This window comes from Nonomuraea fuscirosea (assembly GCF_035917475.1).
Taxonomy (GTDB): domain Bacteria; phylum Actinomycetota; class Actinomycetes; order Streptosporangiales; family Streptosporangiaceae; genus Nonomuraea; species Nonomuraea fuscirosea.
This window is the reverse complement of sequence record NZ_CP109074.1, coordinates 9398800-9621770: the sequence shown is the minus strand read 5'-3', so window position 1 is coordinate 9621770 and position 222971 is coordinate 9398800. Positions and strand designations below refer to the sequence as shown.

Annotated in this window: 220 protein-coding genes and 3 tRNA genes (2 of these 223 only partly in view); 124 read left to right on the top strand and 99 right to left on the bottom strand. The window is 70.3% G+C overall.

All coding sequences use genetic code 11. The features are described from left to right. Together OIE67_RS43975 and OIE67_RS43970 are read right to left on the bottom strand one after the other, a co-directional pair. Window positions 1–197: the start of a hypothetical protein gene (locus OIE67_RS43975; RefSeq protein WP_326631702.1), read on the bottom strand. It extends 214 nt beyond the left edge of the window; the window shows 197 of its 411 coding nt (coding positions 1–197); it begins with the start codon at window positions 195–197; its stop codon lies off the left edge, out of view. Window positions 198–248: 51 nt separating this feature from the next. Further along, window positions 249–1478, bottom strand: a complete 1230-nt coding sequence (locus OIE67_RS43970; RefSeq protein ID WP_326631700.1) for a serine hydrolase domain-containing protein — start codon at window positions 1476–1478, stop codon at window positions 249–251. Between the two features lie 243 nt (window positions 1479–1721). Between OIE67_RS43970 and OIE67_RS43965 the strand changes: the two genes are divergently transcribed. The 6 genes from OIE67_RS43965 (at window position 1722) to OIE67_RS43940 (ending at window position 9649) form a co-directional block, all read left to right on the top strand. Next, window positions 1722–2438: a GbsR/MarR family transcriptional regulator gene (locus OIE67_RS43965; protein ID WP_326631698.1), complete on the top strand. Its 717-nt coding sequence runs from the start codon at window positions 1722–1724 to the stop codon at window positions 2436–2438. A 108-nt stretch (window positions 2439–2546) separates the two neighbouring features. After that, a complete protein-coding gene (locus OIE67_RS43960) occupies window positions 2547–3533 on the top strand; it encodes a threonine ammonia-lyase (protein ID WP_326631697.1) in 987 nt (328 codons plus the stop codon). 153 nt (window positions 3534–3686) lie between these two features. Further along, window positions 3687–5840, top strand: a complete 2154-nt coding sequence (gene helR, locus OIE67_RS43955) for an RNA polymerase recycling motor ATPase HelR (RefSeq protein WP_326631695.1) — start codon at window positions 3687–3689, stop codon at window positions 5838–5840. A 204-nt stretch (window positions 5841–6044) separates the two neighbouring features. After that, entirely contained in the window at window positions 6045–7709 is a 1665-nt protein-coding gene (locus tag OIE67_RS43950; protein ID WP_326631693.1) for an FAD-binding oxidoreductase, read from the top strand. A 63-nt stretch (window positions 7710–7772) separates the two neighbouring features. After that, the gene (locus OIE67_RS43945) at window positions 7773–9020 is read left to right on the top strand and encodes a sensor histidine kinase (RefSeq protein ID WP_326631691.1); all 1248 of its coding nucleotides are present in this window, start codon (window positions 7773–7775) and stop codon (window positions 9018–9020) included. Continuing rightward, window positions 9017–9649: a response regulator transcription factor gene (locus OIE67_RS43940; protein WP_326631689.1), complete on the top strand. Its 633-nt coding sequence runs from the start codon at window positions 9017–9019 to the stop codon at window positions 9647–9649. Before OIE67_RS43945 ends, OIE67_RS43940 begins: the two co-directional genes overlap by 4 nt. Before the next feature lie 15 nt (window positions 9650–9664). On the opposite strand, the gene OIE67_RS43935 is transcribed toward OIE67_RS43940, so the two are convergent. Both OIE67_RS43935 and OIE67_RS43930 read right to left on the bottom strand, forming a co-directional pair. After that, entirely contained in the window at window positions 9665–10321 is a 657-nt protein-coding gene (locus OIE67_RS43935; RefSeq protein WP_326631687.1) for a glycosyltransferase family 2 protein, read from the bottom strand. 106 nt (window positions 10322–10427) lie between these two features. Next, complete coding sequence (locus OIE67_RS43930; RefSeq protein WP_326631685.1) at window positions 10428–11477, bottom strand: NAD-dependent epimerase/dehydratase family protein; 1050 nt, start codon at window positions 11475–11477, stop codon at window positions 10428–10430. Between the two features lie 129 nt (window positions 11478–11606). On the opposite strand from OIE67_RS43930, the gene OIE67_RS43925 reads away from it, so the two are divergent. Genes OIE67_RS43925 through OIE67_RS43915 form a run of 3 tightly spaced genes read left to right on the top strand, consistent with a single transcriptional unit; the run spans window position 11607 to window position 14210 of the window. Continuing rightward, window positions 11607–13091: a glycosyltransferase 87 family protein gene (locus OIE67_RS43925; protein ID WP_326631681.1), complete on the top strand. Its 1485-nt coding sequence runs from the start codon at window positions 11607–11609 to the stop codon at window positions 13089–13091. Next, window positions 13009–13602 carry a TIGR04282 family arsenosugar biosynthesis glycosyltransferase gene (locus tag OIE67_RS43920; protein ID WP_326631679.1) on the top strand — a complete coding sequence of 198 codons (594 nt, stop codon included), beginning with the start codon at window positions 13009–13011 and terminating at the stop codon, window positions 13600–13602. The genes OIE67_RS43925 and OIE67_RS43920 overlap by 83 nt, the downstream gene beginning before the upstream one ends. Continuing rightward, window positions 13599–14210, top strand: coding sequence for a class I SAM-dependent methyltransferase (locus OIE67_RS43915; RefSeq protein WP_106243761.1), 612 nt, complete (start codon window positions 13599–13601; stop codon window positions 14208–14210). Before OIE67_RS43920 ends, OIE67_RS43915 begins: the two co-directional genes overlap by 4 nt. Before the next feature lie 106 nt (window positions 14211–14316). Here the strand turns inward: OIE67_RS43915 and OIE67_RS43910 are convergent, their stop codons facing one another. After that, window positions 14317–15330, bottom strand: coding sequence for a glycoside hydrolase family 11 protein (locus OIE67_RS43910; protein WP_326631678.1), 1014 nt, complete (start codon window positions 15328–15330; stop codon window positions 14317–14319). Window positions 15331–15610: 280 nt separating this feature from the next. On the opposite strand from OIE67_RS43910, the gene OIE67_RS43905 reads away from it, so the two are divergent. From OIE67_RS43905 to OIE67_RS43870, 8 genes are all read left to right on the top strand, one after another. Further along, window positions 15611–16522: an ABC transporter ATP-binding protein gene (locus tag OIE67_RS43905; protein ID WP_326631676.1), complete on the top strand. Its 912-nt coding sequence runs from the start codon at window positions 15611–15613 to the stop codon at window positions 16520–16522. A 1-nt stretch (window position 16523) separates the two neighbouring features. After that, window positions 16524–17228 carry an ABC transporter permease gene (locus OIE67_RS43900; protein WP_326631675.1) on the top strand — a complete coding sequence of 235 codons (705 nt, stop codon included), beginning with the start codon at window positions 16524–16526 and terminating at the stop codon, window positions 17226–17228. Between the two features lie 2 nt (window positions 17229–17230). Next, window positions 17231–18526 carry a sensor histidine kinase gene (locus OIE67_RS43895; protein ID WP_326631673.1) on the top strand — a complete coding sequence of 432 codons (1296 nt, stop codon included), beginning with the start codon at window positions 17231–17233 and terminating at the stop codon, window positions 18524–18526. Continuing rightward, the gene (locus tag OIE67_RS43890; protein ID WP_106243769.1) at window positions 18519–19160 is read left to right on the top strand and encodes a response regulator; all 642 of its coding nucleotides are present in this window, start codon (window positions 18519–18521) and stop codon (window positions 19158–19160) included. Before OIE67_RS43895 ends, OIE67_RS43890 begins: the two co-directional genes overlap by 8 nt. A gap of 23 nt (window positions 19161–19183) precedes the next feature. Then, window positions 19184–19381, top strand: a complete 198-nt coding sequence (locus OIE67_RS43885) for a hypothetical protein (RefSeq protein WP_326631670.1) — start codon at window positions 19184–19186, stop codon at window positions 19379–19381. Between the two features lie 175 nt (window positions 19382–19556). Continuing rightward, a complete protein-coding gene (locus OIE67_RS43880) occupies window positions 19557–20108 on the top strand; it encodes a hypothetical protein (protein ID WP_326631668.1) in 552 nt (183 codons plus the stop codon). A 91-nt stretch (window positions 20109–20199) separates the two neighbouring features. Beyond that, complete coding sequence (locus tag OIE67_RS43875) at window positions 20200–21606, top strand: SRPBCC family protein (protein ID WP_326631666.1); 1407 nt, start codon at window positions 20200–20202, stop codon at window positions 21604–21606. 201 nt (window positions 21607–21807) lie between these two features. Further along, entirely contained in the window at window positions 21808–22479 is a 672-nt protein-coding gene (locus OIE67_RS43870) for a flavin reductase family protein (protein ID WP_326631665.1), read from the top strand. 62 nt (window positions 22480–22541) lie between these two features. Here OIE67_RS43870 and OIE67_RS43865 read toward each other — a convergent pair whose 3' ends face one another. The 3 genes from OIE67_RS43865 to OIE67_RS43855 form a co-directional block, all read right to left on the bottom strand. Then, entirely contained in the window at window positions 22542–23045 is a 504-nt protein-coding gene (locus tag OIE67_RS43865) for an NUDIX hydrolase (RefSeq protein WP_326631663.1), read from the bottom strand. A 106-nt stretch (window positions 23046–23151) separates the two neighbouring features. Beyond that, window positions 23152–23895 carry an ABC transporter permease gene (locus OIE67_RS43860; RefSeq protein ID WP_326631661.1) on the bottom strand — a complete coding sequence of 248 codons (744 nt, stop codon included), beginning with the start codon at window positions 23893–23895 and terminating at the stop codon, window positions 23152–23154. After that, on the bottom strand, window positions 23876–24817 hold the full coding sequence (locus tag OIE67_RS43855) for an ATP-binding cassette domain-containing protein (protein ID WP_326631659.1): 942 nt from the start codon (window positions 24815–24817) through the stop codon (window positions 23876–23878). The genes OIE67_RS43860 and OIE67_RS43855 overlap by 20 nt, the downstream gene beginning before the upstream one ends. 243 nt (window positions 24818–25060) lie before the next feature. On the opposite strand from OIE67_RS43855, the gene OIE67_RS43850 reads away from it, so the two are divergent. The 12 genes from OIE67_RS43850 to OIE67_RS43795 all read left to right on the top strand — a co-directional run bounded on the left by OIE67_RS43850 (window position 25061) and on the right by OIE67_RS43795 (window position 32574). Continuing rightward, complete coding sequence (locus OIE67_RS43850; RefSeq protein WP_326631658.1) at window positions 25061–25603, top strand: AAA family ATPase; 543 nt, start codon at window positions 25061–25063, stop codon at window positions 25601–25603. 8 nt (window positions 25604–25611) lie between these two features. Further along, window positions 25612–26613, top strand: a complete 1002-nt coding sequence (locus OIE67_RS43845) for a GH25 family lysozyme (RefSeq protein WP_326631656.1) — start codon at window positions 25612–25614, stop codon at window positions 26611–26613. 42 nt (window positions 26614–26655) lie between these two features. Then, window positions 26656–27183 (top strand): C40 family peptidase, encoded by a 528-nt coding sequence (locus OIE67_RS43840; RefSeq protein WP_326631653.1) that lies wholly within the window; start codon window positions 26656–26658, stop codon window positions 27181–27183. Window positions 27184–27260: 77 nt separating this feature from the next. Next, window positions 27261–27491 carry a transposase gene (locus OIE67_RS43835; RefSeq protein ID WP_326631651.1) on the top strand — a complete coding sequence of 77 codons (231 nt, stop codon included), beginning with the start codon at window positions 27261–27263 and terminating at the stop codon, window positions 27489–27491. A 39-nt stretch (window positions 27492–27530) separates the two neighbouring features. Further along, window positions 27531–27603: transfer RNA gene (locus tag OIE67_RS43830), tRNA-Thr, on the top strand. 447 nt (window positions 27604–28050) lie between these two features. After that, a tRNA-Met gene (locus tag OIE67_RS43825) sits at window positions 28051–28124 on the top strand. 71 nt (window positions 28125–28195) lie between these two features. Next, entirely contained in the window at window positions 28196–28360 is a 165-nt protein-coding gene (gene rpmG, locus OIE67_RS43820) for a 50S ribosomal protein L33 (protein WP_019632658.1), read from the top strand. 200 nt (window positions 28361–28560) lie between these two features. Continuing rightward, window positions 28561–29010 (top strand): MaoC family dehydratase N-terminal domain-containing protein, encoded by a 450-nt coding sequence (locus OIE67_RS43815; protein ID WP_106243796.1) that lies wholly within the window; start codon window positions 28561–28563, stop codon window positions 29008–29010. 1 nt (window position 29011) lies between these two features. Beyond that, window positions 29012–29440: a MaoC family dehydratase gene (locus tag OIE67_RS43810; RefSeq protein WP_106243798.1), complete on the top strand. Its 429-nt coding sequence runs from the start codon at window positions 29012–29014 to the stop codon at window positions 29438–29440. 193 nt (window positions 29441–29633) lie between these two features. Further along, the gene (locus OIE67_RS43805; RefSeq protein ID WP_326631630.1) at window positions 29634–30731 is read left to right on the top strand and encodes a hypothetical protein; all 1098 of its coding nucleotides are present in this window, start codon (window positions 29634–29636) and stop codon (window positions 30729–30731) included. A gap of 11 nt (window positions 30732–30742) precedes the next feature. After that, window positions 30743–31780 (top strand): UDP-N-acetylmuramate dehydrogenase, encoded by a 1038-nt coding sequence (locus OIE67_RS43800; RefSeq protein WP_326631628.1) that lies wholly within the window; start codon window positions 30743–30745, stop codon window positions 31778–31780. A 227-nt stretch (window positions 31781–32007) separates the two neighbouring features. Continuing rightward, the gene (locus OIE67_RS43795; RefSeq protein ID WP_106243804.1) at window positions 32008–32574 is read left to right on the top strand and encodes a TMEM165/GDT1 family protein; all 567 of its coding nucleotides are present in this window, start codon (window positions 32008–32010) and stop codon (window positions 32572–32574) included. A 13-nt stretch (window positions 32575–32587) separates the two neighbouring features. On the opposite strand, the gene OIE67_RS43790 is transcribed toward OIE67_RS43795, so the two are convergent. Beyond that, entirely contained in the window at window positions 32588–35440 is a 2853-nt protein-coding gene (locus tag OIE67_RS43790) for an ATP-binding protein (protein ID WP_326631624.1), read from the bottom strand. A gap of 123 nt (window positions 35441–35563) precedes the next feature. Beyond that, on the bottom strand, window positions 35564–35713 hold the full coding sequence (locus OIE67_RS43785) for a hypothetical protein (protein ID WP_326631622.1): 150 nt from the start codon (window positions 35711–35713) through the stop codon (window positions 35564–35566). Window positions 35714–35963: 250 nt separating this feature from the next. On the opposite strand from OIE67_RS43785, the gene deoC reads away from it, so the two are divergent. Genes deoC through OIE67_RS43765 form a run of 4 tightly spaced genes read left to right on the top strand, consistent with a single transcriptional unit; the run spans window position 35964 to window position 39336 of the window. Next, complete coding sequence (gene deoC, locus OIE67_RS43780) at window positions 35964–36893, top strand: deoxyribose-phosphate aldolase (protein ID WP_326631620.1); 930 nt, start codon at window positions 35964–35966, stop codon at window positions 36891–36893. A gap of 2 nt (window positions 36894–36895) precedes the next feature. Beyond that, window positions 36896–38317, top strand: coding sequence for an aldehyde dehydrogenase family protein (locus tag OIE67_RS43775; protein WP_326631619.1), 1422 nt, complete (start codon window positions 36896–36898; stop codon window positions 38315–38317). Further along, entirely contained in the window at window positions 38307–38495 is a 189-nt protein-coding gene (locus OIE67_RS43770; RefSeq protein WP_146178312.1) for a hypothetical protein, read from the top strand. Before OIE67_RS43775 ends, OIE67_RS43770 begins: the two co-directional genes overlap by 11 nt. Then, window positions 38488–39336, top strand: a complete 849-nt coding sequence (locus tag OIE67_RS43765) for an aldehyde dehydrogenase family protein (protein ID WP_326631618.1) — start codon at window positions 38488–38490, stop codon at window positions 39334–39336. Before OIE67_RS43770 ends, OIE67_RS43765 begins: the two co-directional genes overlap by 8 nt. 37 nt (window positions 39337–39373) lie before the next feature. Here OIE67_RS43765 and OIE67_RS43760 read toward each other — a convergent pair whose 3' ends face one another. Next, the gene (locus OIE67_RS43760; RefSeq protein WP_326631617.1) at window positions 39374–40690 is read right to left on the bottom strand and encodes an FAD-binding oxidoreductase; all 1317 of its coding nucleotides are present in this window, start codon (window positions 40688–40690) and stop codon (window positions 39374–39376) included. Window positions 40691–40862: 172 nt separating this feature from the next. Then, window positions 40863–42332, bottom strand: coding sequence for an amidase (locus tag OIE67_RS43755; protein ID WP_326631615.1), 1470 nt, complete (start codon window positions 42330–42332; stop codon window positions 40863–40865). Between the two features lie 29 nt (window positions 42333–42361). Between OIE67_RS43755 and OIE67_RS43750 the strand changes: the two genes are divergently transcribed. Continuing rightward, window positions 42362–43543: a threonine synthase gene (locus tag OIE67_RS43750; protein ID WP_326631614.1), complete on the top strand. Its 1182-nt coding sequence runs from the start codon at window positions 42362–42364 to the stop codon at window positions 43541–43543. 9 nt (window positions 43544–43552) lie between these two features. Here OIE67_RS43750 and OIE67_RS43745 read toward each other — a convergent pair whose 3' ends face one another. The 3 genes from OIE67_RS43745 to OIE67_RS43735 are packed head-to-tail and all read right to left on the bottom strand — an operon-like array spanning window position 43553 to window position 46945. Further along, window positions 43553–44200 carry a hypothetical protein gene (locus OIE67_RS43745; protein WP_326631612.1) on the bottom strand — a complete coding sequence of 216 codons (648 nt, stop codon included), beginning with the start codon at window positions 44198–44200 and terminating at the stop codon, window positions 43553–43555. Then, window positions 44197–46602 carry an ATP-dependent helicase HrpB gene (gene hrpB / locus OIE67_RS43740; RefSeq protein ID WP_326631610.1) on the bottom strand — a complete coding sequence of 802 codons (2406 nt, stop codon included), beginning with the start codon at window positions 46600–46602 and terminating at the stop codon, window positions 44197–44199. Before hrpB ends, OIE67_RS43745 begins: the two co-directional genes overlap by 4 nt. Further along, window positions 46589–46945 (bottom strand): ArsR/SmtB family transcription factor, encoded by a 357-nt coding sequence (locus OIE67_RS43735; RefSeq protein WP_326631607.1) that lies wholly within the window; start codon window positions 46943–46945, stop codon window positions 46589–46591. The genes hrpB and OIE67_RS43735 overlap by 14 nt, the downstream gene beginning before the upstream one ends. 90 nt (window positions 46946–47035) lie before the next feature. On the opposite strand from OIE67_RS43735, the gene OIE67_RS43730 reads away from it, so the two are divergent. The 3 genes from OIE67_RS43730 (at window position 47036) to OIE67_RS43720 (ending at window position 49849) form a co-directional block, all read left to right on the top strand. Beyond that, on the top strand, window positions 47036–48184 hold the full coding sequence (locus OIE67_RS43730) for an MFS transporter (protein ID WP_326631605.1): 1149 nt from the start codon (window positions 47036–47038) through the stop codon (window positions 48182–48184). 61 nt (window positions 48185–48245) lie between these two features. Next, entirely contained in the window at window positions 48246–48731 is a 486-nt protein-coding gene (locus OIE67_RS43725) for a hypothetical protein (RefSeq protein ID WP_326631603.1), read from the top strand. 164 nt (window positions 48732–48895) lie between these two features. Further along, on the top strand, window positions 48896–49849 hold the full coding sequence (locus OIE67_RS43720; protein ID WP_326631601.1) for a LysR family transcriptional regulator: 954 nt from the start codon (window positions 48896–48898) through the stop codon (window positions 49847–49849). On the opposite strand, the gene OIE67_RS43715 is transcribed toward OIE67_RS43720, so the two are convergent. Further along, a complete protein-coding gene (locus OIE67_RS43715; RefSeq protein WP_326631599.1) occupies window positions 49836–50579 on the bottom strand; it encodes an SDR family oxidoreductase in 744 nt (247 codons plus the stop codon). The two genes, OIE67_RS43720 and OIE67_RS43715, sit on opposite strands and share 14 nt — an antisense overlap. Before the next feature lie 85 nt (window positions 50580–50664). Beyond that, complete coding sequence (locus tag OIE67_RS43710; RefSeq protein ID WP_326631597.1) at window positions 50665–51429, bottom strand: oxidoreductase; 765 nt, start codon at window positions 51427–51429, stop codon at window positions 50665–50667. Between the two features lie 217 nt (window positions 51430–51646). On the opposite strand from OIE67_RS43710, the gene OIE67_RS43705 reads away from it, so the two are divergent. Continuing rightward, entirely contained in the window at window positions 51647–52339 is a 693-nt protein-coding gene (locus OIE67_RS43705) for a hypothetical protein (RefSeq protein WP_326631595.1), read from the top strand. Here the strand turns inward: OIE67_RS43705 and OIE67_RS43700 are convergent. Both OIE67_RS43700 and OIE67_RS43695 read right to left on the bottom strand, forming a co-directional pair. Beyond that, window positions 52308–53138 (bottom strand): undecaprenyl-diphosphate phosphatase, encoded by an 831-nt coding sequence (locus OIE67_RS43700; protein ID WP_219912008.1) that lies wholly within the window; start codon window positions 53136–53138, stop codon window positions 52308–52310. The two genes, OIE67_RS43705 and OIE67_RS43700, sit on opposite strands and share 32 nt — an antisense overlap. A gap of 42 nt (window positions 53139–53180) precedes the next feature. Next, complete coding sequence (locus OIE67_RS43695; RefSeq protein WP_326631593.1) at window positions 53181–54074, bottom strand: MurR/RpiR family transcriptional regulator; 894 nt, start codon at window positions 54072–54074, stop codon at window positions 53181–53183. A 114-nt stretch (window positions 54075–54188) separates the two neighbouring features. Between OIE67_RS43695 and OIE67_RS43690 the strand changes: the two genes are divergently transcribed. Genes OIE67_RS43690 through OIE67_RS43665 form a run of 6 tightly spaced genes read left to right on the top strand, consistent with a single transcriptional unit; the run spans window position 54189 to window position 60389 of the window. Beyond that, window positions 54189–55322, top strand: a complete 1134-nt coding sequence (locus OIE67_RS43690; protein ID WP_245956016.1) for a C45 family autoproteolytic acyltransferase/hydolase — start codon at window positions 54189–54191, stop codon at window positions 55320–55322. Beyond that, entirely contained in the window at window positions 55319–56926 is a 1608-nt protein-coding gene (locus OIE67_RS43685) for an ABC transporter substrate-binding protein (protein WP_326631590.1), read from the top strand. Before OIE67_RS43690 ends, OIE67_RS43685 begins: the two co-directional genes overlap by 4 nt. A 4-nt stretch (window positions 56927–56930) precedes the next feature. Next, window positions 56931–57845: an ABC transporter permease gene (locus OIE67_RS43680; RefSeq protein ID WP_326631589.1), complete on the top strand. Its 915-nt coding sequence runs from the start codon at window positions 56931–56933 to the stop codon at window positions 57843–57845. Next, window positions 57842–58684 carry an ABC transporter permease gene (locus OIE67_RS43675; RefSeq protein WP_106243846.1) on the top strand — a complete coding sequence of 281 codons (843 nt, stop codon included), beginning with the start codon at window positions 57842–57844 and terminating at the stop codon, window positions 58682–58684. Before OIE67_RS43680 ends, OIE67_RS43675 begins: the two co-directional genes overlap by 4 nt. Beyond that, window positions 58684–59625: an ABC transporter ATP-binding protein gene (locus OIE67_RS43670; protein WP_326631587.1), complete on the top strand. Its 942-nt coding sequence runs from the start codon at window positions 58684–58686 to the stop codon at window positions 59623–59625. The genes OIE67_RS43675 and OIE67_RS43670 overlap by 1 nt, the downstream gene beginning before the upstream one ends. After that, window positions 59625–60389 carry an ABC transporter ATP-binding protein gene (locus OIE67_RS43665; protein ID WP_326631585.1) on the top strand — a complete coding sequence of 255 codons (765 nt, stop codon included), beginning with the start codon at window positions 59625–59627 and terminating at the stop codon, window positions 60387–60389. Before OIE67_RS43670 ends, OIE67_RS43665 begins: the two co-directional genes overlap by 1 nt. A gap of 3 nt (window positions 60390–60392) precedes the next feature. Here the strand turns inward: OIE67_RS43665 and OIE67_RS43660 are convergent, their stop codons facing one another. After that, complete coding sequence (locus OIE67_RS43660; protein ID WP_326631584.1) at window positions 60393–61211, bottom strand: NmrA family NAD(P)-binding protein; 819 nt, start codon at window positions 61209–61211, stop codon at window positions 60393–60395. Window positions 61212–61286: 75 nt separating this feature from the next. Between OIE67_RS43660 and OIE67_RS43655 the strand changes: the two genes are divergently transcribed. The 5 genes from OIE67_RS43655 (at window position 61287) to OIE67_RS43635 (ending at window position 65386) form a co-directional block, all read left to right on the top strand. After that, a complete protein-coding gene (locus OIE67_RS43655) occupies window positions 61287–62201 on the top strand; it encodes an AraC family transcriptional regulator (protein ID WP_326631582.1) in 915 nt (304 codons plus the stop codon). Then, window positions 62198–62704 (top strand): HAD domain-containing protein, encoded by a 507-nt coding sequence (locus OIE67_RS43650; RefSeq protein ID WP_326631580.1) that lies wholly within the window; start codon window positions 62198–62200, stop codon window positions 62702–62704. Before OIE67_RS43655 ends, OIE67_RS43650 begins: the two co-directional genes overlap by 4 nt. A 63-nt stretch (window positions 62705–62767) precedes the next feature. Further along, window positions 62768–62959 (top strand): PspC domain-containing protein, encoded by a 192-nt coding sequence (locus tag OIE67_RS43645; RefSeq protein ID WP_106243857.1) that lies wholly within the window; start codon window positions 62768–62770, stop codon window positions 62957–62959. A 79-nt stretch (window positions 62960–63038) separates the two neighbouring features. After that, window positions 63039–63674: a lipoyl(octanoyl) transferase LipB gene (lipB, locus tag OIE67_RS43640; protein WP_106243859.1), complete on the top strand. Its 636-nt coding sequence runs from the start codon at window positions 63039–63041 to the stop codon at window positions 63672–63674. 299 nt (window positions 63675–63973) lie between these two features. Then, on the top strand, window positions 63974–65386 hold the full coding sequence (locus tag OIE67_RS43635; RefSeq protein WP_326631574.1) for an alpha/beta fold hydrolase: 1413 nt from the start codon (window positions 63974–63976) through the stop codon (window positions 65384–65386). A gap of 47 nt (window positions 65387–65433) precedes the next feature. On the opposite strand, the gene OIE67_RS43630 is transcribed toward OIE67_RS43635, so the two are convergent. Beyond that, on the bottom strand, window positions 65434–66969 hold the full coding sequence (locus OIE67_RS43630; protein WP_326631571.1) for an amino acid permease: 1536 nt from the start codon (window positions 66967–66969) through the stop codon (window positions 65434–65436). Window positions 66970–67151: 182 nt separating this feature from the next. Next, window positions 67152–67697 (bottom strand): type 1 glutamine amidotransferase domain-containing protein, encoded by a 546-nt coding sequence (locus OIE67_RS43625; protein ID WP_106243867.1) that lies wholly within the window; start codon window positions 67695–67697, stop codon window positions 67152–67154. 113 nt (window positions 67698–67810) lie between these two features. On the opposite strand from OIE67_RS43625, the gene OIE67_RS43620 reads away from it, so the two are divergent. After that, window positions 67811–68074, top strand: coding sequence for a heavy-metal-associated domain-containing protein (locus OIE67_RS43620; RefSeq protein WP_106244357.1), 264 nt, complete (start codon window positions 67811–67813; stop codon window positions 68072–68074). A gap of 51 nt (window positions 68075–68125) precedes the next feature. Here the strand turns inward: OIE67_RS43620 and OIE67_RS43615 are convergent, their stop codons facing one another. After that, window positions 68126–68833 carry an SDR family NAD(P)-dependent oxidoreductase gene (locus OIE67_RS43615; RefSeq protein WP_326631567.1) on the bottom strand — a complete coding sequence of 236 codons (708 nt, stop codon included), beginning with the start codon at window positions 68831–68833 and terminating at the stop codon, window positions 68126–68128. Window positions 68834–68935: 102 nt separating this feature from the next. On the opposite strand from OIE67_RS43615, the gene OIE67_RS43610 reads away from it, so the two are divergent. Next, window positions 68936–69775: a helix-turn-helix domain-containing protein gene (locus OIE67_RS43610; RefSeq protein ID WP_106243869.1), complete on the top strand. Its 840-nt coding sequence runs from the start codon at window positions 68936–68938 to the stop codon at window positions 69773–69775. A 3-nt stretch (window positions 69776–69778) separates the two neighbouring features. Here OIE67_RS43610 and OIE67_RS43605 read toward each other — a convergent pair whose 3' ends face one another. Continuing rightward, window positions 69779–70141: a DUF2809 domain-containing protein gene (locus tag OIE67_RS43605; protein ID WP_326631565.1), complete on the bottom strand. Its 363-nt coding sequence runs from the start codon at window positions 70139–70141 to the stop codon at window positions 69779–69781. Between the two features lie 261 nt (window positions 70142–70402). Between OIE67_RS43605 and OIE67_RS43600 the strand changes: the two genes are divergently transcribed. From OIE67_RS43600 to OIE67_RS43580, 5 genes are read left to right on the top strand one after another with little or no spacing between them, the layout of a single operon-like run. Further along, on the top strand, window positions 70403–72100 hold the full coding sequence (locus OIE67_RS43600) for an ABC transporter substrate-binding protein (RefSeq protein WP_326631563.1): 1698 nt from the start codon (window positions 70403–70405) through the stop codon (window positions 72098–72100). Next, complete coding sequence (locus OIE67_RS43595) at window positions 72097–73155, top strand: ABC transporter permease (RefSeq protein ID WP_326631562.1); 1059 nt, start codon at window positions 72097–72099, stop codon at window positions 73153–73155. Before OIE67_RS43600 ends, OIE67_RS43595 begins: the two co-directional genes overlap by 4 nt. Next, a complete protein-coding gene (locus OIE67_RS43590) occupies window positions 73152–74033 on the top strand; it encodes an ABC transporter permease (protein WP_326631560.1) in 882 nt (293 codons plus the stop codon). Before OIE67_RS43595 ends, OIE67_RS43590 begins: the two co-directional genes overlap by 4 nt. Window positions 74034–74086: 53 nt before the next feature. Next, entirely contained in the window at window positions 74087–75103 is a 1017-nt protein-coding gene (locus OIE67_RS43585; protein WP_326645673.1) for an ABC transporter ATP-binding protein, read from the top strand. Next, window positions 75100–76101 (top strand): ABC transporter ATP-binding protein, encoded by a 1002-nt coding sequence (locus tag OIE67_RS43580; protein ID WP_326631558.1) that lies wholly within the window; start codon window positions 75100–75102, stop codon window positions 76099–76101. Before OIE67_RS43585 ends, OIE67_RS43580 begins: the two co-directional genes overlap by 4 nt. 152 nt (window positions 76102–76253) lie before the next feature. Here the strand turns inward: OIE67_RS43580 and OIE67_RS43575 are convergent, their stop codons facing one another. Further along, window positions 76254–76901: a response regulator transcription factor gene (locus OIE67_RS43575; protein ID WP_326631556.1), complete on the bottom strand. Its 648-nt coding sequence runs from the start codon at window positions 76899–76901 to the stop codon at window positions 76254–76256. Window positions 76902–77099: 198 nt separating this feature from the next. Next, complete coding sequence (locus OIE67_RS43570; RefSeq protein WP_326631554.1) at window positions 77100–78236, bottom strand: histidine kinase; 1137 nt, start codon at window positions 78234–78236, stop codon at window positions 77100–77102. A 109-nt stretch (window positions 78237–78345) separates the two neighbouring features. Between OIE67_RS43570 and OIE67_RS43565 the strand changes: the two genes are divergently transcribed. Further along, window positions 78346–79530 carry an alpha/beta hydrolase family protein gene (locus tag OIE67_RS43565; protein WP_326631552.1) on the top strand — a complete coding sequence of 395 codons (1185 nt, stop codon included), beginning with the start codon at window positions 78346–78348 and terminating at the stop codon, window positions 79528–79530. 82 nt (window positions 79531–79612) lie between these two features. Here OIE67_RS43565 and OIE67_RS43560 read toward each other — a convergent pair whose 3' ends face one another. Next, on the bottom strand, window positions 79613–80437 hold the full coding sequence (locus OIE67_RS43560) for an NAD(P)H-binding protein (protein ID WP_326631550.1): 825 nt from the start codon (window positions 80435–80437) through the stop codon (window positions 79613–79615). A gap of 61 nt (window positions 80438–80498) precedes the next feature. After that, the gene (locus tag OIE67_RS43555; protein WP_326631548.1) at window positions 80499–81674 is read right to left on the bottom strand and encodes an FAD-dependent monooxygenase; all 1176 of its coding nucleotides are present in this window, start codon (window positions 81672–81674) and stop codon (window positions 80499–80501) included. Between the two features lie 60 nt (window positions 81675–81734). Here OIE67_RS43555 and OIE67_RS43550 point away from each other — a divergent pair, with 60 nt between their 5' ends. Then, window positions 81735–82301, top strand: a complete 567-nt coding sequence (locus tag OIE67_RS43550; protein WP_326631546.1) for a TetR/AcrR family transcriptional regulator — start codon at window positions 81735–81737, stop codon at window positions 82299–82301. A 57-nt stretch (window positions 82302–82358) separates the two neighbouring features. Here OIE67_RS43550 and OIE67_RS43545 read toward each other — a convergent pair whose 3' ends face one another. Continuing rightward, complete coding sequence (locus OIE67_RS43545) at window positions 82359–82997, bottom strand: maleylpyruvate isomerase N-terminal domain-containing protein (RefSeq protein WP_326631544.1); 639 nt, start codon at window positions 82995–82997, stop codon at window positions 82359–82361. A 100-nt stretch (window positions 82998–83097) separates the two neighbouring features. Then, a complete protein-coding gene (locus OIE67_RS43540) occupies window positions 83098–83826 on the bottom strand; it encodes a nucleotidyltransferase domain-containing protein (protein ID WP_326631541.1) in 729 nt (242 codons plus the stop codon). Between the two features lie 10 nt (window positions 83827–83836). On the opposite strand from OIE67_RS43540, the gene OIE67_RS43535 reads away from it, so the two are divergent. Beyond that, entirely contained in the window at window positions 83837–84652 is an 816-nt protein-coding gene (locus OIE67_RS43535) for an SDR family NAD(P)-dependent oxidoreductase (RefSeq protein ID WP_326631539.1), read from the top strand. Here the strand turns inward: OIE67_RS43535 and OIE67_RS43530 are convergent. Continuing rightward, window positions 84639–85580 (bottom strand): ribose-phosphate diphosphokinase, encoded by a 942-nt coding sequence (locus OIE67_RS43530; protein WP_326631537.1) that lies wholly within the window; start codon window positions 85578–85580, stop codon window positions 84639–84641. The genes OIE67_RS43535 and OIE67_RS43530 overlap by 14 nt on opposite strands. Window positions 85581–85640: 60 nt before the next feature. Further along, window positions 85641–86267, bottom strand: a complete 627-nt coding sequence (locus OIE67_RS43525) for an HAD family hydrolase (RefSeq protein WP_326631536.1) — start codon at window positions 86265–86267, stop codon at window positions 85641–85643. Between the two features lie 117 nt (window positions 86268–86384). Here OIE67_RS43525 and OIE67_RS43520 point away from each other — a divergent pair, with 117 nt between their 5' ends. Then, on the top strand, window positions 86385–88184 hold the full coding sequence (locus tag OIE67_RS43520; protein WP_326631534.1) for an alkyl/aryl-sulfatase: 1800 nt from the start codon (window positions 86385–86387) through the stop codon (window positions 88182–88184). An 8-nt stretch (window positions 88185–88192) separates the two neighbouring features. On the opposite strand, the gene OIE67_RS43515 is transcribed toward OIE67_RS43520, so the two are convergent. Beyond that, window positions 88193–89131, bottom strand: coding sequence for a LysR family transcriptional regulator (locus tag OIE67_RS43515; RefSeq protein ID WP_326631532.1), 939 nt, complete (start codon window positions 89129–89131; stop codon window positions 88193–88195). A 116-nt stretch (window positions 89132–89247) separates the two neighbouring features. Between OIE67_RS43515 and OIE67_RS43510 the strand changes: the two genes are divergently transcribed. Next, a complete protein-coding gene (locus OIE67_RS43510) occupies window positions 89248–90135 on the top strand; it encodes an NAD(P)H-binding protein (RefSeq protein WP_326631530.1) in 888 nt (295 codons plus the stop codon). Window positions 90136–90176: 41 nt separating this feature from the next. On the opposite strand, the gene OIE67_RS43505 is transcribed toward OIE67_RS43510, so the two are convergent. Continuing rightward, on the bottom strand, window positions 90177–90686 hold the full coding sequence (locus OIE67_RS43505) for a hypothetical protein (protein ID WP_326631528.1): 510 nt from the start codon (window positions 90684–90686) through the stop codon (window positions 90177–90179). Between the two features lie 23 nt (window positions 90687–90709). Continuing rightward, entirely contained in the window at window positions 90710–92128 is a 1419-nt protein-coding gene (locus tag OIE67_RS43500) for a purine-cytosine permease family protein (protein WP_326631527.1), read from the bottom strand. A 305-nt stretch (window positions 92129–92433) separates the two neighbouring features. On the opposite strand from OIE67_RS43500, the gene OIE67_RS43495 reads away from it, so the two are divergent. Beyond that, entirely contained in the window at window positions 92434–93825 is a 1392-nt protein-coding gene (locus OIE67_RS43495; protein ID WP_326631525.1) for an MFS transporter, read from the top strand. A gap of 82 nt (window positions 93826–93907) precedes the next feature. Here the strand turns inward: OIE67_RS43495 and OIE67_RS43490 are convergent, their stop codons facing one another. Further along, a complete protein-coding gene (locus OIE67_RS43490; RefSeq protein ID WP_326631523.1) occupies window positions 93908–94888 on the bottom strand; it encodes an NAD-dependent epimerase/dehydratase family protein in 981 nt (326 codons plus the stop codon). A 185-nt stretch (window positions 94889–95073) separates the two neighbouring features. On the opposite strand from OIE67_RS43490, the gene OIE67_RS43485 reads away from it, so the two are divergent. Both OIE67_RS43485 and OIE67_RS43480 read left to right on the top strand, forming a co-directional pair. Next, window positions 95074–96435 (top strand): sensor histidine kinase, encoded by a 1362-nt coding sequence (locus OIE67_RS43485; protein ID WP_326631521.1) that lies wholly within the window; start codon window positions 95074–95076, stop codon window positions 96433–96435. 108 nt (window positions 96436–96543) lie between these two features. Continuing rightward, complete coding sequence (locus OIE67_RS43480; RefSeq protein ID WP_326631519.1) at window positions 96544–96849, top strand: MazG nucleotide pyrophosphohydrolase domain-containing protein; 306 nt, start codon at window positions 96544–96546, stop codon at window positions 96847–96849. A gap of 41 nt (window positions 96850–96890) precedes the next feature. Here the strand turns inward: OIE67_RS43480 and OIE67_RS43475 are convergent, their stop codons facing one another. After that, the gene (locus OIE67_RS43475; RefSeq protein WP_326631517.1) at window positions 96891–98678 is read right to left on the bottom strand and encodes a bifunctional metallophosphatase/5'-nucleotidase; all 1788 of its coding nucleotides are present in this window, start codon (window positions 98676–98678) and stop codon (window positions 96891–96893) included. A gap of 108 nt (window positions 98679–98786) precedes the next feature. Between OIE67_RS43475 and mshD the strand changes: the two genes are divergently transcribed. Beyond that, on the top strand, window positions 98787–99695 hold the full coding sequence (mshD, locus tag OIE67_RS43470) for a mycothiol synthase (protein ID WP_326631516.1): 909 nt from the start codon (window positions 98787–98789) through the stop codon (window positions 99693–99695). Between the two features lie 18 nt (window positions 99696–99713). Here the strand turns inward: mshD and OIE67_RS43465 are convergent, their stop codons facing one another. From OIE67_RS43465 to dcd, 3 genes are all read right to left on the bottom strand, one after another. Continuing rightward, the gene (locus tag OIE67_RS43465) at window positions 99714–100721 is read right to left on the bottom strand and encodes an inorganic phosphate transporter (RefSeq protein ID WP_326631514.1); all 1008 of its coding nucleotides are present in this window, start codon (window positions 100719–100721) and stop codon (window positions 99714–99716) included. 8 nt (window positions 100722–100729) lie between these two features. After that, window positions 100730–101347 (bottom strand): DUF47 domain-containing protein, encoded by a 618-nt coding sequence (locus tag OIE67_RS43460; protein ID WP_106243913.1) that lies wholly within the window; start codon window positions 101345–101347, stop codon window positions 100730–100732. Between the two features lie 266 nt (window positions 101348–101613). Next, complete coding sequence (gene dcd / locus OIE67_RS43455) at window positions 101614–102189, bottom strand: dCTP deaminase (protein ID WP_326631507.1); 576 nt, start codon at window positions 102187–102189, stop codon at window positions 101614–101616. A gap of 111 nt (window positions 102190–102300) precedes the next feature. On the opposite strand from dcd, the gene OIE67_RS43450 reads away from it, so the two are divergent. Continuing rightward, window positions 102301–102371: transfer RNA gene (locus OIE67_RS43450), tRNA-Gly, on the top strand. 104 nt (window positions 102372–102475) lie between these two features. On the opposite strand, the gene OIE67_RS43445 is transcribed toward OIE67_RS43450, so the two are convergent. The 9 genes from OIE67_RS43445 to OIE67_RS43405 form a co-directional block, all read right to left on the bottom strand. Then, window positions 102476–103804, bottom strand: coding sequence for a tyrosine-type recombinase/integrase (locus OIE67_RS43445; RefSeq protein WP_326631506.1), 1329 nt, complete (start codon window positions 103802–103804; stop codon window positions 102476–102478). After that, on the bottom strand, window positions 103804–104010 hold the full coding sequence (locus OIE67_RS43440) for a helix-turn-helix domain-containing protein (protein ID WP_326631504.1): 207 nt from the start codon (window positions 104008–104010) through the stop codon (window positions 103804–103806). Before OIE67_RS43440 ends, OIE67_RS43445 begins: the two co-directional genes overlap by 1 nt. A gap of 12 nt (window positions 104011–104022) precedes the next feature. Beyond that, on the bottom strand, window positions 104023–105558 hold the full coding sequence (locus OIE67_RS43435; protein WP_326645671.1) for a replication initiator: 1536 nt from the start codon (window positions 105556–105558) through the stop codon (window positions 104023–104025). Between the two features lie 127 nt (window positions 105559–105685). After that, window positions 105686–106801, bottom strand: a complete 1116-nt coding sequence (locus tag OIE67_RS43430) for an FtsK/SpoIIIE domain-containing protein (RefSeq protein WP_326631503.1) — start codon at window positions 106799–106801, stop codon at window positions 105686–105688. A 100-nt stretch (window positions 106802–106901) separates the two neighbouring features. Further along, complete coding sequence (locus OIE67_RS43425; protein WP_326631501.1) at window positions 106902–107204, bottom strand: hypothetical protein; 303 nt, start codon at window positions 107202–107204, stop codon at window positions 106902–106904. Beyond that, window positions 107201–107476 (bottom strand): hypothetical protein, encoded by a 276-nt coding sequence (locus OIE67_RS43420; protein ID WP_326631499.1) that lies wholly within the window; start codon window positions 107474–107476, stop codon window positions 107201–107203. Before OIE67_RS43420 ends, OIE67_RS43425 begins: the two co-directional genes overlap by 4 nt. Beyond that, window positions 107476–107886 carry a plasmid replication, integration and excision activator gene (locus OIE67_RS43415; protein WP_326631497.1) on the bottom strand — a complete coding sequence of 137 codons (411 nt, stop codon included), beginning with the start codon at window positions 107884–107886 and terminating at the stop codon, window positions 107476–107478. Before OIE67_RS43415 ends, OIE67_RS43420 begins: the two co-directional genes overlap by 1 nt. A gap of 240 nt (window positions 107887–108126) precedes the next feature. Then, on the bottom strand, window positions 108127–108858 hold the full coding sequence (locus OIE67_RS43410; RefSeq protein WP_246646640.1) for a GntR family transcriptional regulator: 732 nt from the start codon (window positions 108856–108858) through the stop codon (window positions 108127–108129). Window positions 108859–109043: 185 nt separating this feature from the next. After that, window positions 109044–109277, bottom strand: coding sequence for a hypothetical protein (locus OIE67_RS43405; protein WP_326631493.1), 234 nt, complete (start codon window positions 109275–109277; stop codon window positions 109044–109046). Between the two features lie 345 nt (window positions 109278–109622). Here OIE67_RS43405 and OIE67_RS43400 point away from each other — a divergent pair, with 345 nt between their 5' ends. The 3 genes from OIE67_RS43400 to OIE67_RS43390 are packed head-to-tail and all read left to right on the top strand — an operon-like array spanning window position 109623 to window position 113333. Further along, the gene (locus OIE67_RS43400) at window positions 109623–110519 is read left to right on the top strand and encodes a DUF5919 domain-containing protein (protein ID WP_326631491.1); all 897 of its coding nucleotides are present in this window, start codon (window positions 109623–109625) and stop codon (window positions 110517–110519) included. After that, a complete protein-coding gene (locus OIE67_RS43395; RefSeq protein WP_326631489.1) occupies window positions 110516–111361 on the top strand; it encodes an inositol monophosphatase family protein in 846 nt (281 codons plus the stop codon). Before OIE67_RS43400 ends, OIE67_RS43395 begins: the two co-directional genes overlap by 4 nt. Before the next feature lie 10 nt (window positions 111362–111371). Then, window positions 111372–113333 carry an AAA family ATPase gene (locus OIE67_RS43390; protein WP_326631487.1) on the top strand — a complete coding sequence of 654 codons (1962 nt, stop codon included), beginning with the start codon at window positions 111372–111374 and terminating at the stop codon, window positions 113331–113333. Between the two features lie 108 nt (window positions 113334–113441). Here the strand turns inward: OIE67_RS43390 and OIE67_RS43385 are convergent, their stop codons facing one another. From OIE67_RS43385 to OIE67_RS43375, 3 genes are all read right to left on the bottom strand, one after another. Then, entirely contained in the window at window positions 113442–113627 is a 186-nt protein-coding gene (locus tag OIE67_RS43385) for a hypothetical protein (RefSeq protein WP_326631485.1), read from the bottom strand. A 1035-nt stretch (window positions 113628–114662) separates the two neighbouring features. Then, a complete protein-coding gene (locus OIE67_RS43380) occupies window positions 114663–115076 on the bottom strand; it encodes a type II toxin-antitoxin system VapC family toxin (RefSeq protein ID WP_326631483.1) in 414 nt (137 codons plus the stop codon). Beyond that, the gene (locus OIE67_RS43375; RefSeq protein WP_326631480.1) at window positions 115073–115333 is read right to left on the bottom strand and encodes a CopG family transcriptional regulator; all 261 of its coding nucleotides are present in this window, start codon (window positions 115331–115333) and stop codon (window positions 115073–115075) included. The genes OIE67_RS43380 and OIE67_RS43375 overlap by 4 nt, the downstream gene beginning before the upstream one ends. Before the next feature lie 578 nt (window positions 115334–115911). Here OIE67_RS43375 and OIE67_RS43370 point away from each other — a divergent pair. Together OIE67_RS43370 and OIE67_RS43365 are read left to right on the top strand one after the other, a co-directional pair. Then, the gene (locus OIE67_RS43370) at window positions 115912–116598 is read left to right on the top strand and encodes a helix-turn-helix domain-containing protein (protein WP_326631478.1); all 687 of its coding nucleotides are present in this window, start codon (window positions 115912–115914) and stop codon (window positions 116596–116598) included. Window positions 116599–116893: 295 nt separating this feature from the next. Beyond that, window positions 116894–117718 (top strand): inositol monophosphatase family protein, encoded by an 825-nt coding sequence (locus OIE67_RS43365; RefSeq protein WP_326631476.1) that lies wholly within the window; start codon window positions 116894–116896, stop codon window positions 117716–117718. A 530-nt stretch (window positions 117719–118248) separates the two neighbouring features. Here the strand turns inward: OIE67_RS43365 and OIE67_RS43360 are convergent. Further along, window positions 118249–118587, bottom strand: a complete 339-nt coding sequence (locus OIE67_RS43360) for a hypothetical protein (protein ID WP_326631474.1) — start codon at window positions 118585–118587, stop codon at window positions 118249–118251. Between the two features lie 192 nt (window positions 118588–118779). After that, complete coding sequence (locus OIE67_RS43355) at window positions 118780–120354, bottom strand: ISL3 family transposase (protein ID WP_326645669.1); 1575 nt, start codon at window positions 120352–120354, stop codon at window positions 118780–118782. Between the two features lie 551 nt (window positions 120355–120905). Between OIE67_RS43355 and OIE67_RS43350 the strand changes: the two genes are divergently transcribed. After that, on the top strand, window positions 120906–121271 hold the full coding sequence (locus OIE67_RS43350) for a hypothetical protein (protein WP_326631472.1): 366 nt from the start codon (window positions 120906–120908) through the stop codon (window positions 121269–121271). A gap of 147 nt (window positions 121272–121418) precedes the next feature. Here OIE67_RS43350 and OIE67_RS43345 read toward each other — a convergent pair whose 3' ends face one another. Beyond that, complete coding sequence (locus OIE67_RS43345) at window positions 121419–121898, bottom strand: type II toxin-antitoxin system RelE/ParE family toxin (RefSeq protein ID WP_326645667.1); 480 nt, start codon at window positions 121896–121898, stop codon at window positions 121419–121421. Window positions 121899–122211: 313 nt separating this feature from the next. Between OIE67_RS43345 and OIE67_RS43340 the strand changes: the two genes are divergently transcribed. After that, window positions 122212–123386, top strand: a protein-coding gene (locus OIE67_RS43340; protein WP_326631470.1) for an IS3 family transposase whose coding sequence is annotated in 2 segments (ribosomal slippage) — window positions 122212–122472 and window positions 122475–123386 — 1173 coding nt in all. Because the reading frame shifts where the segments join, the coding sequence is not laid out codon by codon here. A 1074-nt stretch (window positions 123387–124460) separates the two neighbouring features. Here the strand turns inward: OIE67_RS43340 and istB are convergent. From istB to OIE67_RS43295, 8 genes are all read right to left on the bottom strand, one after another. Then, window positions 124461–125240 carry an IS21-like element helper ATPase IstB gene (gene istB / locus OIE67_RS43330; protein WP_326631466.1) on the bottom strand — a complete coding sequence of 260 codons (780 nt, stop codon included), beginning with the start codon at window positions 125238–125240 and terminating at the stop codon, window positions 124461–124463. Then, complete coding sequence (istA, locus tag OIE67_RS43325; protein WP_326631464.1) at window positions 125237–126913, bottom strand: IS21 family transposase; 1677 nt, start codon at window positions 126911–126913, stop codon at window positions 125237–125239. The genes istB and istA overlap by 4 nt, the downstream gene beginning before the upstream one ends. A gap of 421 nt (window positions 126914–127334) precedes the next feature. Next, the gene (locus OIE67_RS43320; protein ID WP_326631462.1) at window positions 127335–128168 is read right to left on the bottom strand and encodes an alpha/beta fold hydrolase; all 834 of its coding nucleotides are present in this window, start codon (window positions 128166–128168) and stop codon (window positions 127335–127337) included. Between the two features lie 27 nt (window positions 128169–128195). Next, entirely contained in the window at window positions 128196–128618 is a 423-nt protein-coding gene (locus OIE67_RS43315) for a DoxX family protein (RefSeq protein ID WP_106247755.1), read from the bottom strand. 103 nt (window positions 128619–128721) lie between these two features. Then, complete coding sequence (locus OIE67_RS43310; RefSeq protein WP_326631459.1) at window positions 128722–129567, bottom strand: ABC transporter permease; 846 nt, start codon at window positions 129565–129567, stop codon at window positions 128722–128724. Beyond that, a complete protein-coding gene (locus tag OIE67_RS43305; protein WP_326631457.1) occupies window positions 129564–130517 on the bottom strand; it encodes an ATP-binding cassette domain-containing protein in 954 nt (317 codons plus the stop codon). Before OIE67_RS43305 ends, OIE67_RS43310 begins: the two co-directional genes overlap by 4 nt. Window positions 130518–130620: 103 nt before the next feature. After that, a complete protein-coding gene (locus tag OIE67_RS43300; protein ID WP_326631455.1) occupies window positions 130621–131214 on the bottom strand; it encodes a PadR family transcriptional regulator in 594 nt (197 codons plus the stop codon). 866 nt (window positions 131215–132080) lie between these two features. Then, entirely contained in the window at window positions 132081–132707 is a 627-nt protein-coding gene (locus OIE67_RS43295; RefSeq protein ID WP_326631453.1) for a hypothetical protein, read from the bottom strand. Window positions 132708–132936: 229 nt separating this feature from the next. On the opposite strand from OIE67_RS43295, the gene OIE67_RS43290 reads away from it, so the two are divergent. Further along, window positions 132937–133251 carry a hypothetical protein gene (locus OIE67_RS43290; protein ID WP_326631451.1) on the top strand — a complete coding sequence of 105 codons (315 nt, stop codon included), beginning with the start codon at window positions 132937–132939 and terminating at the stop codon, window positions 133249–133251. A gap of 324 nt (window positions 133252–133575) precedes the next feature. On the opposite strand, the gene OIE67_RS43285 is transcribed toward OIE67_RS43290, so the two are convergent. Further along, window positions 133576–134019 carry a DUF6086 family protein gene (locus OIE67_RS43285; RefSeq protein ID WP_326631449.1) on the bottom strand — a complete coding sequence of 148 codons (444 nt, stop codon included), beginning with the start codon at window positions 134017–134019 and terminating at the stop codon, window positions 133576–133578. A gap of 55 nt (window positions 134020–134074) precedes the next feature. Next, the gene (locus OIE67_RS43280; protein WP_326631447.1) at window positions 134075–134593 is read right to left on the bottom strand and encodes a GNAT family N-acetyltransferase; all 519 of its coding nucleotides are present in this window, start codon (window positions 134591–134593) and stop codon (window positions 134075–134077) included. A gap of 236 nt (window positions 134594–134829) precedes the next feature. On the opposite strand from OIE67_RS43280, the gene OIE67_RS55670 reads away from it, so the two are divergent. Continuing rightward, window positions 134830–135108, top strand: a complete 279-nt coding sequence (locus OIE67_RS55670; protein WP_407674930.1) for a DUF6980 family protein — start codon at window positions 134830–134832, stop codon at window positions 135106–135108. A gap of 180 nt (window positions 135109–135288) precedes the next feature. Here the strand turns inward: OIE67_RS55670 and OIE67_RS43270 are convergent, their stop codons facing one another. The 3 genes from OIE67_RS43270 to OIE67_RS43260 form a co-directional block, all read right to left on the bottom strand. Next, window positions 135289–135546: a type II toxin-antitoxin system VapC family toxin gene (locus tag OIE67_RS43270; protein ID WP_326631443.1), complete on the bottom strand. Its 258-nt coding sequence runs from the start codon at window positions 135544–135546 to the stop codon at window positions 135289–135291. Between the two features lie 338 nt (window positions 135547–135884). Further along, complete coding sequence (locus OIE67_RS43265; RefSeq protein WP_326631441.1) at window positions 135885–136727, bottom strand: alpha/beta fold hydrolase; 843 nt, start codon at window positions 136725–136727, stop codon at window positions 135885–135887. Continuing rightward, entirely contained in the window at window positions 136724–137161 is a 438-nt protein-coding gene (locus tag OIE67_RS43260) for a MarR family winged helix-turn-helix transcriptional regulator (RefSeq protein ID WP_326631439.1), read from the bottom strand. The genes OIE67_RS43265 and OIE67_RS43260 overlap by 4 nt, the downstream gene beginning before the upstream one ends. Before the next feature lie 387 nt (window positions 137162–137548). On the opposite strand from OIE67_RS43260, the gene OIE67_RS43255 reads away from it, so the two are divergent. The 4 genes from OIE67_RS43255 to OIE67_RS43240 all read left to right on the top strand — a co-directional run bounded on the left by OIE67_RS43255 (window position 137549) and on the right by OIE67_RS43240 (window position 140717). Beyond that, window positions 137549–138028 carry a hypothetical protein gene (locus OIE67_RS43255; protein ID WP_326631437.1) on the top strand — a complete coding sequence of 160 codons (480 nt, stop codon included), beginning with the start codon at window positions 137549–137551 and terminating at the stop codon, window positions 138026–138028. 581 nt (window positions 138029–138609) lie between these two features. Further along, a complete protein-coding gene (locus tag OIE67_RS43250; RefSeq protein ID WP_326631435.1) occupies window positions 138610–139326 on the top strand; it encodes a class I SAM-dependent methyltransferase in 717 nt (238 codons plus the stop codon). A 31-nt stretch (window positions 139327–139357) separates the two neighbouring features. Next, window positions 139358–139855 (top strand): GNAT family N-acetyltransferase, encoded by a 498-nt coding sequence (locus tag OIE67_RS43245; RefSeq protein ID WP_326631433.1) that lies wholly within the window; start codon window positions 139358–139360, stop codon window positions 139853–139855. Between the two features lie 151 nt (window positions 139856–140006). Continuing rightward, window positions 140007–140717 (top strand): hypothetical protein, encoded by a 711-nt coding sequence (locus OIE67_RS43240; protein ID WP_326631431.1) that lies wholly within the window; start codon window positions 140007–140009, stop codon window positions 140715–140717. Between the two features lie 54 nt (window positions 140718–140771). Here OIE67_RS43240 and OIE67_RS43235 read toward each other — a convergent pair whose 3' ends face one another. Continuing rightward, on the bottom strand, window positions 140772–141335 hold the full coding sequence (locus OIE67_RS43235; RefSeq protein ID WP_106243944.1) for a GNAT family N-acetyltransferase: 564 nt from the start codon (window positions 141333–141335) through the stop codon (window positions 140772–140774). A gap of 256 nt (window positions 141336–141591) precedes the next feature. Between OIE67_RS43235 and OIE67_RS43230 the strand changes: the two genes are divergently transcribed. Then, a complete protein-coding gene (locus tag OIE67_RS43230) occupies window positions 141592–142383 on the top strand; it encodes an ArsR/SmtB family transcription factor (RefSeq protein ID WP_326631428.1) in 792 nt (263 codons plus the stop codon). 87 nt (window positions 142384–142470) lie between these two features. On the opposite strand, the gene OIE67_RS43225 is transcribed toward OIE67_RS43230, so the two are convergent. The 3 genes from OIE67_RS43225 to OIE67_RS43215 all read right to left on the bottom strand — a co-directional run bounded on the left by OIE67_RS43225 (window position 142471) and on the right by OIE67_RS43215 (window position 144474). Continuing rightward, window positions 142471–142719, bottom strand: a complete 249-nt coding sequence (locus OIE67_RS43225; protein WP_326631426.1) for a hypothetical protein — start codon at window positions 142717–142719, stop codon at window positions 142471–142473. A gap of 73 nt (window positions 142720–142792) precedes the next feature. Beyond that, window positions 142793–143212, bottom strand: a complete 420-nt coding sequence (locus OIE67_RS43220; RefSeq protein ID WP_326631425.1) for a hypothetical protein — start codon at window positions 143210–143212, stop codon at window positions 142793–142795. A 320-nt stretch (window positions 143213–143532) separates the two neighbouring features. Continuing rightward, window positions 143533–144474 (bottom strand): S1 family peptidase, encoded by a 942-nt coding sequence (locus OIE67_RS43215; RefSeq protein ID WP_326631423.1) that lies wholly within the window; start codon window positions 144472–144474, stop codon window positions 143533–143535. Window positions 144475–144585: 111 nt separating this feature from the next. Between OIE67_RS43215 and OIE67_RS43210 the strand changes: the two genes are divergently transcribed. Together OIE67_RS43210 and OIE67_RS43205 are read left to right on the top strand one after the other, a co-directional pair. Beyond that, window positions 144586–145767: a sensor histidine kinase gene (locus tag OIE67_RS43210; RefSeq protein ID WP_326631421.1), complete on the top strand. Its 1182-nt coding sequence runs from the start codon at window positions 144586–144588 to the stop codon at window positions 145765–145767. A gap of 124 nt (window positions 145768–145891) precedes the next feature. Further along, window positions 145892–146557: a response regulator transcription factor gene (locus OIE67_RS43205; protein ID WP_326631419.1), complete on the top strand. Its 666-nt coding sequence runs from the start codon at window positions 145892–145894 to the stop codon at window positions 146555–146557. Between the two features lie 212 nt (window positions 146558–146769). Here the strand turns inward: OIE67_RS43205 and OIE67_RS43200 are convergent, their stop codons facing one another. The 3 genes from OIE67_RS43200 to OIE67_RS43190 all read right to left on the bottom strand — a co-directional run bounded on the left by OIE67_RS43200 (window position 146770) and on the right by OIE67_RS43190 (window position 152066). After that, window positions 146770–147834 carry a serine hydrolase domain-containing protein gene (locus OIE67_RS43200; RefSeq protein WP_326631418.1) on the bottom strand — a complete coding sequence of 355 codons (1065 nt, stop codon included), beginning with the start codon at window positions 147832–147834 and terminating at the stop codon, window positions 146770–146772. A gap of 1101 nt (window positions 147835–148935) precedes the next feature. After that, the gene (locus OIE67_RS43195) at window positions 148936–149559 is read right to left on the bottom strand and encodes a hypothetical protein (RefSeq protein ID WP_326631415.1); all 624 of its coding nucleotides are present in this window, start codon (window positions 149557–149559) and stop codon (window positions 148936–148938) included. Between the two features lie 416 nt (window positions 149560–149975). Then, entirely contained in the window at window positions 149976–152066 is a 2091-nt protein-coding gene (locus OIE67_RS43190; protein WP_326631413.1) for an MMPL family transporter, read from the bottom strand. 65 nt (window positions 152067–152131) lie between these two features. On the opposite strand from OIE67_RS43190, the gene OIE67_RS43185 reads away from it, so the two are divergent. Further along, window positions 152132–152602, top strand: coding sequence for a MarR family winged helix-turn-helix transcriptional regulator (locus OIE67_RS43185; RefSeq protein ID WP_326631411.1), 471 nt, complete (start codon window positions 152132–152134; stop codon window positions 152600–152602). 46 nt (window positions 152603–152648) lie between these two features. Here the strand turns inward: OIE67_RS43185 and OIE67_RS43180 are convergent, their stop codons facing one another. After that, window positions 152649–153134, bottom strand: a complete 486-nt coding sequence (locus OIE67_RS43180; RefSeq protein WP_326631409.1) for a P-loop NTPase family protein — start codon at window positions 153132–153134, stop codon at window positions 152649–152651. Window positions 153135–153265: 131 nt separating this feature from the next. Here OIE67_RS43180 and OIE67_RS43175 point away from each other — a divergent pair, with 131 nt between their 5' ends. Next, window positions 153266–153985 (top strand): histidine phosphatase family protein, encoded by a 720-nt coding sequence (locus OIE67_RS43175; RefSeq protein WP_326631407.1) that lies wholly within the window; start codon window positions 153266–153268, stop codon window positions 153983–153985. Here OIE67_RS43175 and OIE67_RS43170 read toward each other — a convergent pair. The 4 genes from OIE67_RS43170 to pyrH all read right to left on the bottom strand — a co-directional run bounded on the left by OIE67_RS43170 (window position 153980) and on the right by pyrH (window position 156328). Next, entirely contained in the window at window positions 153980–154768 is a 789-nt protein-coding gene (locus OIE67_RS43170; protein ID WP_326631406.1) for a class I SAM-dependent methyltransferase, read from the bottom strand. The genes OIE67_RS43175 and OIE67_RS43170 overlap by 6 nt on opposite strands. A 25-nt stretch (window positions 154769–154793) precedes the next feature. Further along, window positions 154794–154985, bottom strand: a complete 192-nt coding sequence (locus OIE67_RS43165; protein ID WP_326631404.1) for a hypothetical protein — start codon at window positions 154983–154985, stop codon at window positions 154794–154796. Window positions 154986–155063: 78 nt separating this feature from the next. Continuing rightward, on the bottom strand, window positions 155064–155489 hold the full coding sequence (locus OIE67_RS43160) for a hypothetical protein (RefSeq protein WP_326631402.1): 426 nt from the start codon (window positions 155487–155489) through the stop codon (window positions 155064–155066). Window positions 155490–155608: 119 nt separating this feature from the next. Beyond that, on the bottom strand, window positions 155609–156328 hold the full coding sequence (gene pyrH / locus OIE67_RS43155) for a UMP kinase (RefSeq protein ID WP_326631400.1): 720 nt from the start codon (window positions 156326–156328) through the stop codon (window positions 155609–155611). A 195-nt stretch (window positions 156329–156523) separates the two neighbouring features. Here pyrH and OIE67_RS43150 point away from each other — a divergent pair, with 195 nt between their 5' ends. The 3 genes from OIE67_RS43150 (at window position 156524) to OIE67_RS43140 (ending at window position 158974) form a co-directional block, all read left to right on the top strand. Further along, window positions 156524–157192 carry a hypothetical protein gene (locus OIE67_RS43150; RefSeq protein WP_326631398.1) on the top strand — a complete coding sequence of 223 codons (669 nt, stop codon included), beginning with the start codon at window positions 156524–156526 and terminating at the stop codon, window positions 157190–157192. A 61-nt stretch (window positions 157193–157253) separates the two neighbouring features. Beyond that, a complete protein-coding gene (locus tag OIE67_RS43145) occupies window positions 157254–158162 on the top strand; it encodes an ATP-binding cassette domain-containing protein (protein WP_326631396.1) in 909 nt (302 codons plus the stop codon). Window positions 158163–158209: 47 nt separating this feature from the next. After that, window positions 158210–158974, top strand: a complete 765-nt coding sequence (locus OIE67_RS43140; RefSeq protein WP_106243981.1) for an ABC transporter permease — start codon at window positions 158210–158212, stop codon at window positions 158972–158974. A 2-nt stretch (window positions 158975–158976) separates the two neighbouring features. Here OIE67_RS43140 and OIE67_RS43135 read toward each other — a convergent pair whose 3' ends face one another. Continuing rightward, on the bottom strand, window positions 158977–160995 hold the full coding sequence (locus OIE67_RS43135; RefSeq protein WP_326631394.1) for a GxGYxYP domain-containing protein: 2019 nt from the start codon (window positions 160993–160995) through the stop codon (window positions 158977–158979). A 374-nt stretch (window positions 160996–161369) separates the two neighbouring features. Between OIE67_RS43135 and OIE67_RS43130 the strand changes: the two genes are divergently transcribed. The 4 genes from OIE67_RS43130 (at window position 161370) to OIE67_RS43115 (ending at window position 166464) form a co-directional block, all read left to right on the top strand. Further along, on the top strand, window positions 161370–161702 hold the full coding sequence (locus OIE67_RS43130) for a hypothetical protein (protein ID WP_106243987.1): 333 nt from the start codon (window positions 161370–161372) through the stop codon (window positions 161700–161702). Between the two features lie 10 nt (window positions 161703–161712). Further along, the gene (locus OIE67_RS43125) at window positions 161713–163836 is read left to right on the top strand and encodes a carbon starvation CstA family protein (protein ID WP_326631391.1); all 2124 of its coding nucleotides are present in this window, start codon (window positions 161713–161715) and stop codon (window positions 163834–163836) included. 52 nt (window positions 163837–163888) lie between these two features. Then, a complete protein-coding gene (locus OIE67_RS43120; protein WP_326631389.1) occupies window positions 163889–164836 on the top strand; it encodes a DNA polymerase domain-containing protein in 948 nt (315 codons plus the stop codon). Between the two features lie 122 nt (window positions 164837–164958). Then, a complete protein-coding gene (locus OIE67_RS43115) occupies window positions 164959–166464 on the top strand; it encodes a M28 family metallopeptidase (protein WP_326631387.1) in 1506 nt (501 codons plus the stop codon). 49 nt (window positions 166465–166513) lie between these two features. Here OIE67_RS43115 and OIE67_RS43110 read toward each other — a convergent pair whose 3' ends face one another. Both OIE67_RS43110 and OIE67_RS43105 read right to left on the bottom strand, forming a co-directional pair. Next, window positions 166514–168013 (bottom strand): M28 family peptidase, encoded by a 1500-nt coding sequence (locus OIE67_RS43110; RefSeq protein WP_326631385.1) that lies wholly within the window; start codon window positions 168011–168013, stop codon window positions 166514–166516. A 183-nt stretch (window positions 168014–168196) separates the two neighbouring features. Further along, window positions 168197–168808, bottom strand: a complete 612-nt coding sequence (locus OIE67_RS43105; protein ID WP_326631383.1) for a hypothetical protein — start codon at window positions 168806–168808, stop codon at window positions 168197–168199. Window positions 168809–169067: 259 nt separating this feature from the next. Between OIE67_RS43105 and OIE67_RS43100 the strand changes: the two genes are divergently transcribed. The 8 genes from OIE67_RS43100 (at window position 169068) to OIE67_RS43065 (ending at window position 177093) form a co-directional block, all read left to right on the top strand. After that, window positions 169068–170351, top strand: coding sequence for a protein kinase family protein (locus OIE67_RS43100; protein ID WP_326631381.1), 1284 nt, complete (start codon window positions 169068–169070; stop codon window positions 170349–170351). Then, window positions 170344–170637 carry a hypothetical protein gene (locus OIE67_RS43095; protein WP_326631379.1) on the top strand — a complete coding sequence of 98 codons (294 nt, stop codon included), beginning with the start codon at window positions 170344–170346 and terminating at the stop codon, window positions 170635–170637. Before OIE67_RS43100 ends, OIE67_RS43095 begins: the two co-directional genes overlap by 8 nt. Next, window positions 170637–170780: a hypothetical protein gene (locus OIE67_RS43090; protein ID WP_181307773.1), complete on the top strand. Its 144-nt coding sequence runs from the start codon at window positions 170637–170639 to the stop codon at window positions 170778–170780. Before OIE67_RS43095 ends, OIE67_RS43090 begins: the two co-directional genes overlap by 1 nt. Next, window positions 170780–171370 (top strand): hypothetical protein, encoded by a 591-nt coding sequence (locus tag OIE67_RS43085; protein WP_326631376.1) that lies wholly within the window; start codon window positions 170780–170782, stop codon window positions 171368–171370. Before OIE67_RS43090 ends, OIE67_RS43085 begins: the two co-directional genes overlap by 1 nt. Before the next feature lie 6 nt (window positions 171371–171376). Next, the gene (locus OIE67_RS43080; protein WP_326631374.1) at window positions 171377–171679 is read left to right on the top strand and encodes a WXG100 family type VII secretion target; all 303 of its coding nucleotides are present in this window, start codon (window positions 171377–171379) and stop codon (window positions 171677–171679) included. 4 nt (window positions 171680–171683) lie between these two features. Beyond that, a complete protein-coding gene (locus OIE67_RS43075; RefSeq protein WP_326631371.1) occupies window positions 171684–176207 on the top strand; it encodes an RHS repeat-associated core domain-containing protein in 4524 nt (1507 codons plus the stop codon). Window positions 176208–176270: 63 nt separating this feature from the next. Beyond that, on the top strand, window positions 176271–176651 hold the full coding sequence (locus OIE67_RS43070; RefSeq protein ID WP_326631370.1) for a hypothetical protein: 381 nt from the start codon (window positions 176271–176273) through the stop codon (window positions 176649–176651). 133 nt (window positions 176652–176784) lie between these two features. After that, window positions 176785–177093, top strand: coding sequence for a hypothetical protein (locus tag OIE67_RS43065; protein WP_326631368.1), 309 nt, complete (start codon window positions 176785–176787; stop codon window positions 177091–177093). A gap of 108 nt (window positions 177094–177201) precedes the next feature. Here the strand turns inward: OIE67_RS43065 and OIE67_RS43060 are convergent, their stop codons facing one another. Continuing rightward, window positions 177202–181389 carry an FtsK/SpoIIIE domain-containing protein gene (locus OIE67_RS43060; RefSeq protein WP_326631366.1) on the bottom strand — a complete coding sequence of 1396 codons (4188 nt, stop codon included), beginning with the start codon at window positions 181387–181389 and terminating at the stop codon, window positions 177202–177204. A gap of 174 nt (window positions 181390–181563) precedes the next feature. Between OIE67_RS43060 and OIE67_RS43055 the strand changes: the two genes are divergently transcribed. The 3 genes from OIE67_RS43055 to OIE67_RS43045 all read left to right on the top strand — a co-directional run bounded on the left by OIE67_RS43055 (window position 181564) and on the right by OIE67_RS43045 (window position 183769). Next, complete coding sequence (locus OIE67_RS43055) at window positions 181564–182088, top strand: sigma-70 family RNA polymerase sigma factor (RefSeq protein ID WP_245956022.1); 525 nt, start codon at window positions 181564–181566, stop codon at window positions 182086–182088. A 34-nt stretch (window positions 182089–182122) separates the two neighbouring features. Next, complete coding sequence (locus OIE67_RS43050; RefSeq protein WP_326631365.1) at window positions 182123–182818, top strand: zf-HC2 domain-containing protein; 696 nt, start codon at window positions 182123–182125, stop codon at window positions 182816–182818. Window positions 182819–182920: 102 nt separating this feature from the next. Then, window positions 182921–183769 (top strand): PHP domain-containing protein, encoded by an 849-nt coding sequence (locus OIE67_RS43045; protein WP_326631363.1) that lies wholly within the window; start codon window positions 182921–182923, stop codon window positions 183767–183769. 60 nt (window positions 183770–183829) lie between these two features. On the opposite strand, the gene OIE67_RS43040 is transcribed toward OIE67_RS43045, so the two are convergent. From OIE67_RS43040 to OIE67_RS43020, 5 genes are all read right to left on the bottom strand, one after another. Further along, the gene (locus tag OIE67_RS43040) at window positions 183830–186103 is read right to left on the bottom strand and encodes a tetratricopeptide repeat protein (RefSeq protein ID WP_326631361.1); all 2274 of its coding nucleotides are present in this window, start codon (window positions 186101–186103) and stop codon (window positions 183830–183832) included. After that, complete coding sequence (locus OIE67_RS43035) at window positions 186100–187794, bottom strand: ABC transporter permease subunit (RefSeq protein WP_326631359.1); 1695 nt, start codon at window positions 187792–187794, stop codon at window positions 186100–186102. The genes OIE67_RS43040 and OIE67_RS43035 overlap by 4 nt, the downstream gene beginning before the upstream one ends. Window positions 187795–187863: 69 nt before the next feature. Then, the gene (locus OIE67_RS43030) at window positions 187864–189120 is read right to left on the bottom strand and encodes a hypothetical protein (protein WP_326631357.1); all 1257 of its coding nucleotides are present in this window, start codon (window positions 189118–189120) and stop codon (window positions 187864–187866) included. After that, window positions 189104–189742 carry an ATP-binding cassette domain-containing protein gene (locus OIE67_RS43025; protein WP_326631355.1) on the bottom strand — a complete coding sequence of 213 codons (639 nt, stop codon included), beginning with the start codon at window positions 189740–189742 and terminating at the stop codon, window positions 189104–189106. Before OIE67_RS43025 ends, OIE67_RS43030 begins: the two co-directional genes overlap by 17 nt. A 161-nt stretch (window positions 189743–189903) precedes the next feature. Further along, a complete protein-coding gene (locus tag OIE67_RS43020; protein WP_326631353.1) occupies window positions 189904–190509 on the bottom strand; it encodes a dienelactone hydrolase family protein in 606 nt (201 codons plus the stop codon). Window positions 190510–190591: 82 nt separating this feature from the next. Here OIE67_RS43020 and OIE67_RS43015 point away from each other — a divergent pair, with 82 nt between their 5' ends. From OIE67_RS43015 to OIE67_RS43005, 3 genes are all read left to right on the top strand, one after another. Continuing rightward, entirely contained in the window at window positions 190592–191785 is a 1194-nt protein-coding gene (locus OIE67_RS43015) for an FUSC family protein (protein ID WP_106244032.1), read from the top strand. Between the two features lie 3 nt (window positions 191786–191788). Continuing rightward, entirely contained in the window at window positions 191789–192298 is a 510-nt protein-coding gene (locus OIE67_RS43010; protein WP_326631349.1) for an SET domain-containing protein, read from the top strand. Window positions 192299–192363: 65 nt separating this feature from the next. Continuing rightward, the gene (locus OIE67_RS43005; RefSeq protein ID WP_326631347.1) at window positions 192364–193050 is read left to right on the top strand and encodes a hypothetical protein; all 687 of its coding nucleotides are present in this window, start codon (window positions 192364–192366) and stop codon (window positions 193048–193050) included. A gap of 64 nt (window positions 193051–193114) precedes the next feature. Here the strand turns inward: OIE67_RS43005 and OIE67_RS43000 are convergent, their stop codons facing one another. The 3 genes from OIE67_RS43000 to OIE67_RS42990 all read right to left on the bottom strand — a co-directional run bounded on the left by OIE67_RS43000 (window position 193115) and on the right by OIE67_RS42990 (window position 197899). Continuing rightward, complete coding sequence (locus OIE67_RS43000) at window positions 193115–193483, bottom strand: hypothetical protein (RefSeq protein ID WP_326631345.1); 369 nt, start codon at window positions 193481–193483, stop codon at window positions 193115–193117. A 103-nt stretch (window positions 193484–193586) separates the two neighbouring features. Next, on the bottom strand, window positions 193587–197033 hold the full coding sequence (locus OIE67_RS42995; protein WP_326631343.1) for a tetratricopeptide repeat protein: 3447 nt from the start codon (window positions 197031–197033) through the stop codon (window positions 193587–193589). A gap of 173 nt (window positions 197034–197206) precedes the next feature. Then, on the bottom strand, window positions 197207–197899 hold the full coding sequence (locus OIE67_RS42990; RefSeq protein ID WP_106244044.1) for a response regulator transcription factor: 693 nt from the start codon (window positions 197897–197899) through the stop codon (window positions 197207–197209). 176 nt (window positions 197900–198075) lie between these two features. On the opposite strand from OIE67_RS42990, the gene OIE67_RS42985 reads away from it, so the two are divergent. The 10 genes from OIE67_RS42985 to OIE67_RS42940 all read left to right on the top strand — a co-directional run bounded on the left by OIE67_RS42985 (window position 198076) and on the right by OIE67_RS42940 (window position 204231). After that, on the top strand, window positions 198076–198327 hold the full coding sequence (locus OIE67_RS42985) for a MoaD/ThiS family protein (RefSeq protein WP_106244047.1): 252 nt from the start codon (window positions 198076–198078) through the stop codon (window positions 198325–198327). A 94-nt stretch (window positions 198328–198421) separates the two neighbouring features. Further along, entirely contained in the window at window positions 198422–199093 is a 672-nt protein-coding gene (locus tag OIE67_RS42980) for an LmeA family phospholipid-binding protein (RefSeq protein WP_326631338.1), read from the top strand. A 37-nt stretch (window positions 199094–199130) separates the two neighbouring features. Continuing rightward, window positions 199131–199643 (top strand): sigma-70 family RNA polymerase sigma factor, encoded by a 513-nt coding sequence (locus OIE67_RS42975; RefSeq protein WP_106244053.1) that lies wholly within the window; start codon window positions 199131–199133, stop codon window positions 199641–199643. Further along, window positions 199643–200542 carry a zf-HC2 domain-containing protein gene (locus tag OIE67_RS42970; protein WP_326645665.1) on the top strand — a complete coding sequence of 300 codons (900 nt, stop codon included), beginning with the start codon at window positions 199643–199645 and terminating at the stop codon, window positions 200540–200542. The genes OIE67_RS42975 and OIE67_RS42970 overlap by 1 nt, the downstream gene beginning before the upstream one ends. 107 nt (window positions 200543–200649) lie before the next feature. Beyond that, the gene (locus OIE67_RS42965) at window positions 200650–201063 is read left to right on the top strand and encodes a thioredoxin family protein (RefSeq protein ID WP_106244058.1); all 414 of its coding nucleotides are present in this window, start codon (window positions 200650–200652) and stop codon (window positions 201061–201063) included. Between the two features lie 221 nt (window positions 201064–201284). Next, complete coding sequence (locus OIE67_RS42960) at window positions 201285–201698, top strand: DUF4395 domain-containing protein (protein WP_326631333.1); 414 nt, start codon at window positions 201285–201287, stop codon at window positions 201696–201698. Next, on the top strand, window positions 201695–202534 hold the full coding sequence (locus OIE67_RS42955) for a sulfurtransferase (protein WP_106244061.1): 840 nt from the start codon (window positions 201695–201697) through the stop codon (window positions 202532–202534). The genes OIE67_RS42960 and OIE67_RS42955 overlap by 4 nt, the downstream gene beginning before the upstream one ends. Continuing rightward, on the top strand, window positions 202534–202839 hold the full coding sequence (locus OIE67_RS42950) for a DUF1416 domain-containing protein (protein WP_106244064.1): 306 nt from the start codon (window positions 202534–202536) through the stop codon (window positions 202837–202839). Before OIE67_RS42955 ends, OIE67_RS42950 begins: the two co-directional genes overlap by 1 nt. Window positions 202840–202927: 88 nt before the next feature. After that, window positions 202928–203488, top strand: a complete 561-nt coding sequence (locus tag OIE67_RS42945) for an RNA polymerase sigma factor (protein ID WP_326631328.1) — start codon at window positions 202928–202930, stop codon at window positions 203486–203488. Beyond that, entirely contained in the window at window positions 203485–204231 is a 747-nt protein-coding gene (locus OIE67_RS42940; RefSeq protein ID WP_326631327.1) for a methylated-DNA--[protein]-cysteine S-methyltransferase, read from the top strand. The genes OIE67_RS42945 and OIE67_RS42940 overlap by 4 nt, the downstream gene beginning before the upstream one ends. A 4-nt stretch (window positions 204232–204235) precedes the next feature. Here OIE67_RS42940 and OIE67_RS42935 read toward each other — a convergent pair whose 3' ends face one another. Continuing rightward, window positions 204236–204787 (bottom strand): helix-turn-helix domain-containing protein, encoded by a 552-nt coding sequence (locus OIE67_RS42935; RefSeq protein WP_106244068.1) that lies wholly within the window; start codon window positions 204785–204787, stop codon window positions 204236–204238. Between the two features lie 221 nt (window positions 204788–205008). On the opposite strand from OIE67_RS42935, the gene OIE67_RS42930 reads away from it, so the two are divergent. Beyond that, window positions 205009–206244, top strand: a complete 1236-nt coding sequence (locus OIE67_RS42930; protein ID WP_326631325.1) for a hypothetical protein — start codon at window positions 205009–205011, stop codon at window positions 206242–206244. A 103-nt stretch (window positions 206245–206347) separates the two neighbouring features. Here OIE67_RS42930 and OIE67_RS42925 read toward each other — a convergent pair whose 3' ends face one another. Continuing rightward, window positions 206348–207421, bottom strand: a complete 1074-nt coding sequence (locus OIE67_RS42925; protein ID WP_326631323.1) for a hypothetical protein — start codon at window positions 207419–207421, stop codon at window positions 206348–206350. A gap of 321 nt (window positions 207422–207742) precedes the next feature. Between OIE67_RS42925 and OIE67_RS42920 the strand changes: the two genes are divergently transcribed. After that, window positions 207743–208075 (top strand): hypothetical protein, encoded by a 333-nt coding sequence (locus tag OIE67_RS42920; protein WP_326631321.1) that lies wholly within the window; start codon window positions 207743–207745, stop codon window positions 208073–208075. A 430-nt stretch (window positions 208076–208505) separates the two neighbouring features. Here OIE67_RS42920 and OIE67_RS42915 read toward each other — a convergent pair whose 3' ends face one another. Both OIE67_RS42915 and OIE67_RS42910 read right to left on the bottom strand, forming a co-directional pair. Then, on the bottom strand, window positions 208506–209159 hold the full coding sequence (locus OIE67_RS42915; protein WP_326631318.1) for a hypothetical protein: 654 nt from the start codon (window positions 209157–209159) through the stop codon (window positions 208506–208508). Then, window positions 209156–209818 (bottom strand): hypothetical protein, encoded by a 663-nt coding sequence (locus OIE67_RS42910; RefSeq protein WP_326631316.1) that lies wholly within the window; start codon window positions 209816–209818, stop codon window positions 209156–209158. The genes OIE67_RS42915 and OIE67_RS42910 overlap by 4 nt, the downstream gene beginning before the upstream one ends. A gap of 170 nt (window positions 209819–209988) precedes the next feature. On the opposite strand from OIE67_RS42910, the gene OIE67_RS42905 reads away from it, so the two are divergent. The 4 genes from OIE67_RS42905 (at window position 209989) to OIE67_RS42890 (ending at window position 217081) form a co-directional block, all read left to right on the top strand. Beyond that, on the top strand, window positions 209989–211944 hold the full coding sequence (locus tag OIE67_RS42905) for a hypothetical protein (RefSeq protein ID WP_181307781.1): 1956 nt from the start codon (window positions 209989–209991) through the stop codon (window positions 211942–211944). A gap of 167 nt (window positions 211945–212111) precedes the next feature. Next, complete coding sequence (locus OIE67_RS42900; RefSeq protein ID WP_326631313.1) at window positions 212112–214994, top strand: ATP-binding protein; 2883 nt, start codon at window positions 212112–212114, stop codon at window positions 214992–214994. A gap of 154 nt (window positions 214995–215148) precedes the next feature. Next, entirely contained in the window at window positions 215149–216378 is a 1230-nt protein-coding gene (locus tag OIE67_RS42895) for a MurT ligase domain-containing protein (RefSeq protein ID WP_106244082.1), read from the top strand. Beyond that, window positions 216368–217081 carry a type 1 glutamine amidotransferase gene (locus OIE67_RS42890; RefSeq protein ID WP_106244084.1) on the top strand — a complete coding sequence of 238 codons (714 nt, stop codon included), beginning with the start codon at window positions 216368–216370 and terminating at the stop codon, window positions 217079–217081. The genes OIE67_RS42895 and OIE67_RS42890 overlap by 11 nt, the downstream gene beginning before the upstream one ends. An 87-nt stretch (window positions 217082–217168) precedes the next feature. Here OIE67_RS42890 and OIE67_RS42885 read toward each other — a convergent pair whose 3' ends face one another. Then, entirely contained in the window at window positions 217169–218098 is a 930-nt protein-coding gene (locus tag OIE67_RS42885) for a TetR/AcrR family transcriptional regulator C-terminal domain-containing protein (protein WP_326631310.1), read from the bottom strand. A 107-nt stretch (window positions 218099–218205) separates the two neighbouring features. On the opposite strand from OIE67_RS42885, the gene OIE67_RS42880 reads away from it, so the two are divergent. Together OIE67_RS42880 and OIE67_RS42875 are read left to right on the top strand one after the other, a co-directional pair. Then, window positions 218206–219282, top strand: coding sequence for an FAD-dependent monooxygenase (locus OIE67_RS42880; protein ID WP_326631308.1), 1077 nt, complete (start codon window positions 218206–218208; stop codon window positions 219280–219282). Between the two features lie 28 nt (window positions 219283–219310). Then, the gene (locus OIE67_RS42875) at window positions 219311–220921 is read left to right on the top strand and encodes a DUF2207 domain-containing protein (protein ID WP_326631306.1); all 1611 of its coding nucleotides are present in this window, start codon (window positions 219311–219313) and stop codon (window positions 220919–220921) included. Between the two features lie 30 nt (window positions 220922–220951). On the opposite strand, the gene OIE67_RS42870 is transcribed toward OIE67_RS42875, so the two are convergent. Next, complete coding sequence (locus OIE67_RS42870) at window positions 220952–221860, bottom strand: asparaginase (protein ID WP_326631304.1); 909 nt, start codon at window positions 221858–221860, stop codon at window positions 220952–220954. 60 nt (window positions 221861–221920) lie between these two features. Here OIE67_RS42870 and dtd point away from each other — a divergent pair, with 60 nt between their 5' ends. Next, the gene (dtd, locus tag OIE67_RS42865; RefSeq protein ID WP_326631302.1) at window positions 221921–222346 is read left to right on the top strand and encodes a D-aminoacyl-tRNA deacylase; all 426 of its coding nucleotides are present in this window, start codon (window positions 221921–221923) and stop codon (window positions 222344–222346) included. 69 nt (window positions 222347–222415) lie between these two features. Here dtd and ygfZ read toward each other — a convergent pair whose 3' ends face one another. Then, a protein-coding gene (gene ygfZ / locus OIE67_RS42860; RefSeq protein ID WP_326631301.1) for a CAF17-like 4Fe-4S cluster assembly/insertion protein YgfZ crosses the window boundary here: on the bottom strand, window positions 222416–222971 show its 3' portion. Its footprint extends 383 nt past the window's final position; only the last 556 of its 939 coding nucleotides appear in the window; the start codon falls outside the window, past its right edge; the stop codon is at window positions 222416–222418.

Genomic DNA, 222971 nt, shown 5'->3' with positions numbered 1-222971 from the left:
CCGCTCAGGTCCATGCCCCCCGACTTGTCGGCGAGCACGTGGCCGATCGGGCCGGTGGCGGAGTACAGGGCGATGGAGCCCCTGGTGGCGACCTGGTGCGGGCTGCCCGCGGCGTCGGCGGCGGCCAGCAGCGTGACGGCGCCGTACGCGGCGGTGCGCAGGGTCAGCTTGTCGTGGTCGGTGAAGGTGATGGTCATCGCGGGTGTGCTCCTTCTACGGGGTGTACGTGGACGGGGGTGGGACGGCGGTCAGTCGTCGATCGCCTGGTAGAGGGTGGTCCAGAAGTCGTGGATGAGCTGGGCCGGGTCCGGGACGGACATGCCGACCTGAGTGAGCAGGATGCCGGTGAGCTGCTTGGCCGGGTCGGCGTAGGCCGTGGTGCCGCTGCCGCCGTCCCAGCCGAACTGGCCCACCGAGGCGTAGTCGCCGCGGTGAGTGCGCACGGCCATGCCGAAGCCCCAGCCGCCGTGCTGGCCCTGGCCGAAGGACACGTGCACGTTGTCGGTCGCCATGGCATGCCGGGCGGCCTGCTGGGCGGGGGTGAGCCGGTTGGTGGTCATCAGCTCGACGGCCGGCCGGGACAGGATCCGCTCGCCCTCGTGCGTGCCGCCGTTCAGCAGCATGCGGAAGTAGGCGTGGTAGTCGTCCACGGTGGAGACCAGCCCTCCGCCGCCGCCCTGGAACGCCGGCGGCTTGCTGTGGCGCCCGCCCTCCGCCTCGTCCCACACGTGGAACTCCCCGGTCGAAGGGTCGGGGGCGTAGAGGACCGGCAGCCGGTCGATCTTGTCGGCGCCCAGGTGGAAGCCGGTGTCCTTCATCCCCAGCGGGTCGAAGACACGCTCGCGCAGGAACGTCTCGAACGTCTGGCCGGTGACCCTGGCCACCAGCACGCCGAGCAGGTCGTTGCTGATCTGGTACTGCCACTGCTCGCCCGGCTGGCGCATCAGCGGCAGCGTGCCGAGGCGGCGCATCCACTCGTCCGGCTCGGGCATCGGCTCCGGCAGGTTGGGCGTGAGCCCCTGCTCGAAGATCGCGTTCATGATCGGGGTGCCCAGCGACGTCATGTCCATGCCGAGGCCGAAGGTGGAGGTCAGCAGGTCGCGGACGATGATCGGCCGCCGGGCCGGCACGGTGTCGTCGAGCGGGCCGTCGATCCGCTTCAGCACCCGCCGGTCGGCGAGCTCGGGCAGCCACTGCTGCACGGGATCGTCGAGCCGCAGCCGGCACTCGTCGACCAGGACCATCGCCGCGGCCATCGCGACCGGCTTGGACGTGGACGCCATCCGGAAGATCGTGTCGCGGCGCATCGGCGGGCCGCCGTCGTGGCGCATGGTCCCCAGCGCCTCGACGTGCGTCTCGCCGCCCCTGCTGACCAGGGCGACCAGACCGGGGATCTTGCCGGACCCGACCCGCCGGGCCAGCACGTCGTGCAGCCTGCGCAGCCCGCTGACGGAGAAGCCGCCGTTGCTCTGTTCCATCGCGAATCTCCTCATGGATGTTTTGGAATCGCTGAACAACCATGAAGGTACATTGCGTTCACAAAGTCGTCAACAAGCAAAAGCATCCATATAGCCTGTCGATAAGCATCAGATCGCTGATCTTTGCAATGATTAAGACAGTGAACGCAATGACCGGATCCGAGCGGGGATTGCAATGAGGTGCATGTGAACGCATACTGTGCAGCGGAACGCGCACGTCGGACAGACAGGAGCCGAGCACCGATGCCCGGAGGCAGACTCACCGGCCAGGACCGCCGGCACATCGCGACATGGCTGGCGGAGGGGCTCGGCTACGCGGAGATCGGCCGCCGTCTCGGCCGGCCCGCCTCGACGATCATGCGCGAGGTCACCAGGAACGGCGGCCCAAGCGACTATGGCGCGGACCGCGCGCAGGAGGCCACCCGGCACCGGGCCCGCCGCCGCAAGCAGCCGCAGCCGCAGTCGCCGCAGATCCCCGACGGCGGCCACGGCCGCGACCCCCAGGCGGTCCAGGACTTCACCGAGTCCTTCACCGACCTCCTCGTCGGGCAGGGCCTGCCCCGGATGGCGGCCAGGGTCCTGGCCTGCCTGTACGTCACCGACGCCGGCAGCCTCACCGCCGCCGACCTGGTGCAGCGGCTGCGCATCAGCCCGGCCTCGGTCTCCCACGCCGTCACCTTCCTCGAACAGCAGGGCATGCTCAGGCGCGAACGGACCCCCGGCGGGCGCCGCGAACGCTACGTCACCGACGACGACATCTGGCTGCGTTCCATTCAGGCGTCCGTACAGATGAACGAGGCACTGACGGCCGCGTCGCAGCGGGGTGGAGAGATCCTCGGGCCCGGCACCCCGGCGGGCGCCCGCTTCGAGACCGCCGCCGAGTTGCTGCTCCTCGTGAGCGGGGCACTCAGGCAGGCCATGGAGCAGTGGCGGCAGAACATGGCCGCGCGGGGGCGCTGAAGGCATGAGCGCACGACGCCGGGAGCGTGACGGACGGCGCTGAGGGGGTCGGCGCACGACGGCGGGAGCGTGGCGGACGGCGCTGAGCGCGTGGCATACTCCGTCACCATGAGGGACCTTGATCGCGTTCGCCTGCGGCTCGATCGGGTCCGCGCGGCGGCCGGCGAGATCGATCCGGTGTTCCTCGACACGCCGTCGCTGCCGTGCGCGCCGCTCGGCCGGGCGCTCGGGTGCGCGGTGACGTTGAAGGTCGAGACGCTCAATCCGGTACGGAGCTTCAAGGGCCGCGGTACGGAGACCGTGGCTGCCCAGGCCCGCCGGCAGGGCGCGACGCGCATGGTGTGCGCGAGCGCGGGCAACCTCGGGCAGGCGCTGGCCCACAGCGGCGCACGCAGGGGGCTCGACGTCACCGTGGTGGCCGCGACCACCGCCAACCCGCTCAAGCTGCGCCGGATCGCCGACCTCGGCGCGGAGGTGCGGCTCGAAGGCGCCGACATCGAGGACGCCCGGCTGCTGGCCCGCGAGCTGGCCCAGGCCGGCGGCGCGTACCTGGTCGAGGACAGCCTGGACCTGGCGACCTGCGAAGGCGCCGCCACCATCGGGCTCGAACTCATCCGCGACGATCCCGAGCTCGACGTCGTTCTCGTCGCCCTCGGCGGCGGGGCGCTGGCCGGCGGCGTGGGCTACGTCGTCCGCTCCCTCGCCCCGCACGCCGAGGTGATCGGCGTCCAGCCCGCCGGCGCGCCCGCCATGGCGCTGTCGTGGCGGCGGGGCACGGTCGTCGAGACCGACCACATCGACACGATCGCCGACGGTGTCGCGGGGCGCTGCCCGATCCCCGAGGTGCTCGACGACCTGCTCGTGGTGCTGGACGACGTCGTGCTCGTGGAGGAGGGCTCGATCAAGGCCGGGATGCGCGCCCTCTACGAGCACGCGGGGCTCGTCGTCGAGCCGTCCGCGGCGCTCGGGATCGCCGCCGTGCTGGAGCGGCCGGAGCGCTTCGCCGGGCGGCGCGTCACCACGATCCTGTGCGGCAGCAACGTGGTGCCGGCCGACTTCGCGCGGTGGGTCCTGGAACCGGCCGCACACGCCTGACACGCGGGCGGCGCTGAGGGTTCGGAAACGGGAAAGGAGGAGAAACCACTCCCTTCCACTTTCAACGTATAGCGCACAGGGGGGCTTGCCACAAGGCCCCGGTCATGCCGCAGAATCGGCGGCCGAGGCCGACAGCTGCGCAAACGGGAGTCAATGACTGTGAACCACCTGACCATCAGCGCGTTCGACCTTCCCGCCCGACTCGCCCCCAAGGCGGACCCGGCGCTGATCGCCCGGGACGAGGAGCGGTTCGCGGCCATCGCGGAGAGCCTGGAGGCGTCGATCGCCGAGTTGTCTTCCCGCCTCGACGCCGAGCGGAAGGCGCCCGGCGGGCTCGGCAGGCAGGCGATGGACCGGGACCTGGAGGTGCACCGGCTGACCGCCCGCCTGCGCGCCCTGCGCCGCTTCGGCCTGGACCTGTGTCTCGGGCACATGGTCGGCGCGGACGACCCCGAGCCCGTCTACATCGGCCGGCTCGGCCTGACCGACAGCGCGGGGCGTCGGCTGCTGCTCGACTGGCGCTCACCCGCCGCCGAGCCGTTCTTCGGCGCCACCCACGCCAACCCGATGGGCCTGACCAGCCGCCGCAGGTACCGCTGGACCCGGGGCCGGATCAGCGACTACTGGGACGAGGTGTTCACCCCCGACGGGATCGAGGGACACGCCGCGCTCGACGACCAGTCCGCCTTCATCGCCAGCCTGGGCGGCAGCCGTTCGGCCCGGATGCGGGACGTGCTCGGCACCATCCAGGCCGACCAGGACGCCGTCATCCGCGCCGGATCGCGCGGCGCCCTCGTCGTGGACGGCGGCCCCGGCACGGGGAAGACCGTCGTCGCCCTGCACCGTTCCGCCTACCTCCTCTACTCCGATCCCCGTCTCGGCCACCGCAGGGGCGGCGTGCTGTTCGTCGGCCCGCACCAGCCGTACCTGGCGTACGTGGCCGACGTCCTGCCCAGCCTCGGGGAGGAGGGCGTACAACTTTGCACCTTGCGCGACCTCGTCGCCGAGGGCGCCACGGCGGCGATCGAGAACGACCCGGAGGTGGCCCGCCTGAAGTCGTCCGCCGAGATGGTGAAGGCGATCGAACCGGCCGTCAGGTTCTACGAGAACCCTCCGGCCGAGGGGATGACGGTCACCACTCCCTGGTCCGACCTCTGGCTGAGCCCCGAGGACTGGGCCGAGGCGTTCGAGGCGGCGGAGCCGGGCACGCCGCACAACGAGGCGCGCGAGCAGATCTGGGAAGAACTGCTCACGATCCTGATCGACAAGCGCGAGGAGGACGTCCCGGACGGCCTGCTGCGCACGTCGCTGCTGCGCAACAGGGAACTGCGCACGGCCTTCAACCGCGCCTGGCCGCTGATCGAAGCCGCTGACCTCGTCGGGGACCTGTGGTCGGTGCCCGCCTACCTGCGGATGTGCGCCCCCTGGCTCAGCCCCGACGAGGTCAGGCGGCTGCGACGTCCGGACGCCCAGGCCTGGACGCTGTCCGACCTGCCGCTCCTGGACGCGGCCAGGCAACGGCTCGGCGACCCGGAGGCCTCCCGGCGCCGGCGCCGGCACCAGGCCTCCCTCGCCGCCGAACGCGAGCGCATGGGCAAGGTCGTCGACGCCCTGATCGAGGCCGACCCCGACGGCGAGGGCCTGGTGACCATGCTGCACGGGGAGGACCTGCGCAACAGCCTGATCGAGGAGGGCACGCCGCCCGGCACCGAGCCCGATCTGCTCGCCGGGCCGTTCGCGCACGTCGTCGTGGACGAGGCTCAGGAGCTGACCGACGCGGAGTGGCAGATGCTGCTGCTGCGCTGCCCGTCCAGGAGCTTCACCATCGTCGGGGACCGGGCCCAGGCCAGGCACGGCTTCACGGAGTCGTGGCGGGAACGGCTGGAGCGGATCGGGCTCGACCGGATCGAACTGGCCTCACTGAGCATCAACTACCGCACGCCCGAGGAGATCATGGCCGAGGCGGAGCCGGTCATCAGGGCCGCGCTGCCCGACGCCAACGTGCCTGCCTCCATCCGCGCCGCCGGCGTCCCCGTCGGGTACGGATCCGTCGCGGAGCTGGGCCCGATCCTCGACGCCTGGCTCGCCGAGCACGCCGACGGGACCGCCTGCGTCATCGGCGATCCCACGTTCCAGGAGACGCCCCGCGTCCGGTCACTGACCCCCGAGCTGTCGAAGGGGCTGGAGTTCGACCTGGTCGTCCTCGTCGATCCGGAGCGGTTCGGGGAGGGCGTCCAGGGAGCGGTGGACCGGTACGTCGCGATGACCAGGGCGACCCGTCGACTCGTCGTCCTCACCGGCTCCTGACGCCTGGTCAGCGGTGGTGCGAGCCGTCCGCGCGACCGCACCTTCAAGGCCCTGGCGACCGGCCGATCGGTGGAGGCGGGTCAGCCGTCCGGTGGAGCGGCGGTTCAGCCGCCGTACCGGGCGCTCGGCCGATGTGCGGGCGGCCGCGGCGCTGGGACGGTGAGGGCACCCGGTCTTCAGGGGACCGGCGCCGGAAGGATGGGCATGAGTCAGTCGGAGCGAGACCAGGTGAGCCGCCGCAGGCTGCTGGCCGGCGCGGGAGTCGTGGCGGGCGGCGCGCTGGGCGCGGGGGTGACGGGTATGGCGATGGCGGACGCGGTCGCGAAAGCCACCGGCTCGGCCGGTGGAGCCCTCGGGCCGGGCGGCGCGGAGGAGTTCGGGCCGGTGCGGATCCGTCCCGGCGACCCCCGGTACGACGGGCTGCTGCGCGGCAACAACTTCCGCTTCGTGGGCCGGCCGGACGAGATCCGCGTGGTCGGCTCGACCGACCAGGTGGTACGCGCGGTGACGGAGGCGGTCCGCGCCGGACGGCGGATCGCGGTGCGCAGCGGCGGCCACTGCTTCGAGAACTTCACCGCCGACCCGGCGGTGCGCACGCTGATCGACCTCTCCCCGATGGACGCGGTCGGCTACGACCCGAAGATGAAGGCGTTCGCGGTGGAGCCCGGAGCCACGCTCGGGCAGGTCTACCGGACCCTGTTCAAGGGCTGGGGCGTGACGATCCCCGGCGGCAGCTGCCCGGCGGTGGGCGCGGGCGGGCACTTCGCGGGCGGCGGGTACGGCGCGCTGTCGCGCCGGTACGGCTCGGTGGTGGACCACCTGTACGGCGTGGAGGTCGTCGTGGCCGGCGCGGACGGCGCCGCCCGCGCGGTGGTCGCCACCCGCGAACCCGGTGACCCGAACCGCGACCTGTGGTGGGCGCACACCGGCGGTGGCGGCGGCAACTTCGGCGTGGTCACCAAGTACTGGTTGCGCTCGCCCGGCGCCACCGGCTCCGACCCGGCCGGGCTGCTCCCCGCCTCCCCCGCGGAGATGCTCGAACGCGTGGTCGCCTGGGCGTGGGAGGGCATGACCGAGGCGGCGTTCACCCGGCTGGTGCGCAACTTCGGCACCTGGCACGAGCACAACAGCGCGCCGGGCTCGCGCTCCGCCGGCGTCTACGCGATCCTGCTGCTGCCGCACCGCTCCGCCGGATACTTCTCGCTGGCCGTGCAGATCGACGCGGGCCTGCCCGGCGCGGACGGCCTGGTGAACGAGTTCGTCGCCGCGGTGACCGCGGGCACGGGTGTCGATCCCGTCGTCGACACCCGGGGGACGACGCCGTGGCTGCACAAGATGACCTGGCCCGGCACCGGCGAGGCCGGCGACGCGACCACCCGCCGGTACAAGAACAAGGCCGCCTACCTGCGGAAGTCGTTCACCGACCAGCAGCTCGCCGCCGTCCACCGCAACCTGACCGGCGCCACTGGGAACGGCAGCTCCGGCCTGCTGCTCATCGGGTACGGCGGCCAGGTGCGCGCGGTCGCGCCCGAGGCCACCGCGGTCGCCCAGCGCGACGTGGTGATGAAGGCGGTCTACTACACGACGTGGGCCGACGCGGCCGACGACGCGAGCAGCCTGGCCTGGGTGCGCGGCTTCTACCGCGACGTGTACGCCCGCACCGGAGGCGTGCCGGTGCCCGGCGAGGTCGACGACGGCTCGTACATCAACTATCCCGACGTGGACCTGATCGACCCGGAGTGGAACACCTCCGGCGTTCCCGGGCGCACCCTCTACTACAAGGACAACTACCCGCGCCTCCAGCGGATCAAGGCGCGCTGGGATCCGCGCGGCGTCTTCCGGCACGCGCTCAGCATCGAACTGCCCTGAGACGGGCCCGCCGGGCGCGGCTAGGTTGTGGGCAGGGACACGAGTGCGGGAGGAGCGCGGCGCATGGACGGTGCGGTCACCCGCCCGCCGCCGGTGGTGACGGGCGTCGTGCCGTACGCCCTGCTGGCGGTCCTGGCGGTCGTCACGGTGCCGATCAGGTGGGCGCATGGCACGTCCCCGGCCGTGGACCTGGCTCTGTGCGCGCTGACGGCGGTGTGGATGCTGGGCGGCTTCACGCTGCGGCCCGCCTGGCGGGAGCGCAGGCCGGCGATGGCGGTGTTCTTCGCCGGGCTGGTCGTGATCATGATGGTGCTGGTGGTCAGGGCGCCGTGGTTCGGGTTCTTCACGCCCGCCGGCTACATCTTCGCGTTCGAGGTGCTGCCCTGGCCGTGGCGGCAGGCCGGCGTCGCGTCGGTCGCGGTGGTGGCGGGCACGGCGCAGTCGTACGCGGTGGACATGAGCACCGTCATGGGACTGGTCACGTACGCCGCCGTGGTGGCCGCGAACGCGATCCCCATGTGCGCGTTCGCCTGGCACGCCCGGCGCGACGACCGGCGCAACGAGGAGCGCCTGCGCGCGCTCGAAGAGGCGCGCGAGGCCAACCGCAGGTTGGAGGAGACCCTGGCCGAGAACGCCGCCCTGCACGAGCGGCTGGTGGCGCGGGCCAGGGAGGCGGGCGTGCACGACGAGCGGCAGCGGATGGCCAGGGAGATCCACGACACGCTCGCGCAGGGCTTCACCGGCGTCATCAGCCAGCTCCGCGCGGCCGAGCAGGCCGGCGACGACCCGGCGGGCTGGCGCCGCCACCTCACCGCGGCGGCCGGGCTGGCCAGGGAGAGCCTGTCGGAGGCGCGGCGCTCGGTGGACGCGCTGCGCCCAGAGCCGCTGCGCGCGGCCCGGCTGGAGGAGGCGCTGGCGAGCGTGGCAGGCCGCTGGTCGGACCTGCACGGCGTCCCGGTACGGGTCACGACGACCGGCACGGCGCGGCCGATGCCGCCGGAGGCGGAGGTCGCGCTGCTGCGGGCCGCGCAGGAGGCGCTGGCCAACGTGGCCAAGCACGCCGGGGCGACCCGGGTGGGGCTGACCCTGTCATACCTGGAGGACGAGGTGGCGCTGGACGTGCGCGACGACGGAAGCGGCTTCGACCCGGCCCGGCTCGGGAGCGATGCCGCCCGCGCCGGGTTCGGGCTGGAGGCGATGCGGCAGCGGATCGAGGGGCTGTCCGGCACGTTGGCGGTCGAGTCGGAGCCGGGCGCCGGCACGGGCATCTCGGCCCGCGTGCCCGCCGCGCGTGAGGAGGCCTGCCCGTGATCAGACTGCTGGTCGTCGACGACCATCCGGTGGTCAGGGACGGGCTGAGCGGCATGTTCACCCGCGAACCCGACTTCGAGGTGGTCGGCGAGGCCGGCGACGGGGCGGAGGCGGTCCGGCTGGCCAGGTCGCTGCGGCCCGACGTGATCCTCATGGACCTGCGCATGCCGGGCACGGACGGCCTCGGCGCGATGCGGGAGCTGGCGCAGGACGGGGGTGGGGCGCGGGTGCTGGTGCTGACGACCTACGACACCGACAGCCACGTGCTGCCCGCGATCGAGGCCGGCGCCACCGGCTACCTGCTCAAGGACGCGCCCCGCGACGAGCTGCTGCGCGCGGTCCGGGCCACGGCGCGGGGCGAGGCGGTGCTCGCGCCGTCGGCGGCGGCGCTGCTGATGAGCCGGGTCCGCTCGTCCGCCACCGGGCCGCTCAGCCCGCGCGAGCTCGAAGTGCTCCAGCTCGTGGCTGCCGGGGCCACCAACCGGGAGGCGGCGGCGAAGCTGTTCGTCACCGAGGCGACGGTGAAGTCGCACCTGCTGAACATCTACGGCAAGCTCGGCGTCGGCGACCGGGCCGCCGCGGTCACCGAGGCGTTCAACCGGGGCCTGCTCGTCCCGCGCTCCCCCTGAGCGGCTGTCGGGTTTTCAGCGGATCTCGGCCATGACGCGTCGCATGTCGGAGACGGCGCGCAGGGTGCCGCCGAGGGTGCCGGTCACCTTCGAACGCCCGGTCCTCGGCAGGTAGTCCACCCGCACCTCGTCGATCCGCCAGCCGGCCGAGGCGGCGCGCAGCACCATCTCCAGCGGGTAGCCGAAGCGGCGGTCGGTCAGCGCGAGGTCCAGCAGCGCCAGGCGGTTCGCCGCCCGCATGGGGCCGAGGTCGTGCAGCGGCGCACCCGTACGGCGGCGCAGGTTCGCGGCCAGTACGGCGTTGCCCAGCCGCGCGTGCCGGGGCCAGGCGCCCGCGCCCCGGGGCGTACGCCGCCCCATGACCAGGTCGGCGCGCCCTTCGAGCACCGGGTCGGCCACCCGGGGCAGCTGGCCGGGGTCGAGCGAGGCGTCGGCGTCCATGAAGCAGACCAGGTCAGCGGTGGCGGCGAGCAGCCCGGCATGGCAGGCGGCGCCGAAACCGCGTGCCGGCTCGTGCACCACCCGCGCGCCGAAGTCGGCGGCGACCTCGGCCGACCGGTCCGTGGAGCCGTTGTCGACCACGATCGGCCGGTAGCCGGCGGGCATGCGGCCGAGCACCCAGCCGAGCGCGTCCTCCTCGTTCAGGCAGGGCAGAATCACGTCCACCGTCATGATCGGCGGGCCTCCTCGTTGCGGCGGTGCGGGGTCGGATCGGGTCTCGGAGTCGTTCACATCGGATCGAGGCTCGGACTCGTTCGTGCGGGGCTCGGGGCGGGGCTCACGACCAGGCGAACTCCTTCACGCCCGCCTCGAAGCCGATCTCGGCGTGGAAGCCGAGCTCGGTCCTGGCCCTGGCGGCCGAGGCGACGATGTGGCGGACGTCGCCGAGCCGGTAGGCGCCGGTCACCTGCGGCTCGGGCCCGCCCCGCTCGGCCGCCAGCGCGGCGGCCATGTCGCCCACGGTGTGCGGGGTGCCGGAGGCGATGTTCCAGGCCCGCAGCTCACCGGCCGGCACGGTCGCCGGAACCGCCGCCGGCACAACAGTCGGCACAGCAGTCGGCTCAGTCGTCGGCTCGGTCGGCTCGGTCGCCGACATGGCCGCGAGGTTGGCCCTGGCCACGTCCCTGACGTGCACGAAGTCCCGCCGCTGGCGGCCGTCCTCGAACACCTTCGGTGCCCGGCCCGCCTCCAGCTCGGAGCGGAAGATCGCGGCCACCCCGGCGTAGGGCGTGTCGCGCGGCATGCGCGGCCCGTAGACGTTGTGGTACCGCAGCGCCGCCACGCGTCCGCCGGTCTGCCTGGCCCAGTTGGCGGCCAGGTGCTCCTGCGCGAGCTTGCTGGTGGCGTAGGCGTTGCGCGGATCGGGCCGGGCGTCCTCGTCGATCTCGGCACTGGTCAGCGGCGCGCCGCAGCGCGGGCACGGCGGCTCGAACCGGCCGCCCTCCAGGTCGTCCACGGTCCGCGGCCCCGGCCGGACCCGGCCGTGCTCGGCGCACTCGTAGCGGCCCTCGCCGTAGATCACCATCGAGGAGGCCAGCACCAGCCGGCCGATCCCGTGCCTGGCCATGGCGGCGAGCAGGACCGCCGTGCCGTACACGTTGACGCGGGCGTAGTCGGGCAGGTCGGAGACGTCCACGCCGAGCCCGACCTTGGCCGCCTGGTGCACCACGACGTCCGCGCCGGGCAGCAGCGCGTCGAGGACGTCCGGGTCCAGGACGTCCTGGCCGTTGCGCAGGTCGAGACCGACGACGTCGTGATGCGCCGCCTCCAGTGCCTCGGCCACGTGCCCGCCGATGAAACCGGCCGAGCCGGTGACCAACACTCTCATGCCGCCGACGCTAGGCCGCCGGACCGCTCGCCATAAGGGACGTTCGCAGTTCGTAAGGCTTCTTACGGAGATCGAACGGGGAGCGCACAGGCGGCCGCGAACGGGGCCGCGGATGCGAGGCTGCCGCCTGTGAGCCGGAACACGTACGTGACAGGGGCGGTGCTCGTCCTCCTGGCGGCCACCGTGGCCGGGATGGTGACGGGGCCGCCCCGCCTGGGCTGGTACCTGGCCGCCTGGGCGCTGTTCTGCGCGGCTCTGTGGCTGTCCAGGCGGGTGCCGGAGCGGCGGCTGACCGCGCTCGTCGTCGGCGGCGGGATCCTGCTGGCCGCCATCGGGCTGGTGGCGCCGCCGAGCAGCAGCACCGACTCCTTCCGGTACGTCTGGGACGGCAAGGTGCAGGCCGCGGGCATCTCGCCCTACGACCACCCGCCGTCCGACCCGGCGCTGGCCGGGCTGCGCGACGGGTGGCTCTTCCCCGCCGACTGCGCCGGGCCCGGTCTCTACCCGCTGCCGGACGGCGGCTGCACCCGGATCAACCGCCCCACCGTCCCGACGATCTATCCGCCGCTCGCCCAGGGTTACTTCCTGCTGGTGCACTGGCTGTCGCCGGAGGGGTCGCGGCACAAGGCCCTCCAGCTCGGCGGCTGGGTGATGGCCGTGCTCACACTGCTCACGCTGTGCCGGCTGGCGGGCGCGCGGCGGGCGGCGCTCTGGGCGTGGTGCCCCGCCGTGCCGGTCGAGGCGGTGAACAACGCGCACGTCGACATGGTGGGCGTGCTGCTGGTGGCGCTGGCCTTCTGGACCGTACGGTGGCGCGGCGGGCCGCCGGTCGCACAGGCGTCCGGGGCGCTGGGGGGACTCTGGGCGCGCGGGGCGCTGCTGGGCGGCGCCGTGGCGGCCAAGCTGCTGCCCGCGACGGCGCTCGTGGGCTCGCTGTCCGGCGTGCTGGCGAACGGGGTGGCGTGGCGGCGGCTGCTCCGGGTCGGGGTGCCGGCGGCGGCCGTGGTCGGGCTGTCGTACGTGCCTTACGTGCTGGCATCGGGCCCCGCGGTGGCGGGTTACCTGCCCGGCTACCTCCAGGAGGAGCGCTACGAGGGCGGCGGCAACCGTTACCTGGTCCTGCGGCTGCTCCTGCCGGACGCGTGGGCGCCGTACGCGGCGATCGGGGTCCTGGCGCTGGTCATCCTGGCCGTCCTGCGGTACGGCCGCCAGGAGCGGCCCTGGCTGGGCGCGCTGGTCGTCAGCGGCTCGCTGCTGCTGCTGTTCACCCCCGGCTACTCCTGGTACGCGCTGCTGGTCGTCGCGCTGGCCGCCATGACGGGCCGGTGGGAGTGGCTGGGCGCGGCCCTGGCGGGCGCCATCGCCTACGTGGACGGCCCGATGGGCGCCGGCATCCTCGCAACCGTTCTCTACGCCGCGGCCGTGGTGGCCGTGCTGATCGGCTGGGCCGTACGCCGCCCCAGTGGAAGGACTGAGCACGCTGAGCATTCCCGATCATCTGCCCCAGATCCTGATCATCGCCAAGGAACCGGTGCCCGGCCGGGTCAAGACCCGGCTGACCCCGCCGTTCAGTCAGGAGGAGGCCGCGGCGCTGGCGCTGGCCTCGCTCCGTGACAGCCTGCGGGCGGTGGCGGCGACGCCGGCCACGCAGCGGGTGCTGGCCCTGGACGGCCTGCCGGGCGGTTGGCTGCCGGAGGAGTTCGTGGTGATCCCGCAGCGCGGCGACGGCCTGGACGAGCGCCTGGCCGCGGCCTTCTCCGACACGCACCGGCTGCGGCCGGGCCCGATCGTGCTGATCGGCATGGACACCCCGCAGGTCACGCCGGAGCTGCTGAACGAGGCGGGGGAGGCGCTGTCGGAGCACGACGCGGTCTACGGCCCGGCCGCCGACGGCGGGTTCTGGCTGCTCGGCCTGCGCAGGCCCGACCCGGAGCTGCTGCTGGGGGTGCCCATGTCGCATCCGGAGACCGGCAAGTTCCAGCTCGACCGGCTGGACCGCGCGGAACTGACCGTCCACCAGCTGCCCGAGTTGATCGACGTCGACACGGCGGCGGACGCCGACGCGGTGGCCGCGCAGGCGCCCGCGTCCTGCTTCGCCGCCGAACTGAGGAGGCTGGGCCGATGATCGGCGAGCTGTACGCCGACGCGCTCGCCGGGGAGAGCGCCGAGATCGAGTACGTGGACGGCACCCGCGTCACGCTGGAGGCAGCGCGCTGGTTCGAGCCGATCGACGGGGACGAGGAGCTGCTGAGCCGGTGCGCCAGTCCGACGCTGGACATCGGCTCGGGCCCAGGACGCCTGACGGCGGCGCTGACCCGTCGCGGCGTCACCTCGCTCGGCATCGACATCACGCCGCGCGCCGTCGCGCTGACCCGCCGCGCCGGCGGGTTCGCCCTGCTCCGTGACGTGTTCGACGACATTCCCGGCAGCGGCCGCTGGGCCACCGCGCTGCTCGCCGACGGCAACATCGGCATCGGTGGCAACCCCGAGACGCTGCTGCGCCGGGTCAGGCAGCTCATCAGGCCCGGCGGCACGGTCCTGGCCGAGGTGGCGCCGCCGGGAACGCGCAGCCGGGTGGACCGGGTCCGGCTGCGCAGAGGGCAGCTGGCCGGCGAGTGGTTCGCCTGGGCGACGGTCTCGGCGAGCGACCTGCCTCGGGTGGCGCGGGCGGGCGGCTTCGACGGCGCCGACCACTGGAACGCCGACGGCCGCTGGCTGGCTCGCCTGTACTGAGATCGATGAGGAGGGCGGCTGATGGGACGGGGCCTGATGGGGATCGGGGCATGCCGATGGCGCGACGGTGGTGGGCCGCCGCGCCGCCGGAGATCCGCCCAGAGGGTCAGCTCGCGCTACAGGAGACCGTGGGCCAGGTGTAGTTGCCGTTGTGCTGGATCGTCACCCCCCAGTTGTTCCCGCTGCCGTTGGGTCTGGCGCTCAGCACCTGGGCGCTCGGATAACTGGCGCTGGTGTTCCAGGTGGCCAGGACCTTCGCCGGGGACGGCACGTTCATCGTGACGGTCCAGTTGCTCGAACCGCTGACGGCGACGTTGAGGTTGTACCGGTCGCTCCACTGCTGACCGGCGGAGAGCGTCGCGGTGCAGCCACCGCCGCCTCCTCCTCCTCCTCCTCCACCGCCGCCACCGCCGCCGCCACCGCCACCACCGCCGCCACCGGAGCCGCCGATCGTGATGTTGGAGCTGCCGCTGCTCTGGTAACCCTCGGTCGCCATGATCATGTAGTCGTGGTTGCCCAGGCTCATGCCGTTGCGGGCCCAGGCGTCGAAGTGGTTGCCGGCGGTGATGGTGCCGCCGGTCTTCTTCGACTGCCGTACGCTCCAGTACTGGTTGAAGGTCCTGGTGCCCTCGATCGAGGGGGCGTTGTAGCGGGTGGTCTGGTAGATGTCGTACGTGCCGCCGTCACTGGTGACCGTGCCCTTGTACGTCCCCGTGGGCCGGTAGGTGCCCCAGTTGTCGACGATGTAGTACTCCACCAGCGGATTCCTGGTCCACCCGTAGAGGGTCAGGTAGGCGTTCCCCGACGGGTTGAAACTGCCCGAGTAGCTGACGGTCCTCCGTCCGCCGGGGTTCCAGCCCTTGCCGGCGACGAAGTTGCCGGTGTTGCGCCAGGACGTGCTGTAGTTGCCGCCGGATCCGAGATCCATGGAGACCGTTCCGGCACTGTCGGTCCAGAACGAGTAGAAGTAGCCGTTGTTGGTGCCGGTCTGGTTGGAGCTGATGGGAGCCGCGTGGGCGATGCCGGGCGTCATCGCCGTGGCCGCGACGAGGGCGACGACGCAGACGCGGCTGACGAGCCGTCTGACGCGGCCCTTCGAGGGAGCGGGGGAGTCGTTCATGTGACGGTGCTACCTCCCGTCGATGTCGAAACTATCGGCGTTTCGGCGAAAGTATCGGCCCGGTTTTCCGAGGCTGTCAACGAAGCCCGTCAAGGTGTGCGATCCCGCTCTGGTCAGGGGTGTCGCAGGGTCGTGAAAGTTTCAAGAATGATCCGAAAATTGCCGTTGCGTACGTACGTGTCAATCAACCGAACGGTGGGTTCCAGGATCCGCCGCAGCCACCCCTGACGGTGGCCGTCGGGACGATTCGCCCAGGACGCCGCCGGAAGATCCTTGAGTCATGTCAGTCATCGAGGTCACCGGCCTCACCAAGAGGTACGCGGCTCAGACGGTCCTGGACGGGGTGTCGTTCTCCGTCGAAGAGGGCGAGATCTTCGGCATCCTCGGCCCCAACGGTGCCGGCAAGACCACCGCCGTCGAATGCGTCGAAGGGCTCAGGCGGCCCGACGGCGGAACCGTCCGCGTCCTCGGGCTCGACCCGGGCACGGACGACCGGACGCTGCGCGAGCAGATCGGCGTGCAACTGCAGCACACCCAGCTGCCGGAGAACATCAAGGTCTGGGAGGCGCTCGACCTGTACGCCTCCTTCTACGCCGCCCCGCGCGACTGGCGTGAGCTGGTCGAGCAGTGGGGGCTGGCCGACAAGCGCGACGCCCGCTTCGGCAAGCTGTCAGGAGGTCAGAAGCAGCGGCTGTTCATCGCTCTGGCGCTGGTCGGCAACCCCCGGGTGGCCTTCCTCGACGAGCTGACCACGGGCCTCGACCCGCAGGCGCGCCGGGTCACCTGGGAGCTGATCAAGCGGGTCCGCGCGAACGGCGTGACCGTGGTGCTGGTCAGTCACTTCATGGACGAGGTCGAGGAGCTGTGCGACCGGGTCGCGGTGTTCGACCGGGGGCGCATCGTGGCCGTCGACAGCCCGGACGGGCTCATCGAGGGCACCGGCGCCGAGCACCAGATGAGGTTCACCCTGATGGCGCCGGCCGACCCGCGGACGCTGCTCGGCGACGTGCCGGGGGTGTCGGGCGTGACCAGGGACGGCGACCGGGTGGTCGTCACCGGCAGGGGCGACTTCGCCACCGCCGTCACGGCCCGGCTCGCCCGCCACCACGTCCTGGTCAGCGACCTGCGCATCGACAAGCGCACGCTCGACGACGCCTTTCTCGCCCTCACCGGCCGTACCTGGGAGAACTGACATGACCGCGCTCGCCAAACTCACCACCGTCGAGCTGAAGCTCCTGGCCCGGGAGCCGGGCTCGCTGTTCACGGTGCTCATCCCGCTGTTCATCCTGGTCATCTTCGGCAGCTCGATCGAGCCGGGCGACACCGTGCTGCTGCCCATGGCGCTGGCCATCGCCGTCGGGTTGGTCGGGCTGTACATGCTGCCGACGACGTTGGCGACGTACCGGGAGAGGGGGATCCTGCGACGGCTGTCCACGACGCCGCTGCGGCCGGGGAACATGCTGGCGGTGCAACTGCTGCTGCAGCTCGTCCTCACCGTCGTCACCTGCGGGCTGCTGCTGGCCGTCGGCGTGAACGTGCTGGGCGCGCGCCCGCCGGGCGCGGTGTGGGCGTTCGTGGTGACCATTGTGCTGGGCACGGCGGCGATGTTCTCGATCGGGCTGCTCATCGCCGCCCTCGCCGCGAACGGGCGCAGCGCGAACGGGATCGGCGTGCTGCTGTACTTCCCGATGGCCTACCTGGCCGGGCTGATGCAGCCGGTGGACCAGATGCCGGTGCTGCTGGCGCGGATCGGTGCGTACACTCCGTTGGGCGCCTTCCGGCAGTCGTTGCAGGACGTCTGGACGGGCGGCGCGCCGAGCCTGCCACTGCTGGCGGTGATGACCTGCTACGCGGCGGTGCTGAGCGTGGCCGCGGCCAGATTCTTCCGTTGGGAGTGAGCGTGACGAGGCTGGACCGGTGGGAGCGGCACCTGCAGCGGTACATGAGCGCCGTCCCCTACCTCCTGCTCGCCGTCTCCACCGCGCTCTACCTGCTCACCGAGCAGGGCGACGGCTGGGGCGAGCGGCTGGTCACGCTCGGCCTGGCGGCGCTTTCCGCCGCCTGGACGGGCCTCATGTCGCGCGGCCCGATGAAGGCCCTGTACGTCACCGGCCTGATCGTGCTGATCGCGGTGCTGAGCCTGCGGAGCGTCTGGTTCGCCAGCTTCTTCGGTTTCGTCGGCCACCTCCACTCCTGGCAGTACCTCCAGGGCAGGTGGCGCTTCGCGGGCGTGAGCGCCACCGCCGCCGTCACGGTCGCGGCCTACAGCGGCGGCCTGCCCGAGCCCACCCCGGCGGGCATCCTCACCTTCTTGTTCTTCACCGCCACCATCGTGGCCCTGGTCGGGCTGTTCAGCTTCGTCGGGGAGATCACCGCCGAGCGCAGCGCCGAGCGGAAGAAGATGGTCACCCGGCTGGAGGAGGCGATGCGTGAGAACGCGGGGCTGCACGCCCAGCTCCTGGTCCAGGCCAGAGAGGCGGGGGTCATGGACGAGCGGCAGCGGATGGCGGGCGAGATCCACGACACGCTCGCGCAGGGGCTGACCGGCATCATCACCCAGCTCCAGGCGGCCACGCAGGCCAAGGACGACGAGAGCGCGCGCGAGCGGCACATCGGCCACGCCATGCGGCTGGCCAAGGAGGGGCTGTCCGAGGCGCGCAGGTCCATCCACGCCGTCGCGCCAGGACCGCTGGAGTCCGCGCCGCTGCCCGACGCCCTGGCCGAGGTCGCGGCCGAGTGGTCGGCGCTGAACTCCGTAGCGGCCGAAGTGCACACGACTGGTACGGTCCGTCCCATGCATCCCGAGGTCGAGGAGACCCTGCTGCGCACGGCCCAGGAGGCGCTGGCCAACGTGGCCAAGCACGCGGGGGCCGGTCGGGTCGGGCTGACGTTGTCGTACATGGAGGACGTGGTCGCGCTCGACGTGCGCGACGACGGCGCCGGCTTCGACCTCGATCGGGTACGCGAGGGCGGCGGCTATGGCCTGACCTCGATGCGCAGGCGGGTGACGCGGCTGGCGGGCGCGCTGGAGATCGAGTCCGAGCCCGGCGCCGGCACCGCGATCTCCGCCAGCGTGCCCGCCGTGCCCAGGGAGGTCCCGCGCACTGAGATCTCCGAGGCCGGCGAGGTCTCGCGCGCCGCCAGGGAGGTCCCGCGCGCCGAGACCCCCGTGACCAACGAGGTTGGGCGTGACTGAGGCCCCCGTGCGGCTGCTGATCGCCGACGATCATCCCGTCGTCCGCGACGGCATCCGCGGCATGTTCACCGGCGACCCCGGCTTCGAGGTGCTGGGCGAGGCGGGCGACGGGGCCCAGGCCGTGGACCTGGCCCGCGTGCTCGACCCCGACGTCATCCTGATGGACCTGCGCATGCCCAGGATGGACGGCGTCGCGGCGATCAAGGAGCTGGCCAGGCTGGGGGTGCGGGCTCGTGTCCTCGTGCTGACGACGTACGACACCGACAAGGACGTGCTGCCGGCCGTCGAGGCCGGCGCGACCGGCTACCTGCTCAAGGACACGAGCCGGGACGAGCTGGTCCGCGCCGTGCGCGCGGCGGCGAGGGGCGAGGCCGTGCTGTCGCCTTCGGTGGCCACCCGCCTGCTCGGCCAGGTCCGCGCCCCCGCCGACCCGCTGAGCGCACGGGAGCTGGAGGTGCTGCGCCTGATCGCCGACGGCGCGACCAACCGCGAGGCCGCCGCCCGCCTGTTCATCAGCGAGGCCACGGTCAAGAGCCACGTCCTGCACATCTACGCCAAGCTCGGCGTCAACGACCGCGCGGCGGCCGTCGCGGTCGCCTTCCGCCGCGGCCTGCTGAGTACCGACAAAGACTGAAACGGCTGGCTAGCATGCGCCGTATGAACGAGCCACAGCCCGTCACCCTGCCCCACGGCGCCGACCTGCGCTGTGACACCTGCCAGAACGAGCTGTTTGAACAGCACCGTTGGAAGCTCCAGACCACCGGCATGACGTTCATGAACCTCGACTGGGCCAACCGCGACGCCTCCTGCTTCGTGTGCACGGTCTGCCGCCGCATCCACTGGTTCCATCTCTGAGACGGTCTGCCGGGGGTCGCTTCTGTACAAGACCCCGGCGGCCGGCCGGGAGCTGAGGCGCTGCCGTACGCGCAAAATATGTCCAAGTTTCCACCTGTTACTGATTCTTCGTCCCTTTCCTGGGCAGGCCACGGTCGAGTGACCCGGTCATGGCCATGGGGAAGGAACGCCGATCATGTCGAACACGTTGCGGATCGCTTGTGCCGTGCTCGCCGGCTATTACCTCGGACGACGCAGGAAGCTGCGCATGGCCGCGGCCTTGGCCGCCGCCGGGCTGGCCGGCCGGGCCAAGGGCGGCAAGGGCGGGGGCCTGCTGGCCCAGGGGATCAAGGTGCTGGGTTCGTCCCCGGAGGTCGGGCAGCTCACCGACCGGCTGCGCGGCGACCTCATGGAGGTGGGCAAGGCCGCCGCGGTGGCCGCCACCAGCAGGAAGATGGACTCCCTGAGCGACAAGCTGCACGAACGCGCCGAAGCGCTGCGCACCCCTGACGAAGGTGCGGCGAAGCAGAACGGCGCGGCGAGCCAGAACGGGGAGACGGACCAGGGCGAGACAGACCAGAACGGCGGTACAGACCGAAACGGCGAGACGGACCAGAACGGCGAGACGGACCAGAACGGCGAGGCTGAGCAGAACGGGCAGGCCAAGCCGGGTGCCGCGGGGAAGCGGAGCGGTGCCGCCAAGCCGGGCGGCGAGGCGAAGCCCACGGGGGTGAACGGCCGTGGCTGAGAACAAGGCGAGCCGGGTCGGCAACCCGGTCGGCGCGGCCGGCCGAGGTCTGGGCGGCGCGGCCAAGAGGGTCACCGGCGCGACCAGAGGCGTGACCGGCGCGGCCAAGGACACCGGCGAGCAGGCGGCCGGAGCAGCGAAGGACACCGGCGGCCAGGCGGCCGGAGCGGCGCAGGGCACGGTGCAGAAGGCGGCGGGAGCCGCGAAGAACGTCGGCCAGGGCGTGGCGGGGACGGCCAAGGCGGCCGGAAAGGGACTTCTCGCCGCACTGCCCACCGAACGGCTCACCCAGGAGGCGCAGAACCTGCTGCATGCCGCCGGCGCCCGGCTGCTCGCCAAGGCGGGCGACAAGATCGAGGGCCTCACCGGCCGGCTGTCGGAGTACGCGGCGAGCGGCGGCGAAGGCGGAAAGGGCCTGATCGGCACGCTGACCGGGTCGGACAAGTCAGGTGGTGGCGGCGGGGTCATGGGTGAAGTCGTCAAGGGCGGCCTCAAAGGCGGCCTCAAAGGCATCATGCAGAAGATCACCGGCGGCAAGGGCGCGAAGGGCGGCTTCGAGAAGGTCACCAACATCGTCGAGACGATCGACGTCGGAGCGCCCCGCCGCCTCGTGTACGACCAGTGGACCCAGTTCCAGGACTTCCCGACCTTCATGAAGAAGGTGGAGACCGTCAAGCAGGAGTCCGACGAGGACCTGATGTGGAAGGCGCAGGTCTTCTGGTCGCACCGCAACTGGAAGGCCCACATCATCGAGCAGCTTCCCGACCAGCGGATCATCTGGCGGTCCGAGGGCCAGAAGGGCTACGTCGACGGGGCGGTGACGTTCCACGAGCTGAGCGAGGATCTCACCCGGATCCTGGTGGTGCTGGAGTACCACCCACAGGGGCTGTTCGAACGTACCGGCAACCTGTGGCGCGCCCAGGGACGGCGGGTCCGGCTGGAGCTCAAGCACTTCAGACGGCACGTGATGGCGCACCTCCTGCTGAATCCCGATGACCTTGAGGGCTGGCGCGGCGAGATCCGCGACAGCGAGGTCGTCAAGGACCACGAGACGGCCATGGAGGAGGAACGCGCCGCCCAGGAGGAGGAAGAGGGCGCAGAAGAGGACGAGGGCGCCGAGGCGACCGGCGAACGCGCGGAAGCCGAAGAGGGCGAAGGCGAGGGAGAAGAGGGAGAAGAGGAGGAAGGCGAAGAGCCGGAAGAGGGCGAAGGCGAGGAAGCCCGCCAGACGACCGCCGAAGACGAGCAGAGCACCGAGGACGAAGAGTCAGAGGCCGGAGAGGGCGAAGAGCCGGAAGGCGGCGACCAAGAAGGCAGCGAAGAGCAACAAGGTAGCGAGGACCAAAAGGGCAGCGAGGGCGAAGGCGACGAAGAAAGCGAGGCCGGAGAAAAGCCGCCAACCGGAAAGCAACGCACCTGGGACAAGCCCACGTCCCGCTCAGGCCGCAGCCCCAGAATTCCCCGCCGCATGCCCATCCGCCGCCGCCGATCCGAGTAGCGCCAAGGCCCGACGCGAGCACCCGCGACCCAAGGCCGGTCACCGCGCCCCGAGGCCGGGTGCCGCGCACCCCGAGTCCTGGCACCGGAAGCCCGGCACCCGGGGACCGCGACCCGAGGACCAGCGCTCGCGCCGCGCGGGTCGGAACAGAGGTCCGAAGGTCGCCAGCGTAAGGCGGTGGCCTGGCGGGACAGTGGGTGCATGAGCACTGTGGCCGAGTCGCATGTCCCCCTTGAGCCGAACATCCTCTATTTCGGCACCCCCGTCGTCCTGGTCTCCTCCATGAACGAGGACGGCACACCCAACCTGGCCCCCATGTCGTCCGCGTTCTGGCTCGGCTGGCGGGCGGTGCTGGGGTGGGGCGCGCGGTCGCAGACGGCGCGGAACCTGCTCAGGACCGGCGAGTGCGTGCTGAACCTCCCGTCCGACGCCCTCGCCCCCGCCGTCGACCGGCTGGCGCTGACGACCGGGTCGGATCCCGTCCCCGAGGGCAAGGCGCGGCGCGGATACCGGTACGTGGGGGACAAGTTCCGGCGGGCCGGGCTGACCGAGGTGCCGTCGGAGACGGTGAAGGCGCCGCGTGTGGCCGAGTGCCCGGTCGCCATGGAGGCCGTGGTCGAACGCTGCCATCCGGTGGGCGACGAGGGCGGGGTGCTGGCGTTCGAGGTGCGGGTGCGGCGGGTCTGGGTGCACGAGGAGATCCGCCTGGCGGGCAGCGACGACCACATCGACCCCGACGCGTGGCGACCGCTGATCATGAGCTTCCAGAAGTTGTACGGTCTGGGCCCCCAGGTGCACCCCTCCACGCTCGCCCAGATCCCCGAGCACCTCTACCGCCCCGACGCGGACCTCGAACGCGCCCGCACCACCTGATCGCCCGCGCCGGCAACGCCCGATGGGCCGTGCGCGCGACGCCTGATCGGCCGCGCGGAAGGCTAACCCGCCAGCAGGGCCAGCCAGGTGCGGCCGGCGCAGACGCGTTCGATCTCGGACCGGGCCAGCCAGTCCGCATGGGTGCTCTCCGATCCGGCGGGCGGCCGCGTCGGAGCGCCCGGTGCCGGGAGCGCGGCCCGGAACATCGCCATGTACGCCAGCGCCGGATACCGGTAGGAGGCGGGCGGCGGCTCCAGGAGTTCGATGCGCTGCCAGGCGAAGATCGACAGGGCTGAGGGCGGCAGGTGGAGGCCGGTCTCCTCGTACAGCTCCCGGGAGGCCGCGTCCACCGCGCTCTCGCCCGGCTCCAGGTGGCCGCCCGGGATGTCCCAGCCGCGTCCCTCCCGGCCGACGCACGTCATGAGCGTCCGCCCGCCCTCGTCCGACACGAACGCGAACGCCGACGTCGTCCGTTCGGCCGGAGGAAGGGACTCGGAGAGGATCACGTCGAGGCGGTGCGCCACCGGGATCCAGGGCACCGTCTCGGTCGCCAGCACGAAGGTCATGCCTCACTGTCATCCGCACGGGAAACCGCTGTCAAAGCGAGGGCGCCGAATGCCGGGACGCGCTCGCGTCAGACGCCCAGGCGCGGCGCGTCGGACGCGCTCCCCGTCAGACGCCCTGGCGCAGGGCGCGGTTGCCCAGGTAGAGGCCGATCGCGGCGACGGCGCAGGCGGCGGCGGTGCCGTACAGGACCGAGGGGGAGGTCAGATCCCCGGCGAACAGGGCCCGCTGCGCGTCCACGATGTAGGTGATCGGGTTGAGCTGCCCGGCGGCCCGCAGCCAGCCGGGTGCGGACTCCAGCGGCAGCAGCACGCCGGAGAGCAGCAGCAGCGGAAAGACGATCGACTGGCTGACGATGTAGAACAGGGTGCCGCCGGGCGCCGACTTGATGGCCAGCACGAACGAGAACGCGCCCAGCCCCACGCCGAAGAGCACCAGTTGCGCCAGCCCGGCCACGACCCCGGCCGCGTGCAGCTCGAAGCCGAGCGGGATGGCCAGGGCGATGATCAGCACCGCCTGCACGAGCAGGGTCAGCATGGCCTTGGCGCTCTTGCCTACCAGCATCGCGGTGCGGTTGAGCGGCGTGACCAGCAGCCGCTCCATCGCGCCGCCGATCAGCTCGACCAGCAGCGTGTATCCGGCGCTCATGGGCCCGGTCAGGCACATCATGACCAGGATCCCCGGCACGAACCACTGCCAGGACGAGCCCACGGCCCCGTCCAGCAGCGACCCGAACAGGAACAGGAACAGCAGCGGCTGCCCCATCTCGAACAGCAGCCCGGCGGGGTTGCGCAGGCTCGGCCGGAACTCGCGGGTGAAGACGGTGGCGGTGTCACGCAGGAATGTCGTCATCGGTGAGGCTTCTCCCGGTCAGGGTGAGGAACACGTCGTCGAGGGTGGGGCGGATGGTCTCGGCGGTCTTGACCTTGATGCCGGCGGCGTCGAGGCCGCGCAGGTAGTCGGGCAGGGTGGCGGTCGCCCCGGCGACCCGGAGGCGCACGGTGACGCCGTCCGCGCTGCCGCCGCCGATCTCGGCGGCCCGCGCGGCCTCCCGCTCAGTTGCCGTGGTGATGACGATGTGGTCGCCGGCCAGGTCGTTCTTGAGCTGCTCGGCGGTGCCGTCCGCGATGATCCGGCCGCCGTCGATGATCACCACCCGTTCCGCCATGTTGTCGGCCTCCTCCAGGTAGTGGGTGGTCAGGAACAAGGTCGTCCCGTACGTCGCGCGCAGGCGCAGGATGTGCTCCCAGATCTCCGCGCGGCTCTTCGGGTCGAGGCCGGTGGACGGCTCGTCGAGGAAGAGCAGGTCGGGTCGGTGGATGAGGCCGAGGGCGATGTCCAGGCGGCGGCGCTGCCCGCCGGACAGCGTGCCGGGCACCCGCCTGGCCAGCGGCGCCAGGTCGAGCAGGTCGAGCAGCTCGTCGGCGCGGGCGGCCGCCTCCTTCCGCCGCAGGCCGTAGCAGCGGCCCTGGGTGACCAGCTCGTCGCGGACGTGGAACTCCTCACCCGCGCTGTTGCGCTGGCCGACGTTGCCGATGCGGGACCGTACGGCTGCGGGGTCGCGGGCCACGTCGTGACCGGCCACCGTGGCGGTGCCGGAGGTGGGCGGCAGGAGGGTGGTGAGCATGCGAAGGGTGGTGGATTTGCCCGCGCCGTTCGGCCCCAGGAAGGCGACGAGCTGACCGGCCTCCACGTCGAGGTCGATGCCGCGAACGGCCTCCACGGCCTCCTTCTTCATCGTGAACACGCGGGTCAGGCCCCGGGCATGGATCATGATCGGCCTCCTCCAGGCATGACGAAGAAACCCCTGGTCGGGGGCGCTTTCGAAGGATCGGACTAAGTCTGGGCAGCTTCGGGCGGCTTTGGCAAACGTGAACATGACTTACACATACGGCTCTGACCTGCGAGAACGCCGTCAAAAACGATCTTGCTCGGGAACGAATTTCCGCCCGCTGAACTGCGGTTTCCGCACCACATCCACACGAATTCTGCACACGGCTCTGTCACCATGCTGATCATGTGCGAACGCGTCGTCCTGGTGAACGGCCTGCCGGGGTCGGGCAAGTCCACGCTGGCCCGCGCGCTGGGGCGCGAGCTCGGCTGGCCGGTCCTGAGCAAGGACGCGCTCAAGGAGACCCTGGCCGACACCCTCGACCGCCCCGGTGGGGTCGGTGAGACCGAGTGGAGCGTCTCGCTGGGCCGGGCCGCGGCGGAGAGCCTGTGGACGCTGCTGGCCACCGCCGGGCGCGGCGCGGTGCTGGAGAGCCCCTGGCTCGCGCCGCTGCGGCCGGTGGTGCTCGCCGGGCTGGCGCGGGCGGGCGTCGAGGCGGGGCCGCGCGTGCGCGAGGTCTGGTGCGACGTGCCGGCCGAGGTCGCGCGGAGCCGGTACGAGCGACGGGTGCGGCACCCCGTGCACCGGGACCCCTTCGTCGGGGACGAACGATGGCGGGAATGGGCGGCGGGTGCGCGCCCGCTGGCTCTCGGACCCGTGTATTGGGTTGATACCGCGAAAGAAGTGGAAATTACTGGACTTGCGGAATTGTGCAGGGCTCCGCAATGATCTGCGGCGTGAAACGTCTGTGGTTATACACGGTAATTGCAACGGTTGGTATGACCGGCGTCGCCCACGCGGCCGAGGTGCCCGGGGTCGACGTCAGTAACTGGACCGGCGAGATCGACTGGGCCGCGGTGTCCTCCGGCGGCGCGAAGTTCGCCTTCGTGCACGCCACCGAGGGGACGGACTACCGCAATCCCAGTTTCGACGTCCAGTTCGGCGGCGCGGCGTCGGCGGGTCTCGTTCGCGGCGCCTATCACTTTGCGCAACCGCATGAATCCGATGGGACGGCCCAAGCCGACCATTTTCTGCAGAACGGCGGTAACTGGATCAGCGACGGCCAAACGCTTCCCGGTGTTCTCGATTTGGAGGACAACCCGTACACGAACACCAACGGCAAGAACAACTGTTACGACCTGTCCGCCGCGGACATGGTCACCTGGATCAAGGACTTCACCAAGAAGTACCGGGCGGCGACCGGCCGGCACGCGATCATCTACACCACGACGAGCTGGTGGCAGACCTGCACGGGCAACACCACCACGTTCAAGTCGAACCCCCTGTGGCTGGCCCGCTGGGGCTCCGAGGTGGGCGAGCTGCCGAAGGGCTGGAAGAAGCACACGTTCTGGCAGTCGGCGGAGAAGGGCACGCTGGCCGGCGGCCAGAACGTCTTCAACGGCTCGGAGTCGCAGCTGAAGTCGCTGGCCAACCCGCCGGCCGAGGTCAAGGTCGGGGGCCGGGCCGTGAGCAGGAAGTCGTACACGGTGACGATCTCCAACACGGGGCCGCATCCGGTCGAGAACGTCAAGGTGACCGGGCGGACGTTCGGCGGGCAGCGTGTGGTGAAGGCGCCGGGCTGCACGTTCAGCGGCACCGCCGTGACGTGCCGGATCGGGGAGCTGCCGCGCGGGCAGAAGAAGACGTTCACGATCACGACCAGGCCCACCAGGTCCAAGGGCGCCGTCGGCCTGAACGTGACGGTGGGTTCGGTGAAACTCGCCCTCAAAACCCGATAAGGCAGGATAAATACCGAAGGCTGATGCTTCGGGGGGTGTGGGATGAAACGGCGGTTAGCTGTGGCGGCGGCGCTGCTCCTGCTGACCGCCACGGCCTCGGTGCCGCTCGGGCTGTCCGTGCCGCCGCTGGTCGTCCGGATCGCGTACGAGATCGAGCGGTACGGCATCGTGTACTCCTGGGGCGGCGGCCACGGCGTGGACCCCGGCCCCTCCAAGGGGACGTGCCGGGGCTACCGGGGCAGCATCAGGCCCTGCCCGGCGGCCAGGACGCGGGGGCTCGACTGCTCGGGCTTCACCCGGTGGGTCTACGCCCTGACGTACGGCGAGGACGTGCTCGGGCCGGGCAACACCGACGACCACCTGCGCAAGATGCGCCGCGTCTCCCGCGCCAGGCCCGGTGACCTGGTCTTCTTCGGCAAGGTCACGAAGCGGTCGGTCAGGACCCACCATGTGGGCGTCTACCTGGGCGGCGGGAAGATGATGAACGCGCCGGAGACCGGGGCCCTGGTCAGGATCGACACGATCAAGAAGAAGAAGGACTTCGCCGGCTTCTACCGATACCGACGGTGACGCCTACCGGTTCGGTATGGCCGGTAACGGGAGTGACGGGGCAAAAATGAGAGACCCCGCGGCTAATGTGTGCGGCTATGGAGAGGCGATGGGTCGGCCTGGACGGCATTGAAGTCGTGGGCGCCCTGCGGGCCGGGCGGCAGGTGCTCCGGGTGCGCAGGAACGGGTGGGTGGTCGCCGACTGCACCTCTGTGGCGGAGGTGGCCGGACACGTCGATCTGGCCGACCTGTGCGAGGTGATCGAGCTCGCGCCACGGCGTGGCGCGACGCCGCGGGCGACCGCCGGAACGAGTTCGCATCATGGCTGAGCGCCGTGTATGGTTATGCCTGTCCGCAGCGCCGGACAGGCCCCTATAGCTCAGTCGGCAGAGCGTCTCCATGGTAAGGAGAAGGTCAACGGTTCGATTCCGTTTGGGGGCTCGCACACTGAACAGGCAGAACGCCCGGTCCGATGAAAATCGGAGCCGGGCGTTTCCGGTTTCCGGCACCTTTCCGCCGAGCCGCGCCAAGGACGCGCGAGGGCCGCGCCGGGGGTTCGCGAGAGGACCCGAGCCGCGCACGAGGCAGGGGCGCTGAAGGCCCTCTCCGCGGACCCGCGACTGGATAACGCAACGGTCACGATGACGGTCCCGAGCGGCGGCGACCGCGGCCACCGTAGTGTCACCAAGGTCGGCTGCCGGTAGTCCGGCGGAGAGCTGCTACGCTGACCCTGCTCGTATGGGGGGCGGCAGGCGGGGCTGTCGTTAATGATTTCGGTTGCGGGGCCTTCCTGAGGCATACTGGGGAGCACCCCGCCCGACCGGGTGAGTTACTAAGGTGCTCACCGTGTCGGGTATCCTCTACGGGCCGGGTCGTTTCCGGCCCAAAGGCGGAGTAGCTCAGTCAGGCAGAGCAAACGGCTCATAATCGTTGTGTCGCCGGTTCAAGTCCGGCCTCCGCTACTGCCCCAACCCAGGTCCACCGGCCTGGGTACGGGCGTGTCCATGTCCCGAACGTAGAAAGGCACTCCCAAGTGGCTGCCACCGACGTTAGGCCTAAGATCACGCTGGCCTGCCAGGAGTGCAAGCACCGCAACTACATCACGCGGAAGAACCGGCGCAACGACCCGGATCGGCTTGAGCTGAAGAAGTACTGCCCCAACTGCCGCTGCCACCGCGCGCACCGCGAGACCCGCTAGGGTCCAGGGCAGGGCTGCTGGCCCCACTCTTTTCACAACGCGCAACCGGCGTCCCCTAGCAGGGCGCCGGTTTCGTCGTGTCTGCGTGTCCCTCCGCTCGCGTCCTGGGCAAAGAGCAGGCCATCACCAGGGACAGCCGAACCTTGTTCTGTTAGCGTCGGCCTCATCAGCCGCCGGGACGGACATGCGAGGGAGCAGCGATGGCCCTGAATCGTGACTTCGTGGGCAGAACCTATCCGCCCAGTGCCCCGTACGAGGTCAGCCGCGTGAAGATCAGGGAGTTCGCCGCCGCGATCGGCGACCACAACCCGCTCTACCGCGACCAGGAGGCAGCCCAGGCCGCCGGATACCCCGACGTGATCGCGCCACCCACCTTCCCCATCGTGTTCAGCCTGCAGAGCGGCGGCGGGGCGCTGGTGGACCCCGACCTCGGGCTCAACCTGGCCATGGTCGTCCACGGCGAGCAGCGCTTCGAGTACACCCGGCCGGTCCACGCCGGCGACCGGCTCGTCATGACCTCCACGATCACCGACATCCGCACCGCCGGGCGCAACGAACTGCTCACCGTGAAGAGCGACGTGCGGACGGTCGAGGGTGAGCCGGTCTGCGTGACGTACAACACGATCGTCGAGCGCGGAGGGGCGGGCTGAGATGAGTGCCGCGGTGAGGTACGACGAGGTCGAGGCGGGACAGGAGATCCCGGCCGTCGACTACAACGTGCGCCGGCTCAACCTGGTGATGTACGCCGGCGCCTCCGGCGACTTCAACCAGATCCACTGGAACGAGCGCTTCGCCAAGATGGTGGGCCTACCCGACGTGATCGCGCACGGCATGTTCACGATGGCGCAGGCCGGGCGGTTCGTCACCGACTGGGCCGGCGACCCGGGCGCGGTGGTGGACTTCGGGGTGCGGTTCTCCTCGATGGTGGTCGTGCCCGACGACGACCAGGGGGCCACGGTCACGGTCAGCGGGGTCGTGGAGGAGAAGCTGGAGGACAAGAAGGTGGTCATCGGGCTGACCGCCCGGTCGGGCGACGCACGGGTGCTGTCCAAGGCCCGCGCGGTGGTCCAGCTCACCTGACGTCCGGGCTCGCCTGACGTCCGGGCTCACCGGACGTCCGGGCTCGCCCGACACCCCGCCCGCCCGCAGGCCCGCTCGCCTCACGTCCCGTCTCGGCGGTGATAGGGCGGACGGGTCTCGGGTAGCGCGTCTCCGTATGAGTGATGTTGTGCGAAAGGTCTGGCCCACCGTTCGATCGATCCCCGTCTCCGCGGTGACCGACACCAAGCCGCCGGGTCACCTCAAACCCGCCCGGATCGAGCAGGTGGCCGGCGCGGCCGGCACCGGCCGCGACACCGCGGGCGGCGCCGGCGAGCCAGGCGCGGAGGCCGCCCCGGCCCCCGCGCCGGTGGCGGCGACCGGCGTCGGCACGGCGGGCACCAAGCGGACCAGAAGGAGCGCGGGAGCCGGGGCCGCGCGAACCGGCGCGAGCCCCAACCCCGCCGCTGACCTGGGCTTCTCCGGCGACCCCGGCCAGCACGGCGACCCCGATGACGGGATGTTGCACGCCCAGCGCGCCTGGGACGCCTCGCTGGCCACCAACCGCCTGGACGACCAGGGCGTGAACCTCGAACGGCAGCGGGTGGAGACCAAGGGCGTCACCGCCGGCGTCGCGCTGCTGGTCGACGGCTGGCCCGAGGACGTCAGGCGGTGCGTGGAGTCGGTGATCGAGCACACCGGCGCGCACGTGCTCGCCCTCGACCTCGGCAACGTGGACGGCGCCGGCGACGTGCTGGAGGAGCTGGCCGGGCGCCACCCCGAGCGGATCACCGCCTGGCACGTGAGCGAGACACCCCACTGGCGGGGCGGCACCGCGACCTGGGGCGAGAGCAGGGCCAAGCTGCTTCGGCTGGACGAGTCCGAGGTGCACGTGCTGATGGAGACGAACGTCGTGCTCCGCGGCGACGCGCTGACCCCGCTGATCGCCGCGGTCGTCGAGGGCGCGGTGGCCGCCGGGTGGAGAGGGCTGAAGCCGGTGGCGGCGGAGGAGCCCGACCCGGCCAGGGAGAGCACGGGCGACGTCGGCCCCAGGACGGTGTGGCGTGAGGCGGATCCCGGCACCGTACGGGCGCTGAGTGGCGAGCTCATCGCCGTCCGCAGGGCCCAGGCGTTCGGCGCGCTGCCCGAGGACGCCCACTACGGCCGGTACGCCGATCTGGAGCTCTCGCTGGCCCTGCCCGGCCACCTGGTCGTCCCGCACCGGCGGCTGCCGGTGACGCTGCTGGGCCGGCACGACGTGGCCGGCGACTACGCGGAGCGGGAGTCCCGGCGCAACTATGACGGGGTGCTGCGCAGGCTGCGCGCCTCATAAGCTGTCTGGTCATGGAGAACCTCGCGCCGTACACCACGCTGAGCCTGGGCGGCCCCGCCCGCGAGTTCGCCGAGGCCACCTCGGCCGAGCAGCTCGTGTCCCTGATCGCCGACGCCGACAGGAACGCGGTGCCCACGCTGGTGCTGGGCGGAGGCAGCAACGTCGTGGTGGCCGACGAGGGGTTCGACGGGCTGGTCATCAAGGTCGCGACCGAGGGTTTGACCGTCTCCCGCGACGGCGAGCAGGCCGTCGTGACGGTCGAGGCGGGCGAGGACTGGGACCGGCTCGTGGCCCGCGCGGTGGCCGAGGGCTGGTCGGGCATCGAGTGCATGTCCGGCGTGCCGGGGCAGGTGGGCTCGACGCCCATCCAGAACGTCGGCGCGTACGGCCAGGAGGTGTCCCAGACCGTCCGGTGCGTCCGTGCCTACGACCGGCTCACCCGGCAGGTGATCGACCTGGAGGCGCGGCAGTGCGGCTTCGCCTACCGCGACAGCGTCTTCAAGCGGGACCTGAGCCGGTACGTCGTGCTGGCGGTGACGTACGCGCTCGACCAGTCCGAGCTGTCAGGACCTGTGGCCTACGAGGAGCTGGCCGCGCGGCTGGACACCGTGGCGGGAGGCCGGGTGCCGCTCGCGCGGGCCCGTGAGACCGTGCTGGCGCTGCGGCGGGGCAAGGGCATGGTGCTCGACCCCGACGACCCCGATACGAGAAGCGCGGGCTCGTTCTTCACCAACCCGATCCTCACGGCGGAGGAGGCGGAGGAGCTGGCGGTGCGGGCTCCCGGGCATCCGCGCTGGGACGTGCCGGGCGGCCTGATCAAGGTGCCCGCCGCGTGGCTGATCGAGCAGGCCGGCTACCCGAAGGGTTACGAGCGCGGCCCCGCGCGGATCTCGACCAAGCACACGCTCGCCCTCACCAACCCCACCGGCCGCGCCACCACCGCCGACCTGCTGGCCCTGGCCAGGGAGGTGCGCGACGGCGTCCGCGAGAAGTTCGGGGTGACGCTGGTCAACGAGCCGGTGCTGGTGGGCTGCACCCTGGGGGAATAGCTCCCGCGCGACGCCTGTTAGGGTGGTGCGGAATTACCGAAGGGGAGTAGTCCCAATCGCGTGGTCGACACACTGGCGCTTCACCGCGCCCGGTCACGCGGGCCTCAGACGGGCGGACGAGACCTTCGGCCTGGCAGTCATGATGACCAAGACGCTGCCGGGCCGAAGTCGTGCCCGAAAAACTCCCCGGGCGTCTGCTTCCGGCCCGGTCGCGCGGAAGAGGACCGTTGGAAGCGTTCTGGATCAGTCTCGCCGTCATCTTCGTGGCGGAACTGGGCGACAAGAGCCAGTTGATGGCGATGACCTTCGCGACCCGTTTCAAGGCCTGGCCCGTGCTGGCCGGCATCACGATCGCGACGACCGTCGTGCACCTGCTCAGCGTGGCCGTGGGCGGCCTGATCGGCGGCGCGCTGCCGACGACGGCGATCAGCGTGGTGGCCGGGCTGGCCTTCCTCGCGTTCGCCGTGTGGACGTGGCGGGGCGACGAGCTGACCGAGGAGGAGTCGAAGAAGGCCCAGCGCACCACCAGGAACGCCCTGATCGCGGTGACGGTGGCGTTCTTCCTGAGCGAGCTGGGCGACAAGACCATGCTGGCCACCATCACGCTGGCCACCCGGCACGACTGGGTGGGCACCTGGATCGGCTCCACGGTCGGCATGGTGGCCGCGGACGCGCTGGCCATCGTGGTGGGGCGGCTGCTCGGCAAGCACCTGCCCGAGAAGGTCATCCGTTACGGCGCCGCCGCCGCGTTCGCCGTCTTCGGCGTCGTGCTGCTGGTCGAAGCCCTCATCTAGCCGGCAGCGACGCTCAGGACAGCAGGGACAGCCGGTGGGCCGCCGCGGCGGCCTCGCCGCGCGTGGTGACGCCGAGCTTGCCCAGGATGTTGGACACGTGCACGCTCACCGTCTTCGCCGAGATGAACAGCTCGGCGGCGATGTCGCGGTTGGTGCGGCCCTGGGTCACCAGGCGCAGCACCTCCAGCTCGCGCGGCGTCAGCAGCTCAGACGGCTCCTGGGCCTCCTGGAGGCCGCCGACCCGGCGGGCCAGCATCTCGATCTCCTCCACCAGCGGAGTCGCCCTCAGTGCCTTGGCCAGCGGCAGCGCCGCCTTCAGCCGTACCGCCGCGCCTTCCCTGTCGCCGGCCGTGGCGGCCACGGAGGCGGCGCGCAGCAGGGCCTTGGACTGGTTGTGCGGGCGCTGCAGCCGCTCCCAGGCCGCCGCCGCGGCGTCGAAGTCGCCGGAGTAGGACAGCCGGTACGCCTCCACGACCGGCCCGATCACCGACAGCATGGCGGCCACCTCGGCGGCCTGCGCCCGCACCGCGGCGGCCCGTTCGCGCTCGGTGTCCTGGGCGGCGTCGCAGACCGTGCGCAGCAGCGCGAGCAGCCGCCAGCCCAGCATGGCCTTGCTCGACTGCTTCGGCTGCGAGAGCACCTGCTCGGCCACGCCGAGCGCGGCGCCGGGCTCGCCCCTGGTCAGGTGCCAGCCGATGAGCAGCCGGGCGTTGCTGATGATGTCCTGGACGAACTCCTCGGGACGGTTCTTGGACACGCCGACCTCGGCCAGGATGCCCTCGACGAGCTGCAGCTCGCCTCTGGCCAGGGCGATGTCGGCGCGCACCCGCAGCAGGCTGTAGCGGGTGCGCAGCACGGGGCCGTGGCTGAGCGCGGTGTCGACGATCTCGATGGCCTCGTCCCAGCGGCCGAGGGTCTCCAGCACCTCGGCCCAGTTGTTGGCGATGAACAGGCCGCTGCCGCGCAGGCGCCCGTACTTCTTGGCGACCGTCCAGCCGTGCTCGGCCATGCGCAGCGCGTCGTCCTGGCGGCCCATGTCGAGCAGAGCGTCGATGTTGTTGCCCATCGCCCGGGTGATCAGGCGGCCCGCGCCCTCCTCCCGGCCGATGGCCAGCGCCTGCTCGTTGACGGCGATGGTGGACTCGATCTCGCCGTTGAGCGAGTGGCCGAGCGCCCGGTTCATCAGCAGGTCGCCTTCGAGGCAGCGGTCGCCGTGCTCCCTGACCCAGCGCAGGCCCTCGATGATGAGCTCGTTGGCCTCCTCGATCTCGCCCCTCAGCATCAGGTGGCGGCTGAGCGGCGTGACGACCTCGGCCCGGTCGAGGCTGTTCTCGGGGACGAGCCGCAGCGCGTGCCGCAGGTCGTCGATGACGCCCGCCTGCCCCTTGGAGTTCTTCAGCCCGGCCCTGCGCACGATGAGCTGGGCCACGCGGCCGGGCTCGCGGGTCTCGTCCAGCTGGGACAGCGCGGCCTTGACGAACTTGCTGGCCTTGTCGGCGTCGCCGCCGGAGTTGGCGGCCTCGGAGGCCCGCTCCAGCACGCCGGTGTGGTCGCAGCCGATCAGCTCGGCCGCGTCGGGCACCCGGTCCCAGAGCGTGAGCACGCGTTCGAGCAGCGGGACCGCCTCGGTGTAGGCGAACGCCTTGGACGACTTGCGCGCCGCCTCCCAGGCGGAGATCAGCGCCCAGCGGTCGTTGCGGGCGCCGTACCAGTGGTGGGCCAGCTCGACGGCGGCCCGGTCGGACGGGACGAGCGTGCGGTCCTTGGAGATCTCCTCGGCGAACCTGCTGTGCAGGCGCTGGTGCTCGCCCGGCAGCAGCTCGTCGTGCACGGCCTCGCGGATGAGGGAGTGGCGGAAGACGTACGCCCTGCTGTCGGCGATCTGCAGCACGTTGCCCATGATGGCGGGGCGGAGCGCGGTCTCCAGGTCGACGTCGGACAGGCCGCTGACGGCGGCCAGCAGCGCGTGGCCGACCCGGTTGCCGCCGGCGGCGGCGACGCGCAGCACGCGCTGGGTCTCCTCGGGCAGCCGCTCGACGCAGCCGAGGATGAGGTCCTGCATCGAGTCGGGGAACGTGCACTCGTCGCCGCTCTCCAGCATGGCCTCGACGAACAGCGGGATGCCCTCGCTGCGCTCGTAGACCGTGTCGACCTTGCCGTAGGCGGGGGTGCGGCCGAGGATCGCGGTCATCTGCTGGGCGACCTCGTCCCGCGACAGGCGGGGCAGGTCGAGGCGGTGCACGCCGTGGACCCGGCCCAGCTCGGCCAGCACCGGCCTGAGCGGATGCTGGCGGTGCAGGTCGTCGGAGCGGTAGGTCATGACGATCAGGACCTGCGGCGTGTGCAGGTTGCGGCTGAGGAAGGCGATGAGGTCGCGGCTGGACCTGTCGGCCCAGTGGATGTCCTCGATGACCAGGATGGTGGGGCGGTGCTCGGCGAGGCGTTCGAGCAGGCTGAGGAACTGCTCGAAGAGCCGGGCGCGGCCGGTCTCCGTCTCGCCGTCGCGGCTGGGCTCGCCGAACTCGGGCAGCAGCCGGGCGAGGTCGCGCTCGGCCCCTTCCGGCAGCAGCCCGGCCACGGCGGCCGGGCCCTGCTCCCTGACGAGCTGGCGCAGCGCGGCGGTGAAGGGCGCGTAGGCCAGGCCCTCGGTGGACAGCTCGACGCAGCCGCCGAACAGGACGTGGGCGCCGTCGGCGGTGCGGCTCTCCGCGAAGCGCTGGACGAGCCTGGTCTTGCCGACCCCGGCCTCGCCTCCCAGCAGGACCGCCGTGACCTTGCCTTTGATGGCCTCGTCGAAGCTTTCGGCCAGAGCCGCCAGCTCCTCTTCCCGTCCGACGAAGACGGGACTTACCGAACGTCCCCGCATGTCATCCAGCATGCCATTCCACATCCGCTGCTTTCGACGTTTTTTGTGGTGGTTCGCGGGGGTTCTACGGGCCCCGTGCGACCCGGCCGCGCGGATGCCGGCGGCCGGGTGCTCGTGGGGTGGTCATGAGGAACGGCGCTTGCCGAAGAGCGAACGGCGCTCGCTCTTGTTGCCCTGCTCGGCTTCGCGGACGCGGCGGTGGTGGGCGGCCGCCCGGCGCAGCTCGCTCGCCTGGTTCTTCATGAGCTCGAACTCGATCTCGGGGTTCATCATCTTCATCCTTTGATGTGGTGCTTTTTCCTGACATCTTCAAGACTCGGGCTAAGGCCCGGTCCGCCACATCGGGTGGATGTCCTATCTCCTGTGCGGGCTCAGGCCCGGAATCCCTATGTAGGCGTGCGCGGAGGCGTACGGCATGCCTAGAAGAGGGGACGGCATGCCTAGGACCTGCGCCCGCGCTGCCCTAAGGTGATCCGGTTTGGAGGTAGAGGCCCTGGTCGGCGATGCTGTCTAGGTGTCAACTGTGACTACCTCGCTCGCGGACGTCGCCTCGTCCGACTCGGCGTTGCGAGCTTTCCTGCACGGCCTGCCCGGGGTTGACCGGGTCGGCGCGGACCAGCGGGCGGCGATGCTCGGCACCCGTTCGATCAAGACCACGGCCAAGGCCCAGGCCATCGACCTGGCCATCTCCATGGTGGACCTGACGACCCTCGAAGGAGCCGACACGGACGGCAAGGTGCGCGCGATGTGCGCCAAGGCCGTGCGGCCCGGCGGCGACGCCCCCTCGGTGGCCGCCGTCTGCGTCTATCCCGACCTGGTGGCGGTGGCCGTCGAGGCGCTGAAGGGCACGGGCGTCAAGGTCGCCTCCGTCGCCACCGCCTTCCCCAGCGGGCGCACCTCGCTGGAGGTCAAGGTGAGCGACACCGCGCTCGCGGTGGCCGCCGGCGCCGACGAGATCGACATGGTGATCGACCGGGGCGCCTTCCTGGCCGGCCACTACATGAAGGTCTACGAACAGATCGTCGCGGTGAAGGCGGCCTGCGGGGCGGCCCACCTCAAGGTGATCCTGGAGACCGGAGAGCTGGCCACCTACGACAACGTGCGGCGCGCCTCCTGGCTGGCCATGCTGGCCGGCGCCGACTTCATCAAGACCTCCACCGGCAAGGTCGCCCCGGCGGCGACGCCGCCGGTGACGCTGATCATGCTGGAGGCCGTACGCGACTTCCGCGACGCGACGGGACGCCAGATCGGCGTGAAGCCGGCCGGCGGGATCCGCAGCACGAAGGACGCGATCAAGAACCTGGTGCTGGTCAACGAGACGGCGGGCGACGACTGGCTCACCCCCGAGTGGTTCCGGCTCGGCGCCTCCTCGCTGCTCAACGACCTGCTGATGCAGCGCCAGAAGCTGGCCACCGGCCGCTACGCGGGCCCCGACTACTTCACCCTGGACTGACGATGTTCGAATATGCACCGGCCCTCGAGTCGCGCGACGTCGTTGACCTGAAGTCCTCCTACGGGCTGTTCATCAACGGTGAGTTCGTCGACGGCTCCGGCACTCCGTTCAAGACCGTCAATCCCGCCACCGAGGAGACGCTGGCGGAGGTCGCCACGGCCTCCTCCGACGACGTCGACCGCGCCGTGCAGGCGGCACGCAAGGCGTTCGGCGTCTGGAGCGCCCTGCCCGGCGCCGAACGCGCCAAATACCTGTTCCGCATCGCGCGGATCATCCAGGAGCGGGCCAGGGAGCTGGCCGTGCTGGAGTCGCTCGACAACGGCAAGCCGATCCGCGAGTCGCGCGACGTGGACGTGCCGCTCGTGGCCGCCCACTTCTTCTACTACGCCGGCTGGGCCGACAAGCTGGAGTACGCCGGGTTCGGCAGCGCCAAGCCGCTCGGCGTGGCCGGCCAGGTCATCCCGTGGAACTTCCCGCTGCTCATGCTGGCCTGGAAGATCGCCCCGGCGCTGGCCTGCGGCAACACGGTGGTGCTCAAGCCGGCCGAGACGACGCCGCTGACCGCGCTGCTGTTCGCCGACATCTGCCGCCAGGCCGACCTGCCGCCCGGTGTGGTCAACATCGTCACCGGCGCGGGCGAGACCGGCGCCGCCGTGGTGGCCCACCCCGACGTGAACAAGGTGGCCTTCACCGGCTCCACCGAGGTCGGCCGGATCATCGCGAGAACGGTGGCCGGCACCGGCAAGAAGCTCACCCTTGAGCTGGGCGGCAAGGCCGCCAACATCGTGTTCGACGACGCGGCCGTGGACCAGGCGGTGGAGGGGATCGTCAACGGGATCTTCTTCAACCAGGGCCACGTGTGCTGCGCGGGGTCGCGGCTGCTGGTGCAGGAGTCGATCCAGGAGGAGCTGCTGGCCGCGCTCAAGCGCCGGCTGGGCACGCTGCGCCTGGGCGACCCGCTGGACAAGAACACCGACATCGGCGCCATCAACTCCGCCGAGCAGCTGGCCAAGATCCGGCGGCTCAGCGACCTCGGCGAGTCCGAGGGGGCCGAGCGCTGGTCGCCCGCGTGCGAGCTGCCCGGTAAGGGGTTCTGGTTCCCGCCGACGCTGTTCACCGGGGTGGCGCAGTCCCACAGCGTCGCCAGGGAGGAGATCTTCGGGCCTGTGCTGTCGGTGCTGACCTTCCGCACTCCGGCCGAGGCGGTGGAGAAGGCCAACAACACGCCGTACGGGCTGTCGGCGGGGGTGTGGACCGAGAAGGGCTCCCGCATCCTGTGGATGGCCGACCGGCTCAGGGCCGGCGTGGTCTGGGCCAACACCTTCAACAAGTTCGACCCGGCCTCGCCCTTCGGCGGGTTCAAGGAGTCCGGGTTCGGGCGCGAAGGCGGACGCCACGGTCTGGAGGCCTACCTTGAGGTGTGACAGCCGCCGGCCGCGCCGGCGCGACCAGGTGACCAGGGGCCATGCCTTCGCCAGGGCCGGCCGCCCGGTGCGCGAGGGCTGGTTCGCCCACCGCTGCGGCGTCAGCCGGTGCGGCCAGATCTTCGTACCGGTGCAGGTGGAGCAGGAGTCCACGTGGAAGGGGCGCGGCGATGAGTAGGTTGTCCGTCAGAAAGACCTACAAGCTCTACATCGGCGGGGCGTTCCCGCGCTCGGAGAGTGGGAGGTCCTATCCCGTGACCTCGGCCAAGGGAGACTTCCTCGCCAACGCCTCGCGGGCCTCGCGCAAGGACGCCCGCGACGCGGTGGTGGCGGCGCGCAAGGCGTTCCCCGGCTGGTCGGGCGCGACCGCCTACAACCGGGGGCAGATCCTCTACCGCGTCGCCGAGATGCTGGAGGGCCGGCGCGCGCAGTTCGCCGACGAGCTCGGCGGCGGCAAGCGGGCGGCCCTGGAGCAGGTGGACGCGACCGTCGACCGGCTGGTCTGGTACGCCGGCTGGTCCGACAAGATCGCCTCGGTGCACGGCGCGGCGAACCCCGTGGCCGGGCCCTACTTCAACCTGTCCACGCCCGAGCCGACCGGCGTGGTGGCCGTCGTCGCGCCCGCCGATCCGCTGCTCGGCCTGGTGTCGGTGGTGGCCCCGGCGATCGTGACCGGCAACACCTGCGTCGTGGTCGCCTCGGAGCCGTCGCCGCTGGGCGCGATCACGCTGTCGGAGGTCCTGGCCACCTCCGACCTGCCGGGCGGAGTCGTCAACGTGCTGACCGGGCGGCGACGCGAGCTGGCGCCGTGGCTGGCCGCCCACATGGACGTCAACGCGATCGACCTGACCGGAGTGGCGGACGCCGACCTGGCGCTCAGCTGCGAGCAGGCCGCCGCCGAGAACCTGAAGCGGGTGCTGCGGCCGGCGGCGGCGCCGGACTGGGCGGCCGATCCCGGGATCGGCCGCATGACGGCCTTCCTGGAGACCAAGACGGTCTGGCACCCCGTCGGCATCTGAACAGCGCGTCGGATCACCGCATCCCCTCGGCCTGGTCTCAGGCCGGGGGGATGTTGTGGTTCAGCCGGAACAGGTTCTGCGCGTCCCACGTGGTCTTGAGCCTGGTCAGGCGCTCGTAGTCGGCCGGCTCGTACGCCCTGCGCACGTTCGCGGGCGCGGCCTGGTCGCCGTACAGGAAGTTCAGCACCTGCCCGCCCGTCGCCCACGGCGACAGCGCCCGCGTGACGACCTCGTGGGCGGCGCGCACGGCCGTCAGGTCGGAGCCCGGGGCCAGGCCGGGGGTCAGCATGCCGGCGTAGTAGAGCGCATCCCTGTTCCCCACCGAGTTGGCCGCCGACTGAGGCTTGGTCAGCGCGCCGCCGAGGTGGCGCACCTCGATCACGGCCCGCGCGCCGAGCAGCGCCTCCAGCGCCTCCTCCGGCAGCTCGCGCAGCAGCGAGTGGGTGGAGTAGTAGCCGGAGGGCTTCGTGGGGTCGTTGTGGATGGCGGCCGAGCCGGTGTAGGGCAGCTCGCCCACGGTGTCCGTCAGCCGGGGGCCGACCGCGCGCAGAGGAGCCAGCAACTCCTCGCCCTCGGCCGCGTCTCCGGTGAACGCGACGCGTACGTGGGCCACGGTCTGGCCGCGGAAGGGCGCGGGGGCGTGCGGCGAGTCGGGGAACGGGATGACGGCGATCGAGGAGGTCATCTCCTCGGGCAGCGACCGCGTCCAGTCCCGCCAGGCGCGCAGCGCGAGCCCGGCCAGGTCGGTGCCGAAGTGGAGCGCGCCGCCGTAGAGCCGCCGGACGGGCACGAGGCCGATCTCCAGCGCGGTGGCCACGCCGAAGTTGCCCCGGCCGCCCACCAGCGCCCAGAACAGGTCGGGGTCGCCGTCAGGCGTGACGCGGCGGAGCTCGGCGTCGGCCGTGACGACCTCGACGGCGCGCACCTGGTCGGCGGCGTACCCGTAGCGCCTGGCCATGAGGCCGATGCCCCCGCCCAGCGTGTACGAGACCGCCCCCACGACCGGCGACGAGCCGGACAGCGGGGCCAGCCCGTGCTCGGCCGCCGCTTCGATGACCTGCTCCCAGCGCACGCCCGCCTCGATACGCGCGGTGCCGGCGGCCGGGTCGATCGTGACGGCGTTCATCGCGCCGGTGGTGATGAGCAGGCCGCCCTCGGCGGCGACGGGCAGGCCGTGCCCGGTCGCCTGCACCGCGACGGGCAGCCCGCGCGCGGCGGCCTGGGACACCGCCTGCCGGACGTCATCGGCGCTCGCGGCCGAGACGATGAGCTCTGGGCGGTGGGAGGCGAGCGTCTGGAAGCCGGCTCGCTCGGCGTCATATGCGGAATCGTGCTGGTCAAGGGTGGAACTCATGGTTCCAGCCTGTCGGCCGCGCTGCCATAAGTCCAAGAGATGGATCTGCTGATCGCCAGAAGCGAGCGTTATGGAAGGTTCGTAACGGCTCAGGACGGCTGGGGACAACTGGGACGGCCTCAGAACGGCTCGGGACGGCCTCGGGACGGCCTCGGGACGGCCTCGGGACGGCTCAGTAGGTGAAGCCCGGTGGCCTGAGCGGCGGATGCGCGGACTGGAGCTGGGCGGCCAGGCCGAGCAGGTGGGGCTCGCCGCCGGGCGGCGCGACGAGCTGGACGGCGATCGGCAGCCCGCAGGAATGGGTGGCCAGGGGGACGGCCATGGCGGGCCAGCCGCACATGTTCCACGGGCCCGTGGCGGGGGCGTACCTGATGTTGGTCTGCGCGTTGCGCAGCAGGCCACGCCGCCCGTAGCGCTCGGCCCGCGGCGCGACGGCGGCCAGGGCCGGCATGATCAGCACGTCCGCGTCGCCGAGCCACTGGTCGGCGCCGTACCCGTGCCAGCGCGCGCGACTCCGCGCGCCGTCCAGCTTCAGCGCGGCGAGCACCCGGCCGGCTCGGGCCAGCGCGCGGGTCCGGCGTTCGAGCCGCCACCGGTCCAGCCCTTCGACCGACTCGGCGGCCCTGACCAGCCACGTCGCGACCGTGGCCGGGCCGAGCCACGCGGGCAGCGTGCCGTCGTGCTCGACCACCGTGTGCCCGGCCAGGCGCAGCGTCTCCGCAGCCCCGCGCACCGCGGCCCGGAATTCCTTGTCGACCGGCAGCCCGGGCGGCAGCGGCTGCGGCGCGTAGGCCACCCGCAGGTCGAACGGCTCGGGGCCGGCGGGCGGCGGCTGCGGCTCCCACACCTCGTCGTCGTCGGCCCAAACCGAGCGAAGCATGCGCGGCACGGGCTCGACCCGGCGGCCGCCGCGCCACGCCTCCGCCAGCGACGGGTCCGCGGCCAGCACGGACAGCGCCAGCGACAGGTCGGCGGCGGTCGTGGCGATCGGGCCGTTCTCGGTCAGACGGTCCCAGTCGTCCGTCGGCGGCGGCACCAGGTCCGCGCCCGGCTTGATCGCCAGCACGCCGCAGCAGGCCGCGGGGATGCGCAACGAGCCCATGCCGTCGTTGCCGAGCGCGATCGGCACCATGCCCGCCGCCACGGCCGCGGCGCTGCCCGCCGACGATCCGCCCGCCGTGCGTGCGGGATTCCAGGGGTTGCGTACGACGCCGTACGCGCTGTCGCCGAACGCCACCAGCCCCAGCTCCGGCAGGTTGGTCACGCCGATGACCACCGCGCCCGCCGCGCGCAGCCGCGCCACCGTCACGTGGTCCTCGGCCGCCGGCACGTCGGAGGTGGCGGCCGACCCGCCGCGGGTGGCCTCGCCCGCGACCTCCAGGTTGTCCTTGACCGCGACCGGCACGCCCGCGAGCGGCAGATCCGGCAGCTCGCGCCGTCTCTGCAGCTCCCGCGCCTCGTCCACGGCCTGCTCCCTGACCGCACGGAACGCCCCGACCCTGGTGTCCCGCTCCGAGATGGCATGGAGATGCTCCTCGACGACGGTCGTGGCCTTGACGTCCCCGTGCCGTACGGCCGTCGCGATCTCGATGGCGGACCTGCCTGCCCACAACATGTTTCGAGTCTGCAGGTTTTCCCGCATCGTGGCGAGGCTCGATAGGGTCGATCCACGTGAACGGATCTTCGCTCGCCCTGCGCCAGCGTTCGCTGGGCGACCCCTCGGCCGAATATCCCCTGTTCCCGCCGCTGACGCGGGGCTGCCCCAGGACCAGCACCGACGAGATCGCCTATCCGCTCGACGTCGTGTACGACTACGCGAAGGCGGACCGCGCCCTGTTCGACCAGGAGCCGGGCCCCGACCTCGCGCGGTGGTCCCCGCTGCTGCCGCCCCTGGCGGTGCCCACGCTGGGGGAGGGCGGGACGCCGCTGGTGGAGTTCGGGGACGTGCACATCAAGGACGAATCGCGCAATCCGACGTGGTCGCACAAGGACCGGCTCAACCGGGTCGCGGTCAGCGCCGCCGTGGCCGCCGGCGCGCCCGGCGTGGTCGTGGCCTCCTCGGGCAACCACGGCGCCTCCGCCGCCGCCTACGCGGCCAGGGCCGGGCTGCCCGCCATCGTGCTCTCCTCGGCCGACTCGCCGCCGGCCGTGCAGACGTTCGCGCGCGCGTACGGGGCGAAGGTCGTGTCCGTGCCGGTCGCGGCGCGCTGGCCGCTGCTGCGCGAGGTCGTCGACCGGCTCGGCTACCACCCGGTCAGCAACCAGACCGTCACCCACACCGGGCACCCGTTCGGGCCCGAAGGCTACAAGACGATCGCGTACGAGCTGTTCCTGCAGCTCGGCCGGACGGTGCCGGCGGCCGTCCTCGTGCCCACCGGCTACGCCGAGCTGCTCTACGGGGTGTGGAAGGGCTTCACCGAGCTGCGGCTGCTCGGGCTGGCGGAGCGGACGCCGCGGATGTTCTCCTGCGAGTCGGCCGCCGGTGGGCCGCACGCCAGGGCCCTGGCCACTGGCACGCCCGCCGCGATCGTCGAGCTGGGCCCCACCGAGGCGTACAGCGTCGCCGGCACCGTCGGCGGGCACCGGGGCGTGCTGGCCGTGCGCGACAGCGGCGGCGAGGCCGTGCTGGTCACCGACGACGAGCTGCGGCGGGCGCAGCGCGACCTGGCCGGGCAGGGGCTGTGGCAGGAGCTGTCGGGCGCGGCGGGGCTGGCCGGGTATCGGAGGCTGCGGCGCGAGTTCGACGGGCCCGTGGTGTGTGTGGCGACGTCCAGCGGGTTCAAGGACATGGGGGTGGGTGGGGAGCGGCATCCGATGATCGAGAACCCGACGCTGGACGATCTTGTCAACTGACGTACGGCCTCAGGGCCTGATCCACACGCGCAGGGCGCCGGTCGCGGTGAAGCCGTGGCGGAGGGCGGTGGCCGGGTCGATCTCGTAGCCGACCAGGGGGCGGCCGGGGAAGAGCTCGGCTGCCATGGCCAGGACGCCTTCCCAGGCCGCGTCCTCGTCGGGGCCGAAGACGTTGGAGACGCCGACGGCGGGGCCGCCGGTGGTGAGGATCGCGCCGGTGGTGATCTCGTCGTTCGTCCGGCCGGACACGATCGTCGCCTCTTTGAGCAGCGCGGGCGGGAACAGGCCGGGCTCGCCGAAGGCCCGCTCCCAGTCGCGCAGGGTGTCCGCGTCCTCGACCACCGTCCAGGCGGTGGGCGTGCGGCCGGGAGCGTCGCGGTGGATCCAGCACGCCTCGAACAGCACCTCGAAGCCGGGAAGGGCGAGCGTGGCGAAGCTGTCCTTGACCGACGCGCCGGGACCCGCGTCGATGCGGCCGAGCACGTCGGCCGCCGTGGCGTCAGGGGAGAGCGTGACGGCGTCGGGGTAGAAGGGCGGAGTCCTGGCCGGGTTGGTCCAGGCGCGCTCGGTGAACGTGCCCGGCCTGCCGTGGGCGCGGCACATCAGGTCGCACCACGAGGCGTTGTCGCGGGCCGCCACGGCCTGCCAGCCGGTCATGTCCGTCCTTTCGTCCGGCGGGTGGGCGGCGCGGTGAGCGGGTCCTCCGGCCAGGGGTGCTTGGGGTAGCGGCCGCGCATCTCCGCGCGTACGTAGCGGTAGCCGTCGCGCCAGAACGAGGCCAGGTCCGCCGTGACCGCCAGCGGCCGGCCCGCGGGCGACAGCAGGTGGACCAGGACCGGAACGCCCGCGATCAGCGGCGTCTCCTGCCAGCCGAACAGCTCCTGCAGCTTCACCGCCAGCACCGGCTGCTCACCCGAGTACTCGACGCGAATGCGCGAGCCGGTGGGGACCTCCAGGCGTTCCGGGGCGACCGCGTCCAGCCGTTCGCTCCACGGGATCAGGCGGCGCAGCGCCGAGGCGACGTCGATGCGCTCCACGTCGGCGCGGCGGCGGGCCCTGGACAGCTCGGGCTCCAGCCACTGGTCGGCCAGGTCGACGAGCGCGTCCATGGACGGCCAGGGCGGGCCGATCGCCCGGTGGCAGAACGCCAGCCGGTCGCGCAGCTCCTTGGCCGGTTTCGTCCAGGTCAGCAGGTCTTCCGTACGCAGGCCGTACCGGATGGCCTCGCGGACGTCGGCGTCCTTGAGCGGGCTGGCGGACAGCTCGATCGCGCCCAGGCGCTCGACCCTGCGGGCGGACACGTCGCCGCGGCGCCCGCCCGGCGGCACCTTCCACTCGACCTCGTCCTCGACCGTGGTGCCGGCCGCCATCCTGGCCGTCGCCTCGTCGATCACCACCGCCTGCCTGACGCGGGCCGAGGCCGAGCCGGTCGGACGGTCGGCGACCGCGACGGCCAGCCACTGCGCGCTCGCGAGCCTGGAGCCCTCGGCCGGCTGCGCCTGGGTGCCCGAGGCCATGAGGAACCCGCCACCGCGCCTGCGCGCCACCCGCTCGGGAAACGCCAGCGCCACCGCCATCCCGGCCAGCGCGTCCTCGGACAACTCCCGCCCGCGAGCCGCCGCACCGGTGGTGGAGGCGGTGCGGCGGAGACGGGTGGATTCCTGGCGCCAGCGGGCCGCGAAGCCGGTGCCGCCGCGGCGGGCCGTGCGCCAGACCTCCACCAGGTCGTCGGAGGCGTCCCTGGGCAGCTGCTCCGACAGCAGCGCCACCACCTCCGCGGCCCGGGGACCGAGGTCGAGCAGGGCCCTGGCCAGCCGGGGATGCACTCCGGCCAGCGCCATCCGGCGGCCACGGGCGGTGACGCGGGAGGCGTCGTCCAGGGCGCCGAGCAGCCGCAGCGTCGCGGTGGCGGCGGACATGGCGGCGGCGGGCGGCGGGTCGAGCAGGGCGAGGCCGTGCGCGTCCCGGCTGCCCCAGCAGGCCGCCTGGAGGGCGAAGCCGGTCAGGTCGGCGAGCGCGATCTCCGGCCGGGCGTGCTCGGCCAGGCGCTCGTGCTCGGCCGCCGTCCAGCAGCGGTAGACGGCGCCGGGCGCCTCACGGCCCGCCCGTCCGGCCCGCTGGGCGGCGGCGGCTCTGGAAACCCGGACCGTGGTGAGGGAGCCCAGGCCGCGCGCGTGGTCGGTCCGTGGCTCGCGGGCCAGCCCGCAGTCCACCACCACCCGCACGCCGGGAACGGTCAGGCTCGACTCGGCGACGGACGTGGCCAGCACCACCCTGCGCCCCGCCCCCGGCGACAGCACGGCGTCCTGAACGTGAGCTGGAGCCTGGCCGTGCACCTGGAGCAGCTGCTCGACGTCGCCGGCCAGCATGCCGGCCACCTTGGCGATCTCGCCCACGCCGGGCAGGAAGCACAGCACGTCGCCGTCCCGTTCGGCCAGTGCCCCGCGGACCACCGAGGCCACGTGCGACAGCAGCGCGGGATCGACGCGCAGGCCGTGCGGCGGCGCGACCGGGCGCGGCGGCGGGGCCCAGACCGTCTCCACGGGGTGGGTGTTCCCGGTGGCGGCGACGATCGGGCCGCCGAGCAGTCCGGCCCACGGGGCGGCGTCGGCGGTGGCGGAGGTGGCCAGGAGGCGCAGGTCGGGGCGGAGCGTCTCGCGTACGTCGAGCAGGAACGCCAGCGCCGTGTCCGCGTCGAGGTGGCGTTCGTGGCATTCGTCCAGCATGACCGCGTCGACCCCGGCCAGCTCCTGGTCCCGCTGGAGCCGCTGCAGCAGCACGCCGGTCGTGACGACCTCGACCATGGGGTTGGCGCCCACGTGCCGCTCGCCCCTGATCGTGTAGCTCACGCCCATGCGCCGGGCCGCCGCGCGTACGGCCAGCCGCCGCGGCTCGGCCACCACCACCCGCATGCCCGCCCCGGCCAGCGCCAGGGGCACCACGGTGGTCTTGCCGGTGCCGGGCGGCGCGGTCAGCACCGCGCTGCCGTGCCCGTCGAGCGCGGCCAGCAGCTCGGGCAGCACGTGGTGGATGGGCAGGGCGCCGTCAGGCACGGGCATCAGCCTGGTGCGCTGAGACTGGGCGTCTTGAGGGGCGGTTCGCCGCGTGCAGGACCGCGTCGAGCAGGCCGGGGAAGCGGGCGTCGAGGTCGGCGCGGCGCAGGCTCATGTACTTCAGCCGCCCCTCCTGCTTCGTCTCGACCACGCCGGCCTCCCGCAACGCCCGGTAGTGGTGCGAGGCGGTCGACTTGTGCACCCCGAGGTGGTCGGCCGCGGTGGTGCAGTTCATCTCCCCGGCGATGGCGAGGCGGATGGTGATCTCCAGGCGGACGGGGTCGGACAGCGCCCGCAGAACCTCTGTGAGCTCGATGTCCTCCGTCGCGGGGTGCGGTAGCAGGCGCATGACGGAAGCCTACCTTCGTCTCATTGTTTGACAACGATCCAACTATAAGTCAGTTTGATGGGCATCAAACTTTTGCTGGAGGAGGCTTCCGTGAGTTCACGGCTCTATCCGATGGCCGCCGGAAATTTCGCGATCGGTACGGGCATGTTCGTCACCGCCGGGCTGCTGGGCCCGATCTCGACCGACCTGGGGGTCTCCCGGTCGGCCGCGGGTCAGCTCATGACGGTGTTCGCGCTGGCGTACGCGGTGCTGTCGCCCCTGCTCGCGGCTCTGACGATCCACCTGCCGCGCAGGACGCTGCTGATGCTGGCCATGGGGGTGTTCGTGGCCGGCAACGTGCTGAGCGCGCTGGCGCCGACGTACCCGCTGGTGATCCTCACCCGGGTGATCGCCGCGGCGGGGGCGGCCATGTTCACGCCGACCTCGTCGGCCGTGGCGAACGCGCTGACCACCCCCGACCGGCGCGGGCGCGCGCTGGCGCTGGTGATGGGCGGGCTGAGCGTGTCGTCGGCCATCGGGGTGCCGCTCGGCACCTGGCTGGGTGAGACGGCGAGCTGGCGGGCGACGTTGTGGATGGTGTCCGGGCTGGGCCTGCTCGGGCTCGTCGGGGTGGCCGCGCTGGTGCCCGACGTGCGGATCCCGGCGTCCGGGCGGCTGCGGGAGCGGTTCGAGCCGCTGCGCGACCGGCGGGTGATGGCGGTGATGGCCACGCAGCTGCTGGTCTTCGCGTCGGGGTTCAGCGCCTACACCTACATCGGCTCGCTGTTCGACCTGCCGCTGCCCGCGCTGCTGTGGGCCTGGGGGCTGGGCGGGATCGTGGGCAACCTGCTCGGCGGGCGGTTGTCCGACGCGTACGGGCCGCGCCGGATGATCCTGATCGGGATGTCGGCCGCCTTCGTGTTCGTCGCCCTCATCCCCGTCGCGAACCTCGCCCTGCCCCTCGCGCTGCTCTGGGGCTTCCTGTGGGGCGCGGTCGGCTGGATGATCGCCCCCGCCCAGCAGTTCAGGACCGTCACCGCGATGCCAGGGAACGTCTCGATCGGCCTGGGCCTGCTGTCGTCGGCCCAGTACTTCGGCCTGTTCGTGGCGGGGCTGGCCGGTGGGGTGGCGCTGGATGCGTACGGACGAGTGGGCGTGATCACTCTGTCGGCCGGCCTGGGCCTGGCGGCCCTGCTGTTCACCCTGGCCACCTACCGCGCACCGAAGCTCGTCCCTCAGGTGACCGAACCGGTCGGCTAGTGCCGGTGCCGGGCTCGTCGGCTTTCCCCGCCGGGGAAGGCTGTTGGCCATAATGTCGGATGTGTCAGACGACCGTGACCCGAGCGACGAGCCCGTGCCCGGCCAGGACGATCAGGCCCCCACGCCGCACCCCCGAGACGAGCCGGTTCCTCGCCAGGACGAGCAGGCCCCCGCGCCGCAACCGGAGGACGACCCGCGTGACGAACCCGCGCCGCTGGCTGCCCTCGTCCTGCTGACGGCGGGGTCGGCGGTGGCGGTCATGGTGCTGGCGGCCTTCCTCTCCCAGCCGCCCCGCCTCAACTTCCTGCTGTTCGGCCCGGTCGCGCTGGTGGCGTTCGAGGTGGTCGCGTACGACGTGTGGTGGCGGCGGTGGTGGGGCGCGATCCCGGGGGCACTGCTGGGCCTGCTGATTTATTTCGAGGGCCGCGCGGCACTCAGCGACGTGATCGGTGAGGTCTGGGCGCATCCGGTGGCGTACGTCCTGGCGTGGACCCTCTTCGCCGTCGTCTTCGCCCTGTGCAGCCGCTACCCGCGCCGGGTTTCCTAGCAGGTCGGCGCCGCCGCCGAGGAAGGGTTCACGGGGGTAGCGCGTTGAGGCGAGGGTGGCCGGGAACGAAGGACCCGGGTCGCCGGATCCGGCTGAGGTGTGCGCTTCCAGGAACGATGACGACGGGGTGGACCGCGTTTCCGCCCCAGGAGAGGGCGGAGCCGATGAGCCTGCGTCAGTTCGAGTACGCCCTGGCGGTCGCCGCTGAGGGCTCGGTGACGGCGGCGGCGGAATCGCTGAGCGTCGCCCAGCCGTCGATGTCCCAGCAGATCCGCAACCTGGAGCGCGACCTCGGCGTGACGTTGTTCGACCGGACGCCGGCCGGGCTGGTGCCCACCGCGGTCGGCCGGGCGTTCCTCCAGGAGGCGGAGGTCGCGGTGAACGCGGCGCGGCGGGCCAGGGAGACGGCGCGGGCCGGTGCGGACGACCTGGTGGGCGAGCTCGTCGTCGCGGCGCAACTGGGCTTCGGCACCCGGCAGCTGCCGGGCGCGCTGGGCGCGCTGCGGCGCCGCTTCCCGCGGCTGGAGGTCACCGTCTTCGAGGAGTCGAGCTCCGCCGAGATGGAGCAGCTGTGCCGCAGGCGGCTGACGGATCTCGCCCTGATGGCGCAGTGCCGGCGGGGCCCCGCCGACGCCCACCGCCTCGGCGACGAGGAGTTCGTCGTGGTGCTGGGCGCCGGGCACCGTCAGCTCGCCGCGGACCGGGTGGACCTGCGTGCGCTGGAGGGGGAGCCGTGGGTCAGGTTCGACCGCGAGAGCGCGCTCGACGGCGTGCTGGAGGAGGTGGCGAGCGACAACGGGCTGAGGCCGGCCACGGTCGCCCGCGTGTCCCAGACGGCGACGGCGGTGCGCTGGGCCGCCCACGGCCTGGGCGTGACGCTCGTCCCCGCCTCCGCGGTGCCCAGCGGCTACGAGCACCTCGCGCGTCCGGTGTTCCCCGCCGTGTCCCAGCCCGTCATCGCCGTGGTCCAGCCCGACTCGGGCCCGGCGGCGACGGCCCTGCTGGAGCTCCTGCGCCAGGAGACCTGGAACAGCTCCGCCTCCTTCCGGTCAGGCGCCGATGAGCCGCACGGCAAAGGCGCCGCGGTGAACGGCGCGGGGCCGCTCAGAGCTGGGTGACGCCGCCGTCCACGGCGAGTTCGACCCCCGCCGTGTACGTCGCGTCGAAAGCGAGGAACGCGGCCGCGGCGGCGATCTCGTCGAGGGCGCCCAGCCGCTTCATGGGATTGTCCGCGACCCGCTCCGCGATGAACTCCGCCGCGGCCTCCTTGGACATCGAGCGCTCCAGCACCCCCGTGTCCACGGGACCGGGGCTGATCGCGTTGACCCGGATCTCGCGCGGCAGCAGCTCACGGGAGAAGCTGCGGGCCATGGAGCGCAGCGCCGCCTTGCCGGCCGCGTAGACGCTGCTGTCCTTGATGCCGACGACGCCGGCCACCGAGGTGGTCAGGACGACGCCGGCGCCCCTGCTCAGCAGCGGGGCGAGCTTCTGCACGGTGAAGAAGGCGCCCTTGACGTTGATCGCGAACAGCTCGTCGTACGCCTGCTCGGTCGTCGACTCGAACGGCGTGAGAGCGGTGACACCCGCGTTGACGAACAGCGCCTCGATCGTGCCGAACTCGGCCTTCACCCGGTCCGCCAGCGTGTCCAGGTCGGAGAGCGAGGACACGTCGCCGCGGACGGCGATCGCGTTCGCGCCGATGCGCTCCCGCGCGGCGTCGAGCGCGGCCTGGGACCGGCCGGTGATCGCCACCCGGGCCCCGCCGTCGGCCAGCGATTGCGCGATGGCGAGCCCGATGCCGCTGCTGCCGCCGGTGACCACGACATTCTTGCCACTGTATTCACCCATGCTGGAATTCCTTCGTTCTCGATGAGAGCGGCGCGTGCGAATGTCGTCGCGCCACCGCGTTCGTGCCGCCGGAATGCGGCCGCCGTCAATTCCTGGGGTATTCTCCGCCGTCCACGGAGAAATAGGTCCCGGTGATCCAGCCCGCCTCGTCCGACGCGAGGAAGAGCACCGCGGCGGCGATGTCGTCCGGCCGGCCCTCGCGCCCGAGCGGGGGCGTGGCGGTCGCGCCCGACTCGGTGTCGTCGCTCGCCCATCGCCTGCGCGTCTCCTCGCCGCCGGGGGTCGCGGTTCTGCCGGGGCCCAGAGCGTTGACCCGGACCCCGGACGGGGCCAGTTCAGCGGCCAGGGCCCGGCTGTAGCTCTCCAGCCCCGCCTTCGCCGCCTGGTAGTGCGCGAACGCCGGCACCGGCGGGAGCAGCGCGGCTGTGGAGATGTGCACGATCGCTCCCGACCCCTGCTCCCGCATCCCCGGCACGAGCAGGGAGTTCAGCCGTACCGCCGCCAGGAGGTTGAGGTTCAGCGCGTCCTGCCACTCGTCGTCGGAGATCGTCACGGCGCTGGCGCCCTCGTTCGCCCGGGCGCCGCCCGCGTTGTGGACCACGATGTCCACGCCGCCGAGCGTCTCCCGCGCGGCCGTGGCGAGCGCCCGCGTCCCGGCCTCGGTCCTGATGTCCGCCGTGACGAAGGCGGCGCCCTCAGGCGCCGGGTACGCGGTCGACCTCGCGGTGGCCAGCACCTCGGCGCCCGCGTCGAGGAGCCGCCGCACCACGGCCGCCCCGATGCCGCGTGAGCCGCCTGTGACAAGGGCACGCTTTCCGCTGAGTTGTCGCGTCCCGTTCTCGAGTGTCATGTCGCCATTCCCTTCGATAAACCGCTGAATTACTCGCGGGGGTTCTACCGCGCCGCGCAGATTCACCGTACGCAACGAAAAGAACGGGAAGCAAAGACGAAATCCCAGCGGCCGCCATAGGAAATTCCTATGGCGGTGCGGATCCCTCGCGAAGGGGACGGGCGGTAGCCCGGCAGGCGGACGACGGGCGGGGTCCGGCGCGCCTACCGTCGGCGGCATGTTCAGAGACCAGGTGACCTTCCGCCGCGTCACGGCAGGAGTCCTGCTCATCGTGGCCCCGCTGCTCCAGGCTCTCGCCGTCGTCGTCGATCCCGGCACCTGGGGCGACGACCGCGAGGCGGTCAGCTTCGGCGCGAATCCCGTGCTCGCCCAGATCCAGTCCGTGCTCTACCACTGGAGCTGGATGCTCATGGCCGTGGCCGTGCTCGGCCTCGTGCACCTGACCAGGCGCAGGGCGACCAGGCTCGGCCACGTCGCGGGCGCGCTCACGATGCTCGGCTATCTGCAGCTGTCCGGGCTGTTGCTCAGCGACCCCGTCGAGTGGTGGCTGGGGCGGCATCATCCGCCGGAGGAGGCGCAGCGGATCCTGGACGAGATGCTGGGGCTGCCCGGCGTGGTGTTCGGGTTCCAGCTCCCGTGGATGTTCTTCGGCTTCCTCGGCCTGCCGGTGCTGACCGCGGCCGTGTGGCGGGCCGGGTTCGTGGGGTGGTGGGCGCCGGCGGTGGTGACGGCCGGCTATCTCGGATCGTTCGCGGTCTCCTACGGTCCCGCCACCGTGCCGTTCTGGGCCGCCCCCGTGGCCGCGCTCGGCTGGATCGGCTGGAAGATCCTGCGCATGGGCGACGAGGCGTGGGCGGCCTGCTATCCGGCGGCGCGGGTCAGCCCTGAGCCGGAATCCAGCCGACGCTGACCGCGAAGATGACGAAGACGCCGAGGAGGATCCGGTAGATCACGAAGAGGGTGAAGCGGTGGGTGCTGATGTAACGCAGGAACCAGGCCACCGCCAGATAGCCGACGACGAAGGAGATGACGGTGGCGAGGATCGTCGGCCCCCAGTCGGGGGCCGGGCCCTCGCCGATGTCCTTCAGCTCGAACAATCCCGAGGCCAGCACGGCGGGGATGGCCAGCAGGAACGAGTATTTGGCCGCGTCCTCGCGGCGGTAGTCGAGCAGCAGGCCGGCGGTCACCGTGCCGCCCGAGCGGGACACGCCGGGGATCAGGGCCAGAGACTGGGCGAAGCCGTAGAGGACGGCGTGGGTGAAGCTGAGGTGCTTCTCCAGCGTGAGCTTGTTGCGGGCGGTGTGGTCGGCGTACCACAGGATGCAGGCGAAGACGATCAGTGTGGTGCCGACCAGGCGCAGGTCGCGGAAGCTGGTCTCGATCTGGTCCTTCAGCGTGAGGCCGAGGATGCCGATGGGCAGCGTGCCGACGATGACGTACCAGCCCATGCGGGCCGCCCAGTGGCCGCGCAGGCTCTTGTCGAACAGCGAGCGCGTCCAGGTGGAGATGATCTCCCAGATCTCCTTGCGGAAGTAGATCAGCACGGCCGCCTCGGTGCCGAGCTGGATCACCGCCGTGAAGGCGGCCCCCGGGTCCTTCCAGCCGGCGAACGCGGAGACCACCCGGATGTGGGCGCTGGAGGAGATCGGCAGGAACTCCGTGAGCCCTTGGACCAACCCCAAGATCACCGCTTCTAGCCAGCCGATCACGACGACACCTTTCCAGCACACGCGGGAGTGACGAGGGTGAGGTTAGCGGAATCGGGGGTCCGATCGGGCGTCCAGGAGTTGCCGTCGTAGCGCGTTGAGCTGGTGGGAGTTCTCGACCGAGCGGGACTCGTCGAGCGAGTCGAGCGCCAGCAGCAGCGCGTCGGCCACGATGATGCCGGTCAGGGGTTCGGCCGTGATGCCGGTGGGCGTGTGCGGGGCGGCCAGCACGGCGTCCACGCGGTCGGCGAACGAACCGCCGAGTTCATCGGAAATCAACACGATGTTCGCTCCCACGGCGTGCGCCCGGTCGATCAGCACGGTGAGCTCCTTGAGCTTGCGGGCCGGCTGGAAGATCACCAGCACCTCGCCGTGCGCGAGCTGGATCAGGTCGTCCGCCAGGGCGAAGCCGGTGGTCGAGACGGCGCGGGCGCGGTGGCCGCGCCGGTTGAGCTTGAGCGCCAGGTGGTGGCCGGCCGGCTCGGAGGCGCCCGCGCCGTAGACGAATACGCCGGGCGCGTCGACCAGCAGCTCGACCGCCTTCTTGAACGCCTCCGCGTCCAGCAGCCCCCTGCAGTGTTCGACCCGCTCGCGGGCCTCGTCGAAGACCCGCTCCCAGATGCCGGTCAGGTCCTGGCCGACGTGGCTGACGCGCTGCCGCAGGCGGACGTCGGGGGCCACCGCCGAGGTGAACTCGGCCGCCAGCGCCCGCTTGAGCCCCGGCAGGCCGCCGAAGCCGAGCCGCTGCATCGTCCGCACCACCGTGGCGTTGCTGGTGCCCGTGGCGGTGCCGAGCTCCTGCGCGCTGGCGAAGAGGATCTGCTCGGGCGAGGCGGAGATCAGGTAGTGGCACACCGCCCGCTCGGCCGGCGACAGCTCCTCCCAGAGCTGCCGTACCTGGGCCCTGAGCTGTTCGATCGGGCTGTGTGTATTTTCCATTACGGTTCTTGACTCCTGTGTAGCGCTCATTACCCTGTCTTGGAAACGACCGCTACAGACTCGCCGCTTCCTGAAATGGACATTACAGGCACCGGGTCGGTCCAAGGAGCACCATTGAGCCTCACATCCCTGCCTCTCGTCGAGATCTCCGGCGCTCCTCGCGAACGCGGGCGGCAGTACGGCGAGCAGGCGCGCGAGCGGATCGAACGCGCGCTGACCTACTACGCGGAGGCGTTCGCGCACTCCAGCGGCCTGTCATGGGAGCAGGTCGTGGAGCGGGCGGCGCACTGGATCGAGCCCAGCAGGGCGTTCGCGCCGGAGCTGGTCGAGGAGATGGAGGGCATCGCCGAGGGGGCCGGGGTCGGCTTCCTCGACGTGCTCGCGCTCAACGCCCGCGGCGAGATCATCTACGACACCACCTTCAGCTCCATGGAGCCCGACGGCTGCACGTCGTTCGCGATGCTGGGGGAGGTGTCCGGCGACGGTCACGTCTACGCCGGCCAGAACTGGGACTGGCGCGACGGCGTGTCCGACACGCTGATGGTGCTCAGGGTCGTCCAGCCGGGACGGCCGACGGTCATCATGCACGTGGAGGCGGGGCAGGTCGGGCGGCAGGGGGCCAACTCGGCGGGCATCGCGCTCAACGCCAACGGGCTCGGCGGGCGCTTCGACGACACCGTGGGCGTGCCGCAGACCCTGATCAGGCGCAGGGTGCTGGACAGCGACAACCTCAACACCGCGCTGGAGGCGCTGACCAAGTCGCGGGCCCACATCGCCAGCAACGCGCTGGTCACGCACCGCGACGGGTTCGCGATCGACCTGGAGACCACGCCCGGCGCCGTGGGCTGGATGTATCCCACGGACGGGCTGCTCGTGCACGGCAACCACTACCAGGCGTTCGTGCCGCCGCAGCTCGCCGCCACCTACCGGCCCGGCTCGGCCGACTCGCTGTTCCGCGTGCCGCGGGCCGAGGGCGGGCTGCGTACGGTGCGCGAGGCGTCCGGCACCGACGAGGTGCGCAAGCGGATCAGGTTCGCCATGTCCGACCACCTGGGCTACCCCGAGTCCCTCTGCACCCACCCCGACCTCACCCAGCCCGCCGTGAAGCGGTGGGCGACCCTGCTGTCGAGCTGCGTCGACCTGACCACGGGCGACTACTTGATCGCGGCCGGCACGCCCTGCGACCACGAGTACGAGCGCGTGCCCTGGAACCTCTACGACGGACCGCATGGAGAAGTGACCCCGTGAAGAAGCTGCTCGCCCTCGCCGGGCTGGCCGGCCTGGTCGCCGCGTGCGGCGGGCCCGCCGCGACCACCAAGGCGCCCGATCCCGCCAAGCTCACCCTCGTCGATCGCACCGCCAGGGCGGCGGGGCCGCTCGACCGCGCCGTCTGGCTGCTCGACGAGGAGCCGGGCACGCTCGACCTCGACTCCGACGGCGGCACCCCCAACCGCACGGTCATGGCGAACGTCTGCGAGCGCCTCATGCAGACCCAGCCCGACATGACCGTCAAACCCTGGCTGGCCGAGCGGACCGAGCGCCCCGACCCCGAGACGATGGTGCTCACGCTGCGCGAGGACGCCACCTTCCACGACGGCTCGCCGGTCACGGCCGACGACGTCGTGTGGAGCCTGAAGCGGCACGCCGGCGAGGGCATGGACGAATCCGACGAGTTCGAGGACGTCGAGTCCATCGCCAAGAGCGGCGAGCACGAGGTCACGATCGCGTTCAAGCGGCCCAACGCGCTGTTCGAGCAGGCCATCGCCGGTGGGGCCGGCATCGTGCTCAACCGGAAGGTGGTGCAGGCGCAGGGCGAGGACTTCGGCTCGCCGGGCAAGGAGGACGCCTGCGGCGGGCCGTACCGGCTCAAGGAGTGGAAGTCCGGCTCGCACATGACCATCGAGCGTTACGACGCGTACTGGAACAAGGACGTCAAGCCGCTCACCAGGACCGTCGTCTTCCAATGGGCCCAGGACACGGCGCTGGTCAACAGTCTCGTGACGGGAGCGGCGCAGGGCGCCTACCTGTCCGACACGGGACCGGCGGTGGCGCTGCAGAGCAACCAGGCGGTCAGCGTGGCCTACGGCACGACCACCCGGGTGTTCGTGCTGCTGCCGACCGACCGCGGCGTGATGAAGGACCCGAAGATCCGGCGGGCGCTGTCGCTGGCCGTGGACCGGGCCGGCATCGCCAAGTCCGGGTTCGCGGGGCTGGCCAGGCCGTGGAAGGTGCCGGTGGGGGCCGGGGCGTGGTCGTACGAGAAGGAGGCGTTCCAGACGGCCTTCGACGAGCTGACAGGCGCTCCCGACACGCCCCAGGTAGAGCAGGCCAAGAAGCTGGTGGCGGAGGCGGGCTCGCCGAAGGAGCCGATCGTGGTGGCGACCGACGGCGAGCAGTCGCGGACGGTCATCGCCAACGCCGTCGTCGACGCGGCCACGAAGATCGGCCTGACCGCGCAGATCAAGACCGTGCCCTCGTCCGAGTTCGGCAGCTTCTACACCGACAAGTCGCTGCGTGCTCAGGTCGACCTGGTTCCCGATGACTGGTACATCACCAAGTCCGACCCCATCGGCTTCTACGACAACGGCCTGACCGGCTCGGCCAACAACTGGGTGAAGTACAGCTCGCCCGCCTACGACAAGCTGGTGGCCGAGGCGCTGGAGACCACCGACGCCGCGGCCCGCGCCAAGCACGTCATCGAGCTGCAGCGCATGTTCACCGCCGACATGGTGTGGATCTCGCTGGTCGAGGTGCCCAACGCGGTCGTGCTCGGGGCCAAGGTGACGGGCCCGCCCGCCTCGCAGGTGCACATGGGCTACCCGTGGGCGGCCGATCTCGGGGCCAAGGGCTGAGCCGGTGGTCCGCAAGCTGGCCGGGCTGGCCGCCACGCTGCTCGCCACCTCGTTCGTGATCTTCGCGGCGTCGTACGCGGCGCCCGGCGACCCGGTCACGTTCCTGGCGGGCGGCAAGGAGAACCTGACGCCCGAATACCTGGCCGCGATCCGGGCCCAGTACCACCTGGACGATCCGTTCCTGGTGCAGTACGGCCGCTGGCTCGGCGACGCGGTGACCGGCGACCTCGGGCGCTCCACGCAGTACCACGACCAGGTGTCCGACCTGATGGCGGCCCGGCTGCCGAGCACGCTCGGGCTGGTCGCCTACGCCTCGGTGCTGTTCGTGGTGTTCGGGATCGCGCTGGGGGTGCTGGCCGCGGTGCGCGGCGGGCGGACCGACTCGGCGGTGGTGGCGGGCACGACGTTCGCCACCTCCGTGCCGGCGTTCGTCACCGCGACGGTGCTGATCTCGCTGTTCGGCGTGCAACTCGGCTGGTTCCCCGTCATGGGCGGCGGCTCGCTGTGGCACCTGACGCTGCCGGCTGTCACGCTCGCGCTCGGCGCGCTGGCCATCATCAGCCGGGTGACCAGGCAGTCCATGATCGAGCAGCGCGAGCTCGACCACGTGAGCGTGGCCCGCGCCGGCGGGCTGTCCGAGCGGCTGATCGTCGTGCGGCACGTCTTCCGCGGCGCGCTGGGGCCGATCGTGACGATGTGCGGGCTGGTCACGGCCGGGATGCTGGCCGGGACGGTGACGGTGGAGACCGCCTTCGGGCTCAACGGGATCGGCTCGCTGCTGGTGAACGCGATCAACACGCACGACTTCCCCGTCACGCAGGCGGTGCTGCTGCTCATGGTGGCCGCGTACATCGCCGTGACCACCGCGGTCGAGCTGCTGCATCCCCTGATCGACCCCAGAGTGAGGAGCCGGGCATGACCACACTGGTCGCCACACTCTCCCCGAAGCCCGCCCGGCCGCTCGGCCAGTTGCTGGCCACGGCGTTCCTCGGCCTCGTCGTCGCGGCGGCGGTGCTGGCGCCGCTGGTCGCCCCCTACGCGCCTGAGGCGGTCGACTTCGCCGCCACGCTCGCGCCCATGTCGCCGGGCCACCCGCTCGGCGCCGACCAGTCCGGCCGCGACCTGCTCACCAGGGTTCTCTACGGCGCCCGTACCTCGCTGATCGGCCCGCTGATCCTGCTGGCCATCGCCTCGGCGCTGGGCGTCGCGCTCGGCACGCTGGCCGCCTGGCACCGGGGCTGGGTGGACGCCGTCGTGTCCCGGCTGACCGACGTCATGTACGCCTTCCCAGGGCTGCTGTTCGTGGTGCTGATCGTGGCCGTGTTCGGCAACGGGATGACCACGGCCGTGGTGGCGCTGGGGCTGGCGTACACGCCGACGATCGCCAAGTACACCCGCAGCGTGGCGCTGGGCGAGTGCGGCAAACCGTACATCGACGCCTACCGGGTGCAGGGCATGGGCGGGTTCGCCATCTGCGTGCGGCACCTGGTGCCCAACATGGCCCGCTCGCTCGTCGGCTACCTGGTCGTGCTGTTCGGCGAGGGGCTCATGAGCCTGGCCACGCTGAGCTTCCTCGGGTTCGGCGCGCAGCCGCCGTCCTCCGACTGGGGGCTCATGGTCAAGGAGGGGCAGCCGGCCATCGTGCAGGGGGCGTTCCTGCCGGTGCTGGTGCCGGGCGCGGCCATCGCCCTGGTGGTCGTGTCGTTCAACGTGATCGGCGTGCGCCTGGCCGACCGCATGGGCGTGAGGGGGACGTGATGCTGCTGTCCGTGGAAGGGCTGACGATCGAGGCGGGCGGGCGGCGGCCGATCCTGCGCGAGGTGTCGCTGTCGGTCGGCAAAGGCGAGATCGTGGGACTGGTCGGCGAGTCCGGCTCGGGCAAGTCCACGATCGCCCGCTCGGTGCTGCGCCTGCTCCCCGCCGGCGCCCACGTCTCGGGGCGGGTCGCGGTCGAGGGCGAGGACGTGCTGACGATGGGCCAGGGCGCCTTGCGCGACCTGCGCGCCTCGAAGGTGTCGATGGTCTACCAGGATCCGCGCTCGTCGCTCAACCCGGTGCGCAGGATCGGCGACTTCCTGACCGAGCGCATGGTCCGCACCCTGGGCCGGCCCAAGGCCGAGGCGCGGACGCGGGCGCTGGAACTGCTGGACGCGGTGGGGATGCGCGACCCCGAGGCGCGGCTGCGGCAGTATCCGCACGAGCTGTCCGGCGGGATGCTCCAGCGGGTGGTGATCGCCGCCGCGCTGGCCGCCGACCCGGCGCTGCTGCTGGCCGACGAGGCGACGAGCGCGCTCGACGTCACCACGCAGGCCGAGACGCTCGCGCTGCTGCGCCGGGTGCAGGCGGAACGGGAGCTCGGCATGTTGTTCATCACCCATGACCTGCACCTGGCCGCCGCCTTCTGCGACCGCGTCCACGTGCTTTACGCGGGCACGGTGGTGGAGTCGCGGCCGGCCAAGGAGCTGTTCGCCGACCCCCGCCACCCCTACACCGCCGGCCTGCTGGCCTGCACGCCCGAGCTGGGCGACCCGCGGCCGATCCGGCCCATCCCCGGCCGGCCGCCCTCGCTGGACGACGCCTTCACGGGCTGCCCGTTCGCGCCCCGCTGCCCCGAGGTCACGGCCGCCTGCGAGGAAGAGCCGCCGCGGCCCGTGGCCGTCTCCGGCGGCACCGCCGCCTGCCGTCTGGTGGAGGCCTGATGCTGTCCGTACGCGCACTGCGCAAGTCCTTCGGCGCCACGGTGGCGGCAGACGACGTCACGTTCGACCTGGCCGCGGGCGGCTCGCTCGGGCTGGTGGGCGAGTCGGGGTCGGGCAAGACCACGATCGCCCGCATGCTCGTCGGCCTGGTCGCCCCCGACTCGGGCACGATCGCCGTGGCCGGGCGGGAGCGGGGCACGAGGGAGCGCGGCCGGGCCGCCAGGCTGCGCCGGGCCGGGGAGATCCAGATGGTCTTCCAGGACCCGTACCTCTCGCTCGACCCCCGGCTGACGGCCGAGGAGTGCCTGCACACGGCGCTCAGGCTGCACGGCGGACCCCGGGCGCGCGCCGCCGAGCTGCTGGAACAGGTGGGGCTCGGCGCCAGGGAGGCCGGGGCGCGGCCGCACCGGCTCAGCGGCGGCCAGCGGCAGCGCCTGGCCATCGCCAGGGCGCTGGCGGTGGAGCCGTCGGTGCTGGTGCTGGACGAGGCGGTGGCCGCGCTCGACGTGTCGATCCAGGCGCAGATCCTGGAACTGCTGGCCGGCGTACGCAGGGAGTCGGGGGTCGCGCTGCTGTTCGTCAGCCACGACCTGGCCGTGGTGCGGCACCTGTGCGAGGAGACGCTGGTGCTGCACCGGGGGGTCGTGGTCGAGCGGGGGCCGGTGGAGCGGGTGCTGGCCGAGCCGGAGCACCCGTACACGCGGCTGCTGCTGGACTCCGTGCCCAGGCCCGGCTGGGACCCGGCGGCGGTGGTGCGACCCTGACGCTCAGCGAGCCTGAGGCTTCCAGACCTGCGCGGAGGCGCGCGCGAAGTCGGTGAAGTCCCTGGCCGGGCGGCCGAGGGCCTGCCGCACGCCGTCGGTGACGGTGGCGTTGCGGCCGTCCAGGATGTCGGTGAACAGGTGGGTCAGGCCGTGCGCCTCGTCGAGGGTCACGCCGTGCTCGACGGCCGAGGTCACGTACTCCTCGGGCGTGACCCGGAGGAACACGATCGTCCTGCCGGTGGCCCGGGAGAGCTCGGCCGCCACGTCGGCGAACGTCAGCAGCCGCGGGCCGGTCAGCTCGTACAGCTTGCCCGCGTGCCCCTCCTCGGTGAACGCCGCCACCGCGACGTCCACGATGTCCTCCACGTCCACGAACGGCTCGGGCACGTCGGCGGCGGGCAGCGCGATGACGCCGTCGAGGACCGAGCCGAGCAGGAAGTCCTCGCTGAAGTTCTGCATGAACCAGGAGCAGCGCAGCACCGTCCACTCCGCGCCCGACTCCCGCACCGTCCGCTCGCTGGCCTGCGCCTCCGGCTCGCCCCGGCCGGACAGCAGCACCAGCCGCCGCGCGCCCGAGCTCACGGCCAGCTCCGTGAACGCCTTGACGTCGTCGTACGCACCGGGAAAGGCCAGGTCGGGATAGTAGGACAGGTAGACGGCCGTCACGCCGTCGAGTGCGTCGCGCCAGGTCGAGCGGTCCTGCCAGTCGAAGGCGGGGGAAGCGGAGCGCGACCCGATCCGTACGGGCAGGCCACGCGCGCTGAGCCGGTCGGCGATGCGGCGGCCGGTCTTCCCGGTGCCGCCGAGAACGAGAATCGTCATGCCTCTAGTAAGTCCCGATACCGATAAGACTCTCCATGGTTGAGAAGCGCAATCCCATATGCGATCGTCTACCCCATGGACCAGCTCGCGGCGCTCCTGGACGGCCCGAGAGCGCGCGGCGCCTTCCTGCTCCGGACGATCCTGGCCCCGCCCTGGGGGCTGCGCATCCAGGACGAGGCGCCGCTGTCGCTGGTGGCGCAGGTCCGCGGCGATTCGTGGATCACGTTCGACGGCGGCGACCCCGTTCACCTGGAGGCGGGGCAGGTGGCCATCGCGCGGGGGCCGGAGCCGTACATGATGACGGACGAACCCGGCACCAAGCCGCAGATCATCATCGACCCGGGCCAGCGCTGCACCACCCTCGACGGCGAGTCGCTCTACGAGAGCATGGACCTCGGCGTACGGACGTGGGGCAACGACCCGGAGGGCCCCACCGTGCTGCTGACCGGCACCTACACCATGGAGGGCGAGGTCACCCGGCGGCTGCTGGAGGCGCTGCCCCAGCTCATCGTGCAGCCGGGCGGCCCGCTGATCTCGCTGCTCGGCGCGGAGATCGTCAAGGACGAGCCGGGCCAGGAGGCGGTCCTCGACCGGCTGCTCGACCTGCTGCTCATCGCGGTGCTGCGGGCCCACTTCGCCACGAACGAGGCCCCCGCCTGGTACCGCGCGATGAGCGACCCCGTCGTCGGCAAGGCCATGCGCCTGCTGCACAACAACCCCGCCCACCCGTGGACCGTGGCCGCGCTGGCCACCGAGGTGGGCGTGTCCAGGGCCTCGCTGGCCAGGCGCTTCACCGAGCTGGTCGGCGAGCCGCCGATGGCCTTCCTCACCGACTGGCGCCTCGCCCTGGCCGCCGACCTGCTGCGCGAGCCCGACGCCACGATCGGCTCCGTGGCCAGGAAGGTCGGGTACGGCAGCCCGTTCGCGCTCAGCGCGGCCTTCAAACGCGTCCGCGGCATCACCCCGCAGGAACACCGGGCCGTCCGGTGAAGCCGCTGCTCCTGCTCGACGTGGACGGCGTGCTCAACCCGATGGGAGGGCCGACCCCCGACTTCCGGCGTTACCGGTGCACGGTCGGCGGCGACGTCTACACCGTGCACCTCAACCCCCGCCACGGCCGCCGCCTGCTCGACCTGGCCCTGACCACCGGCTCCGAGCTCGTCTGGGCCACCACCTGGGAGCACCACGCCAACGACTGGATCGCTCCCCGGATCGGCCTGCCCTCCCTGCCGGTCATCTCCTTGAGCCCCGACGTGCCCTGTGAGCAGGGGGAGATGTTCAAGACGCCGCACGTGGCGGCGTACGCGGGGCGGCGGCCGTTCGTCTGGTTCGACGACCAGGTGTGGGCGGAGGACGAGGAGTATCTCAGGGTGCGTCAGGGTCTGACCGACTTCCTGCTTGTTCACGTGGATCCGGAACGGGGACTGACCAGCCGACATCTGGGCATGGCACATGATTGGCTGACCCTTACAGGGTTTTCTCAGGGTTCCTGACGGGAGTCTGACGGCCCGCTCGTCCGTTCTCCCAGTAGGTTCGACACCACACGGAGGAACAGCATGTACCGCTCACGAGAGCACAGGATCCTGGCCGGCGTCTGCGGCGGTCTGGCCGACAAGATGGGCCTGCCCCCTACCCTCGTCCGGATCCTCTGGCTGCTGCTGTCGCTCATCCCGGGACCGCTGTGGGTGGTCTACGTCGCCATGTGGATCCTGGTCCCGGAAGAGCCGAAGGGCTACCGGGCCGCCTGAACGTGAGGGAGGGCGGGGACGAAGGCGTCCTCGCCCGCCCGCGTGCGTCGTCGTCGAAGGCCCGGCATATCCTCGAACCATGAGGGCAAGGCCGCTGACGCTCATCCAGGATGAGCTGGTCGACTACGACAAGGCGATGGAGCGCATGACCGACCTCGTCGGGCAGCGCCAACGGGACGAGCGTCCTGACACGCTCTGGCTGCTCAGCCATCCGTCCGTCTACACGATCGGGCGCCGCACCCCGACCGCCCACCTGCCCGACCCCTCCCGCGGCATCCCCGTCATGGAGACCGGGCGCGGCGGCCAGCTCACCTATCACGGTCCCGGCCAGCTCGTCGGCTACCTGATCGTCAAGCTGGGCGCGGACGAGGGCATCGTCGACTACGTGCGCGAGGTGGAGCTGCGGCTGGTCGAGGCGCTGGGCAAGCTGGGACTGCCCGCCGAGCGCCGGGACACGCCGCCGGGGTCCGAGCTGCTGACCGGGGTCTGGACGGCCGAGACCGGGCGCAAGATCGTGTCCATCGGGATGCGGCAGAGCCGGGGCGTCACCAGCCACGGGTTCGCGCTCAACGTCGACGGCGATCTGACGCCGTGGGACTGGGCGGTCGCGTGCGGCATGCCGGACGTGGACATGACCTCGCTCAAGCGGGAGCTGGGCGACACTGCCATGGACGACGTGCGCGCGACCGTGGCGGGGGCCTTCGAGGCGTCCTGACGCGAGCGCTCCGCGGTCGGTTCTCGGGGATGGCGGCGCCTGACCGGTGTCGTCATCCTTTCGGAGGAAATCTGTTAGTTTCCGCATGGCCAAGGCCGTGAATGCGCGATGATCCGCTTCGGTCGCACGCCCCGACGGGGGGATCGACTGATGATAGGAGCATCGTGCGAAGCAGATTTTCTCTGGTCGCCGCCGCCTTCCTGGCGCTGGCGACGGTTTTACCCGTCTCGGCCGCGCACGCGGACACCGGGACGACCCGCACCACCGCTGACACCATCGCCTGGGCGCCGTGTGAAGAGGTGCCCGAGGCCGAGTGCGGCACGCTGAGCGTGCCGATCGACTGGTCGAAGCCCGCCGGAGCGAAGGTCGACATCGCGGTCGCGCGGCGCAAGGCCACCGACCCGGCCGCCAGGATCGGCTCGCTCGTGATCAACCCGGGCGGGCCGGGCGGCTCCGGCGTGGAGGCCGTCTACGACGCTCCCGGTTCCTACACCGAGGAGCTGCAGCGCCGCTTCGACATCGTCGGCTTCGACCCGCGGGGTGTCGGGCGCAGCCATCCGGTGATCTGCTCGGCGTCCGTCTACAACCAGATGCCGCACACCGTCATGAAGAGCCAGGCCGACTTCGACGCCTGGAACACCTTCACCAAGCAGCTGCACGCCGACTGCCGTGCCCGTACCGGACCGCTGTACGACCACGTCGACTCCACCGACGTCGCCCGTGACCTGGACGCCCTGCGCGCCGCCCTCGGTGAGGAGAAGCTCACCTACTACGGCATCTCGTACGGCACCCTGATCGGCCAGATGTACGCCGAGCTGTTCCCCGGCCGCGTGCGGGCACTCGGGCTGGACAGCAACATGGACCACAGCCTCGGCGTCGCGGGCTTCCTGTCCACCGAGGCGCTCGCCGTCGAGGACGCCTTCGACCAGTTCGTCGGCTGGTGCGAGCAGGACACCAGTTGTGTGCTGCACGGCCAGGACGTCCGCGCGATCTGGAAGTCGCTGCGGGAGAAGGCGCAGCGCGGCGAGCTCGTCTACCCGAGCACCGGCACGAAGATGACCGAGCTGCAGCTCATCTACAACGCCGCGCTGGGCAACGAGGGCCCCGACTGGCAGACGCTGAGCCAGGTGATCAACTGGCTGAACGGCGGCGCCGAGCCGGAGTGGGCGCCCCCGCTGCCCGGCCGCGGGCCCGTGGAGGGGGACGTGGCGGAGCTGCCGACCACGATCCTCTGCCAGGACTACAACCTCCGGGTGCGCAACTACACGGAGTACGCCGCGCTCATGCGCGTGTCGAACGCCCTCGCGCCGGACACGCGGTACCACCCGTACCCGATCGACGACCTGCCGATCTGCATGAACTACCCGACCACCAACCCGCCGCACGCGCTCAAGTACACCGGCGACGCCCCGCTGCTGCTCGGGAACTCGCTGCACGACCCGGCCACCCCGTGGATCTGGTCGGCCAACGCGGCCCGCCAGCTCGGGTCCAAGGCGGTGCTGCTCACGTACGAGGGCTGGGGTCACCGCATCTACGGCAAGGACAAGTGCCAGACGGACATCTTCGACGAGTACCTGATCTCGCTGAAGGTGCCGCCGCACGGCACGAGCTGCGCCGTGGGCACGCCTGAGGAGAGCCTGCTCAAGCAGCGCTCCCAGCGGCCTGCGTGGCCGACGGACCGGCTCTCCTGGGCCGCTCCCGGCACGAAGTAGGTCCTGAGAGGTACGGCGCGGCCAGGGGGTCGCGCCGTACCCCTTTTTCAGGAGACGGGCATTTCCTGGTCGTCGACCGTGCGGCGCGGACCCGTGAACCAGTGGCGGGCCGACAGCGCCCACCACAGCGCGATCCCGATCAGCACCACTCCCACCGCGATCGGCGCGTAGTTGACCGACGTCCAGGTGAAGTCGGCGCTGCCCGGCACGCCCGCGGGTGAGAACGGCATGATGAAGTAGATCGACACGATGACGATCTCGACGCAGGCGATCCAGCACAGCGCCTTGTACTTCCGCCCCAGCGTCCACGGCCCCGGTTTGAACGCCTCTCCCATGCGCAGCCGCAGCCAGATCGGGATGAGGAAGGCCAGGTAGAGGCCGATGACCGCGATCGAGACGACGGCGTAGAACGCGACCGGCGTGGTCAGCCCGGGAGGGGCGTAGAGCGCGGGCAGCGTGATCAGGGCGGCGGCGAGGCAGCCGGCGATGATCGCGTTGACCGGGGTGCGGTTGCGGTCCACCCGCGACCACAGCCGCCAGCCGGGCACCGCGCCGTCGCGCGAGAACGCGTACGTCATGCGCGACATCGAGGTCACGCAGCTCATGCCGCAGAAGAACTGGCCGATCGTGGAGATGGCGAAGATCGCCGTGGCGAGCGGGGACGACAGCGCGCTCTCGAAGATGGACCCGACGAACCCGCCGTCCTTGTTCAGCTGGTCCACGTTCGTGGCGGCGAACAGGAACGACAGCAGCAGGATCCAGCCGCCGATCGCCGAGTAGAAGATCGACTGCCACAGTCCTCGGGCCGCGCTGGTGGCCGCGCCCTGGGTCTCCTCCGACACGTGGGCGCAGGCGTCGAAGCCGGTGATCGTGTACTGGGTGAGCAGGAAGCCGAGCGGCAGCACGTACAGCCAGAAGGGCAGCCCGTCCGAGCCGTCGCCGAAGCCGGAATTGTCGTTGGTGCCGAAGAAGACGAAGGACGCCGACTGGTGGTCGGACGGGGCGAAGATCAGAATGGCCACCACGATCGCGGCGCCGACCACGTGCCACCAGACCGAGACGTTCTGCAGCAGCGAGATCAGCCGGTGGCTGAAGATGTTGATCAGCGCGTGCAGCGCCAGGACGATCACGAACAGCAGGAACGCCTGCGGCAGCGTACCCTCCCAGGCGCCGCCGGTCAGCCGGTTGAGGGTGATGTTGAGGAAGGTCGCACAGCCGTAGTCGACCGACGCGGTGACGGCGATGAGGCCGATCAGGTTGAGCCAGCCGGTGAACCAGCCGTGGATCGGCTTGCCCAGCTTGGCGGCCCACCAGTAGATGCCGCCCGCCGTCGGGTACGCCGACACCAGCTCCGACATGCAGAAACCGATGATCAGGATGAACAGCGAGATGATCGGCCAGCCCCACGAGATGGCGATGGGGCCGCCGTAGTTCCAGGCTTGGCCGAAGGTCGTGAAGCAGCCGGCGAGGATGGAGATGATCGAGAAGGAGATGGCGAAGTTGGAGAAACCGCTCCAGGTGCGGGCGAGCTCCTGCTTGTAACCGAGCTCGGCGAGTCGCCTGGAATCCTCTTCCGTGGTCATTGAGGTCTCCCTGGGGGGCGGGACGCTCCTTTTGGTCTACCTCTAGACCATTTCTGCCCAGGGAACAAGCCGTTACAGCGGCTTTTCGATCTCGTCAGGCCCGCCCGCAGGCCGGGCGCGGTTGCGGGTCGGGCTCAGGTCATGGGCCGGGCCGGCCCCGAGGCCCGGCCCGCGCGCTCACATCACTGGCCGAAGACGTCGGTGACGGCCTGGCAGAACGCCTTGAGGTCGTCCGGCTTGCGGCTGCTCACCAGCATGTTCGGCCCGTCCGTGCAGACCACGACCTCCTTGTCCACCCAGGTCGCCCCGGCGTTGCGCAGGTCGGTCCGCAGACTGGGCCAGGACGTGATCGTCCGGCCGCGTACGACGTCCGCCTCGACCAGCGTCCACGGCGCGTGGCAGATGGCGGCCACGGGCTTGCCCGCGTCGAAGAAGGCGCGGGCGAAGCGCACGGCGTTGTCGTTCATGCGCAGGAAATCGGGGTTCGCCACGCCTCCCGGCAGGACGAGGCCGTCGAAGGAGGCCGCGTCCACGTCGTCCACCGTGTCGTCCACGGCGAAGGTGTCGGCCTTGTCCAGGTGGTTGAACCCCTGGATCTGGCCGGGGGCGGTGGAGACGAGCCGGGGGGTGCCGCCCGCCTGCTTGACCGCCTTCCAGGGTTCGGTGAGCTCGACCTGCTCGACTCCCTCGGGGGCGACCAGGAACGCGATGGTCTTGCCGTCCAGCATGTCCGTTCTCCCGTGAATCGCGTCTTTCTCCCTTGAACCGGGACTCGCCATCCCCCTAACCGAGGCGGGGGGATGTATGCGTCTCTACCCCTGGGGGGTATATAGTCGCGCTCATGACTGTCACGACATACCAGGTAGAGGGCATGACCTGTGGTCACTGTGTGAGCGCTGTGACCCAAGAGGTGGGCAAGGTCGCCGGGGTCAGCGGCGTCGAGGTGGATCTGGGATCAGGGTCCGTCAAGGTGACGAGCGCGGCTCCGGTCGACGCCACGCTCATCGGCGCGGCCGTGGAGGAGGCGGGTTACGAGCTGGGCGGCACGGTCGAGTTGCTGCCTCAGGCGGGTGGGTCGTGCTGCGGCTCGGGCGGCTGCCACTAGGGGCTTGTCGCCTACCGGCCGGTCCGCGCGGGTGCGGGCCGGCCGTCCGCGTCACCACGGGAGAGGGCCGGCCTGGGTGAAGAAGCCGCCGGTCGGGCCGTCGGGGCCCACCTGCGCCATCCTGACGATGATCTCCGCCCCCTCCTCCACGGTCTGCGTGCCCGTGCGGCCGTTCAGGTCCGTGGCGGTGTAGCCGGGCTCGACCGCGTTGATCCGCATCTCGGGGAACGCCTTCGCGTACTGCACGGTCAGCACGTTCACCGCCGCCTTGGAGGCCGGGTAGGCGAGCCCCGGATACGCGTACGTCGGCGTCCCCTCGGCCGTGATGCCTGCCAGCGAGGCCAGGCCGCTGCTCACGTTCACCACGACAGGGGCCGCGGAGCGGCGCAGCAGCGGCAGGAAGGCGTGCGTCACGCGGACCACGCCGAAGGTGTTCGTCTCGAAGATCGTGCGCATGTCGGCGGCGGTCAGGTCCGCCGCGCCGATCACGCTGTTGTCCTCCCGCCGTCCTTCGACGCCGGCGTTGTTGATCAGCACGTCCAGCCCGCCGTCGGCCTCGACGGCCTTCGCGGCGGCGGCGACGGAGGCGTCGTCGGTCACGTCGATGAGCAGCGGCTTCGCGCCCAGCCGGGCGGCCGCCTCGCGCCCGCGCCCGGCGTCGCGGCTGCCCACGTAGACGGTGTGGCCCGCGGCGATGAGCCGGCGGGCGGTCTCGAAGCCGAGACCCTTGTTCGCTCCGGTGATGAGTGTCGTCGTCATGCCGTCCACGCTGCCCGCGACGAGGGCGGACAGCCAGGCGTCCCGCTTTCCGGGGACTGCCAGTACCAGGATGAACGCGCGGGAAGGGTGTTGACTGAGGGCATGGCGGCGAGCGAGTTCGGACAGGCGGTGCGGCGCTGGCGCGACCGCGTCTCGCCCGCGACGGTGGGGCTGCCCGCCGGTGGCCGGCGGCGCGCGGCCGGCCTGCGCCGCGAGGAGCTGGCGCTGCTGGCCGGCATCTCCGTCGACTACGTCACCCGCCTCGAACAGGGCCGGGCGGACAACCCGTCGCCGCAGATCGTGGAGGCGCTGGCACGTGCGCTGCGGTTGTCGGCGGAGGAGCGGATCTACCTGTTCCGGGTGGCCGGCCTCGCGGTCCCCGGTCCCGAGACGGTGCCCGCCTACGTCACCCCGAGCGTCCAGCGGCTGGTGGACCGGCTGGACGGCGCCGCGGTCGGGGTCTTCGACGCGGCCTGGACGCTGCTCATGGCCAACCCGCTCTACGCGGCACTCATGGGCGATCCGTCCGAATGGCACGGCATCGAACGCAACGGGGTGTGGCGCAACCTGGTCGGATCCGGCGGCCGGGTCCGGTACACGCCGGAGGAGCGGAGCGCGTTCGAGGCGGCGCTGGTCGCCGACCTGCGCGCGACCGCCGGCCGCTATCCGCGTGACCAGCAGTTGCGCCGGCTGATCGCACGGCTGCGCGCCGACAGTGAGCGCTTCGCCGAGCTCTGGGACGCGGGCGTGGTCGAGTCGCTGCGGGCCTCCCGCAAGATCGTCGACCATCCGCAGGCCGGGGCGATCACGCTCGACTGCGACGTGCTCAGCGTGGTGGGCGACGACCTGCGCGTCATGGTCTACACGGCCGAGCCAGGCACGGCCGACGCCGAACGCCTCCGGCTGCTCGCCGTCCTCGGCACGCAGTCGCTCGTCGGATGAGCCTCAGTAGGGCGCGCGCCTGAGCCACAGCGTGTGGGCGATCAGGCAGGCCGCCGCGCCCACGGCGTACCAGAGCAGGTCTGGCGGGTGGAAGGTGCTGCCCAGCAGTGGCCACAGGACCTCGGGGATGCCTCCGAGCTGGGCCAACTCGATCGCCCAGCTCAGCCCGCCCGACACCGCCGCCGCGGCCCAGGGCCGCGCGGCCGGCCGCACGAGCAGCACCACTCCGTAGATCGCCGCCGTGTAGAGCGCGTCGCCGGCGAACTTGGGCGCCGGACCGTCCCAGACTGCCCGTACGATGAGCCCGCACGCCACGATCGCGGCGATGGACAAGGCGGTCAGGAGGCGGGGCAGCGGGCGGGACACCAGCTCAAGCTACTGCCAAGCCGACTGAAAATTTACACCGCCGAAAGAAACGAGACTGAAACAATTTTCCGCCACTCGTTGACACGCGGTCTCCGTATGGTGTGCCTTTTGCTACACAGGAAACCCCCGCCTGAAGGTGAGGCACTTATGAGGAAATGGTTCGCACGCCTGGCTGCGCTGGGCGTCGCGCTATTAGTGGCCGGTCAGGGCGCCACGGCGGCCCTAGCCCAGGACCCGGCGGCGGGGAAGAAGATCGTGCGGGTGGGCGCGACGCAGTCGATGGACTCGATGAACCCGTTCATCGCGGTCCGCCTGGTCTCCACGTCGATCCACCGCTGGATGTACGGCTACCTCACGGTGCCCGACTCCAAGACGCTCCAGCCCAGCCCCGACCTGGCCGAGTCGTGGACCACGTCCGAGGACGGGCTCACCTGGACGTTCAAGATCCGCGCGGCCAAGTGGTCCGACGGCAAGCCCGTCACCGCCGACGACGCGGCCTGGACGTTCAACAAGATGATGACCGACGAGGCCGCCAAGACCGCGAACGGCCCGGCGGTGGAGAACTTCGAGAGCGTCACGGCCAGCGGCCAGGACCTGACGATCAAGCTCAAGTCCCCGCAGGCCAGCATGCTGGAGAACCCGGTCCCGATCATGCCCAAGCATGTCTGGGAGTCGGTCACCGACATGGCCAACTACGACGCGGAGAAGTACCCGTCGGTCAGCAGCGGCCCGTACATCGCGGTCGAGCACAAGAAGGACCAGTACGTCAAGCTGCAGGCCAACCCCAACTACTGGCGCGGCAAGCCCAAGATCGACGAGCTGCAGGTCGTCTTCTACGACAACCCCCAGGCCGCCATCGCCGGGCTCAAGACGGGTGACATCGACCTGCTCGGCCGGATGACCCCGCAGGAGTTCGAGGCCATCCAGAACGACCCCAACATCGAGGCCTGGAACACCCAGGGCCGGCGCGCTTCGTACCTGCAGATCAACCACGGCGCCACCACGACCGACGACAAGTCCGTCGGCGACGGTCACCCCGCGCTGAAGGACCTCAAGGTCCGTCAGGCCCTGCACTACGCCATCGACAAGCAGAAGCTGGTCGACGAGGTGCAGAACGGCCTGGCCAAGCCCGCCGACGGCTCGATCGTGCCGCCGATGTACAAGGAGTTCTTCTGGGAGGCCGGCGGCGAGGAGAAGGTCTCCTACGACCCCGCCAAGGCCAACAAGATCCTCGACGACGCCGGCTACAAGAAGGGCGCCGACGGCGTCCGCACGATGCCCGACGGTGACCGCAAGCTGGAGTTCCGCTTCACCATCCACACCGAGACGCCGATCGAGGACAAGCTGGCCGAGTACCTGACGGCCTTCTTCAAGGAGATCGGCATCACGCTCACCACGGTGAAGCTCGAATCGAGCAAGTTCACCGAGGAGACCGGGGTCACCGGCAACTTCGACATCGCGATCAGCGGCTGGTCGGTCAACCCCGACCCCGAAGAGGTCATGGCCACCCACCTGTGCAGCCGCAGGCCGGCCCCCAACGGCGAGGGCGGCGGCACCGAGTCGTTCTTCTGCGACGACACCTTCGAGCAGCTCTACAAGGACCAGCTCAAGGAGCTCGACCGGACCAAGCGGGTCGACCTGCTCAAGCAGATGCAGGAACGCCTCTACACGCAGGCGCCGATCATCGCGATCTACTACACCAACGACCTTGAGGGCTACCGCAAGGACAAGATCACCAGCATCACCCCGATCCCCGAGGACAAGGGTCTGCTCTACGGCGGCAGCGGCTACTGGCCGTTCTACACCGTGGACGCCAAGGCGACGGGGGGCAGCACCGGCGCTGAGAGCGGCTCCAACACGGGGCTGATCGCCGGCGTCGTCGGCGGCGTGGTGGTCATCGGGCTTGCGGCGTTCTTCCTGACCAGGCGACGCAAGGCCGTCGCCGACGAACGCGAATGACCACACCGCTCGAAACGACAGAGCCCGCCGCCGCCCAGGCGGCGGCGGGCGCTGGCGATGAGCGCCCCGCCTGGCGCGGCACGCTGCGCTACGCGCTGGCCAAGGCCGGCGGGGCGCTGTTCAGCATCGCCATGGTGATCGTCGGCACGTTCTTCCTGTTCCGGCTGCTGCCCGGCGACCCCGTGCGCAACATGGCCCAGGGCCGCAACATGACCCCGGCCCAGCTCGACCTCGAACGCCACCGGCTCGGCCTCGACAAGTCGCTGATCCAGCAGTTCTTCGACTTCGTCGGCGACACGCTCAGGCTCGACCTCGGCATGTCGTACGAGTACAAGCGGCCCGTCCTCGACCTGATCGGCGAGCGGCTCGGCCCGACGCTGCTGCTGGCCGGCACCGGCCTGGTGATCGCCGTCAGCCTCGGCATCTGGCAGGGCACCCGCGCCGGCTGGCGGCACGGCAGTCGCTTCGACCGCTTCTCCACCGCCACGTCGCTGCTGCTCTGGTCGGTGCCCACGTTCTGGCTCGGCCTGCTGCTCATGATGGTCTTCGGCGTCGGCATCGGGCCCATCCCCGGGATCTTCCCCTTCCGCGGCATCGAGAGCGTGGACGCGCCCGACGGGTTCGCGTACGTGCTCGACGTGGCCTCCCACATGGTGCTGCCGTGCCTGACGCTGGTCGCCGTGGTCTACGCGCAGTACCTGCTCGTCATGCGCTCCTCGCTGGTCGAGGAGATCAGCCAGGACTACGTCACCGTGGCCCGCGCCAAGGGGCTGCGCGACGACGAGGTACGCCGCCGGCACGCCGTGCCCAACGCCCTGCTGCCCACGGTGACGCTGGTGTTCATGCGCATCGGCTTCGTGGTCGGCGGCGCGGTCACCGTCGAGACGATCTACACCTGGCCCGGTCTCGGGCAGCTGTTCTACAAGGCGATCAACGTGCCTGACTTCACACTCATGCAAGGGACGTTCATGCTGATCACGGTGGCCGTCATCGTCATGAACACGCTGGCCGACGTGGCGTACCACATCATCGACCCGAGGGTGAGGTCGGCGTGACCGCTGTCGCCACGGCCCGCAGGAAACTGGCGCTCCGCCGGTTCTGGGCCGAATACCGCAACCACCGCGCCGGCGTGGTCGGCCTCGTGGTCCTCGTCGTCGCCGTGCTGCTCGCGCTGATCTCGCCGCTGTTCATCGGCGACGAGGTGACCAGCGTGGTCGAGAGCGTCGGCACGAAGTTCGGGCCTCCGAGCCCCGGCGATCCGTTCGGCAACGACGAGTCGGGCCGCTCCATCCTGCTCATGATGTGGTGGGGCTCGCGTACGTCCCTGCTCATCGGCTTCATGGCAGCGCTGCTCAGCATCGTGATCGGCCTGGTGGTGGGCGTCGCCGCCGGTCACTTCCGCGGCTGGGCGGGCGCTGCCCTGATGCGGGTGACCGACTGGTTCCTCGTGCTCCCCTCGCTGGTCACGGCCCTCGTGCTGGCGGCCATCCTGGGTGGCAGCACCTGGACGATCATCATGGCCATCGGCATCACCACCTGGCCGTCCACCGCCCGCCTGATCAGGGCCCAGACGCTCGCCGTGGAGGCCAGGCCGTACATCGAGCGCTCCAAGGCGCTCGGCGGCGGCCACTGGCACATCACCACCCGCCACGTCCTGCCGAACGTGGCGCCGTTGCTGCTGGCCAGCACCACGCTGGAGGTGGCCAGCGCCATCGTGACCGAGTCCACCCTCGCCTTCCTCGGCGCCAGCTCCAACCGGACCTCCTGGGGCACCATGCTGCGGGCCTCGTACGACTTCGGCGCGGCAACGAACGCCGCGTGGTGGTACATCACTCTCCCCGGTCTGGCCATCCTCGCCGTCGTCATGGCGTTCACCCTGGTCGGGCGGACGCTGGAAGCGGTGCTGAACCCCAGGCTCAGGAGGGCCGCGTGACCGAGCAGGCTCAGGAGGGCCGCGTGACCGAGCACGACGAGGCGACGCGGCCGGTGAGCCTGCTCGAACTCGATGACGTGTCAGTGACCTACCGCATCGCCTCGGGCGAGGTGCCCGCCGTGCGCGGGGTGTCGCTGACCCTCGACTCCGGAGCGGCACTCGGAGTCGCCGGCGAGTCAGGATCCGGCAAATCGACGCTGGCCATGGCGCTGCTCCGGCTCCTGCCCCGGGACGCGCGGGTCGGTGGCCGGATCCTGCTCGACGGCGAAGACGTGCTCGCCATGAAGTGGGGCCGCATGCGCGCCGTACGGTGGGCCGAGGCGTCCATCGTCTTCCAGGGCGCCCAGCACGGCCTCAACCCCGTGCGCAGGATCGGCGACCAGATCGCCGAGCCGCTGCTCGTGCACGGCCTGGCCAAGCCGGACGCGGCCCGCAAGCGCGTGGCCGAACTGCTCGACCAGGTCGGCCTGCCCGCCTGGCGCGCGCGCAGCTATCCGCACGAGCTGTCCGGCGGGCAGCGGCAGCGCGTCATGATCGCGATGGCCCTGGCCTGCTCGCCGAGGCTGATCATCGCCGACGAGCCGACCACCGCGCTCGACGTGATGGTCCAGGCCCAGGTGCTGAGCCTGATCAAGGAACTGATCGCCGAGCACGGCATCTCCCTGATCATGATCTCGCACGACCTGTCCGTGCTGGCCGACGTCTGCGACCGGCTCGCGGTCATGTACGCCGGCCGCGTCGTCGAACACGGCCCGTCCGCCGAGGTCTTCCACAAGGCCGAACACCCCTACAGCCGGGCCCTGGCCGCGGCCTTCCCGACCGTGGGCGATCCGGTGTCACGGATGGCGCCCAAGGGGCTCGGGGGCGACCCGCCCGACCCGATGCAGCTGCCCGGGGGGTGCTCGTTCCATCCGCGCTGCCCGGTGGCGCTGGACGAATGCTCGACCCTGGACGTCCAGCTGTGGCCGGCGGGGCCGGCTCGCGCGGCCGCCTGCGTACACGTCAGGCCGACGGCGCCTTCAGACCCGGAGCGGGACGTCGAGGCGAAGAAGGAGGAGGAGTCCTCATGACCGAGACGCAGACCGCCGCCGACGCGGTCGCGACCACGCGGCCGACCCTGCTGGAGGCCCGCGACCTGCACGTCGAGTTCTCCTCCCGAGGCCGGCGGGCCCGTGCCGTGGACGGCGTGAACCTCGCCATCGGCGCGGGCGAGATCGTCGCCCTCGTCGGCGAGTCCGGCTGCGGCAAGACCACGCTCGCCCGTACGCTGCTCGGCCTCGAACGCCCCAGCTCCGGCGAGGTCCGCTACGACGGCGACGTCCTGAACTACAGCTCGAAGGCGCTCAAGGAGTACCGCAGGCAGGTGCAGCTCGTCCTCCAGGACCCGACCGGCTCGCTCAACCCCCGGCACACGGTGTACGAGGCCGTCGCCGAAGGCGCGCGCATCCACGGCATGCCGGACGAGCAGGACGTCGTGACCACCGCCCTGTCCAGGGCCGGACTGCGACCGCCCGACCGGTTCTTCCTGCGCTACCCGCACGAGCTGTCCGGCGGCCAGCGTCAGCGCGTGGTGATCGCCGGCGCGCTGGCACTCAACCCGAAGGTCCTCATCGCCGACGAGCCCGTGGCCAGCCTGGACGCCTCCGTACGCGGCGAGATCCTGGCCCTGCTGCTCAAACTACGCGCCGACCTGGGCCTCTCAGCACTGGTCGTCACCCATGACCTGGGCCTGGCCTGGAACATCGCCGACCGCGTGGCCGTGATGTACCTGGGCAGAATCGTCGAATCGGGCCCAGTGGAGCAGGTCCTCACCGCGCCACGTCACCCGTACACACAGGCTCTGATGTCGGTACTGCCCGAATCGCCGGAACGAGTGGTGTTGACCGGCGAACCACCGGACCCGACCAGAATCCCCGGCGGCTGCCGTTTCCACGCCCGCTGCCAGATCCTCGCCTCGGGCAAGGCCGCCGAAGCCGGAGTAGCCGACCACTGCCGCACCAACCCCCTCCCCATCCTCCCCTCCACCGCAGACGCCCAAGCAGCCTGCTACTACGCCAACACCACCTGACCAGCCCACCGCCCTGCCGCACCTCGGGCCGACGGGGAAACGACACCTCTGCCCAGCTCGGGTCGGTGGGTGGAATGACGCCTCTGCCCAGCCCGTATCGACAGGAGGATGAAAGTTCTGCGCGGCCCGAGGCGGGTTCGGTGGGGTGGTTGTCAGGCGAGGTCGGCGTCGTGGACCAGGATGGCGGCCTGGACGCGGTTGGCCAGGCCCAGCTTGGCCAGCACCCGGCTGACGTGGGCCTTGACCGTGGCTTCGGTCAGGCGTAGCTCGCGGCCGATCTCGGCGTTGGACAGGCCGCGGGCCAGGGCTCTGATCACGTCCTCCTCGCGCCCGGTGAGCGCGGCGAGTTGCTTGCGGGCGGCCTGTGCCCGGGAGGGGGCGCGGTCGGCGTAGGAGGAGATCAGGCGCTTGGTGACCGACGGCGAGAGCATGGCCTGACCCCCGGCCACCGTCCGGACGGCGGAGGCCAGCTCCCGGGGCGGCGTGTCCTTGAGCAGGAACCCGACCGCACCCAGCCGCAAAGCCTCGTGCACGTATTCGTCCAGGTCGAACGTGGTCAGCATGATCAGCTTGGGCGGCTGGGACTCTGCGAGGAGATGCCGCGCGGCGGTCAGGCCGTCCATGACCGGCATGCGTACGTCCATCAGCACCACCTCGGGCCGCAGCCGCCGCACAGCCGAGAGGGCCTCGGCACCGTCGCGCGCCTCACCGGCGATGGCGATGTCCCCCGACGCCTCCAGAATCAGCCGCAACCCGGACCGCACCAACTCCTCGTCGTCCACCAGCAGAACCCTGATCACCCGCACCCCCTCACCACGCCCAAGTTTCCGATCATCGCCGCTCCGAGCCTCACCCCGGAGCACACCATCCCGTCCCGTTCAGGCACTCGGTCGGGGTCGTGCCATCCCGCCTCGTTCAGGCCCTTTGCCTGGACCGTCCCATCCCCGCCGAGTTCGCTGCTCACGGTGGGTCGATCGCTGGCGGTGGGTGGGGGTGTCTCATGGTGAGCTCGTCTCCCTGGACGGGAGTTTGGCGCTCACCAGGAAGCCGCCGTCGTCGTCCGGGCTGGTGCGCAGGGTGCCGCCGAGCAGTTCGACGCGTTCGCGGAGCCCGACCAGGCCCCAGCCCGCACCGGGCACGTCTTCGTGAGGGGCGTGCGGGGCCTGGTTGCGTACCTCGACCTCCAGTTGCCCTGTGCCGTAGCGGATGAGGACGTCGGTGCCGGCGTTTCCGGCGTGTTTGTGCACGTTGGTGAGGGCTTCCTGGATCACGCGGTACGCGGTCCGCTCCACGGCGGCCTCCACCGGACGCGGCTCGCCCTCGTCGTGCCTGGTCACCGTGATGCCCAGGGCGCGGGACTGATCGAGCAGCCGGTCGAGGTCGCCGAGCGTGGGTGGCGGGCGTACGTCGGCGTCGAGCGCCTCCCGCCGGGGTGAGCGCAGCACGCCGAGCACGTCGCGCAGGTTGGTCAGGGCCTCCCGGCCGATCCCGCCGATCAGGGCGGCGGCCCGAGCGGTCTCCTCGTCGGACGTGCGCACCTCCAGGGCCCCGGCGTGCAGCACGATCAGCGACACCCGGTGGGCCACCACGTCGTGCATCTCCCTGGCGATCCTGGCCCGCTCCTGTGTCCTGGCCTGCTCGGCCCGCATGACCTGCTCGCGTTCGAGCCGTTCCGCCCGTTCCTTGGCGGCCTCCAGCACCTCGTGCCTGGCCCGCGCCCACAGGCCGGCCACCAGCGGCAGCCCCATCACGGCCAGCGCCGTGAGCAGGGCGTTGCCCAGGGTCGCGGTCATCATCTCCCGCCGACCGCCGAACCACCCGCCGGCCAGCGCCGAGAGGCCGCACACCGCCACACAGCCGCCGCCGTAGGCGAGCAGGCCGCGCCTGCTCAGCGTGCGGCCGGCGTGGAACGAGGCCACCAGCAGCGCTGGCCACATCACGAGCCAGGTGTAGGTGACGGCGCCCACGGCGGCCAGCGGCCACCAGGAGCGCCGGGCGTGCCAGGCGGTCAGGCCCGCGACGGCCGCGACCGCGACGAGCACGGGGAGCGGCAGGCCCGACGGCACCCCGCCCTGACCGTGCAGGGTGAGGAGTGAGGCCGCGAAGACTCCGGCGCCGAGCAGAACGAACCGCATGGTCACAGGGTAGGGGCAGGGCTGGAGAGGGCATTACGACGAAAGTAGTAAGCGGCGGTCGACGATCGGAGCGTCCGCAGGAGCGCCCCTCGCGGCCAATGTGGAGCCCATGCGTAGAACCCTCACCGTAACGACGGTGGTGTCGCTGAGCGTCCTCGGCCTCACCGCCCAAGCCCAAGCCACCGCCCTTTCCCGCTCGGGGCATCTCGCTGCTTCGGGGCAAGTCGCCCGGACGGCACACTCCTCCTTGCCCGCCGACCTCGCCAAGGCAGCGGGCCTTGCCAAGACGGCGGGTCTTGCTCTGCCTGCCCCGACAGGTAGCAGGCCCGTCGGCACGACCGGTCTTCATCTGGTCGACGAGAGCCGCCCCGATCCGTGGAATCCCGAGGCGAAGGAGCGGGAGCTGCTCGTCTCGCTCTGGTACCCGGCGACGAAGGCCACCGGCAGGCGGGCCCCCTACATGACCGCGGCGGAGTCGCAGGCCGTGCTCAAGGACTATCCCGTGACGGACAAGGACGCTCTGGCCAGGGTCAGGACGCATGCCAGGGTCGACGCCCGGCCGGTGGGCGGGCGGCGGCCGCTGGTCGTCATGTCGCCGGGGTTCAGCTTCCCGCGCGCCACCCTGACCTCGCTGGCAGAAGACTTCGCCAGCAGGGGATACCTGGTGGCGGCCATCGAGCACACGTACGAGTCGGTCGGCACCACCTTCCCCGACGGCCGCACCACCTCCTGCCTGGCCTGCGTGAAGGGGCAGGACAACGGGAAGGTGGCGGCGAGCCGGGTGAAGGACGTGCGGTTCGTGCTCGACCGTCTGATCGACGGCCGCTGGGGCAGGGCGATCGACCGGTCGAAGATCGCCATGGTGGGTCACTCGATCGGCGGGTACGCCACCGCCCAGACCATGCTCACCGAGCCCAGGATCAAGGCCGGCGTGAACCTGGACGGCTCGTTCGAGCTGACCGAGCCGATCAAGCGGCCGTTCATGCTGGTCGGGACGGCCAGTCGGCACACGCCGGAGGACGAGAAGTGGCGGCAGGCCTGGGCCCACTTCACCGGCTGGAAGCGGTGGATCACGGTGCAGGGCACCGACCACTCGGCGTTCGTCGACTACGCCGTGCTCAGACCGGCGCTGGGCCTGCCGGCGCAGGAGCTCGACGGCGCACGGGCCCTGGAGATCACCCGCGCCCACCTGGCGGGCTTCCTCGACCTGCACCTGAGGGGCAAGCGGACCCCGGTCGAGAAGTATCCCGAGGTCACCGATCACACCCGGAACGCCTCAGCGGCGGCCCACTGAGCGAAGCTGCCCGCCTCCCGGTCACACGCGTGACGCGCCGACACTCTCGGCGGTCCGCTGAGCGAAGTCGCCGGTGTCCCGGTCATCCGCGGAACGCGTCGGCGTGCTCCGTGGCCCACTGGGCGAAGCCGCGCGCGTCCCGGCCGGTCACTTCGCGTACGGTCGGGACCACGGTGTAGCCGTCCTCGGGCGTGTTGCCGAGGGCGCTCACGAGGAACTCGATGGTCTGCTCGGCCATGCCGTCCGCGGCCCACTTGGCGCGCGCCTCGTCCACGGTCAGCTCCACGAAGCGCACGTCCCTGCCGATGGCGGCGCCCAGGATCTCCACCTTCCGCTTCAGCGTGATCGCCTCGGGCCCGGTGATCGTGTACGTCCTGCCGCCGTGTCCCCCCTCGACCAGCACGGTCGCGGCCACGGCGGCGATGTCGCGCTCGTGCACCAGGGCGCTCAGCCGGTCGCCGAACGGCTCCTTGATGACGCCTTCCGTCCTGACCGCGTGCGCCCACCAGCGCAGCGTGTTGGACATGAACTCGACCGGGTTGAGCAGCGTCCACTCCAGATCGGTGGCGGCCAGCGCCTGCTCAAGGGCGCCGTCCGCGCGTCCGCCGAGCACCGTGGCCCGCCGCACGCCGGCCGCGGCGGCCAGCTCGACCAGCCGGGCGGGGTCGGGAAGGGGCGTGTAGTCGTCGCCGGCGAAGGTGATGAAGTGCACGCCCGTGACGCCTTCAAAGGCGGCGGCCACGGACTCGGGCCTGGCCAGGTCGCCGGCGACGACCTCGACGCCCGCGGGCAGCGCGGCCTTGCCGGGGTCCCGGGTGAGGGCCCGCACCTGAGCCCCCGCGTCGAGGAGCTCCTGCACGACAAGACGGCCGACGGTGCCGGTGGCTCCGGTGACGAGGAAGGTCATGGCGAACCTCTTTCATTCGGGAACGGAACGTTCTGATCCCAGAATACCAGAACGGAACGATTTATTCCACATAGGGCTTGAGGGTGATCGCGTTCGCGGCACGGGCGATCGGGCCGGTGATGCGGTCGATCATCCGGTCCCTGCCGGGCAGGCGCGGCAGCAGCCGCATCATCCTCAGCTGGAACCACAGGGCCGCCCGCGACCCGCTGACCATGCCCTTGATGTTCGTGGGCCCCAGCGCCTGGTTCGCCTCGACGAACGGCCGTAGCTCGCGCTCGTACCCCTCCAGTCCGTCGCCCCCGGTCAGCTCGCCGGCCAGCACGTACGCCCCCACGAGCGCCAGGCTCGTCCCCTGCCCCGAGGCCGGCGAGGCGCAGTAGCCCGCGTCGCCGACCAGCACGACCCGCCCCCGCGACCAGCGGTCCATGTGGATCTGGCTGACCGAGTCGAAGTAGAGGTCGTCGGCCTCGCGTACGTCCTCCAGCAGCGCCGGGACCCGCCAGCCGACCCCGTCCATGGCCCGCTCCAGCAGCTTCTTCTGTCCGGCGACGTCCCTGTGGTCGTAGTCCAGTGGCTCGGACGACCACATGAACAGCGCCTTGGCGTTGCGGTCGCGTCGCGTGCTGTAGACGTTCGCGGTCCTGCCGACGGTCGCGTGCACGGCCTCCTCGCGGTCCAGGCCCAGGGAGTTGGGCACGGTGCAGATGGAGATGTAGTGGCCGAGGTCGCGGGTGAAGCCCGGCTCCTCGCCGAACGCGATCCGCCGGGTCGTGGAGTGCATGCCGTCGGCCCCGACGACCAGGTCGAACCGGCGCGAGGGCGATCGCTCGAAGGTCACCGTGCCGTCCTCGGCGATGCCGGTGATCGAGTCGCCGAAGACGTATTCGACGTCGTCGCGGGTCAGGTCGTACAGGAGCTCGTTGAGGTCGCCGCGCATGATCTCGAGGTCCTCGCCCGTGCGCCCGCCGAACAGGGCGGCGTCCAGCGTGCAGACGACGCGGCCCTTCGCGTCGTAGGTGGTGGCGACGCGCATGTCGGTGCTCCTGTCGCGGACCGCGTCCAGGAGGCCCATGCGCTCGACGACCGTGAGCGCCGCGCCCCGGATGTCCACCTTGTAGCCGCCTGTGCGGATCGCGGAGGCGCGCTCGACCACCGTGACGGTGTGGCCGTGCCGCCGCAGCCAGTACGCCGACGCCGTGCCCGCGATGCCGGCGCCCGAGATGAGGATGTTCGTCATGCCGAGGACAATACATCTGTCTAAGACAACTGTCTAGGACGGTTGTGTTAAACTGAGCGCATGGGAAACAGGGAAGATCTGCTGGCCGGGGCGAAGCGCTGTCTGATCGAGAAGGGCTATTCGCGCACGACGGCGCGCGACATCGCCACCGCCTCGGGCGTGAGCCTCGCGGCCATCGGCTACCACTTCAGGTCGAAGGAGGCGCTGATGAACGAGGCGCTGTTCCAGGCGATGCAGGAGTGGGGCGACGAGCTGGCGGCGACCCTGTCCGCTGACGTCAAGGCGGACGCCACGCCGCTGGAGCGGTTCGAGGCGGCGTGGGACCGCGTAGTGGAGTCGTTCGCCAGGCTGAGGCCGTTGTGGGTGACGCAGTTCGAGCTGCTGGGGCAGATCGACCACGTTCCAGAGGTGCGCGAGCAGCTCGTGCGCGGCATCAAGGAGGCGCGGCTCGGGCTCGCGGAGCTGTTCGAGGGCATTGCGCAGGGCACCGACCCCGAGCGCGAGCGCCTCACCGGCACCCTCTACCAGGCCATGCTGGCGGGCTTCCTGTCGCAGTGGCTGCTCGACCCGGACAGCGCGCTGTCCGGGCGCGAGGTGACCGCCGCCCTGCGCCTGGTCGCGGGCTGAGCCCTGCTGAAAAGGGTCAGCAGGCGCTGATCAGCGCCGGAGCGCGGCCATATCGGGTCAGAAGGCGCTGATGGTGGCCGGGGCGCGTTCGGCGCGGCTCAGCGTACGAATGACCGCCGTGGCCCCATGACGGTGTACGGCCAGGCGGGCCAGCAGCTCGACCACCGGATCGATCACCGACGTGGGCAGCTCGGGGGTCTCCAGGCCGACGCTGGCCGCCAGGTCGTCGGAGTGCACGACCAGCTCGACCAGCCGGGTCAGCAGCAGGTCGTCCAGCCGCAGCGACCAGCCCGCCCAGGGCAGGTGGACGACGCGCTCGTCGGGCTCGGCGGCCAGCGCCGCGCCGAGCATCTCCAGCAGCGCCTGCGCCCGCTCGACCAGCACCGCGGGCCCGGCCGCCGCCGAGGCTTCACCGCCGCGCCGAATGCTCAGGTTGCTCTCGTGGTCGAGCCCCGCCTGCACCCACGGCGAGCGGGTGAAGTGCTCGATGAGCGGGATCGGCTCCTGGACCTGGTCGTTCGGCGGCAGCACGTCCGCGACCCTGACCAGCTGGTGCGCCAGATGCCCGGCCAGCCCGGCGACGCTGAACTCCACGAGCGCGCTCGGCTTGTCCCATGACGCCGCCACGGCCGGATCGCGCAGAAGCGACACCGCCGACGCCGCGGCCACCAGATAGGACTGCCTGCTTTCCCCCATGTGTCGCCCTCTCCCGGGTTTCAGGTGGTGATGTGCGATGACACTATGCACCTAACAAACCGCCCGCGCATTGCCATCCTGCCTGATGAGACAGCTGATCTCAGGCGAGGGCCCGCCTGATCGCGGACCTGACGAACGCCCGCGCCAGCCGCGCCCGCCTGAACCGGCTGAGCACCGGAGGCCGCGTGCCGTACCGGCGGGCGCGGATGTCGGCCACCACCGTCTCGGGCGCCCCCAGCTCGGCCAGGACGTCGAACGCCTCCCGCTTGCTGATCAGCCGCCCCTCCCGCAGCGTGACCGTGGCCCTGGCGACCGTCAGCATGCCCAGGTCCACCCAGATGTCCTTCAGCCAGCGCCGCCGCTGCTGCGCCTTGACCAGCCAGAAGTCCCGCAGGTCCGTACGGACGAACCGGGTCAGCTCCTCGTCCGACACCGGCGGCAGCAGTCCGTCCGGCGGCGGCCCGTACAGCACCATGGCCCCTTCGTGCAGCTCGCGCCGCGTGACCGCGGTGACCGGACGGCGGAAGATCTCCCCGAACGCCCACGTGATGTGCTCGGCGGAGAGGTCGTCCAGCTCCTGCCTGGCCAGATAGGAACAGTGCAGCTGCTCGGCCAGCGGCAGGCGGAGCCGGCGGTGCACGGCCTTGATCCGGCGCCAGTGGTCCATCGTCGCGGGGGTGTCCATGACCGCGATCAGGTCGAGGTCGCTGCGCCCCGGCTGGTAGTCACCGCCCGCGAGCGAGCCGTGGGCCCAGAGCGCGACCAGGGGAACGGCCGATTCGACACCCTCCTGAAAATCCTTGAGCAGTCTTTCGGTGGCTGCGTGCATGATGGCAACTATGATCGATTCGAGGCTCGGAGGAAAGGTCGCGTTGATCACCGGCGCCAATCACGGCATCGGCGCCGCGACCGCGGTGGCGCTGGCCGTGGAGGGTGTCGCGGTCTTCCTCACCTACAAGCGGCTGACCCCGTCCAACGAGCCGGCCTATCCGGCGGCCTACGACGAGATGCGGGCCGCGAGCGCCGACGAGGTGGTGCGGCGGATCAGGGCGGCGGGCGGTTCGGCGGAGGCGGCCGAGGCCGACCTGGCCGACCCGGGCACCCCGCAGGTGCTGTTCGATCTGGCCGAGAAGGCGTTCGGGCCGGTGGAGATCCTGGTCAACAACGCCAGCGGCTGGCTCAGCGACACGTTCACGCCGGCCGGGCGCGACGGCTTCGGCCGTCCCCTGCGCCTGGTGGACGCGGAGACGTACGACCGGCAGTTCGCGGTGGACGCGCGGGCCCCCGCGCTGCTGATCGCCGAGTTCACCCGCCGGCACCTGGCCCGCGGCGCGAGCTGGGGCCGCGTCATCGGGCTGACCTCGGGCGGCCCCGACGGCTTCCCGACCGAGGTCTCCTACGGCGCGGCCAAGGCCGCCCAGGAGAACTACACCATGTCGGCCGCGCACGAGCTCGGCCGGTACGGCATCACTGCCAACATGGTCTATCCGCCCGTCACCGACACCGGCTGGATCAACGAGGAGGTGGAGAACGCGGTCGCCGCCTCCAGCGTGCTGCGCGACATCGCCCAGCCGGAGGACGTGGCCGAGGTGATCACGTTCCTGGCCTCCCACCAGGGGCGCCGGGTGACGGGGCAGCGGCTCAGGATGTACTGAACAGGGCGCTCACCGACTCGCCGTCGTGGATCCGGCGCATGGCCTCGGCCAGGGCGGGCGCGATCGACAGGACGGTGAGCTTGTCGCCGGCCTTGGGTGGCGGCGGCACGGTGTTGGTGCAGACGATCTCCTCGACCTCGGGCAGCTCGCTCAGCCGCTCGATCGCCCCGCCGGCGAACAGGCCGTGGGTGCAGGCGATGCGTACGGACCTGACCCGCTGCTCGCGCAGGCGGTCGAGCAGCTCGATGACCGTGCTGCCCTTGGCGATCTCGTCGTCGAGGATGATCACGTCCTTGCCCGTCACGTCGCCGATCACGGAGCTGATCACCACGCGGTCGTCGCTGAAGCGCTGCTTGGCGCCCATCGCGACGCCGGTGCCGAGCAGGCGGGCGAAGTGGGCGGCCTCCTTGGCGTTGCCCAGGTCGGGGGAGACCACGACCGTGTCGGACAGGTCGTAGCGGCGGAAGTGCCTGGCCAGCTCGCGCAGCGCGTGCAGGTGGTCCACGGGGACGCTGAAGAAGCCGTGCACCTGCGGCGAGTGCAGCGTCATGGCGAGCACCCGGTTGGCGCCCGCGGCCACCATCAGGTCGGCCACCAGCCGCGCCCCGATCGAGATGCGCGGAGCGTCCTTCTTGTCACTGCGGGCGTAGGCGTAATGGGGCATCACCACGGTGGTCCTGGCCGCGGAGGCGCCACGGGCGGCGTCGAGCATGAGCAGCAGCTCGACCAGGTGCTCCTGGACGGGCGGCACGAGCGGCTGGATGAGGAACACGTCGCGTTCGCGGCAGTTGGCCTGCAGTTGCACTTCGAGCACGTCGTTGGCGAATCGGTTGAGCTGGACGGGGTGCAGCGGGGTGCCCAGGTGGGCGCAGATCTCTTCGGCCAGTTCGGGGTGGGCGCTGCCACTGAAAACCGTGATGTCTCGCACGATTCCGTAATCGTAGCCACAGGGGGTGACGTTCTACGAGAGCGACCCGGCCTGTGGCCGTTACGACAGGGATTCCGGGGTGAGCGCGTCGAGGCCGGGCAGCACCCGCCAGGCCAGCGCGAGCGCGTCCGGCGCGGGCGGGTAGCGGGGGTGCGGCACGGCGATCACCCGCATGCCGGCGGCGTACGCCGAGCGCAGCCCGTTGCTGGAGTCCTCGACCGCCACGCAGCCGCCGGGATCGGCCCCGATCCGGCGGGCCGCCTCCAGATAGCCGTCGGGCGCGGGCTTGCCGCGCGGCACCTCCTCGGTGGAGACGGTGGCGGCGAACGACTCCGTCAGCCCGGCCGCGTCGAGCACCACGTCGATCAGCCGCCGCGGTGACGAGCTGGCCAGGCCCAGCGTGGTCCGCTCCGACAGCCGCCGCACCGCCTCGACGGCGCCGGGCATCAGCGGCACCTCGTCGCGGTAACGCGCGGCCATCTGGTCGACCACCCCGCGGGCGATCTCATCGGGCGGCAGGTCCACGCCCAGTTCGTGCAGGTACGCGGCCCACTCGGGGGTGCTCATCCCCATCAGCCTGGACTGCGTGTCGGGCTGCCAGGCGCCGCCGTGATCGGCGACGAAGGCCCGCCGCACCTCCTCCCACACCGGCTCGGAATCGACCAGCACGCCATCGAGGTCGAACACGCACGCTTCCATGATGAACAAGCCAATCACATGGCCGGGGGCGGGAGATGTCCTTATTGCCCTAGATTAGGGGTTTTGTTGAGCTATGCCGACGGATTCCAGGGCATGCGGCAGGGCATGGCAGACCTTCCCTTCCACGACAGAGGCGACTTCGAGGACGCCGACCGCGGCTTCCTCGCCAAGCTCAGCCCCGCGGTGATCAAAACGGTGGACGGCCGGGTCGTCTGGGACAACGACTCCTACGACTTCCTCCAGGAGGACTGCCCAGGCACGGCGCATCCCAGCCTCTGGCGGCACGGCCGGCTCTGCGCGAAGCAGGGCCTGTACGAGGTCACCGAGGGCGTCTACCAGGTACGCGGCCTGGATCTGTCCAACATGACGCTGGCCGAGGGCGACCACGGCGTCGTCGTCATCGACCCGCTCATCTCCACCGAGTGCGCCGCCGCCGCGCTCAAGCTCTACCGCGCCCACCGCGGCGACCGGCCCGTCACCGGCGTCGTCTACACCCACGCCCACGCCGACCATTACGGCGGCGTGCGCGGCGTCACCTCCGGCGGCGTGCCGATCCTGGCCCCCGCCGGCTTCATGCGGCACGCGGTGACCGAGAACGTCTACGCCGGCCCCGCCATGACCCGCCGCGCCGCGTACATGTACGGCCCCGCCCTGCCCCGCTCCCCGGAGGGCCAGATCGGCGCGGGCCAGGGTCTGACCGCCTCGACCGGCACCATGTCGCTCATCCCGCCCACGGTCGAGATCGCGCGTACCGGACAGGAGGAGACGATCGACGGCGTCAGGATGATCTTCCAGCTCACGCCGGGCGCCGAGGCGCCGGCGGAGATGAACTTCCTGCTCCCCGGCCGCCGCGCCCTCTGCCTGGCCGAGAACGCCACCCACAACCAGCACAACGTCCTGCCCCTGCGCGGCGCCGCCACCCGCGACGCGCGGGCCTGGGCGCGCTACCTGGGCGAGGCCCTGTCCATGTTCGCCGGTCTGGCCGACGTGGCCTTCGCCTCCCACCACTGGCCCACCTGGGGCGCCGAGCGCATCGAACGCTTCCTGTCCCAGCAGCGTGACATGTACGCCTACCTGCACGACCAGACCCTGCGCCTGCTCAACAAGGGCCTGACGGCGGCCGAGATCGCCGAGACCGTACGGATGCCGCCCGAACTGGAGCAGGTCTGGCACACCCACGGCTACTCCGGCTCGGTCAGCCACAACGTCAAGGCCATCTACCAGCGTTACCTGGGCTGGTTCGACGGCAATCCCGCGCATCTGTGGGAGCACCCGCCGCGGGAGAGCGCGATCCGGTACGTCGAGTGCATGGGAGGCGGCGCGGCCGTGGTCGCCTACGCCAGGCGCTACATCGACGAGAACGACCTGCGCTTCGCCGCCCAGCTGCTCAACCACGCCGTCTTCGCCGACGAGGGCAACAAGGAGGCCAGGGACCTGCTGGCCGAGGTCTACACCCGGCTCGGCCACGGCGCCGAGAACGCGACCTGGCGCAACTTCTACCTCATGGGCGCCCTGGAGTTGTCCGACGGCATCGCGCCCGCCCTCATGGAGACTGCCTCGGCCGACTTCTTCCACGCCCTGACCGTGGAGCAGATCTTCGACTCGATCGCCATCCGGGTGGACGGCCCGAAGGCCTGGCACGAGCGGCTGAACATCGACTGGCACCTGATCGACCTGGAGGAGCGGCATCGTACGACGCTGTCCAACGGCGTGCTCATCCAGCAGTTCGATCCGCCGGGCGAGAGCGCGGAGCTGACCCTGCGGCTGACCAAGGCCCAGCTCGTCGGCCTGCTGTCGGGCAAAGGGGTGGAGGGCATCGAACGCGAGGGGGACACGACGGTGCTGCAGCGGCTGGTGGCCGTACTGGACCGGCCGGTGCCCGACTTCGCCATCGTGACGGCCTGACCAACCCGTCAGGCGGCCTCGGACGCGCGCAGCGTGCGGCGGACGGCGTCGCGCAGCCAGCGGTGCGCGCCGTCCGCCGCCTGGCGGGGGTGCCAGGCCATGCCGATGGTCAGCGGCGGCAGCGGCAGCGGGATGTCGAGGAGCCGCAGCCCGGCGGCGGTGGCGTCGTGGGTGAGAGGCGATTCCGGCTCGCCGGGGAGCGCGGCGGGGACGAGGACGACGACGTCACTGCGGGCCGCCAGCGCCATCGCCGCCAGGTGGCTGGGGAGGACGGCGGTGACCCGCCGGTAGAGGTTCCGCTCGGCCAGGGCGGTGTCGAGCGGGCCGGTGAACCGGCCGCGCCGGCTGACCACGACGTGTTCGGCGGCGGCGAGCCGCGCCGCATCCAGCGGCTCGCCGGCGAGCGGGTGCCCCGGGCGGACGGCGGCCGCCATCCGGAGCGTGACCAGCTCCTCGACCTGGGTCTCCGGGTCCACGTGGTCGATGGATCCGACCTCCAGATCGATCCGGCCGTCGCGGAGGGCCGGACCGGCCTCCAGCTCCTCCGCCAGGAACCGGAACGACAGGCCCGGCGCCTCCTGCCCGGCCAAGTTCAGCAGCCCGGGGGCGAGCGCCGCACCGACCAGGTCGGCCGCCTGGAGGGTGAAGGTGGTGCGCAGGGTGCTGAGGTCGGTGTCGCCGGCGGGGCTGAGCAGGGCGCCGAGGCGGCGTACCACCGCGGCGGCCTCGTCGCGCACGGCCAGGGCGCGGGGGGTGGGGACCATGGTCTGCCCGGCCCGGACCAGGAGCGGGTCCTGGAGGGTACGGCGCAGGCGGGCGAGCGTGCGGCTCATGGCGGCGGGGGAGGTGCGCAGCCGGGCCGCGGCCCGGGTGACGCTCTGCTCGGTCAGCAGGGCGTCCAGTGCGACGGCGAGATTGGCGTCGAGGGCCGAACGTGAGCTGTCCACCAGCATCATTCCATTTCGAGCAACAATCCCTTGCTGAGGTTCCCATTGTGGCATCACCGGGACCTTCCTCAGGATGAAAGGCGTATCCGTTCCGAATTCCCACCTTTGAGGTTTTCATGATCGTCATCACCGCCCCCACCGGGAACATCGGCCGTCACCTGCTCACCCGGCTCCTGGAGTCCGCCGCCGGGGAGAAGCTGCGCGTGATCGTGCGCGACCCCGCCCGGCTGCCGGACGCGGCCCGCGAACGCGTCGAGGTGGTCACCGGCTCGCACGGCGACGCCGCGGTGGTCGACCGGGCCTTCGAAGGCGCCGACGCCGTCTTCTGGCTCGTCCCGCCGGACGCCTCCCTGACCCCGGAGGACGCCTGGACCGGCTTCACTCGCCCCGCCGCGAAGGCGCTCGCCGTTCACGGGGTCGGGCACGTCGTCGGCGTCTCCGCCCTCGGCCGCGGCACCCCGATGGCCGGCCGCGCCGGACTCGTCACCGCCTCGCTGGCGATGGACGACCTCCTGGCCGGCGCCGGCGTCGCCTACCGGGCTCTGGCCTGCCCGTCCTTCTTCGAGAACCTCCTGGAGGAGGCCGCCTCGATCCGCGACGAGGGCGTCTTCACCGACGTCGTGGCCGCCGGCCGCAGGGCGCCCATGGTCGCCGTCGCCGACATCGCGGCGGTCGCGGCCGGCCTGTTGCTGGACCGCTCGTGGGCCGGCGCCGGCACCGTCCCTGTGCTCGGGCCCCGGGATCTGTCTCCGGACGACCTGGCCCGCGTCATGACCGAGCAGCTCGGCCGTCCCGTCCGCTACGAACGCCAGTCGCTCGACGCGCTGCGCGCCGGTCTCGTCGGCCACGGACTCGACGAGGCGTTCGTCGAGGGCATCGTCGCCATGAAGCGGGCCAAGGACGAGGGCCTCGACGCCGGTGTCACCCGCACCCCGGACATCACCGGCCCGACCACCTTCGAGCAGTGGTGCGCCCAGGTGCTCAAGCCCGCCGTCCTCGGCTGAGGTCTATCGCCGCCGGCTCGCGCCTGCCGGGTATGTGGCGCTCAGGACTCTTGGGGGCGCTCGGGAGCGGTGCTCATCGCCTCGCAGGCGAGCGCGAGCAGCGTCACCACGAGCGCCGCGACGCCGGGACCGACCAGGAGCGGCACGGTCAGCTCGCCCGCGTGCCAGGCCGCCGCCAGGATCGTGGACGAGGTCAGCACGGTCACGCCGAACATGGCGGCCCACAGCGGCAGCACCCGCAGATAGGCGAACAGCAGCGGGAACGCCAGCCACACGAACGGCGCCGCCGCCACGGCCAGCACGGCCCACCCGGCGGTCACCAGCCCCAGCCACACATGCGCGAGCCGCACCTGCCCGCGCTGGAGCTCAGGCGTAGTGTCCTCGCCGCGTCGGAACGCGGGCGCGGCGGCGTACACGAGGGCGAGCAGTGCGCCTCCGGCCGCCACCTCCGCGCGATCCTCGCGCAGCATGGTGATCACGGCCATCGCCAGCAGCCCGCAGGCGGTGACGTGCACCGCCCACCTCAGCAGTCGCAACGGAACGTCCATCATCGATGACCAAGCGTAATGGACGTTCAGGCGTGCGCGTCCTCCCGGCGGCGGCCGCCGACGGCGGTGATCGCGAAGTAGAGCAGCCCGGCCAGCACGAGCGCGATCACCACGCCGATGTTCGCGCTGCCGAACGTGCCGCCCTTCAACTCCTCGCTCATCAGGAAACCGACCACCCTGGCGATGTACGGGTCGGCCGAGACGATGAGCCCCAGCCCCACGATCGACGCCACCACCAGCGACACCAGCCCCGCGCCGTTGAGCGCCGGCGCGCCCTGCCGCAGCAGCCGCTCGTCGTACGACGCGCCGCCCGCCCGCAGCCGCCACATGTCCACCAGGAAGATCGCCACCCAGGCCGCCATCACCACGCCCGCGATGGCGAGGAACGCCTGGAAGGTGGCCAGGAAGCTGGTGGAGACGAACAGCAGGTAGTAGCCGCCCAGCACCATCAGCACCCCGTCGATCAGCACCGCGTAGTGCCGCCTGACGGGCACGCCCAGGGCCAGCATCGACAGCCCGGACGAGTAGATGTCCATGATCGCCCCGGCCAGGAACCCGCCGATGGCGGTCAGCAGGTACGGCAGCAGGAACCAGGTGGGCAACGCCTCGGCCAGCGCCGCCACCGGGTTGGCGCCGGCCGCCTCGGCCAGCTTCGGATCGCCCCCGGCCAGCAGCACGCCGAACACGAGCAGCACCATCGGCGGCAGCGCGCCCCCGAGCATCGTCCACAGGGCCACCGAGCGCGGCCTGGAGTTCGCGGGCAGGTAACGCGAGTAGTCGGCGCCGCAGTTGACCCAGCCCAGGCCGAGCAGGGTCATGGCGAAGATCACCCCGCCCACCCAGCCGCCGGGACCGGCCGTGGTCTCCAGCGAGCCGCCCAGCCTGGGCGCCATCAGGGCCATGTAGACGACCGTGAGCACGACGAACACGTACGTCAGATAGCGCTGGACCACCATGATCATCGCGTGGCCGTACACGCCGACGGCGATCACGACCAGGGCCGCGACCGCGAAGCACACGGCGGTGGTCGTGGTGGCAGGGATGCCGGGCGCGAGCCGCCGCAGGATCTCCGCGCCGCTCTGCGCCGCGAGCGTGACCAGCACGATCTCCCAGCCGACGTTGGAGATGTAGGAGAACAGGGTGGGCAACTTGTTGCCGTGGTAGCCGAACGGCGCCCGTCCCAGCGTCATCGTCGGCACGCCCGAGCGGGCGCCGCCGATGGCCACCAGGCCGACCAGCAGGAACGACAGCGCGTACCCGATCGCGCCGGTGACGATCGCGGGCACCACGCCCAGTTGCAGGCCGACGATGTAGACGCCGAAGGCCACGCCGAACAGCGACAGGTTGGAGCCCGCCCAGGGCCAGAACAGGTCTCTCGGCCGGCCTCGCCGCTCCCCCTCGGGGACCGCGTTGATGCCGTTCTGCTCGACCGCCATCGTTCCCATGATCGGACGTTACCCGCGAGCGGGGGCTGCGGGCAAAGAAATCATCGCTCAAAGATATTTCCTGATTTGTCGGGAATCATGAGCGCAGGGGCAGGCGCAAAGGGCAAGCGCAGGGGACAAGCACAGAGGGCAGGCGCAAGCGCGAGGGGCACCGGAGAGGCACCCGAGGGGTTTGCCCGCGGGTGGCCGCCGGGGCCGGGCACCTGACGGGGTGTCCGCGGGAGTCGCCGGAGACGGGCGTCTGGGAGGCACCCTTGAGGGGGCGCCTGAGGGGTGCCTTGAGGGGGTGCCTAAGGGGGTGATTCGTGGCGGCGCCGGATTCGCGACGGCGCGCACTGGCCGTCTGCCTCGTGGCCGCGTTCATGACGGGGCTCGACGTGAGCATCGTCAACGTCGCGCTGCCGTCGATCCGTGACGCGCTGCACGCCTCGGACGACGGGCTGCAGTGGACGGTGTCCGGGTACGCGCTCACGTTCGGCCTCCTGCTGGTCCCGGCCGGTCGGCTGGGCGACGCCAGGAGCCGCCGGACGATCTTCATGTGGGGCGTGGTGCTCTTCACCCTCTCCAGCGCCGCCTGCGGCCTGGCCGGCAGCATGAACGTGCTGATCGTCTCGCGGCTGATCCAGGGCCTGGCGGCCGGGATGATGAACCCGCAGGTCTCCGGCATGATCCAGCAGATGTTCCAGGGGTACGAGCGGGGCCGCGCCTTCGGCGCCCTCGGCGCCACCATCGGGGTGGCCACCGCCGCCGGACCGCTGATCGGCGGCGCGCTGGTGACCGCCTTCGGCGCCGCTCACGGATGGCGGTGGGTGTTCCTGGTGAACCTGCCGATCGGGCTCGTGCTGCTGCCGCTGGCCTGGAAGCTGCTCCCGAGGCAGCGGCAGGTGCACCGGCGGCCGGAGAGCATGGACCCGGTGGGCGTGCTGCTGCTCGGGATCGGCGTGGCGGGGCTGCTGCTGCCGTTCATCCAGCGGCACCAGTGGGAGGGCGAGGCCAAGTGGCTGCTCGTGCCGGCCGCGCTGGTGGTGCTGGCCGGATTCGTGACCTGGGAACGGTTCTACCGGCGCGAGCCGCTGGTCACGCTGGCGCTCTTCCGCAAGCGCTCCTACAGCCTGGGCTCGGCCATCGCGCTGTTCTACTTCGCCGGCTTCACCGGCATCTTCTTCATCTTCACGCTGTACCTGCAGAGCGGGCACGGCTACAGCCCGCTGCTGGCCGGGCTGGCGATCACTCCGTTCGCGCTCGGCTCGGCCTCGGCGGCCGTGGTCGGCGGCCATCTGGTGGGACGGCTGGGGCGGCGGCTGGTGGCCATCGGGCTGTCCATGGTGATCGCCGGGCTGCTCGCCACGATGGCGGCCACCGCGCTGGTGCCAGGACAGGCGACGGGGCTGGCGACCGCGCTGCCCCTGCTGCTCGCGGGCACGGGCAGCGGCCTGGTCATCTCGCCCAACCAGGCCATCACGCTGTCGGAGGTGCCGCCGGAGGGCGGCGGCAGCGCGGCGGGGGTGCTGCAGACCGGGCAGCGCCTCGGGTCGGCGATCGGGATCGCGGCGGCGGGCACGACGTTCTTCGGTTCGCTGGGGCAGGGCTGGGCGACGGCGTTCAGGCACGGGCTCCTCGTGGTGGTGCTCGCGGTCGCCATCGCCCTGTCCGCCGCCCTCTACGACCTCCTCCACACCTCCCGCTCACCCTCGTAAACCCACCCACCGCTCACCCTTGTGAAGCCTCCTCACCTGCGTGGCACCACCTCCCGCTCAGCCTCGTGAAGCCGCCTCCCGCTCACTCGCCGAGCAGCTTGGCCTCCACTGCCGGGTCGAGGCCCACGGCTGGGCGGTCGGGTCGCATGGGGGCCTTGCCGCCGATGCCCCGCAGCCAGGCCCAGGTGTCGGCGACGGTCTCCTCGACCGGCCGGATCTCCAGTCCGGCCGCGACCGCCTTGCCGACGTCGCCGCCGTACATGAAGGCGGAGTCCTCGCCCGTCAGCCAGATCGGCAGCTCGGTCCACGGCCGCACCCCGGCCGCCAGCAGCCGCTCGCCCTCGACCCAGCGCAGCTCGGCTCCCGCCCCGGTCACCCGCGCGCAGAGCTCCAGCAGCTCCCGCATCGTGGTGAACCCCGGCTGGCTCACCACGTTGAACGCCCCGCCGACCCCCCGTTCGGCCGCCCGCAGACACCAGGCGGCCAGGTCACGGGCGTCGATGTACTGCAGCCCCGCCTCCGCGGGGCCGGGCGCGAGCACCGGCCCGCCCCTGGCCATCCGGCTCAGCCACCACGGCAGCCGCCCGATGTTCTCGTAGGGCCCGAGGATCAGCCCCGCCCTGGCCAGCAGCGCCCGATCGCCGAAGGCGGCCACGGCCCCCAGCTCGGCGCCCGCCTTGTTGCGCGCGTAGTCGCCGTCACCGTCGCCGGCCGAGGCGGCCACCACGGGCGCGCTCTCGTCCGCCCCGAAGGGCACCGGATCGGCGTAGACCGACCGGCTGGAGACGTAGACGTATCGGCCGGCCCGATCGGCCAGCAGTGCGGCCGCGTCTCTGACCGCGACGGGCGCCCACGACCAGGTGTCGACCACGACGTCCCACTCGCCGCGCTCCAGCGCCGCCAGACCGCCGGGAGCCGACCGGTCGCCGCGCAGCGCCGTCACTCCCGCGGGCGGGGTTTGGCTGCCCCGATTGAAGACCGTCACCTCCCATCCCATGGCCAGCGCCTCGTCCACGACCGCCCGGCCGACGAACTCCGTACCGCCCAGCACCAGAACCCTCATGGCCTCCACCCTGCCCGCCGCAGCCCGAGGGCGGAACCCGTGCACGCCGTCAGCGGAATCGCCCGGAGCGGAATGTACGGAGAGTAGCCGCCATCCGCTCAGCCTCCGGCGAAAGTCCATGTTGTGAAGCCCTGCGGCGGGTAAATGTGACACACAGTGATGCTGTGCGGAGGGTGGGATGGGGTGTGCGGCTGTTTCCCCGCTCGATCCGGGCGCGCCTGACCACGTCGGCGGTCCTGGTGGCGGGCGTCGTCCTCATCGGCTCGGCCTTCCTCACGCTCGGCATCGTGCCGGACAGCCTGCGCGGCGTCGTCCACGGCCGGGTCGAGCTGGCCGTACGGCGGGTCGCCATCGAAGCCCGTAACGGCAACCTGCCCGCGCAACTGGAGCCGCCGGCCCGCGTGCCACTGCTCCGCGTGGTGGCGGACGACGGCACGATCGTCGCGAGCAGCCCCTCCTTCCCCGAGGCGGCGCGCGTCACGGCGGCGCTGCGGCCGGGCACGTTCGACCGGGTCGAGACCACCAGGATCGAGCTGACCAGGCACGAGGAGGACGCCGAGACCAACCACCTGGTCAAGGCCATCCGGGTGCGGACGCCCGACGGCCCCGTCACCGTGTACGGAGCCGCCTCCCTCGCCGACGTGGAGCGCGGCCTCATGGTGATCCACCTCATGGTGTTCCTCGGCATCCCGCTCATCCTGGCGCTGATCGGCAGCATCACCTGGGCCGTGGTCAGGGGCGCTCTGCGGCCGGTCGAGCGGATCAGGGCCGAGCTGGCCGAGATCACCGGGCGCGACCTGAGCCGGCGCGTCCCCGTACCCGGGACCGGCGACGAGATCGCGGGGCTGGCCGCCGCCACCAACCACACCCTCGACCGTCTCGAACGCTCGGCCGAGACCCAGCGCCGCTTCGTCGCCGACGCCTCGCACGAGCTGCGCAGCCCGGTCTCGGCCCTGCGCGCCCAGCTGGAGGTGGCCGGCGCCTACCCCGGTGAGACCGACTGGCCGGTCGCCGGGGCGCGTGCTCTGGCCGCCGCCGACCGCCTCACCGGCATCATCGACGAACTGCTCATGCTGGCCAAGCTCGACGCGGGCGCGATCACCCAGCGCGGTGTGGTGGACATGTGCGACCTGGTCACTGATCAGGTACGCCGCCGCGAAGGCGGCAAGATCCTCATCTACTTGCACCTGTGCGAGAAGGCTCCCGTCCACGGCTCGTCGCTGCAACTCGACCGACTCCTGACCAACCTGCTCGACAACGCCGCCCGGCACGCCGCGTCCCGCATCGACGTCGAGGTGACGGTACGGGGGGACCGGGTGGTGCTGACGGTGACCGACGACGGAGACGGGATCGCGCCGCAGGACAGGGAGCGGGTGTTCGAGCGGTTCACCCGGCTGGAGGCGGCCAGGGCCAAGGACAAGGGCGGCAGCGGCCTCGGCCTGCCCCTGTCGAGGGAGATCGCCACGGTGCACAAGGGCACCCTCACCGTCGCCGACCACGAGCCCGGCGCCCGATTCGTGGCCGTCCTGCCCCTGCACCGATCCTGAGCCCCAGCCGTATTGCCCCTGCACCGATCCTGAGCCCCGGCCGTCCTGCTCCTACAGCCGGGCCCGATCCGGCGGACCGGCCGCCGCGGCGGCCCTAGACTCGGCGGAATGGATCTGCGTGAGCTCTCCGACGAGATCGAGCCGATCTCGGCCCGCTACGCGAACGCCATCGGGGTCGAACGCGACGACACCTGGTTCCTGCTCAAGCTGCAGGAGGAGGTGGGCGAGCTGACGCAGGCGTTCCTCATGCTCACCGGCCGGGCCAGGACCAAGGGCCGCACCGAGGAGGAACGCGACGCCGACTTCCGCGCCGAGCTGGCCGACGTGCTGTGCCACGTGGTCCTCATGGCCCGCAACCACGGCGTGGACCTGGAGACGGAGATCGAGCGCAAGTGGCTGGCCTGGAAACGCTGAGGGCCCGCCTCCAGGACGGAGACGGGCCCTCGTGACGGTGCTCAGTCCACAGCGGTGATGCGGTTCGTCGCCGGCGGGGCGATCGGGTTGTCGCGGCCGAGCTGGTCGACGAAGGCGTCGATGTCCAGCGGCCCGCTCCACAGCTCCGTGCCCTCGGTGAAGGCGAGGAAGGCGTCACCACCGCCCACCAGGAAGTTGTTGGCGGCGACCCGGATCGTCTGGGTGTCCGTCACCGGCACCCCGTCGATCTTCATGTCGGAGACCTTGGAGCCCCAGGCGGCGCCCCGGCTGTAGGTGTAGGTGAAGTTCGCCGACGGCTGCAGGATCTTGGTGAAGGCCTGGTTGTTCGGCCCGCCGGTGAACTGCTGCTCAAGCACCGTCTTGAGCTGGGCGCCGGTCAGCGTGACGACCTGCATCAGGTTGTTGAACGGCTGCACGGTGAACGCCTCGCCGTAGGTGACGACGCCGTCCCCCTCGTTCACGGGAGAGCTCGTGTACGCCAGCGACGCCCGTACGCCACCCGGGTTCATCAGCGCGATCTGCGCGTTGCCGCCCGTCCGCGTGGCGGCGAGCTGGCCGTCGGCGATGAGGTTGCCGAGCGGCGACTCGCCGGACGGCGCGGCCGTGTTCGTGATGTCGGCACTGATCGTCCCGACCGGGCGGTTCGCGACGGGGGCGACGCGGTCCTTCCAGGTCTGCACGAACGCCGAGATCTCGGGGTCGGCGGGGACCGTACGGGTCACGACGTGGTTGTCCGCGACGACGGAGGCGCGTTCGACGTCCCGCGTCTTGGTGTTCACCCTCAGGTCGACCTGCGTGATCACGCGCCCGAACGAGCCGCCCTGGGAGTACAGGCGGTCCTGGCCGGCCGGGTCCTTCACCTTGCACAGGTACGCCTGGTGGGAGTGGCCGCTCAGGATGAGGTCGATCTCGGCGTCCACCTGCGTGGCGATGCGGTTGCCCGCTCCCGGGACGGCGCTGCAGGCGTCCGGCGACTGGCCGGCCGTGACCTGGTCGCCTTCGTGCACCAGGACGACCTGGGCTTTCACGCCGACCAGCTTGAGCAGCTTGGAGGCCACGTTCGCCGCCTTGACCTCGTCCACGAACTTGAGGTCCTTGATCCCCTCGCTCGTGACGATGCTCGGCGTCGTCTGCGTGACCAGCCCGATGAAGCCGATCGGCACGCCGTTCATCACCTTGATGCTGACGGGCGGCAGCGCGGGCACGCCCCAGTCGGCCAGGACCTGCTTGACCTTGGCCGAGTTCGACCCGCCGAGGGCGGCCAGCGCGTCCGTGCGCTCACGGGGGTTCTTGAACAGGACGTTCGCGCCCACGTAGTCGAACTTGGCGCCCTTCCACTTGCCGGCCGGCGAGCAGCCGTCGACCGGGTGGCAGCCGCCGTTCATGATCCGGCGCAGCTCGGTGTAGCCCTCGTCGAACTCGTGGTTGCCGACCGCGGCCACCTTGAGCCCCAGCTTGCCCATGAACTCCACCGACGGCTCGTCGTGGTAGGCCGCAGAGACCAGCGGCGTCGCCCCGATGAGGTCGCCCTGGGCGACGGCGATGGTGTTCCTGTCGGTCAGGCCCTTCATGTGCGTGGCGATGTAGGCCGCGCCGCCGGCGTCGACCGTGTTGCCGTTCTCGTCCACCATGCGGCCCGAGGACCCGGTCGGCGGTTCGAGGTTGCCGTGGAAGTCGTTGAGCGCGAGCAGCCGGACGGGAACCGTCTTGGGGGCTTTGCCCGCGTCCGCCGGAAGGGTGGTGAACAGGACCCCACCCGTGGCGACGGCTCCGGCCAGCGCCAGCCGGAGGAAGGAACGAGACGTCATGGCCCAAGACGTTACGGCGGGAAGCTATGCAGCCAATGTCGCAAAGGTAACGATTTGCCGGGCTGCCGCATGGCGTTATTTGCCAGTCGGCCGCCTAGAGTTCGTTCTGTGACTGCGCGCGTGGAGATCAGGGAACGGCTGGACGACCAGGAGATCGACAGGGTGCTCGGCCTGGTGGCGGCGGCGACGGAGACCGACGGTGTCCGCCCGCTCAACGAGCACGTGATGCTCCATCTACGCTACGGCGGCGACGCGCAGGCGCGTTCGCTGCTGGCGTACGCGGATGACGCTCTGGTGGGTTACGCCCACGTCGACCCGACCGACGAGGTCGAGGGGCCGAGCGTGGAGCTGGTCATCCACCCGGCTCATCGCCGCCACGGGCACGGCACGCGCGTGCTGCGCACGGTCATGGAGCTGACCGGCGGCAGGCCCCGGCTGTGGGCCCACGGGGACCACGCCGGCGCCGGCGCTCTGGCCGCCGCGTTCGGCTTCGACCGGGTGCGGTCGCTGTGGCAGATGCGGCGTTCCCTGTACGCGCCGCTGGCCCCGTACACGCTGCCCGAGGGCGTGAGCGTGCGCACCTTCGTGGCCGGACGGGACGAGGAGGCCTGGCTCAAGGTCAACGCGGCCGCCTTCGCCCACCACCCCGAGCAGGGCGCCTGGACGATGGACGACCTGCTGCGGCGCGAGCAGGAGCCCTGGTTCGACCCCGAGGGCTTCTTCCTGGCTTTCAGAGGCGATCGGCTCGTCGGCTTCCACTGGACGAAGATCCACGGCTCGTCAGACCACGGCCACGAGCCGCTGGGCGAGGTGTACGTGGTCGGCGTCGACCCCTCCCAGCAGGGCACCGGCCTGGGCAAGATCCTCACCCTGGCCGGGCTGGGCCACCTGCGCTCGCGCGGTCTCGCCCAGGCGATGCTGTACGTGGACGAGACCAACACGGCGGCGATCCGGCTGTACGAGTCCCTCGGCTTCAACCGCTGGGACGTGGACGTGATGTACGCGCCGGCGGAGTGATCCGGCGGACTGGCTTCCTTACCCTTCCACGACGGCGTGCAGGACGAAGTAGGACAGAGCGGCCACCAGCGCAGCCGCGGGGATGGTCAGGATCCATCCGGTCACGATGTTCCCGGCGACCCCCCACCGCACGGCACTGAGCCGCTTGGTGGCCCCCACGCCCATGATCGCCGAGGTGATCGTGTGCGTGGTGGAGATGGGCGCCCCGAACCCGATGGCGGCCCCGTACAGGACGGTCGCCGCCGCCGCCTCCGCGGCGAACCCCTGGGGCGGGTCCAGCGCGATGATCCGCCGGCCCAGCGTGCGCATGATGCGCCAGCCGCCCGCGTACGTGCCCAGGGAGATCGCCCCCGCGGCGGCGAGGATGACCCACTGCGGGATGCCGTCCGACGGCTGCGCGAAGCCGCCGACGGTGAGGGCCAGGAAGATGACGCCCATCGTCTTCTGCGCGTCCTGCAGCCCGTGCCCGAGCGCCATGGCGGCGGCCGAGACGGTCTGCGCGTAGCGGAAGCCGCGGTTCGTCTTGCCCGGCTGGCTGTTGCGGAAGATCCAGTAGATCGCGATCATGATCGCCGCGGCGAGGGTGAACCCGATCAGCGGTGAGAGCACCATCGGGATGACGACCTTCGCCACCACGCCGTCCCAGTGCACCACGCTGGCCGAGGCCAGCGCGGAGCCCACCAGGCCGCCGATGAGCGCGTGACTGGAGGAGGAGGGCAGGCCGAAGTACCAGGTGATCAGGTTCCAGGTGATCGCGCCGATGAGTCCCGCGGCCACGATGACCAGGCCGTGCGAGCCGTCGGGAGCGTCGATGATGCCCTTGCCGACCGTCTGCGCGACCTGGGTGCCCAGGTGGGCGCCGATGAAGTTCATGGCCGCCGCCATGAACAGCGCGGCCCTGGGGGTCAGGGCCCGGGTCGAGACGGAGGTGGCGATGGCGTTCGCCGCGTCGTGGAATCCGTTGGTGTAGTCGAAGATCAGGGCTATGACGACCACGCCGATGACGAGGCCGAGCGTGAGGTCCACCGCTGGTCCTAGCTTTCCTTGACCGCGATCGACTCGACCGTGTTGGCCACGTGCTCGAAGGCGTCGGCCGCCTCCTCGAGCGCGTCGACGACCTCCTTCATCTTCATCACCGTGAGGGCGTCGTACTCACCGCTGAACAGCTTGGCCAGCAGCCGCCGGTAGACCTGGTCGCCCTGGTTCTCGAGCCGGTTGACCTCGATCCAGTACTCGTTGAGGTTCTTCATCGAACGCAGCCGCGGCATCGCCTCGGCGGTCAGCTCCGCTGCCCGCTCCAGCACCTCGACCTGCCGTACGACGTCCTTGGGCAGGTGATCGATCTGGTAGAGCACGATGAGGTCGGAGGCGGCCTCCATCGCGTCCATGACGTCGTCGAGGTTCGAGGCGAGCCGGTAGATGTCCTCGCGGTCGAACGGGGTGATGAAGCTCTCGTTGAGCCGGTTCATGATCGCGTGGGTGCGTTCGTCACCGGCGTGCTCGCAGGCGCGCATCTTCTCGGCCAGGGCTTCCCTGTCCGAGCCGTCACTGATGATCTCGACCAACAGACGGGATGCCGTGACCAGGTTGTTCGCGGAGTCGGCGAACAGGTCGTAGTAGCTGTCCTCACGTGGCGTGAGACGCAGGCGCACGTCGTTCTCCAGATGTGCGGGGATGGTCCGTGGATGAGGTTATGGCTAACCAGGCGAAATGCGAACTTCATGTCCCCTTCGCCTACTGGCTACCCGGCGGAGGTTCTGCGACACCGCGATTCCGCGTAGTTTTCGGCGTTTTTCTGCACCTCGAACCCCTTCGAGAGCCGGTCAAAACACCTCGTGCGCGGGCGATGTCCCGATCTTGGTCACTTACTTGTTCCGCTGATGTTCACCTGTTGTTCATCTAGTGCGGCTCTTCTCGTTCAGATCTTCGTCCGATGGAAGTTCCGGTACGACCGTGACGGAGTCGGACCTCGCTGGCCCTGATACCGCGAACCGTACTTGGCGGACCCGTAAGGGTGCTCCGACGGGGAGCTGAGCCGGAACACGCACAACTGCCCGATCTTCATCCCCGGCCACAACTTGATCGGCAACGTCGCCACGTTCGACAGCTCCAACGTCACATGCCCGTTGAACCCCGGATCGATGAACCCGGCCGTCGAATGCGTCAGCAGCCCCAGCCTCCCCAGCGAACTCTTCCCCTCCAGCCGCGAGGCCAGGTCGTCGGGCAGGCTGACGACCTCGTAGGTGGAGGCCAGCACGAACTCGCCCGGATGCAGGATGAACGGCTCGTCCCCGCTCGGCTCCACCATCCGCGTCAGATCCGGCTGCTCGACCGAAGGGTCGATGTGCGGATATTTGTGGTTTTCGAAGACCCGGAAGAACCGATCGAGCCGCACGTCGATGCTGGAGGGCTGGATCATCTCCGGGTCGAACGGATCCAGAGCCAGACGGCCGGAGTCGATCTCGGCAAGGATGTCACGGTCAGATAGCAACACGGGGAGCAACTTACCGGTCGGGTGGGGATGGGGTGCGAAGTTGGGTGGGGCTGAGATTGCTGAAGTGCGCCAAGTTTCCGCTAGAGTGGTGGATGCGCCTTCGGGCCGCACGCGGGTGTAGTTCAATGGTAGAACATCAGCTTCCCAAGCTGACAGCGCGGGTTCGATTCCCGTCACCCGCTCTCATGGTGAAGGCCCAGGTGGGGACTTGAATCCCGACCCGGGCCTTAGTTGTTTCCGGACTGGTTCGATCTTCGCGGGCCATTAACGGGCCATTAGCTCGTGATCAGCCTGCGGGGACCAGTGCGCCCGCTGTGCCCTCGTCGTCGTCATCGTCTCGCGCTTCGAGTTGCCGATCGATGGCGTTGGTGATCGCCTCGTCGGCTCCTCTGACCGCGTGCTGGTAGATCATGGCCGCTCGTACGTTGTCGTGTCCCATGCGTGCCATGAGGTCCTTGAGGCCCGCGCCGGACTCGGCGGCCAGCATGTTGCCCGTGTGCCTCAGATCGTGGAAATGGAGCCCCGACAGGCCCATCTCCGAGACGACGTCCACCCACCGCGTGCGGGTGTTGAAGCCGCTGCGGGGTATCGGGCCGCCCTTGGCCGCTGGGAACATGAGGGCGCCCGGCTCGTCTTGGACGTAGGTGTCCATGTGCTTTTGAAGGACGGGGACGATGCTCTGCGGGATGCCGACCGTTCGGCGTCCGGCCTTGGACTTGGGAGGCCCCAGCGCCAGCCCGCCTGCGGAGCGCTCGACGAAGGCGACCCGGACGCGGACCGTACGTGCCTTGAGATCGACGTCCATCCGGCGTAGTGCGCTGACCTCGCCCCACCGCAGGCTCACGAAGGTGGCCAGCAGCACCATCGCACGGAACCGCCGGTCCTGGGTGGAGTCGGCCTTTCCATCCATGGCCATCTTCCAAAGTGCACGCTCAGCCGCTGCACGCGCGTGGAAGATCTCCGGATGAGTGCGCATCGCGCCGTGGCGTTGGAATCGCAGCCGATATTCCTGGTCCTTGATCTTGCGGACATTGCCGATCGGACGTAGCCCTACTCGGTCGGCCAGCTCGGACACCTGGGAGACGATGAGCACGGGACGTTCTTGTGCGTGCTCGTCGCCGGCCCCGCGGATTCGGCACGGGTTGTGCGGGATGACGCGGTCGTCGGCGGCGGTCATCAGTACAGCCCTTAGCAGCCGATATGCCTTGGCCGCCATGCTCACCGATACTCCGTTGCCGAGCAGATCGGCCCGCCATTGCCGAACAGTCGAAGTGCTGATCTTGGCTATCTGGACGTTGCCGAGATGCGGCGTGATGTGCTTCTTCAGCAGCCAGCGATAGAGATCGACCGTCCGGGGACGCAGACCAGGGCGTTGAGCGATCCAGGTCTCGGCGTAGTCGCGCAGCTTGACCTTGCCGCGTTCTGGATCGTTCCATTCGCCCTTGATGATCTGTGCCTCGATGGGCGAGAGTGCTCGTTCCGCGTCGGACTTGCGTTCGTAGGTGTCGGTGCCTGTGCGCATCCGGCCATCCGGTGCGGGATAGCGGATCTGGTACCGCCCTGACTCCCGCTTGCGAATGCTGCCGAAACGGCGGTGGTTCTCCTTGTTCGCCATCAGGCGGCCCTCCCGGTTGCGTCGAAGGTCGTCATGGGCGCGACTGTCCCGGCGACGACGAAGGCGATCAGTGCGGACTCACGGATGCGGACGTGCCGCCCGACCTTCACGAACTCGATCCGGCGTTCGGCGATCAGTCGGCGGACGAAGCGAACCGAGGTGCTGAGCAGGTCGGCCGCTGGCGGGACGGTGAACAGTTGGTCCAAGATCTCCTCCTCTCAGGCTGCCTGCGGAGTTGCCGAAAGTTCTTCGAGGCGTCTCAGGTGAGCGCGCCATCGCTGGCGTTCGGCGATGGATCGCAGGAGCCGGACACCGATCGGAGCGACGTCGGGATCGCCTGGCTTGACCGGTTGCCAGATGTAGCGGTGTGGGTCGGTGGGTTCGTCGGCCTGGCCGAGCGCTTCCAGGACCCAGGTGCGGCGATCCTGCTTGTGCTCGGCGAGCGTCTTGCTGCTCCACTTGCGGGAGACGAGGACCCGGCGACCGGCGTAGCCGAGGTGTTCGGGCTTGTGGGCCTTGGACCTACACCGGCCGGGCATCATGCCCTGCTTGGCGCTCTTGGGCTGCACGCCGTACCGGAGCCAGTTCGGGCAGGTCGGCGAGCATGGTTCGTAGCGCAGGGCATCGACGAAGCGGGCCGCGTGTTCCCGCGAGGCCTGCCCATCCAAGGTCTCGCCCAGGCTCTTCGTGAGGTACTTGGACAGGTACCGGATGCACTGATCGGCGTCCGGCGACCCGGCGAGCACCCCCTTGACGTCCACCTGGTCACCGAAGCGGATCACGTGCATGGGCTCGTCGCCGAGCTGATCGAGAGCTTCGTCCCAGGTGGGGAGGACCTCGCCCGTGTCGGGATCCACGTAGCCGACGCCGTCGTTCCAGACGGGCAGACGGTCACCCTCGAAGCGCGCTTCATCCGCCTGAGGCCACCAGATCTGGTGATAGGTCGCCGCCGCGATCTGCTTCATCTCGGCGCGCGGCAGAGTGCCCCGGACGGCCATGTGCAGGTGCGGGGCGAGCCGCTTCTGAGGCTCAACCGTGGCGAAGTACTGCACGTCATAGCCAGCGACCCGGCGAAGGTTCTGCACGAACCGGTCCACCAGCTTGGAGAAGTGCAGCGCGTCACGAGCCGCCCGAACGTAGTCGTACGTGTCCGAATCGATGGGAGCGCCGTTCATGACCTTGCCGTAGCTCGGCAGGGTGAGCGTGACGAACAGCGAAGGACGATAGGTCCTGCCGTCCGACGCTTCGAAGGTCCGGCCCAGAGTTGTGCTGCCCATCTTCCGCTTGGGCAGGTCGGGTGCGTCCTGGCGACGCTTCGTTGAGCGGACCCGCTTGGATCCCGTACGCCCCAGCACGTTGCCGCGCATCCCGGCCTCGTTGATCTCGATGTCGAGCCCGGTGAGCGCGGCGTCCAAGTCGGAGGTGTCGCCGCCGGCCTTTTCCTCCTCGTCGCGCTTGGCCTGCATGTCGGCCCGGAACTCGACGAGCCAGCGCTGCCCATCGGTCGCCTCGTCGGGCGTGATGATCGGCTCCTCATCGAGGTGCCATCCCTCCCGGCACTGCGCCATTCGGAGCTGCCGGTTGCGCTTGGCGCACGGAGGACACTTGCTCTCCAGCGGTGAGCCGCACGGAACATCGACGACCTCTGACTTGCCGGTCGTCATGTCGAGCCGCCTGAGCGCGACGGGCCGGATGCAGACGCCGTGAAGCTTGGCGATCTCCTCGGCCACGTCGCGGGCGAGCGGTTGAGCCATGCGGACAGCGCGCGGAGTCTTGCGGTCGTTCAACGGACCCCCTCTCCGATCTCGGGGAACGTGAGCGCGGTCTGTCCGCACTCGGAGCACTCGACCAGGCCACGCACCGAGTCGAGCCAGAGGACATTCAGCACCCCGCACGAAGCGCAGCGGAGGCCAGCGTGGCCAGGGCAGCCGAGATGCGCTGCCTGAGCTGCCTGTCGGACTGGTAAGCGGTTAGGAACGCCACCTCGTCGACCACGACCAGGACGAAGGGATCGTCGAGGGTAGGCGTGTGCGAACGCTGGACCCCGGCGAAGCGAGCCGCACGCTTCTGCATGACGCTCACGGCCTCATCGAGCAGGTCAGCGCAGTCAGCGGGATCAGCCGCGTACCGGCCGCCGAAGAGAGCCCTGCCGTACGACAGCTCCATCAGCTTCGGATCGAGCGCCCAGATCTCGACCAGGCCCGCGTGCATGGCAGGCATGAGGCCATGAATCGCTGACCAGATGATCGAGCCCTTGCCCGCCCCAGTGGCCCCGGCGACGAGGACATGAGTCCCATGCAGCCGGAGAAGCCACGGCGAGCCGTCCTCTTGCCTGCCGATCTCGACCGGCCCGACAGTCGGTGTATCCGGAATCGGAAGCGCTGCTATCGGCGTCGCCAACGGATCGTGACGTGGGAAGGTCAGCACGAGTTGGCCGGGCTTGGCCACCGAGACCCGACACGTCTCCGACCCGAAGCCATGGGACAGGTTCTCGAACCTGTCGGACCAGTCCTTGACCGCTTGGCCGTCGAGCATGCGGACGGTGAACCGATCGGCCCAGGAATCGGAGGTGACCTTGACCAGCCGCGGAATGTACTCCCGTCCGCGTATGTGCCGAGCCAGCCCGGCGACGGCCATGACCGGTTGCCAGTGCCGCCTATAGATCCAGAACCAGCGGCCGAAAGCGACCATCCGCCAGCCGATCCATCGTGCGAATGTCGCCCTGTCGAGGATCGCCCAGGCGCCCATGGCCACGAGAGCCGGAACGACTAGCAACAGCGCGACGCGCCAGCCGTACACGAGGCAGAGCCCAGCGGGAACGGCGATCGTGGCCAGCGCGACGGGATGCCGCCAGACGAGGCGGAAAAGGCCGGCTACGAACCGGGCGATGAAGATGACCAGAGTGATGATGGCCGGGGTCTGCACCACGGCCGGTTTGAAGACCACCGCCGTGTCAGGGGTGGTGGAGACGATGCGGTGCGGCTCGTCGCCGGGCATCCTCTTGAACATTAGGGTGAAGTCCTTCCATGCATGTCGCGTGTGTGCGGAAGACCGAGGGGCCGCCGGAAGTTGCCGCTTCCTGCGGCCCCGCTGAGCATCAGGCCGCCTCGCTGTCGGTGGCCTTGCCTGACTCGCCGGAGTGCAGCCGCTCGCAGTCGGCCAGGTACCGAGCGGCGGCGTTGAAGATCTCGCGAGCAATGGTCAGGTCGTCGTCGGTCACCGATCCCGAGGTCGAGACGGTCACCGAGGCGTCTGAGGCGTTCAGGTCGAAGCAGGGCTTGCCGTTCTCCCCGAGCCAGGCACGCGCCCGCAGTTCCGCCGAGCAGAAGGCGACACTGAACCGCGATGGCTGATCGGGACGCATGGAGACGGTGACATAGGTGTACGGGCTGAGCGTCATCGACCCGCCACCCCCAGCCCGTTCGGCAGGCCGTGGAACATGCGCTCCACCGCACCCGCGAACATGGCGGCCTCCCGCGCCAGACTCCGAGCGAACTCGACGTCGTCGAGGGTGACGTGATCGTTGGCCGACGTGGTGACGAGTACCTGTGTGCCGCCGAAGACGAGCCCCAGGACCGGCGACCGCTGCGGATACGGATGGTTCCGCACATCAGCGCCCTGGCCGACCTTGAGCGCGATAGTGCTGACCGGACGGGCCTTCTGCCGCCCCATCACGCCGCGTCCTTGGCGGCCGTGGTCTTACCGGCCGGACGAGGAGCGCGCATCTCGCGAACCTTGATCGAGTAAGCGAGCCGTCCGGCCTGGTTGACGTAGGGCGTTGCGGTCATGTGGTCGAACTCGACCGGCGTGAACGGCAGCCCGGCCATCGGAGCCGGAGGAACCGGCTGTACCGGGCTGAGGATCTTGACAGAGACGGTCTTCTGAGCCGCCTTGAGCGTGGGGTCGGCGTCCATGACGCTGACCTGCCAGACGAGCTCTCCGCTCTGCTTGTCGCGGGTCTGGACGAAGCGCCCGTTGGTCGAGGCGTCGAAGTCCTTGACGGGCTCGACCTCGCCCACGATGTAGCAGCCGTGCGGGAAGACCATGTCGAACGAGACGGGGATGGGACCTTGCAGTGCCATGAGACTTACTCCTGGCTTGTCGTCTTGTCGAGTTGTCATGAAGGTACCCACAGCTCTGGGACTTGACAACACGAGTTAGCGGGATTTCTTCAAGATCTTTATAGAGCAAGGAGAAATGCGCACATAAGACACGTGGCGAACCGGATCAATTCATGACATAGCAAGGAAAGCAGTAATGCGGAGAATGTCCCGGTTTAGGCCGAGTGTTGCGAAATGGGGAGCTGTGGGGCAGGTTCTGAATCAGAGCGAGTAGGAGTCTTCCAACTCGTGAAGATCGCCCGGCAGCACTAGATCCACGACAAGCACGGGCCGTCCGCCGCCGTTGAACACGCTGGCCAGCACTCCGAGAACCGGCGCGCTCTTGCGTATCTCCATGAGCTTGGCTTCGTCCGTCGAGGGGTGCCGAGCGCTCAGCCGTTCGACGACGTGTTGGAGCTTGAGACCCTTGCTCTCTCGGAGATGTTCTCTGATGCCGGCGTGGAGAGGCTCCGCCTCGCCGAGCTGCGTTCCCTCGGCCTGATGCACCGGACACCACACGGTGAACAGGTCTGTCGGACGCTCGTCATCGCGGAAGAGAACACGGCGCCGTACGACCGTGGATCCCTCCGGCACGTCCAGCAGTTTGGCGACTGCCGCAGAGGCCGCCACGGGTCCGGCGTCGATGACCGTGCTGTTCTCGTCGGCTTCCACACGATCCAGGACGGCCCGTCCCGGACGGGGATTCTGGCTGGACGCGCCCGGTGGGGCCGCCTTCACGAAGGAGCCCTTGCCATGCTCCCGCTCGATGACGCCGCGGAGCTGGAGAACCTGGAGGGCGCGGACGACCGTTGGACGGCTCACCTTGAAGTCTCGAACAAGCTGCGTCTCGGAGGGCAGCAGGGAGCCAGGCGGATAGGTCCCGTCCGCGATCTTCTGCCTGATCGTCTGCACGATCTGGGCGTACTTCGGTGGCGCGAACTCTTCAGAGGACATGACGACCATCCAACAACTCGACTTGTCGTAAAGCCTAGTTGGAGTTGGTCAACCTGTCTCCCCCTCTGCCGTGGGAAGCGTACGGACTGGTGGAGGGACTGTCCGACTGCGCTACGGCAAGCCCCTCCACCAGCTCCAAGACACGACGGTTCAGCACCCCTGAACTCGACTTCCGTCGTGCCCGCCTATTGAGCCCCGCCGTCGAGAAGGGCGACCCAGACTTCACACGCTTCCTTGTAGCGCCAGCGATAGGTCTCGTGAACCTGCTGCACGACGCCGTCACGGCGTTCGGTCCGGAGGATGTAAAAGAGACCGGCCTCACGACACAGCTCGTAGACCACGTCCTCGCAGTCGCAGGTGTACGCGATCACGCGCAGGGAGTCCTGCTCCAGTGCGGCCTCCCGCCATACCAAGCGCATACAGTCCGTCCGAGGTGGGGCGACATGAGGAGCGAGGCAGCCAACGTAGATGTTCACAGCAGCGCACCCGCCTGTCCGGTCCCGTTGCACCGCCAGCAGTCGTCCTGGTGGCGCTCGTCGATGGCGGCGTCGGCCGGATACTCAGCCGCCACAACGCTCTGGCGAAGGCTGACGTACTTCCAGCCCCGTCCTGAGCAGCAGCTACATGGCGCAGTCATGCAACGAGGATTGCCCGAGGACGCGTCGCGTTTCGATCGCTCCTGGATACCGTCTGTGATCGACTCGTTGCTTTTCGTCTCCTCTTTGTCTCGTCCGAGCCCGTCTCTGTCGCTAATCTGGGCTCATATGGCACCCCAGCCCGAGGCGCGGATCATGACTGACCAGCCGATCCTGTTGAAGACTCTCCTGACGCAACGCCATTGGCAGACGTACAGCACGTTCTGTAAGGAGTACGACAAAGCGGCCAAGAAGGTGGACCCGTCATTGCAGGGCGGCTGGCCGAGCCGGGCGCAGCTTCACCGATGGCTGAACGGAGAGCTTAAGGGTCTGCCGTACTCGGGTCACTGCCGCGTCTTGGAGGCGATGTTCCCTGGCAGGTCGGCGCATGAACTGTTCTCCACGACCGCCGTCGAGATCCCCGCCCAGAGAACAGAGCCGGACCCAGCCACGAGAGCCGACCCCGACGCCGCAGTAACCGCCCCTCAGTTGGCCGACGTGACCGCCGTCTTTAGCAGCCGTTCGGCTTTCTCCTCCGCATATCCGGCCTCGTCGTTGTTCGACGACGCGAAGGAGATCAACGCAGCGGGCCTATCGCTCAACATCCTCTGCCAGAGTTACCCCGATCATCAGCTCAAGCGCCTGCTCGACTCCGGCACGCGCATTCGCTGCCTCTTCCTCGATCCGAAGGGCCAAGCGATCCGCGCCCGCGAAGCGGAAGAGGGCTACACCGACAGCACCCTGACGACCCTCACAGCGCTCAACATCAGCATGCTGACCAGACTGCGCGATCGGCTCGACACCACGTCGGCCCAGCGCCTTGAACTCCACGTCTACGACGAGACGATCCGATTCAACCTGATCATCGTGGACCGGGCGTTGTGCGTGGTCCAGCCTTACCTGCCGCAGGCACGCGGAGTCGATTCACCTACCTTTGTGATCACGGACAACACCGCCGCAGAGGGGTTGTTCCCCATCTTCGACCAGGTGTTCAGGGATATGTGGGAGCGGAGCAAACCCGTATGACCATCGACGCCCGAACTATTCTCCCCATCGCAGAGCGTGCCGTATCGATCGCCAGCGAGATCATTCGCACAAAGGCCCCCGGCGTCGTCACGGCTAAGGGCGACCGGGACATGGCAACGGAGGTTGACTACGCTGTAGAGCATGCTGTACGGAAGTTCCTGTCCCGTGAGACGCCTGAGATCAGCTTTCTTGGCGAGGAGGAAGGCGTTAGCCGATCAGGTGACGGGCTGATGTGGGCGCTGGACCCAGTAGACGGTACGGCTAACTTCCTCCACGGTATTCCGCTGTGCGGGGTGTCCTTGGGCTTGGTCGACAAAAACATGCCCACGCTGGGAGTCATCGATCTGCCGTTCCTCAATATTCGCTATTCGGCAGCCGAAGGGGCCGGCGCTCAGGCCAACGGATTGAGCATGCAGGTGAGCGAGGCCCGTGATCTACGGACCGCCATCGTTGCTCTCGGCGACTATGCAGTTGGCGAGAACGCGCTGGATCGGAACAGGCCACGTCTGGCTTTGACCCAAGAGCTAGCCGCACGTGTTCAGCGCGTACGTATGTTTGGTTCAGCCGCTATCGACCTCGTATGGGTAGCCGAGGGCAGGATTGACGCTAACATCATGCTAAGCAACAACGCGTGGGACACTGCAGCAGGCGTCATCATCGCCCGCGAGGCCGGAGCCATTGTCGTCGATCTGGATGGCAGCCCTCATACAATGAATTCGTCTGCAACCCTCGCTGCAAGCCCTGGCATATTGGCGGACCTGGTGGAACTGGCCGCTGAGGCAACAAGGACAGGTGTATCGCGAAGCCAGCCGAAGCGTGATGACATGATTCAAACTCCTTAAGGCGACCTGAATGCATCTTGCTCAGCTCGAACTTATTCATTTTCGAGCATACTCGAGAGCTACTATCGAATTTCCAGCATGCGGACTGCTGCTTATAGCGGGTCCTAATAATAGTGGGAAAAGTAGTGTGCTGACCGCGCTAGAGGTGCTAGCAGGGCGATCGATCTCGCCCGACATGTGCCATGTTGCAGGGCAGGCGCCGATAATACACGCCCGATTCAGATTGACTGATATCGAGCGAGCGCAGATGCGCAATCTGGTTGTCGCTAAAAAGCACGACCTAGCCAGCGAAGGATCCTTTGATTGGGTTGAGTGGAAATATACTTCCACTCAAGCGGGTGAGCGGTGTCCAGTGCAGCTCATTGGACCGGGAGCTTCTGGCAAAGAGTACATCCTCGCCACTAACCATCTCGACCATACTGGTCATGTTTGGCACTATAGTGAGGCTGCCGCCCTGCACAGAGAAGTTCCTGAAGACGATTCGAGTGTGATAGATCGAGGACGAGCCGGCAGCCCAAATTCATATATAGAAAATCCTGGAAGCCCTGCTCTTGCGCCGCTAACGACAGCCTTCCTCTGCTGGCGTGAACAATTCTTTCATTTTCCCGCCCTGAGGCAAGGAACCACTCACATCCAACAATTGCAGTCGAGTGATAGAATTGGCCCAACGGGAAGTAACTTAGCGGCTGTTCTATTGCATCTACAAACTAACGATCCAGAGAAATGGCATCGCCTGCAAGCGGTCCTAGCTCAAATCGTGCCGGATGTTGGGGAACTGCGACTTGACACGCGAGGCACCGAAGTAAGCATCACTTTTGTGGATCCTTGCCACACCACGTTCAGGCACAACCTGAAAAATCTTGGCACAGGTGTAGAGCAGCTCCTAATGACCCTTGTTGTGGGATTGGCGCATCCCGCTCCAGCTGTCGTCGGAATCGAAGAACCCGAGACTGCGCTGCATCCAGCTGCACAAAGAGCACTGGTAAGTCTGCTTAGCGATTGGTCCGCGGAGCGTCTCTTTGTAATTACTACTCATTCGCCAATTTTTCTTGATGCACCGGGAAGGGCTGCGACAGTCCTAGCTGTGAGAAGAATGGCAGGAAAGTCGACGATCCTCCCCGCAGAACCTACCCTCGCAGCCGTCTTCAAGGAACTCGGTATCCGGCTCAGCGACGTCTTGTCAGCCGATCGCATCCTTCTGGTAGAAGGTCCGAGCGACCAGGACATCTTGGGTGTCTGGTTTCCTCTGCTCCAAAGCGATCCTCATCTCGCAATAATCAATGGGGAAGGCGGCGAAAATGCCCGAATGGCAGGTGTTCTGAACTCCTGGCTTAGAGCTGCGGACAAATTATCTGAACGCCGAGTCCTCTACGTGCGAGATCACGACGAGTTGCCGCCACGACTTGTTGAGCGTCTGCTGACTTCTGGCAATACCTTCGTTCTAGCCCGTCGCGAGATCGAGAACTACTTGCTCGACAGCAGAGCAATTGCGGCAGTGCTTGCCTCATACGATGGAAAACCAAAAAGAGACATCAGCGCAGACGAAGTCGCTATTGCCATGAAAGATTCAGCCGATGGACTACAGGACGTTGTAATACTCAAGAAAGTGTGTCGCGAGCTCGGATCGCTGACCTATGTCGACAATGCTCTAAGAGGCAAGCTGGCAAAAGAGAAAGCCGACAAAGATCGACTGTTGCGCGAGCTTAGGGAACGCGTTCCCAGTGAAGCCGAACTCTCCCATAGGGTTGACGCCTTGTGGTCGGCAGCCGAAGAAGAAGTTTCCGCTCGGTGGGAGAACGATTGGCTAAAATTAGCTCCCGGCGCAGATGTTCTCACGCAGCTTTGGCGTGACTTCCTCGGTCGAAAATACAATAAGCAGCGCGACGGCAAGAAGCTCGCAATGGAAATCGGGCAAGCACCTCCGGAGCTCGCGGAAAGGATCACAATATTTATGGATCGGAGCGACGACTAAACACATGATGATCGCAAGTGTGCAATGTGACGGCCATCTCGCGACTGCAAGTTTCGTTGGTGCAGTCCCTAACAACTAGCCGAGCTTGCCGAGTTGTTCTTGTAGGTATCAAGCGGCGGCGCGGCGCGCCGCCGTACGCCCCGCGCCGGCGCCGCCGCGCTGCGCGTGCGGCCTGGGGGCCGTTCTCGCGCGGCGCGCCGCGCGGGGCATCGCCGTAGCACCGGACGCCTCGTACGGACAGAACCCGCCGACCGAGCGCCGCACCGCCGCCAAAGTGGCAGACTGCACGCTCATGGGGACGACGAGCACCCTTACCGTCTGGATCGCACCTGTCTTAGGCCTACTCGGTGCCCTGCTGGGTGGCTTCCTGGCGCCGTGGGTGAACGCGCGGTTAAGCCACGCTACTGCTAGGCGTACCGCCTTCGACAATGCCATCTCAGCGATTCGTACGGCTCAGGTGGTACGACACCGCCCTGTTAGCGTTCAAGCTGAGGCCCTCGGTGGAGATGTTGATCGTGCGCGAGAATTCTCAAGAGAGCTCGTGGAGCGAGGACTCGAACGGTTCATCGAGTCCCAACAGGCAGCGATTGAATCTCTCGCACAGCTTGAGCCTCATTATGTTCCGCGCCGCTCTGCTCGGAGCACATGGGAAATCACCGAACCTGAAGCCGAGGCTCTGATCAAGGAGTTGGTGACGGCTCGTGACTCGGCACGCTTTCGGCGAAAGACGCGTTCCATGTCCAAGCAGGCGATGTCAGCGTTGCCGGAGCCGCCGAGGATAGGTCAAGAGGATTCCGCCTCCGGCGGGGGCTCTCCGGCTCCGGGATGAGTATCGTGTCGTGGACCATGGCCGTAGATGGCTGAGGTGGAAGCCTGATCATCCCACCCACCATCAACCCGGGACAAGCCGAGCAGACCAGGGCCACGGGTACCAGATCGTTCGTCCGGTGGGGCGCTCCATCTGGTACCCGTAGCCCTGGCCCGCTTCCCCTTCGGGCGGGTCGACGGCAGACGGGATGATCAGGCGGGCGGCGTGCGCGCGTCGCGCGGGAAACACCAGCTCACGGGTTGATCGTCGTGCCATTAAGGGCGGTAACGAGGGGTCAACGACGGTCACTCACGACCGGCCTCAGCCGCAGGTCAACGTCCCTACGAGGCAAGATCCCTGCAATTCCCAAGCTGACAGCGCGGGTTCGATTCCCGTCACCCGCTCTCAGTCTGAAAGCCCAGGTGGACCGGTGATCCGGTACCTGGGCTTCGTTGCTTCCTCAGGCTGTTGATCTCTGCGCGCCATTACGCGGTTGGAGCCAGCGGGGCCCAGGGCATGGCTCAAACCTTGATGACAGTGAGGCGTACACCGCACAGTGCGGCGAGGTCCTCGGGATCGGAAGTGAGAATCGTGACGGGGCCTGAGGCTGCGAGAGCGGTGGCGCCGAGCATGGCATCGATGGCGTACTTATGCCCGTGCAGACCGGCGTTGGACAAGAGCATGGCGGCGTGGCGGGCGATTGCTTCGGTGACCGGTTCGATGACGAGGCGGGACAGCGTCCATTCCAGGGCTGGCCGGTTGACGCGGGGGTGGACCACCTCGACAAGAGTGGCGGCAGAGGTGATGACGCGGAGGTCGTCAGCACGGGCGAGAGTGAGCCATGCGGTGATCGTACGGTCGCGCTGGACGGCCTTGGCCAGTCCCTCGCTGTCGAGGACAAGGGTGCCGCCAGGAGCGGCGGGAGAACGGGTCACGCAGCCGCCCCACCATCGGCCTGTCCCCGTCGGGTCTGGTGGAGTTGGTCACGCAGTGCCTGGACCTCATCGTCGGTGATGGGGCCGTGCTCGGCCTCGGCGACCTGGATGAGTTCGTTGAGGTTGTCGCGCTCGATCTGGCGGGCGACGGCGGCGGCGACGTAGGCGGACAGGCCGGAAGGGCCACTCCGAGATCGGGCGGCCTCGGCGATGTCACGCGGCATGGTGATCGAATACTTGCCAGTAGGCTCGCTCATGCCCTCTATCCTACCTCTCATCCTCCCGTAGTCGCTGAGGGGGTTGTGTATCGGCGAGAGCTGATCGGCTTCTTGCATCCTTTCGCAGCGCCGCCAGCCGTGCCCGTTGCGTGCCCGTTCGGACAGCGATCAACGGAGAGTCGCGGGAACTCACGGTCACTCGACTGCCATTGGCCCAGGTGAGCGTTTCCCCGTTCCAGACCGTGCCTCCCAGGGGCTTCGCCCCCTTCGACCCCCTGAAAACCCCGCTCGCTTCGCTCGCCCCCGCCCGTTGCCTGGTTATACGGTGGGCTGGCTGATGCCCGCCCCGAGCGGGCCTCGCTAGCGCTCCTCTCGGGCTCTTTCCACCGGGTCGGTGCGAGCTTGCCGCCCACGATCACTTAGCGGACTCGCTGAACAGAGCGGCAGAGGCGAGATTGACGCCGGCATCATGTCGAGGCAACTCATGGGACACCGCCGCAGTCGTCGTCATCGCCCACCATGCCGGAGTCGTTTACTTCTGTGGCGGGTCGTCCCGTGCGGTTGCCGTGCCCCTGCGGTACACGAGATATGCAAAGCGTGGCATATGCACTGGGCGCGTGAGTGAAGAGCTCTACGACATCGAGCTCGAGCCGGTGGTAGAGGCTTGGCTGGGCACTCCCTCCGACCGGGATCACGCCGCCGTCGAACGGCTCGCTGATTCGGAGACTGGATGCCGTACGGTCATGCTCGGGGTCTGGGGGATGGATTGTGGGAGTTGCGCTTCGATATCTCCCATCATTCCGTGCGGCCCACCCATTGGCTGGCCGGGCGGTCCTGCTGACTGCTTTCTACGAGACGCGAGACTGGCGCCACGGGATGGGGAGCGCGCCTTCAAGGCGATGGCTGAATGTATGGCCGGCGGCTGGAGCACGGTGCCGCGCATGGGATCTATAAGGGGAGGGCTGAAGGGGACGGCCGGGCACGGCAAGTGGAAGACGATCAAGGCCAAGCGGCTTGCTGGTGAGGCGGTGAGGCCCGAGTATGCCGCGATGGTGGAGGAGGCACGCTTTGGGCAGGAGCTTGGTGCGGCCGTCCATCGCCGCAGGGTCGAGCTGGGTTTTTCGCGGGCGGAGTTGGCTGAGCGGTCCGGTATGACGCAGCCGCAGGTCTCCCGTTTGGAGGGTGGGGCCCACATGCCGACGATTCCGCTGATGGTGCGGTTGGCGGCGGCGTTGGAGATCGATGGGGTGATACACGGTGACGTCTCCGCGCCGGTGGAGTTTCGGGCCATCACGGCCGCGTGAGAAAGGAAGTATCGCGACATCAAGCTGAATGGTGTGTCTGCTTTGTCTTCGCGCGGGTCGGCGGCGGACGGGGTGATCAGACTGGCGGCACGTGCGCGTTGCGCGAGTGTCGGACGAGACGATCCGCTTCAACGTGATCATCGTGGACCAGGCGTTGTGCGTGGTCCAGTCCTACCTACCGCAGGCACACGAAGTCGATTCACCTACCTTTGTGATCAGGGACAACTCTGCCGCTGAGGGCTGTTCTCCATCTTCGACCAGGTGTTCAGGGATATGTGGAGCGGAGCGAACCCGTATGACCGTCGACGCAAGATCGCTGCTCCCCATCGCTGAACAGGCTGTGTCGATCGCCAGCAAGATCATCCGCACCAAGGCGCACGGCGTCGTCACAGCCAAGGGCGACCGTGACATGGCGACGGAAGTGGATTACGGCGTAGAGCACGCCGTACGGGAGTTCCTGTCCCGCGAGACATCCGAGATCGGCTTTCTCGGCGAGGAGGAAGGCATCAGTCGCCTGGGCAACGGCCTGATATGGGCTCTGGACCCTCTAGACGGGACGGCCAACTTCCTGCACGACATCCCGCTCTGCGGCGTCTCCTTGGGCCTGGTCGACAAGGACACGCCCATGCTTGGAGTGATTGACCTGCCATTCCTCGACCTCCGCTATGCGGCGGCCGAAGAGGCCGGCGCTTTCGCCAACGGGACTGCGATCCGGGTGAGCGATGCCCAAGAGATGCAGAGTGCGATTGTGGCGATAGGTGACTACGCCGTGGGGGAGAACGCGGAGGAGCGCAACCGGCCGCGGCTCGCCCTGACCCAAGAACTTGCCGCGCGCGTTCAGCGCATTCGAATGTTCGGCTCAGCCGCGATCGATCTCGCGTGGGTGGCACACGGCAGGATCGACGCCGCCATCACGCTCAGCAACAACACGTGGGACACCGCAGCGGGCGTCATCATCGCCAGAGAAGCCGGGGCGACAGTGGTCGATCTCGACGGCGGCCCGCACAGCATGACCGCCCACGCGACGATCGCAGCAAGCCCCAAGCTCGTAGCCGACCTCGTGGAACTCATCGCCGAGACCCGCAAGGCCGTGGTGTTCGACCGGAACATTGCCGAATAGCTCTTGTAGACATCAAGCGGCGGCGCGCCGCGCCGCCGTACAGCGGCCCGTCGCTTGCCCGCCGCCCGGGCATGCGGCCTGGGGGCCGGTCCCGGGCGGCAGCAGCACGGACCGCCACGCCGATCGTGGCGCCCGCCGTACTGAGCAAGCTCACCGACCCCAGCGTCACGCCGCCGCACGAATGCAGTCCTACGATCGCCACGCGTGGGCTGGCCTCAGGTAGTGGCTGGGGGCGATCGACGATCCGGTGCTTCGTTCCTCAGCACCGGCTCACCGGATAGCGGTGTCCTCAGGTCGCGAAGCCAAGCATGTGGCTGCTGACTCGGTCGTGTCGTCGTAGGTAGACAGCGAGACAGCGGATCGTCTGTGCGCCCTTTCGGGATTTGACTGCTGCCCATACTCTGTGCCCTAGCAAGAACGATCATGCATCGAAAGCGGGGCATCAGTGAGCTTCGGTGTGGTCTTCTACCGGGCTGGGCTGGCGTTCTCCGCCAGAACCCGGTGAGGAGCTGAATGCCCTACGGGTCAGCTCAGCAGCCGTACCACCCGGCGTAGGCGTCCCACTTGCCGTCCTTGGTGAATTCTGCGCTCTTGCCCTTGTTGATCGTGGTGCACTTCGAGTCGGGCATAAAGGCCCCCCTCCAGTCCACCTTGAGCTTCTTCTTGCTGGCGCAGTTGTTCGTGATCTTCACCCAGTGGTAATAGTACTTTCCGAAGGCGGTCTCCTCGTAGAAGGTCCTCCCATGCTGGACCTTGACGCAGGAGGGCGCGGCGTTGGCCGCCGGAGCGGCGGCGGCCGGTGTGGCGACAGTCATGGTGAGCACAGCTGCCGCCACAGCTGCGGCTCCGATGAAGGCACGGGAATCCATCGTTCTCCTTGGGGATATCGCGGCGATTTTGGATGCTGCCGGTTGGGCAGCAAGAAACGCCCGCCACATGCGGGTTGTTGACACGGCCAACGCTAGCGAGGGGCGGTATATCGCGGGTATGGCAGTGATTCGGGCAAGGCCAGGCCGGATGTCCGTGGCCGTGCAAAAGTGGGTCTGGCTCACTTTTCGTGATCAGTAGCGGTGCAGGACGCGGACGCGAAGCAGGTCGGCGTTGGCTCGCCCGTACATGATCCGTTTGATCATCTTGATGCGGTTAACGTTGCCTTCCACCGCGCCGGAGCTATAGGGCAGGGTGAGCCCGGCCTTGACCGCCGCCCAATCTCGACGCAGCCCGGCGGCGAAGTCGCGCAGTTCCCGCGCGGGACTGGCTTCCGCTCGCGCCGCCCAGTCGTCCAGGTCCTGTTCACCGCGGCGGTGAACGAGCATCTCGGCGAACTGACGCGTCAGCTCGGTGACCGAAGCGAGTTCCGGGCAGCGGGCGGCGATCTGGTCGAGCGTGGCCAGGTCTTCGGCGGCGACCTTACCAGGTGACTGGACGATCCAGCCGGTGACCTCCCGGATCTTGGGCGCGGGAGGCCGCGCGGGTGTGACGGTTGCCGTGCGGAGTTTGGCGGTGAGGCGCCGGAGCGTCCGGGCGCTGCCGAGGAAGCCTCGGTCGCGCAGCTCGGCCAGGAGCTGGTCGGTGCTGCGGCAGCCCTGTTCCCAGCGTTCGAGCAGGTAGGGAAGATAAGCATCGAGAATCGTCTGACGTGGTGCGCGCTCGTCGCTGATCAGTTCGTCGGCGCTGGCGGCGGTAGCGTAGCGGCGCACCGTCTTGCGAGAAAGCCGCAGTTCAAGGCCTATCGCAGTGATGGTCATCCCCTGCGAGCGGAGCTGGTGGATCTCAGCGTGCCGCGCCTTGGTCCGGGCCGCCGCTGCCCCTTCCTCGTGGCCCGGCTCCAACTCCTCGGCAGGAGGTTCGGTGGTCGCGGGCTTGGCCGGTTCGCGCAGGTGCGCGCGGTTTCGAGACACCGCCCGCTGGACCGCGCCGGACAGGTTGTGGAGCAAATGCCACCGATCGGCGACCTGCACCGCCAGCGGAGCGCCGCGCTGCGCGCCTTCGGCATAGCAGCCGGCCCGGTCCCGGCAGATCACCTCGACCCCGGGATGCGCCTGCAGCCAGGCCGCAAAGGAGTCCGCCGAGCGATCCGGCAACACCTCGACCACATGACCGCCCTCCACATCGACCAGCACCGTCCCGTAGGTATGGCCCCTGCGCCAGGCGAACTCATCGACCCCCAGCACCCGCGGGGTCGCCACCTGCGGATCCGGCAAGCTCCGCAGCAGCCGCAGCAGCGTCGAACGGCCCACCGCACAAGCCAGCCGGGCGGTATGACGGGCACCGGGACGGCCAACCAGAGCCAGCGCCACCGTCCGCAACATCGACAGCAGTCCTGCCGCGCGCCGGCCGTGCCTGCTGGTCAGGCCGGGCACCTGCTCGGCGAAGGTCTTCCGGTCACAGCCCGGGTTGTCGCAGAAGAAGCGACGCACCCGCACCTGGAGCAGCACTTCCTGCCCGGCCACCGGAAGATCTGCCAGGCACCGCTCATAGCGGCTGTGAACCCGCACCGACTCGCATCCACAGCCAGGGCATGAGCTTTTCGGCTCCGTCGTCGCGGCCTTCACCCGCACGATCGCGCCCACCTGGTACACCCGCTCGATGCGGACGGCGGCAAGGTGCGGGAACACGACCGCCAACAGCTCCATGATCGACACAGAGCAGCGTCTCGGCACCAGCACCGGTCCGCACCCGGCTCAACAACATCGTGATCTTGGATCTCTGGCCGATCACGAAAAGTGAGCCAGACCCACACGCACTCGGCCGTTGACACCGGATACCCGCTTCGTCGACCTCGACCACGCTCAACCCGCTACACGCACGCGTCGCCCGAGGGTCTGTAGTGCCGAGTCGCCAATCGCCTCTGGAGTGGATCTCCAGCTCAGGGAGGGGGAAGTGCTCAAGATCGGCGGGTCTTAATGGGGCCGAGGCGGGCGGGGTGCGCGCAGTGCGTTTCAATCCCAGGTCGGAGAGCTGATACTCGTGCCAGATGCGTGCCAGAACGAACGGCAGGTCAAGGTCATTCAGGGCCACTCACGGCCACTCGTCGCGGTCTGACCAGGAGCCCCGTTCTCCCCGCTCAGGACACCAAGATCAGTAGCCGGTTCCCAAGCTGACAGCGCGGGTTCGATTCCCGTCACCCGCTCCATGCGTAAGGCTGAACTCAGAGAACCGCCCTCGATTGGCCTAGCATTCATCTGTGCACAACGCCCAGGTCGACGCCAAAGGCATTTGGTCCTTCCTCGGGACGAGCCTGCGACATCTCGCGCAGTCCGCAGGTGAGCAGCTTGAGTGGATCGGACCGGCGAGCATCGATGACCTGGCGCTCGACTTCGACGCGGTCTATCCCGCCGCATGGCCGTGCCGGGATGCGGGATGGATCTCCGAGGAACTCGACAGCACACTCGGCTGTATAGACCAAAAGTTGGCCAGCCTCACTGACGACGGTCCTTCAGCATGGACTCAAGAGGCCCTGCGCTCCAACTCTCACTGGGAAGAGATCAGAGGACTCGCTTCCCACGCTCTCGCCCTCATGCCAGTGAAACCGTGGAACAGCTCACCTTGATCATAGGATCATGGACTCTCTCTCCATCCAAGGCGTGCCCGTTGCGTGCCCGTTCCTACAGCGATCAGTGGGGAGCTGCGGGGACTCAGGGTTACTCGACTGGCATCTGTCCAGGTCAGTGTTTCCCCTGGTCAGGTGTCTTGATGCTCATCGCTCCTCCTGCTCTTCTTGCTTGAGCGTGATCAGGTGTTGGGCAAATCGTTCGTCGGCCAGCGGTATCGCTTCCCGATACCAGCGGTTCCAGTTGCCGGCTTTGTCGCCGGCTACCAGAAAGATCGCTTCCCTTGCGGGATCGAAGCAGAACAACATCCGGATCTCACTCGTCCCCGATGAGGGCGGACGTAGTTCCTTCATGTTGTGATACTGGCTGCCGTGTACCCGGTCGACCAGAGGACGACGCGCCGTCGGGCCTTCCTCCGCCAGCTGATCGATCGCGTCCTTGACCCCCCTCGACGAACCACCGTAGGAACACACCAGTGTCCACGACGTACGCGTCAGCCACGCGCGCCTTCCCGGAGACGGTCCAGTTCCTCGTCGACGGCCGTCACACCGCGCATCCTCTCCTGAACCCGCTCCATAACGGCCAGCGCTCGCTCGCGCCGTCGTAGCCGACCTTGTGGAACTCATCGCCGAGACCCGCAAGGCCGTGGTGTTCGCCCGGAGCATTGCCGAATAGCTCTTGTAGGTCGCAAGGCGGCGGCGCGGCGCGCCGCCGTAAGCCCCGCGCCAGCGTCCCCCCGCCGCGCTGCGGCCTGGGGGCCGGTCACGGCGCAGGGCATCGCCGCACGCCTGCCCCGCCGTGGCCAACCATGCCCACCGACCTGAGCGCCGCGGCGCCACCAGATCACCACCGCCGGGCCCCAAAGGCAGTGGTGAGGTGCCCAACAGATTCCGGACAGTCGGCTACATAAGCTGACAGAAGTCTGGAAGAGGTGGGTACGTGGCAAGGCGTCGCAGGCAGTTCTCGCCGGAGTTCAAGGAAGAAGCCGTCCGCATGGTGCTGGAGGGTGAGCGGACGGTCGCGTCGGTGGCGCGTGAGTTCGACATCAACGCCAGCACCCTGGGCAGCTGGGTGAACCGGCATCGGATCGTGAGCGCGCAGGACGAGCAGCCGCCGGTCTCTGGGCCGGAGCGGGCCAGGATCCGGGAGTTGGAGCGGGAGAACGCCGAGCTGCGCGAGAAGTTGATCTTCCTGAAAAAAGCAGCCGCCTTCTTCGCGGCCGAAACTCGATGACGCTCGCCAAGTACGAGCTCATCGACGCGGAGAAGGCCAGCCACAAGATCGCGCGGATGTGCGCCTGGCTGGGCGTGTCCCGCTCGGGCTACTACGAATGGCGCGAGCGGCCCGCCTCGGCCACCGCGCAACGCCGCACGCTGCTCAGTACGCTGGTTGCCGAGATCTTCGCCGGCTCGCACGAGACCTACGGCTACCGGCGGGTGCACGCCGCCCTGGCCCGCCGCGGTGAGCACTGCTCGGCCGAACTGGTGCGCACTCTGATGCGCGAGCAGGGCCTGGTTCCGGCGCAGGTGCGGGCGTTCCGGCCGGCCACCACCATCCAGGGTGACTACCGCGGCATCCCCGATCTGGTCGGCCGTGACTTCACGGCTGAGCGTCCGGGCGTCAAGCTGGTCGGTGACGTCACCTACGTCCGCACCTGGGAGGGCTTCCTGTATCTGGCCACGGTGATCGACTGCCACAGCAAGGCGGTGCTGGGCTGGGCGATGGCCGACCACTACCGCACCGAGCTGGTCACCGACGCGATCCGGATGGCCGCCGGCACCGGCCTGCTCCAGAGCGGCGCCGTGTTCCACAGCGACCGCGGCTCGAACTACACCAGTGACGAGTTCGGCCGCTTCCTGACCGGCCAGGGCATCCGTCGCTCGGTCGGCCGCACCGGGGTCTGCTGGGACAACGCGATGGCCGAATCGTTCTTCAGCGCGATCAAGAACGAATGGCTGCACCGCTTCGTCTTCACCACCCGAGCCAAAGCACGACGGCAGGTCATCCGCTACATCGAAGGCTTCTACAACCACCGGCGCCTGCACTCAGCCCTCGGCTACCGGCCACCCCTGGAAGTCCTCAACGAGTCCCTCTCACAACAAGCAGCCGCATAGGCTCTACGACCATAAGACGGCTGTCCGGAATCTTCGAGGCCCCTCATGGCTACGAGTCGCCATCATCCGGCCCTTCAGGACCCTTGGTCGTCCCGCGCGCCCACCAACGAATGATCAGCATCCCCCCAAACCAGCCGAGCCCGAACACAACAGGTCGGGCGGTGAGATACGCCGTCGTGATCCTCCCCGGTCCTTGGCTGATGAGATCGATGGCGAGCATCGCCAAGAACCAGCCCGCTACCAAGCAGGTCCAGACGAGCAAGACCTTGCGTGCCTCCCGATTCCACGTCCTCCGACGATTCGTCACCTATGCCTCCGACCACATCCGAGCCGGCACCATTCGGCGTCGCTCCAAACCATTGCCTTCCGCGGGGGCCTGAGACTCCGGGATGATCAACACCTCGAAGTACGGGCCCGTAGGCGGCTGAGGCGGAAGTCTGATCATCCCGTCCGCCATCGACCTGGGACAAGCCGAGCGGGCCAGGGCCATGGGGTCAAGGTCGTTCGTCCAGTGGGGCGCTTCAACTTGACTCCGTGGCCCTGGCCCGCTTCCCCTTCGGGCGGGTCGACGGCGGACGGGATGATCTCAGTGTCACGCTTGTAGTGCCCGCTGGTGCGGGTCCAGGTCGCCTGGTGACTCAGGGATGATCTGCCGGACGTGCATGGCTCGTGCCTGACCTGTCCGCGGCGGCCTGGTCCTCGACGTTGGCCGGGCCGGACGGCATGACTTGATAGGAGCCTGGCAATTCCCTCAACTGAGATATGTCCGCCGACCAGCCCGGATGTCATCCCCCTGCGTGAAGGAGACAACGTCCAAGATGGTGATCGGTGTCGATCCGCACAAGCGCACTCACACCGCTGTCGCCGTCGATGAAGTCGGCCGTAAGAAGGGCGAACGCACCGTTCAGGCCCGTGACCACGGCACGTCCAGCTGCTGGTCTGGGCACGCAAACTCGCGCCTGGCTGCGGAGGTTTCGTCCGACACCGCTTGTTGGCGAGTTCTGACACCGCCGGGCACGTGTCGGTGCCGCGGATGTTGGTTTGCGTCGACACCGCTTCCGCGCCCGACGGGTGTCAGGTTGTCCGCTGCTTTGTGGCTTGGGCCAGACGGTAGGAGTCGGTGCCGGTCTCGAGGATGGTGCCGCCGAAGGTGAGTCGGTCGACGATGGCTGCGCATAGCCGGGGGTCGGTGAAGGTCTTGGTCCAGCCGCCGAAGGACTCATTGGACGCGATCGCGACCGAGGCCTTCTCCTCACGCTCGGTGAGGACCTGGAAGAGGAGTTCCGCGCCGCGGCGGTCGAGTTGCATGTAGCCGAGTTCGTCGATGCACAGCAGGTCGACGCGGCCGTAGCGGGCGATGGTCTTCGCCAACGTCATCTCGTCGGCGGCCTCGACGAGCTCGTTGGCAAGCTGGGTCGCCAGGGTGTACTTGACCCGGTTGCCGGCCATGGCGGCCTCGGCGCCGAGTGCGATCAGCAGATGGGACTTGCCGGTGCCGGAGTCCCCGATCAGACACAGCGGCTGTCCCTTCTGGACCCATTCGCACTTGGCGAGGGTGTGGATCACGGCGGGATCGATGTTGGGGTTGGCGTCGAAGTCGAAGGCCCGCAGGGACTTCTCGCGGGGGAACTTGGCGGCCTTGATCCGGCGTTCGGACCGGCGTCGGGCGCGATCGTCGCACTCGGCAAGCAATAGTTCGGCGAGGAACCCGCGGTAAGACATCTGCTCACGCCCTGCCCGGTCGGCGTAGTCGGTGAAGGAGTTGCGGATGGTGGGCATTCGCAGCATCCGGCACGCTTGGTCGATCGCGGCGTCGGCTGCTTCTTCGGTCATTCCACGGCGCTTGGTGGTCACGGTGCGGCTCCTTCGTTCGGGGTGTCACGTCGGCTGGCCAACAGCTGGTCGTACTTCTCCACGCTCGGCAGCGGCCGAGTGTCGGCCGGGATGTGGGCGCGGAGCCGGCGCTCGGTCAGCGATCGCACGGCAGGGATCTCGCCTTCTCCGCGTGCCCTGTCGCCGCTCATCAGGGACTGGTGGTCCGCTGTCGTGTCGTCGGCTCCGCCGTCTGCTGTGTCGTTGTACTTGCGCGCTTCCAACGCGACAGCGTCCGCGGTGAGCGCGCCTGCACGCAGCGCCGTCGCGAGTCCGGCGACGACGTGGTCGTGTGGAAGGTGCCGGTGCAGCATCAGGACCTCAATGAGGGCACGGGTGCCGTCGGCGTCACCGTGGGCCTTGCAGGCAGCGGCCCACCAGGCGTCGTGAACGGGCGTGAACCGCCCGGATGCCCTGGCCTGCTCCAGCGCTTTCGCACCGGGTAGCGCGCCCGGTTTGCGGAGGAGGACCTCGAGATAGTGGTCCAGGTCGACCCGGGTCGAGCCCTTGGTCATGAGCCGTTCGTGGCGGGCGATCTCGGTCCTGCCGTCGAACACGACCAGGTCGCTGGCGTTCAGGAGCACCCGGGCTGGACGGCCGACCATGCGCGCGGGCACGGAGTACTTGTTCATCCGGACCGTGACCTGGGCGTACCGGTCCACGCGCGGGGTGAACCAGCGGCCGGTCTCGAACGGCTCGGTCGGAAGGGGCGCGAGGAGTGGCTGTTCGGTGGCGAAGTGTTCCCCGACCGTGCGGGCGCGGCACCCGATCCGCCGGGCGTCGTCGGCTTCGTCCCAGGCGTCGACCATAGCGTTGAGCTCGGCGAGGGAGTCGACTTCTGGGATGGGGACGAGGTGGTTGCGTCGGAACCAGCCGATCTGCCCCTCGACGCCGCCCTTCTCGTGCGCACCTTGGATTCCGGGCTGGCAATAGAAGGCTTCGATGCCGTAGTGGGAACGGACGGCGGTCCACCTGTCGGCCTCGACCCGCTGGCGGGAGAACCCGATCACGCTCGCGACGGCGGCCTTGAGGTTGTCGTAGCGGATCTTCCCGGTCGGCACCCCGCCGAGCACGTTGAAGGCGTGGACGTGACCCTCGAAGAAGGCTTCCTGCCCAGCCGAGGCACTGACCCTGTGCACGGCCTTGCCCGAGCAGGAGAGCCGAAGGCTGAACAGCGCGCAGGTTACGAGCTCGCCGCGCAGGCGGATGGCGACGTCGCCGAAGTCAACCTCGGCCTCGCGGCCCGGGAGGTGCTCTTGCGGGATGAACGCGTTGGCAGGTTCCCGTCCTACCTCGACGCGAATCTCACGGCGTCGGGTGGCGACGTACTCGCGGACCATCCAGTACGACACCACCCCGGCCCCGTCATGTTCGTCAAGCAGTCGATCGAAGATCCGCTTCGCCGTGTGTCGCTGCTTCCGCGGCGCGTCGAGGTCCGAGCGCAGCCAGTCGTCGATCACCACTCGGTACGCGTCAAGCCGTGAGCCGCGTTTGGGCGGTTGCTTTCTCTCCTTCGGCCATGCAGATTCCAGCGCCGCCGTCACGGTTCGGAAGCCGACGCCGTGCTTGCGCTGCAGCGCGCGGTTGGACATCCCAGATCGGGCATCCCGTCGGATCGCCGCGTACAGGTCGACCCGGGAACGCGGCTGCGTCATCGGTGGCACTCCTGACGTGAGCACGCCGTGGGCACGACTTTCGGCACCGGGCCACCGCCCGGGAACGGTGACCGCATGCGACCACAGCCCGGAATCACTGGCCCTGCCGAGGTGCCTGGTCATGTGCTGCGCAGGGGTTCGGTGGGCGGTACTGAGGCGGCCCGGAGTGCGGGGTACGACCGACGACGGAGCCGATGAGCCGCGAGTAGGCCAGGTCGAGTCCCACTGAAGCCCAGGTCAGTACAACGGCCCGGCCTTGCGTGGCGACGAAGACGTTGGTGACGAGCACGCCTAGGATCAGGCCTGTGATGCCGCCGACGACATCAACCTCGGCACCACCTGTCCGCCCCGTGTCCCTGGCGCGACGAAGATCTGCTTGCGCGGTGCCTAATCGGTCTTCCCGCACCACCTCGCGGGCCTCTCAGTGTTCGCTGCTGAAGAACCGTAGCAACAGTGGGCCGATGGTCTGTGGGTCGACGACGTGATCCGGCCCGTCGAGGGTCTCCCGTTGAGCGTGGGGTAGTAGGTCTGCAAGCTCGTCGGCTGCGCGGTCGAAGAAGTCCGAGGGCAGGCCTGCCATGTAGGGGTCCGTGATCGGTCCTCCGGTGGTGACCAGGACCGGTTGGGTGACCGTTGCCAGTCGATCGGTCGGCAATTGGTAGCGGTTGTGGAAGACGCTGTCGTGGACCAGCGTGGGCGCGAGGGCGACCGAATCCGCCCAATGCGACGTCTGCTTGCCTGCCGCTTTCCTGGCCGCGATGTTGTCGTCGGAAGCGCCGGACAGGCGCATGAACAGTTCGAGAACCTCCTCGTCTCGCCCGGCGTCGAAGGCGCGTCGGGTGTCCGCGATGTACTCCTCGAATCGCGGGCGTATGTCGTCCCCGACCGCGTAGGGCACCTCCCACACGGCGATCGTGTCGATGGCTGACCCGGCCGCGGCGGCTTCCAGCGCCAGCGCGCCACCAGAGGACGCCCCGAACAGGTGCGCCGAGCCACCCGCCTCCGCGATCAACGTATCCAGGTCCTCGATCTCTCTTTCCACGGCGTAGGGCTCGGTGAAGCCGCTCGCGCCGCGTCCCCGACGGGCATAGTTGTAGACCGTGAAGTGCTCGGCGAGAGCAGGTACCAAGGGAGCGTTCTCGGCTCCGTCGTCCAGCGCGCCGCCTACCAGGACGACAGCCGGGCCGCTTCCCTTCCGGTCGTAGGCGATGGTGGTGCCATCGTTTGATGTCACGCGAAAGTCCATCTCGTTCATCTCACATCTCCGTTCGAGAGGTTTGTCTCAGCGCCTGAGCAGCGTGCCGACGACGGCCTCGGTGCGCGACCACCGCGCCCTTGCGATCACGGCCGCCACGACGAGACAGGCGAGCGGCAGCCAAGGGCTCTGCTCGAGCACGAACTGATCGGTGATGACAGCACCGGTCAGCAATGCCGCCAACCCGAGACTGGCCAGGCCCGCCAGAGCCGGGATCAGGAGTCCAACCCCTCCCGCGACCTCCAGCGCTCCGACCAGGTACCGGAGCCACTGGCCAGCCCCGATGTCGGCGAACATGTCCACCATGACCGGGTCGCCGGCGAGCTTCGAGATTCCGCCGCCGGCGATTATCGCCGCCAGCACGACTTGCAGAATCCAGACTCCGATGCTGCTCGCCCGCCCGGGCGTGTGCGCAACGGTTTCCGAGTTGTTCTTGGGGATGGTGCTCATTCGGCTCTCCTTGTCGTGTCCGGGCCTGGTATCGGTGATGGCGTTGGCCGAGTGGGCCGGGTTGTCGGAGCTGATGTCGACCAAGTGCTCGCGGTAGCGGCATCTACTTCTTGTTGCGGTAGAGGACCATGGTGATGGGACCGAAGACCGCTACGAGAAGTACGGACGAGACGAGCACCCAGCCGATTTCCCCGGCGGGCACCGAGCCGTCCATCAGGCCGCGTACCACGGTCGCCAGGTGGCTGATCGGGTTGACCTCGACGACCGCCTGCATCCACCCGGGCATCGTCTTCGGGTCCACGAAGATGTTGCTCACGAACGTCAGCGGGAACATCACCATCATGCTGACCCCCGCCACCGAGTTCGGCGTGCGCAGGATCAGGCTGAGCATCGTCCACAGCCACGACAGGCAGAACGAGAACACCAGCAGCAGCGCGACCGACAGCACCACGCCGACGGCGCCACCCTCCGGCCGGAACCCTAGGACCAGTCCGAGCGTGATCACGATCGCCGACCCGATCGAGTAGCGCATCACATCGCCGAGCAGGGCGCCGACCAGCGGCGACGGTCGCCACACCGGAAGTGACCTGAACCTGTCGAAAACGCCTTTTTGGATGTCGGTGTTCAGCGTTATGCCGGTGTTCATGGTGATCATGACGTTCGCCTGCACCAGGATGCCCGGCAGCAGGAACTGCAGGTACTCCTGAGTCGACCCGGCGAGCGCGCCACCGAACAGGTAGGTGAACATCAGCGTGAACATGATCGGGAACATGGTCACGTCGACGAGCTGCTCGGGCACGTGTTTGATCTTCAGCAAAGCGCGCCAGCCGAACGTCAGCGAGGTGAGCACCGGGCCGGGGCGCGACGGCCGCTCGCCGGCCAACAGCACACTGCGCAGCGCGTCCTCGGTGACCGGCGCCGACGCCTGTTCCGCGGTCGTGGCATTCATGCGGCATCCTCCTCGGCGGCGTGTCCGGTCAGGGTGAGGAACACCTCGTCCAGGCTCGGCTGACCGAGCGCGAACTCGGTGACGTCGATGCCGCTGCGGGACAGCTCGGCCAGGGCGCGGGCGACCCGCTCGGGGTCGGAGATCCGCGCGGACAGCGCGGCCGGGTCGGCGGACGGCTCGGCCGGCACCTCGAGGACGCCGGCGAGGACCCGTTCGGCCTCGGCCCGCTGCTCGGGCGCACGTAGCCGTACGTGCAGCGAGCCGGCACCGACCGATGCCTTGAGCTCGCCACTCGAGCCCTCGGCGATCACCTTCCCGTGGTCGATCACCGCGATCCGGTCGGCCAGCTGGTCGGCCTCGTCGAGGTACTGCGTGGTCAGCAACACGGTGGCGCCCTCGGCGACCATGCCCCTGACGATCTCCCAGACCTGGTTCCTGCTGCGCGGATCGAGCCCGGTCGTGGGCTCGTCGAGGAAGATCAGTTCGGGGGTGACGACCAGGCTCGCCGCGATGTCGATGCGCCTGCGCATCCCGCCGGAGTACTTCTTCACCTGCCGGTCGGCCGCCTCGGCAAGACCGAACGCGTCGAGCAGGTCGGCCGCCCGCTCCCTGCCTCGGCGGCGTGAGTAGCCGAGCAACCTGGCGAGCAGCAACAGGTTCTCCACCCCGGTGAGGTCCTCGTCGACCGACGCGAACTGCCCGGTGAGGCCCACCCTGCTCTGCACCGCCCGGGCGTCACGCACGACGTCGTAACCGAGCACTTGCGCCTCTCCGGCATCGGGGCGCAGGAGCGTGGCCAGCATGCGGATCGTCGTGGTCTTGCCCGCCCCGTTCGGACCGAGCACGCCGTACACCCCACCGGCGCTCACGGCCAGATCCACACCGGCGACCGCGTGGGTCTTGCCGAAGCTCTTCTTCAACCCTCTCGTCTCGATCGCGAGCTTTCCCATGGGTTCGAGTCCTTCTCTCGGTGTTGCGAACGGATTAGGTTCGCTAGTCAAGTTTGACTACTTGGCCAGAGTGCACGAGGAGGAAACGTCTAGTCAAGGTTGATTAGAAGCGCATCTTGAGGGGATCGTGGACCGTTCGCCACGAACCCGGATCATCGGCCATGGTGTAGGCGCCCTCAGACAGTCGTTTGCTCAAGCTCTTCGCCCACTCCAGTTCGGTGCGTGCGTGTCCCGCCCACAGTTCGGCCTGATCGCGGACGTGTTCGGGAATGTCGGGGTTCGGGTTCTCCCGCCACTTGGCCTGCTCTACGAGCTCCGCTTCCAGGCGCGCGACCCGCTCGTTAACGTGCGCGATGGCATCTGTCCTGGTCAGCATGGGCAACATGGCGATGGACGCGTCGAGCATGGTGGGGTCATGGGTGCGCCGCAGACCGTCGCGGACCAGTTCGACTATCTCGTCACGTCCCCGAGCTGTCACGCGGTACAGAACGCGCTCCGGCCCGGAGTTGCCCGGCTCGGCGTGTTCGGTGAGGAGGCCATCAGCCGCCGCCTTCTTCAGCGCGTGATAAATCGAGCCGGGCTTGATCTTGGCCCAAATCTCCGCACGCCAGCTCTGCAGTTCGGACCGCACCTGGTATCCATGCGCGCCGCCGGAGAGGTGCACGAGACCGAGCACCAGGAGCTTCGTCGCCGACATGCGCCCCTCCGCTCAATCTGCTCGGACTCGCTCCGCTTGCGCGCCCGTCAGGGTGGTGTCAACTCCCACCAATACTAGGGTGCCCTCCTGGTCCGGGTGGTGTCAGCACTGACCTACAAACGGTGCTGGTGGAGACCTCCAAAGCCACCACGGCGACGTCATCGAGCCGCCATGAACGAAGCGAGAGCCACGAATCGGCCGAGAGCTCCGGAACCATGAGCGAATCGTCCATGACCGCATCATGCCAGCGAAGGTGTCCGCATCAATAGGACCACGCTTCCGGTTGGGGCACCCCGGCTCTAGGATGAGCGCCTCGCTGCGCACCAGTACCGAAAGGGCTGAGGTGAAGCCTGCCCGCCATCTACCCCGGGACAAGCCGAGCAGACCAGGGCCACGGCTACCAGATCGTTCCGTCTAGTGGGCCGCTCCATCTGGTATCCGCGGCTCTGACCCGCTTCCTTTCGGGCGGGTATGGCAGACGGAATGATCAAGCAGACGGTGTACGCGATCCGCGGAAAATACCAGGTCACAAGCTGATCGTCATGCCATTGAGGGCGGTGCCGAGAGGTCGGCAGCGCGGGTTCGATCCTGTCACCCGCATCAACCGTTACCGGGCCTCACCGGCGGGTGGACGCCGCGCCGGCCACCGCACGCCCGTTCCGCCGCACTGACCGAATGCTCCGACCGAGGTGCCCGCCGCCGCACAAAGCGGCCCAACGATCGCCACCGCATGGCCCATCACCGTAGACGGTTAGGGGCGATCGGTGATCCAAGGTTCGTTCCTCACCTCGGATCACCGAGGTAGCGCGGCGGACTCCGATCAGACAGGCGCAGGCATGCGGCGGTACGTGCGAGGACGGGCCAGTTCACGAGCCCTGACTGAGAGAGTTCACCGGCAGGTCGGGACACTTCAGGCAGACGAAGAGATAAAGCGATCCAGCGTCCTGGATCATGAGATCCGTGGGCTCCTGTATCTCCAAAGGAGCGTGCGGAGAGCGCTCTTCGATGGGAGCCCAACGCTTCCCATTTTCGATGTCGAACTCCCGACTGGCAATCGTCAGCAGATGTGCCATCTCATGGCTTTTACTGCATTCGACTTGCTCGGGATCCTGGATCCAGCTCACCCAGCCCCCGACCTTGCTGCCTGGAGCACTGGAGAGGTGCGAGAAGTAACCCCAGCCGTCGGGATTCGGGAATCCATCTTCCCATGCCCAGATCCGCTGTCGGAGCTCAGCGGGAAGGCCCCAGCCCGCTGGATACTCTTCCACTCTCTCCGGAGACAATACGCAAGCCATGGGAAGGTACGAGTCATCGCTGTCAGGATCTGGCGTGGGCGCGTCGATGAGGAGACTGCCGACCGCTTCTGCTCCTCGCCAGCGGACAATGGTGTGCGGCTGGAAATACGGCTCGTGATCGAGCGGGCACCACAACACTTGAAGGGTGTCGGCTTCATCGGGGAAGGGCAGATCGGGAACATCTCGAGCGAAGAGCACGCGGATGCAGCCGCACTGTAGTCCTGCGTTGCCCTGTGAGTTCAGGGAAGACAGCCGCCACATCGAGCGGCACTGCAGGCGTTGTCAATCCCATGCTCAACACTCCGATCGCAACGGACGACGTCGTAGTGGCAGACAGTAGAGAGGAGGACTGACAGAACAACTCCCTGTTCGCGGCCGTGATCGTCGTGTTATCAGCGTGCCGTCGAGCTTCTGCGATCATTGCCGCGTGGTTGATGTGACTTTGGAAGAGTCTGCGGGTCAGTTGGCTCTGGTGAAGCTTCAGGCGGACGCTTGGGAGCTCAATATCCGGGCGCCCCTGGTCGACCTCGTGAGGCTTCGTGAGATCAGGCGGGCCGACTGGGAGGCGCGCCGCTCGCTCGCGGTGGGCACCTGCGCCAATGCTCGGGTCTTCTGGACGGTAAGCGAGGGCCAGGCAGCCATTCTCGTGGGCCCTGACGATGAGGCATGGGATATCGCCGTCACGATCCCCATGACGGTCGTAGACGAGATCGCACGTCTGGCCGGGGGATCCCGCTGTTGATGATCAGCCAGTGGGCACGAATTGGCCGGGCGCGTCCTCCTCACTTTGATCGCGTGTCCCCGTTCGTGCCGATGATGTTCTCGTCGATGGCTTCGGCTCGACAAACGCGTGTTGATAAGTCCCCTTAGATCGCGTAGCCAGTCATGTGGTCGCGGATTCGATCATAGGTGGACAGCGGATGGCCCGGTGCCCTTCCGGGGATTGACTGCCGCCCGTACTCTGCCCCCAAAAAGATCACGCATTGAATGCGAGGCCATGGGTGCTGCATACCTGGGTCGACAGTCATCGTTCCATGAATCATGCGGTCGGGATGTTGTAGCAGCCTCACCATGGCATCGCGCGCCCGTGCTGCGCCGAAAGGGCTGCCCATCGCGCAATATCGCCTGCCCGGCCAACTGGCGGCCTCGCGGAATGCTCGCTCACCTGTACGTCCTTCCAGCCGTCGTTGTTCGCATCAGACACAGGAAGTTCTGCTCCGCCGCGCTCGACGAGCACCAAGGCCGTCGCTATGAAGCCCTCCATGAGTGAGTGCAGGATGAGATGGTTCGAACGCTCGTAGCGCCTGATGAGTGCACTGACGAAGGCCGCGAAGGTGGCCAGGTCGACGTCACATTCGTCGTTCTCCATGGGGCCGAGCCCTGTCGGTAATCCCGTCTCGGGGGCAAGCGCCTCCGCTGATCGTATGAATAGGCCAGCGACTCCGTTGGAGGGGTTCCAGAGGACCTGATCGCCGACCTGAAAAAACTGACTCATGTTCTCCTTGCTCACCGCCGCGTGGCTGACCCATTGAACGCTGGGTTCGCACATGGGCGACCGGACAGGCTCAAATGCCTCGGATGCAGGCGTGCAGGTGCATGTCGTGTCTGCCGTCGTCATGCACGGCGGCGCTCCGCTTGGTGCCTTCCAAGAGGTAGCCGCACTTCGTGGCAACCCTGCAGGAGACTGTGTTGCGCGTTGAGTGGTCCAACTCCAGGCGGTGGAAGCCGATTTCGTCGAGGGCCCAAGTGGTGAGCGACGTGAGGGCGCGAGAGGCCACGCCGGCGCCGCGGGCGGCCGGGAGCACCCAGTATGCGACTCCTGCTATGCCGTCGTCGAAGTCCAGGCCGCGCAGTGCGATCCGGCCGAGCACCTCACCGCCGTCACGGGTGATCGCCCAGTGACCGCCCATCTCTCGTTCCCAGTCCTGGCGATAGGTGTCGAACCACTCCCGGACCTGGGTCTCGTTCGAAGGGCGGCGCGTGTGCCAGCGCCTGATCTCGTCGTCCTGGTAGGCGGAGAGGAATGCCGGTGCGTCAGCCCGTTCCCAGGGATGTAGCAGCAGGCCACCGGAGGCGGTCAGCACGGGTTGGAGGGAGTCAGCGAGGGAGCCGGGGAGAATGACGGGCGGTGTCGACAGGACGCGAGTCATGCGCCATGATCACCCGACGGTGACCAGGCCCGTCAAGGCTGGAGGCGCAGCTCTTCTCCGCCGGGCCATCAGCGGGCATCAAGGGGCATGGGTTGCTATTGTCTGCGGCCGTTGATCACCCCGTACCGTCAGATGAAGAGGTGCCCTTGGGCGAGCACTGCTGCGAGTCGATGGCTCGCCAGGTGACGTGGACGTGTGATCAGCATCGGAATTCTTCCGACTGTCCGGACAAGCTCGTCGGGTTCGATGAGCGGTTCGTCGAGTACGGGTTGCTCATCCACGACGGCGGTGGCTCCGCCGTCATCATCTTGTTCTGTCCCTGGTGCGGGACACGTCTCCCTGACTCGCAGCGGGACCGGTGGTTCGATGCGCTCGAAGCGCTGGGGATCGATCCAGGCGGGGACGAACTCCCGGCCGAATACCAAGATGGACGCTGGCTCCAGTTCTGATTCCGCGACGTGCAACCTTGCGGACAGCGGCGGCCGGGCCGTTGTCGTCATCCGTGTCGCGAGGAACGGGAGAGATGAGAGGAGGAGTTCAAGCCCCGGCCGCGAATACCGGCGACAGGCCACCATCAGTGCTGAGGCCGTCAAGAACGTCGGCAGCAGCCGGCAGGGCCGGGACATGGCTCAAACCTTGATGACAGTGAGGCGTACGCCGCACAGTGCGGCGAGGTCCTCGGGGTCGGAGGTGAGGACCGTGACGGGGCCTGGGGCTGCGAGGGCGGTGGCACTGAGGATGGCGTCGATGGCGCACTTGTGCCCGTGCAGGCCGGCGTTCGACAGGAGTGTGGCGGCGTGGCGGGCGATCGGTTCGGTGACCGGTTCGATGACGAGGCGGGACAGCGTCCATTCCAGGGCTGGCCGGTTGACGCGGGGATGGACCACCTCGACGAGGGTGGCGGTAGAGGTGATGACGCGGAGGTCGTCAGCACGAGCGAGAGCGAGCCATGCGGTGACCGTACGGTCGCGCAGGACAGCTTTGGTCAGTCCTTCGCTGTCGAGGACGAGGGTGCCGCCGGGAGTACAGCTTCACCCAGTTGAACCGGATCTTGGTCGCCTCATAGGCAGCTCCGGCACCGGGCCGACTCATGTTTCGGACTTCCTGTCGGCCCAAGTCCTACGCTCGCTCACTCCGCTCACTCCTCCATCAGTGGTGCGCCTCATGGATTGTCGCCGGTGTGACGGTGGTTGCGCAGGATCGCGAGACCGCTTGGCCGAACCGCTCAAAGAAGAAAGGCCGCGGCCCGCTCGGCCACAACCGGGGCCGTTTTTCCTTCCGGCCCGAAATGGTTGAGGCCGTTCAAGGTCTCGAGTGTGGCCTTGGCAAGAGTGTCGCGAACGGCCGCGAACTCGGCTCTGCCGGCGCGCGCGGTGCGGCTTCCGCAAAGAAGCAGCACCGAAGCGGTGACGGCCGCGAACTCGGCGAGCCTGCCCTGCTGGGCTGCAATCTGCTCGTGCTCGGCCAAACTGGCCGGCAAAAGGGGCCGCATCCGCTGCCAGCTCGGCCCGCGGAAGCCGATGCGCAACGCAAAACGCAGATACCAGTACGGCAGCTTGGTCAGGAAGGCCGGCGCACCACCCGACCCCCGGATGAAGTGAACGAACGCGCCATAAGAATCGTCCGCGGCCAGCCGTTCCCGGTACGGGGACATCCAGCCGGTGGGGACGGGAGCGACGGGCACTCCGGGCTCGTAGACCACAATGCGGTCGAACGCCTGGAACGACCGTGCGGTCTCAAGGATGACGAGGCCACCGTAACTGTGACCGAACGCCAACCGCGCACCGGTTTCCGCCTGAACGGCAAGAAGATCTTCTACTTCCTTCGCTAAGGCGTACTGGGACCCCTGAGGGCCGCTGGCGCCGCGCCCTCGCCGCTCGACGAGATGCACCGTGAAGGAGCGGGCCAGGGTGGAGGCTAGCGGCAGGTAGTCCTCCGAGGTGCGCAGGGCGCCGCCGAGCACAATGAGGTCCGGCCCGGTGCCCATCGTTTGATAACTGATCGGTGTGCCGTCAGCTGAGGAGACGATGTTCTGGTGGGCCGGCGGGGTGTGAATGCTTTGGCTCATTCGGTTCTCTCCCGTTCTGCGCGGTCGAATGTGGACAGCAGTCGCGCGGTGTGCTCGGCATATTCGGCGTACGGCACTCCGCTGTGTGCGACGAGTGCGGCCATCCGTCCTTCGAGGCCCTGCTGGACCGACGCCACCAGCTGCTTTCCTTTGTCCGTGAGGCTCAACTGCCGGCGATGCCCTCCGGCCGGGTCGGGCTGAACGTCGAGAAATCCCTCAGTGGCGAGGATGGCGGTCATGCGGCTCACCGACGGCTCGGTCACACCGAGGGATTCGGCGAGGGCCCGTTGCGTTGAGGCGCCCAGTTCCCCTACGAGAGTCAGCGCCAGAAAGCGGCTGTAGGAGATGTTGTGCTCCGCCCGCAGGATCCGGTCGGCCGCTCGGTCCAGACGGGCGGTGAGTACGTGCAGATTGAAACTCAGATTCCGGTCCACTCACCTAACTTAGCACTCTAACTTAGACATGCAAGTTGCTGCCCGGGCCGTTGGCGCGCACGGTCGAGCGTAAGGGGTGAGGAGTCACCCACCGGTCGCTCACCACCAAGTTTCCGCCCAGCTCAAAGGCCCTCACATCTGGTTTCCGAGCGTAGATGCTCAAGGAGTAGCCTGATCATCTCGCCCGCCATCGTCCGGGACAAGCCGAGCAGACAAGGGTCGCGGCCTCGCTGTGGTGCTCCACCTGCTACCCGTGGCCCTGGCCCTCTTCGGGCGGGTCGACGGCAGAGGGGCTGATCAGTCGGACGGGGAAGTGGACGAAGCTTCCGTTCCCAGACCGTGCCATGAGAAGCTGCGCTGATGATCCGGACCGGGACGTAGGAGTCGATGATGGGCAGGAAAGCGGAGCAGGAACCGCCACCCAGCGATGCTGAGACTGCCGAACACATGCGAACCCTGGCCGAACTCTTCGTGGAGCACACACGCGAAGACGGATACGCCTTCGACTGGGATCCCGCGTTCATTCACCACCTCGACAACTACTGTGCCGAGTTCGTCGCGTCGAAGCCGCCTCCTGAGGTCATTCACAGCGTGATCATGGGTGCGGGGGCGTATCTGGGCGAGATGATCGTCCGGAACGGTGACTGGAAATGGGTGTACTGCACGGACGAGAAGGCCGCTGCGGTGGAGAGCCCTGAAGAACTCCGCGGATATCCGCATAACAAAGTCGCCAAGCGGATCCATGACGGGAACGAGCGCAATCTTGAGGCGTTCTTCAAGTACGCCATGACCGGCGAGGCACCGCACGGGACGATCGCCCGTGTCAGCAAGCCTTCATGGTGGCAACGGCTGAGGTCGAGAGCCTGATCGTCGTGCCATTGAGGGCGGTGGCGAGGGGGCGCCCAGGGTGGCTTGCGCCTGACTGGTTCATTTGTCTCAGGCCCCAGGCTGTGATCATCCCGCCGGGACCACCGCCACCGCGATTCCGGGGTTGAGGAAGATGCCCCGCGAACTGCTCATGGGCGCCAAGCATAGGTGACGTCAGCGACAATTCCGCGGTTGCGCCCGTGTGGTCCTCTCCATGCGAGGGTGCGGCCTAGGGGGCGCTCTCGCGCGGGAGCCGTTCGGATCGGGGTGCCGGAGGCGCTTCTGCGGCGTGGCGGCCACGGCCTCGCGGCAGGCGGAGCAGTTGCAGCACGAAGGCCACCGTCTCGTGGAACGCGGTAGCGACGACTGCAATTGCGATCACACCAAGTGCGACAACACGCGGGATGCGGCTCACTTCTTGAATCTATGTCTTCGGTAAGGGACTCTGGCGGCTTCAGCACCGGGAGGGTCGCGGCATCGTGGTAAGTGGCTGGCCCTTATCGGCCAAGCGTTCTCGGTAAGTGTTGCCGGGTGAAGGACCTGTACCAGGGTCGAGAGAAACCCGATAGCGGTCGGCTTGCGTGCACCGCGATGATGTCCCGATACAGAAGGCGACCGCTTACCATGACGGGCTCGGTGACTTCTTCGCCGAACGTGCTGATACGAGCCCCCACAACGCCTACACGGACAGACCCGCGATGCTGCGGCTCGCCGGCGACGTTTCCGGTGCTCAGGTCCTGGACGTGGGATGCGGGGCGGGTCACTACGCGTGCGAACTGTCGGCTCGCGGTGCCCAAGTCGTCGGGATCGAGGGCAGCGCCACGCTGCTGCGTCATGCGCGAGGGCGCCTGAACGGGCATGCGGAACTGGTTCTGCACGATTTGGAAGAGCCGCTCGCTTTCGCTGCTGACGCGTCATTCGACGGTGCGGTCTGTGCCCTCGTGTTTCACCACATCAGGAATCGGGAGCAGTTGCTGAGCGAGCTACGCCGTGTGCTGCGACCAGGTGGATGGCTGCTGATGTCCACCAGCCATCCCACAGCCGACTGGCGTCACTTCGGAGATTCGTACTTCAGTCACGAATGGAGTGACCTGGTTCTCGCCGCTGGTGAGCATTCGATCCACTACCAGCGCATGCCGTTGGAGACCTTTCTGGGCGAGCTCCTGGCCGCCGGGTTCGTGCTGGAGCAATTGGTCGAGCCCCGGCCCACGGCCGCCTTGCGGGAATTCGATGAAGCTGCGTACGACAAGCTCCGCCAAGTGCCGTCCTTTCTCGCCGTGAGACTGCGGCGTCCCTGATCGCCCGATCATCACTGACAGGGGCGATAACATGACGATCGTGGCGGATTGGGTGCTTCGACCGGCTTCGGTGGCAGATGTCGAGGCGGTGGCTGAGTTGCGGGCTGTGGTGTTGAGGCGGGATCTCCAGCGGCTCGGGCGATATGACGAACAGCGGGTGCGGCAGCGGTTGCGGGACGGATTCGTGCCTGCGCATACCTGGATGATCGAGGCGAATGGTGCTCTGGCCGGCTGTGTGGCACTGCGGTCGGCGGAGGACGCCTACTGGCTGGAGCACTTCTATCTGGATCCGGAGGTGCAGGGCCAGGGCATCGGTACTGCCGTTCTGAGCAGGCTGTTGGAACGGTGTGATGGAGAGGGCGCCGTGGTTCGGCTGAATGTGCTGCGGGGGAGTCCGGCCCGTCGGCTGTACGCGCGGCACGGATTCACGGTCGAGACGGAGGATGAGGTGGACGTGTTCATGGTGCGTCACGCTCCTTCGCCTGGCGATCAACTGGCCGAAACGGCCGCCGGCAGCCGCCGTCCATAGCGGGAAGCGCCCGAAGGGATCGGGGGAGGCCCGTTCCATAGCCCTCGGAACGGCGGGCGTACCGGCGTTCGTGTGCGACCTGACTTTCGACAGGGTCGAGCGTTGACGATCGACAGATGATTGCTCCGCTCACTCTTGACACGCTCGCCCCATGAATTCGTACTTTCCCGGGCGGTGGATCAGCGGTGTGACACTCACCCTGGGGCCGGTGATCATGTGTGCCGGATATCTGCTGCGTTACCTGAGCACAGTCACCGCTCTCACCCCTCAGCAGCAAGCATGGGCCGAGGCGCAGCCCTTCGCCGCCTATGGCCAACTCCTCGCGTACACCTCGGCACCCGCCCTGCTCACCCTCGCCTATGCGGTTTTCGCGCTGGGGGTGATGTTGCTCTTCCCCGCTTTCGTCGCCCTGGCTCAGCGAATCGGTGGCAGCCTGGCTTTCTGGGGCGCCACCCTTTTGGTCGCCGGGCTTTTCTCCCGCTTTTACTTCGCCGGCGCCGACCAGACTGCCTTTCAGCTCACCGAAAGCATTGGGCTGGACCAGGCGACGCAGGCGATCATGAAGGAATACGTCGACATTTCTTACGGACCGTGGCGGATACCGGTCTGGGCCTCGGTCGGTCAGTACGCGGGCTCGCTCCTCCTGGCCGTCGCCGCCTGGCGATCAGGGCTCTTCGGCACCGCCCGCGCCTTGATGCTGCTGCTGGCAGGAGGCACCTGGATGGGCGTACTGAAGAGCGCCTCCATCCCGGACGTACTGGTCACCGGGCTGCTCTGTGTGGCCCTGGTCCCGCTGGGCGTGCGGGTGCTGCGGGATCGGCTGCCTGCCCCAGGCGGCCGTTCGAAGATATTCAGCTGGTAAGAAGGGATCCGCCGCTGAGGTTACGGGACTTACGCATTTTCCATTCCTTGTGGTTCACGACCGGTTGGCCTTCCATTCGTGGGAGAGGGTCGCGTAGACGCATTCGGTGCCCCAGCGGTCGCCGTCGAGATGGCTTTCGATGAGGCGTGCTTCTTGACGCATGCCGAGGCGTTCGCACACGTTCGCGGAACCGGTGTTGAGTGCGTCGAGGCGGGCGAAGAGCCGGTGGGTGCCCAGTTCGGCGAAGGCCAGTTCGGCGACGGCGAGGGCTGCTTCCGTCGCGTAGCCCCGGCCGCCGTACGCGGGGTTGAAGATCCAGCCGATCTCGGTCTGGCGCGCCCGCGTGCTCGCCAGCTTCAGCACCACTTCGCCGAGCACCGTCGCCTCGCCGGTGCGGCAGACCGCGATCACCAGGTCATCGCCGTCCTCGGCCCACGCCGGGTCGGCTGCGCGCCGGGTCAGGCTCTCCGCGCACTGCTCGCGGGTGAGGGGCGGACGGTAGAGGTAGCGGGCCACCTCGGGGAGGCTCTGGTAGGCGTACAGGTCATCGAGGTCGCCGGGCGTGAACTGACGGAGGGTGAGCCGTTCGGTGGTGGTGGGCAGCGGGAGCTTGGTCATCGGGTCGGTGTCTTCCCTTCGTCTGCTGTCGCGCCGGTTTGATCGGTTATGCGACGTTCGAGGTCGGAGCGTACTCGATGGCTCTCTGGGTGCGACCGTTGGCGGGCTGTGGGGGTCGAGCGGGCCGGTTGAAGGTTGGGACGCGTCCCCGTTCGGCGAAGTGCGTGCCTTGACAGGCAGCCATTTGGCTGCCTAAATGGAAAGGCAGCCAAATGGCTGCATATCGATCGGCGGCAACATGGGTACGAGGGCGGGCATGGACGAGGTGTTCAAGGCGCTGGCTGATCCGAGCAGGCGCGCGCTGCTCGACTCGCTCAACGTCCGCAACGGGCAGACGCTGCGCGAGCTGTGCGCCGGACTCGACATGGCCAGGCAGTCCGTCAGCAAGCACCTCGCGGTGCTGGAGGAGGCCGGGCTCGTCGCCACCGTACGGCGGGGACGGGAGAAGCTGCACTACCTCAACGCCGCGCCCGTGCACGAGATCGCCCACCGGTGGATCAGCCGCTACGACCAGGCCAGGGTCGAAGCCCTGGCAGACCTGAAACTCGCTCTGGAGGACGCCCCGATGGACGCGCCGACCTTCGTCTACACCACCTACATCCGCACCACTCCGCAGAAGCTCTGGCAGGCGCTGACCGAGCCCGCCTTCACCCGTCGCTACTGGGCCACGGAGTTCACCACCGACTGGGCCGCCGGCTCGCCGATGACCTGGGACAACCACGGCGTGCTGATCAGTGACCCGGAGCAGGTCGTCCTGGAGGCCGAACCGTACAGCCGGCTGTCCTACACCTGGCACGCGATCACGCCCGAGCTCGCCAAGCGCTTCGGGTGGGACGACGAGATGCTCGACCGGCTGGTCGGCGAGCCCCGCTCAAAGGTCACCTTCACGATCGAGGAGTCCGGGCAGGTGGTGAAGCTCACCGTCGTGCACGACGGCTTCAAGCCCGGATCGGTCCTGGCCGAGATGGTCGCCCATGGCTGGCCGAACGTGGTGGCGAGCTTGAAGTCGCTGCTTGAGACGGGTGAGCCGCTTCCGGACGATTCGTGACCTCGTTCATCAGGCCTAGCTCGCTGTGGACTGATGCGAACCTCGGCGGAGCCCTTCCAGAAAAGGGCTCCGCCGAGGTCGCGATCTCTACTGCGGGGTGGAGGGGAATGGCCGGTCACGGGGTGGTGAACAGCCGCCATTGGGGGTGCCGTTCTGGGCGCAGAAGTACGGCACCCACTGGCCGGCCTGTTGTCCTTGGTTGCCGGACACCCAGCAGACCTCGTAGCCGGCGTAAGGCCCGTAGACGGACTCGGCCGTAGCGGGAGTGACTCCGGCGCCCAGCGCCAGGAAGGTGGCGGCGACGAGGCCGGCGAGCAGACGGGCTCGGTGACTCATGATCGTTCCTTTCGGTGTGACGTCGTTCGCCGGACGTGGGCGGGAAGGGGTCGGGCCGCTGCACGATCGTGGGTCAGCAGGAGATGTGGACGGAGAACGGGCGGTCGTCGTCGACGGTTCTCGGGTGCGGGCCGGAAGGGGTGGCCGTGCGGACGAAGAGCGTGCGCGGGCTGACGGCGCCGACCAGGATCGATGCGCTACCCGGCTCAGAGTCGTCGCCGCCACCGGTGTTGATCGTGCCGGTGAGGGCGCAGCGGGTGATGTCGGTGTTCGTCGTCAGGTTGTAGCGTCCCTGGCCGAACGTGTTGACGTCGCAGATGCCCGAGGCGGCGAGCAGGGCTCCGTTCGCGGCCACTTTTGCGTAGAACGTCGTTCCCGCGGCGGCTCGCTGGGCGGATGCCTCCTGCGCTGCGGCCCCCGAGATGGTGAAGACGCCACCTGCGACGAGCGCTGAGGCCGCTGCCGTCATGAACAGCTTGATTGAGTTCCTCACTTCTGCCTCCTGTGAGAGGTGCTGCGGAATGGGATGAACTCTCCAGATGTGCAGCGTGGCTGTGAGTGAGGAAATCCCGAGGTCTGGGGGTTGCGGTCGACTGGGATCGGCTGAGGGGGCGCTATCCGAGGGAGCCGTTCGTTCCGTGGATGTGTTGCTGCTGTCAGCGCCGCGGGTGGTGTTCGCGCCGTGGTGAGGTCGGAGGGCGGTGGGACGGATGTGGATTTCGGTCAAATTGTTCGAGATTGTAGGTGGCGCTTTTCTCGAACCGGTAATAGCGGTGATGCGACGCCTGGACTGCGGCGTGCAGATCGGCAGGGTCAGGCCGGTGTGGGGTGAGGGGTGCCGGTCGTTCTGCGGATCCAGGTCTTGTAGGCCGCGGCGTCGGTCCACACGCCGGGGCCGACGCAGTTGGGATCGGTCATCTCGTCGCCGTCGCGGCTGGTGATGCCGACCAGCTCCCAGCGGGTGCCGAACTTACGCACCATGGGGCCGCCCGAGTCGAGGATGCAGCTCTGCGCCTTCTTGGTGGGGTGTTGGGAGCAGATGTCGCTCGCGGCGTCGATGCCCGCGCACCGGCTGTCGGGGACGATGTCGCTGTCGAGCTCCTGGAGGGTGGTCGGCGGCTCAGGGCACTCGTTTCCGTCTTCGCAGGTCATGCCCCAGCCCAGGAGGCGTATCTGGGTCTTCGGGGCGCCCGGCCTGGCGGCGATCCTGATCGGGGTCTCGCGGACCGGGCGGTCCAGCTTGAAGAGGGCGATGTCGTGGCGCAGGTCGTTGGGGTCGGCGGTGTAGTCGGGGTGTCGGACGATCTTCGTCACGCGGCGTACGCTGCCGCCCTTCTCCACGTTCGTGCCGCCGACCTTGGCGCTGACCTGGCCGATCGGGACGTGTGAGCAGTGGCCGGCCGTCACCACCCACTGCGGGGCGACGAGGGTGGCGCCGCAGTAGTGCACGCCCTTGCCGTCGCGCAGGGTCACGGTGAAGGAGTAGTTTTCGGTGGCGTCGCGTCCGCCGATGATCGCGTTCGCGGGTGGTGCGGTCGCCGCCGCGAAGATCGCCGCGCTGCCGATCGCCGCCGCGAGGGTCAGGCTGCGCGCCCGGCCACGTCCGGCCCGGTCGGTGGCGGCGGGAGTCAGGTTGCGCGCCTGGCCGTGCTCGGCTCCGTCGCCGGCCGTGAGGGTGTGGTTGCGTGCCTGGCCGCGCTCGGCCCGGTCGCCGCGCTTGGTGAAGATGCTGGTGAGTGCGTGTCGGTTCGTCATGGCGACAACGTTCGCGGAATCGGTGGCCGGGGGCATCGGAGCACGGTCTGGTCCTGAGATTCATACCGTGGTCTGAGTCGGAGGCGGGTCGGCACGGGCTAACGTTCCGGCATGACCGATGGCCTCCGGCCGCCGCTGCTGTTGAGGCTGCGGCCCGCGTTCCTGCTCCTCGGCGACGTCGCGCTCGCCGTGTTCCTGACGTCCTTCGCCGTGCTGGCCGTCATCGAACAATTCCCGCTGAACGGGAGCATCGAGCCGCTGCCCGTCCTCGCCGGCGTGCTCATGGGGGTGCCGTTGGCGGTTCGCCGCCGGTGGCCTGTTCCGGCGCTGGCGGTCGTGAGCATGGCGAGCATACTGGCGGTGGCGCTGCGGTGGATGCCGCCCCACGCGGCCGTCGTGCCCGACCTGCTTCTCGTCTTCGCGATCTATCCGGTGGCCGTGACGGAGGCGACGCGTCGTGCCGTGGCCGCGCTCGTGCTGTCCGTGGACGGGTTCGCCGGGGCGGTCCTGTTCGCGGTGGCGCAGGAGCCGCGACCGGATTGGGGCAGGTCGTTACCCGTACTCGTCACGCAGATCATCGTTCCGGTCGCGGTGTGGGTGGTCGGACGGGCGGTCCGTGCGCGCCGGGAGCACGAGACGCGAGCTGTCCGGCAGGTGCTGACCGACGAGCGGTTGCGCATCGCGCGCGACCTGCACGACGGCGTCGCGCACAGCCTGAGCCTGATCACCGTGCAGGCGTCCGTGGCCCTCCACGTCGGCGACGAGCGGCCCGACGAGGCTCGCTCCGCCCTGACCGTCATCGAGGACACCAGCCGCGAGGCAGCCAGGGAGCTGCGGCGCATGCTCGGTCTGCTGCGCGCCGTCGACGAGGATCCGCAGGACGCCGCGCAGTTGGAGCCGGCGCCGACCGCCGATCGGCTGGCCGAGCTGGCCGACCACGCGACCGCCGCCGGAGCCCAGGTCGCCCTGCGGATCGGTGACGGGATCGACACCGTCCCGGCTACCATCGGGCTCGCGGCGTACCGCATCGTGCAGGAGTCCCTGACCAACGTGATCAAGCATGCGGCGCCGGCGCGTTGCGTGGTTCGGGTCGACAGGACGGACAACGCCATGGAGATCGAAGTGACCGACGACGGCCGCCGGGCTCTGATCGGCCATCCTGCGGGCGGGCATGGGTTGATCGGCATGCGTGAACGTGTCGCCGTCTATGGCGGTGACTTCAGTGCCGGGCCGGTGGCGGGGCGGGGGTTCCGGGTGCACGCGAGGCTTCCATTGGAAGGGGTGCCGGCGTGAGTGGGTCTGGGCGCATGGGAGCGCTCCGGTGGGAGGGCCATTCGCGTGAACGGGGTCTTGGAGGGAGTGCTCGTGTGAGTGGGGCCCGGGTGTACGAGAGTCCTCCGGTGGGAGGGGTGGCCGCGTGAGCGGGGTTCGGGTGCTGATTGCTGATGATCAGCGGTTGCTCAGGGCCAGCTTCGGGGTGTTGATCGGTGCTACCCCTGGGCTGGAGGTCGTCGGTGAGGCGGAGAACGGGTTGCGGGCGGTTGAACGGGCCGCTGAGCTGCGGCCGGACGTTGTGTTGATGGACATTCGGATGCCCGAGCTCGACGGGATCGAGGCGACTCGGCGGATCTGCGGGGATCCGGCGACCGCTGGGGTGAAGGTTCTGATTCTGACCACCTTTGACCTGGACGCTTATGTTTTCTCGGCATTGCGGTCGGGTGCCAGCGGGTTTCTGCTCAAGGACACCCCTCCTGGCGATCTGCTCTCCGCGATCCGGGTCGTGGCCGGGGGCGAGGCGCTGCTCGCGCCCTCGGTGACGCGGCGGCTGATCGGGGAGTTCGCCAAGCAGCCGCAACCTCGGCAACGGTCGTCCCGCTCCCTGGACGGCGTCACGGCGCGCGAACGCGAGGTGCTCAAGCTGGTCGGGCAGGGGCTGTCCAACACCGAGATCGCCGAGCAACTCATCGTCAGCATGGCCACCGTGAAGACGCACATGGGCCAGTTGCTGGCCAAGTTACACGCCCGCGACCGCGCCCAGCTGGTGATCGCCGCCTATGAGAGCGGCCTGGTCGGCGTCGGCTGATCAGCCGTATCGACCCGGGAGCGTTCAACGCGGGTGATGGGTGGGTGGCCGCCGAGTGCGGTGTGGCACTGGTGATGGTCGGTGTGCCGAGTCGTGTGTCATCGGACGCGGCAATGGCGGTTGTTGGACGCGGCAATGGCGGTTGTTGGACGCGGCGATGACGGCTGTTGGTCGTGCCGCATTGGTGGTGGGCGGTGCAGCGAGTTGTTGCGTCATCCGGCCAGCTCTTCGATCAGGGCTGTGGCCAGGGTGTTCGTACGGTCCTGGTTGTCGTCCAAGGCGATGATGACGAAGCTGGAGCGTTGGCCGGACAGGCGGACGAGTCGTGTGGTCAGACCGGCCCAGCTACCGCCGTGCTGGTAGAGGCGGCGGCCCGCGTGTTCGCGGATGCCGAGGGCCCAGGCATAGTCGAGTTTCGTGCCGTCGTCCAGGTGACCGGGGGTGTGCAGGAGTGTGGAGACGCCCAGTTCGTCGCGTTCTAGTGCCTGGTTCCAGCGGATGAGGTCGGGGGCGGTTGACCAGACGCCGCCGTCGCCGAGTGACAGCGGTGCTGGGTAGTGCGGGTCGAGGGGCGCGGCTCCAGGCGGATGTGGGGACGGGCCGGGCCAGAAGCGGGTGGCGGCCATCCCGAGCGGGGTGAACAGGTGGTCGCGGGCGAAGTCGGGCAAGGGGCGGCTTGTCGCGCGTTCGATGATCATGGCCAGGCAGACGTAGCCGGCGTTGCAGTAGCGGAACTCCGTCCCTGGCGTGCTGACGAGGTGGTCGAGGTGGGTGAGCGCGTGGATGACGCCCGGCGTGGTGTGGTCTTGCTTCGTGCGGTGGAGGTCGTCGAACTCGATGCCCTCGGGCAGGCCGCTCGTGTGGGAGAGGAGATGGCGCACTCGTACGGTGTCGGCCCAGGCGGGTAGTTCGGGCATCCAGTGCGCCAGGGTCGAGTCGGTGTCCAGCCGGTCCTGGCGTACGAGGAGAGCTGCGCAGGCGGCCGTCAGCTGTTTGGACAGAGAGGCGGTGTAGACGATCGTGTTGGGGGTGAGCGGTTTTCCGGCCAGGGTTCGGCCGCTGGTCAGGAAGATGGGTGGGGTGTTGTCGTGCTGTACGCCGACGATGAGGGGGTCGTGGGCGCGGTAACCGGCTGTTCTGGTCAGCGCGGTGATTCGGTCATGGAGGCGTGATTCGGGGGTTGGCTCGGAGTGCGGTGGCATCGGGGTGAACCGGTTGTGCGGTGGTGAGGTTTCGGCCGGTTCCTGGGCCGGCGGCCCGCTGGACCTTTCGATCACCGGTTCATTATTCAAGCGGGCCCCGCCAGATGTACATCGGTTGACTCTGTCGGGTTCTTCGGCAGTGACGCGGGACGCTCCTGCGGTGATGCGGTGATGCAGAACGCTCCTGCGGCGGTGGGGGCGGTGCGGGAACACTCCTTCGATGGTGCGGTGCGGCGGTGATCGGGAAAGCTCCGGTGGCGGTGCTGGCGGTGCTGGCGGTGCTGGCGGTGCTGGCGGTGCTGGCGGTGTAGCGGTGTGGGTGCTGCGGCGGTGCGGGTGGTGCGGGACGTGGTGGTGCGGGGGATGCGGCGGTGTGGTGGTGCGGGGTGATGCGGGGATACGGGTGGTGCGGTGGCGTGGTGGTGCGCGGATGCGGCGGTGCGGGTGCTGTGGCGGTGCGGGGAGATGCGGTGGTGCGGGTGGGGTTACGTCCAGGGGTGGTGTACGAGTTCGACCTGGTTACGGTCTAGCGGTGTGGGGATGCGGCGGCGCGGGGTGATGCGGGGATGCGGCAGTGCGGGTGGTGCGGGATGCGGCGGCGCGGGGTGGGGCGCGCCGGTGCGGATGCTGTGGCGGTGCGGGGAGATGCGGTGGTGCGGGTGAGGTTGCGTCCAGGGGAGTGGTGTACGAGTTCGGCCTGGTCACAGGTGTGGCAATGCGGGGATGCGGTGGCGCTGGGTGGTGCGCTGGCGTGGCGTGGCGGTGCGGGCATGCGGTGGGCACTGGGGTGGTGCCGTGGCGTGGTGGTGCGAGGATGCGGTGGCGCAGGCCGGTGCGGGCATGCGGTCGCGCGGGGTGATGCGGGGATGCGGCAGTGCGGGGGCGGCGGCGCTGTGGTGGTGCGGGGAAATGCGGCGGTGCGGGTGGTGTGGGGATTGTCGCTTTGCGGGATTGCTTTGGCGAGTGGCACGGTGCGGGAGGGAGGGTCCTGCCGTCGTCGGGGAGGTAGCTTCCGTCGTCGTCGGGAGGGAGCGTTCGTTAGCGAGGGGGCGGGTGCCGTCATGGGGAGTGGGGTGCCGACATGAGGGGGGTGCTGCCATCGGGGGTGGGGCGTCGTCATGGGGAGTGGGGTGCCGACATGAGGGAGAGGGTCCTGCCATTGGAGGTGGGGTGTCGTCAGGGGGAAGAAGTGCCGTCGTTGGGAGGGGATGGGGGTTGGGTTAGGCGGGTTTTGATGAGGTGGTGGTGGTGTGGGGGGAGGGTGTGGGCGGTTAGGGCTTTGTGGAGGAGGGCGGCGTTGTAGCCGTGTGTGGACAGGTGGTGGAGAAGGGGTTCGTAGCGGTCGGGGCGGTTTCGTAGGAGTTCTGTGGCCAGGCGGAGTTCTAGGCGGACCACGGGGACTTGGTGTGGGCCGCAGGCGACCAGGACGTGGTGGTGCCATGGGCCTGTGCCGATGCACTCCATTGCGTCGGAGTCGGTTTCCTGCTCGACCGTGCTGATCTCGACCTGGACGCCGTGCACTTCGTACCTGGTGAAGTACTGGGAGCTTGCTGGGATCCAGGCTGGTGGATGGAGGCAGGGGTGGGAGGAGAGGGCCTTGGCGAAGGTGTCCACGTCGGCGCGCCGTGACACCAGGAGGTCGATGTCGCCGACGGGGAGGTGGACGCCTTGGAGCAGGGCGGCGCTGGTGCCACCCACGCGGTAGGGAGGGGCGCCGCCCGCAGCTGCCAGGGCTGTGAGGGTTGTTGACAGGGCCGAGGTCACGTCCGCGGGCCGCAGGGATGCTGCACCGAGTGCCATGACGATCAGCGTATTGATCGTGTGAGGGTTTGGTCAGGGGTGCGGCCGGACGGTGGGACGTGATGCTTGGCGGGTGTCCTTTAGGAGGTGCTCTCGGCCGCGTGCTTCAGGAGGTGCTCTCGGCTGGGTGTGTTTCAGGGAGTGCTCTCGCTGGGTGCCTCAACAGGGTGGTCTCTGTCGGGTGCTCCCGGCCGGGTGCTTCAGCAGGGTGTTCTCGGCAGGATGCTCCCTGCCGAGGGCTCTCAGCAGGGTGCTCTTTGCCGATCGCTCCCGGCCAGGTGCTCCGCCCTGGGCTCTCACCAGGATGCTTTGGGAGGGCGAGGGGACGTGGGTCCCCGTCGCCGTCCGTATCCCTGCTGGTGGGTGGGTGGTTCTGCGGGGTGAGGTGATCTTTGGTGGTTGAGGGGGTGTGGTGGTCAGTGGTGGTGGGCTGGGGAGGGTTCGGGTGCTGGTTTCGGGCGGTCGTGGCCGAGGTGGCTGGGCCACCAGGCGCGTCCGCCCAGGTCCCGTACCAGGGCTGGGACCAGTAGTGAGCGCACCACGAGGGTGTCCAGCAGGACGCCGACGGCGACGATGAAGGCGATCTGGACGAGGAAGGCCAGCGGGATCACCACCAGCGCGGCGAAGGTGGCGGCGAGCACGACGCCGGCGGAGGTGATCACCCCGCCTGTGGTGACCAGGCCGCGTAGTACGCCCTCGCGGGCCCCGTGGCCGGCGGTTTCCTCGCGTACGCGTGACATCAGGAAGATGTTGTAGTCCACGCCCAGCGCGACCAGGAAGACGAAGCCGTACAGGGGCACTGACGCGTCGCTGCCGGTGAAGCCGAGCAGCGGGAAGACGAGGGTGGAGATGCCGAGGACGGCCAGGAAGTTGAGTGCCACGGTGGCCACCAGCAGCACGGGCATCGCCAGCGAGCGGAGCAGGACGATCAGGATGAGCAGGATGATCGCCAGGACGACGGGGACGATGAGCAGGGTGTCCTGCTCCGCGGTTTCTGTCGTGTCGAAGCGCTGGGCGCTGTAGCCGCCGACCAGTACGCCGTCCTCGTCGTGCAGCGTGGCGCGCAGGCGCTGGACGGTTTCCTGGGCGGCGTCGCTGTCCGGCGCGTCGCGCAGGGTGGCCTCCACCAGTACGCGTCCGTCGACCACCTTGGGCTCGTCTCCCGGCCGGCCGCCGGCGCTCACGGCGGTGGCCTCGGAGACGCCCTTGACGGCCTCGGCCTTGTCGACGATCGCCGTGGCCCGCTCGGCGGGGGCGACGATCACGGCCGGCTGTCCGGAGCCGCCGGGAAAGTGCTCGCTCAGCGCCGCCTGCGCGGACACGGACGGCGCGTCGTTCACGAACGTCTCGTCCAGTGGTACGCCCCTGGCGTTGAGCTGCGGCGCGAGCAGGGCGAGGGCGACGAGGGGCAGGACGGAGGCCACCCAGACGAGGCGGGGGCGGCGGTCGACCAGCGCGCCGACCCGGCTCCACAGCCCCTGCGCGCCCGCGTCGGCCGGGCGGGGGCGGGCCGGCCACAGGGCGGCGCGGCCCAGCAGCACCAGGGCCGCGGGCAGGAACGTGAGCGCGCTGAGCGCCGCGCAGGCGATGCCGATGGCGCCCACGGGGCCGAGCGCGCGGTTGTTGGTCAGGTTGCTGAGCAGCAGGGCGAGCAGGCCGAGCGCCACCGTGGCGGCGCTGGCCACGATCGGCTCGACCGAGCGCCGCAGCGCGATGCGGCCGGCCTGGTACCGGTCTGCGCCGCCGGCCAGTTCCTCGCGGAAGCGGGCGGTCAGCAGCAGCGCGTAGTCGGTGGCCGCGCCGATGACCAGGATGAACAGGATGCCCTGCACCTGGCCGTCGACCCGGACGATGTCGCGGTCGGCCAGGAAGTACACCACGGCGCACGCCAGCCCGAGCGCGAAGACCGCGCCGGTGATGATGATCAGCGGGAGGAGCACGCTACGGTACACGGCCAGCAGGATGATCAGTACGGTGATCAGCGCGACGCCGAGCAGCACGCCGTCGATGCCGGCGAAGGCGTCGGACAGGTCGGCCCGGGTCGCCGCGGGGCCGCCGAGCTGCGTCTTCATGCCGTCGACCGGCAGCTTGGCGTCGATCTTCTTCAGGGCGTCGCCGAGTTCGCCGCCGCTGAGGTCGGGACTGAGCTGGACGACGCCTCGCAGCGCCCGCTTGTCGTCGGAGCCGAAGGCGGGTGTGGGCGTGCCGACGACGCCGGGCGCGCCGGGCAGGGCGGCCAGCGCGCGGGTGGCCGCGGCCTGCTGCTCGGGGGTGACGTCGCCGCCGGAGGTCCACACGACGATGAGCGGCTGCGTGTCACCCTGGCGGAACTCCTCCTGTGCCTCCAGTACGCGTGTGGACTCCGCGCTCTGGGGCAGGAAGGCCGCCTGGTCGTTCGTGGAGACCTCGGTGAGTTTGCCGGCGAACGGTCCCAGTCCGCCGCCCACGGCCAGCCAGGCCAGGACCAGCAGCGCCGGGACGAGCCAGCGGATCGATCGCCGTGCCATGAGTCGCCCTTCCTACAGTTCAATAATTGAGATTCTTAATTATTGAGTTAATGTAGCATTGCTCCATGGACGGTGGCGGGGAGGGGGACATCGACCTGAGGTCGTTCGCGACCCGGTTGCGCAGGATGACCGCCGAGTTCAACCGCATCGCCCACGAGTTCGCCAACGAGCAGAGCCTGCACACCACCGACGTCCAAGCCCTGATCAAGATCTTCGACGCCCCGACGCCGATCACTCCCGGCAGGCTGCGCGAGGAGCTCAACCTCACCTCCGGCGCGGTGACCGCGTGCCTCGACCGGCTGGAGCGGGCCGGGCACATCCGCCGGGTCCGCGACGGGCACGATCGGCGCGTCGTTCACCTGCACTATCGCGACGCGGCCAAAGAGCTGGCCGCCGCCTTCTTCCGGCCGCTGGCCGGCAGCACCGACAACGTGCTGCGCCGCTTCAGCCCCGATGAGCTGCGCACCGTGGCCGCCTTCCTCGACGCGATGAACGAGGAGCTGGGGATACTGCGGTCCGTCCCGGGGCCGGGCTGACACGTTCTGGTTGGGGCTGGTCCGGGCTGGTGCTTGGGCGTTTCCGTTACGGCTGGTCTGGGGTTCGGCCGGTTTCGAGCTGATGGACGAAGCGGTTGAGTGCGTACGGGCTCCGGAAGACGTGCAGGCGTGCGTCGTCGGCGTGTGTGTCGATCGCGGACAGGAGCAGCGGTCGGCTGTGGCGGCGGTAGCCCCAGACCCACAGCCAGAAGTCGATGCGTTCCCGGGAGCGCCGGATCGCTCGCCACGCGCAGCGCCAGAACGAGAAGTCCAGCAGGATGACGGTGTCCGCGGCGCGGAGCCGGACGTCGAGGACGTCGTACGGTCCCAGGTCGCCGTCCATGATCCAGCCCTCGGTCCGGACGAGTTCGCCCTGGATGGCGGCCCACTGATCTGGTGGCGTCGCCTCCAGACCCGGACGCCAGAAGTGCTGGTCCAGCTCGATGACGGGGAGTCCCGTGATGGCCCCGAGGCGGGCGGCCAGGGTCGACTTCCCTGAGCCGCCACGTCCCAGGATCACGACTCGTCGCATGGTGTCATGGTCGCAAGTCGGCGCTTGTCGTAGGGCTGGTCACGGGGTCGGTCGTAGGGGTCGATCAGGGTTGGTCGCGGGGCTGGAAATCGGTGGCCGGGAAACTGGTGGGCCGTGGCATCATCCGCCCCATGGAAACCCGGATGTTCTTTGTTCGACACGGCGATTCGCACCATAAACGGGACGGTGTGGTCGGTGGTGCGGAGGGATGCCGTGGGCTCACCGACGAAGGTCGCGGGCAGGCTGCGCTGCTCGCACGACGACTCGCCGCCGACATCCGCCTGCGAGGCACGGCAGGCACGGCAGGTTCGGCAGAGGCAGGAGACAGGGAAGGCAAGGGCGACGCGGAACGTGCGGGAGGCGTGGGGGTCGCGATCTACACGTCGCCGCTTCCGCGTGCCGTGGAGACCGCCGCCGCCATCTCGGCCGCCGTCGGCCGGCCCGCCGTACCGGATTGCGGTCTCTGTACGTGGCACACGCCGCCCGAGACGGACGGCCTCAAGCGGGAGGAGTTCCTCGAACGGTTCGGGATCGAGGGCGGCGGGCTGTACCGGCCCTTCCAGCGGGGGAACGAGACGTGGGCCGAGATGGTGACCCGTACCAGCCGTACCATCACCGAGCTCGCCGACCGTCACCGTGGGGAGAGCGTCGTTCTCGTCGGTCACGCCGAGACGGTCGAGATCTCCTTCAATGCCCTTGGACTGTTGCCGATCTACCGCTCGTTCGATCTGACGGTGGCCCCGGGCTCCGTCACCGAATGGAGCACCGGCGAGGATCCCGCGCGGTGGCCGCCGCCGCGATGGACGCTGCGCCGGTTCAACGTCGTTCCCGAGGAGGCCGATCGGTCATAGGCGGCGACCGATGGTGAGGACGGCCGACCAGTGGCGGGTGAGGCGTCCGTCGGGGCGGGCGGCGAGCAGGCGGCGGATCTCCTCGTAGAGGTGACGGCGGCGGTCCGGGTCCATGGCGATGTGGCCGGAGAACGTGTCGAGCAGTGCGATGTACTCGTCGGCGGTGTACCGCAGGCCCCAGACGTACGGCCGCCGTTCGACGACCGTGAAGAGGCCGGAGTCGTGGAGTTCGGTGGCCATGTGGTCGGGCTGGATCTCGGGCGGTGGCCACGGGTCGCCCTGCCCCTCGCCCAGTTCGTCGTAGACCTGCTGGATTTCGGTGAAGAACGGGTCGAAGTCCGGCGGGAACGCGTGGTCGGCGTTCCACACGGCCAGGTGGTCGCCGCGGTCGAGGAGGGAGGCGGCCTTGGCGTACCTGATCTTCGGGTCCACCCACTTCCAGGCGGTGGCGGCGTACACGAGGTCGAACCGGGCTCCCGCCGGAGGCTGCCAGTCCTCGAACGACGAGGTGACGACCGAGACGTCGGCGAAGTCGGCGAGGTGGTGCCGTGCCTGTGCGGCGAGGGCGTCGCCGAGCTCGACCGCGGTGATCCGGAAGCCCGCCCGGGCCAGCGGCAGCGTCGCCTTGCCCGGGCCGCAGCCGACTTCGAGCAGGTGGGCGCCTGGTTCGACGCCGGTGATCGCGAGCAGGTGGGGGTAGAGGTCGGCCGGGTAGTCGGGGCGGGCGTGCTGGTAGGTGGTGGCGGCGTGGTCGAAGGTGCGGCGCAGCGGGTCGACGGGCATCCGCCCATCCTGGCAGCCGGTTAGATCATTCTCCGCCGGGTTTCCCGCCGTCGCGCAGGTGGGCGGCTCGCTGCTCGGCGAGGCGCTGCCTGAGCTCCCTGTCGGCCACCTCGTCCGGGGAAGGGGTTCGGCTGCGCCTGTCGTGCTTGAGCGCCAGCCTGGTCGCGGCGTAGACGACGAGGAACAGCGCGGCCATCGAGAGCAGCCATTCGATCACGTTGCAACTCTCCCGTGTGTCGGTGCCGTCGGAGGTCGAGGGTACGACGCGTGGTGATGCTTTCGAGGCACATAGGTGTCATGAGGGTAAGCGCAGGCGGACGACGTAGCCGGGGCCTGTCGGGTCGCGGTCGAGGGACTCCAGGGTCCAGGCCGATTCGGCGACGGCGGTGGAGAGTTCGTCCGGTGTCGCGAGCCAGTACTCGAACCATGGCGTCGCCGTCGCGCCGTCGCGTACCCGGATGCGGAGTCGCCCGCGGGCCCGTCCCCTGCCGAACTGTCCGAGCCCGTCCGGAAGGGAGGGCACCGAGCCGACGACCGCCTTGACGCCGCGCTCGCCCGAGACGCGGACTGCCTCGGGTGACGGGTCCAAGCCCACCACTTCGTGGCCCTGGGCCGACCACGGCGTGGCGTCGGCGTCCCGGCAGCGGGCCAGGATGCGGCCGAAGGCGTCGCCGATGTGGGGTTGGCGGGGGTACGGGTTCGTGGCCGGGTCGGTGGTCATGGGCGCGAGGACGGCAGTCGGTCGGTGGTCATGGGTGCGTGGATGCTCCTCGGTCGGTGGCCGGGGGGTGTCACCCTGGGTCTGTGGTCGTGGGTGTGAGGGTGGCGTTCGGGGTTTCGTCAGTCGCGGGTGATGCGGGTGCCGATGTCCTCGCCCTCGCAGATCGCGGTCATCGCGCCCTTCGCGGCCACGTTGAAGACGTGCATGAGGAGGCCCTGTTCGTTGGCGAGGACGAACGCGCTCTCGTCCATGACTCTGACGCCCGCCGCCAGCGCCTCCCGGTAGGTGAGGGTGGTGTAGCGCTTGGCGTCGGGGCTCAGGTTGGGGTCGGTGTCGTACACGCCGTCCACCCCGCGCTTGGCCACGAGGAGGGCGTCGGCGTCCAGTTCCAGGGCTCGCTGGACGGCGGGGTAGTCGGTGGTGACGTAGGGCTGGCCGATGCCGCCGGCCAGGAGCACGATCAGGTCGCGGCGCAGGTGCCGGTCGGCGCGGAGCCTGATGAACGGTTCCGCGACGGTCTGCATGGGCACGGCGGTCATGACCCGTACGTCCGTCTCCGAGCGGGCGGTCAGGACGCCGCGCAGCATGAGCGCGTTCATGACCGTGCCGAGCATGCCGATGTTGTCGGCTTCGGCACGGCCGATGCCCCAGCCTTCGGCCATCCGGCCGCGGAAGTAGTTGCCGCCGCCGATCACCACGGCGATCTGCACGCCGAGCCGGTGCACCGCGAGGATCTCGTCCGCCAGTTGGGCCAGGCTGGCCGGGTCGACGCCGGTGCCCGCGGGGCCGGCCAGGGCCTCGCCGCTGAGTTTGACGACCACGCGTGAGTAACGGCGCATGATGCTTCCCTTCGCGGTCGCGCGCGCGGCGACCTGGTCAAGGATAAAAGGTGCGGAGGTGGTGCGGAGGGGTGGAGGCGCTGAGGGCCGATCCGGGGTGGGGGGAAGGGACCGGGTTCGGGGGTTGGGAGTGGGGTCAGGGTGTTGGGAGTATGGGTGGATGGTGTCGGGGGAGTTGGGGGCTGGGGTGGCCAGATGACTGTTCTCGATCGGTATGATCCCGTCGAACTCGGCGCTCGGCTGGCGCACGTCCGCTGGCTGGCGGGTGGCACCGGGGCGGGCAAGAGCACGCTGGCCAGGGTGCTGGGTGAGCGGTACGACGTGCTCTGCTACGACGGTGACCGCGCGGAGGCCGGGTACGTCGGCCGGTGCACTCCGCTGCGCCAGCCGTACATGTGCGCGATGGTGCGAATGACGAAGGAGGAGCGGTTCGCCGCCCGTACACCGGAGGAGATCTTCCGGTCTATGCCGAGTCTGCACGGTGAGACGTTCGAGTTCGTGGTGGAGGATCTGCTCGCTCTGCCCGCCGACCGGCCCGTGCTCGTGGACGACTTCCGTACGTTGCCGCGGGAGGTCGCGCCGCTGTTGGAGTGGCGGGAGCAGGCCGTGTTCCTGCTGCCGACGCCCGAGTTCCGGCGGCGGGCCTTGGGTGAGCGGTATGCCGATCCGGCTCGGGCGCGGGCCAACTGGGGGGATGGCGATCACGCGGCCGCGCTGGCGGCGCGGCTGGGGCGGGACGAGTTGTGGGACGAGGAGGTACGCGGGCAGGCCGAGGAACGTGATCTGGCTGTCCTGCGCGTGGACGGTTCGCGGGGGGTGGAGGAGCTGGCGGACGAGGTGGCCAAGCTGTTCCGGCTGAGCTAGAGCCAGGGCATCAACCGATCGGTGGATGTCGGGGTGAGCGGGTGGCGGAGATCCTCAAGGCATGACAGCCATCGAGCTCAAAGCCCTCACCAAACGGTACGGCGACCGCACCGCCGTGGACGGGCTCACGTGCGTGATCGAGCCCGGCCGGGTCACCGGCTTCCTCGGGCCCAACGGTGCGGGCAAATCGACGACCATGCGGATGATCCTCGGTCTCGACCGCCCCGACGGCGGCAGTGCGTACGTGGGCGGGCGCCGCTACACCGACCTGCCGGACCCGATGCGGGAGGTCGGCGCGCTGCTGGACGCCCGCGCCGTGCACGGCACCCGTACGGCGCGTGATCATCTGCTCTGGCTGGCGCATGCGGCGGGGCTGCCCGAGAGCCGGGTGGACGAGGTGCTGCGGCAGGTGGGGCTGGAGTCGGTGGCCCGCAGGCGGGTGCGGACGTTCTCGCTCGGCATGAGCCAGCGGCTCGGCATCGCGGCGGCGCTGCTCGGCGATCCGGCCGTGCTGCTGTTCGACGAACCGGTCAACGGGCTCGACCCCGAGGGCGTGAAGTGGATCAGGGAGCTGATGCGCGGGCTGGCCGGTGAGGGGCGGGCCGTGCTGGTGTCCAGCCATCTGATGAGCGAGATGGCGCTGACCGCCGACCACCTGCTGATCATCGGCAGGGGGCGGCTGATCGCGGACGTGGCGATGGCGGACTTCGTCCGGCGCAGCTCAGGGGTGCTGGTGCGGGCCGACGATCCGGAGCCGCTGGTCAAGCGCCTCACCGGGGAGGGTGCGGAGGTGCGGACGGTGGCGGACGGCGGGCTCGTCGTCGGCGGCATGGAGGCGGGGGAGATCGGGCGGGCGGCGCTGGCGGCGGGGGTGGCCCTGGCGGAGCTGACGCCCCAGCGCACATCTCTGGAGGAGGCGTACATGGAGCTGACGCGGGACAGCCTCGAGTTCAAGGCGGTGGCGGTATGAAGGCGCGGCGGGCGTTGCGGTTCGAAGGGTCTCAAGGTCAGGGCGGCATGAGGGCGCGGGCGTTGCGGGCCGAGTGGACCAAGTTTCGTACGGTGCCGTCCAACCTCGTCACGCTCGCGGCGGCGGTGGTGCTCATGGTGGGGCCGGGCACGCTGACGGCCTACCGCGCCGGCGAGGGGCATCAGGGAGCAGGGGTGTTCGACGCGGCCAACATCAGTCTGTACGGCGGGTTCCTGTTCGCGCAGATCGTGGTGGGCTCGCTGGGCGTGATGGTGGCCAGTTCGGAGTACGCCACGGGCATGATCCGGACCAGCCTGACCGCCGTCCCGCGCAGGGCGCGGCTGCTGGCCGCCAAGGTGACGATGTTCGGCGCGGTCGCGCTGGCCGCCGGGCAGGTGGCGAGCTTCGCCTCCTTCCTGCTCGGGCAGGTGGTCATCGCCGCGGCCGGTGCGCCCGCGGCCACGCTCGGGCAGCCGGGCGTGCTGCGCGCGGTCGCCGGGATGGGCGTGGTGTGGGCGCTGGTCGGGCTGGTCGGCGTGGCGCTGGGCTGCCTGCTGCGGGAGACGATGATCGCCACCACGGTGCTGGTGGCGATCAACTTCATCATCCCCATCATCGGCCCCAGGCTGCTGCCCGAGGCCGCGGGGGCGGCGGTGACGACGTACTGGCCGATCGCGGCCGGGCTGCGGATCACCACGACCGTGGCCGACCCCGCGCGTCTCGGGCCGTGGGCGGGTCTGGGGCTGCTGGCCGCCTTCACCGCCCTGCTGCTGGCCGCGGCGTTCGCCCTGTTCAGGACCCGAGACGCGTGAGATCAGCCGGTCCGGTCGAGATGCTGGTCGAGGAGGTTGAAGAAGGTGTCACCGCGGACGATCTCGAACGGCTCCGTGAGCAGGGAGCCGAGCTCGGCGATGTCACTCGGCGTCCAGTTCCAGGCGTTGACCGCCCCGGCGATGAACAGCGGCGACTTGCCGTCCCAGCTCTCGATCTTCTTGACCAGCGTGTCCCGGTACTCCTGCGCCTTGCCCTGCGGCGAGAAGTTCCCGATGACGGGCAGGCCCGCCGGGTGGATCTGCAGGTCGCCGGACTCCCACGACTGGATGATGCCGCGCAGCGGGGTGTTCTTCCGGTACGACCGCACGATCCGCTCGTCGAAGGCGACCCAGCCGTTGTCCTCGGGGTTGCGGTGGTTGTAGGCGTAGACCAGGTCCATGCCCGTACGGCGGAGGAACTGCCCGGTCAGCTCGGTGTAGGCGGCCAGGTCCTTCTCCGGCCAGGAGCCCGGATAGGTGTAGCCGGCTCCGGAGGGACCGGAGATGAGCAGGTCGTTGGCGGTGGCCGTGCGCTGGTAGTGGGAGAGCAGCGCCGGGCCGATCTCGGCCAGCAGCGGGCTGACGGTCCAGTTGGTCGGCACGCGGCCCCGGGCGGGGTCGTCCCAGAGCTGGCGCATCCTGCGCTGGCAGTACTGGATGTTGTCGCCCTCGCCCACTGTGAGCGTGAGGTAGACCTTGTTACGCAGGGTCGCCGGCGGCCTCGGGCGTACCTTGCTGGAGACCTTGGCCGCGACGCCCGCGTGCACGGTGGCGTTCATGTAGTAGTCGGCGGGCACCACTTCGACCGCGTGCTGCGAGGCCCGGTCCACGCCGCCCCACTCGCCGGCCACGTCGTTGGAGAACCAGCCCGCGTACGGCGTGGTGGGCTTGACCTTGCTCAGGATCTCGTCGAGCAGGTCGCCGGTCTGGCCGCTGGGCGGCAGCCAGAACACCATGGCCCGCATCGCCACCGTGTAGTCGCGGAAGTACGGGAACGGCTCGACGCGGGTCGGAGCCGTGGTGGTCGCGGTGACCAGGAACTGGTTCCACAGGTCCACCTCGACGGTGAGCTGCTGCGTGCCGGCGGGCGCGGTGAAGCGGTAGATGAAGTAGCCGCCGCCGTCGGAGAACCGGTTCTGGTCGCCGCCGATCGAGGAGTTGAGCCCGTCGAAGAGGTACGGGGTCTCGGCGTCCGTGCCCGGCGTGAACGAGGCGATCTGGGCGCCGTCGGCCTTGACCACGACCGAGCCCACGGAGGCGCCCCAGCCGTCGTCGCCGAGGGAGTCCTGGAAGCGCAGGTAGACGCCGTCCTCGCCGGACAGCTCCTGGCTGAGGTCGAACGTGCGCACCTCCCGGTTGGAGGAGTCCCTGATGCGCTCGGTCTCCCTGGCGATCTCGCGCCACTGCACGTCGTCCACCTTGACCGTCCTGGTCGGCGGCAGGCCGCTGAGCAGGGCGTGGGTGCAGCGGGGGAAGAGGTTGTCGAGCTGCCAGCGGTAGAGGCCGAGGATGTCGTCCGCCTTGAACCGGCCGCGCAGGTCGGTGATGGTGCGCAGGCCGTACTGCTCGGCCTGCTCGGCGGTGGCGGCCACGGCGTTCTCCAGGCCGGCCAGGGTGGTGGCGACGTTCACCGAGTCGGGGACGTCGGGGTCGTGCAGGATCGCGCCGCGCACCTCGCCCCGGTAGCGGGCGACCAGGTCGAGGGGACGCTCGTGCCGGGTGACGGCAGCGCCGGTGCTCGTTAACCAGGTGTTGTCGTAACCCTCGGTGGTGTAGTTGAAGTAGAGGCGCGGGCGGCGGCGGTTGACCACCCCTTGGAGGGTGGCGAGGAGTAGCTGGTCGTTTCCGTGGAGGGTGCTGATGTCGGCGAAGTCCAGGCGGGTGGCGCGGCCGAAGCCTGGCAGAAGGGGTGCGGGGGCGCGGGTCGCGGCGCCGGCGGGGCTGGCGGGCAGGGTGAGCCCCAGTCCGCCGGCCGCGAGGACCACGCCGTTCGCCCACAGGAATTCACGTCGGGACACCATCGGCGTTCACTGCTCCTTGCGAGGAGACCGTCAGATGACATCGTTGTCAGACAGCGTTGTCATAGGGACCGTAACAATGTCACGGAATGTTGTCTATGGTGTAAAACTCGCCGTTAGGTCATTCCCGCCGAGCGGGCTGAGGCCGGTACCTGCACGACGGCGAAGCTGGTACGTGCGCCACTCGCGAGGCCGGTACTTGCACGACGGCGAGGCTGGTGCGTGCGCCACTCGCGAGGCCGGTACCTGCACGACGGCGAGCCGGTTCCGGCGGGGTTTCAGATGCTGATCGGATCGGCGCCGGCGGCGTTTCAGCGGCGATCACCATGGGTAAGGCCGACGGTGATTCTGAGCTGCCTGTACTTCAGGAGCCCCAGATGTCCCCTATCACGCTCACTCCCGGCGCACGTGAAGCACTGAGCGGCGACGAGGTCGTGTTCTTCGACTGGCATGTGACCGGTCTGTGCTGTGCGGACGCTGGGGAGTTCTCGGTAAGGCCGCTGCGCCGTTCCCGGTTACCCCGCCGCGCCCGCCGCCTCGGGGAGACCGGCCTGGTGTACGCCCATCCGACCGCCTGGGTGCATCTCGCCGAGTTGCCCGTGACGATCGACTGCCGTCCGCTGTGGCGCTGGCGGCGGTTCACCACCGATCTGCCGCCGGACGCCGGCCTGCGCTGCTGCCTGGGGCGCCCTATATATGGCCCTATATAGGAGGTAACCGGTGAAGCTGCGTTCCATCATCATCTGGACGGCGGTGGCGATCGTCGGCGCCGTCGGATGGGCGGTGCTCGCCTTGTCGAGAGGCGAGAACGTCAACGCGGTGTGGCTCCTCTGCGCCGCCCTCGGCTCCTACGCCATCGCCTACCGGTTCTATGCCCGCTTCATCGTGCGCAAGGTGCTGCGCGCCGACGACCGCCGGGCCACCCCGGCCGAGCGGCTCGACAACGGCATCGACTACCAGCCGACCGACCGCCGGATCCTGTTCGGCCACCACTTCGCCGCCATCGCGGGGGCGGGGCCGCTGGTCGGGCCGGTGCTGGCGGCGCAGATGGGCTACCTGCCCGGCACCATCTGGATCGTCGCGGGCGTGATCTTCGCCGGCGCCGTGCAGGACATGGTGATCCTGTTCTTCTCCATGCGGCGCAACGGCAGGAGCCTCGGCCAGATGGCCCGCGAGGAGATCGGACCGGTCGGCGGGGCGGCGGCGCTCATCGGGGTCTTCGCCATCATGATCATCCTGCTCGCGGTACTGGCGCTGGTCGTGGTCAACGCCCTGGCGCAGTCGCCGTGGGGTGTCTTCTCCATCGCCATGACCATCCCCATCGCCCTGTTCATGGGCTTCTACCTGCGGGTGCTCCGGCCCGGCAAGGTCGTCGAGACCACGCTGATCGGGGTCGCGCTGCTGATCCTGGCGATCATGGCGGGCGGCTGGGTGCAGGAGTCGAGCTGGGCGTCGTTCTTCACGCTGAGCCCGTCGGCGCTGGCGCTGTGGCTCATCGCGTACGGATTCGTCGCGGCCGTGCTGCCCGTGTGGATGCTGCTCGCGCCGCGCGATTATCTGTCGACCTTCATGAAGATCGGCACCATCGTGCTGATCGCCATCGGCATCGCCGTCACCGCGCCGCCGCTGCGGACGGCGGCCTTCACCGACTTCGCCTTCAACGGCAAGGGGCCGGTGTTCGCCGGATCGTTGTTCCCGTTCGTGTTCATCATCATCGCCTGCGGCGCCCTGTCGGGGTTCCACGCGCTGATCTCGTCCGGCACGACGCCGAAGATGATCCAGAAGGAGACCCAGGTCCGGATGATCGGCTACGGCTCCATGCTGATGGAGTCGTTCGTCGCGGTCATGGCGATCACGGCGGCCTGCGTGCTGTCCCCCGGCCTCTACTTCGCCATGAACGCCCCCGCCGGCGTCGTCGGCGCCACCGTTCAGACGGCCGCCGAGGCGGTCACCAACCTGGGCTTCGTCATCACACCGGACCAGTTGCAGGCCGCGGCGGCGGCCGTGCAGGAGGAGACGCTGATCGCCAGGACGGGCGGCGCGCCCACGCTGGCCGTGGGCATCTCGCAGATCTTCTCCGGCTTCCTCGGCGGCACGGCGCTGCAGGCGTTCTGGTACCACTTCGCGATCATGTTCGAGGCGCTGTTCATCCTCACCACGGTGGACGCGGGCACGCGGGTGGGGCGGTTCATGCTCCAGGACACGCTCGGCAACCTGTGGAAGCCGATCTCCCGGGTCAGCTGGTGGCCGGGGCTGATCGCCTCCAGCGCCGTGGTCGTGGCGGCCTGGGGATACTTCCTCTACCAGGGCGTCAACGACCCGCTCGGCGGCATCAACCAGCTCTTCCCGCTCTTCGGCATCGCCAACCAGTTGCTCGCCGCCGTGGCGCTCACCGTGGCCACCACCGCGCTGGTCAAGAGCGGCCGGCTCAAGTGGGCCTGGGTGACGGGCGTGCCGCTGGCCTGGGACGCGGCCGTCACGCTGACCGCCAGCTACCAGAAGGTGTTCTCCGCCGACCCCACGCTCGGCTTCTTCGCCCAGCGCGACCGCTACCAGGCCGCGCTCGACCAGGGGCAACTGCTCGCCCCGGCGAAGACGACGGACGCGATGCGGCAGATCGTGGTCAACTCGACCGTGGACGGCATCCTGGCCGCGCTGTTCGCGATCCTCATCATCGTGGTGATCCTCGACGCCGCGCGGGTCTGGATCAAGGCGATCAGGTCGCCGGAGCCGCTGCCGGACGCGGAGGCGCCGTTCGAGGAGTCGAAGCTGCTGGCCCCGGCCGGGCTCATCGCCACCCGCGAGGAGAAGGAGATGATGGCCAAGGCCGCACAGGGAAGCTGACCCGGCGGCCCGGGACGTTGACCACACGTTCGAATGTGGGCAAGGTGGTCGGGTGGCCGCTGATGAGACGCGCGACGGGGTCGCCCTGACCAACCTCGACCAGCCGCTGTTCGACGGCGCCGAGGCGACCAAGCGTGACCTGGTCGACTACCTCGACGCCGTCCGCGACCGCATCCTGCCGGTCCTGCGCGGCCGGGCGCTCTCGGTGATCCGGGTGCGCCCGGGCCAGCCGCCGTTCATGCAGAAGAACCTGCCTAAATACGCGCCCGACTGGGTGCGGTCGGTGTCCATGTGGGCTGATTCGTCGCGCCGGCAGGTGACGTACGCGCTGTGCGACGACCGCAGGACGCTGCTGTGGTTCGCGAACCAGCGGGCGGTGGAGTTCCACCCGGCGCTGTTCGTCGGCGACCATCCCACCCACCTCATCCTCGACCTCGACCCGCCCGAGCACGACGACTCCTTCGCGCTGGCCGTGCGCGGCGCGTTCCTGGTCCGCCAGGCGCTGGAGGACTCCGGCCTGGCGGGCGCGGTGAAGACGAGCGGGGCCAAGGGCGTGCACGTGTTCGTCCCGGTGGCCGAGGGCACCGCCCCCGACGACCTGGCCGCGGCCACCAGGGCGCTGGCCGCCCGCGCCGAGCGGGTGGATCCGGCGCTGGCCACCACGGCCTTCATCAGGGAGGACCGCGAGGGCAAGGTCTTCCTCGACTCCACGAGGGCCGGCGGGGCCACGGTCGCCGCCGCCTACAGCCCGCGCATCCGGCCGGGGGTGCCGGTGTCGTTCCCGGTGGCCTGGGCCGACCTCGACCGGGTCACGCCGCGCGACTTCACCCTGCGCACCGCCCCCGGGCTGCTGGAGGGGGCCGATCCGTGGGCCGAGCAGATGCCGGCGCCGCAGCGGCTGCCGGCCGACCTCGTCGAGGAGGGGCACACGATCCCGATCGCCCGCGTCCAGGCGATGCACGAGGGCAAGCGGAGGGCCCGCGCCCGCCGCGCGGAATAGTGTCCGGATTTTGCCGCATGAGTGGGTCTTCTCAGCGGTTCCCGGCCGGGTTACGGTTCCGTTCGCGGCGGCTCGGGGGGAAATCGCCGCCGCGATTCCCGTCCAACCCTGGGGGAACCTCCATGCGAAGAACGCTCCTCGTAGTGATCGCCGCTCTGTCCTTACCGCTGGCCATGGCGGCGCCGGCCCACGCGGGCGGCCTCGACGACGTGTTCGCCAAACTGCTCGTCAAGCAGGTCAAGGGCAGCAACGTCAAGAAGCATCTCGACGCCTTCCAGGCCATCGCCACCGCCAACGGCGGCAACCGCGCCGCCGGCTCGCCCGGATACGACGCCTCCGTCAACTACGTGGCGGGCAAGCTGCGCCGGGCCGGGTACAAGGTGACGCTGCAGCCGATCAACTTCGTCGAGAGCTGGTCGGAGAACAGCGCGCCGGTCCTCGACCGCACCGCGCCGAGTGCGAAGTCGTACGCGCCGAACGAGGACTTCTTCACCTTCCAGCCCTCCCCGTCGGGCGACGTGACCGCCGAGGTCCAGGGCGTGGACCTGACCCTGCCGCCGACGCCGGAGCCCACCTCGACCAGCGGTTGCGAGGCCGCCGACTTCGCCGGGTTCGTGCCCGGCCGCATCGCGCTCGTCCAGCGCGGCACCTGCCCGTTCGTGAACAAGGTGCAGAACGCGGCCGCGGCGGGCGCGAGCGGGCTCATCGTCTTCAATGAGGGCCAGCCGGGACGTACGGAGGCGAACCCGCTGGACATCGGCGAGTGGCGCGGCGGGATCCCCATGGTCTACGCCGACTTCGCCGTCGGCCAGGAGCTGGCCGCCACCCCGGGCGCGACCGTGCACCTCAAGGTGGACGCCAACCTCGTGCTCGGCACCAACAACAACGTGATCGCCGAGTCCCGTGCCGGTGACCCGCGCAACGTCGTCATGCTCGGCGCCCACCTCGACAGCGTCCCCGAGGGGCCCGGCATCAACGACAACGGCTCCGGCAGCGCGGCGATCCTGGAGGTCGCCGAGCGGATGGCGCTGTACCCGGTCAAGAACAAGGTCCGCTTCGGCTTCTGGGCCGCGGAGGAGATCGGCCTGCTCGGGTCGGACCAGTACGTCGCGTCCCTGTCGCAGGCGCAGCGCGACCGGATCAAGGTCTACCTGAACTTCGACATGATCGGTTCGCCCAACTACGCGTACATGCTGTACGACGGTGACGACTCCGACGCCGAGGGCTCGCCGGCGGGCCCGCCCGGATCCGACGAGATCGAGCGGCGGCTGGAGCGCTTCTACGACTCCCGCCACCTGCCCACCATCGGCACCGACTTCGACGGGCGCTCCGACTACGGGCCGTTCATCGCGGTCGGGATCCCGGCGGGCGGCATCTTCACCGGCGCTGAAGAGATCAAGACGCCCGAGGAGGCGGCGCTGTTCGGCGGCACGGCGGGGATCGCGTTCGACCCCTGCTACCACCAGGCGTGCGACACGATCGCCAACGTCAACGCCAAGGCCCTGGACGTGGACGCGGACGCGATCGCCGACTCGGCGGCCCGCTTCGCCTTCAGCCTGAAGGGCATCCCGAAGCGCACGACTGCCAAGAAGGCGGCGGCCGCCCTGTCGGCCGAGGGCACCAGGTAGAGACGCAGGGCCGGGCGGACGATTCCGCCCGGCCCTGCGCTCGGTACCGCTAGTTGGTGATCTTGACGTCGTCGACGCCGGCCTCGACCAGGGAGGCGCCCGAGGCGTCGGCGGCGTCGATGACGATGCGGACGGTCTGGCCGGCGAACGCGTTCAGGCTCGCCGTGGCGGTGGCCCAGGCGCCGTTGCGGTTGGTGGCCGCGCCGGCCTGGTTGAGCACGGTGGCGGTGGTGCCGCCCACGACGCGGACCCGGAAGTAGTCGGCGCTGCTCGAATTCGAGCCGTGCGCCAGGTACCAGGACAGCGACAGGTTCAGCGTGCCCGCCGGCAGCGTGATCGGCGGTGACTGGATCGAGGTGACGCCGCCGTCGATGTCGTAGTCGCCCGCGGACGAGCCTGCCAGGCGGCCGGTGACCAGGTCGTTCGTCCCGCTGACCGTGGTGCCGAGCTGCTTGGCGCCGCTGGAGGTGGTCGCCGCGGGATCGCCGCGTTCCCACACGCCCGTGGTGGCCGTGTCGGTGCCGTTCGGGTTGGCCGTCCAGCCGGTCGCCGTCTCGAACGCGTCCTGCCAGATCACGGCCGGCGGCACGGCGGTGCCGATCGTCCACACCGCGTACGCGATCGCGTCGGCGTTCCGGTCGAGCGCGGTGTCGTTGATGTTGGCGGTCGTGTCGCAGGAGCGGTGGTAGCAGACGTCGAACGCCTGCCCGGCCGTGCCGCCCCACAGCCCGGCCTGGGCCGAGCTCTTGATGCCCTCCGCGCCGGTGAACGTGCCGCCCGCCGGGATGCCGACCGCGATGAAGGGCCCGTAGTCGGAGCGCCCGTCGAAGTCGGTGCCCCGGGTCGGCACGCCGATCGAGGTGAAGTAGTCCTGGAGGGTACGCTCCAGCGCCGCCGATCCGGCCGGTCCAGGGCCGGAGCCCGTTCCGTCGGAGTTGTCGCCGTCGTAGATGAAGTATCCGGCGTTGGGGGAGCCGACCATGTCGAAGTTCAGGTACCCCTTGATCCGCGCCCGGTCGGCGGCCGGCAGGTTGTTCACGTAGAACTGCGAGCCGCGCAGTCCCTGTTCCTCCGCGCCCCACCAGGCGAAGCGCAGATGCTTGACCGGCTGGAGCGACTGGCGGGCCACTTCGAGCGCGGTCTCCAGGATGGCCGCGCTGCCTGAGCCGTTGTCGTTGATGCCGGGGCCGGCGGTGACGCTGTCGAGGTGGGCGCCGACCATGAGGATGTCGTCCGGGTCCCCGCCGGGCCAGTCGGCGATGAGGTTGTAGCCGGTGGCGCCGTTGTAGGTGAAGGGCTGCAGGACGGTGCTGAATCCGGCGGCGTCGAGCTGGGTCTTGACGTAGTTCGCCGAGGCCAGGTAGCCGGGCCGGCCGTGGGCGCGGTTGCCGCCGTTGGCAGCGGCGATGGACTGGAGCTGGGACAGGTGGGCCTTGACGTTGGCCAGCGGGAGGTCCGGCGCCGCGGCCGCCGAGGCGGGCGCGGCCGGCACCAGGGCGGCCAGGGTGAGGGTGAGTGCTGCGATCGCCGCGACGAGGGGTGATCTCATGCCGTTTTTCCAGGTCAGGTGCCTAGATAAGAGCATGGCGGCGCCTCCATCCGAGGTCGAGGGTGGAAGATCCCGAGATGGTGCTCTATGGAAGGTAACGCCGCAAATAGGGTTCGCCTAGGGCCCGCCGCTCCACGCTTAGCGCGCTTCAGGGGCGGGCCGGCAGTTCCGCGCGCAGGGCGGTCAGGAGCTGGCTGGCAGTTCCGCGCGCAGGGCGGTCAGGAGCGGCTCCGGGGAGTCGGCGAAGAAGCGGATCGAGGTGACCTCGGCCCGGCGGCCGAGCGGGCGGACCACGGTGATCGGCTCGGTCAGTTCGACCGTCACGTTCGTCTGGGCGGAGACGGCCACGCTGGCCCGCCCGCCCTCGACGGTGACCACGTGGCCCGCCCCGTACGCCCGCCCACCCCGTACGGAGGCGATGAGCTCGCGCGGCACCCGTACGTCGAAGTAGGCGCCGTACCGGATCCGCAGCTCGCCGGCGGTCAGCACGTGGGGACGGGTGACGCAGGCCGCGACCAGGATGGCCACGAAGAGCAGCCCGTACACGTCGGCGATCAGCACGGTGTAGCGCAGCCAGGCGGGCACCCCGAGCGAGACCAGCAGCAGATCGAGCACCACGGTCTCGACCGCCATCGCGAACGCCATCAGCGTCATCGTGAACGTCTGCTCCTTGCTGTACGTCACCACGGTCGCGCCCGCGGGCACCCCGTGCCGGCGGCGGACGATCCACAGCCCGATGGCGGCCAGGCCCTTGAGCTCGAATCCGACGATCCGTAGCGCGGCGTACAGCATCACGTTCCTCTCCGCGGCGAATGCTTCACCTCCAAGGAGAAACGTTGCCGTCGCGTCAAGGTCAAGCCCCGGGGAAAGATCGATACCCATCGCGGCACCTGGGAGAGATTTTCCGGAATTCGCTTGAACCGTTGTCTGGCCGACGGCGTACAACCTTTCGGAAAACGGTGCCGCCGGTGGCTGGAATTCACGGCCTGAGCTGTGTCGCAGCGAAATGCCGGCGGGCCCGCTGCGCTGACCGGAATGCTTCACGGGGACGGCGATGGAATTTCAGGGATGGAGCGAAGGCCTGGCCCTCAGGCCACGCGATTACCTGGGAAAGGGCGACTCGCTCGCCGCTGTCGTCAGGGCGGCGGGGCCGTACCAGGGTGAATCGCTCTACCTGCTCGCGCTCGGCACCGCCACCACCATGGCCAGGCTGCACCTGGGCGGGATCGCGGGGCTGCGGCTGCGCCCGGGCAACGTGGTGATCGGGGCGGGCGGGCAGGCGTCCTTCGCGCCGGGCCCGCGCGACGCCGAGTTTCCCGCGCAGGACGTCAAGGACTGGGCCGACGTGATCGTGTTCGCGGGGACGGGGCACGTGGCCGGCGGCGGCGTGGAGCCCGATCTGGACCGGCTGCTGCCCGCCCTGCGCGCGGTGATCGACGAGTGCCGCCGGCCCGATCCGTTCGCCCGTCCGACCGCCGTCGACCTGGTGCGCATCCTGCTCGGCCACTCCGGCGGGGCCCGTGGCGCCACGGTGCACGAGCTGCTGCTCGAAGCCGAGCGACGGACCAGGCCGTACGAGCCGGAACCCCCTGCGGACGACCCCGCACCCGCGCCGCTCTGGCGCAGGCCCGCCTACCTGGCCGGCCTCGCCGTCGGCGTGCTCGCCGTGGCGGTGGCGGCAGGCACGGTCGTCCTGGTCTCCAGCCGGGTGACGCCGCCTTCGTCGGCCGCGCGCCCGGCCGTGAACGACGTCACCGCCGCCATCGGCCGCCGTACGGCCACGTTCGAGCAGCGCACAGAGTTGTCGCGCTACGGCGAGACGGTCGTCGCCGACGGCCGGCTGAGCTTCGACGCGAACGCGGCCACGGCCTACGACATGAAGCTGACCTGTGGGAACGCTCCACGCACCACCCGCGTGTCCCTGGTGGGCAGGAGCGGCGTCGCCGCCGGTGTGCCCTTCGACGCCGTCCGGCCGCCGCTGGAGCCGTGCGACCAGAGCCGCGCCCCGTCCGTCCGCGACCTCAGCTCGCCGCACTCGATCCAGGCTCTGATCGACGCGGCCGAGTCGGACGTGACCAGCACGCCGGAGGCCGGCGGGCGCACGATCACCGGCTCGGCCCTGGCCCACCGGGTCAGGGGCGAGGAAGGACTGGCCGCGTACGCGGGAACGAGCGCGGAAGGACCGATCGAATTCACGCTGCGGGTGGACGCGAAAGGGCTGCCGGTAAGCCTGAAACTGCACCTGGAAAGCCGGGCCGACGGCACGCGTGACGTCGAAACCGTTTATCGGGATTGGCGCGCGTTCGAAGCCATCGAGGGGGAGACGCCGAATGGCTGAGGAATTCAGCGCCGACCGCCGCGAGGCCGCGAACGTGGCCCGCGATCTCAAAGCCATTCGCGCGGCACTGGACGGCGGGAACGCCGGCGCGCTCGACGCGCGGACGGGCTCGGAGAAGGTGGACGAGGCCGTGCGGAAGTTCTTCGCGGAGTCGTCCGACAACAGGGAGCGGATGAACGAGCTCCTCGAACGCGCGGCCGGCCTGCTCGACGCCCTCGTCGAAGGCACGGGCACCCTGGACGGCTCGCTGGCCGACTCGCTCACCACCGGCACGGGAGGCACGTGATGAGGACCTTCGCACTCGGCGCGCTCACGGGCGTGCTGGCCGCGACGATCGCCGCGTCGCTGCTGTTCGCGCTGACCGACCACACCTCACCGGCGACCACGACCCGGTCCGCCCCCGTCACGGCCCACCTAGGAGATGGCTGATGGCCGACCTGCCCTTCGGGTTCACCGTGCGGGTGCCCGAATCCTGGTACGAGTTCGACGTCTGGCGCGCCGGAAGGACCGGCGACCTGGCCCGCCTGGTGGACGCCCGCGTCGCGGCAGAGCCCGTGCTGGCCCCGCACCGGCCGGTGCTGCTGAAGGTGCTGCGCGAGGTCGCCGACGTGGCGGCCGGGAACGGCGCGGTGTTCGGCGCGGCGATGACCGACCACGTGGAGGACGTGGGCACGGTGCTGGCCACGCTCATGGTCCTGCACACCCAGGGGCGGGCGGGAGGCGACACCGTCGAGGAGATCGCCGCGGGCGTCGTCGCCGTCCCGCCCACGCCCGGCACGCCCGTCTGGCGCGACGTCGGGATCGTCGAGCTGGCAGCGGGCCGCGCCGTCCGGGTGACCGGCGTCGAGCCCGGCGAGATCGACTCGGTGGTCATGCAGACCCTCGTCCCCGTGCCCGGCGGCCACGGCGTGCTGGACCTGGTGATCGCCAGCCCGCACCTGAGCCTGACCGAGCCCATGCTCGACCTGTTCGACGCGATCAGCGCCACCCTGGCCTGGTCGGACCCAGAAGGAGAGTGAACCGTCATGGCCGCAGGCACCCATCACCTGAGCTTCCCGCAGGTGGAGAACAGCGCGACCCGGCTCGGCAAGGAGAAGGAGGACATCGAGACCCGCCTGACCCAGCTCAAGGCGATGATCGACCAGCTCGTCGGCAGCGACTTCGTCACCGAGCGGGCCTCCGGCAAGTTCCAGCAGGACTACGAGCAGTGGAACACCGGCGCCCGGCAGGTCATGCAGGGCCTGGAGGGCATGAGCCAGTTCCTCAAGACCGCCATCGCCAAGCACCGCGAGCTGGACGCCTCGCTCAGCGGCGGCGCGGGAGCGTGACGACGTGCCGGGCGGATGGGAAGTGCTCGGGCTGGCCGGCGACCCCGCGCCGGGGGACCCGGGGCAGGTGCGAGGTCTCGCCGACCGGCTGCTCAAGGAAGCGCGGCTGGCCGAGGACAACAGCGGCAAGCTCGGCGTCATCTCGGGTGACGGCTCCGCGCTGAAGATGCGCGGCGACTACGCGGCCAAGTACGCCGAGGCGCTGGCCGAGCTGCCCGGCGAGCTGGCCAAGCTGGGTACGGCCTACCGGGGCGCCGGCGAGGCGCTGATGACGTACGCCGGCAGCCTGGAGCAGGCCAAGACGCAGGCCGGGGCCGCGCTGCGCCAGGGTCAGACCGCCGACGCCGCCTACCAGGGGGCGCTCAGGGAGGTGCGGGCCCATCTGCCCGCCGCGGCCGCCGTACGCACGCTGCCCGAGGTCGAGTCGGCCGTCGGCGCCGCCGACGCCACGGTGCAGGCGGCGGTGCGGCCGGCGGTGCAGCGCGCCCGCGCCGCCGACGCCGACCGCTCGCGCGCCCGCCGCATCGCCGACGAGGCCGCCCGCCTGCGCGGGGACGCCGAGAACCGGGCGACGCGGGAGATCGAGCAGGCGCTCGAAGGCAGCGGCATCAAGGACAAGAGCTGGCTGCAGCGGGCATGGGACACGATCTCCACGCCGTTCAGGTCGTGGGACGACTTCGTGGCGTTCGCCGGCACGGTGGCGATGGTGGCCGGGCTGGTGGTGTTGGTCATCGGCACCGGCGGCCTGGCCGGGGCGATCCTGGCCGGCGTGGCGTTGGCGGCGAGCGCGGTGGTGCTGGGGGACGCGCTGCACAAGTACCGGCAGGGCAAGGGCTCGCTGGGCCAGGTGGGCATGGCCGCGCTGGGCGTCCTGCCGGTGGGCCGGGGCCTGGCCTTGGTGGCCAAGGGCGCCAGGGCGGTGACCGGCCTGCGCGGTGCGGCCGGCGGCATCCGCGCGGGCGGAGGCGTCGTGATCGGCACGGGCGCGCTGCGCCGAGGCGTCCCCGGCGCGGTGCTGGGCGCTCAGGCCGGGCGGTCCGGCGCGTCGCTGCGATCGGCGCTGGACGCGGGCGGGGCCCGCGCCACGACGGCCGCGACCACCTCGTGGCAGCGCGGCCGTCAGTTCTTCAGCCAGGACCCGGTGCACTTCCCGACCGGGGTCGTGCTGCTCCCGCAGACCGACGTCGAGCTGCCCGGGGCGCTGCCGCTCCACCTCGAACGCACCCATCTGTCCGGCTGCCACACGGGCCGCTGGTTCGGCCGGTCCTGGGCCTCCACCCTGGACCAGCGGCTGGAGGTGGACGCCGACGGCCTCTGCCTGGCCACCGAGACCGGCGCGCTGCTCACCTTCCCCCATCCGGAGCTCGACGGCGAGTCCCGTCCCGACGGCGGTCCCGCCCTGATCCTGCGCGAGACCGACACCGGGTACGCCGTCACCGACCCCCTCACCGGCCGCACCACCTGCTTCGCCGAGACCACCGAACCCGGCGTGCTGCCGATCGCGGCCGTCACCGACCGCAACGGCGCGCGCATCGACGTCCGCTACACCGACGGCCTGCCCACCGAGGTCGTCCACTCCGGCGGCTACCACCTGGACATCGAGACCCATCAGGGCCGCATCGTCGAGATCCGGCTGCGCGGGGCCGGGCAGACGTTGCTGTCGTACGCGTACGACGAGGCTGGCGACCTGACCGAGGTGACCAACTCCTCCGGCCTGCCGCTGCGCTTCAGCTACGACGACGAAGGCCGGCTGACCCGCTGGCGCGACCGCATCGGCACCTGGTACGCCTACACCTACGACCTGGAGGGCCGCTGCGTCTACGGCACCGGCTCGGCGGGCGTCTTCAACACCGAGCTGTCGTACGGCGACGGCGTCACCAGGGCCCGCGACTCCTTCGGCCGGCTCACCGTCTACCGCTACAACGAACTGCTCCAGGTCACCGGCGAGACCGACCCGCTCGGTCACACCACCCGCTACCTCTGGGACGAACGGGACCTGCTGCTCGCGCGTACCGACCCGCTGGGCCGTACCACCCGATACGCCTACGACGACGCGGGCGCCCTGATCTCGGTCACCAGGCCCGACGGCGCGCGGCGCACCTGCGCCCGCGACGCCCTGCACCTGCCGGTCACCATCACCGACTACGACGGCAGCAGCACGACCCTGCGTCACGACGAGCGCGGCAACCTCGTCTCCGACCCGTCCGCCACGTACGCCTACGACGAGCACGGCCACCTGACGGCGATCACGAACGCGCTCGGCCACACCCACACCGTCGACAACGACGCCGCCGGCCTGCCCGTGGCGATCACCGACCCGGCGGGCGCCACCACGACCTGCGCGCGCGACCCGTTCGGCCGCGTCAGCGCCGTCACCGACCCGCTCGGCCACACCACCCGCCACACCTGGACCGTCGAGGGTAGACCGGCCACCCGCACCACCGCGGGCGGCGCCGTCGAGCGGTGGTCCTACGACGCGGAGAACAACCTCGTCGAGCACGTGGACGCCATGGGCGAGGCCACCCGCTTCGAGATCGGCCCCTTCGACGTGCCCACCGCCCGCACCACCCCCGACGGGGCGCGCATCACGTTCACCTGGGACACCGAGCTCCGCCTCACCCAGGTCACCGACCCCCAGGGGCTGACCTGGACCTACACCTACGACCCCGCGGGCAACCTGGCCGAGGAGCGCGACTTCGACCGCCGGGTGCTCACCTACGTGCGCAACCCGGCCGGCAACCTCACCGAGCGGATCAACGGCGAAGGACAGTCGACCAGCTACGTCTACGACGTCCTCGACCGGCTCATCGGCCGGCGCGCGGGCGACCGGCTCACCACGTACGACTACGACCTGCTCGGCCGCCTCACCCACGCGGCGAACCCCGACGCCGACCTGACCATCACCCGCGACGCCCACGGCCGCGTCACCGCTGAGACCTGCAACGGCCGCACCCTGACCTCCGCCTACGACGCCCTCGGTCGCAGGGTGCTGCGCCGCACGCCGTCCGGCGTGGAGACCTTCTTGACGTACGACCCCCGCGGCCTGCCCCTGAGTCTGGAGACGGCCGGTCAGACCCTCCACTTCGACCACGACCCGGCCGGCCGCGAGCTGTCCCGCACCTTCGGCGCCGCCGTCTCCCTGACCCACGAGTGGGACGACGACTCCCACCTGCAGTCCCAGACGCTCACCAGAGGTCCTGGCCGGCGCGTGGTCCAGCGGCGCACGTACGGCTACCGCAGGGACGGGCAGCTGACCGAGATCGACGACCTGCTGTCCGGCCGCCGCCGCTTCGACCTCGACCCGGTGGGCCGCGTCACCGCCGTCCACGGCGCCGGCTGGTCGGAGAGCTACGCCTACGCCCCCTCGGGCCGGATCACCGACGCCACCTGGCCCGAGCCCGGGGACGGCCAGGGGCCGCGCGCCTACACCGGCACCATGATCCGCCAGGCGGGCCGCACCCACTACGAGTACGACCGCCAGGGCCGCACGGTCGTGCGCCGGCGCAAGGGCCTGTCCGCCAAGCCCCGCACCTGGCACTACACCTGGGACGCCGACGACCGGCTGACCCACGTCACCACCCCGGACGGGGCCCGCTGGCGCTACCTCTACGACCCGCTCGGCCGCCGCATCGCCAAGGAACGCACCGACGGCTCCCAGCGCACCGACTTCGTCTGGGACGGCCTCACCCTGGCCGAACAGTCCGCCGACGACCGGGTGACCGCCTGGGATTGGGCCCCCGGCACCTTCCGCCCCCTGACCCAGACCGAGCGCTCCCAGGATCAGGTGGACGAACGCTTCTACGCCATCGCCACGGACCTGGCCGGCACCCCGGCCGAGCTGGTGGACGAGCGGGGCGAGGTCGCCTGGCGCACCCGCCGCACCCTCTGGGGCACCTCCCCGGGCGCGCTCACCACCGGCCCCGACTGCCCGTTACGCTTCCCCGGCCAGTACGAGGACGCGGAGTCGGGCCTGTACTACAACTACCGCCGCCACTACGACCCGGACTCGGGCCGCTACGCCACCTCGGACCCGATCGGTTTGCGAGGCGGCTGGGACCCCCACGCCTACGTCCCCAACCCCCACACCTGGATCGACCCCCTGGGCCTGTCCGCCTATCCGAGGGAACTGCCCGCCGGCAAGCCGCCTTCCGTCACCCCGAACAGGCTGCGCGACCACGAACCGGCCCAGGCCCGCGAGGTCGCGGAACTCCGCGGCGGACACTTCGAGGGACCGCCGACCGACAACTTCGCCGGCATCGACGGTTGGCTTGACGGAGTGCCGGTCAGCCTCAAGAAATACGATGGCGTCAAGCCCGTCATGGTGCTCAAGAAGGCGGGCCTCGCCGACGACAGCGCACGCACGGCCGGATACACGGGCGTGGAGGTGTACATCGACGCCAAGAACGTGCCTGGGCAGGAGTTACTCGACTTCGCTCGCAAAGGACCGCTGCCGGGGATACCACGGCAGGGGACCATCAGCAGCATCTACGTCAACTCAGCCGACGGCTGGATCGTGTTCCCGGGGTGATGCATGTCCGTGGCAATCGGAGTCACGTGCCGGAAGCGGCCGGATCCAGAGACACTCGCACGTGTGGCGGGCTTCGCCATGCGAACGATCCTCGGCGTGTCGAAGGTAGACGTCCTCTTCGTGGAGAAGGAGCGGTCCTGGACCTTCCACTGGGGTGGCGCGGGGCACGTCGACACGTTTCTCGCACCGCCTGGCGCAGTCGAGACCGACGAGGACTGGTATCTGTCGTTCCAGCCGAGCGCTCGCAGTGCAGCCGTGCCGCAGCTCTTGGTGATCGTCTTGTCCGCGGTCGCCGCGTTGCTGACCGGCGGCACGCTCGATGATGACGAATACTCATTCGACCGGACGGACCTCGACCCTGAGGCTCTGCTGGCAGAGATCCTACGGGCGGCCCCGCTGGAGCCGGAGCCCGCCGTTCGACTGCTGCGCACCGGCCACGCTTGAACGCCTGGCCGGCCCCGGCGCATGGTGCACAGATTCGACGAGCGACACGCCAGCCGGGCATTCCAAGGACATTTCGCGGACATACACCGCGCGAAGGCAGACCGGCTTCGAAGCGAAATGTATTGTCGCCGCCATGAAGAAAAAGATCATCGGTATCGTGACCTTGCTGGGCGCCGCCGCGATGGTCGCCCTCACGCCCGGCACCGCGAACGCCGAACCCTGGCCGTCCGGCTGTGACAGCGGGTTCGGCTACCGGTACAGATACACGTGGGCTCAGTGCACCGGCGGCTCGGGCAGCGTGCGTGCCATCGCCACCTGCGCCAAGGGCAGCGCCCGGACCACGGTCTACGGCCCCTGGGTCGGTATCGGGGCGTCGTCGGCCGCCTTCTGCCCCACCACGCACCCCCTGGCGGTGGCCTACACCTACGGCATCAGGCAATAACCCGGCCGGCGGAATTCCGCATCAGGCTGTCCGGCGCTCAGGAGATTGGATGACATCGCCTCATTCGACAATCTCACCGGACGCACGAAGGACGAGAGCACCGGCGGTTCAGAGCAGCGCCAGCTGCACCAGCTCCACCCGCCGTGAAGTCCCCAGGTACCCCCGCCCCACCGGCCCCGTGAAGAACTGGTCGGGTTCCAGGTTCACGCCGTGCTCCCGCGCGTTCACCCGGTTCGTGGGGGTCAGCAGGCAGCGGGTGCCGGAGCGGAGCATCTCCGTGACCTCGCCGGACAGCGAGCGCCGGTGTCCCTCCAGGAGCGGGGTCGCGTCTCCGGCCAGGACGAGTGCGCGCCGGCCCAGCTCGGACGGGGCCAGGATGTCCTGGAGCAGGGTGGGCAGGGTGTCGAAGCCCTGCTCGCGGGGCGTGATGGTGAGCTGGTCGAAGTCGTCCACGACGACCGCGTAGCGTTCGCCCGCGAAGGACTCGGCGGCCTCGCGCAGGTCGGCGTCGGTGAACGAGGTGCCGGTGAGCGTCCTGGCGCCGGGGAGGGCGTGGGCCAGAGGGGATCGGGGCGGTGCGAGGGCCAGGACGTGCACCCCGGCCCGGAGCAGGATCGTCGCCAGGACCAGAGCCGCGTTGCTGCGGCCCGACCCGGGAGGCCCGGACACCAGCACGAGGTGCGGGCCGAGGTCGAACAGATCCAGCGAGACGGGCGCGACGTCGGGGCCGCCGATCCCGACGGCCGCGCCGGGCAGCCGGTCCAGCGGGACGTGCGCCGGCAGTGGCGGGAACGTCTTCACGGTAGGCGCGGGGTCGCGGCCGTGCCGGGGTCTGCCGGGCGGCGACGGGACGCGTTCCGGCGGCAGGCACACCTGGACGTGCAGCCCCGAGGCCGCCTCGATGGCTCGCCCGGGCAGGACGGGCGGCGAGACCATCCCCGACGACAGGTACGACCGCCGCGTCTCCTCCCGCGCGAACGGCAGGAACAGCCGCCGCGAGAACAGGTCGGGCGTCTTGCCCCGCAGCATGTCGTGCCCGCCCGCGGCCACCGTGTGCACGCCCACCGGCGGCCCGCCGGCCACGATCGCGCGCAGCGTGGCCAGCAGCGGCGTCTCGAAGAAGTCGGGGCTGGCGCGGTCCTCGAAGCACTCCCACCCGTCGATCACGAACACGATGACCGGCCCGGCAGGCTCACCAGGCGACGCCTGGGCCAGCCGCCGCCGCTCCACCTCGCCCGCCAGCCAGGTCACCATGCGCCTGATCCGGTCGGGTTCGCCCGCCCCCGCGACGGCCCCGCAGTGCGGCAGGTCCGCGTACGCCGCAAGCCCGCCCGGCCGGTGCTCGACCACGTACAGCCAGACCTGCGCGGGCGAGGTGCGGGCGGCCAGGCTGGAGATCAGCGTCCGGCAGAACGTGGTGCGCCCCGACTGCGGCCCGCCCGCCACCATGAGCCGCTCGTTCCCGCGCAGGTCGAGCGCCATCGCGGGCTGCGCCTGGTTCGCCGGGTCGTCCGCGAGCCCGTACGGCACTCCGCCCGCCCCCTCGACCGCGCTGAGCGGCAGTGCGGCGGGCAGAGGCGGCAGCAGTGGCCGGAACGGCGGCTCGGTGGGCAGCTCACGGGCGGCGGCGAGTACCGCGGCGATGGCCAGGTCCTGATCGCTGCGGCCGGCCCGCGGCGCGCCGCCGGACGCGGGCCGCGGCAGCCCGAGCGCCGGCCACGGGGCGAGCCGCGCGGTGGCGGGAGCCGCGCCGGTGGGCGGCGGGTCGCCCAGATAGCCGGTCTGGAACAGCTGCGGAGTGCGCTGCTCCCCGCCCACCCGCATGATCATGCCCCGGCCGCGCAGCCGCGACGGGATCGTGGCCGCGTCGGGCACGCCGAGCACCTCGGTGCTGTCGGAGGGCTCGTTCTGGCGCAGCGTGATGCGCAGCGAGATGTTGTTCTTCAGCTCGGGCGAGAGCTTGCCCTGCAACGACTGCGTGGCCAGCACCAGGTGCATGCCGAGCGAGCGCCCCTTGGCCGCCACGTTCACCAGCTCGCGCAGGAAGTCGGGCGAGACCTCCAGGACCCGGGCGAACTCGTCGAACACCATGACCAGCCGGGGCAGCCGGCCGCCCGCGTTCCAGTAGACGTCGATCTCCCCGCCGTACCGGGCCAGGATCGCCTCGCGGCGGCGCACTTCCGCGCGTACGGAGGCCAGCACCCGCCGCGCCGCGCTCTCGTCGAACACGTCCGCCGCCGTGTCGCCGGTCGAGCGGATCAGCCCGACCACGTGCGGGCAGTGCTCGAACGGCAGGAACGCGCTGCCGCCCTTGAAGTCGACCAGCACCAGGTTCAGCTCGTCCGGCCGGTTGGCCAGCAGCAGCGAGGTGACCAGCGTCTGGAGCAGGATGCTCTTGCCCGCTCCCGTCGCCCCGCCGAGCATCGTGTGCGGCCCGTCCGCGGCCAGGTCCACGGTCACGGGCCCGGAGCCGTCGGCTCCGACGCACACCCTGGTCGTCGGCCCAGGATCGGCGGCCCAGCACCCCAGTACCGCCTCCGCGCCGGGAACGGGCAGGCCCAGGGCGTCCAGCAGGCGTACGGAGGCGGGGATGACGCTCTCGGCCCTGGCCAGCGTGAGCCGGTCGCGCATGGGCGCCACCGCGCGGGCGATGCGCTCGGCGGCCTGCTCCCCGAGGCTCTCCGGCTGCACCGACACCGGCAGGCCCTGGCGGCCCCGGGTGAGCAGCATGCCGGCGCCGTCCAGCTCGCAGACGCCGCGGCACTCGTTCAGGCTGCGCTGGTCGGCGCAGATCACGTACACGCCGACGGAGGGGCCCTCCCTGAGCACCTCCTTCATGCCGGGGATGTCGCGTAACGCGCGGGCTCCGTCGAGCACCACGACCACGTCCTCGGCGAAGCGGCGGTCTCTGACCTTGAGCCGCTCGGTGACCAGGTTCTTCAGCTCCTCGATCCGCTCCGTCCTGGTCTCGGGCGTGTTGCCGATCAGGCAGGGGACGGGGGCGTCCACGTTCAGGTGCGGCAGCCAGCGCGCCCAGGCCAGGTGCTCGCCTCCCGAGGCGGTGATGAGGACGAGACGCAGCTCGTCGGGGGCGCGCAAGGTGCCGAGCTGGATCAGCAGCCAGCGCAGCAGCGCGTCCACCGGCTCGGGCGGGCCGATCACCCCCAGCACGCCGATCTCGCGTAAATCCACCGTGACGGGCACCCCGCGCAGCGCCGGCTCGGCGAAGCCGGACCACGGCTCGCCGTCGAACGCGATCGTGGCCGGTTCGTCGGCCACTCCGACGCGCAGCGTCAGGCCGTCGGGGGAGTCGGCGTTGCGCGGCCACAGCCCAGGACCCTCGTGGGTGGCGGCGAACGTCAGGTCCACCTCGTCGGGCGCGACGACGTGCCGCAGCCACTGCTCACGCACCACGTGCTGCCGCATCCGCTCGACGGTCTCGTGTTTGCGCTGGTCGAACTCGCGTTCTTTCTTCCTGCGCTGCCGTCCTTCGATCCACTGGGTGGCGAAGAACGTGATCGGCGTCAGAATTCCGAAAAGGAGAAAATACGGGCTTTTCACCAGGATGGCCATCGCGACCGCGATGGGCAGCGGAAGAAGCGAAGAAAGAAGCGCCACGGCGAAATTGCGCGGCGGCGTCTCGTTCCTGGGCAGGGCGACGCGGGCGCCGGGAACGGCGGGGGCGGGGGAGAAGGCCCGGTCGAAGTCGATGTGCCCGTCCCTGCTGGGGGTGGTGCGCAGCCGGGCGGACGGCAGCGGGGCCCAGCGCAGCCGGTCGTCGCCCACCTGGAGCACCCCGTCGGGCCGCAGCACGGCCGGGCCCCGCACTGGCAGCTCGTCCACCAGCGTGCCGTTGCGCGAGCCGAGGTCGACGACCGTGGCCTCGCCGGTCCACGACACGTCCAGCCGGGCGTGCCGCCGGGAGACCTTGTGGTCGCGCGGCAGGCTGATGTCGGTCCACTCGCGGCCGATCACGTGGCTGCCGGGGCTCAGCCAGACCACCTGGCCGGCGTCGGGCCCGGCGAACACGCGCACGGCGCCCGCCGCGGCGAGGGGGCGCCAGGGCTGCACGCGCTCGGGCTCGCCAACGCTGATCGTGACGCCCGGCACCAGCGGACTGTCCGCGACGGTGGCGTCGGGGTCGAGCTTGCCGCTGCCGACGTAGCACGGGCGGCCCTTGACGGGGAAGGGCAGGGCTCGCAGCAGGGAGCCGACGGTGGTCTCGGGCTCCGCCGTCACCTCGACGTCGGCGGCGGTGGAGGCCGCTGGATCGCGGATCGTCAATCGAATGATCATGATCCCCTCTCCAGGGGACTGAAGCACGATTTAACGGATATTTCTATCGATGTGGCGAGACGGGCAAACTACCTGACCCGGAGGCTCGGCCGAGGCTAGAGTGTCAATTCTCAATATCAGCGGAGCGAGCGCGATATTTCATGATATCCGCCGCGCGAGGGAGCACGCCCCCACGTGAATCACCGCGTAACCGACGAGGCCATGGTCCGAGCCCTCTACCGCGAATACGGCGCCCCCTTGATGGCCTTCGCCATCAGGCTGACGGGCGGCGATCGGCGCTGGGCCGAGGACGTCGTTCAGGAGACCCTCGTCCGTGCCTGGCGCAACATCCACGATCTCCGTACGGACTCGGGCTCGTTGATGCCCTGGCTGGCCACCGTCGCCCGCCGCGTCGTCATCGACAACCGCCGCCGCTCCGGCTCGCGCCCCCTCGACACGGTCGAGGACATCTCCGACCGCGTCCAGCCCGTGGCGGCCGAGGACGAGCGGCTGCTGCGGGAGATCGTCGTGACCGACGCGATGATGTCGCTGTCCCCGGCCCACCGTCAGGTGCTCACAGAGACGTTCCTGCTGGACCGCACCGTCCAGGAGGCGGCGGAGACGATCGGCGTGCCCGTAGGCACGGTGAAGTCCCGCGTGTACTACGCGATGCGCGCGCTGCGCGTCGCGCTTGAGGAAAGGGGGGTGACGTTGCCGTGATCGGACAGCGTCACAGTAACAGGGGGGTGACGCCATGACGGAGGTACACCACGAGGACGTGGCCGCGTACGCGCTCGGCCTGCTCAGTGACGACGAGCGGGCCGATTTCGAGCGCCATCTCGGCATGTGCCCGATCTGCGCCTCCGAGGTGGGGTCGTTCGCGGCGATGGGGGAGCTGATCAAGGGGGTGCACCCCGACGATCTGCTGCCGCATCCGCCGGACCAGCAGGTCGAGTCGCTTCTGGTACGCCGTGCGGCCGCCGAGCGCCGGCGCCGCCGGTTCCACCGGGGGTTCATGAGCGCCGCCGCGTGCCTCGTCGTCGCGGCCGGGATCTTCCTCGGCATCAGCTCCGTGACCAGCGGGCCCAACCCGGACAGCATCCACAGCCCGGCCAGGGCCCTGCTCATGACCGGCCGCACCTACGCCGTCAGCGATGCGTCCACCGGCGTCTCCGGGCTCGTCGGCGTGGAGGACAAGGGATGGGGGACCCACGTCGCGCTGGAGCTCAAGGGCGTCAAGGGGCCGTTGCAGTGCCGGCTGATGGCGGTCGGCGACGACGGCCGCTCCGAGGTGGTGGCGAGCTGGGGCGTGCCGGACAAGGGGTACGGCGTGCCGGGGGCCGAGGATCCGCTGCTGCTGCACGGCGGCACCAGCCTGCCCCAGTCCGAGATCAACCACTTCACGGTCCAGACCTTCGACGGTCGGATCCTGGCGTCGGTCGCGGTATGACCCGCACGAGTTCCCGGGGAGGCGTGCCCACGGTCGCCGGATGACCTGTACGAGTTCCGGAGGAGGCGTGCCCACGGCCGCCGTGTGACACCATCGGGGGCGATGCGCATAGACCTGCACAGCCACAGCAGCGCCTCCGACGGCACCCAGCCCCCGTCCGACGTGGTCAGGCGGGCCCGCGAGCGGGGGCTCGACGTGCTCGCGCTGACCGACCACGACACCGTGGCCGGGCACGCGTCCGCCGCCGGCGCGCTGCCGGCCGGGCTGACGCTCGTGCCCGGCATGGAGCTGTCCTGCCGGCGCGGCGGCCGGAGCATCCACCTGCTCGCCTACCTGTTCGACCCGCGCGAGCCGGAGCTGCTCGCGGAGTGCGCGCGGATCAGGCGGGCCCGCGAGGAACGCGCCAGGCTCACCGTCGAGCGGCTGGTGGAGCTGGGCGTGGCGGTCACCTGGGAGCAGGTGGCCGAGCTGGCCGCGGGCGCCCCCGTCGGGCGGCCGCACATCGCCCGCGCCATGGTCGCCGCCGGCGCCGTGGCCGAGCCGGCGCTCGCGTTCACGCCGGAGTGGATCGGGGCGGGCGGGCGCGCCCACGTCTCCCGTTACGCCCTCGACCCCGGGCACGCGGTACGCCTGGTGCGCGCGGCCGGGGGCGTGCCCGTCCTGGCTCATCCGAAGGCGGAACGGCGCGGCGAGGCGGTGCCGGACGAGTGGATCGCCGAGCTGGCCGCGGCCGGGCTCTTCGGCGTCGAGGCCGACCACCTGGACCACGACGAGGCGGCCCGCCATCACGTACGCGGCCTGGCCGGCGAGCTCGGCCTGGCCGTGACCGGCTCCAGCGACGACCACGGCGAGCTGACCGGGCACCGGCTGGGCTCGGAGACGACGGACCCCGAGGTCTACGAGCGCCTCGTCGCCACGGCGACGGGCGCGGCGCCGATCACCGGCGCCTGACGATCACCCGGTACCCGACGATCACCGCCGTCCGACGGCCCCGCCACCGCCCGCTTCGGGTCACAGGGCTTGGAGGAGGGCGCGTAGCTCGGTGATCTGCTGAGGCTCGGCGATCCCGTCCCACGGCGAGAGCGCGGCCAGCCCGGCGTCCTGGTGCCCGGCCGCCCGATCCCCGCGCAGCCGCCCCAGGTGCAGGTGGGCCAGCGCGGTGCTCACCCCGAACGGCGGCAGCCGCGGCTCGGCCTCCTCCAGCAGCGCCACCACGGACTCGGCCGCGTGCCCAGGATCCTCCAGCAGCACCCCGGCCCGCTGCACCAGGCAGCGCGCCCTGCCGGTCTCGTCCGCGGTCTCCGTGTAGAGGCGTTCGGCCTGCTCCAGGTGGGAGCGGGCGTCGAAGCCCTGGCCCAGGTAGTGGTGGGTGAGCGCGAGCAGTTCGTGCGCGTGCGCCTGCGCGCCGGGGTCGCCGGCCCGCCCGGCCAGGTCGAGGGCGCGGAACAGCACGGCCCTGGCGTCGGCGTACAGGCTGCGCGCCTCGGGGCCCCGGCCGTCGTGGTCGAACGTCTGCCCCTTGCGCATGAGGAGCGCCGCCACATTGGTCATCCTGATCGCGTGCCCGGTGACGTCGCCGCCGGACAGCGCCTGCCCGTACCGTACGAGCGCGACCTCCACGGCGGTGAACTCGTCGCCGCCCGCCAGCAGCAGCGCGGCGTGCTCCAGGTGCAGCTCGGCCGGCCACGACTCCACCCTGACGCGCAGCTCGGCCGCCTGGGTGAAGTGCTGGCGCGCCTTGCGCGGATCTCCCCAGGTGAGCTGGATCGCGCACTGGCGCAGCTCGGCGGTGGCCTGCACGCGCTCGTCCCCGAGCGCCTTCGCGGCGGCGGACAGCGCGGCCGCCGCCCGCAGCCGGTCCTCGTGCCGCTGTTCGAGCCGGAACCAGGCTTCCAGGCCGTCCGCGATCCGCCCGAGCGCGCGGGCGGTCTGGCGTCCTGGCTCGGCGCCGGCCAGGACCTGGAGCAGCACCCTGTCCTCCATCGCGAACCAGGTCCTGGCCTCGTCGGCGGGCAGCCGGGCGGTGTAGGCGGCGGCCTGCTCGGCGAAGTGCTCGACCAGGCGGCGCCAGGCGGCGTTCTCCTGCGGCGTCCCGGCCGCGCCGCTGTCCCTGAACGCGCCGGTCACCCTGACGCGCGTCATCCGTACGTTCTCCACCAGCCCGAAGTCCGCCAGCTCGGTGATCGCGTCGCCGGCGGAGGGCACCCCGAGCAGCGCGGCGGCGGCCTGGTGGTCGACCTCGGCGATCGGCAGCCCGGCCAGCAGGATGAACAGCTGCTTGGCCGTGGGCCGCAACTGCTTGATGCTCAGGTTGAGCACGAAGTCGAGCGTCTTGTCGATGGACAGGTTCCGCAGGTCGTCCACCAGCGACCGCAGCGGCACGTTGGGGTTGCCCGCCAGCCAGCGGCCCACCCTGACGATCTCCAGGGGGCTGCCCAGGCAGGCGTCCACCAGCAGCGCGAGCGCCTTGGGGTCCTGGGTCACGCGGTCGTCGCCGATGTGGCGGGCCAGCAGCGCCCGTCCGGCCTCCGGCGCGAGCGGGCCGAGCTGGATCGGCTCCGCGTGCTGCGGCAGCTCGTCGGAGAGCGTGCCCGCCACCACGATGTGCGCGCCGGGCACCCTGGTCGGCAGCCAGTCGACCTGGCTCCACGTGCTGACGTTGTCGAGCAGGAGCACGCAGCCGGTGCCGTTGAGCGCCTCGATCACCTGCGCGGTGGCGTCCTGCGGCTCCTGGATGCCGCCCGGCGGCCGGTTGAGCGTGCGCAGCACCCGCTGCGCCACGCTCAGCGCCGTCTCCGGATGTTTCCTGTCGGGGCCGCGCAGGTCGGCGTAACGCTGCTTGCGGGCCTCGCCGGCCAGGTCCCAGACGGCGCTGATCGCCACGGAGGAGGTGCCCGAGCCCATCGCGCCCTGCACCACGACCAGGCCGCGTTCCAGGGCCAGGTCCTTGACCTGCTGGAGCTCGGCGTCCCGGCCCACCAGGCCGTCCGGCCGGTCGGGGAAGGGCATGGGGGCCAGGGCGGGGCGGGCGGGGCGTTCGCGGCGGCGGCGGACGAGATGGGTGATCCAGCCGGCCGCGATCGGGAAGGGCAGCGCGAGGATCGCCAGCAGCCAGGTCGGCAGGTCGCCCGCGAGCTGCTTGATCAGCTCCTCCTGGAACAGCAGGAAGGTGCCGCCCGCCGTCACCAGCCCGCCCAGGCCGAGCTCGGGCAGGTGCGCCGTGGCCCGCCGGTGCCACCGCGACAGCCGGAACCCCAGCCGGTCCTTCCGCGAGATGTCCGTCACCGCCGCACTCCTCGGGTCAGGCCCCGGTACAGGCGGCGGGCGGTGACGGCGACCACGAGCACCGGCACCGCGGTCGCGATCACCGCCTGCGCCGCCAGCGGGCTCGCGGCGCTCATGAAGTGGCGGGCCTGCTCCAGCAGGATCAGCGGCAGGTGGTCGCCCGACGGCCAGTTCAGCAGCAGCCCGACGACCGCGTCGTTCCAGACCAGGACGAACGCCAGCACCCCGGCCAGCACCACGGCGGGCCGCGCCTCGCGTACGACGTGGAACAGCTCCCAGCGGTCGCGGGCCAGCATGGGGGCGGGGACCTGGACGAACGCGTTGTGCAGGACCAGCACCGCCAGCGGGATCACCAGCGCCGCGTGCACGATGGCCAGCGCGGGAGCGGTGCCGATCGGGCTCAGCCAGCGTTGCAGCGGCACGGCGAACGCCTGCGGCGGCAGCGCGGCCAGGGCCACCGAGACCAGCAGGACCGGCCGCCAGGCGCGGCGCGGCAGCAGGTGCTCGTGGGCCAGCACGTACGCGGCCGGCACCGCGGCCAGCAGCACCACGCACACGACCGCGAAGGCCCGCAGGAACGTGGTGCCCAGCGCGGCGGTGAACCCGTCGTCGGCGAAGGCGTCGGCGTACGAGGAAAGCGTCCACGGCCCGCCGCTCCACCACCCCGACCGGGCGGCGGCGGCCGGCTCGCGCAGGGAGGTGAGCAGCAGCGCGACGAACGGCAGCAGCCACAGCGCCGACACCACCGCGCACAGCGGCCACAGGCGCCGGCCGCGCGCCGGAGGAGGCGCGGGCGCCGGCTCGGACCAGCTGACCCGCCCGCGCAACCCGAGCAGCGCCAGCGAGGCCGCCCCCGCCACCACCAGCGACATCAGCACCGCGAGCGCCGCGGCCCCCGCGTCGCCCAGGTCGTCGTTGTGCCGCCACCAGAACAGCCCGCCGCCCTCGACCAGCGCCTGCATCGACCCGGGCGCGCCCATCAGCACCAGGTCGAACACGCGGGCCGCCGCCACCAGCGCGAACACGTACGCCAGCGCGGCAGGACCGGCGAGCGCGGGCAGCACCACGGACCAGATCCGGCGCCGCCGGGTCACGCCGAACGCCCTGGCCATCCGCAGCAGCCCGGCCGGCAGTCGCGCCAGGGCCTCGTGGAAGACCAGGAACGCGATCCCGGCCCACTGCCAGACGAACGCCAGCCCGAGCACCAGCCAGATCCAGCCGGGACCGAGGAAAGGCGTGTCGGAGCCGAGCAGGGCGGCGGCCAGCCCGCGGTGGTGGCTGGTGTCGAACAGCAGCCGGAAGATCGCCCCCGTGGTGAGCGGCGAGACCACGGCCGGCAGGACCAGGACGACGCGCAGCACCCGGCCGGGCAGCGGGCCCGCGTTCCTGGCCAGCCAGGCCAGGCCCAGCCCGACGGCGCAGACGACCAGGACCAGCACCCACCACAGCAGCGTGTTGCCGAGCGCCTGCCAGGCCGCGGCGTCGCTCAGCACGCCGGCCCACGCGCCCGGCTCCGAGAAGCTGATGCCCACGGTCACCAGCAGCGGGGCCAGGATGACGCCCGCCGACAGCAGCACCGCGAGCAGCAGGTAGAGGAAGGCGTGCCGGCGGCTGAGCCGGTGCCCGACGGCCGGCACCCCCGCGTCGTGGTGCGGCGCCACCTCGAACAGGAACGCGTTCCGATCAGTCATCGCGCACCCCCGCGACCCGCCCGCCCACGGACCGGCGCCCCGCGCTCGGCCCTCGCGCGTAGCGCCCGCTCATCGGACGCCCTTCCCGGCGGCGGCCACGATCTTGTCGCGGGCGGCCGCGGCGGCTCGCGACGGGGCCGCCGCCTCCGCCGCGACCTCGGTGAACAGCTCGGTGAGCACCCGCCACAACCCCCTGCCGTCCCCGCCCTCCAGCGGCCCGATCAGCCGGTCGGACAGGTCGTAATGGCGGTTCGCCCCCTGGTTCAGCTCTTGCGCGGGCCCGCGCAGCAGCGGGTGGGACGGCACGCTGAACGGCGTCAGGAAGCCACCGTCGTCGACCCAGGCGGTCAGCTCGTCCCGTTCACCCGGCTCGCGCGGCCTGGTCAGCCAGTCGACGAAGGTGACGGCGTCGGGACCGCCGCCGCGCATGGCCACCGCCACGTCGCCGCCGACCACGAGCGGCGGCGCCTTGCCCTGGTGGGCGGGGAAGCGGAAGTGCCCGGCCACGTTCACGCCGCCGTGCAACTCGATGACCGGTAGCGCGAAGTCGGGCGCGGCGACCAGGTCGGCGGTGCGGTAGGTGAAGACGTCGAGGATGGAGTCGTGGAACTGCAGGGTCAGCGCCCGCCGCCCCTGCTCGGGGGTGAACGCCTCGCGCCAGATGTCGGCGAGCAGCGTGAGCGCCTCGGTCACCTGGGGCACGCCCCACCAGTCCGCGTTGCCGCGCCCGGCGGGCGGGAAGAGCCCGTCGTACACCTCGGGGGCGTAGGCGAGCAGGACGTTCTCGAACCAGTCGCTGAGCACCCACCCGTCGGCCGCCCCGATCGCCAGCGTGCCCGGCGCCGGCCTCCAGGTGGCCAGGTCGGCGGGCCGCGCCTGCTCGCCGGCGCGGTGCCACACGAGCGACTTGTGCGCGAGCTTGAACCAGGTGCCGAGCTCCTCCCCGCTCCCGTACGGCGTCACGAGCCGCCGCCAGAACCCGGGCTGCGGGTGACCGCCCTCCCTGGGCCGGACGCGGGGGCGTACGAGAGGATCGAAGAGCAGCCCCAGCCGGGGGATGACCGCCACGTCGGGGATGACGTCCTGGGCGGGCCCGCGCAGCAGGGCACTGATGTTGTCGCCGGCCGAGTAGACGCTGACGGGCCTCCTGAACCGTTCCACGAACGCGTCCACCACCCGCCGGAACCGGCCTAACTCCGCCCCGCTCCAGACCACCGCGACGCGCAGCGGCGGCTGCGCCGCGCAGCCCGCCAGCGCGGCGCCCGACACAGCGCCCGACACGACGCCCGGCACGGTGGCGAGCAGCGCCCTACGGCTGAGCGGCATCGGCGATCTCCCAGTAGTGAGAGGGGGAGGCGAGGCTGGCCACCCTGGTCCTGTCGTCGGTGACGACGAGCACCGCGAGCCCGGGATCGGCGCCCAGGGCGCCGCTCACGGCGGCGTGGCAGGGCCCGCAGCCCGTACGGTCCTCGATCACCATCACCTTCACCGGCAGCAGCCGGCACAGGGCGCGGGCCAGCGCGACGCTCAGCCGCTCGTCGTGGGCCAGTTCGTGCGGTCGTGAGCGGAGAAAGCCCTGGATGTCGAGCCGCCTGGCCATGTACGCGATCCGCCCGTGCACGAACGACGGGGCCAGGTCGTCGCGGGCGGCCAGTGCCAGGTTCCGCTCGACGGTCAGGTGCGGCAGCAGCCCGGCGTTCGCCGGGACCAGCCCGATCTCGCGCTCCGCCGGCAGCCGCATGGTGATCTCCTCGCCGCCGACCAGGATCCGGCCGCCGAGGGGCATCTCCAGGCCGAGCAGCAGATCGGTGAACGCGTCGGCCTCGGCGGCGTCGGCGGCCACCACCACGGCGGTCTGGCCGGGGTCGAGCGTCAGCGGATCCGGCGCCAACCGGCGCCGGGTCGCGCGCGGGTCCCAGGTGAGGCCGGTGATCTCCAGAAGTGACACGTGTGCAACCGCCGTGGTCTCGCCCTGTCATCCGCACTTGACGTTTTCACAGTCGGTGGATCACGGCAACGTGATTGCCCGATCCCGCTACGTGCACACGGGCCGATCCCGCCGCGTGCTTGCGGGCCTGTCGCGCGATGGGCTCGCCGGTCGACCCCGCGCTACATGATGGGGTGCGCTCTGAAGTGGACGCGGAACCAGTCCGTGGCGTGACCGGCCACCGCGTCCAGCGCGCCGGGCTCCTCGAACAGGTGGGTGGCGCCGGGCACGACCGCGATCCGGCTCTCGACCGCCAGACGTTCCTGGGCCTGCTCGTTCAGCTCCATCACCACCGGGTCCCTGCCGCCCACGACGAGCAGCGTCGGCGCGCGTACCGCCGCCAGCCTGGGCCCGGCCAGGTCGGGCCGGCCGCCGCGCGAGACGATCGCGGCGACGTCGTTGCCGGGCGTGGCCGCCGCCCACAGGGCCGCCGCCGCCCCGGTGCTGGCGCCGAAGTAGCCGATGGGCAGGCACGCCGCCTCGAGTTGCTCACGCGCCCACGCGGTACGTTCCAGCAGCCGCCCGGCCAGCAGGCCGATGTCGAAGACGTTCGCCCGATCGGCCTCCTCCTCCGGGGTGAGCAGGTCGAACAGCAGCGTGCCCAGCCCGGCCTCGTTGAGGGCGCCGGCCACGTACCGGTTGCGCGGGCTGTGCCGGCCGCTGCCGCTGCCGTGGGCGAACAGCACCAGGCCCTGCGCCGCGTCAGGAACGATCAGATCGCCGGACATCGGTCCCACCTCTCTCGCCGCACGCTGCCGCTACCCGGTTACGGGCAGCTCTATCAGCCGCCTAGCTGGGCATTTATTCGATATGGAGACCGAAACCGGGCGCCAACCCGCACCGGCCGGTTCCCCGCTCGAACGCATCGTCTCAGGCGGGGCGTCGGCCCTCGGGCTCGTGCGCAGCATGGGGATCGGGCGCTGGCTGCGCATGGAGCGGGAGGTGCTGGCCCAGACGGTCAAGGTGACCGGCGCGTGCGTGCTCGGGTGGTGGCTGGCCGCGTACGTGCTCCATCTGGACCTGCCGGTGCTCGTGCCCGTCGGCGTGCTGCTGACGGTGTCGGCGACCGCGTACAGCACGCTGGTACGGGGCGCCCAGCAGGTCATGGCCGTCGTCGTGGGCGTGGCCGGGGCCACCGCGCTGGTCTGGCTGATGGGCGTCAACGCGGTGACGCTGGCCGTGCTCGTGGTGGCCGGCCTGGTGGTGTCGCGGCTGCTCAACCTGCCCGCCCAGAACGTGCAGATCCCGATCTCGGCGCTGCTGGTGTTCGCCCTGGGCAGCAGGTACGGCTTCGAACGCCTCGCGGACGTGCTCCTCGGCGCGGCCATCGGCATCGCGGCCAACCTCCTGGTCGCGCCCCCGCGCTACGTGGACAAGGCAGGCAAGGAGCTGTGCGGCCTGTCCGCCGAGCTGGGTGACCTGGCCGACGACATCTCGCGCGGGCTGCGGGAGGGGTGGGACGCGGAGACGGCCCGCGAGTGGCTGGATCGGGCGAGGACGCTCTCGCAGCGGCTTGAGGACACGGAGCAGGCCGCCGAGCAGGCGGCGGAGTCGGTACGCCTGTCGCTGCGCCGCCGCCGCTTCGACCGCAGCCTGAACCAGGTGGCCGAGGCCGCCACCTGTCTCGACCACGCCTGTCACCAGCTCAGGAGCCTGGCCAGGGGCCTGGTCGACCTCATCGCCGGCGTGCGCGGCCTGCCGGGCGAGCGCGGGGCCGACCTGCCCGAGGCGCTGGCGGACGAACTGGCGGCGCTGGCGCGCGTCTTCCGCGGCTTCGGGGCGCTGCAGGTCGGCCGGGGCAGGCGGGAGGACCTGGCGGATCTGCGCGCCGCCCTGAAGGAAGGGGAGTGGCAGCAGCAGCGGCTGGCGACGACGTTCCGGCAGACCAGGCACGCGGAGCTGGGCCTGCTGCAGGGCGCGCTGCTGGACGCCTGCGCGCGCATCCGCCACGAGTTCGACCCGGACGACGGCCCGCACACCGCCGCCTTCCCGACGCATGATTGACCCATGCTGGAACCCCCGGACCCCGACTGCCGGCTCCACCCGCACCTGGAGGTACGGCCTTCGCGCATCGAGGGCACGGGCCTGTTCGCCACCGCCGCCATCCCCGCCGGCACCGTCGTCTCCCGGATGGGCGGACGCCTGGTGGACGACGCCGGCCTGCGCCGGCTGCTCGCCGCGCCCGGATACGTCGACACCATCACGGTCGACACCGATCGCCACCTGGTCCTGCCGCCCGGCCGTCCCATCGGCAAGAGCAACCACAGCTGCGATCCGAACCTGTGGTGGACCGGCCCCTACACCCTGGCCGCCCGCCGCGAGCTGGTTCCCGGCGACGAGGTCACCAACGACTACGCCACCAGCACCGCCGATCCCGGCTTCGTCCTCGACTGCCGGTGCGGCACGGCGCTCTGCCGAGGCCGGGTCACGGGGGAGGACTGGCGCCGCCCCGAGCTGCACGAGCGTTACGGCGAGCACTGGGTGCCGGCGTTGCTGCGGCTCATCGCCAGAGCCTGAACGTGATCACCCCGCCGCTGCTCATCTTCCCCGCTTAGGACGCCGGTGCCTGGCATACTGCTCGGATGTCCGATTTCGCCGAGTTCCGTGCCAAGGGACGTGAAGCCCTGCTGTCCGGCCGGGCCACCTATGACAGTCCCATGGTCGAGGGCGCCCGTCGCTGGGGAGCCGCTGCCGTGCTGCGGCCCGAGGGCGAGGTCGTGGCCCGCCTGACGGACCTGGCCGCCACCCTCGACGCACCCGGCCACTGGGTGCACGGCGGCCGGACCCTGCACGCCACGATCAGCTCGCTGGAGCCGTACCGGGAGAGCATCCCCGTGGACGACCCGCTGCGCACGGCCTACGGCGCGGCGCTGGCGGAGGCCGCCGAGGACCTGCCGCCGGCCAGGGCGTACCTGGCGGGGGTGAGCCCGCATCCGGGCGGCGTCCTGGTGGGCGTGCACCCGCTGGACGAGACCCTGGACACGCTGCGCAAGCGCTTCGCCGGCGCGCTGGACGCGCGCGGCGTGAAGGACCTGGACCACGGTCGTGTCCGCGATTTCTGGTACGTCAGCGTGCTGCACTTCGCCGCCCCGCTGACGGACGCCGGGCGGATCGTCGAGTGGTGCGACGCCCACGCGGACGCCGACTTCGGCACGGCCGAGCTGCCGACGGCGGAGATCGTCCAGTTCGCCCTGACGGGCACGGCCATCCGCGTGGACCGCCTGGAACAGGTCACGCTGGGCACCGCCGGACCCCGGCCCCTCTTCTGAGGAGCCGGGGCCGCCCCCGTTCGCGCAGGCCGGAGCGCCGCGTTTCGACGGCTGAGCCTCACGCTCAGCTCAGCAGCAGCGCCGTGACGAAGTGCAGCAGGTGCCAGGCGACGTAGGCGCTGAGCGAGCAGAACGCCCACTCCTTGCCCCGCCCGATCCCGGCGATCCAGCGCAGTTCCTCGGCCGGCTCCCGCCGCGCCCGCAGGCTCCTCGTGACGAAGTACGCCGAGATCAGCCAGGCCGCCCCCGACCCTGCCACGAGGGTCAGCGAGAGGGCCATGAGCACGGGCGAGCCCACGGGAAGGTCGGGGGGCAGGAACTGGCGGCCCCAGACCCCCGCGACCCCGGCGAGCACGACGGCGGTGATCCGCCTGTCCTTACGCGCCTGTCGCTTGAGCCATTGCAGGTCTCGACGCAGATGATTCTTGAGCATCCGGATCACCTCCGAGTGGAGTAGCTGGCCCTGCCAGCTAACGAGAAGATCCGGAAAAGATCTGCGACCTCTGATTTCCACTTTCCCGACTTATGTCGGCCTTTCACGACAAATTGCGGATTTCCGCGGCGACCCGCTGCGCCTCCAAAACGTCGCCCACCTCTTCCAGCGTCCGCCTGGCGTCCCGGAGGTAGGCCAGCGCCGCCCCGCGCCGCCCCAGCCGGGCCGAGATCAGCCCGAGCGCCCGCAACGCGCACCCGTGGTCCCGCCGCGTCCCGCACTCCAGGTGCACGTCCCTGGCCTGCCGGGCGTACACCAGCGCCTCGTCCGCCCGGTCCAGGTCGAGCAGCACCATGGCCAGGGTCGTCAGCGCCGCCGCCCACCGGTCGCGGGTGCCGGTCTCGTTCTGCAGCTCGGCCGCCTCCCTGGCCGGGTCCAGCGCGCGGCCCGGCTCACCGGCCGTGTGCAGCGCCGTCGCCATCGACAGCAGCGCGCTGGCCCGGTTGTCGCGCAGCTCCTCCCTGATCTCCAGCGACGCCGTGGCCGCCCGCAGCGCGGGTCCGTGCAGCCCGAGCGACAGGTACGTGTACGCCAGCGTCTCCTGCACGTCGGCCTCGGCCCGCCGGTTGCCCATGCCCTGCACGATGTCCAGCGCTTCGAGCGCGTACACGAAGGCCACCTGGGGCAGGCCCTGCCGCCGGCGCACCCGCGCGAGCCGGTTCAGCATGCGGGCCTCCACCGGCTCGTCGTGGATGACCCGGCTGATGACCAGTGCCTGGTTCAGGTAGTCGTCGGCCCGCCGGTAGTCCGACAGCCGCCAGTGCACCAGCCCGATGTCCCCCAGCGTCTCGGCCTTGCCCTGCTCGTGGTGGAGCTCCACCTGCACGGCCAGCGCCTGCTCGTAGTGGTCGAGGGCCTCGTCGTAGCGGGAGCCGTTGCGGGCGATCCGGCCGAGCGCGCACAGGGCCCGGCCGCAGCCGTACTGGTCGCCGGTGGCCGTGTATCCGGCGAGGGCGCGTTCGGCGTCGCGTTGGGCGTCGTGCTGCAGCCGCAGCAGGTCGTAGCTCTCGGCCAGGCAGAGCAGCGTCTCCGCCTCGGCGTGTTCGTCGCCCAGCTCGTGGCAGATGGACAGCGCCTCCAGCCCCTCGGACAGCGCTGCCTGCGGCTCGCCCAGATTGCGCTGCACCGTGGCCAGGATGATCAGGCTCTGCGCGGTGCCGCGCCGGTCGCCCAGCTCGGCGCGTACGTCGAGGGCCTGCCCGGCGTGCTGCAGGGCCAGCTCGTACCGCTCCTGCGACAGGTGCAGCCGCGACAGCGCGTGCAGGCTGCCGGCCACGCCCGCCCGGTCGCCGATCTCCCGGTAGAGGTCGAGGGCCTCCCCGGCGCAGGCGAGCGCCTCCTCGCTGTTGCCCGCGATGCCGTGCACCTCGGCCAGGTCGTTGAGCGCCCGCGCCCGTCCGACGCGGTCGCCGAGCGAGTCGAAGTCGGCCAGCGCCTCGCCGATGAACCTGGCCGCCAGCGTCGACGGCCCGATGTCGCGGTGGATCGAGCCCAGGTGGCCGCGCATCAGCGCGATGGCCCGCCGGTTGCTCACCTGCATCGCGGAGGCCAGCCCGCCCTGCTGGATCTCCAGGTTGTTCTCGTAGTACCGCAGCCGCCTGAACGGCTCGAACACCGCCTCCGCCAGCCGCCAGGCCATCCCGTGCGCGCCGCTCTCCTCGGCCAGCCGGACGACCGAGACCAGCGAGCGCCGCTCCGCCTCGAACCACTCGCGCGGCGTCTCCGGGTCCGAGGCCACCGCCAGGTAGTGGTCGAGCAGCCGCGCCCTGGCCTCGCGCACGCCCGCCTCCGCGTGCCGGCCCAGCTCCCTGGCCAGCCGCTTGACCAGGTCGTGCACCCGGTAGCGGGGCCCGGGCAGCGGCTCGACCAGGTACGCCCGGTGCAGCCCCTCGACCGCCAGCACGGCCTCGCTCACCGGCGCGCCGAGCGCCGCCGCCAGCACCTCGGGCGTGAAGTCCCGTCCGGGCAGCAGCCCGACGTGCCGGAACGCCCGCCGCTGCGCCCGGCTCAGCGACTCGTACGCCAGGTCGAGCGCCGACCTGAACGCCTCCTCCGGATCGCCCACCAGCAGCCGATCGGGTCTGCGCAGCTCACGCACCCGCGAGCGCACGCTCAACCCGGGGTTCTCGGCCAGCTTGGCCGCCGAGATCCGCAGCGCGAACGGATGGTACGAGCACACCCGCGCCAGCTCGGCCAGCGCGTCCCGGTCGGCGGCCCTGGGCGAGCCCTCACCGAGCACGGCCACCAGCAGCGCCACCGCGTTACCCGGATCGAGCACCGGCAGGTCCATCAGGTCGGCGTGCCCGGTGGCGCGCAGCGGCGCCATCCGCGTCCTGCTGGTGACCAGCACCACGCAGTCCCCGCTGCCCGGCAGCAGCGCCCGCACCTGCGCCGGGTCGGCGGCGTTGTCGAGGATGAGCAGCAGCCTGCGCCCGGCGATCCTGCTGCGGTAGAGCAGCATCAGCTCGGCCTCGTCGGCGGCGGGCATGTGCTCGCCCACGCCGAGCGAGCGCAGAATCTGCCCGAGTGCCTCGGCCGGGCTCATCGGCGGCTGCGTGGGTGACTGGCCGCGCAGGTCGATCACGATCTGCCCGTCGGGGAACCGGTCGGCGTGCATGTGGCCCCAGTGCGTCACCAGCGCGGTCTTGCCCACGCCCGGCAGGCCCTGCACGACCATGGTGTTCGTCCTGCTGGGCCGCTTCAGCCAGGCGGTGAGCAGTTTCAGGCTCTGGTGCCGCCCGGTCAGGTCGGGCACGGTGGCGGGCAGCTGGCGCGGCTTCGGCACCTCGCCCACCGGCAGCGGCTCGGCCGGGCCCGCGGCCCGCGTCAGGAACGGCGTCACCCGGCCCTGCCACGGCGCCGACAGGTGCTCCCAGCTCCCGGCGGCGGCACGCAGCGCGGAGGGGTCGGCGATGCGCAGCCGCCGGTATCCGGGCCGCACCAGCCAGCCGCGCCGCGCCCACTGGCCGAGCTGGCGCTGCACCACGTCGGGCGAGGTGCCGACCAGGTCGGCCAGGGTCTCGGTCGACAGCGGCGGCGGCGACTCCGAGGCCAGGCCGTAGCGCTCGTCGAGGTGCAGCAGCCACACCGCCAGCCGGGCGGCGACCGGGGCGCGGGCCAGGGCCTCGTGCTTGCGGGCGGCCACGTTCCTGGCGAACAGCTCCTGGATCAGCGCGCCCGCCACGGCCGTGCCGGCGCCCGCGCGCTCACGGAGCCGGCGCAGGTCGATCGGCCAGAGCCGCACCTCGGTCAGCGCGTCCACCCGGACGCGGTCGGCGGGGCTCCAGAAGGCCAGCTCGCCCACGAGGTCGCCGTCGCCGCGCAGGTCGTGCACCACCTCGCGGTCGCCGGCCGGGCCGTACTCGCGGGCGTAGCCGTAGTCGATGACGTACACGCTGGGCGTCGGCCGGAGCGGCGAGCAGATCACCTCGTTGCGGCGGTAGAGCCGCGGACGGACGCCCTCCTCGACCAGCGACCTGAAGAACCCCACCGGACACCACCCCCTTTAGGACGGCGGTGTCCCCCACGTGACAGCGGTCGCGCAGCCCGTACGGCGACCTGTCACATCAGTGGAGCGCAGCGGGAACCCGCTGTCAATCAGAGGTCGGCGGCCGATCGGACACCGGCGGCCGGTCAGACGGCGGCCAGTTAGATGGCGGCCGGTCAGACGTTGGCGGCGTCGGCCCGGTCGGGCACGAAACGGTAGCCGACGTTACGGACGGTGCCGATCAGGGATTCGTACTCGGTGCCGAGCTTGGCGCGCAGCCGCCGGACGTGCACGTCGACCGTCCTGGTGCCGCCGAAGTAGTCGTAGCCCCACACCTCCTGCAGCAGCTGGGCCCGGGTGAACACCCGGCCGGGGTGCTGGGCGAGGTATTTGAGCAGCTCGAACTCCTTGAAGGTGAGGTCGAGCACCCGCCCGCGCAGCCGGGCGGTGTAGGTGGCCTCGTCGATGGACAGGTCGCCGCTGCGGATCTCGTCGGGCACGTCCTCGGCGGTGGCCTGCGAGATGCGGCCGGTGGCCATCCGCAGCCGCGCCTCCACCTCGGCCGGCCCGGCGCTGTCGAGCAGCACGTCGTCGGCGCCCCATTCCGCGGTCATCGCGGCCAGCCCGCCCTCGGTCACGATGACCAGCAGCGGGCAGTCGATCCCGGTGGTGCGGATCAGCCGGCACAGGCTCTTGGCCTGCACCAACTCCTTGCGCGCGTCGACCAGGACGGCGTCGGCGGGCGGGGTGTCGATCAGGGCGGACGCCTCCGCTGGGGCGACACGGACCGAGTGGAGCAGCAACCCGAGCGCCGGGAGCACCTCGGCGGACGGCTCGAGGGCGTTGGTCAGCAGCAGCAGGTTGCTCATTACGGCCTCCTCAAACGCGCAAGGACCCGGGGGCTTCGTCGCCCAGGTCCTGTAGGTGAGGATATCCCACGAGTAAGTCGCGTCCATTGCGCGTCCAACAGGTGAACAGCGCGTCTCCGGAAACATGCTTGTTAAGGACGGCGCACAATGGACGCAAACCGATTGTGAGGCAAGGCATGGCCACGGGAAAAATACGTTATTGGGCGGCGGCCAAGGAAGCGGCCGGTGTCGCCGAGGAGTCGTTCGACGCGCTCACGCTTGGTGAACTCATGACCAAAATCACACAAAATCGTACAGAACTGGCCCGAGTTGTCCGGCGCTGCTCGTTCCTGGTGGACGGTACGCCGGTCGGCCGGCGACCCCATGACGAGGTGATCCTCGGCGACGGCGTGACGGTTGAGGTGCTGCCGCCGTTCGCGGGCGGGTGACGCGGCGCTCCGAGGCGGGTGATGCGGCGCTCCAAGAGGGAAGGAGCATGCCAGTCGGTAGGCTTCTGATCCCCCGCTCATGACAGGGAGCCCCATGCGCAAGCTGATCGTTTTCCTGATCGTGCTCATCGTCCTCCTTGTCGCCGTCGACCGGGTCGCCGTGGCCGGGGTCGAGCGCGACCTGGGAAACAGGATCGCCGCCGCCGCCGACCTGTCCGGCTCGCCCACCGTGTCCATCGAGGGCATCCCGTTTCTCACTCAGGCGGCGTCGGGGCACTATCCCGAGGTACGGTTCGACCTCGGCACCTTCACCTACGGAGGCGTTCCGGTCAAGAACCTGCGGGGCGCCGCCTACGACGTGACGGCGCCCCTCGCCGACGTCCTGCAGAACCGAGCCAACATCGAGGCCCGTCGCGTCACCATCAGCGGCACCCTCACCCGGGCGACGATCGACAAGTACGCCCCCGAGGGCGTCAAGATCGGCGGCAACGGGCGCCGGCTCACGGCGTCGGGCGAGGTGACGATGGGGGTGAACAAGGTGAAGTTCAACGCGGAGATGCGGATCGAGGTCGCCGACGGCGGGATCAAGCTCCAGGCCGAGAAGATCCAGGGCGTGCCCGTGCCCGGCCAGCTCGCGCAGCTGATCTCCTACACCATCCCGTTCAAGGGGGACCTGCCCTTCGACGTCAAGGTCACCGGCGTCAAGAGCGTGGCCGAAGGGCTCGAGTTCTCCGCCGAAGCGTCTGACGTGCCGATCCGTGGATGAGGCTGAACCACTTCGCCCCGCCGTCCGTGATGAGGGTGTGAGTACAGCAGGCACCGCCGACGAGGAACTCGTGAGGACCCTCTTCGACGAGCATGCTGGGCCCCTGTACGGCTACGTTCTGCGACTGACCGGTGACTCCGGGCGGGCCGAGGACGTCGTCCAGGAGACGCTGCTGCGTGCCTGGCGACATCCCGACGCGCTGTCCGACCGTCCCATCCGCGCGTGGCTGTTCACGGTGGCCCGTAATCTCGTCGTCGATCAGCATCGCGCGAAGAAGGCGAGACCGCAGGAGACCGGTGACGAGGCGCTGGCGGTGCTGCCGGCGGACGACGAGCTGGAGCGCGCGGTCGAGTCGTGGGCGGTGGCCGAGGCGCTGGCGGCGCTGCGGCAGGAGCACCGCGAGGTGCTGCTGGAGGTCTACTACCGGGGGCGATCGGTGAAGGAGGCGTCGGCGACGCTGGGCATTCCGCCGGGCACGGTCAAGTCCCGTACCTACTACGCGTTGCGCGCCCTGAGACTGGCGCTGGAGGAACGGGGGCTGGCACCGTGATGACGTGCGAGGAGGTGCGGATCGCGCTGGGCGCCCACGCCCTCGGCGCGCTCGACCCCGAAGAAGCACTGGAGATCGACCACCATCTGGCCACCTGCGAGGCGTGCGGCGCCGAGCTGATGGAGCTGGAGGGCGTGAGCGCCTTCCTGGGCAAGGTGTCAGAACGCGATGTCGAGCTGGTGGCCAGCCCCCCGCGCCAGGTGCTCGACCGGCTGCTGAACGATCGCGCCAGGCGCAACAGGCGCGGCCGGATCCTGATGTCCGTGGCCGCCTCGGCGGCGGTCCTGGTGGTCGGCGGCACGGTGTGGACGGCGATCCAGACCAGGCCGGCTCCTGATTCCGCCGCGGCGGGGGCGCCGGCGGCCGCGCGGAGCTCCGAGCCGGCCTCGGACGCGCCCCGCATGCTGCAGGACGACAGCTCCGCGGAGCGGGCCGCGCCGGCCGATTCCGTTCAGCCGCGCAAGGCGGTGCCGTCGGCGAGCGCCACGGGACAGTCGGAGAGCGACGTCGCGCCGTACGGCGCGGCCACGCCGAAGCCTTCCGCGAGCCCCATGCCGAGCAGGAAGGCGGTCGAGAACGGCCGCGAGTTCACCGGGGCCGACCGGGCCGCCGGCTACCGCGCCACCGTGCTGGCCTGGCCGACCGCGAAGGGCACCGAGCTGGGCGTACGCGTCAGCGGGGTGCCGGTGGAGACGAGCTGCGCCCTGGTCGTCGTCGGCCTCGACGGGCGGCGCGAGACCACGATGGACTGGGTGGTCAGCCGGGAGTCGTACCAGGACAAGGCGGTCTTCAGGAGTGAGACGACGATGAGCGTCCGCGAGATCGCCAGGTTCGAGATCGTCGACAGGAAGGGCGATCGGCTCGTCGTGGTTCCCGTCCCGGAGAAGGCACGCGAATAGGTCGTGGCGCCGCGCGGCAACAGGGTGTGGCCCCCGTTCCGGGAAGGCGCACGAATGGTCCCCGTCTGCCTGGAAGCAATCGCGGGCGCGCGTGGTTGCATCGAGGGATGACGGGATTGTGGGTGGTGCTGGCGACGCTGGCGCTCGGGACACTGATCGGGGTGATCCGCCTGCGCCGCGACGGCCGCGTACGCGACACGGACGGCGAGCGGCTGTCCGCCGCCGATCTCGGCTCGGGGCTGGGCGAGCGGGCCACGCTGGTGCAGTTCTCGACCGCCTTCTGCCAGCCCTGCCGGGCCACCCGCCGGATCCTGGCCGACGTGAGCGAGCTCGTGCCGGGGGTCAGCCACGTCGAGATCGACGCCGAGTCCCGGCTCGACCTCGTCCGCCGGCTGGAGATCATGCGCACCCCGACCGTGCTGGTGCTCGACCGGGCGGGCGTGATCGTCAAGAAGGCGGCCGGTCAGCCGCGCAAAGCCGATGTCCTGGCCGCGCTGGCGGCGGCCGTACCGGAGTCGTGACTGTGAGCCACGTCACAATCGTCTCACCAACCGGACGAGATGTGACAGATGTCGAGACGCCGAGTAGTGTCGTGCTCATGAACCCGACGACAGAGCTGCTGACGAAGCGGCGCGCGGTTGATTTCTGCCGCGTCGCCACCGCGCTCTGTCGCGCTGCCTGAGGACGATCTCGCGCGGACTTTCGATCCGCCCCAAATCGACCCCTTCAGGAGCATCCCGCGATGCGTGCCGATCCTAGAGCGCTGCGCTTCGGCGCGGCCATCACCACCCTGGTCCTCGCCTCCGTCCTGGTGACGGGGAGTTCCTGGCTGCTCGCCGCCCAGACGGTGGTCTTCGCACTCGGAGCGGCATGGCGTTCGCCGTACGCGATGCTCTTCAAGGCGCTGGTCCGCAGCGCCCCGAAGGAGACCGAGGACGCCCGCCCGCCCCGCTTCGCCCAAGGGGTCGGACTGGTCTTCGCGGTCGTGGGTCTGGCCGGATATCTCACCGGGATCACGCCGCCGGCCCTCGTGGCCACGGCCGCGGCTCTCCTCGCCGCCTTCCTCAACGCAGCCTTCGGATTCTGCCTTGGCTGCGAGATGTACCTGCTCATTCGCCGTCTACTGCCCGCCGCCAAAATGGAGGTATCCCAATGAGCCGCTCCGCCGCCCTGGTGGACGCCGAGTGGGTCGAGGCCAACCTCGACACGCCCGGAGTCGTCCTCGTCGAGGTCGACGAGGACGTCAGCGCGTACGACAAGGGCCACATCCGTGGCGCCGTGAAGGTCGACTGGCGCACGGACCTGCAGGACCCTGTGCGCCGCGACTTCGTGGACAAGACCGGTTTCGAGGCCCTGCTGTCCGACCGAGGCATCTCCAACGACGACACCGTCGTGCTCTACGGCGGTAACAACAACTGGTTCGCGGCGTACGCCTACTGGTACTTCAAGCTTTACGGCCACCAGAACGTGAAGCTGCTCGACGGCGGGCGCAAGAAGTGGGAGCTCGACTCGCGCGAGCTGGTCCGCGACGTGCCCGAGCGGGCCAAGACGCAGTACGTCGCCAACGAGCAGGACACCGCGATCCGCGCCTTCCGCGACGACGTCGTCAGCGCGATCGGCAAGCTCAACCTGGTCGACGTGCGCTCGCCCGACGAGTTCACCGGCAAGCTGCTGGCCCCGGCCCACCTCCCGCAGGAGCAGGCCCAGCGCGGCGGCCACGTGCCCACCGCCCGCAACATCCCGTGGTCGAAGGCGGCCAACGACGACGGCACGTTCAAGTCCGACGACGACCTGCGCACCCTCTACCAGGAGGCCGGCGTCAACTTCGGCAAGGACACCATCGCCTACTGCCGCATCGGCGAGCGCTCCGCGCACACCTGGTTCGTGCTGCACGAGCTGCTGGAGCAGGCCAACGTGAAGAACTACGACGGTTCGTGGACCGAGTACGGCTCGCTCGTGGGCGTGCCGATCGAGCTGGGGGAGGCCCGCTGATGTCGAGCGCAGCACAGGGGTGCGGAGCACCTGAGCAGACCATCGCGTTGCCGGCCGGGATCGACCTGGCCAACCAGGCCGTGATCCAGGGCGTGGTGACCGGCGCCGGCACCGCCTACGCGCGGCTGCTCGACCACTCCGGTGAGTTCACCGGCGAGGTCGTGGTGTCCGACGACGGCATCTTCCGCTTCTTCGCCGCTCCCGGCGACTGGACCGTGCGCATCATCGCGGGCGGCGGCGTCACCAGGGACGTCCAGGTGGAGGCCAAGCTGGGCGAGGTCGCCCAGCTCGCGGTGGCCGTCTGACCCGTAAGTCGTACGAGGGGCCCGCGTCCGTGACGGACGCGGGCCCCTCGCATGCAACCGCCGCCCGCCGGGTGGTGTTGTAGAGGGTGTGAGTCACTCCGACTGCGCCGACCCGGTGCGCAAGGCACTGCTCGACGACCTCGACGAGGGGTTCGCCGAGCTGTACGCCGCCCATCGCGGCCTGGTCTTCTCGACCGCGCTGCGGCTGAGCGGGCGCCGGCCGGACGCCGAGGACCTCACCGCGGAGACGTTCCTGCGCGCGTACCGGGCGCTGGCCGGGTACGAGCGCGACCGCGTCGCCCAGCTTCAGCCGCGTGCCTGGGTGATGACGATCCTGATGAACGTCTGGCGCAACTGCGTCCGGACCAGATCCCGCAAACCGCCGCCCGACCTGCCCGGCGAGCCGGTGGAGGTGGTCGATCCGCACGAGGACGTCGAGGAGGCGGCCGTCCGCCGCGAGACCGGCGACGAGCTGGCCGGGCTGCTGGCCCTGCTGCCCGAGGAGCAGCGGGCCGCGGTCGTGCTGCGGCACGTCGTCGACCTGCCGATCAGCGAGATCGCCACCGTGCTCAAGATCCCCCAGGGTACGGTCAAGTCGCACGTGTCACGGGGGCTGAAGCGGCTACGCGCACTGGGAGGTGCCCGATGACCGAGGACCCGCTGATCGCCGGACTGGCGGCGCTGGCCGCCGAGCCGCCGGACGGGCTGCTCGATCGGATAGCGGCGCGCTGGGTCAGCGTGCCGGGGCCGATCGGGGAGCTCTCGGTGGCCTTCACCGAGCAGGGCGTGGCGTACGTGCACGCGGGCGACGGGTTCGCGCGGGCACACAGGGAGCGCTTCGGCCGTCCGCTGCTGCCCGCGGCGCGTCCGCCCGCCGGGCTGCTGCCCGCGCTGCGCACCGGCAAGCTGTCCGGGCTGCGGCTGGACCTGCGCGGCGCGAGCGCCTTCCAGCGTGACGTGCTGGAGGCCGTCCGGACGATCCCGCGCGGCGAGGTACGCCCCTACGCGTGGGTCGCGGCCCGCGTCGGCCGGCCCGGAGCGGTGCGCGCGGTGGGGACGGCGCTCGGCCACAACCCGGTGCCGCTGCTCATCCCGTGCCACCGGGTGACCAGGTCCGACGGGGTCCCGGGCGACTACGTGTTCGGCGCCGCGGCCAAGGAGCGGCTGCTGCTGGCCGAGGGGGTCGATCTGGACCGGCTCCGCCGGCTGGCCGGGGAACGCGTCTTCTACCTGGCCAGCGACACGACCGGGGTGGTGTGCTTCCCTACCTGCCACAACGCCAGGCGGATCACCCCCGCGCACCGGCACGGCTTCCGCAGCCTCGCCCAGGCCAGGGCGGCCGGCTATCGCCCCTGCCGCACCTGCCGCCCGGCCCAGCCGGATCCGGTCTGACTCTTCAGATCGGTTTGGTGGGGTAACGCATGAGGAGGGTGGCGCGGACGACGTCGGGGCCGTGCGCCCGGTAGCCGTGCGGCACGTCGGAGACCCACGAGATGTGGTCGCCGGGACCGGCCGTCAGCGGCTCCTTGATGGGGCCGGCGCTGAGGGTGCCGGTGAAGACCGTGACGTGCTCGCTGACGCCCTCGTGGTGGGCGGGGGAGGTCTGGGTGAGGCCGGGCGGCACGCGTACGCGGTAGAGCTCGTAGGTGACGCGGTCGTCCTCGAACACCTCCAGCAGCTCCGCCTCGATCGCCGTGCCGCGCATGATCTGCGGCTCCGGCGGCGCGTCGAGTATCGCCCCGATCGGCACCCCGAGCTGCGCGGTGATGGCCCAGAGCGTGTCGAGCGTCGGGTTGCGGGTGCCGGTCTCGACGCCCGACAGCGTGGCCTTCCCGATGCCGGCGCGCTTGGCGAGCTCGGAGAGCGAGACGCCGCGGGCCTGCCGCAGCTGCCGCAGTCGATCTCCCACCACGCGGGGATCGGTGTCCATGGCCGGCCGCGAGTCCATACAAGCCATGGTGCCGCAGAATCGGCCGAACGGGTGCCTCCAGGGCCGGCGGATGCGCCGGGCGGCGGCCGTAGCCGCGCGTCCATGATCGATCTGCGGAGCGTGACCTTCTTCCCGTGTTGCGGCTGCGGCATGAGGGACAGACCGATACGATTCCACAGATGTCCGGATCGACAGGTGTGATGGTGCCTCCGCGACCTGGGCCTACGCCGGCTCAGCGGATGCCGTCGCCGTACTCGCTGCCCCTGCACGCACTGCGTCTCGCGGGGAAGTGCGCCCTGCCCTTGATCTTCTGGTTCGCCGCCGGCGAGCTGGCGCGCTACGTGCTGATGTACGCGGCGACGGAGGTCGCGTACGGCGACTTCCGCCAGGTCCGCCTGGTGCTCGTGATGACCCTGCTGACGGTCATCGTGCTGACGGCGATGACGGTCACGACCGGCATGCTCTACACCCTGCGCAGCTCCCTGTGGGAGATCCGCGCCAGGGAAGGGGTGGCGGACGAGCGCTTCTTCCGCGCGCTCGACCGGGTCGCCCCGGCGTTCGCGGTGCTCTACCTGGCCTGGGGCTTCCAGAACCAGGACGCCAGGGACACCATCCAGATGGACTACTTCCACAACTTCCAGGAAGGGCTGAACAACTCCCTCTTCGGCGAGGACAACTTCGTCGGCCGGGGGCTCATCGACCTCGACTGGCGGGTGTCGATCGGCGCGATGGTCGTCACGTTCGGACTGAAGATGCTCTTCGCCAAGCTCGTCGAGAACGGCAAGGGGAAGTTCGCCGGCTTCGGCGCCGCCTTCTCCGAGTTCGCCTTCGTCTTCTACGGCCTCAACGGCACCGTCGCCATCGCGGACGCGCGCTCCGAGTGGATGGAGCACCGCGCGGTGATCGCCGACACGAAGGACGTCTGGGAGAAGGCCCAGGAGAGCCTGCCGCTGTGGAAGGACGTCACCGGCGTCTTCGACGACCTCTGGCCGGTGTTCCTCGACTCGGTCGCCGTCCCTCTCGCCTGGCTCACGGTGGCGATGCTGGTCTTCGGGGCGTACTCCGACGAGACCCGCACCCTGGTCAAGGGCACCGCACTGGAGCGGGGCGTCGAGCGGCTCGAAGGCGCCCACGACCTCACGCAGAAGTCGTTCGACCAGGTCACCGGCGGGTTCAAGGATCGCTGGCTGCCGCTGGCCAACTCCCTGCGGATGATCTACCGGGCCGGGTTGCCGCTGTTCGGCATGATGTGCCTGTGCTACGTGGCGCTCGATGTGGGCGGCCAGTACGCCGACCGGGGGCTGCGCACGCTCATCGGCTCGCAGTCGGAGTGGATGTGGACGGTCCAGGGGCCGCCGCTGGCCTTCGTCCGCGACTGCGTCGTCACCGTGCTGACCATGGCGCTGCTGGCGGCCACGTACGACATCGCGGCCACCAGAGCCCGCCTCGGCGGCGAAACACTCGACGACGCCTGAGCTCGGCGCCTCACCGGCGTCTGAGCTCGGCGCCTCACCGGCGTCTGAGCCCTGCGCTCACCGGCGTCTGAGCCCTGCGCTCACCGGCGTCTGAGCCCTGCGCTCACCGGCGTCTGAACCGCAGCACCTCCGTGTCCTGCGGCATCTTCTCGACGACGTCGCGCTTGAACAGGTCCTCGGTCGGGGTGTCCGAACGGTAGTTGCTCGGCCTGAGCAGCAGTTCCACCTCGTCCGCCACCTTGGTCGGCACGATCGCCCCACCGGGGATCCGGTACGTCTTGCCCACCTCCAGCCGCTCCGTCGGCCGTTCCGCGTCCGTGGAGACCTCCACGACCCAGGTGCGGCCCGCGCGGTCCGTCAGCTTCATGTCCCTGGGGAAGGCGGTCATGGTGGCGCTGCCGGCGTCGAGGACCTTCTTGGTGACGTTCACCTCCAGCCAGGTCACCTCAGGGCCGTAGCCGCCGTTGCCGGCCGGCATCTTCATCGGCTTGATGGCGGCCGTCCACTCGACCTTGTTCACCGTGCCCGACTGGCCGGCGGCGACCACGATCTCCTTGGTCTCGTCCTGCGTCTGCACGGTGTAGAAGCCGTAGCCGTCGTAGGTCTGGGCGCCGGTGATCAGCAGCGACACGAGCACGGCGCCGACCCCGATCAGCACCTTACGACCACGGGACTTCCCAGCCACCGCCCGCCCCGCCCCGGGCCCACTCTGCTGCGCTGTGACCGCCGTATGCCCCGCCTGTGCCGGCTGTCCCGATCCCGGTCGCCCCGGTTGTCCTGGATACGCGGCGCCTGGGCCCGTCGCGCCCGCCGCCGGGAGCGGCATGCCCGGCTGTGGCGTGCCCGGCTGCGGAGAGCTCGCCGGATACGACTGCCCGGGAGTCATCGTCTGCTCGGGCGCGGATGCCTGCGGTCCTCCCGGCCACCCCTGCTGCTGCGGGTAGCCCCCTGGGCCGTCCTGCTGCCCGTACGTGGCGTCCGGTTGTCCGTACGTGGCGTCCGGTTGTCCGTACGCGGTGTTCGCGGCGTCCGGTTGCCCGTACGCGGGGTTTGACGGGCGGTCGGAGCCCTCCTGCGGCGGTCCCGGCTCCGCGACCGGGGTGCCCCGTTCCGCGTGCCTGCGGCCGGGGTAGAGGGGAGTGGACCCGCCGACGGCGGGGAGGGGCTGGGTGGCCATGCCGGGCGGCTCGGGGGCCTGAGGGGCCTGTGCGGGCGGCCAGACCTGCTGGTCCGGGTGCGAGTGCCGGCCGCCCTGAGCGGCCCGCCCCTGCGGCGAAGGAACGCCGTATCCGGGAAAGCCCGGACCGGACCCTTGCCCCGGTTGCTGCCCCTGCGCCGCCGCCCGCCTCCGGGTCGGCCTGCGCCGCAACAACGGAGCCTCCCGTCGCTCCACCCCTCCGGCCGCCTGCGCCTCCTGCCCGTAACCCGCTTGAGCTTCGGGGGCCTGTGGGTCCAGCCCGTAGCCCGTCTGCGCCCCGGAGGGCTGAGGGTCCTGGCGATGCCGGGTCTGAGGTCCGGAGGGTGGTGCTTCCCCGCCGTGCCGTGCCTGGTGGCCGGGCGGCGGGGGCTGCTCACCGTGCCAGGCCTGCTGCGGCGCCGCCTGCGGGTCCTGCCCGTGGCGGGGCTGCGGTCTGGCGGGCGAAGTGTCCTGGCCGGGACGTGCGTGCTGGCCGAGGAGCGGGCCATAAGGCCTGGTGTCACCGGCGTCGTCCAGTGCGTCGTACGCCGGGCCCAGCGGCGCGCCCGACGGCGGACCCTGAGCGGAGGACTGGGGCAGACCCTGCGGCGAGCTCTGGAGCGGACCCGGCACGGAACCCTGTGGGGGGCCTAGCGGAGATCCCTGTGGCGCGCCGGGAGCCGGGGGGAACTCCACGGCCGGGTGAGCACCACGCCCGGACGGCGGCGGCTGCCGGTCCGGCGGCGGCTGGAGCCCGGCGGGCTGCTGCGCACTGGCCGGCGGCTGCACGGGTGGCGACTGCAGCCCGGCAGGCTGCTGCCGACTGGGCGGCGGAGGCTGGAGACCACCCGGAGCCTGCCGCCCGCTGGGCGGGGGCTGGAGGCCGTCCGAGACCTGCCGTCCGGAGGGTGGGGCCTGGAGGCCGTCCGGGGTCTGCTGTCCGGAAGGTGGGGGTTGGTAGGCGTCCGGGGCCTGCCCGGACGGCGGGGAGGGCTGACCGGGCGGCGCCGGGGGTTCGTCCTCGCGTCGTCTCTCGCTCCTGGGCGAGAACCAGTCGCGCTCGTCGTTCGTACTCATACCGCGATCACTTCTTGTCAGTCGAGTAGACGGCCTGCGCCGACGTGGCCAGCTTGCGCGCGCCCTCCTCGTCCAGGCCGAGATCGATCTCGATCTCCGGCTGGTACGACTCGACGAGGAAGGAGCCGGGGAGAGCGTACGTGACGGTCGCCCCCGCCAGGGCCGACGGCGGCACCTCGAAGAAGGACTGGCCGGCCCGCCAGATGTCCGGCTGCACCCACTTGCTCGCCAGCGACAGGGAGTTGTCCACCCGGTCGGTGGCGGCGAACTTCTTGCCCTCGGCGGTCGTCAGCACCGGCTCCCCCAGGTGGTACGGCTTGAGGGCGGACGTGGCCTTGACCGTGAGGATGAGGAAGATCTGGTCGGTCTGGAGGGTCTTGTCGCCGCTCTTGATCGACTTGGCCGCGACGACGTTCTCCAGCCGCACGCTGAAGCGCCGCGCGTCCACGGTCTCGCCCTTGGCGCCGCTGTAGACGAGCGGATCGCTGGTCTCGAGGTCGGACATGTGGTGACTTTGCACCCACATGGCGACGGCGATCAGCGCCACCCCGGCGAGCGCGGCGAGCGCCTTGGTGCCGCCGGCGGCGCCGCCCGCCCGGCGCTGCGCCCGCCTGGCGCCGCGCGAGGGCACCATGGAGGAAGGCTGCTGGGTGGTGGTCACGTCGTGCCCTCCTTCTTGACCGGCAGCACGACCCGTGCCTTGATCTCGGGCATCTGCCGGTCACCGACCTCCTTGCTGGCCAGCGACCAGTACGGAAGTGCGGCGACGGGGTCGGCGGAATACTCGAACGATCCCACGTCCAGTGTGATCTTCTCCGGCGGCTGCTCGTTCTCCTTGAGCCGGTAGCGCAGGATGACCTCGCTCTGCACCCCCGGGTGCAACTGCCTGCTCTCCCCGCCCTTGACGCGGACGAACGTGAACGGACCCGCGTCCTTGGGGAAGGCCGGCGAGATCTTGATCAGCGAGCCGGCGAAGTCACCGCTCGTGACGGCGCTCTCGGGCTTCTCCGGCGGCATCCCGATCCCCGAGGTGTCGTCGCCCAGGTTGACGACGTCGAAGACCAGCTCGACGAAGCGCTTGTCCTCTTCCCAGTCGAACTGTCCCTTCTCCACCGTGACGCGCGACCCGACGAACTTGGTGGAGTAGCGGCCCTGGTCGAGCACGGCGCCCTGGCTCAGGGGCTCCGGTTCGTCGGGGGCCTCGCTGAGCCCGCCGAGCAGAGCCGTGATGCCGACGACCGTGAACGCCGTCAGGGCGATCGCGGGCACCACTACCGGGCGTCTCGGCTTGTCAGTGCTGCCGCCGGAGGGTTCCGTCATGGGTAAGGATGGTAATAGGTATCGCTTGTCCCATCTGCCGCAATGCTCCCATCGGACTGGTCGAATTGCCGAGAAACCCTGCCGCTACGGGCCTTGTAGCTCATACGCTGTCACGGAGCGGAAAGGGCTGATCCCTACTCCTCATGACATACCGGCGGCCGGAGGGTCACGTGGCGGACGTGCATCCCGAGCATGCCCAGCTCCAGGCGGACCGCATCTACCTGGGCTGGCAGTACATCCTGCTGCACCCCGACCCAGGCCCCCCGCCCAGGCGCCCCTCTCCCGCCGAGGAGCCCTCTCCCCAGGTCCAGGCCGAGGACGACCCCGCCCGCCTCGAACTGCTGCGCCGCGAGCGGCTCCAGGAGGACATGCTCAACCGGCCGGTCCGGGTCTTCCGCATGTTCATGCTGATCCTGACCGTGCTGATCATCGCCGCCGCCCTGGCCGGCTACCTGCCCTGGTCGTTCGCCCTGGTCGGGCTCGTGGCCGCGGGCGGCGTGGCGGCCGTGTGCAGCTTCGCGCTGATGCAGGGCGACCGCGCGGTCCGCTACCGGGTGCTGGAGCAGCAGGCCCGCGACGAGCGGCAGCAGCGGGAACGTGACAAGGAGCTGTTCCAGGCCCAGGAGGAGCACGCCCAGCGCTACCGCGAGTGGCAGGAGTCGAAGGACCGGCACGACAAGCAGCTCACCTGGTACGCCGTCGCGGTGCCGGACGAGATCGACCGCATCGACGTGGCCGGCGGGACCTTACCCGGCTGGTCGGCGCTCGTGACGCTGCTCGGCGCGACCCGGCTCTACAGCGGCGGCCATCTGACGGTGCTCGACCTGTCGGAGGGCGCGATCGCCAAGGACCTCATCGAGCTGGCCCGCAAGGGTGGCGACGACCCGCTGGTGTGGGTGCTGCCGGTCGACCTGCCCAAGCTCGACCTGGGCGCCACGCTGAAGCCCGAGGCCTTCGCCGACGTGCTGGCCCACGTCGTCAGCGTGAGCGAGGAGCACCGCACCACCCGCGACCTCAGCTTCGACAACGCCATCCTGGAGCGGGTCCTGGAGGTGCTCGGCGAGAACGCCACGATCAGCCAGGTCACCGCCGCGCTGCGGGCGCTGGCGCAGGTGGGCGACCCGCGCGACGACCTCAGGTTCGGGCTGATCACCGCGACCCAGCTGGAGCGCATCGGCACGTTGTTCGGGCGCGGCGTGAGCGACCGGGTGGTGATCGAGCGGGCGTGGGCGCTGGAGTCTCAGCTGCGCAAGCTGGAGACGCTGGGCACGCAGGCCGTACGGCTGCCGCCCGCCAGGCTGCGCGTGGTGAGCATGGACCGGCAGGCGGGCGTGTTCGGCAACCGGGTGCTCGGCACGTACGTGGCCACCGCCCTGACCCACATCCTGCGCCAGTCGCCCGCCTCCGACCGGCCCTGGTACCACACGATCATCGTGGCGGGCGCGGACAAGCTCAGGGGCGACGTGCTCGACCGGCTGATGGACGCCTGCGAGACCTCGCGTACCGGGCTGGTGCTGACCTACCGGTCGCTGACCCCGGCCGTACGCGAGCGGCTCGGCCGAGGGCACGCGGCGGTCGCGTTCATGCGGCTCGGCAACGCCGAGGACGCCCGGGTCGCCAGCGAGCACGTCGGCACCGAGCACCGGCTGGAGCTGGCCCAGCTCACCGAGACGATCAGCGACTCGCTGCCCGGCCTCGACGGCGGCTACACCTCCACCGTCGCCCAGCTCGACGACGACGAGCACGAGGGGCGCGACGAGAACCACGAGGACCTGGCGGGCGACATCACCGAGTCCACGGAGTGGGGCAGGACCGCCGACAAGATCGCGGAGAAGGAGCGGGTGCTGCAGCGCTCGCGCGAGTTCCTGGTCGAGCCGCACCAGCTCCAGCAGCTCCCCACGACGTCCGTGATCGTCACGGACGCCACGGCGGAAGGGAGGCGCGTACGCCTGGCAGACGCGAACCCGGCCATCCTCACCTTTCCCAAGACCACGCTCGGCGAGCTGGAGGACGTGCGCGAGGCCGTACTGGCGCTCGATCCCCGGGCCGGGGACGGCGACGGAGAGCCGCCGCCGAACCTCGGGCCACCACCGCCACGCCTGGACTGGCGCAAGGGCAGGCAATGACATGGTCAATGTCAAGGTGACGAGCTGACGGTTGGCGGAATTTAACAAAGAACCGTCTGTGGGGGAATGAAATGCAGCCGAGTGTCTCGCTGAGCGGGCCCTGGTATCGAATCCAATCGATCGCAGCACCCTCGCGAAGCTCGTCGGCAGAGTGGGACTTCGTCACCGTGCTTCCCGCGGTGCTGTCGGCGGCGCAGCGCGACCGGCCATTCGTCATCGGCTGGCTGTCGAGAGGATCGGGGGCGCCGCTCGAACTCATCACCAACGCCGGGCCGCTGTCGCCGCCGCGACAGCCGCGCCGGGCCACCGACGCGCCCGGCCACCCGAGCGGGCCGCAGCCGCTGCTGTTCCCTGGCGGGGCGCGCGGCATGGAGCTCGACGAGGGTTATCTCGCCGACCTGGCCGACCTGGTGTGGGCGCCGTGCCCGGGACGGCAGGCGCCGCCGCTGGGCAGCAGGGGGCGCGAGTTCGATCCCGACGAGCTCAAGCGGCCGACGTTGTTCGAGTCGACGCTGGTCACGCTCATGTCGCGGCCCTTCGCCTGGCTCGTCGTCGCCGAGCCGACCGACCTGCTCGACGCCGAGGTGGCGCACCTGCGCACGCAGCTCAACGTGCTGCGCCAGTACGGCGACGCCTCGGAACGCTCCCGCTTCGACGCCGAGCGGGCCGAGCGGCGCATGCAGGAGCTGGACGCCTTCCGCGAGGCGGGTCTGTGGAACGTGCGCGTGCTGGCCGGCGGCGCCACCGCCGACGAGCTGCGCCAGATCGCACCCGTGCTCGTGGGGTCGGTCGAGATGAGCCATCACCCGTACCGGCTGCGCAGTTCGCACGGCGCCGCCTACGCGCTGACGGAGGCGCTGGCCGTCACCATGCAGGACCCGTCCGACGGCGCCGCCGCGCCGTTCGCGGCCACCGCCGGGGCGCTGGCCGCGCTGGCCGGGCTGCCCAGACGGGAGGTACCCGGCCTGCGCGTGCTGGAGTCCGGCTTCTTCGACGTCACCGCCGAGTCGAACGAGGGCGCCACCGGGGGAGAACTGGAGCTGGGCGAGATCCTCGACGGCCAGGACCGGGGCGTGGGCACGTTCCGGGTGCCGCTGTCCACGCTCAACCGGCACGCGTTCGTCACGGGGGCGACCGGGTCGGGCAAGTCCCAGACCGTCCGGCACCTGCTGGAGCAGCTCAGCAGGGCCCGCATCCCGTGGCTGGCCATCGAGCCGGCCAAGTCCGAGTACGCCGCCATGGCCGGCCGCGTCGACGACCCCGTCACCGTGATCAACCCGTCGGCCCCCGACGGCGTGCCGTTCAGCGTCAACCCGCTCGAACCCGAGCCCGGCTACCCGGTCCAGGCGCACATCGACATGGTCAGGGCGCTGTTCATGGCCGCGTTCGACGCCGAGGAGCCGTTTCCGCAGATCATGTCGCTGGCCCTGCAGCGCGTCTACGAGGCCACCGGCTGGGACGTGGTCACCGGCGGCGCCGTGCCCGGCTCCAGCGTCCCGCCCAGCGTGCCCACGCTCGAACAGCTCCAGCAGCACGCCATGGACGTCATCAAGGAGATCGGGTACGGCCGCGAGGTGCAGGCCGACGTCGAGGGCTTCATCTCGCTGCGCCTGCGCTCGCTGCGGGTGGGCTCGGCCGGGCGCTTCTTCGAGGGCGGCCACCCCGCCGACATCGGCGGCCTGCTGGAACGCGACGTCGTGCTGGCCATCGAGGACGTGGCCAACGACGAGGACAAGGCGTTCCTCATGGGCACGCTGATCATCAGGATCGTGGAGCACCTGCGCATGCGGGCCAGGCGCGAGCGCAGCTCCGAGCTGCGTCACGTCATCGTGATCGAGGAGGCGCACCGCCTGCTGCGCGACCGCGGCCACGGCCGGGCCTCCACCCACGCCGTGGAGCTGCTGGCCGGCCTGCTCGCGGAGATCAGGGCGTACGGCGAGGGCATCGTGGTGGCCGAGCAGATCCCCACCAAGCTCATCTCCGACGTGGTCAAGAACACCGCGCTGAAGGTCGTGCACCGGCTGCCCGCCGAGGATGACAGGTCGCTAGTCGGGGGCGCGATGAACCTGAGCGAGGAGCAGTCCCGCCACGTGGTCTCCCTCCAGCCGGGCTCGGCCGCGGTGTTCGCCGACGGCATGGACCGGCCGCTGCGGGTGCGCGTGCCGCTGGGGGAGTCCAGGGAGAAGGTGCTGCCGGGGCCGCCGCCGCCCATCCGCGGGCGCAGGTCGGCCGCCTGCGGGGCGCAGTGCCGTACCGGGCAGGCGTGCACGCTGGTGGAGCTGCGCGAGGCCGACGTGCTCGCCGACGCCTCCGACTGGGCCTGGCTGCGCATCTGGTGCGACACGGTCGTGCTGGCCTTCGTCAGCAACCGGCCGCTGCCCGGAGTGCCGCGCGCCCTGTCGGCCGCCTGGGCCGACCTGCCGGCGCGGCGCAGGGAGTGCCTGCTCGCCACCCTCGTCGAACGCTCGGTGCAGCGGCGCGCCTGGTCGCTGCGGAGCTGGTTCGACCCGGCGCTGCTGACGGAGAAGGCGGCCGAGACCGCCACCCGCCTGCTGTCCGCCCTCGACGGCGGCGGCGAGCGCCCCGGAGCGTCGTGGGTCATCCCGCAAGTGCGCTGGCTGCACGAGGTCGACCGGCTCTTCCCGTACGGGCAGCCGGCCCCCAACCTGCGCAGCCCCGCGCCGCCCATGGAGTACGCCCTGTTCCGCCCGCCGAACGGCAACGGCTCAGGCGACCTGATCCACGCCGAGCTGCTCGGCCACCGGGCCAAGGCGCTGCGCCACCATCCGCTGTCGATGGAGGTGGAGCACAACCGGGCGCTGGCCTGGCGGGTCATCCTCGGAGACGACGAGGCCGAGGGCGTGCAGCGCGACATCGTCACTGTTGCCATCGGCGTCGAGGCGTCGGCCAGGATCAGGCACGTGGGGCAGACGATGGGGGCCGGGTGGCTGGAAGGGGTGCTGTCGTGGCCGCGCAGGTTCGTGCTGCCGTTCGAGCAGGGCGGCGCCCCGGAGATCGCCTTCGCCGAGCCCGCCCCCTCCCCGGCCTGACCGCCGCCCGCTGCCGCCCGCCCGCCGCTGCCCGCTGCCCGCCGCCGCCCGCGACCCCCGGCCCGCCGCGCGGGCCGCGGGCTTGCTAGCCGGCGGGCTGCGTTTTGCTGTGCTTCTCCAGAGTTGGGGCCAACGACGACTAGGATCCATGCACATGACCCAGCTTCCTCTGCGGGCCCAGCTCGCCAGCGCCCTGGGCCGCAGTGCCGCCACGCTGTCCAGGATGACCGGGCGTGGTGACGGCTCGGTGATCGGCGGGCGGGTCGGCCTGATGCTCGAGCCCGACCTCCTGCGCCAGCTCGCCAGAGATCGCAAGCTGGCTCTCGTCAGTGCGACCAACGGCAAGACCACCACGACCAGGTTGATCACCTCGGCGCTGCTAGAGCTCGGCGAGGTGGCCACCAACGTCTTCGGGGCCAACATGCCGGCCGGCCACGTCTCCGCGCTCTCCCAGCACAAGCGGGCCCCCTACGGTGTGCTGGAGGTGGACGAGAAATACCTGCCGGAGGTGCTCGACACCACCGGCGCGAGCGTCGTCTGCCTGATGAACCTCAGCCGCGACCAGATGGACCGCGCCGCCGAGATCTGGCTGCTGGCGCAGAAGTGGCGCAGGGCGCTGTCCGGCAAGCCGACCCACGTGATCGCCAACTGCGACGACCCGCTCGTCACCTGGGGCGCCTCGACGGCCGCCAAGGTGACCTGGGTCGCCGGCGGGCAGCGCTGGAAGGAGGACTCCTGGTGCTGCCCCGAGTGCGGCGGCCCGCTCGACCGCAAGGACGCCGACTGGGCGTGCAGGGAGTGCACGTTCCACCGGCCGGAGCCGCAGTGGGCGGTCGACGACGACGCGGCGATCGACCCCCAGGGGCAGCGCTGGCTGCTCGACATCCAGCTGCCCGGCCAGGCCAACCGCTCCAACGCGGTGATGGCGCTGGCGGTGGCCGACGCGTTCGGGCTGCCGGTGGAGCGGGCGCTGCCCAGGCTGCGCGAGGTCACCTCGGTGGCCGGCCGCTACACCACCGTCGAGCGTGACGGCCGGCACGCGCGGCTGCTGCTGGCCAAGAACCCGGCGGGCTGGCTGGAGGCGTTCGACGTCGCCGACCCGCAGTTCCCGATCATCCTGTCGGTCAACGCGCAGGGCCCCGACGGCCGCGACACCTCGTGGTTGTGGGACGTCGACTACCGCATCCTGCGCGGGCGGCCCGTCTTCATCACCGGTCAGCGCCGGCTCGACATGGCGCTCCGGCTCGACGTGGCCGACGTGCCGTTCACGCTGTGCGGCACTTTCTCGGAGGCGCTGGCCATGCAGCCGCCCGGCCGGGTCGACGTGATCGCCAACTACACCGCCTTCCAGGACATCCGAACGGAGTTCGGCCGTGCCGTCTGACAGTGCCCTTCGCATCGTCTGGATCTACCCCGACCTGCTGAGCACCTACGGTGACCAGGGCAACGTCCTGGTCCTTGAGCAGCGGGCGCAGCGCAGGGGCATCGAGACCGAGACGATCCACGTACGCTCGGCCGACCCCGTTCCCGAGACCGGCGACATCTACCTGATCGGCGGCGGCGAGGACCGGCCGCAGATCCTGGCCGCCGAGCGCCTGCGCAGGGACGGCGGCCTGCACCGGGCCATCGCCCGCGGGGCGGCCATGCTGGCCGTGTGCGCCGGCTACCAGATCATGGGCAGCACGTTCGGCGGCGAGGAGGGCCAGCCGGTCGACGGCATCGGCCTGCTCGACATCGCCAGCGCCCGCGGTCCCGCGCGGGCCGTGGGCGAGCTGGTGGCCGAGGTGGACGCCGCGCTCAACCTGCCCACGCTGACCGGCTTCGAGAACCACATGGGCGTCACCAGCCTCGGCCCCGGCGTCAAGCCGCTGTCGCGGACGATCAAGGGCGTGGGCAACGGCGACGGGTTCGAGGGCTGCTACGCGGGTCACGTGGTGGGCACCTACCTGCACGGGCCCGCGCTGGCCCGCAACCCGGCGCTGGCGGACCTGCTGCTGTCGTGGCGGGCCGGGGAGCTGGCCCCGCTCGACGACTCCCGCTACGAGGCCCTGCGCCAGGAACGGCTCGCGACCGTCCTGCAAGGCTGACCCAGCCGTCTGGGGCGGCGCCACGTCCGTTCTCGTGGCGCCGGCCCGGCCGGCGTCAGCGTCTGTTCTGTGCCGGCCCGGCCCGCGTCAACGCCTGTTCCGGCCTCGGCCGCGTTCGATCATCGGGGTGAGCCCGTCGAGCAGCGCGCCGAGGCCGAACTCGAAGAGCCGGTCGAGGTCGAGATCGAACTCGCCCAGATCGTCCAGGAGCTGGACGAAGGCCGGATAGTTTCGCGACTCGCCGATCCAGCGCAGCTCGTCGCCCTGCTCGTCCATCCACTCGTCGGCGGTGACCCCGGTGGCGGCCTGGGCCCGCCGCTCCTTCTCGATGTTGGCGGCGATGCCCTGCACGTAGCCGTAGAGCGTGATCTGCACGTACATTCTGGTCTCGGCGTCGAGCCCGCTGCCCGCCAGCGCCCGCATGGCCCACTCCGTGTGCCGGAGCAGGGCGGGTGAGGGCACCGGCCGGGTGATGGAGCTCAGCCCGGCCATCCACGGGTGGGCGCGGTAGGCGGCCCACTGCAGCCGGGCGATCGTCTCCAGGCCGGACCGCCAGTCGGCCGGCTGCCCGCCGGGCAGCGCGAACTCCGCGATCCCCGCGTCCACCATGAGCACGACCAGGTCGTCCTTGCCGCCCACGTGGCGGTAGAGGGACATGGTGGCCACCCCGAGCCGGTCGGCGAGCGCGCGCATGGTGAGCTCCGCCAGGCCGTCCGCGTCGGCGAGCTCGACGGCCGCGCGCACCACGCGCTGCCGGGTCAGGTCGTGCTCGGAGGAGGCCGCCGGCCTGGCCTTCTGGCCGCGGCCCCGCGCCACCACGGTGCCGACGCGCGGCTCGGCCACCACGACGCCCTCCCTGGCCAGCAGCGTGAGCGCCTTGGCGGCGGTGGCCAGGGCGACGTCCCAGTCGCGGGCCAGCTGCCTGGTCGAGGGCACCCGCTCGCCGGGGCGCAGCCTGCCCTCGGCGACGCGCCGCTTGATGTCGGCCGCGATCCGGGCGTGGGGCGGGGTGGTCATGCGGTCCTCCTGTACTAGTACAGATCCTCTCACTATAGCCTTGCTGTCTGCTGTATGTACTGCGTACAGTCAGTTTCGCGTACAAAGTCAACAGCTGGGAGCAGATCATGAAGGTTCTCGTGTCAGGGGCGAGCGTCGGTGGGCCCGTGCTGGCGTACTGGCTGCGCGAGCACGGCCACGACGTCACGGTCGTCGAGCGCGCGCCCGCCCCGCGCAAAGGCGGCCAGGCCGTCGACATCAGGGGCGCCGCGCTCACCGTGGCCGCCCGCATGGGCGTGCTGGAGCGGATCAAGGCGCGGCGCACGACCATGCGGGGCATGTCCATGGTGGACACCGCCGGCAACGAGCTCATGCGCGACGAGGAGAGCACGCTGAGCGGCGGCCGCTTCGACAGCCCCGACGTCGAGATCATGCGCGACGACCTCGTCGCTATCCTCATCGGCGCCTCCGACGCCCGCTACCTCTACGGCGACTCGATCGCCACGCTGGGCGAGGACGGCGAGGTGACGTTCGAGAGCGGCCGCCGCGAACACTACGACCGCGTCATCGGCGCCGACGGGCTGCACTCCAACCTGCGCGGGCTCGCCTTCGGCCCTGAGCGGCAGTACGTGCACCACCTCGGCACCTACGTCTCCATCTACACCGCGAGCAACTTCCTCGGCCTGGACCGCTGGCAGACCTGGTTCAACGAGGGCGAGGCCGGCGGCGCGCTGTTCAGCGACCGCGACCCGGGCGAGATGCGGGTCAACCTGGGCTTCAGGTCCGGCGCGATCGACTACGACCACCGCGACGTCGAGGGGCAGAAGCGGCTCGTCCAGGAGCACTGCGCCGGGGTCTTCGAGGCCGAGCGGCTGCTGAAGGCGATGTGGCAGTCCGACGACTTCTACTTCGACGCCATGGCCCAGGTCAGGATGGAGCACTGGACGAAGGGGCGGGTCGCGCTGGTGGGCGACGCGGGCTACTGCCCCTCGCCGCTGTCGGGGCAGGGCACGAGCCTGGCCATGGTGGGGGCGTACGTGCTGGCGGAGGAGCTCGTTCGCGACCCGCGTACGGCGTACGCGCGCTACGAGGAGCGGATGCGCCCGTTCGTCGCGGCGAACCAGGCGCTCGCCCACGAGAACCCCGGCCAGGGCGCCGCTCCGGAGAGCGTCCAGCGGGCGGCGACCAGCATCACGCTGGACTGACCAGTCCGAACCGCTACGATTTGCCGCCATGACGGGTATCAGACTCACGTTGGCCGCCCTGGCGGCCACCGCTCTGACGTTGACCACAGCCCCCGCCGCCCTGGCAGCGGAGGCCGGGATCACGGACGAGGTGACGATGACCCTCGGCAAGGACGGGACCCTGCACGTGGTCGAGAAGATCACCGGGGCTTCGGGCGGGCTCAAACGGACGTTCATCACCAGGACGCGGTACGACGACGCCAACGACCGCCTCTACCGGATCTCCAACGTCAAGGGCGGCACCCTCAGTGGCGACGTGCTCACCGTGACGGGCGAGACCGTCGAGTACGACGTCAAGGGAGCGGTGACCACGTCGGGCGGTGTCGAGGAGCTGCGCTGGTTCGCCGTGAACGGCTGGAACCAGCAGGTCGCCAAGGCCACGGTCAAGGTGAGCGGCCCCGGGCAGGTGCAGAACCTGTCCTGCTTCGCCGGCGAGCTCACCTCCGCCATCGGCTGCACCTCGGCCTCCATGGACCACTCGGCCACTCAGGCGGACTTCGAGCAGGACGCGATCCCGGCCGGCCAGGCCCTCACCGTCGTCGTCGGCTATCCGAAGGGCTCGAGCAGCGGTCAGCCGATCCTGGACAGGCGCTTCTCCCTGGCCGCCGCCTTCACGCTCGACACCGTCACCGGCGGCGCGCTGGCCGGCCTGCTGGTGCTGCTGCTCGGCGGCGTCGCGCTGATCTACTGGACGCGCGGCCGGGACGCCAGGGTCGCCGGGCACGAGGGCGGCGCGGTCGATCCGGTGCAGGGCGGTCACTTCTCCCCGCCCGACGGCGTCCGGCCCGGCCAGATCGGCACCCTGGTCGACGAGCAGGCCGACGTGGTCGACGTGACCGCCACCATCGTCGACCTCGCGGTCCGCGGCTACCTGCGCATCGACGAGCAGCCCCGGCAAACGTACGACGCCCCGGACTGGATGCTGGTCAGGAACCCGAACGCGCCCGTGGGCGACCTGCTGCCGTACGAGAAGGCGCTCTACGACGCCATCTTCGACGGGCGCGACGCGGTGCTGCTGTCGCAGCTGTCCGGCTCGTTCGCCAGCCACCTGGGCAAGGTGCGCGACGCGCTCTACGCCGAGGTGGTCAAGCAGGGCTGGTTCGCCCGCCGCCCCGACACCGAGCGCACCCGGTGGACCACGATCGGCGTGATGCTCATCGGCGTCGGGCTGCTCGCCACGGCGGCGCTGGCCTGGCTCACCACGTACGGGCTGCTCGGCCTGGCCCTGGTCATCGCGGGCGGCGCGCTGGCCGTGGGCGGCCAGTACATGCCGGCCAAGACCGCCAAGGGCTCGGCGGCGCTGGCGCACACGATGGGCTTTCGCCAGTACCTGTTCTCCGGCGAGCTGGGCGACGTGCCCGAGCAGCGCCGGGTCGAGCTGTTCTCCCGTTACCTGCCCTACGCCGTGATCTTCGACGGGGTCGAGCACTGGGCGCGGGTGGTGGCCTCCGTCACCGGCAACGGCCACCAGGCCGACAACCTGTACTGGTATCACGGGCCGGCGGAGTGGGACCTGTCCAAGTTCGCCGGATCGATGCGCACGTTCACCACGACGACCTCGGGCGCCATCTCCGCCACCCGCCAGTTCCGCACCCTCTAGGACCGCCGGTTCCGCGCTCTGTGAAGGGCCCTAGCGGATCCTGAGCTCCCCGACGGGCCGCCCGCCACCGAGGACCGGCGGAGCGGCCAGCTCGGCCAGCTCGGGCGCGTCCAGGCCGAGCGAGCGCAGCGCCGCCACGGTGGCGGGCACGCGGGCGCGCCCGGAGCCGTCCTCCACCTTGACCGTCCCCGCGCGCCCGTCCTCGAACACGAACGCCTCGAACCCCTCGGCGCCCGTCTTCAGCATCAGGCCGGGCAGGGCCCGCATCAGCCTGGCCTCCGCCCGGTCGGTGCCCGACGTCCACTCGGGGTGGGCGCGCATCGCGTCGAGGATCTTGCGCTCGTACGAGTCCTCCGACGACTGCGCGAACGCCCTGAACGCCCTGGTCACCCCGAGCATCGAGACGAAGAACAGCGGCGCGCCGCACCCGTCGACCCCGGAGGCCGCGATGCGTTCGCCGGTGAACTCCTCCACGGTCGCGCGGATCGCCCGCTGCAGCGGGTGCGCCGGCTCCAGGTACGTGCTCAGCGGCCAGTCGTTCAGCACACAGGTGGCCAGCATCGCGGAGTGCTTGCCCGAGCAGTTCATCCACACGCGCCCGCGCTCGGTGGACGCGCGGTCGAACGGATAGTCCTCGGGGCAGAGCAGCGCCTCCTCCGCCAGCCCCGCGCCCGCCAGGATCTTCCTGACGCCGTCCACGTGGAAGGGCTCGCCGGAGTGGGAGCCGCAGGCCAGCGCCAGCAGCTCGCCCTCCAGGTCCAGCCCCGCGCGGAGCATGCCGAGCGCCTGCAGCGGCTTCATCGACGACCGCGGGGAGATCGGCACGTGCACCGCGCCCCTCGTCTCGACCGGGCGCCCCTGGGCGTCCACCGTCAGCACGCGCACCTGATGCGTGGACTCCACGAACCCGGATCGGACGACTTCAACGATCATCGACATGTCACATCCCCTTTCGGCATGAGTTTAGGGACTGTTCTTCCTGGTCCAGAATGGGATCCCATGCGAGCAGTCGTACAACGGGTCAGTTCCGCGTCGGTCGAGGTCGAGGGTCGTACGGTCGGGGCCGTCACCGAGCCCGGCCTGCTCGTCCTCGTGGGCGTCACGCACGGCGACACCCGCGCCGAGGCCGCGAAACTCGCCGCCAAGCTGTGGGGCCTGCGCATCCTGCACGGCGAGAAGTCCTGCTCGGACGTCTCGGCGCCGCTCCTGGTGATCAGCCAGTTCACCCTGTACGGCGACGCCCGCAAGGGCCGCCGGCCCACCTGGCAGGCGGCCGCTCCTGGCCCCGTCGCCGAGCCGCTGGTCGAGGCCGTGGTGGAGGAGCTGCGGGCGCTGGGCGCGCACGTGGAGACCGGGATCTTCGGCGCCGACATGAAGGTGTCCCTGGTCAACGACGGCCCGATCACCCTGACCCTGGAGCTCTGACCCCGCCCGCACCGGCCGCGCGCCACCGCTGAGCAGGGGCTGCGGCCGGTTACCGATCGGGGCGGCCGGTCAGCGGATGCGGCGGCGCAGCGACGGGTCGATGCTCACGTTGCGGCCCGCGTCCGGCGGCACCACGACCTCCTGGGCCGCGGCCACCCCACCGGCCAGCAGCGGCGCGTCCACCGGCACCGTCCGCTTGATCACGGCCAGCGCGATCGGGCCGAGCTCGTGGTGCCGGGCGGCCGAGCCGACCACGCCGACCTCCTGGCTCTCGAAGATCACCGGAGCGCCGTGCGGCGGCAGGGTGTCCACGCTGCCGTCGAGGTGCAGGAAGACCAGGCGGCGCGGCGGATGCCCCAGGTTGTGCACCCGCGCCACCGTCTCCTGCCCCCGGTAACACCCCTTGCTGAGGTGCACCGCCGCACCGATCCAGGCCACCTCGTGGGGGATCGTCTTGTGGTCGGTCTCGAAGCCGAGCCGCGGCCGGTGCGCCTCGATCCGCAACGCCTCGTACGCCCACAGCCCGGCCAGCGGCCTGCCCAGGTGCTCGGCCAGCTCGGCCCGCGGCACCAGGAAGTCCTCGTCGGCCGTGGACAGCACCGCCAGGTCGTCGACCAGGGTGACC

What these genes read in the sequence shown, in the direction of transcription:
- OIE67_RS43045 (WP_326631363.1), top strand. Translation starts at nt 182,921, where the DNA reads ATGCGCATAGACCTGCACAGCCACAGCAGCGCCTCCGACGGCACCCAG.
- OIE67_RS43560 (WP_326631550.1), bottom strand. Translation starts at nt 80,437, where the DNA reads ATGACCTTCCTCGTCACCGGAGCCACCGGCACCGTCGGCCGTCTTGTC.
- OIE67_RS43115 (WP_326631387.1), top strand. Translation starts at nt 164,959, where the DNA reads ATGCGAAGAACGCTCCTCGTAGTGATCGCCGCTCTGTCCTTACCGCTG.
- OIE67_RS43315 (WP_106247755.1), bottom strand. Translation starts at nt 128,618, where the DNA reads ATGAGCACCATCCCCAAGAACAACTCGGAAACCGTTGCGCACACGCCC.
- OIE67_RS43095 (WP_326631379.1), top strand. Translation starts at nt 170,344, where the DNA reads ATGGCTGAGGAATTCAGCGCCGACCGCCGCGAGGCCGCGAACGTGGCC.
- OIE67_RS43010 (WP_326631349.1), top strand. Translation starts at nt 191,789, where the DNA reads ATGCTGGAACCCCCGGACCCCGACTGCCGGCTCCACCCGCACCTGGAG.
- OIE67_RS43395 (WP_326631489.1), top strand. Translation starts at nt 110,516, where the DNA reads ATGACCATCGACGCCCGAACTATTCTCCCCATCGCAGAGCGTGCCGTA.
- OIE67_RS43480 (WP_326631519.1), top strand. Translation starts at nt 96,544, where the DNA reads ATGGATCTGCGTGAGCTCTCCGACGAGATCGAGCCGATCTCGGCCCGC.
- OIE67_RS43320 (WP_326631462.1), bottom strand. Translation starts at nt 128,168, where the DNA reads ATGAACGAGATGGACTTTCGCGTGACATCAAACGATGGCACCACCATC.
- OIE67_RS43160 (WP_326631402.1), bottom strand. Translation starts at nt 155,489, where the DNA reads ATGACCACCGACCCGGCCACGAACCCGTACCCCCGCCAACCCCACATC.
- lipB (WP_106243859.1), top strand. Translation starts at nt 63,039, where the DNA reads ATGAGGGCAAGGCCGCTGACGCTCATCCAGGATGAGCTGGTCGACTAC.
- OIE67_RS43230 (WP_326631428.1), top strand. Translation starts at nt 141,592, where the DNA reads ATGGACGAGGTGTTCAAGGCGCTGGCTGATCCGAGCAGGCGCGCGCTG.
- OIE67_RS43505 (WP_326631528.1), bottom strand. Translation starts at nt 90,686, where the DNA reads ATGATGGACGTTCCGTTGCGACTGCTGAGGTGGGCGGTGCACGTCACC.
- dtd (WP_326631302.1), top strand. Translation starts at nt 221,921, where the DNA reads ATGCGAGCAGTCGTACAACGGGTCAGTTCCGCGTCGGTCGAGGTCGAG.
- OIE67_RS43850 (WP_326631658.1), top strand. Translation starts at nt 25,061, where the DNA reads ATGTGCGAACGCGTCGTCCTGGTGAACGGCCTGCCGGGGTCGGGCAAG.
- OIE67_RS43935 (WP_326631687.1), bottom strand. Translation starts at nt 10,321, where the DNA reads ATGACGGTGGACGTGATTCTGCCCTGCCTGAACGAGGAGGACGCGCTC.
- OIE67_RS43385 (WP_326631485.1), bottom strand. Translation starts at nt 113,627, where the DNA reads ATGAGCGTGCAGTCTGCCACTTTGGCGGCGGTGCGGCGCTCGGTCGGC.
- OIE67_RS43550 (WP_326631546.1), top strand. Translation starts at nt 81,735, where the DNA reads ATGGGAAACAGGGAAGATCTGCTGGCCGGGGCGAAGCGCTGTCTGATC.
- OIE67_RS42930 (WP_326631325.1), top strand. Translation starts at nt 205,009, where the DNA reads ATGCCGTCGCCGTACTCGCTGCCCCTGCACGCACTGCGTCTCGCGGGG.
- OIE67_RS43060 (WP_326631366.1), bottom strand. Translation starts at nt 181,389, where the DNA reads ATGATCATTCGATTGACGATCCGCGATCCAGCGGCCTCCACCGCCGCC.
- OIE67_RS42925 (WP_326631323.1), bottom strand. Translation starts at nt 207,421, where the DNA reads ATGGCCACCCAGCCCCTCCCCGCCGTCGGCGGGTCCACTCCCCTCTAC.
- OIE67_RS43015 (WP_106244032.1), top strand. Translation starts at nt 190,592, where the DNA reads ATGGAGACCGAAACCGGGCGCCAACCCGCACCGGCCGGTTCCCCGCTC.
- OIE67_RS43180 (WP_326631409.1), bottom strand. Translation starts at nt 153,134, where the DNA reads ATGCGACGAGTCGTGATCCTGGGACGTGGCGGCTCAGGGAAGTCGACC.
- OIE67_RS43435 (WP_326645671.1), bottom strand. Translation starts at nt 105,558, where the DNA reads ATGGCTCAACCGCTCGCCCGCGACGTGGCCGAGGAGATCGCCAAGCTT.
- OIE67_RS43300 (WP_326631455.1), bottom strand. Translation starts at nt 131,214, where the DNA reads ATGTCGGCGACGAAGCTCCTGGTGCTCGGTCTCGTGCACCTCTCCGGC.
- OIE67_RS43305 (WP_326631457.1), bottom strand. Translation starts at nt 130,517, where the DNA reads ATGGGAAAGCTCGCGATCGAGACGAGAGGGTTGAAGAAGAGCTTCGGC.
- helR (WP_326631695.1), top strand. Translation starts at nt 3,687, where the DNA reads ATGACTGTGAACCACCTGACCATCAGCGCGTTCGACCTTCCCGCCCGA.
- OIE67_RS42940 (WP_326631327.1), top strand. Translation starts at nt 203,485, where the DNA reads ATGACCGAGGACCCGCTGATCGCCGGACTGGCGGCGCTGGCCGCCGAG.
- OIE67_RS43695 (WP_326631593.1), bottom strand. Translation starts at nt 54,074, where the DNA reads ATGGAAAATACACACAGCCCGATCGAACAGCTCAGGGCCCAGGTACGG.
- OIE67_RS43210 (WP_326631421.1), top strand. Translation starts at nt 144,586, where the DNA reads ATGACCGATGGCCTCCGGCCGCCGCTGCTGTTGAGGCTGCGGCCCGCG.
- OIE67_RS43050 (WP_326631365.1), top strand. Translation starts at nt 182,123, where the DNA reads ATGACGGAGGTACACCACGAGGACGTGGCCGCGTACGCGCTCGGCCTG.
- OIE67_RS43565 (WP_326631552.1), top strand. Translation starts at nt 78,346, where the DNA reads ATGCGTAGAACCCTCACCGTAACGACGGTGGTGTCGCTGAGCGTCCTC.
- OIE67_RS43760 (WP_326631617.1), bottom strand. Translation starts at nt 40,690, where the DNA reads ATGAGTTCCACCCTTGACCAGCACGATTCCGCATATGACGCCGAGCGA.
- OIE67_RS43535 (WP_326631539.1), top strand. Translation starts at nt 83,837, where the DNA reads ATGATCGATTCGAGGCTCGGAGGAAAGGTCGCGTTGATCACCGGCGCC.
- OIE67_RS43185 (WP_326631411.1), top strand. Translation starts at nt 152,132, where the DNA reads ATGGACGGTGGCGGGGAGGGGGACATCGACCTGAGGTCGTTCGCGACC.
- OIE67_RS43235 (WP_106243944.1), bottom strand. Translation starts at nt 141,335, where the DNA reads ATGACCAAGCTCCCGCTGCCCACCACCACCGAACGGCTCACCCTCCGT.
- OIE67_RS43415 (WP_326631497.1), bottom strand. Translation starts at nt 107,886, where the DNA reads ATGGCACTGCAAGGTCCCATCCCCGTCTCGTTCGACATGGTCTTCCCG.
- OIE67_RS43555 (WP_326631548.1), bottom strand. Translation starts at nt 81,674, where the DNA reads ATGACGAACATCCTCATCTCGGGCGCCGGCATCGCGGGCACGGCGTCG.
- OIE67_RS43090 (WP_181307773.1), top strand. Translation starts at nt 170,637, where the DNA reads ATGAGGACCTTCGCACTCGGCGCGCTCACGGGCGTGCTGGCCGCGACG.
- OIE67_RS43245 (WP_326631433.1), top strand. Translation starts at nt 139,358, where the DNA reads ATGACGATCGTGGCGGATTGGGTGCTTCGACCGGCTTCGGTGGCAGAT.
- OIE67_RS43615 (WP_326631567.1), bottom strand. Translation starts at nt 68,833, where the DNA reads ATGACGACGACACTCATCACCGGAGCGAACAAGGGTCTCGGCTTCGAG.
- OIE67_RS43670 (WP_326631587.1), top strand. Translation starts at nt 58,684, where the DNA reads ATGCTGCTGTCCGTGGAAGGGCTGACGATCGAGGCGGGCGGGCGGCGG.
- OIE67_RS43135 (WP_326631394.1), bottom strand. Translation starts at nt 160,995, where the DNA reads ATGGTGTCCCGACGTGAATTCCTGTGGGCGAACGGCGTGGTCCTCGCG.
- OIE67_RS43880 (WP_326631668.1), top strand. Translation starts at nt 19,557, where the DNA reads ATGTCGAACACGTTGCGGATCGCTTGTGCCGTGCTCGCCGGCTATTAC.
- OIE67_RS43390 (WP_326631487.1), top strand. Translation starts at nt 111,372, where the DNA reads ATGCATCTTGCTCAGCTCGAACTTATTCATTTTCGAGCATACTCGAGA.
- OIE67_RS43765 (WP_326631618.1), top strand. Translation starts at nt 38,488, where the DNA reads ATGAGTAGGTTGTCCGTCAGAAAGACCTACAAGCTCTACATCGGCGGG.
- OIE67_RS42885 (WP_326631310.1), bottom strand. Translation starts at nt 218,098, where the DNA reads ATGACCACCCCGCCCCACGCCCGGATCGCGGCCGACATCAAGCGGCGC.
- OIE67_RS42895 (WP_106244082.1), top strand. Translation starts at nt 215,149, where the DNA reads ATGACCCAGCTTCCTCTGCGGGCCCAGCTCGCCAGCGCCCTGGGCCGC.
- OIE67_RS43240 (WP_326631431.1), top strand. Translation starts at nt 140,007, where the DNA reads ATGAATTCGTACTTTCCCGGGCGGTGGATCAGCGGTGTGACACTCACC.
- OIE67_RS43375 (WP_326631480.1), bottom strand. Translation starts at nt 115,333, where the DNA reads ATGAGCGAGCCTACTGGCAAGTATTCGATCACCATGCCGCGTGACATC.
- OIE67_RS43855 (WP_326631659.1), bottom strand. Translation starts at nt 24,817, where the DNA reads ATGATCCATGCCCGGGGCCTGACCCGCGTGTTCACGATGAAGAAGGAG.
- OIE67_RS43840 (WP_326631653.1), top strand. Translation starts at nt 26,656, where the DNA reads ATGAAACGGCGGTTAGCTGTGGCGGCGGCGCTGCTCCTGCTGACCGCC.
- OIE67_RS42935 (WP_106244068.1), bottom strand. Translation starts at nt 204,787, where the DNA reads ATGGACTCGCGGCCGGCCATGGACACCGATCCCCGCGTGGTGGGAGAT.
- OIE67_RS43000 (WP_326631345.1), bottom strand. Translation starts at nt 193,483, where the DNA reads ATGCTCAAGAATCATCTGCGTCGAGACCTGCAATGGCTCAAGCGACAG.
- OIE67_RS43425 (WP_326631501.1), bottom strand. Translation starts at nt 107,204, where the DNA reads ATGACGCTCAGCCCGTACACCTATGTCACCGTCTCCATGCGTCCCGAT.
- OIE67_RS43655 (WP_326631582.1), top strand. Translation starts at nt 61,287, where the DNA reads ATGGACCAGCTCGCGGCGCTCCTGGACGGCCCGAGAGCGCGCGGCGCC.
- OIE67_RS43710 (WP_326631597.1), bottom strand. Translation starts at nt 51,429, where the DNA reads ATGACACTCGAGAACGGGACGCGACAACTCAGCGGAAAGCGTGCCCTT.
- OIE67_RS43310 (WP_326631459.1), bottom strand. Translation starts at nt 129,567, where the DNA reads ATGAATGCCACGACCGCGGAACAGGCGTCGGCGCCGGTCACCGAGGAC.
- OIE67_RS43510 (WP_326631530.1), top strand. Translation starts at nt 89,248, where the DNA reads ATGATCGTCATCACCGCCCCCACCGGGAACATCGGCCGTCACCTGCTC.
- OIE67_RS43950 (WP_326631693.1), top strand. Translation starts at nt 6,045, where the DNA reads ATGAGTCAGTCGGAGCGAGACCAGGTGAGCCGCCGCAGGCTGCTGGCC.
- OIE67_RS43800 (WP_326631628.1), top strand. Translation starts at nt 30,743, where the DNA reads ATGGAGAACCTCGCGCCGTACACCACGCTGAGCCTGGGCGGCCCCGCC.
- OIE67_RS43355 (WP_326645669.1), bottom strand. Translation starts at nt 120,354, where the DNA reads ATGGAGCTGTTGGCGGTCGTGTTCCCGCACCTTGCCGCCGTCCGCATC.
- OIE67_RS43110 (WP_326631385.1), bottom strand. Translation starts at nt 168,013, where the DNA reads ATGAGATCACCCCTCGTCGCGGCGATCGCAGCACTCACCCTCACCCTG.
- OIE67_RS43190 (WP_326631413.1), bottom strand. Translation starts at nt 152,066, where the DNA reads ATGGCACGGCGATCGATCCGCTGGCTCGTCCCGGCGCTGCTGGTCCTG.
- OIE67_RS43900 (WP_326631675.1), top strand. Translation starts at nt 16,524, where the DNA reads ATGACCGCGCTCGCCAAACTCACCACCGTCGAGCTGAAGCTCCTGGCC.
- OIE67_RS43645 (WP_106243857.1), top strand. Translation starts at nt 62,768, where the DNA reads ATGTACCGCTCACGAGAGCACAGGATCCTGGCCGGCGTCTGCGGCGGT.
- OIE67_RS43745 (WP_326631612.1), bottom strand. Translation starts at nt 44,200, where the DNA reads ATGACCGGCTGGCAGGCCGTGGCGGCCCGCGACAACGCCTCGTGGTGC.
- OIE67_RS43545 (WP_326631544.1), bottom strand. Translation starts at nt 82,997, where the DNA reads ATGGGGGAAAGCAGGCAGTCCTATCTGGTGGCCGCGGCGTCGGCGGTG.
- OIE67_RS43785 (WP_326631622.1), bottom strand. Translation starts at nt 35,713, where the DNA reads ATGATGAACCCCGAGATCGAGTTCGAGCTCATGAAGAACCAGGCGAGC.
- OIE67_RS43660 (WP_326631584.1), bottom strand. Translation starts at nt 61,211, where the DNA reads ATGACGATTCTCGTTCTCGGCGGCACCGGGAAGACCGGCCGCCGCATC.
- OIE67_RS43570 (WP_326631554.1), bottom strand. Translation starts at nt 78,236, where the DNA reads ATGCGGTTCGTTCTGCTCGGCGCCGGAGTCTTCGCGGCCTCACTCCTC.
- OIE67_RS43195 (WP_326631415.1), bottom strand. Translation starts at nt 149,559, where the DNA reads ATGGCACTCGGTGCAGCATCCCTGCGGCCCGCGGACGTGACCTCGGCC.
- OIE67_RS43430 (WP_326631503.1), bottom strand. Translation starts at nt 106,801, where the DNA reads ATGCCCGGCGACGAGCCGCACCGCATCGTCTCCACCACCCCTGACACG.
- istA (WP_326631464.1), bottom strand. Translation starts at nt 126,913, where the DNA reads ATGACGCAGCCGCGTTCCCGGGTCGACCTGTACGCGGCGATCCGACGG.
- OIE67_RS43735 (WP_326631607.1), bottom strand. Translation starts at nt 46,945, where the DNA reads ATGCGCCTGCTACCGCACCCCGCGACGGAGGACATCGAGCTCACAGAG.
- OIE67_RS43910 (WP_326631678.1), bottom strand. Translation starts at nt 15,330, where the DNA reads ATGAACGACTCCCCCGCTCCCTCGAAGGGCCGCGTCAGACGGCTCGTC.
- OIE67_RS43520 (WP_326631534.1), top strand. Translation starts at nt 86,385, where the DNA reads ATGGCAGACCTTCCCTTCCACGACAGAGGCGACTTCGAGGACGCCGAC.
- OIE67_RS43445 (WP_326631506.1), bottom strand. Translation starts at nt 103,804, where the DNA reads ATGGCGAACAAGGAGAACCACCGCCGTTTCGGCAGCATTCGCAAGCGG.
- OIE67_RS43860 (WP_326631661.1), bottom strand. Translation starts at nt 23,895, where the DNA reads ATGACGACATTCCTGCGTGACACCGCCACCGTCTTCACCCGCGAGTTC.
- OIE67_RS43130 (WP_106243987.1), top strand. Translation starts at nt 161,370, where the DNA reads ATGTCCCCTATCACGCTCACTCCCGGCGCACGTGAAGCACTGAGCGGC.
- OIE67_RS43540 (WP_326631541.1), bottom strand. Translation starts at nt 83,826, where the DNA reads ATGCACGCAGCCACCGAAAGACTGCTCAAGGATTTTCAGGAGGGTGTC.
- OIE67_RS43970 (WP_326631700.1), bottom strand. Translation starts at nt 1,478, where the DNA reads ATGGAACAGAGCAACGGCGGCTTCTCCGTCAGCGGGCTGCGCAGGCTG.
- OIE67_RS43775 (WP_326631619.1), top strand. Translation starts at nt 36,896, where the DNA reads ATGTTCGAATATGCACCGGCCCTCGAGTCGCGCGACGTCGTTGACCTG.
- OIE67_RS43215 (WP_326631423.1), bottom strand. Translation starts at nt 144,474, where the DNA reads ATGACGAACCGACACGCACTCACCAGCATCTTCACCAAGCGCGGCGAC.
- OIE67_RS43905 (WP_326631676.1), top strand. Translation starts at nt 15,611, where the DNA reads ATGTCAGTCATCGAGGTCACCGGCCTCACCAAGAGGTACGCGGCTCAG.
- OIE67_RS43500 (WP_326631527.1), bottom strand. Translation starts at nt 92,128, where the DNA reads ATGGGAACGATGGCGGTCGAGCAGAACGGCATCAACGCGGTCCCCGAG.
- OIE67_RS43145 (WP_326631396.1), top strand. Translation starts at nt 157,254, where the DNA reads ATGACAGCCATCGAGCTCAAAGCCCTCACCAAACGGTACGGCGACCGC.
- OIE67_RS43255 (WP_326631437.1), top strand. Translation starts at nt 137,549, where the DNA reads ATGATGGGCAGGAAAGCGGAGCAGGAACCGCCACCCAGCGATGCTGAG.
- OIE67_RS43365 (WP_326631476.1), top strand. Translation starts at nt 116,894, where the DNA reads ATGACCGTCGACGCAAGATCGCTGCTCCCCATCGCTGAACAGGCTGTG.
- OIE67_RS43625 (WP_106243867.1), bottom strand. Translation starts at nt 67,697, where the DNA reads ATGCTGGACGGCAAGACCATCGCGTTCCTGGTCGCCCCCGAGGGAGTC.
- OIE67_RS43720 (WP_326631601.1), top strand. Translation starts at nt 48,896, where the DNA reads ATGAGCCTGCGTCAGTTCGAGTACGCCCTGGCGGTCGCCGCTGAGGGC.
- OIE67_RS43675 (WP_106243846.1), top strand. Translation starts at nt 57,842, where the DNA reads ATGACCACACTGGTCGCCACACTCTCCCCGAAGCCCGCCCGGCCGCTC.
- OIE67_RS43630 (WP_326631571.1), bottom strand. Translation starts at nt 66,969, where the DNA reads ATGACCACGGAAGAGGATTCCAGGCGACTCGCCGAGCTCGGTTACAAG.
- OIE67_RS43965 (WP_326631698.1), top strand. Translation starts at nt 1,722, where the DNA reads ATGCCCGGAGGCAGACTCACCGGCCAGGACCGCCGGCACATCGCGACA.
- OIE67_RS43790 (WP_326631624.1), bottom strand. Translation starts at nt 35,440, where the DNA reads ATGCGGGGACGTTCGGTAAGTCCCGTCTTCGTCGGACGGGAAGAGGAG.
- OIE67_RS43810 (WP_106243798.1), top strand. Translation starts at nt 29,012, where the DNA reads ATGAGTGCCGCGGTGAGGTACGACGAGGTCGAGGCGGGACAGGAGATC.
- OIE67_RS43595 (WP_326631562.1), top strand. Translation starts at nt 72,097, where the DNA reads ATGACCACACCGCTCGAAACGACAGAGCCCGCCGCCGCCCAGGCGGCG.
- OIE67_RS42920 (WP_326631321.1), top strand. Translation starts at nt 207,743, where the DNA reads ATGCCGGGTCTGAGGTCCGGAGGGTGGTGCTTCCCCGCCGTGCCGTGC.
- OIE67_RS42990 (WP_106244044.1), bottom strand. Translation starts at nt 197,899, where the DNA reads ATGAGCAACCTGCTGCTGCTGACCAACGCCCTCGAGCCGTCCGCCGAG.
- OIE67_RS43620 (WP_106244357.1), top strand. Translation starts at nt 67,811, where the DNA reads ATGACTGTCACGACATACCAGGTAGAGGGCATGACCTGTGGTCACTGT.
- OIE67_RS43140 (WP_106243981.1), top strand. Translation starts at nt 158,210, where the DNA reads ATGAGGGCGCGGGCGTTGCGGGCCGAGTGGACCAAGTTTCGTACGGTG.
- OIE67_RS43870 (WP_326631665.1), top strand. Translation starts at nt 21,808, where the DNA reads ATGAGCACTGTGGCCGAGTCGCATGTCCCCCTTGAGCCGAACATCCTC.
- OIE67_RS43030 (WP_326631357.1), bottom strand. Translation starts at nt 189,120, where the DNA reads ATGCCGCTCAGCCGTAGGGCGCTGCTCGCCACCGTGCCGGGCGTCGTG.
- OIE67_RS42955 (WP_106244061.1), top strand. Translation starts at nt 201,695, where the DNA reads ATGAGCCGCTCCGCCGCCCTGGTGGACGCCGAGTGGGTCGAGGCCAAC.
- OIE67_RS42960 (WP_326631333.1), top strand. Translation starts at nt 201,285, where the DNA reads ATGCGTGCCGATCCTAGAGCGCTGCGCTTCGGCGCGGCCATCACCACC.
- OIE67_RS43345 (WP_326645667.1), bottom strand. Translation starts at nt 121,898, where the DNA reads ATGAGTTCCACAAGGTCGGCTACGACGGCGCGAGCGAGCGCTGGCCGT.
- OIE67_RS55670 (WP_407674930.1), top strand. Translation starts at nt 134,830, where the DNA reads ATGGCTCGCCAGGTGACGTGGACGTGTGATCAGCATCGGAATTCTTCC.
- OIE67_RS43610 (WP_106243869.1), top strand. Translation starts at nt 68,936, where the DNA reads ATGGCGGCGAGCGAGTTCGGACAGGCGGTGCGGCGCTGGCGCGACCGC.
- OIE67_RS43005 (WP_326631347.1), top strand. Translation starts at nt 192,364, where the DNA reads ATGTCCGATTTCGCCGAGTTCCGTGCCAAGGGACGTGAAGCCCTGCTG.
- OIE67_RS42965 (WP_106244058.1), top strand. Translation starts at nt 200,650, where the DNA reads ATGACGGGATTGTGGGTGGTGCTGGCGACGCTGGCGCTCGGGACACTG.
- OIE67_RS43865 (WP_326631663.1), bottom strand. Translation starts at nt 23,045, where the DNA reads ATGACCTTCGTGCTGGCGACCGAGACGGTGCCCTGGATCCCGGTGGCG.
- OIE67_RS42950 (WP_106244064.1), top strand. Translation starts at nt 202,534, where the DNA reads ATGTCGAGCGCAGCACAGGGGTGCGGAGCACCTGAGCAGACCATCGCG.
- OIE67_RS43065 (WP_326631368.1), top strand. Translation starts at nt 176,785, where the DNA reads ATGAAGAAAAAGATCATCGGTATCGTGACCTTGCTGGGCGCCGCCGCG.
- OIE67_RS43100 (WP_326631381.1), top strand. Translation starts at nt 169,068, where the DNA reads ATGGAATTTCAGGGATGGAGCGAAGGCCTGGCCCTCAGGCCACGCGAT.
- OIE67_RS43755 (WP_326631615.1), bottom strand. Translation starts at nt 42,332, where the DNA reads ATGCGGGAAAACCTGCAGACTCGAAACATGTTGTGGGCAGGCAGGTCC.
- OIE67_RS42875 (WP_326631306.1), top strand. Translation starts at nt 219,311, where the DNA reads ATGACGGGTATCAGACTCACGTTGGCCGCCCTGGCGGCCACCGCTCTG.
- OIE67_RS43175 (WP_326631407.1), top strand. Translation starts at nt 153,266, where the DNA reads ATGGAAACCCGGATGTTCTTTGTTCGACACGGCGATTCGCACCATAAA.
- OIE67_RS43915 (WP_106243761.1), top strand. Translation starts at nt 13,599, where the DNA reads ATGATCGGCGAGCTGTACGCCGACGCGCTCGCCGGGGAGAGCGCCGAG.
- OIE67_RS43960 (WP_326631697.1), top strand. Translation starts at nt 2,547, where the DNA reads ATGAGGGACCTTGATCGCGTTCGCCTGCGGCTCGATCGGGTCCGCGCG.
- OIE67_RS43835 (WP_326631651.1), top strand. Translation starts at nt 27,261, where the DNA reads ATGGAGAGGCGATGGGTCGGCCTGGACGGCATTGAAGTCGTGGGCGCC.
- OIE67_RS42870 (WP_326631304.1), bottom strand. Translation starts at nt 221,860, where the DNA reads ATGTCGATGATCGTTGAAGTCGTCCGATCCGGGTTCGTGGAGTCCACG.
- OIE67_RS43930 (WP_326631685.1), bottom strand. Translation starts at nt 11,477, where the DNA reads ATGAGAGTGTTGGTCACCGGCTCGGCCGGTTTCATCGGCGGGCACGTG.
- pyrH (WP_326631400.1), bottom strand. Translation starts at nt 156,328, where the DNA reads ATGCGCCGTTACTCACGCGTGGTCGTCAAACTCAGCGGCGAGGCCCTG.
- OIE67_RS43945 (WP_326631691.1), top strand. Translation starts at nt 7,773, where the DNA reads ATGGACGGTGCGGTCACCCGCCCGCCGCCGGTGGTGACGGGCGTCGTG.
- OIE67_RS43490 (WP_326631523.1), bottom strand. Translation starts at nt 94,888, where the DNA reads ATGAGGGTTCTGGTGCTGGGCGGTACGGAGTTCGTCGGCCGGGCGGTC.
- OIE67_RS43170 (WP_326631406.1), bottom strand. Translation starts at nt 154,768, where the DNA reads ATGCCCGTCGACCCGCTGCGCCGCACCTTCGACCACGCCGCCACCACC.
- OIE67_RS43405 (WP_326631493.1), bottom strand. Translation starts at nt 109,277, where the DNA reads ATGCGCTTGGTATGGCGGGAGGCCGCACTGGAGCAGGACTCCCTGCGC.
- OIE67_RS42910 (WP_326631316.1), bottom strand. Translation starts at nt 209,818, where the DNA reads ATGACGGAACCCTCCGGCGGCAGCACTGACAAGCCGAGACGCCCGGTA.
- OIE67_RS42980 (WP_326631338.1), top strand. Translation starts at nt 198,422, where the DNA reads ATGCGCAAGCTGATCGTTTTCCTGATCGTGCTCATCGTCCTCCTTGTC.
- OIE67_RS43715 (WP_326631599.1), bottom strand. Translation starts at nt 50,579, where the DNA reads ATGGGTGAATACAGTGGCAAGAATGTCGTGGTCACCGGCGGCAGCAGC.
- OIE67_RS43815 (WP_106243796.1), top strand. Translation starts at nt 28,561, where the DNA reads ATGGCCCTGAATCGTGACTTCGTGGGCAGAACCTATCCGCCCAGTGCC.
- OIE67_RS43580 (WP_326631558.1), top strand. Translation starts at nt 75,100, where the DNA reads ATGACCGAGACGCAGACCGCCGCCGACGCGGTCGCGACCACGCGGCCG.
- OIE67_RS42880 (WP_326631308.1), top strand. Translation starts at nt 218,206, where the DNA reads ATGAAGGTTCTCGTGTCAGGGGCGAGCGTCGGTGGGCCCGTGCTGGCG.
- OIE67_RS43225 (WP_326631426.1), bottom strand. Translation starts at nt 142,719, where the DNA reads ATGAGTCACCGAGCCCGTCTGCTCGCCGGCCTCGTCGCCGCCACCTTC.
- hrpB (WP_326631610.1), bottom strand. Translation starts at nt 46,602, where the DNA reads ATGCCCGTGCCTGACGGCGCCCTGCCCATCCACCACGTGCTGCCCGAG.
- OIE67_RS43150 (WP_326631398.1), top strand. Translation starts at nt 156,524, where the DNA reads ATGACTGTTCTCGATCGGTATGATCCCGTCGAACTCGGCGCTCGGCTG.
- OIE67_RS43080 (WP_326631374.1), top strand. Translation starts at nt 171,377, where the DNA reads ATGGCCGCAGGCACCCATCACCTGAGCTTCCCGCAGGTGGAGAACAGC.
- OIE67_RS43475 (WP_326631517.1), bottom strand. Translation starts at nt 98,678, where the DNA reads ATGACGTCTCGTTCCTTCCTCCGGCTGGCGCTGGCCGGAGCCGTCGCC.
- OIE67_RS43665 (WP_326631585.1), top strand. Translation starts at nt 59,625, where the DNA reads ATGCTGTCCGTACGCGCACTGCGCAAGTCCTTCGGCGCCACGGTGGCG.
- OIE67_RS43035 (WP_326631359.1), bottom strand. Translation starts at nt 187,794, where the DNA reads ATGACTGATCGGAACGCGTTCCTGTTCGAGGTGGCGCCGCACCACGAC.
- OIE67_RS43400 (WP_326631491.1), top strand. Translation starts at nt 109,623, where the DNA reads ATGGCACCCCAGCCCGAGGCGCGGATCATGACTGACCAGCCGATCCTG.
- OIE67_RS43885 (WP_326631670.1), top strand. Translation starts at nt 19,184, where the DNA reads ATGAACGAGCCACAGCCCGTCACCCTGCCCCACGGCGCCGACCTGCGC.
- OIE67_RS43705 (WP_326631595.1), top strand. Translation starts at nt 51,647, where the DNA reads ATGTTCAGAGACCAGGTGACCTTCCGCCGCGTCACGGCAGGAGTCCTG.
- OIE67_RS43265 (WP_326631441.1), bottom strand. Translation starts at nt 136,727, where the DNA reads ATGAGCCAAAGCATTCACACCCCGCCGGCCCACCAGAACATCGTCTCC.
- OIE67_RS43410 (WP_246646640.1), bottom strand. Translation starts at nt 108,858, where the DNA reads ATGTCCTCTGAAGAGTTCGCGCCACCGAAGTACGCCCAGATCGTGCAG.
- OIE67_RS43020 (WP_326631353.1), bottom strand. Translation starts at nt 190,509, where the DNA reads ATGTCCGGCGATCTGATCGTTCCTGACGCGGCGCAGGGCCTGGTGCTG.
- OIE67_RS43085 (WP_326631376.1), top strand. Translation starts at nt 170,780, where the DNA reads ATGGCCGACCTGCCCTTCGGGTTCACCGTGCGGGTGCCCGAATCCTGG.
- OIE67_RS43420 (WP_326631499.1), bottom strand. Translation starts at nt 107,476, where the DNA reads ATGGGGCGGCAGAAGGCCCGTCCGGTCAGCACTATCGCGCTCAAGGTC.
- OIE67_RS43360 (WP_326631474.1), bottom strand. Translation starts at nt 118,587, where the DNA reads ATGGATTCCCGTGCCTTCATCGGAGCCGCAGCTGTGGCGGCAGCTGTG.
- OIE67_RS42985 (WP_106244047.1), top strand. Translation starts at nt 198,076, where the DNA reads ATGGCCACGGGAAAAATACGTTATTGGGCGGCGGCCAAGGAAGCGGCC.
- OIE67_RS42970 (WP_326645665.1), top strand. Translation starts at nt 199,643, where the DNA reads ATGACGTGCGAGGAGGTGCGGATCGCGCTGGGCGCCCACGCCCTCGGC.